The 189,366-nt window shown below is 71.1% G+C and carries 162 protein-coding genes, 10 tRNA genes, 2 pseudogenes and 1 riboswitch; of the genes and pseudogenes, 92 read left to right on the top strand and 82 right to left on the bottom strand.

Going from position 1 to position 189,366, the window contains the following annotated elements:
• The first annotated feature begins 436 nt into the window (after nucleotides 1-436).
• From BM076_RS25715 to BM076_RS25705, 3 genes are all read left to right on the top strand, one after another.
• Nucleotides 437-1,066 carry a SigE family RNA polymerase sigma factor gene (locus tag BM076_RS25715; protein WP_407640708.1) on the top strand — a complete coding sequence of 210 codons (630 nt, stop codon included), beginning with the start codon at nucleotides 437-439 and terminating at the stop codon, nucleotides 1,064-1,066.
• Complete coding sequence (locus tag BM076_RS25710) at nucleotides 1,063-2,259, top strand: DUF4232 domain-containing protein (protein WP_093716060.1); 1,197 nt, start codon at nucleotides 1,063-1,065, stop codon at nucleotides 2,257-2,259. Before BM076_RS25715 ends, BM076_RS25710 begins: the two co-directional genes overlap by 4 nt.
• Nucleotides 2,260-2,544: 285 nt before the next feature.
• A complete protein-coding gene (locus BM076_RS25705; RefSeq protein WP_093716059.1) occupies nucleotides 2,545-3,462 on the top strand; it encodes an SURF1 family protein in 918 nt (305 codons plus the stop codon).
• A 39-nt stretch (nucleotides 3,463-3,501) separates the two neighbouring features.
• Here the strand turns inward: BM076_RS25705 and BM076_RS25700 are convergent, their stop codons facing one another.
• From BM076_RS25700 to BM076_RS25685, 4 genes are all read right to left on the bottom strand, one after another.
• On the bottom strand, nucleotides 3,502-5,271 hold the full coding sequence (locus tag BM076_RS25700) for a S9 family peptidase (RefSeq protein WP_093716078.1): 1,770 nt from the start codon (nucleotides 5,269-5,271) through the stop codon (nucleotides 3,502-3,504).
• A 149-nt stretch (nucleotides 5,272-5,420) separates the two neighbouring features.
• A complete protein-coding gene (locus BM076_RS25695; RefSeq protein ID WP_093716058.1) occupies nucleotides 5,421-5,942 on the bottom strand; it encodes a universal stress protein in 522 nt (173 codons plus the stop codon).
• A 151-nt stretch (nucleotides 5,943-6,093) separates the two neighbouring features.
• Nucleotides 6,094-7,326: a serine/threonine-protein kinase gene (locus tag BM076_RS25690; RefSeq protein WP_093716057.1), complete on the bottom strand. Its 1,233-nt coding sequence runs from the start codon at nucleotides 7,324-7,326 to the stop codon at nucleotides 6,094-6,096.
• A gap of 149 nt (nucleotides 7,327-7,475) precedes the next feature.
• Nucleotides 7,476-8,258: a sensor domain-containing protein gene (locus BM076_RS25685; RefSeq protein ID WP_093716056.1), complete on the bottom strand. Its 783-nt coding sequence runs from the start codon at nucleotides 8,256-8,258 to the stop codon at nucleotides 7,476-7,478.
• Nucleotides 8,259-8,470: 212 nt separating this feature from the next.
• Here BM076_RS25685 and BM076_RS25680 point away from each other — a divergent pair, with 212 nt between their 5' ends.
• The 4 genes from BM076_RS25680 (at nucleotide 8,471) to BM076_RS25665 (ending at nucleotide 13,363) form a co-directional block, all read left to right on the top strand.
• On the top strand, nucleotides 8,471-9,673 hold the full coding sequence (locus BM076_RS25680; RefSeq protein ID WP_093716077.1) for a damage-control phosphatase ARMT1 family protein: 1,203 nt from the start codon (nucleotides 8,471-8,473) through the stop codon (nucleotides 9,671-9,673).
• Between the two features lie 146 nt (nucleotides 9,674-9,819).
• Entirely contained in the window at nucleotides 9,820-10,446 is a 627-nt protein-coding gene (locus BM076_RS25675) for a GNAT family N-acetyltransferase (RefSeq protein WP_093716055.1), read from the top strand.
• Nucleotides 10,447-10,639: 193 nt separating this feature from the next.
• Nucleotides 10,640-11,170 carry a hypothetical protein gene (locus tag BM076_RS25670; protein ID WP_093716054.1) on the top strand — a complete coding sequence of 177 codons (531 nt, stop codon included), beginning with the start codon at nucleotides 10,640-10,642 and terminating at the stop codon, nucleotides 11,168-11,170.
• A 201-nt stretch (nucleotides 11,171-11,371) separates the two neighbouring features.
• Entirely contained in the window at nucleotides 11,372-13,363 is a 1,992-nt protein-coding gene (locus BM076_RS25665; RefSeq protein WP_093716053.1) for a serine/threonine-protein kinase, read from the top strand.
• A gap of 319 nt (nucleotides 13,364-13,682) precedes the next feature.
• Here the strand turns inward: BM076_RS25665 and BM076_RS25660 are convergent, their stop codons facing one another.
• A complete protein-coding gene (locus BM076_RS25660) occupies nucleotides 13,683-14,246 on the bottom strand; it encodes a YciI family protein (protein WP_093716052.1) in 564 nt (187 codons plus the stop codon).
• A gap of 246 nt (nucleotides 14,247-14,492) precedes the next feature.
• Here BM076_RS25660 and htpG point away from each other — a divergent pair, with 246 nt between their 5' ends.
• Nucleotides 14,493-16,460 carry a molecular chaperone HtpG gene (gene htpG, locus BM076_RS25655; protein ID WP_093716051.1) on the top strand — a complete coding sequence of 656 codons (1,968 nt, stop codon included), beginning with the start codon at nucleotides 14,493-14,495 and terminating at the stop codon, nucleotides 16,458-16,460.
• A 79-nt stretch (nucleotides 16,461-16,539) separates the two neighbouring features.
• Here htpG and BM076_RS25650 read toward each other — a convergent pair whose 3' ends face one another.
• The 3 genes from BM076_RS25650 to BM076_RS25640 all read right to left on the bottom strand — a co-directional run bounded on the left by BM076_RS25650 (nucleotide 16,540) and on the right by BM076_RS25640 (nucleotide 20,102).
• Nucleotides 16,540-17,691, bottom strand: a complete 1,152-nt coding sequence (locus BM076_RS25650; protein ID WP_245796353.1) for a lysophospholipid acyltransferase family protein — start codon at nucleotides 17,689-17,691, stop codon at nucleotides 16,540-16,542.
• The gene (locus BM076_RS25645) at nucleotides 17,688-18,602 is read right to left on the bottom strand and encodes a patatin-like phospholipase family protein (protein ID WP_245796351.1); all 915 of its coding nucleotides are present in this window, start codon (nucleotides 18,600-18,602) and stop codon (nucleotides 17,688-17,690) included. The genes BM076_RS25650 and BM076_RS25645 overlap by 4 nt, the downstream gene beginning before the upstream one ends.
• A gap of 168 nt (nucleotides 18,603-18,770) precedes the next feature.
• Entirely contained in the window at nucleotides 18,771-20,102 is a 1,332-nt protein-coding gene (locus BM076_RS25640) for a transcriptional regulator (protein WP_093716049.1), read from the bottom strand.
• A 208-nt stretch (nucleotides 20,103-20,310) separates the two neighbouring features.
• Here BM076_RS25640 and BM076_RS25635 point away from each other — a divergent pair, with 208 nt between their 5' ends.
• The 3 genes from BM076_RS25635 to BM076_RS25625 all read left to right on the top strand — a co-directional run bounded on the left by BM076_RS25635 (nucleotide 20,311) and on the right by BM076_RS25625 (nucleotide 22,791).
• Nucleotides 20,311-21,042, top strand: coding sequence for a DUF4232 domain-containing protein (locus BM076_RS25635; protein WP_093716048.1), 732 nt, complete (start codon nucleotides 20,311-20,313; stop codon nucleotides 21,040-21,042).
• Between the two features lie 64 nt (nucleotides 21,043-21,106).
• Nucleotides 21,107-21,643 (top strand): hypothetical protein, encoded by a 537-nt coding sequence (locus BM076_RS25630; protein WP_218160115.1) that lies wholly within the window; start codon nucleotides 21,107-21,109, stop codon nucleotides 21,641-21,643.
• A 419-nt stretch (nucleotides 21,644-22,062) separates the two neighbouring features.
• Nucleotides 22,063-22,791 (top strand): DUF899 family protein, encoded by a 729-nt coding sequence (locus BM076_RS25625; RefSeq protein WP_093716047.1) that lies wholly within the window; start codon nucleotides 22,063-22,065, stop codon nucleotides 22,789-22,791.
• A gap of 4 nt (nucleotides 22,792-22,795) precedes the next feature.
• Here the strand turns inward: BM076_RS25625 and BM076_RS25620 are convergent, their stop codons facing one another.
• Entirely contained in the window at nucleotides 22,796-23,653 is an 858-nt protein-coding gene (locus BM076_RS25620; protein WP_245796348.1) for a hypothetical protein, read from the bottom strand.
• Between BM076_RS25620 and BM076_RS25615 the strand changes: the two are divergent.
• Nucleotides 23,652-24,200, top strand: a pseudogene (locus BM076_RS25615) (class IV adenylate cyclase); the annotation flags it as partial. The gene BM076_RS25620 and the pseudogene BM076_RS25615 overlap by 2 nt on opposite strands.
• 63 nt (nucleotides 24,201-24,263) lie before the next feature.
• Nucleotides 24,264-24,605 carry a YybH family protein gene (locus BM076_RS25610; protein ID WP_093716074.1) on the top strand — a complete coding sequence of 114 codons (342 nt, stop codon included), beginning with the start codon at nucleotides 24,264-24,266 and terminating at the stop codon, nucleotides 24,603-24,605.
• Between the two features lie 2 nt (nucleotides 24,606-24,607).
• Here the strand turns inward: BM076_RS25610 and BM076_RS25605 are convergent, their stop codons facing one another.
• Entirely contained in the window at nucleotides 24,608-25,312 is a 705-nt protein-coding gene (locus tag BM076_RS25605) for a nucleotidyltransferase domain-containing protein (RefSeq protein WP_093716046.1), read from the bottom strand.
• Nucleotides 25,313-26,533: 1,221 nt separating this feature from the next.
• Between BM076_RS25605 and BM076_RS25600 the strand changes: the two genes are divergently transcribed.
• From BM076_RS25600 to BM076_RS25575, 6 genes are all read left to right on the top strand, one after another.
• Nucleotides 26,534-26,719 carry a hypothetical protein gene (locus tag BM076_RS25600; RefSeq protein WP_093716045.1) on the top strand — a complete coding sequence of 62 codons (186 nt, stop codon included), beginning with the start codon at nucleotides 26,534-26,536 and terminating at the stop codon, nucleotides 26,717-26,719.
• 71 nt (nucleotides 26,720-26,790) lie between these two features.
• On the top strand, nucleotides 26,791-28,218 hold the full coding sequence (locus tag BM076_RS25595; protein WP_177246605.1) for an HsdM family class I SAM-dependent methyltransferase: 1,428 nt from the start codon (nucleotides 26,791-26,793) through the stop codon (nucleotides 28,216-28,218).
• 29 nt (nucleotides 28,219-28,247) lie between these two features.
• On the top strand, nucleotides 28,248-29,450 hold the full coding sequence (locus BM076_RS25590; RefSeq protein ID WP_143120641.1) for a restriction endonuclease subunit S domain-containing protein: 1,203 nt from the start codon (nucleotides 28,248-28,250) through the stop codon (nucleotides 29,448-29,450).
• Between the two features lie 146 nt (nucleotides 29,451-29,596).
• Complete coding sequence (locus tag BM076_RS25585) at nucleotides 29,597-30,169, top strand: DUF5984 family protein (RefSeq protein ID WP_143120640.1); 573 nt, start codon at nucleotides 29,597-29,599, stop codon at nucleotides 30,167-30,169.
• A 621-nt stretch (nucleotides 30,170-30,790) separates the two neighbouring features.
• A complete protein-coding gene (locus BM076_RS25580; RefSeq protein ID WP_245796359.1) occupies nucleotides 30,791-32,893 on the top strand; it encodes an RNA-directed DNA polymerase in 2,103 nt (700 codons plus the stop codon).
• A gap of 114 nt (nucleotides 32,894-33,007) precedes the next feature.
• Nucleotides 33,008-36,283, top strand: a complete 3,276-nt coding sequence (locus BM076_RS25575; protein ID WP_245796346.1) for a type ISP restriction/modification enzyme — start codon at nucleotides 33,008-33,010, stop codon at nucleotides 36,281-36,283.
• A 13-nt stretch (nucleotides 36,284-36,296) separates the two neighbouring features.
• Here the strand turns inward: BM076_RS25575 and BM076_RS25570 are convergent, their stop codons facing one another.
• Nucleotides 36,297-36,704, bottom strand: coding sequence for a helix-turn-helix domain-containing protein (locus BM076_RS25570; protein WP_245796345.1), 408 nt, complete (start codon nucleotides 36,702-36,704; stop codon nucleotides 36,297-36,299).
• Between the two features lie 308 nt (nucleotides 36,705-37,012).
• On the opposite strand from BM076_RS25570, the gene BM076_RS25565 reads away from it, so the two are divergent.
• Together BM076_RS25565 and BM076_RS25560 are read left to right on the top strand one after the other, a co-directional pair.
• Nucleotides 37,013-42,592 carry a DUF4011 domain-containing protein gene (locus BM076_RS25565; protein ID WP_177246604.1) on the top strand — a complete coding sequence of 1,860 codons (5,580 nt, stop codon included), beginning with the start codon at nucleotides 37,013-37,015 and terminating at the stop codon, nucleotides 42,590-42,592.
• Nucleotides 42,593-42,693: 101 nt separating this feature from the next.
• The gene (locus tag BM076_RS25560) at nucleotides 42,694-44,613 is read left to right on the top strand and encodes a DUF262 domain-containing protein (protein ID WP_177246603.1); all 1,920 of its coding nucleotides are present in this window, start codon (nucleotides 42,694-42,696) and stop codon (nucleotides 44,611-44,613) included.
• A gap of 308 nt (nucleotides 44,614-44,921) precedes the next feature.
• Here BM076_RS25560 and BM076_RS36205 read toward each other — a convergent pair whose 3' ends face one another.
• The 3 genes from BM076_RS36205 to BM076_RS25545 all read right to left on the bottom strand — a co-directional run bounded on the left by BM076_RS36205 (nucleotide 44,922) and on the right by BM076_RS25545 (nucleotide 48,228).
• Nucleotides 44,922-45,170 (bottom strand): hypothetical protein, encoded by a 249-nt coding sequence (locus tag BM076_RS36205; RefSeq protein WP_143120639.1) that lies wholly within the window; start codon nucleotides 45,168-45,170, stop codon nucleotides 44,922-44,924.
• Nucleotides 45,171-45,307: 137 nt separating this feature from the next.
• Nucleotides 45,308-47,809: an AAA family ATPase gene (locus BM076_RS25550; protein ID WP_093716036.1), complete on the bottom strand. Its 2,502-nt coding sequence runs from the start codon at nucleotides 47,807-47,809 to the stop codon at nucleotides 45,308-45,310.
• A 2-nt stretch (nucleotides 47,810-47,811) separates the two neighbouring features.
• Nucleotides 47,812-48,228: a hypothetical protein gene (locus tag BM076_RS25545; RefSeq protein WP_245796343.1), complete on the bottom strand. Its 417-nt coding sequence runs from the start codon at nucleotides 48,226-48,228 to the stop codon at nucleotides 47,812-47,814.
• 352 nt (nucleotides 48,229-48,580) lie between these two features.
• Between BM076_RS25545 and BM076_RS25540 the strand changes: the two genes are divergently transcribed.
• The 4 genes from BM076_RS25540 to BM076_RS25530 all read left to right on the top strand — a co-directional run bounded on the left by BM076_RS25540 (nucleotide 48,581) and on the right by BM076_RS25530 (nucleotide 57,311).
• A complete protein-coding gene (locus BM076_RS25540; RefSeq protein ID WP_093716035.1) occupies nucleotides 48,581-50,710 on the top strand; it encodes an N-6 DNA methylase in 2,130 nt (709 codons plus the stop codon).
• Between the two features lie 166 nt (nucleotides 50,711-50,876).
• Nucleotides 50,877-52,943: a type I restriction-modification system subunit M gene (locus tag BM076_RS25535; RefSeq protein ID WP_093716034.1), complete on the top strand. Its 2,067-nt coding sequence runs from the start codon at nucleotides 50,877-50,879 to the stop codon at nucleotides 52,941-52,943.
• Complete coding sequence (locus BM076_RS36200) at nucleotides 52,940-54,097, top strand: restriction endonuclease subunit S (protein WP_177246602.1); 1,158 nt, start codon at nucleotides 52,940-52,942, stop codon at nucleotides 54,095-54,097. The genes BM076_RS25535 and BM076_RS36200 overlap by 4 nt, the downstream gene beginning before the upstream one ends.
• A gap of 13 nt (nucleotides 54,098-54,110) precedes the next feature.
• Complete coding sequence (locus tag BM076_RS25530) at nucleotides 54,111-57,311, top strand: type I restriction endonuclease subunit R (RefSeq protein WP_093716033.1); 3,201 nt, start codon at nucleotides 54,111-54,113, stop codon at nucleotides 57,309-57,311.
• A gap of 26 nt (nucleotides 57,312-57,337) precedes the next feature.
• Here the strand turns inward: BM076_RS25530 and BM076_RS25525 are convergent, their stop codons facing one another.
• Nucleotides 57,338-58,192 (bottom strand): hypothetical protein, encoded by an 855-nt coding sequence (locus BM076_RS25525; protein ID WP_245796341.1) that lies wholly within the window; start codon nucleotides 58,190-58,192, stop codon nucleotides 57,338-57,340.
• A gap of 237 nt (nucleotides 58,193-58,429) precedes the next feature.
• Between BM076_RS25525 and BM076_RS25520 the strand changes: the two genes are divergently transcribed.
• Both BM076_RS25520 and BM076_RS25515 read left to right on the top strand, forming a co-directional pair.
• Nucleotides 58,430-60,043: a serine/threonine-protein kinase gene (locus tag BM076_RS25520; RefSeq protein WP_245796339.1), complete on the top strand. Its 1,614-nt coding sequence runs from the start codon at nucleotides 58,430-58,432 to the stop codon at nucleotides 60,041-60,043.
• Nucleotides 60,044-60,346: 303 nt separating this feature from the next.
• Entirely contained in the window at nucleotides 60,347-62,038 is a 1,692-nt protein-coding gene (locus BM076_RS25515) for a DUF6119 family protein (protein ID WP_093716031.1), read from the top strand.
• Between the two features lie 714 nt (nucleotides 62,039-62,752).
• Here BM076_RS25515 and BM076_RS25510 read toward each other — a convergent pair.
• The 5 genes from BM076_RS25510 to BM076_RS25490 form a co-directional block, all read right to left on the bottom strand.
• The gene (locus BM076_RS25510) at nucleotides 62,753-63,724 is read right to left on the bottom strand and encodes an EcsC family protein (RefSeq protein ID WP_245796337.1); all 972 of its coding nucleotides are present in this window, start codon (nucleotides 63,722-63,724) and stop codon (nucleotides 62,753-62,755) included.
• Nucleotides 63,725-63,807: 83 nt separating this feature from the next.
• Complete coding sequence (locus tag BM076_RS25505) at nucleotides 63,808-64,518, bottom strand: hypothetical protein (protein WP_143120637.1); 711 nt, start codon at nucleotides 64,516-64,518, stop codon at nucleotides 63,808-63,810.
• A 205-nt stretch (nucleotides 64,519-64,723) separates the two neighbouring features.
• Nucleotides 64,724-64,797 (bottom strand) — tRNA-Pro (locus BM076_RS25500).
• Nucleotides 64,798-64,809: 12 nt separating this feature from the next.
• Nucleotides 64,810-65,505 (bottom strand): Pr6Pr family membrane protein, encoded by a 696-nt coding sequence (locus BM076_RS25495; RefSeq protein ID WP_093716028.1) that lies wholly within the window; start codon nucleotides 65,503-65,505, stop codon nucleotides 64,810-64,812.
• A 35-nt stretch (nucleotides 65,506-65,540) separates the two neighbouring features.
• The gene (locus tag BM076_RS25490) at nucleotides 65,541-66,470 is read right to left on the bottom strand and encodes a metallophosphoesterase (RefSeq protein ID WP_093716027.1); all 930 of its coding nucleotides are present in this window, start codon (nucleotides 66,468-66,470) and stop codon (nucleotides 65,541-65,543) included.
• Between the two features lie 165 nt (nucleotides 66,471-66,635).
• Here BM076_RS25490 and BM076_RS25485 point away from each other — a divergent pair, with 165 nt between their 5' ends.
• Entirely contained in the window at nucleotides 66,636-67,094 is a 459-nt protein-coding gene (locus tag BM076_RS25485; RefSeq protein WP_093716026.1) for a GatB/YqeY domain-containing protein, read from the top strand.
• Between the two features lie 120 nt (nucleotides 67,095-67,214).
• Here the strand turns inward: BM076_RS25485 and BM076_RS25480 are convergent, their stop codons facing one another.
• Nucleotides 67,215-69,587, bottom strand: coding sequence for a transglycosylase domain-containing protein (locus BM076_RS25480; protein WP_093716025.1), 2,373 nt, complete (start codon nucleotides 69,585-69,587; stop codon nucleotides 67,215-67,217).
• Nucleotides 69,588-69,994: 407 nt separating this feature from the next.
• On the opposite strand from BM076_RS25480, the gene BM076_RS25475 reads away from it, so the two are divergent.
• The gene (locus BM076_RS25475; RefSeq protein WP_093716024.1) at nucleotides 69,995-70,327 is read left to right on the top strand and encodes a WhiB family transcriptional regulator; all 333 of its coding nucleotides are present in this window, start codon (nucleotides 69,995-69,997) and stop codon (nucleotides 70,325-70,327) included.
• A gap of 60 nt (nucleotides 70,328-70,387) precedes the next feature.
• On the opposite strand, the gene BM076_RS25470 is transcribed toward BM076_RS25475, so the two are convergent.
• Both BM076_RS25470 and BM076_RS25465 read right to left on the bottom strand, forming a co-directional pair.
• On the bottom strand, nucleotides 70,388-71,695 hold the full coding sequence (locus BM076_RS25470; protein ID WP_093716023.1) for an ArsA family ATPase: 1,308 nt from the start codon (nucleotides 71,693-71,695) through the stop codon (nucleotides 70,388-70,390).
• Between the two features lies 1 nt (nucleotide 71,696).
• Nucleotides 71,697-72,791 (bottom strand): ArsA-related P-loop ATPase, encoded by a 1,095-nt coding sequence (locus BM076_RS25465; protein WP_093716022.1) that lies wholly within the window; start codon nucleotides 72,789-72,791, stop codon nucleotides 71,697-71,699.
• Nucleotides 72,792-73,014: 223 nt separating this feature from the next.
• Here BM076_RS25465 and BM076_RS25460 point away from each other — a divergent pair, with 223 nt between their 5' ends.
• The 5 genes from BM076_RS25460 (at nucleotide 73,015) to BM076_RS25440 (ending at nucleotide 76,800) form a co-directional block, all read left to right on the top strand.
• On the top strand, nucleotides 73,015-73,182 hold the full coding sequence (locus BM076_RS25460; protein ID WP_093716021.1) for a DUF4177 domain-containing protein: 168 nt from the start codon (nucleotides 73,015-73,017) through the stop codon (nucleotides 73,180-73,182).
• Nucleotides 73,179-73,667: a RidA family protein gene (locus BM076_RS25455; RefSeq protein WP_093716020.1), complete on the top strand. Its 489-nt coding sequence runs from the start codon at nucleotides 73,179-73,181 to the stop codon at nucleotides 73,665-73,667. Before BM076_RS25460 ends, BM076_RS25455 begins: the two co-directional genes overlap by 4 nt.
• Before the next feature lie 108 nt (nucleotides 73,668-73,775).
• Nucleotides 73,776-74,732, top strand: a complete 957-nt coding sequence (locus tag BM076_RS25450; protein WP_177246601.1) for an NUDIX hydrolase — start codon at nucleotides 73,776-73,778, stop codon at nucleotides 74,730-74,732.
• Nucleotides 74,729-75,562, top strand: a complete 834-nt coding sequence (locus BM076_RS25445; protein ID WP_093716019.1) for an MBL fold metallo-hydrolase — start codon at nucleotides 74,729-74,731, stop codon at nucleotides 75,560-75,562. The genes BM076_RS25450 and BM076_RS25445 overlap by 4 nt, the downstream gene beginning before the upstream one ends.
• Nucleotides 75,559-76,800, top strand: a complete 1,242-nt coding sequence (locus BM076_RS25440; RefSeq protein ID WP_093716018.1) for a cytochrome P450 — start codon at nucleotides 75,559-75,561, stop codon at nucleotides 76,798-76,800. The genes BM076_RS25445 and BM076_RS25440 overlap by 4 nt, the downstream gene beginning before the upstream one ends.
• A gap of 16 nt (nucleotides 76,801-76,816) precedes the next feature.
• Here BM076_RS25440 and BM076_RS25435 read toward each other — a convergent pair whose 3' ends face one another.
• On the bottom strand, nucleotides 76,817-77,656 hold the full coding sequence (locus BM076_RS25435; protein WP_407640707.1) for a diacylglycerol kinase family protein: 840 nt from the start codon (nucleotides 77,654-77,656) through the stop codon (nucleotides 76,817-76,819).
• A 143-nt stretch (nucleotides 77,657-77,799) separates the two neighbouring features.
• Between BM076_RS25435 and BM076_RS25430 the strand changes: the two genes are divergently transcribed.
• A complete protein-coding gene (locus BM076_RS25430; RefSeq protein WP_093716017.1) occupies nucleotides 77,800-79,083 on the top strand; it encodes an adenylosuccinate synthase in 1,284 nt (427 codons plus the stop codon).
• Between the two features lie 60 nt (nucleotides 79,084-79,143).
• On the opposite strand, the gene BM076_RS25425 is transcribed toward BM076_RS25430, so the two are convergent.
• The gene (locus BM076_RS25425) at nucleotides 79,144-80,853 is read right to left on the bottom strand and encodes a serine/threonine-protein kinase (protein WP_093716016.1); all 1,710 of its coding nucleotides are present in this window, start codon (nucleotides 80,851-80,853) and stop codon (nucleotides 79,144-79,146) included.
• Nucleotides 80,854-81,152: 299 nt separating this feature from the next.
• Between BM076_RS25425 and BM076_RS25420 the strand changes: the two genes are divergently transcribed.
• Together BM076_RS25420 and BM076_RS25415 are read left to right on the top strand one after the other, a co-directional pair.
• Nucleotides 81,153-81,842 (top strand): GntR family transcriptional regulator, encoded by a 690-nt coding sequence (locus BM076_RS25420; RefSeq protein WP_093716015.1) that lies wholly within the window; start codon nucleotides 81,153-81,155, stop codon nucleotides 81,840-81,842.
• 95 nt (nucleotides 81,843-81,937) lie between these two features.
• Nucleotides 81,938-82,588: a hypothetical protein gene (locus BM076_RS25415; RefSeq protein ID WP_093716014.1), complete on the top strand. Its 651-nt coding sequence runs from the start codon at nucleotides 81,938-81,940 to the stop codon at nucleotides 82,586-82,588.
• Between the two features lie 250 nt (nucleotides 82,589-82,838).
• Here BM076_RS25415 and BM076_RS25405 read toward each other — a convergent pair whose 3' ends face one another.
• Entirely contained in the window at nucleotides 82,839-83,579 is a 741-nt protein-coding gene (locus BM076_RS25405) for an SLATT domain-containing protein (RefSeq protein WP_093716012.1), read from the bottom strand.
• 211 nt (nucleotides 83,580-83,790) lie between these two features.
• On the opposite strand from BM076_RS25405, the gene purD reads away from it, so the two are divergent.
• From purD to BM076_RS25385, 4 genes are all read left to right on the top strand, one after another.
• Entirely contained in the window at nucleotides 83,791-85,038 is a 1,248-nt protein-coding gene (gene purD / locus BM076_RS25400; RefSeq protein WP_093716069.1) for a phosphoribosylamine--glycine ligase, read from the top strand.
• 195 nt (nucleotides 85,039-85,233) lie between these two features.
• On the top strand, nucleotides 85,234-86,928 hold the full coding sequence (locus BM076_RS25395) for a hypothetical protein (protein WP_093716011.1): 1,695 nt from the start codon (nucleotides 85,234-85,236) through the stop codon (nucleotides 86,926-86,928).
• Between the two features lie 316 nt (nucleotides 86,929-87,244).
• Nucleotides 87,245-88,729: a N,N-dimethylformamidase beta subunit family domain-containing protein gene (locus tag BM076_RS25390; RefSeq protein WP_093716010.1), complete on the top strand. Its 1,485-nt coding sequence runs from the start codon at nucleotides 87,245-87,247 to the stop codon at nucleotides 88,727-88,729.
• An 83-nt stretch (nucleotides 88,730-88,812) separates the two neighbouring features.
• Nucleotides 88,813-89,715, top strand: coding sequence for a phosphoribosylaminoimidazolesuccinocarboxamide synthase (locus tag BM076_RS25385; protein WP_093716009.1), 903 nt, complete (start codon nucleotides 88,813-88,815; stop codon nucleotides 89,713-89,715).
• A gap of 119 nt (nucleotides 89,716-89,834) precedes the next feature.
• Here BM076_RS25385 and BM076_RS25380 read toward each other — a convergent pair.
• The 4 genes from BM076_RS25380 to BM076_RS25365 all read right to left on the bottom strand — a co-directional run bounded on the left by BM076_RS25380 (nucleotide 89,835) and on the right by BM076_RS25365 (nucleotide 90,740).
• Nucleotides 89,835-89,910, bottom strand: a tRNA-Gly gene (locus tag BM076_RS25380).
• Nucleotides 89,911-90,037: 127 nt separating this feature from the next.
• Nucleotides 90,038-90,113: transfer RNA gene (locus BM076_RS25375), tRNA-Gly, on the bottom strand.
• A gap of 50 nt (nucleotides 90,114-90,163) precedes the next feature.
• A tRNA-Gly gene (locus BM076_RS25370) sits at nucleotides 90,164-90,235 on the bottom strand.
• Nucleotides 90,236-90,422: 187 nt separating this feature from the next.
• Nucleotides 90,423-90,740 carry a histone-like nucleoid-structuring protein Lsr2 gene (locus BM076_RS25365; RefSeq protein WP_093716008.1) on the bottom strand — a complete coding sequence of 106 codons (318 nt, stop codon included), beginning with the start codon at nucleotides 90,738-90,740 and terminating at the stop codon, nucleotides 90,423-90,425.
• A gap of 416 nt (nucleotides 90,741-91,156) precedes the next feature.
• Between BM076_RS25365 and purS the strand changes: the two genes are divergently transcribed.
• From purS to BM076_RS25345, 4 genes are all read left to right on the top strand, one after another.
• On the top strand, nucleotides 91,157-91,402 hold the full coding sequence (gene purS, locus BM076_RS25360; protein ID WP_093716007.1) for a phosphoribosylformylglycinamidine synthase subunit PurS: 246 nt from the start codon (nucleotides 91,157-91,159) through the stop codon (nucleotides 91,400-91,402).
• Nucleotides 91,399-92,130, top strand: a complete 732-nt coding sequence (gene purQ / locus BM076_RS25355) for a phosphoribosylformylglycinamidine synthase subunit PurQ (RefSeq protein ID WP_093716006.1) — start codon at nucleotides 91,399-91,401, stop codon at nucleotides 92,128-92,130. The genes purS and purQ overlap by 4 nt, the downstream gene beginning before the upstream one ends.
• Nucleotides 92,127-94,436, top strand: coding sequence for a phosphoribosylformylglycinamidine synthase subunit PurL (purL, locus tag BM076_RS25350; protein ID WP_093716005.1), 2,310 nt, complete (start codon nucleotides 92,127-92,129; stop codon nucleotides 94,434-94,436). The genes purQ and purL overlap by 4 nt, the downstream gene beginning before the upstream one ends.
• A gap of 145 nt (nucleotides 94,437-94,581) precedes the next feature.
• Nucleotides 94,582-95,463, top strand: coding sequence for a DUF3592 domain-containing protein (locus tag BM076_RS25345; RefSeq protein ID WP_093716004.1), 882 nt, complete (start codon nucleotides 94,582-94,584; stop codon nucleotides 95,461-95,463).
• A 107-nt stretch (nucleotides 95,464-95,570) separates the two neighbouring features.
• Here the strand turns inward: BM076_RS25345 and BM076_RS25340 are convergent, their stop codons facing one another.
• Entirely contained in the window at nucleotides 95,571-96,491 is a 921-nt protein-coding gene (locus tag BM076_RS25340; protein WP_093716003.1) for an NAD-dependent epimerase/dehydratase family protein, read from the bottom strand.
• Between the two features lie 302 nt (nucleotides 96,492-96,793).
• Here BM076_RS25340 and BM076_RS25335 point away from each other — a divergent pair, with 302 nt between their 5' ends.
• On the top strand, nucleotides 96,794-97,246 hold the full coding sequence (locus BM076_RS25335) for an ASCH domain-containing protein (protein ID WP_093716002.1): 453 nt from the start codon (nucleotides 96,794-96,796) through the stop codon (nucleotides 97,244-97,246).
• 1 nt (nucleotide 97,247) lies between these two features.
• Nucleotides 97,248-97,601 (top strand): VOC family protein, encoded by a 354-nt coding sequence (locus tag BM076_RS25330; protein ID WP_093716001.1) that lies wholly within the window; start codon nucleotides 97,248-97,250, stop codon nucleotides 97,599-97,601.
• A gap of 66 nt (nucleotides 97,602-97,667) precedes the next feature.
• On the opposite strand, the gene BM076_RS25325 is transcribed toward BM076_RS25330, so the two are convergent.
• On the bottom strand, nucleotides 97,668-98,753 hold the full coding sequence (locus BM076_RS25325; protein ID WP_245796334.1) for a tyrosine-protein phosphatase: 1,086 nt from the start codon (nucleotides 98,751-98,753) through the stop codon (nucleotides 97,668-97,670).
• A 270-nt stretch (nucleotides 98,754-99,023) separates the two neighbouring features.
• On the opposite strand from BM076_RS25325, the gene BM076_RS25320 reads away from it, so the two are divergent.
• The 4 genes from BM076_RS25320 (at nucleotide 99,024) to purM (ending at nucleotide 102,938) form a co-directional block, all read left to right on the top strand.
• Nucleotides 99,024-99,227 (top strand): DUF4177 domain-containing protein, encoded by a 204-nt coding sequence (locus BM076_RS25320; protein ID WP_033177975.1) that lies wholly within the window; start codon nucleotides 99,024-99,026, stop codon nucleotides 99,225-99,227.
• Nucleotides 99,228-99,305: 78 nt separating this feature from the next.
• Nucleotides 99,306-100,112, top strand: a complete 807-nt coding sequence (locus BM076_RS25315; RefSeq protein WP_093715999.1) for a sterol carrier family protein — start codon at nucleotides 99,306-99,308, stop codon at nucleotides 100,110-100,112.
• Nucleotides 100,113-100,245: 133 nt separating this feature from the next.
• On the top strand, nucleotides 100,246-101,763 hold the full coding sequence (gene purF, locus BM076_RS25310; protein ID WP_093715998.1) for an amidophosphoribosyltransferase: 1,518 nt from the start codon (nucleotides 100,246-100,248) through the stop codon (nucleotides 101,761-101,763).
• A gap of 110 nt (nucleotides 101,764-101,873) precedes the next feature.
• Nucleotides 101,874-102,938, top strand: coding sequence for a phosphoribosylformylglycinamidine cyclo-ligase (gene purM, locus BM076_RS25305; RefSeq protein WP_093715997.1), 1,065 nt, complete (start codon nucleotides 101,874-101,876; stop codon nucleotides 102,936-102,938).
• A gap of 126 nt (nucleotides 102,939-103,064) precedes the next feature.
• On the opposite strand, the gene BM076_RS25300 is transcribed toward purM, so the two are convergent.
• Together BM076_RS25300 and BM076_RS25295 are read right to left on the bottom strand one after the other, a co-directional pair.
• Complete coding sequence (locus tag BM076_RS25300) at nucleotides 103,065-103,313, bottom strand: DUF3073 domain-containing protein (RefSeq protein WP_093715996.1); 249 nt, start codon at nucleotides 103,311-103,313, stop codon at nucleotides 103,065-103,067.
• Between the two features lie 244 nt (nucleotides 103,314-103,557).
• On the bottom strand, nucleotides 103,558-104,715 hold the full coding sequence (locus tag BM076_RS25295; RefSeq protein WP_407640706.1) for a Leu/Phe/Val dehydrogenase: 1,158 nt from the start codon (nucleotides 104,713-104,715) through the stop codon (nucleotides 103,558-103,560).
• A gap of 204 nt (nucleotides 104,716-104,919) precedes the next feature.
• Between BM076_RS25295 and BM076_RS25290 the strand changes: the two genes are divergently transcribed.
• Together BM076_RS25290 and bldC are read left to right on the top strand one after the other, a co-directional pair.
• Entirely contained in the window at nucleotides 104,920-105,765 is an 846-nt protein-coding gene (locus BM076_RS25290) for a hypothetical protein (protein WP_093715994.1), read from the top strand.
• A gap of 451 nt (nucleotides 105,766-106,216) precedes the next feature.
• Nucleotides 106,217-106,423: a developmental transcriptional regulator BldC gene (bldC, locus tag BM076_RS25285; protein ID WP_003949541.1), complete on the top strand. Its 207-nt coding sequence runs from the start codon at nucleotides 106,217-106,219 to the stop codon at nucleotides 106,421-106,423.
• A gap of 497 nt (nucleotides 106,424-106,920) precedes the next feature.
• On the opposite strand, the gene BM076_RS25280 is transcribed toward bldC, so the two are convergent.
• From BM076_RS25280 to BM076_RS25260, 5 genes are all read right to left on the bottom strand, one after another.
• A tRNA-Asp gene (locus BM076_RS25280) sits at nucleotides 106,921-106,995 on the bottom strand.
• A gap of 81 nt (nucleotides 106,996-107,076) precedes the next feature.
• Entirely contained in the window at nucleotides 107,077-111,030 is a 3,954-nt protein-coding gene (gene hrpA / locus BM076_RS25275; RefSeq protein ID WP_093715993.1) for an ATP-dependent RNA helicase HrpA, read from the bottom strand.
• Nucleotides 111,031-111,156: 126 nt separating this feature from the next.
• Nucleotides 111,157-111,230 (bottom strand) — tRNA-Phe (locus tag BM076_RS25270).
• A 4-nt stretch (nucleotides 111,231-111,234) separates the two neighbouring features.
• Nucleotides 111,235-111,309 (bottom strand) — tRNA-Asp (locus BM076_RS25265).
• 205 nt (nucleotides 111,310-111,514) lie between these two features.
• Nucleotides 111,515-112,012 carry an ATP-binding protein gene (locus tag BM076_RS25260; RefSeq protein WP_245796331.1) on the bottom strand — a complete coding sequence of 166 codons (498 nt, stop codon included), beginning with the start codon at nucleotides 112,010-112,012 and terminating at the stop codon, nucleotides 111,515-111,517.
• Between the two features lie 177 nt (nucleotides 112,013-112,189).
• On the opposite strand from BM076_RS25260, the gene BM076_RS25255 reads away from it, so the two are divergent.
• The 4 genes from BM076_RS25255 to BM076_RS25240 all read left to right on the top strand — a co-directional run bounded on the left by BM076_RS25255 (nucleotide 112,190) and on the right by BM076_RS25240 (nucleotide 114,684).
• Nucleotides 112,190-113,053 carry a helix-turn-helix domain-containing protein gene (locus BM076_RS25255; RefSeq protein WP_093715992.1) on the top strand — a complete coding sequence of 288 codons (864 nt, stop codon included), beginning with the start codon at nucleotides 112,190-112,192 and terminating at the stop codon, nucleotides 113,051-113,053.
• Nucleotides 113,054-113,057: 4 nt separating this feature from the next.
• Nucleotides 113,058-113,288, top strand: coding sequence for a DUF397 domain-containing protein (locus BM076_RS25250; protein WP_093715991.1), 231 nt, complete (start codon nucleotides 113,058-113,060; stop codon nucleotides 113,286-113,288).
• Between the two features lie 113 nt (nucleotides 113,289-113,401).
• On the top strand, nucleotides 113,402-114,238 hold the full coding sequence (locus tag BM076_RS25245) for an SAM-dependent methyltransferase (protein WP_093715990.1): 837 nt from the start codon (nucleotides 113,402-113,404) through the stop codon (nucleotides 114,236-114,238).
• On the top strand, nucleotides 114,235-114,684 hold the full coding sequence (locus tag BM076_RS25240; RefSeq protein ID WP_093715989.1) for a PPOX class F420-dependent oxidoreductase: 450 nt from the start codon (nucleotides 114,235-114,237) through the stop codon (nucleotides 114,682-114,684). Before BM076_RS25245 ends, BM076_RS25240 begins: the two co-directional genes overlap by 4 nt.
• Before the next feature lie 91 nt (nucleotides 114,685-114,775).
• Here the strand turns inward: BM076_RS25240 and BM076_RS25235 are convergent.
• A tRNA-Glu gene (locus BM076_RS25235) sits at nucleotides 114,776-114,851 on the bottom strand.
• Nucleotides 114,852-114,948: 97 nt separating this feature from the next.
• On the opposite strand from BM076_RS25235, the gene BM076_RS25230 reads away from it, so the two are divergent.
• From BM076_RS25230 to BM076_RS25205, 6 genes are all read left to right on the top strand, one after another.
• Complete coding sequence (locus BM076_RS25230; protein ID WP_093715988.1) at nucleotides 114,949-115,299, top strand: metallopeptidase family protein; 351 nt, start codon at nucleotides 114,949-114,951, stop codon at nucleotides 115,297-115,299.
• A 190-nt stretch (nucleotides 115,300-115,489) separates the two neighbouring features.
• Nucleotides 115,490-115,990 carry a hypothetical protein gene (locus BM076_RS25225; RefSeq protein ID WP_143120636.1) on the top strand — a complete coding sequence of 167 codons (501 nt, stop codon included), beginning with the start codon at nucleotides 115,490-115,492 and terminating at the stop codon, nucleotides 115,988-115,990.
• A 257-nt stretch (nucleotides 115,991-116,247) separates the two neighbouring features.
• On the top strand, nucleotides 116,248-118,341 hold the full coding sequence (locus tag BM076_RS25220) for a DEAD/DEAH box helicase (protein WP_093715986.1): 2,094 nt from the start codon (nucleotides 116,248-116,250) through the stop codon (nucleotides 118,339-118,341).
• Between the two features lie 246 nt (nucleotides 118,342-118,587).
• Nucleotides 118,588-121,704, top strand: a complete 3,117-nt coding sequence (locus BM076_RS25215) for an FG-GAP repeat domain-containing protein (RefSeq protein WP_093715985.1) — start codon at nucleotides 118,588-118,590, stop codon at nucleotides 121,702-121,704.
• Between the two features lie 137 nt (nucleotides 121,705-121,841).
• Nucleotides 121,842-122,048 (top strand): hypothetical protein, encoded by a 207-nt coding sequence (locus BM076_RS25210; protein ID WP_093715984.1) that lies wholly within the window; start codon nucleotides 121,842-121,844, stop codon nucleotides 122,046-122,048.
• Between the two features lie 419 nt (nucleotides 122,049-122,467).
• A tRNA-Lys gene (locus BM076_RS25205) sits at nucleotides 122,468-122,540 on the top strand.
• Here the strand turns inward: BM076_RS25205 and BM076_RS25200 are convergent.
• The 4 genes from BM076_RS25200 to BM076_RS25185 form a co-directional block, all read right to left on the bottom strand.
• Nucleotides 122,522-123,418 (bottom strand): phosphotransferase family protein, encoded by an 897-nt coding sequence (locus BM076_RS25200; protein WP_245796358.1) that lies wholly within the window; start codon nucleotides 123,416-123,418, stop codon nucleotides 122,522-122,524. The genes BM076_RS25205 and BM076_RS25200 overlap by 19 nt on opposite strands.
• Before the next feature lie 92 nt (nucleotides 123,419-123,510).
• Complete coding sequence (locus BM076_RS25195; protein ID WP_093715983.1) at nucleotides 123,511-123,723, bottom strand: hypothetical protein; 213 nt, start codon at nucleotides 123,721-123,723, stop codon at nucleotides 123,511-123,513.
• Complete coding sequence (locus tag BM076_RS25190) at nucleotides 123,720-124,838, bottom strand: radical SAM protein (protein WP_093716067.1); 1,119 nt, start codon at nucleotides 124,836-124,838, stop codon at nucleotides 123,720-123,722. Before BM076_RS25190 ends, BM076_RS25195 begins: the two co-directional genes overlap by 4 nt.
• A 78-nt stretch (nucleotides 124,839-124,916) precedes the next feature.
• On the bottom strand, nucleotides 124,917-125,783 hold the full coding sequence (locus BM076_RS25185; RefSeq protein WP_093715982.1) for an ATP-binding protein: 867 nt from the start codon (nucleotides 125,781-125,783) through the stop codon (nucleotides 124,917-124,919).
• A 225-nt stretch (nucleotides 125,784-126,008) separates the two neighbouring features.
• Here BM076_RS25185 and BM076_RS25180 point away from each other — a divergent pair, with 225 nt between their 5' ends.
• Entirely contained in the window at nucleotides 126,009-127,319 is a 1,311-nt protein-coding gene (locus tag BM076_RS25180) for a tetratricopeptide repeat protein (protein ID WP_093715981.1), read from the top strand.
• Here BM076_RS25180 and BM076_RS25175 read toward each other — a convergent pair whose 3' ends face one another.
• The 4 genes from BM076_RS25175 to BM076_RS25155 all read right to left on the bottom strand — a co-directional run bounded on the left by BM076_RS25175 (nucleotide 127,320) and on the right by BM076_RS25155 (nucleotide 130,220).
• Nucleotides 127,320-127,853 carry an NUDIX hydrolase gene (locus BM076_RS25175; RefSeq protein ID WP_093715980.1) on the bottom strand — a complete coding sequence of 178 codons (534 nt, stop codon included), beginning with the start codon at nucleotides 127,851-127,853 and terminating at the stop codon, nucleotides 127,320-127,322.
• A 574-nt stretch (nucleotides 127,854-128,427) separates the two neighbouring features.
• Entirely contained in the window at nucleotides 128,428-128,793 is a 366-nt protein-coding gene (locus BM076_RS25165) for a hypothetical protein (protein ID WP_093715979.1), read from the bottom strand.
• Nucleotides 128,794-128,815: 22 nt separating this feature from the next.
• Nucleotides 128,816-129,394, bottom strand: a complete 579-nt coding sequence (locus BM076_RS25160) for a TetR/AcrR family transcriptional regulator (protein ID WP_093715978.1) — start codon at nucleotides 129,392-129,394, stop codon at nucleotides 128,816-128,818.
• Nucleotides 129,387-130,220, bottom strand: coding sequence for an alpha/beta fold hydrolase (locus tag BM076_RS25155; protein WP_093715977.1), 834 nt, complete (start codon nucleotides 130,218-130,220; stop codon nucleotides 129,387-129,389). The genes BM076_RS25160 and BM076_RS25155 overlap by 8 nt, the downstream gene beginning before the upstream one ends.
• Before the next feature lie 339 nt (nucleotides 130,221-130,559).
• On the opposite strand from BM076_RS25155, the gene BM076_RS25150 reads away from it, so the two are divergent.
• From BM076_RS25150 to BM076_RS25140, 3 genes are all read left to right on the top strand, one after another.
• Nucleotides 130,560-131,270 (top strand): hypothetical protein, encoded by a 711-nt coding sequence (locus BM076_RS25150; RefSeq protein WP_093715976.1) that lies wholly within the window; start codon nucleotides 130,560-130,562, stop codon nucleotides 131,268-131,270.
• A 266-nt stretch (nucleotides 131,271-131,536) separates the two neighbouring features.
• Nucleotides 131,537-132,340, top strand: coding sequence for a hypothetical protein (locus BM076_RS25145; RefSeq protein WP_143120635.1), 804 nt, complete (start codon nucleotides 131,537-131,539; stop codon nucleotides 132,338-132,340).
• A 115-nt stretch (nucleotides 132,341-132,455) separates the two neighbouring features.
• Nucleotides 132,456-132,884, top strand: coding sequence for a glutaredoxin domain-containing protein (locus BM076_RS25140; RefSeq protein ID WP_177246600.1), 429 nt, complete (start codon nucleotides 132,456-132,458; stop codon nucleotides 132,882-132,884).
• 21 nt (nucleotides 132,885-132,905) lie between these two features.
• On the opposite strand, the gene BM076_RS25135 is transcribed toward BM076_RS25140, so the two are convergent.
• The gene (locus BM076_RS25135; RefSeq protein WP_093715974.1) at nucleotides 132,906-133,268 is read right to left on the bottom strand and encodes an ArsR/SmtB family transcription factor; all 363 of its coding nucleotides are present in this window, start codon (nucleotides 133,266-133,268) and stop codon (nucleotides 132,906-132,908) included.
• 84 nt (nucleotides 133,269-133,352) lie between these two features.
• On the opposite strand from BM076_RS25135, the gene BM076_RS25130 reads away from it, so the two are divergent.
• Complete coding sequence (locus BM076_RS25130) at nucleotides 133,353-134,720, top strand: FAD-dependent oxidoreductase (protein ID WP_093715973.1); 1,368 nt, start codon at nucleotides 133,353-133,355, stop codon at nucleotides 134,718-134,720.
• A gap of 55 nt (nucleotides 134,721-134,775) precedes the next feature.
• Here the strand turns inward: BM076_RS25130 and BM076_RS25125 are convergent, their stop codons facing one another.
• Nucleotides 134,776-135,171 (bottom strand): winged helix-turn-helix transcriptional regulator, encoded by a 396-nt coding sequence (locus BM076_RS25125; RefSeq protein WP_093715972.1) that lies wholly within the window; start codon nucleotides 135,169-135,171, stop codon nucleotides 134,776-134,778.
• Between the two features lie 126 nt (nucleotides 135,172-135,297).
• Between BM076_RS25125 and BM076_RS25120 the strand changes: the two genes are divergently transcribed.
• Both BM076_RS25120 and BM076_RS25115 read left to right on the top strand, forming a co-directional pair.
• Complete coding sequence (locus BM076_RS25120) at nucleotides 135,298-135,660, top strand: DoxX family protein (RefSeq protein ID WP_093715971.1); 363 nt, start codon at nucleotides 135,298-135,300, stop codon at nucleotides 135,658-135,660.
• 362 nt (nucleotides 135,661-136,022) lie between these two features.
• Nucleotides 136,023-137,126, top strand: a complete 1,104-nt coding sequence (locus BM076_RS25115; RefSeq protein ID WP_245796330.1) for an ATP-grasp domain-containing protein — start codon at nucleotides 136,023-136,025, stop codon at nucleotides 137,124-137,126.
• On the opposite strand, the gene BM076_RS25110 is transcribed toward BM076_RS25115, so the two are convergent.
• From BM076_RS25110 to BM076_RS36785, 11 genes are all read right to left on the bottom strand, one after another.
• Entirely contained in the window at nucleotides 137,123-138,019 is an 897-nt protein-coding gene (locus tag BM076_RS25110) for a YhjD/YihY/BrkB family envelope integrity protein (RefSeq protein ID WP_093715969.1), read from the bottom strand. The genes BM076_RS25115 and BM076_RS25110 overlap by 4 nt on opposite strands.
• Nucleotides 138,020-138,125: 106 nt before the next feature.
• Nucleotides 138,126-139,028 carry a glycoside hydrolase family 25 protein gene (locus BM076_RS25105; protein WP_245796328.1) on the bottom strand — a complete coding sequence of 301 codons (903 nt, stop codon included), beginning with the start codon at nucleotides 139,026-139,028 and terminating at the stop codon, nucleotides 138,126-138,128.
• A gap of 151 nt (nucleotides 139,029-139,179) precedes the next feature.
• Nucleotides 139,180-139,983, bottom strand: coding sequence for an NUDIX hydrolase (locus BM076_RS25100; RefSeq protein ID WP_093715968.1), 804 nt, complete (start codon nucleotides 139,981-139,983; stop codon nucleotides 139,180-139,182).
• A 117-nt stretch (nucleotides 139,984-140,100) separates the two neighbouring features.
• Complete coding sequence (locus BM076_RS25095; protein WP_245796326.1) at nucleotides 140,101-142,899, bottom strand: CHAT domain-containing protein; 2,799 nt, start codon at nucleotides 142,897-142,899, stop codon at nucleotides 140,101-140,103.
• Nucleotides 142,896-144,542 carry a CATRA conflict system CASPASE/TPR repeat-associated protein gene (locus tag BM076_RS25090; protein ID WP_143120634.1) on the bottom strand — a complete coding sequence of 549 codons (1,647 nt, stop codon included), beginning with the start codon at nucleotides 144,540-144,542 and terminating at the stop codon, nucleotides 142,896-142,898. The genes BM076_RS25095 and BM076_RS25090 overlap by 4 nt, the downstream gene beginning before the upstream one ends.
• A 19-nt stretch (nucleotides 144,543-144,561) precedes the next feature.
• Complete coding sequence (locus BM076_RS25085) at nucleotides 144,562-144,918, bottom strand: CATRA system-associated protein (RefSeq protein ID WP_093715966.1); 357 nt, start codon at nucleotides 144,916-144,918, stop codon at nucleotides 144,562-144,564.
• A 184-nt stretch (nucleotides 144,919-145,102) separates the two neighbouring features.
• Complete coding sequence (gene kdpC, locus BM076_RS25080; RefSeq protein ID WP_093715965.1) at nucleotides 145,103-145,732, bottom strand: potassium-transporting ATPase subunit KdpC; 630 nt, start codon at nucleotides 145,730-145,732, stop codon at nucleotides 145,103-145,105.
• A gap of 28 nt (nucleotides 145,733-145,760) precedes the next feature.
• Entirely contained in the window at nucleotides 145,761-147,905 is a 2,145-nt protein-coding gene (gene kdpB, locus BM076_RS25075) for a potassium-transporting ATPase subunit KdpB (protein WP_093715964.1), read from the bottom strand.
• The gene (kdpA, locus tag BM076_RS25070; RefSeq protein ID WP_093715963.1) at nucleotides 147,905-149,569 is read right to left on the bottom strand and encodes a potassium-transporting ATPase subunit KdpA; all 1,665 of its coding nucleotides are present in this window, start codon (nucleotides 149,567-149,569) and stop codon (nucleotides 147,905-147,907) included. The genes kdpB and kdpA overlap by 1 nt, the downstream gene beginning before the upstream one ends.
• Nucleotides 149,569-149,658 carry a K(+)-transporting ATPase subunit F gene (gene kdpF, locus BM076_RS25065; protein WP_093715962.1) on the bottom strand — a complete coding sequence of 30 codons (90 nt, stop codon included), beginning with the start codon at nucleotides 149,656-149,658 and terminating at the stop codon, nucleotides 149,569-149,571. The genes kdpA and kdpF overlap by 1 nt, the downstream gene beginning before the upstream one ends.
• Nucleotides 149,655-149,801, bottom strand: coding sequence for a hypothetical protein (locus BM076_RS36785; protein ID WP_177246599.1), 147 nt, complete (start codon nucleotides 149,799-149,801; stop codon nucleotides 149,655-149,657). Before BM076_RS36785 ends, kdpF begins: the two co-directional genes overlap by 4 nt.
• A 195-nt stretch (nucleotides 149,802-149,996) precedes the next feature.
• Between BM076_RS36785 and BM076_RS25060 the strand changes: the two genes are divergently transcribed.
• A complete protein-coding gene (locus tag BM076_RS25060; RefSeq protein WP_093715961.1) occupies nucleotides 149,997-150,197 on the top strand; it encodes a hypothetical protein in 201 nt (66 codons plus the stop codon).
• A 76-nt stretch (nucleotides 150,198-150,273) separates the two neighbouring features.
• Entirely contained in the window at nucleotides 150,274-150,690 is a 417-nt protein-coding gene (locus BM076_RS25055) for a nitroreductase/quinone reductase family protein (protein ID WP_245796325.1), read from the top strand.
• A gap of 57 nt (nucleotides 150,691-150,747) precedes the next feature.
• Here BM076_RS25055 and BM076_RS25050 read toward each other — a convergent pair whose 3' ends face one another.
• From BM076_RS25050 to BM076_RS25040, 3 genes are read right to left on the bottom strand one after another with little or no spacing between them, the layout of a single operon-like run.
• Complete coding sequence (locus tag BM076_RS25050) at nucleotides 150,748-150,942, bottom strand: DUF397 domain-containing protein (protein ID WP_093715959.1); 195 nt, start codon at nucleotides 150,940-150,942, stop codon at nucleotides 150,748-150,750.
• Between the two features lie 17 nt (nucleotides 150,943-150,959).
• A complete protein-coding gene (locus BM076_RS25045; RefSeq protein ID WP_093715958.1) occupies nucleotides 150,960-151,175 on the bottom strand; it encodes a DUF397 domain-containing protein in 216 nt (71 codons plus the stop codon).
• The gene (locus tag BM076_RS25040; RefSeq protein ID WP_093715957.1) at nucleotides 151,172-152,014 is read right to left on the bottom strand and encodes a helix-turn-helix domain-containing protein; all 843 of its coding nucleotides are present in this window, start codon (nucleotides 152,012-152,014) and stop codon (nucleotides 151,172-151,174) included. Before BM076_RS25040 ends, BM076_RS25045 begins: the two co-directional genes overlap by 4 nt.
• Before the next feature lie 124 nt (nucleotides 152,015-152,138).
• On the opposite strand from BM076_RS25040, the gene BM076_RS25035 reads away from it, so the two are divergent.
• Nucleotides 152,139-152,573, top strand: coding sequence for an ATP-binding protein (locus BM076_RS25035; protein ID WP_093715956.1), 435 nt, complete (start codon nucleotides 152,139-152,141; stop codon nucleotides 152,571-152,573).
• Here the strand turns inward: BM076_RS25035 and BM076_RS25030 are convergent.
• A complete protein-coding gene (locus tag BM076_RS25030) occupies nucleotides 152,570-153,214 on the bottom strand; it encodes a GNAT family N-acetyltransferase (protein WP_093716064.1) in 645 nt (214 codons plus the stop codon). The two genes, BM076_RS25035 and BM076_RS25030, sit on opposite strands and share 4 nt — an antisense overlap.
• A 163-nt stretch (nucleotides 153,215-153,377) precedes the next feature.
• On the opposite strand from BM076_RS25030, the gene BM076_RS25025 reads away from it, so the two are divergent.
• Nucleotides 153,378-153,956, top strand: coding sequence for an RDD family protein (locus tag BM076_RS25025; protein WP_093715955.1), 579 nt, complete (start codon nucleotides 153,378-153,380; stop codon nucleotides 153,954-153,956).
• A 99-nt stretch (nucleotides 153,957-154,055) separates the two neighbouring features.
• Here the strand turns inward: BM076_RS25025 and BM076_RS25020 are convergent, their stop codons facing one another.
• The 4 genes from BM076_RS25020 to BM076_RS25005 form a co-directional block, all read right to left on the bottom strand.
• On the bottom strand, nucleotides 154,056-154,268 hold the full coding sequence (locus BM076_RS25020) for a hypothetical protein (RefSeq protein ID WP_093715954.1): 213 nt from the start codon (nucleotides 154,266-154,268) through the stop codon (nucleotides 154,056-154,058).
• An 81-nt stretch (nucleotides 154,269-154,349) separates the two neighbouring features.
• A complete protein-coding gene (locus BM076_RS25015) occupies nucleotides 154,350-155,687 on the bottom strand; it encodes an MFS transporter (protein WP_177246598.1) in 1,338 nt (445 codons plus the stop codon).
• Nucleotides 155,684-156,295: an ArsR/SmtB family transcription factor gene (locus BM076_RS25010; RefSeq protein ID WP_093715953.1), complete on the bottom strand. Its 612-nt coding sequence runs from the start codon at nucleotides 156,293-156,295 to the stop codon at nucleotides 155,684-155,686. Before BM076_RS25010 ends, BM076_RS25015 begins: the two co-directional genes overlap by 4 nt.
• Before the next feature lie 248 nt (nucleotides 156,296-156,543).
• Nucleotides 156,544-157,233 (bottom strand): N-acetylmuramoyl-L-alanine amidase, encoded by a 690-nt coding sequence (locus BM076_RS25005; protein WP_093715952.1) that lies wholly within the window; start codon nucleotides 157,231-157,233, stop codon nucleotides 156,544-156,546.
• A gap of 400 nt (nucleotides 157,234-157,633) precedes the next feature.
• Nucleotides 157,634-157,805, top strand: a riboswitch (cyclic di-AMP (ydaO/yuaA leader).
• 12 nt (nucleotides 157,806-157,817) lie between these two features.
• Here BM076_RS25005 and BM076_RS25000 point away from each other — a divergent pair.
• On the top strand, nucleotides 157,818-158,996 hold the full coding sequence (locus BM076_RS25000) for a M23 family metallopeptidase (protein ID WP_093715951.1): 1,179 nt from the start codon (nucleotides 157,818-157,820) through the stop codon (nucleotides 158,994-158,996).
• 100 nt (nucleotides 158,997-159,096) lie between these two features.
• Here BM076_RS25000 and BM076_RS36195 read toward each other — a convergent pair whose 3' ends face one another.
• The gene (locus BM076_RS36195; RefSeq protein ID WP_143120633.1) at nucleotides 159,097-159,312 is read right to left on the bottom strand and encodes a hypothetical protein; all 216 of its coding nucleotides are present in this window, start codon (nucleotides 159,310-159,312) and stop codon (nucleotides 159,097-159,099) included.
• Between BM076_RS36195 and BM076_RS36190 the strand changes: the two genes are divergently transcribed.
• Nucleotides 159,293-159,766 (top strand): hypothetical protein, encoded by a 474-nt coding sequence (locus tag BM076_RS36190; protein WP_143120632.1) that lies wholly within the window; start codon nucleotides 159,293-159,295, stop codon nucleotides 159,764-159,766. The genes BM076_RS36195 and BM076_RS36190 overlap by 20 nt on opposite strands.
• A gap of 126 nt (nucleotides 159,767-159,892) precedes the next feature.
• Here the strand turns inward: BM076_RS36190 and BM076_RS24990 are convergent, their stop codons facing one another.
• Together BM076_RS24990 and BM076_RS24985 are read right to left on the bottom strand one after the other, a co-directional pair.
• The gene (locus BM076_RS24990; protein ID WP_245796323.1) at nucleotides 159,893-160,720 is read right to left on the bottom strand and encodes a hypothetical protein; all 828 of its coding nucleotides are present in this window, start codon (nucleotides 160,718-160,720) and stop codon (nucleotides 159,893-159,895) included.
• Between the two features lie 248 nt (nucleotides 160,721-160,968).
• Nucleotides 160,969-161,271 (bottom strand): hypothetical protein, encoded by a 303-nt coding sequence (locus tag BM076_RS24985; RefSeq protein WP_093715949.1) that lies wholly within the window; start codon nucleotides 161,269-161,271, stop codon nucleotides 160,969-160,971.
• Nucleotides 161,272-161,541: 270 nt separating this feature from the next.
• Here BM076_RS24985 and BM076_RS37685 point away from each other — a divergent pair, with 270 nt between their 5' ends.
• The 3 genes from BM076_RS37685 (at nucleotide 161,542) to BM076_RS24970 (ending at nucleotide 163,660) form a co-directional block, all read left to right on the top strand.
• Nucleotides 161,542-162,150: a hypothetical protein gene (locus tag BM076_RS37685; RefSeq protein WP_245796321.1), complete on the top strand. Its 609-nt coding sequence runs from the start codon at nucleotides 161,542-161,544 to the stop codon at nucleotides 162,148-162,150.
• 86 nt (nucleotides 162,151-162,236) lie between these two features.
• Nucleotides 162,237-162,614 (top strand): MerR family transcriptional regulator, encoded by a 378-nt coding sequence (locus BM076_RS24975; protein WP_093715948.1) that lies wholly within the window; start codon nucleotides 162,237-162,239, stop codon nucleotides 162,612-162,614.
• A 35-nt stretch (nucleotides 162,615-162,649) separates the two neighbouring features.
• Nucleotides 162,650-163,660, top strand: a complete 1,011-nt coding sequence (locus BM076_RS24970) for a zinc-binding dehydrogenase (protein WP_093715947.1) — start codon at nucleotides 162,650-162,652, stop codon at nucleotides 163,658-163,660.
• Between the two features lie 47 nt (nucleotides 163,661-163,707).
• Here BM076_RS24970 and BM076_RS24965 read toward each other — a convergent pair whose 3' ends face one another.
• Nucleotides 163,708-164,103, bottom strand: coding sequence for a MerR family transcriptional regulator (locus BM076_RS24965; RefSeq protein WP_093715946.1), 396 nt, complete (start codon nucleotides 164,101-164,103; stop codon nucleotides 163,708-163,710).
• 153 nt (nucleotides 164,104-164,256) lie between these two features.
• Here BM076_RS24965 and BM076_RS24960 point away from each other — a divergent pair, with 153 nt between their 5' ends.
• The 5 genes from BM076_RS24960 (at nucleotide 164,257) to BM076_RS24940 (ending at nucleotide 169,364) form a co-directional block, all read left to right on the top strand.
• Nucleotides 164,257-165,018 carry an SDR family oxidoreductase gene (locus BM076_RS24960; RefSeq protein ID WP_093715945.1) on the top strand — a complete coding sequence of 254 codons (762 nt, stop codon included), beginning with the start codon at nucleotides 164,257-164,259 and terminating at the stop codon, nucleotides 165,016-165,018.
• A gap of 51 nt (nucleotides 165,019-165,069) precedes the next feature.
• Entirely contained in the window at nucleotides 165,070-166,155 is a 1,086-nt protein-coding gene (locus BM076_RS24955) for a PfkB family carbohydrate kinase (protein WP_245796320.1), read from the top strand.
• The gene (locus tag BM076_RS24950; RefSeq protein ID WP_093715943.1) at nucleotides 166,152-167,486 is read left to right on the top strand and encodes a histidine kinase; all 1,335 of its coding nucleotides are present in this window, start codon (nucleotides 166,152-166,154) and stop codon (nucleotides 167,484-167,486) included. Before BM076_RS24955 ends, BM076_RS24950 begins: the two co-directional genes overlap by 4 nt.
• The gene (locus BM076_RS24945; protein ID WP_093715942.1) at nucleotides 167,483-168,154 is read left to right on the top strand and encodes a response regulator transcription factor; all 672 of its coding nucleotides are present in this window, start codon (nucleotides 167,483-167,485) and stop codon (nucleotides 168,152-168,154) included. Before BM076_RS24950 ends, BM076_RS24945 begins: the two co-directional genes overlap by 4 nt.
• Nucleotides 168,155-168,260: 106 nt before the next feature.
• Complete coding sequence (locus BM076_RS24940; protein WP_177246597.1) at nucleotides 168,261-169,364, top strand: hypothetical protein; 1,104 nt, start codon at nucleotides 168,261-168,263, stop codon at nucleotides 169,362-169,364.
• On the opposite strand, the gene BM076_RS24935 is transcribed toward BM076_RS24940, so the two are convergent.
• From BM076_RS24935 to BM076_RS24925, 3 genes are read right to left on the bottom strand one after another with little or no spacing between them, the layout of a single operon-like run.
• The gene (locus tag BM076_RS24935; RefSeq protein WP_093715941.1) at nucleotides 169,266-169,811 is read right to left on the bottom strand and encodes a GNAT family N-acetyltransferase; all 546 of its coding nucleotides are present in this window, start codon (nucleotides 169,809-169,811) and stop codon (nucleotides 169,266-169,268) included. The two genes, BM076_RS24940 and BM076_RS24935, sit on opposite strands and share 99 nt — an antisense overlap.
• Nucleotides 169,801-170,004 (bottom strand): DUF397 domain-containing protein, encoded by a 204-nt coding sequence (locus BM076_RS24930; RefSeq protein ID WP_093715940.1) that lies wholly within the window; start codon nucleotides 170,002-170,004, stop codon nucleotides 169,801-169,803. The genes BM076_RS24935 and BM076_RS24930 overlap by 11 nt, the downstream gene beginning before the upstream one ends.
• A complete protein-coding gene (locus BM076_RS24925; RefSeq protein WP_093715939.1) occupies nucleotides 170,001-170,849 on the bottom strand; it encodes a helix-turn-helix domain-containing protein in 849 nt (282 codons plus the stop codon). Before BM076_RS24925 ends, BM076_RS24930 begins: the two co-directional genes overlap by 4 nt.
• A gap of 197 nt (nucleotides 170,850-171,046) precedes the next feature.
• On the opposite strand from BM076_RS24925, the gene BM076_RS24920 reads away from it, so the two are divergent.
• Together BM076_RS24920 and BM076_RS24915 are read left to right on the top strand one after the other, a co-directional pair.
• Entirely contained in the window at nucleotides 171,047-171,712 is a 666-nt protein-coding gene (locus tag BM076_RS24920) for an ATP-binding protein (protein ID WP_093715938.1), read from the top strand.
• On the top strand, nucleotides 171,696-172,016 hold the full coding sequence (locus BM076_RS24915; RefSeq protein ID WP_093715937.1) for a hypothetical protein: 321 nt from the start codon (nucleotides 171,696-171,698) through the stop codon (nucleotides 172,014-172,016). Before BM076_RS24920 ends, BM076_RS24915 begins: the two co-directional genes overlap by 17 nt.
• 2 nt (nucleotides 172,017-172,018) lie before the next feature.
• On the opposite strand, the gene BM076_RS24910 is transcribed toward BM076_RS24915, so the two are convergent.
• The 3 genes from BM076_RS24910 to trmB form a co-directional block, all read right to left on the bottom strand.
• Nucleotides 172,019-172,804, bottom strand: a complete 786-nt coding sequence (locus BM076_RS24910; RefSeq protein WP_245796319.1) for a restriction endonuclease — start codon at nucleotides 172,802-172,804, stop codon at nucleotides 172,019-172,021.
• A gap of 262 nt (nucleotides 172,805-173,066) precedes the next feature.
• Nucleotides 173,067-174,512: a PrsW family intramembrane metalloprotease gene (locus BM076_RS24905; protein ID WP_407640705.1), complete on the bottom strand. Its 1,446-nt coding sequence runs from the start codon at nucleotides 174,510-174,512 to the stop codon at nucleotides 173,067-173,069.
• Between the two features lie 116 nt (nucleotides 174,513-174,628).
• Complete coding sequence (trmB, locus tag BM076_RS24900; protein WP_093715935.1) at nucleotides 174,629-175,438, bottom strand: tRNA (guanosine(46)-N7)-methyltransferase TrmB; 810 nt, start codon at nucleotides 175,436-175,438, stop codon at nucleotides 174,629-174,631.
• Between the two features lie 275 nt (nucleotides 175,439-175,713).
• Here trmB and metG point away from each other — a divergent pair, with 275 nt between their 5' ends.
• Nucleotides 175,714-177,411 carry a methionine--tRNA ligase gene (gene metG, locus BM076_RS24895; protein WP_093715934.1) on the top strand — a complete coding sequence of 566 codons (1,698 nt, stop codon included), beginning with the start codon at nucleotides 175,714-175,716 and terminating at the stop codon, nucleotides 177,409-177,411.
• A 190-nt stretch (nucleotides 177,412-177,601) separates the two neighbouring features.
• Here the strand turns inward: metG and lhgO are convergent, their stop codons facing one another.
• Entirely contained in the window at nucleotides 177,602-178,864 is a 1,263-nt protein-coding gene (lhgO, locus tag BM076_RS24890; RefSeq protein ID WP_093715933.1) for an L-2-hydroxyglutarate oxidase, read from the bottom strand.
• A gap of 147 nt (nucleotides 178,865-179,011) precedes the next feature.
• Nucleotides 179,012-180,427 carry an MFS transporter gene (locus BM076_RS24885; RefSeq protein ID WP_093715932.1) on the bottom strand — a complete coding sequence of 472 codons (1,416 nt, stop codon included), beginning with the start codon at nucleotides 180,425-180,427 and terminating at the stop codon, nucleotides 179,012-179,014.
• 982 nt (nucleotides 180,428-181,409) lie between these two features.
• Between BM076_RS24885 and BM076_RS24880 the strand changes: the two genes are divergently transcribed.
• The 5 genes from BM076_RS24880 to BM076_RS24860 all read left to right on the top strand — a co-directional run bounded on the left by BM076_RS24880 (nucleotide 181,410) and on the right by BM076_RS24860 (nucleotide 188,831).
• Nucleotides 181,410-183,710, top strand: coding sequence for an asparagine synthase-related protein (locus tag BM076_RS24880; protein WP_407640704.1), 2,301 nt, complete (start codon nucleotides 181,410-181,412; stop codon nucleotides 183,708-183,710).
• 558 nt (nucleotides 183,711-184,268) lie between these two features.
• Entirely contained in the window at nucleotides 184,269-185,480 is a 1,212-nt protein-coding gene (locus BM076_RS24875; protein ID WP_093715931.1) for a DNA polymerase III subunit delta', read from the top strand.
• 426 nt (nucleotides 185,481-185,906) lie between these two features.
• On the top strand, nucleotides 185,907-186,926 hold the full coding sequence (locus BM076_RS24870; RefSeq protein WP_093715930.1) for a hypothetical protein: 1,020 nt from the start codon (nucleotides 185,907-185,909) through the stop codon (nucleotides 186,924-186,926).
• A 156-nt stretch (nucleotides 186,927-187,082) separates the two neighbouring features.
• Complete coding sequence (locus tag BM076_RS24865) at nucleotides 187,083-188,648, top strand: alpha/beta hydrolase (RefSeq protein WP_093715929.1); 1,566 nt, start codon at nucleotides 187,083-187,085, stop codon at nucleotides 188,646-188,648.
• A 109-nt stretch (nucleotides 188,649-188,757) separates the two neighbouring features.
• A tRNA-Thr gene (locus BM076_RS24860) sits at nucleotides 188,758-188,831 on the top strand.
• 275 nt (nucleotides 188,832-189,106) lie between these two features.
• On the opposite strand, the pseudogene BM076_RS36780 reads toward BM076_RS24860, so the two are convergent.
• Nucleotides 189,107-189,366, bottom strand: a pseudogene (locus BM076_RS36780) (FG-GAP repeat domain-containing protein); the annotation flags it as partial.

Raw genomic sequence — 189,366 nt, 5'->3', positions numbered from 1 at the left:
GATCCGTATCTCGGTGGTCACCCGGATCGACGACGTCAAGTCCGCGGTGCAGGCCGTGCATTCGGCCTTCGGCCTGGACAGCGACAGCGACGAGGCCGTCGTGTACGGGGGCACCGGACGGTAAGTCCCGGACGGTGAGCGGCGGACGACAGGCGGCCGACCCCCGCACGGACCGGCGCGCGACGTGACAAAGTTGCTGGTCTGGACCACTTGAACTCCTGTGCCCCGCCGTTGGACACTTTGCTTTCCCTCGTCAGGAACCGACTGGCCCGAGGGCGCGTCTTTGGGGCATTGAGGAAGAGCTGGTACGCATGCGGATATGTGGCGCTCCGTCGAGCGACGTGCCGTGCGCGTACAACCCTGAGGGGGGGATGCGTGTCCAACAGTCGTGGCGGAGGCACTGGGTATCGAGACGGCGTTTGGGCGGCACGGGGCGATCGCACCCCCACGGCTGCCGCGACCGCATGCGCCTGGCGCGCTCTCTGGCGGCATTCCGGTGATCGCGCCCTGGCCGGTCACGCGGGTCACGACCACGACCGCGGACGGCGAGGACTCTGACACCGCGATGGCAGTAGGCACCACGGTCGACCACCTCACCGAGACCTACCGCGCCCACTACCGTTCACTGCTCGGCCTCGCCGCGCTGCTGCTGGACGACACGGCCTCCTGCGAGGACGTGGTCCAGGAGGCGTTCATCCGGGTGCACTCCGCCCGCAACCGGGTCCGCGACCCGGAGAAGACGCTGGCCTATCTGCGCCAGACCGTGGTCAACCTCTCCCGTTCCGCCCTGCGCCGCCGCATCCTCGGGCTGAAGCTGCTCTCCAAGCCGATGCCCGACATGGCCAGCGCGGAGGAGGGCGCGTACGAGATCCTGGAGCGCGACCAGCTCAAGGCCGCGATGCGTACGCTGCAACGCCGTCAGCGCGAGGTGCTCGTGCTGCGATACTTCGCCGACATGACGGAGGCGCAGGTCGCCGAGACGCTGGGGATTTCCCTGGGCTCGGTGAAAGCGTACGGTTCGCGAGGCATCGCGGCGCTGCGCGTCGCGATGGAGGCCACGGCATGAACACCCCCGCCACCCCCGACGACGCGCACGGTATGGAAGACCTGACCAAGAAGCCCGATCCCGACAGCCTCGGTGACCTCGAGAGCGCCGACGGCGCCGAGTGCACCGCCGAGGAGGAGGCGCTGCGCGCGCTGCTGCGCGACGCCGTCCAGAACATCGAGGCGTCGCCCGATGCGCTCGACCACCTGCGGCGCGCGATCCCGGCGCGCCGGCAGCACCGGCGGCAGGCGCTGGCGGGCGCGGCGGCGGCCGTGCTGCTGGCCGGCATGGCGGTGCCCGCGCTGATCCACGCGGCGGACGCCTCCGGCGGTACGACCGCGGCCCCGGCCAATGTCGCCAGCTCGCACGCGCCTTCGCCGGGCGAGGACGGCCACTCCAGCTACTGGGCCGGCGGGCCCACCGTCGGTCAGGCGCCCACCGCGACGGGCGGCACCGGTGGCGAGGAGACCAGCCCGGTCGGCGCCCCGCCGCCCGTGACCGCCACCCAGTCGGGCACGGTCGTGCCGACCGCGCCCGACTGCTCCAGCGTCCAGCTCGGCCAGGGCAGCAGCTCCGCCGACTCCCCGGACGCCACCGGCCGCGTCTACGGCTGGTTTCGCGTCGCCAACGTCTCCGGCATCCCCTGTACGGTGCCCGGCGGCGGGCAGGTGCAGGTCCTCGCGGAAGGCGCGGCCGACGCGTCCCGCATCCAGGTCGTCGGCCACACCCCGGGCGACCCGGCCGCCGGGCTGCCGGCCGTGAGCGACGGCCCGGTCGTGCTCGCTCCCGGCGACAGTTACGAGGTGCGGTTCGCCTGGGTCCCGGCGGGCGACGGGCCCGGCGGCTGTCCCGTCACCCCCACCACGCCCCCGACCACCCCGACGCCGACTGATACCGCGACGGTGCCCCCGGCCACCGGCGGCCCGACCGGCGGCTCGGGCTCGGGCCCCGACTCCGGCAGCGGGAGCGGCACCGGCAACGCGACCTCGCCGCAGCTCGGCACCGGTGACGCACCCACCAGCCCGCCGCCGGCCAGCGTCGAGCTGAACCACACCCCGGCCGCCGGCGCCCCCGTCGTGGACGGCCCGGTGATCCAGAACGCCTGCGCGGGCACCATCTACACCACCGCCCCCATTCCGGACAGCCCCTCCGGCTCCGGCTCCGACGGCGGTACGGGCTCCGACGCCGGTACGACGGCGGGCTCCGGCTCCTAGGGCGTGTCCGCAATATCGCGCCTGGCCGGCGGCGCCTGGCACGCACGCTCGCTGCGTTGTCGGGCTCGTCCGAGTAGGCCCACTACGAGGACGACCTCCCCCAGACTCCGTCCGGGGGTACCCCCACCGCCTTGCGATCGCACGCACCAGACACCGCCGGCCTCGCCCTGCGGGCGGACGCCGCGACTTTGCGGACACGCCCTAGGACGCGACCGGCCGGTGCGGGTCCGGCCGGTGCGGGTCCCCGGTTGTCGGGGCGCGGACGGCCCCCCGTACCGTGGTGGTGTGTACCGGTTCCTGCTCACCCCGCGCTGGCTCGCGGTCAGCGTCCTGTCGCTGCTGGCCGTGCCCTTCTGCGTGTTCATGGGCAGTTGGCAGCTGAGCCGGTTCGAGGTGCGGGTCGACTCGCACAAGACCGCCGAGCACGACCGGGGCAAGGCCGCGGCCGAGGCGGCCGTGCCGCTGGCGACGCTGCTGCCGGGGCCGCGCACCCAGGTGCCGGACGGCGCCTCCGGTCGGTCGGTCACGGCGACCGGCCGTTACGACACCGGCCACCAACTCCTGGTGCCCGACCGCACGCTCGACGGTCACGACGGCTACTACGTGCTGACCCCCCTCCGGGTCGGTGCGGACGGCACCGCGCTGCCCGTCGTCCGCGGCTGGCTGCCGGGCGACGCCTCCGACGCGGCGCGCAGCGGCGCCGTACCGGCCGCGCCGACCGGACAGGTCACCGTCACCGGCGCCCTGCAGTATCCGGAGAGCACCGGCACCGACGGTGTGAAGTCCGGTGCGCTGCCCTCCGGTCAGCTCGGCATGATCAGCGCCGCGTCGCTGGTCAATGTGCTGCCCTACCCCGTCTACAGCGGCTGGGTCACCGCGACCGACCCGGCCGCGCCGCTGAAGGCGGTGCCGCCGGCCGCGGCGCCCAACAGCGGCCTGGACATCAAGGCGTTCCAGAACCTCGGCTACACCGGCGAGTGGTTCGTCTTCGCCGCCTTCGTCGTCTTCATGTGGTTCCGGCTCGCCCGCCGCGAGGCCGAGATGCGCGCCGACGCGGCCCTCGGCCTCGTCCCCGACGAGGAGGCCCGTGACGACGAGGCGCCCGGCGACGGTGAGGCACCCGCGGGCGGGGAGGACGGCGACGGGGGAGACGGCGCCGCCGACCGGGCGGACGCGGCCGTTACCGCGTCCGCCGACGCCTAGCCCCCCGTACCCGTACCGCCGGTAAGAGGCCGGGGAGAGCTAGCCGCCCACGTGCTTGAGCGCGAAGGCCAGCTCCAGGCGGACCTGCTTGATCCGCTCCTCGACGACCAGTGAGCCGTGGCCCGCGTCGTAGCGGTACACCTCGTGCGGCTTGTCCAGCTGCCGCAGCCGCTCGACGTAGTTGTCGATCTGGCGTATCGGGCAGCGCGGGTCGTTCATGCCCGCGCTGATGTAGACCGGGGCGGCGACCCGTTCGACATAGGTGAGCGGGGACGACGCCTCGTAGCGGGCCGGGACCTCTTCGGGGGAGCCGCCGAAGAAGGTGCGGTCCAGCGACTTGAGCGCCTCCATCTCGTCGGCGTACGCGGCGACGTAGTCGGCGACCGGGACCGCCGCGATGCCGACCGTCCACGCCTCCGGCTGGGTGCCCAGGCCCAGCAGGGTCAGATAGCCGCCCCAGGAGCCGCCGGTGAGCACCAGCCGCTCCGGGTCGGCCAGGCCCGAGGAGACCGCCCACGCGCGGACCGCCGCGATGTCCTCCAGCTCGATCAGGCCGACGCGGTGCTTGAGCGCGTCCGTCCACTCCCGGCCGTAGCCGGTCGAGCCGCGGTAATTGACCCTGACCACCGCGAAGCCGTGGTCGACCCAGGCGGCCGGGCCGGCCGCGAAGGCGTCCGCGTCGTGCCAGGTCGGGCCGCCGTGGATCTCGAACACGGTCGGGAACGGCCCCTCGCCCGCCGGTTTCTGCACCAGCGCGTGGATCCGGCCCCCGGGCCCGTCCACCCACGCGTCCGTCACCGGCACGGACTCCGGCGCCCGCAGCCCCGGCGCCTCCAGGACGACCGCGCCGGTCGTGGACCGTACGGCGGGCGGGCGCTCCGCCGACGACCACAGATACTCCACCGTCCCGTCCGGCCGTGCGGTGGCGCCGCTGACCGAACCCGCGGGGGTGTCGAGCCTGGTCAGGGTGCCGGCCGCCAGGTCGTAGCGGAACATCTCGCTGCGGGCCCGGAAGTCGTGGACGACCAGCAGCGCGGAGCCGTCCGGATACCACTCGGCGTGCACGTCGCCGGGCAGGTCTATGGCGAGCGCGCTCTCCTCGCCGGTGGCGGTGTCCCAGATCATCGGCAGCCAGCGGCCGGACCGCTGGTGCCCGACCAGCAGCCGGGTGTCGCCGACGACGGGCGCGAAGCCCAGGCAGTCCAGGCCGAGTTCGACCCGGCCGCCGTCGGTGTCGTCCAGCTCGGCGACCGCCCGGCCGTCGGCGACCGACAGCACCCGCAGCGCGCTGTGCATCGCGTCGCCGTGCTCGGTGTGCTCGATCACGACGAGCGTGCCGTCCTCCGAGAGGTCACCGACGCTCGCGGACTCCTCGTGCCGGTAGACCTCCACCGGCTCGGCGTCCGGCCGCACCACGTACACCGACGTGCCCTCGTCGTCGGTGGAGCGGCCGACCACGGCAAGACCGTCGGGGCCGAGCGCGAGACCGGCCGGATAGGACGCCTCCAGGCCGGGCGCGGCCGGTACGTCCTCGCCGCCGTCGAAGGGCTGGCGCATCCATATGCCGAACTCGTCCCCGTCCGTGTCCGAGAACCACCACACCCACGCGCCGTCCCGGCTCAGCGTGCCGTCCGTCGTCCCGTTCGGCCGGTCGGTGACCTGCCGTCGCCCGCCCGTCGTGCGGTCCCACGCGTACAGCTCGTACGTCCCGGTCACGTTGGACACGAACAGGCTGCGGTGCGGGGCGTCCTCGGCCCACTCCGGCAGTCCCACCCGCGGCGCGCGAAAGCGCTTCTCCCACTCCGGCATGGACCCCGTCGGGGATCCGGTGATCTCGTTCATGCCCCCATGATGCTCTGCCCCGAGCACATTCGGGCACCCACCCTTCACAGCCTGTGGATAACTTCCCGCGCTTCCTCGCGCTTCCTCTCGCTTCCCCGCGCTTCCCGCGTCGGCGGTCACACCGTCGCCGAGCCCCGTACGACCACGACCGGGCAGGAGGCGTGCAGGGTCACGGTGTGGCTGACCGAGCCGAGCAGGGTGGCGCGGAAGGTGCCGTGGCCGCGGACGCCCACCACGATCAGGTCGGCGCCCTCGCCGCGGTCGAGGATGGTCTGCGCGGCGTTGCCGAGGACGGTGCGGCGGGTGACGGTCGCGGCCTGCTCGGGCGTGAGCGCCTTCTCGATCGCGTCGTCCAGTACCCGGGCCGTGGTGGCCTCCAGGTCGAAGTCCTCCGGCAGCGCGGGCAGCCCGCCCCAGCCGTAGGCCGACGGCATCTCCCAGGCGATCACCGCTTCCAGCACGGCGCCGGTCAGGGCCGCCTGGCGCACCGCCCAGCGCAGCGCCTGGAGAGACGGGTCGGAGCCGTCCACGCCGACCACGATCCGCCCGGACCCCGCCGCATCCGTAGCCGTAGCCGTGTCCGCCGCGTCCGCGTCCGGGGCCGTGCCCGTCTCCGCGTCCCGTGCCGCCTCGCTCATGGCCGCCACCCTTTCCTCGGCTCGCCGGCTGCCCGTCCCCACACCCTAGGCGCGAAGGACGAACGCCGCATGACGGGCCAATCCGGGCGCTGTCACTGTGCTGGACGTCGGCGCGGACGGTACGAAGGCGCTCTGACGGCGTGATCCGTGTCTACGTCACCAGGTGGCGGCGGACGATGGCGTTGAACGTGTGCGCCCACCAGGTGAGTTCGGCCGGATTGCGGCTGCTGACGCGGCCGGTGTGGACGGTGCCGTCGGTGAGGACGACGGCGACGCGGAAGACGGATTCGCCGGGCGCGACATCGCATTCTGCGATGTCGACCAGCGGCCAGGGGAATTCGGTGGTGCGGCCGTTGAGGCCGAGCGAGATGCCGTAGTCGTCGGCGAGCACGGCGTTCTTGCGGTCCATCGCGAGGAAGTCCTGCTCCTCGTCCGGCGGCGCCGGCACCGCCGGCCCCTGCGCGTTCGGATACGCCGGATACGCCGGATACGCCGAGGCCAGCGCGGGCGACGGCGGGACCACCGGCCACGGAACGGCCGGCGCGTACGAGGGCGGCGGTGGTACGGCTGGCGCCTCCTCCTCGGCCGGCGCCGCCTCCGCCTCCTCCTCACCCGCGTCGCCGAACCAGTCCAGGAGCTGATCGGTGCTCGGGCGCCGTTCCGCTTCCTTGGCGAGGCACGCGGCGACCATCGGGCGGATCGCCTCGGGTACGGCCGAGACGTCGGCGTCGTGGTGCACCGAGCGGTACATCAGGGCGACCGGGGTGCCGCCGCCGAAGGCGCTGCCGCCCGCGGCGGCCACCAGGACGGCGCCGAGCGCGAAGACGTCGGCGGCGCCGGTCACATCGCGGCCCTCGGCCTGTTCGGGGGCGAGGAAACCGGGGGTGCCGAAAGCCGTTCCCGTGGTGGTGATGCGGGTGTTCTCGACGGCCCGCGAGATACCGAAGTCCAGCACCCGGGGCCCGTCGGCGGCCATGATGATGTTGCCGGGTTTGAGATCGCGGTGCACCAGACCGCAGCGGTGGACCGCCTCCAGCGCCTCGGCCAGGGCGGCGCCCAGCGCGCGCAGCCGCTTCTCGTCCATCGGGCCCTCGGTGGCCAGCAGCCGCGAGAGCGTCGGACCCTCCACATAGGCGGTGGCCAGCCACGGCGACTCGGCGTCCGGATCGGCGTCCACCACAGGGGCGGTGTGGAAACCGCCCACCAGGCGGGCGGCGGCGACCTCGGCGCGGAAGCGGTCCCGGAAGCTGGGGTCCGACGCCAGTTCCGGGCGGGCGACCTTCACCGCGACATGGCGTCCGCCGCGGGACCGGGCGAGGTAGACGACGCCCATGCCGCCTTCCCCCAGTTTGCGCACGACGGCGTAGCTGCCGATCCGTTCCACTCCGGCTCCCCTGGACACCCGGTACCCCCCCGCCCCCGCGGGACCGGTTGACCAGTATGGCCCGTCCCGGGCCGACGAGGTCGGTCCGGGACGGGCCGGTGGACGGGGAAGTGCGGCTCCGGGTCCCTTACTTGCCGACTACTTGCCGCCTACTTGCCGAGCAGGCCCCGCACCGCCGCGCGGTCGACGTTCGTCAGCGCGCGGACGAGCGCCGGGGTGAGGAAGACGATGACCAGGCCGAGGGCGGAGGCGCCGGCGATCTGGAAGGGGGAGGAGAGGTAGAAGGAGTGGTGCACGCCGCCGGAGGTGTAGTCGTACAGGCGGTAGCCGGGCCAGCCGACGTAGTGCGGGAAGACCCAGGAGTAGGCGGGCAGCAGGGCGACCGTCCAGCCGGTGACCAGGAAGGTCAGCGACAGCACGAAGCTCAGGACGCGCCAGGGGAACATCACGGTGTGGAAGAGCAGCGCCTTCCAGCCGGCGGTGTCGCCGAGGCGGGCGGTCAGCGCGGCCCAGCGGCCGGGGGTACGGGGCGCGGGGACGGGACCCGGAGCGCCGACGTCGAGGCCGAGCAGGCCGCGGGTGCGGCCCCGTTCCGCGCTGCCGAGACCGCGAGCGCCGGCCAGGGCCGCGGCCAGCACCGGCACACCCAGCGCGGTGAGCACCAGGGCCGCGCCGAGCATGGACATCGTGACGGCGAAGGTGAAGCCGGCGATCGCGACCGGCAGCGACGTCAGGGTGTAGCCGATCTCGCGGAAGGCCGCACCGGAGAAGGGCGCGCGCCAGAAGCCCGGCCGGTCGTCCGTACGGGGGCGCGTACGGCCGGGAGCGCGGCCGGCGGTGGCGTACGCCGGGTGCCCGGGTCCTGCGGCGCCGGGCAGCAGACCGGGTGCCGTGGTGCGCTGCCCGGCCTGCGGGAGGGTGCTGGCGGTCATGGCTGGCCTCGAATCATCGCGGTGGGGACCGTTCCGTCCTGATGACTCCACGATCCCGCCCGGCACCCCCTCGGCGGCATCCGGCAGCCCGGCCGGTCGGGGGTGGGGGCAGCCCTACCCCCTGCCATTCTTGAACGGTGTTCGAAACAGGTGAAGGACAGAGGCCGCGTGCCGGGCAAGCCGGTACGCCGGAGGCCGCCCCGCCCGTGGTCATGAGCGGGACGCCGGGCTCCTTCGCCCGCAGTGTGCTCACCGACCGCCACCCGGTGCTGCTGCGGCAGGTCGCGGACGGCCACCCGTACCCGCCGGACGTACGGCGGGCGCTCGACGCGCTCGCCGAGGAGACGGCGGCGCCCGCTGCGGCCGACGCGACGGACGGCCCGTCGATGGGCCCGCTCCCGACCGGCGCCGCCTTCCCCGACCGCGAGCTGTGGGAACGGTGGGGCGTCGCACACTATGTGGGCCGCAAGTCGTGGTACGACGTGCCCTTCCTGTGGGCGGAGAACTGGTTCTACCGCAGGCTGCTCGCGGCGGTCGGCTGGTTCGGCCCCGGGCCCTGGCAGGGCGTCGACCCCTTCGCGCCGGTCAAGCGCGCCGAACTGGCCGGCGCCGAGGTCGCCGCGGAACTGGCCGCCCTGGACGGGCTCGACGCCCTCGCCCCCGGCGAGCGGGACCAGGCACTCCTGCGGGCCGCCCTCTGGGGCAACCGCGCCGACCTCGGCTTCCGCCTCACCGCCGACGCCGGCACCACCCCGGACAGCGCAGCCTCAGCCGTCCTCGCCGACGACAGCCCCGCCCTCTGGCGCCACCTCGCCGCCGCCCCGCCCGGCACCGCCGCCGTCCACCTGATCGCCGACAACGCCGGTCGCGAGCTGATCCCCGACCTGATCCTGCTCGACCACCTCCTGAACACCGGCCGCGCCGCGACCGCCGTGCTGCACGTCAAGCCCTACCCGTACTTCGTCTCCGACGCGACGACCGCCGACGTCCTGGAGTGCGTGCGCCGGATCGGGCGGGCGCCGGGGCGGGCCGGGGAGACGGGCGTACGGCTGCGGGAGGCGCTGGGCGACGGCCGGCTGGCTATCCGTACGCACCCGTTCTTCTGCGCGCCGCTGCCGTACGCCGCCATGCCCGGCGATCTGCGGGCCGAACTGGGCGGCGCCACCGTGACCTTGCTCAAGGGGGACCTCAACTACCGCCGCCTGGTGGGTGACCGGTGGTGGCCGCCGACCTCCGGATTCGCCGCGGCCACCGCGTACTTCCCCGGCCCGCTCGCCGCCCTGCGCACCCTCAAGTCCGACGTGGTGGTCGGCCTGGACGCGGCGACGGTCGCCGGGCTCGACGCCGACAGCCGCACGACGGGGACGAGTTGGCGGACGAGCGGCACGTACGCCGTCGTCCAGACCCGCACCTGAGAGCCGTGCCCAATGCTGTGCCCAATGCCGTACCGGCGACCCGTATCGGCGACCCGTACCGGCGGGCGACCGCACCCTCTAGGCTGCAACGGCCGTAAACGGTTGATCAGTTGATACGACGTGGCAGACGAAGGGCGGACAGGGCGATGGGTGTGGCGATCCGGAGGGCCGGGGCGGACGACCGGGAGGTCGTGGTCGGGCTGCTGGACAGGGTGTTCAGGAACGACCCGGTGAGCAGCTGGGTCTTCCCCGACCCGGACCACCGGCTGCGCAAGCACCCCGACCTGATGGGCGCCTTCGCCGACCAAGTGTTCGCCGAGGGCTGGATCGACATGACCGAGGACGGCAAGTCGGTCGCCCTGTGGCTGTCGATGCCCGCGGCCGGGGACGCGTCCGGTGACGCCGCCGACGCGCACGGCGGGGACGACGACCCCGCCGCATTCCGCGAGGCGGTCGACCCGGCCAACGAGCGCGTCGAGCAGATCGCCCGCATCATGGGCGAGAACCACCCCACCGACCGCGCCCACGCCTACCTCCTGCTGATCGCCGTGGACGCCGAAGTCCAGGGCCAGAGCCGCGGCACCGAGTTGATCTCCGCCGTCCTCGAACGCTGCGACCGCGAGGGCCTGGCCGCCTATCTGGAGGCGAGCAGCGAGCGCAGCCGCGGCCTGTACGAGCGGCTCGGCTACGTCTTCACCGGCCGCACCCTCGACCTCCCGGACGGCCCCCACATGTGGCCCATGTGGCGCGACCCGCAGACCCGTACCGCCTGAAACGCCTTGCCCGCGGCGCTCGTTGTCCGGGCGGCGCCCGGGTCTCACGCCGGTCGGAACCGGGGCTGTCCGTACCGATGTCCCTCCTGGGGAGAGCAGTTGCCGCGGGGCGGCCGTCGAGGGGGCGGCCGCCCCGTTTCGTGGGTAAGGAACGGTTGGCGGAAGCGGCGGACGGGCGGTGGGGGATGGGGCGATGACGGACACGGAGTCGGGTACCGGTACGGGAGTGGGCGCGGCCGGGCTGGCGGAGCGACGCGGCTTCGGCGAGGCCCACTTCCACCAGGCGCTGGGCGGGGGAGACGTCGGTTGCGTTGGCTTCGGCGTGGGCGCCGTGCTGCTGATCCCGGGCATCGGCATCCTCATCGGCCCGTACGGTCCGGCCGCGACGTCGGTCGCGATCGCCCTGCTGGTGCTCGCCGTTCTGCTCCCGGTCGCGGCCCTGCGCTACGAGGCGCACCGCGACGGCCGTATCCCGCGACTGCACGTTTACGACGGCGGCATCGTCCTCACCGGCGCGGCCGGTGCCACCGCCCACGCGTGGCGGGACCTGCGCCTCACCGAGCGCTCCCACACGGCGACCTACGGGCAGGGCGGTTCGCAGCGGCGCGTGGAGCGCCTCGAACTGCGCGACGGCGACGGCCGGTTGCTGTGCTCCACCGGGGCCCTGGACCAGAAGGCCGTGATCCTGCGGCTCGCGCAGGCGGGCGGCGCGCGGCTGCCGTAACGGCGCGGCGGGCGTGAACGCGGCGATTCGTCGTACAGACGTACAGACGTACAGACGTACAGACGTACGGCGCAGGTCCGCGGACCGCACGGGTCCGGTGACGGACTCGCAACAGCCTTGCCCCGTACGGCGCGCCCGGCGCACGGTGCCCGGTAGTCTCACTGCCGCCATGGGCACCTACGGGGACGAGGACATTCAGCGATGAGCAGCACGGCAGATCCCGGATCGGTTTTCCAGCCGCTCGAAGCGGACGACCCGGCCTCGGTCGGCACGTACCGGCTGGCGGCGCGGCTCGGTTCCGGCGGCATGGGCAAGGTGTACCTGTCGTACACGCCCGCCGGACGCCCGGTCGCGATCAAGGTGATCAGGCCCGAATTCGCCGAGGACGCGGAATTCCGGCGCCGGTTCCGGCAGGAGGTGACGGCCGCGGCGCGCGTGCACGGCCTGCACACCGCGCCGGTCATCGACAGCGACGCGGACGGCGCGCGGCCGTGGCTGGCCACCGCCTTCGTCCCCGGGCCGACCGTCGCGGCGGCCGTCTCCGAGCACGGGCCGCTGCCGGTGCCGACCGTCCTGCTGCTCGTCGCGGGCATCGCGGAGGCGCTGCAGTCCGTGCACGCGGCCGGCATCGTGCACCGCGACCTGAAGCCGTCCAACGTCCTGCTGGCCGCCGACGGCCCGCGCGTCATCGACTTCGGCATCGCGCGCGCCGCCGACGCCACCTCGCTCACCGACAGCGGCCTGACCATCGGCACGCCCGCCTTCATGTCGCCGGAGCAGGCCGCGGGCCGTACCGTCACCGAGGCCACCGACGTCTTCGCGCTCGGCCAGGTCGCCGCCTATGCCGCGACCGGCGGGCCCGCGTACGGCGACGGGCCCTCGCACGCCGTGCTCTACCGCATCGTGCACGAGGAGCCGGACCTGTCCGCGCTCCCGGCCGAACTGCGCACCCTCGTCATGCGCTGCCTCGCCAAGGACCCCGGGCTGCGGCCCTCGCTGTCCGAGGTCGTGTCGATGTGCCAGGCGGCCGCCGACCAGACCCAGCTCGTACGGCCCGAGCAGTGGCTGCCGGTCGCGGTCGCCGCGGCGATCCCCGAGCGGCACGCGGCGCCGACGTACAACCCGCCCACCCCGGGCGCGGCCACCACCCCGGACACCCCGCCGGTCGGGGCGCCGCCCGCGTACACGCCGACCGCGCACAGCGCGACCCCGCCGCCGGCCCACCCGCCGACGCAGCCCGCGCCGACGGCGCCGCCGACCGGGCAGCCGCCCGCCCAGCCGCCGACCCACGCGGCGGCGACCCAGGCCGCCCCGACCCCGCCGCCCGTCGCCCGGCCTCAGCCCGCGCAGCCGCCCGCCGCGCCGCAGCCGCCGACGCAGGCCGCGTACCACCAGACCCCGCCGCCGCAGCACGGCTTCGCCCAGGGCCCGGCGCCCACCGGGCCGCAGCCGCAGTACGGCTACCCGCACCAGCAGGTCCCGCCGGGCGCGCGCCCGTACGGCGGCCCGGCCGGTCCGATGGGGCCCGGCGGCCCCGGTGGCCCGCACACCATGGCGCCGCGCGGCCCGCTGCCGCTGCCGCCCAAGAAGAAGAACAAGGGCCTGATCGTGCTGGCCGTGATCGGCGCCCTCGTCGTCCTCGGCATCGCGTCCACCGTCATCCGGGCCGTCGGCGGCTCCTCCGACAAGGACAACAGCGCTTCCAGCGGCAGCAGTTCGAGCAGCGGCACCTCAGGCAAGGACACCGGCGACGACTCCTCGCAGAAGCCCACCGCCACCCGGAAGGCGTCCCCGCCCAAGGTCGAGTCGCACCCGAACGTGCAGCTGCCCGCCTCCTTCCACATCAGCTACTCCGACCAGACCCTCCAGCCGCGCGAGGGGGCGGACGACGACCTCTGGTACTACTGCGACGGCGGTGGCGGCAACTGCGTCTTCCGCTCCTACGAGACCAACATGGTGCTGCTCAACACCGGTGAGAAGGGCTCGCTCGACACCTGCCTGGGCGACACCCGCTACACCCACGAGATCGAGCAGGCCCGCCTCTCGCAGGGCTCGCAGATCTGCGCCCGCACCTCGTCCGGCTCTGTCGCCCTGATCACCTTCAAGAAGGCGTCCGCCGCCTCCGACCCCAGCACCAATGTCGTGCTCGACATCGACATCTGGCGCAACGCGATCCCGGCGGAGAATTCCTGACCTCCCGGGGCCTGTTCGTTACGCGGCGGCCGTCGCCCGTATCGCCTCGCGCATGAGGCGCCGGGGCAGCGCGGAGCGCGCGGACCTGGCGGGGGTCGGAGAGCGCATCGGCCGCCGGAGCCGGCCGGTTGCCGCTGTGGCGGACGACGACGAGGTGGCCCGCGTGGTCAGGATGCCGGTCGGGGGCCAGGAACGCCGGGTGGGCGGCGAGCGGTTCGACGACGGCGCGGACGGCCGCGTCGAACGCGGCGCCCCTCCCCGTACGTTCTCCCCCCGTGCCGTCCACTCCACCACAGGGGTCCGACAACGGCCGCCGCCGCTACTCCGGGCGGCCCCCGAAGTCCCAGTTGTGGACCTCGACGTCGGCGTACCGGTCCGCGGTCAGCACGGCGCGCGCCGCCCGCGCGTCCTCGGCGGCGAGGATCGCGGCGGTGCCGAGCCAGGCCGTGCCGTCGTCCGAGAGCAGCGGGCCGTACGCGATCATGTCGGCGTCCGGGGCGGACGGTTCGGGGTCGGCGGCACCGGCGGGGTCGCCCGCCTCGGCGAGGCCGAGGACGAGGAAGCGCCGGCCGGCCTCGGGGTCGCCCGGGAACTGCCACATGGTGCGGCCGAGGACGTTGCGCCAGCGGCGCACGAGGACGTCGCGGTAGACGCCCGCCTGGTAGGTGGGCTCGTCGAAGGCGAAGGCGCGTGCCGCGGCGGGCCCCGGCAGGTCGGCGATGTGGATGCTGCCGGTGGGGGTGTCCAGGTCATCGGCGAGCGTCGGACCGCGGGCGATCAGCTCCGCGGCGAAGCGGTCCATGTAGGACCAGTGTTCCTCGATCATCTCCGCCCGCAGGCGGAAGGAGCCGGGCCGGTCGCGGTGGTAGCAGAGGAATTCCATGACCCCCACAGTGGCCGAACGCTCCGGGCCGGGGCGAGGGGTTTCCCGGGGCGCCGGGTACGGGGTGCGCCGGGTGCCGAGTACGGGGTGCGTTGGGGAAACCCGGGCGTCCGGTACGGGGTGCCCGACCACGGCCCGCCGCCGCTGACTTAGAGTGCTGCGGTCACTGCCCGTCGTCCCCCTGTCACTCCGGTGACCGGGCAAGGACCGACAAGGACCGACAAGGACCAGAAGGACCAACAGACCATGCCGACCGAGACGTTCGAGTTCCAGGTGGAAGCGCGCCGGCTTCTGCAGATGATGATCCACTCGATCTACTCCAACAAGGACGTGTTCCTGCGTGAACTCGTCTCCAACGCCTCCGACGCGCTCGACAAGCTGCGCCTGGAGGCGCTCCGCGACGACACCCTCGGCGCGGACGTGTCCGATCTGCACATCGGCCTCGAAACCGACCCGGAGGCCAGGACGTTGACCGTCCGGGACAACGGGATCGGCATGTCGCGCGACGAGGTGGTCGCGCTGATCGGCACGATCGCCAACTCGGGCACCGCGGACTTCCTGAAGCAGCTGAAGGACACGGACAAGGGCGACGCCAATGGCACCGGTGCCGATGGCCTGATCGGGCAGTTCGGCGTCGGCTTCTACTCCAGCTTCATGGTCGCCGACGAGGTGACGCTGCTGACCCGGCGCGCGGGCGAGACCGAAGGCACCCGCTGGACGTCGAGCGGCGAGGGCACGTACACCGTGGAGACCGTCCCGGACGCCCCGCAGGGCACCTCGATCGTGCTGCGGCTCAAGCCGGAGGACGCCGAGGACCAGCTGCACGACTACACCTCGCCGTGGAAGCTCCGCGAAATCGTCAAGCGCTACTCGGACTTCATCACCTGGCCGATCAGGATGGTGCCGCCGTCGAAGGACGCGGAGGACGGCGCTGAGGACGGCGAAGAGTCGGCCGCTCCCGAGGCCGCCCCCGAACCGGAGACCCTCAACTCGATGAAGGCCCTGTGGGCCCGCTCGCGCGACGAGGTGAGCGACGACGAGTACCACGAGCTGTACAAGCACATCAGCCACGACTGGACCGACCCGCTGGAGACCATCCGCCTCCAGGCGGAAGGCACCTTCGAGTACCAGGCGCTGCTCTTCATCCCGGCCCGCGCCCCGCAGGACCTGTTCATGCGCGACTACAAGCGCGGCATCCAGCTCTATGTGAAGCGCGTCTTCATCATGGACGACTGCGAGGAGCTGATGCCGCCGTATCTGCGCTTCGTCAAGGGCGTGGTGGACGCCCAGGACCTCTCGCTCAACGTCTCCCGCGAGATCCTCCAGCAGGACCGGCAGATCCAGCTCATGCACCGGCGGCTGGCGAAGAAGGTGCTGGCGACGGTCAAGGACCTGCAGGCGGCGGAGGACGGCACCCGATACGCCACCTTCTGGCGGGAGTTCGGCCGCGTCGTGAAGGAGGGGCTGCTGAGCGACATGGAGAACCGGGAGACGATCCTCGGTGTCTCGTCGTTCGCCACGACCCACGAAGCGGAGGACGGCAAGGAGCAACTCACCACGCTCGCGCAGTACGTGGAGCGGATGAAGGACGGCCAGGAGCACATCTTCTACCTCACCGGCGAGTCCCGGCAGGCGATCGAGAACTCCCCGCACATGGAGGCGTTCCGGGCCCGCGGCATCGAAGTGCTGCTGCTCACCGACCCCGTCGACGAGGTGTGGGTCGACACGGCGCCGGAATTCGCGGGCAAGCAGTTCCGCTCGGTCGCCAAGGGCGAGGTCGATCTCGGTACGGCGGAGGAGCGGGAGGAGGCGCGCGCCGAGCGCGAGAAGAAGCAGGAGGAGTACGCGGACCTGCTGACCTGGATGACCGAACGCCTCGGCGAGCACGTCAAGGACGTACGGCTGTCCTCGCGGCTGACCGTCTCGCCCGCCTGCGTCGTCTCCGACACCGACGACGTCACGCCGGCCCTGGAGAACCTCTACCGCGCAATGGGCCAGGAGATCCCGCACACCAAGCGGATCCTCGAACTCAACCCGGGCCACCCGCTGGTGGCGGGTCTGCGGCGCGGCCACGCCGAGCGCCCGGACGACGCGGCCCTCGCCGAGACCGCCGAACTCCTGCACGACCTGGCCCTGTTGGCCGAGGGCGGCGAGCCGTCCGACCCGGCCCGCTTCGTGACGCTGGTCGCGGACCGGCTCGAACGGACGCTGTGACGGCGCGAGTTCGGGCGGACGGCGGGTGACCCGAGGCGTACGCGTACCCGTACCCGTGCACACGCGGTACGCGTACGCCTCACGCGTGCGGTGTCGCAGGCACCGCCTGGGCCGCCGTCCAGCGGTCCATCCGTTCCCACTGCCCGAGCAGCCACTCGCTGCGCGCCGCGTCCCCCGCAGGGATCTCCGCGGCCGGTACCCGCCACCAGTGCACCCGTACCGGTCCCCGGAAGGGGAGGAAGGACCAGGCGGCGCGCGGCGAGGCGATGACGTCGAGTCCGGCATGGCCGACGAAGACCACGTCCGCCGTGGGCGCCGCGGCCAGTATCGCGAGGCTCCCGGCGTCCCGCGGCGGCAGGACGTACCGCAGCCGGGCGGCGCGGGCCGCCCGCCGGTACTGGCCGAGGCGCCGCAGCGCGGCGACGGCACGACGGTGCCGGTGCGGGGTGAAGTTGCCGCCCTCGGGGAAGATCACCAGCGCGTCCCGGGGCCGCAGGCCCGCGGCGAGCGCCCCGATTGCGTTCTCCGCGGTGCCGTCGGCCGGAGGGAGGAAGCAGTGCGGCACCCGGCCGAGCAGCACATCGAGGCACGGATCGGCCCGCAGCACTCCCTTCAGCACGGTGTGCGGCAGCAGCCCCGCCTCGGTGAGCAGGAGTTGCAGCAGCAGGAAGGAGTCGCCGAGCCCCGCGTGCCGGACGAAGACCACCAGCGGTGTGTCCGGTGCCGACGTCCGTACGGCCGTGGGCGGTGCCGGAGTTGTCTCCACCCGCAGCCGGAACAGCCGCTCGGCGGACCCGCGCAGCACGGCCAACAGGCGTGCGAGCAGGGCGAATGCCTCGGCGGCCCGGCGTTCCCGCGTCGCGCGCGGGGCGCGCAGGAAGAGCGCGGTCGCGGCCAGCAGTCCGGACAGGTCCACCAGCAGGTAGACGAGGACGAAGCACGCCATGCGGCTCGGCCGCCACGGCCCGCGCGACGGGAGCGAGACGGGTGCGCCGAGCACGGTCACCGCGATCAACACGGCTGCTACGGCCGGTATCAGGGCGAGGAGGAGCGCGGTGGTGACGGTCCGCCGGGCGGCGGTGAGCAGGGCGGTGCCGGGCCGCGCGGCCCTGGACGCGGCGGGTCGGCCGGCTGGGGCGGCGCCGACCGGGCGGGATTCGTAGACCGGGGCGGCGTCGGAGCCCCCCGAGGCGTCCGGGTCGCCCGACGCGCCCGGCAGGAGGCGGCTCACTCCGGACCGCCCGGCGTCGTGCCCGCACCGTCCGCTGCCGCCAACTCCCGTTCCAGGTAACGGGACGAGGCCGCGTACGCCCGCTCGATGCGTGCCGCCGTCTGGCCGAAGGCCCGGTGCCGCAACTGCTTCAGCGTGCCGCCCTCGTCGGCCGGTCCCGCGCCCGTCGGCAGCACCCGTACGGTGACGTGCGGGGGCAGGTCGGCCATGTCGCGGGCGAAACGGTGCCTGCGGGCGATCTCGAACGCGACGGTGGCGACGTCCCAGGGCAACTTCGGTGGCGTCAGCGGCCGTTCGACCCGGCCGACCTGCAACACGTAGATCTCGCGGGCCCCGAGGGCGACCGCCCGGCCCACCGGGATGCTGTTGACCAGCCCGCCGTCCACGAAGTGCTCGCCGCCGATCGCGACCGGCGGCAGCAGCCCCGGCACGGCCGACGAGGCGAGTACCGCCTCCACCAAGGGGCCCCGGTCGAACCAGCGCTCGGCGGCACGTTCGATGTTCGCGGCCACGCACTGGTAGGGGACCGCCAACTCCTCGATACGGTCGGCCGGTACGTGCTCGCGCAGCAGGCCGGAGAGCGCCGTCGGGGTGTAGAGGTGGGTGCGGCTGCGCACCGCGGTGGACACCCGCCCGAACAGCGAACCGGTGAACACACCCGCCCGGCCGAGTCCCGTCCACAGCTCGATCAGCCGAGCGACGGCGGTCTGCGACGGTTCGGCCGCGACCGCCGCTCCGTTGATCGCCCCGACCGATGTTCCCAGTACAAGACCCGGCGTGACGCCCGCGGCGAACAGCGCCTTGAGCATGCCGACTTCGTGCGCTCCCAGGGCTCCGCCGCCGCCCAACACGAAGGCCGGGCCGACGCCGGTGCCGACGCCGACTCCGGTGCCGTCCGGCCGCGGCTCCACCGTTGGCTCCGTTGGCTCCATGCCGGTCGCGTGCCCGGCCGCCGTACGTCCAAGCACGGCGTACGGTCACGGCGCACGGTCACGGTGTACGGCCGGCCTACGTCGTACGGCTGGGCAACGTCGTACGGCCGCAACGTCCTACGGCCGGGCGATGAGACGTCAACCGCCTTACCGGGGAATCCAGTCGGTGTATCCCGGCGGGTAGTCGTAGCCGGGCCGGCCGACGTCCGCGCTCGTACGGAAGGCGGTGCCGTCGTTGTCGATCCGGACGGTGCCGTGGCGGTCGCCGCTCGACCAGTCGAGGGAGAGGTCCCAGCGGACGTCGTGCGCCGCGGTGTGGGCGTTGATGTAGAAGACCTCGGGGTCGGACTCGCTGACCTTGTACGGGAAATCCCGCTGCCCGCCCTTCGCGGCGACGACGGGACTGCCCCGGTCGAGGTCGATGTCGAACGACTTGGTGTCGACGCCGCCCCCGCAGCCGCTGCCCATCGAGTAGTCGTTCCAGGCGAGCGGCGCGTCCTTGGCCGTGACGCGTACGTGCAGCGCCTCCAGCACCACCGTGTCCGCGCCGGTGCCCTGCACGGTGAGCGCGACCCGCTGCTCGTCCGAGGACACCGCCGCGTACGCCGCCGCCCAGCGCGGCGCGTCCTGCTCGCTCGCCGGCGGCCCCATCTGCGCGGGCTCCTTGTCCACCAGGAAGTGCTGGCTGCACGCGTCCTCGTAGACGTACGGCCGGACGCCGACGGTGATCGGCGTGCCGGTGCCGGTGTCGCTCCGGCCGGTGTGGGTGGGCGTGCCCGCGGGCGGCGCGGCCGGCTTCGTACGCGGGGTGCCCGGCGCCGATGTGGACGGCGCCGGGTCCGCGGTGCCGCTCGCGCTCGCCGGGGGCGGGGTGGCGGTACGGGGGCCCGGTCCTGTGGTCGCGGTGGCGCCGACCGCCTGCTGGTCCCCGCCGCCGTCCCCGCTCCACGGGTGCTGCGCGACGAGGACGGTCGCGCCCACGACGGCCGCGACGGCGACGGCGGCGATCAGTGCCGTACGGCGGCGGCGCGGGGGACCGCCGGGGGAGGCGGGCGGGGCGGGAGGGAGGCGGACGACGACGGGTTCCGCCGTGTCGGCGGCCCGGGCCGAGGCGGGCGCGGGCTCGGGCTCGTCGGTCGCGGTGTGGTCCGGGACGTCTGCGGCCTCCGGAACGTCCCCGGCCTCCCCGACTTCCGCGATCCGCTCCTCCGCCTTGGCGCCGCGTGCCGCGTCCGCCAGGATCCAGCGGCGGTGCAGCTCGACCAGTTCCGGCGGCGTCGCACGGCAGACGCGGGCGAGGCGTTCCACGGGCGCGTAGTCGTTCGGTACGGCCGTGCCGTTGCAGTAGCGGTGCAGCGTGGACGTACTCGTGTGCAGCCGTTTGGCGAGCGTGCCGTAACTCAGCCCCGAGCGGTCCTTCAGCTCCCGCAGCAGCGTCGCGAACTCCTCGGTCGCCCGCGGCCCCGCTTCCCCTGACACCCGTTCCTCCGTTCCACGGCGTCCCGTTCCGGCGTTCCAGGGGCACCGTGTTCCCCCTGGTCAGAGCGTGTTTCGGCGTTCCCGCGTCCCTTGTTGCCCGCCGGGCATGGCGGGCGGGACGGATCACGGCACAAGCTCCGGTCATCCAAGCATCGCACTGACCGCAGCAGCCGAGAACCGAGCACGACCGAGAGATGGGGTCCGCCACATGTCCACCACACGCACCTCCCGCAGCCGCACCCGTACCGGTGTCCGCCTCGCCGGCGCCGCCGCGTCCGCCGCACTCGCCGCCCTCGCGCTGACCGCGTGCGGTGGCGGTTCCGGCGACGGTACGGACAAGGCCGCGGCCGACATCTCCGCGACGACTCCGACCTCCCCCGCCTCCCCGACGAAGGCGCCCGCGCCGCAGCCGTCCGCCACGACGGCGAAGCCCGCACCGGCCCCGGCCTCCGCGTCGAAGAAGCCGCCGACCCGGAGCGGCGCGCCCTCGAAAGCCCCGGCCCCCGCGAACAAGCCGGTCACCTGCGACGGCTCCAACACCAAGACCGTCGCCGCCCCGATCGCCCGCCCCGTCAACCACCTGCTGCTCACCGTCACCAACACCGGCAGCCGCACCTGCTACCTCTACGCCTACCCGGCCCTGCGCTTCGGCGAGGCCCAGGCCGTCCCGCCGGCCATCGAGGACTCCCACCCCCAGGCGGTCGTCACCCTCAACCCGGGCGAGTCCGGCTACGCCTCCGTCCGCCTCTCCGCCGCCGACGGCACCGGCACCCACGGCTACACCGAGCACTCCCTCATCGTCCACTTCTACGACCGCTCCCTCTCCACCAGCACCCCCAGCCCGGCCCAGCCCCCGCTCCCCGCCAAGGGCGTCCACGTCGACGACTCCCTCACCACCACGTACTGGCAGCAGTCCCTCAGCGACGCCCTGACCTGGTGACCCCACCCGCCCCGCTCGCGCCCCCACGGGGAAGGGGCGCGAGCGCTGCGGAATACTCCTGCCCATGGCCGTGACCCAGCAGCTCGCCCGCGTCACCGCCGCCTATGTCGCGGCCTGCCGCCGGGCGGCCGGGACGGCGCCCGACGGCGACCACGGCTGGGACCCGCCGTCGCGGCGGACGACTGAGCCGGGAACGGGGAGAAGAGAAGCGACCATGTCCGGCACCTACGACGAGCTGCCCGGGTTCGAGCACGTCCTCCTGGAGGACAGCTATGTGCTGGACATCGAGGCCCGCCCCGGCGTGCTGACGCTGCGCCTGGACCTGCTGCTCCTGCCCGGCCACCCCGAACACCGCCCCCCGCGGCCGGGCGAGCGGGCCTGCTTCCGTACGGCCACCCTCGTCTTCCGCGACGTCCGCGACCTGCACTGGACCGGCCAGGGAAGACCCCCCTCCCGCGACCCGGACGGCACCCCCGACCACGGCTGCGTCGACGCCCTGACCCGCACGGACGCCGACGCCTACCGCCTGGAAGGCGACTGGGGCGCAATCACAGTCGCGTCGACGCCCCCGGCCCTGCTGATCCACCCCGACCTCGCCTAGCCCGTCGGCCGGGGCGTATGAGCGTGCGACGACGGAGGCCGAACCGCCCGATCCGCGGCGACAGAGGGCATGATCCCGAGGCCGGTGACCAGCGGGCTCCACGGCTGAGGCCCGGCCTCGACGACCCGGATCCACGTGCCGTGTTCCTCCGTACGCCGTCCCTCGTCGCCAGCAGCTCGGGCGTGACCGTCACCGCGAACAGACCGCCGTCCGCGCCGATGTCCTTCAGTTCTCCGGCGACGCGTGCGGGCGCCATCGGGGTCGCGATGCTGAAGCTTGTGGGAAACAGCCACGGCAGATCCGATGCTGCCGCACCGGCCGGTGACCTGTTACCTGTGACCGCCGCGCCCGACCGATGAGTTTCGGGCGCCCCCGGGGTCAGTACTCCCGGAAGCACACCCGACCCTCCCGGAGGGACCATGTCCGCAACAGGAACGAGCGCCCACGCCACCCCCCTGCCGCCCGTCGTCGACGCCGCCACCTGGGAGAAGGAGCTGGCCGCGCTGCGCGTACGGGAGAAGGCCGCCACGCGCGAGCTGGACGCCATCGCGGCGCAGCGCCGCCGGCTGCCGATGGTGCGGATGCCCGACTACGTGCTGGAGGGCGAGGAGGGGCCCGTACGGCTCGCGGAGATCTTCGGCGAGCACCCGCAGCTGATCGTCTACAACCACATGTGGCACACGGGCGCGGAGTGGCAGTGCGGCGGCTGCACCGGCTTCACCTCGCAGTTCACACGGCTCGCGGGCCTGGAGAAGTTCGACGCCCGGTTCGTGATCGTCACCCAGGGGCCGATCGACGAGGCACTCGCGTACCGCCGCAAGGTGGGCAACCGGATGACGTGGTACTCCACGGCCAACAGCGGCTTCGGCAGCGACGTCGGCGCCCCGCCCGACGGCGGCTTCGCCGTCAACGTCTTCCTGCGCGACCCCGCCACCGACACCGTCTACCGCACCTGGCACACCGACGGCCGCGGCACCGAACAGCTCAGCCACCTCTTCCCCCTGGTCGACGTCCTGCCCTACGGCCGCCAGGAGGAATGGCAGGACTCCCCGGACGGCTGGCCGCAGTCCCCGACCTACAGCCGCTGGGCGTCCTCCCAGGAGATCGCGGCGGCGTACGGGGAGAGCGCGGAGGCCGCCGCCGACTGAGCCCTCAGGATTCCCCCACGCCACCGGAACCGGCGAAGGCCGTACGCCCGAACCACGCCCGCGCCTCGTCGGCGGGCAGGACGCGGGTGAGTTCGGCCGTGCCCGGAAGGTGCGGGAAGAAGCGGTCGGCGTTCCAGCCGCGCCGGTACGCCGGCTCGCCGAGCACGAGCAGCCGGCGGCCCTCCACGACGGGGATGTCGTCGGGCAGCCCCTCGTTCCAGAGGCGTTCGCCGTCCGGGGCGAGGAGTTCGAAGGCCCCGGTCGTGACGGTCTCGGTACGGCCCTGCGCGGGCGCCGGATCGGTGGCCAGCCGTACGCTCTCCGCCGACGGCGCCGTGCCCGGTACGTGGCCGCCGCCGATGAGGACGTGCGCGAGCAGCGTGTGCAGCTGGAAGTTGTCCCCGATGCCGCCGATACGGATCTCGAAGCCGGTGCCGGTGGGCTCGTGCAGCACCACGAGCGTCTCCTCGTCCAGTACCGCCAGCGCGTAGGCCAGGCACTTGAGGTCGTGCCGCTCCAGCGCCGCCACCTCGCGGCAGGCGGGCAGCAGCGCGGCGCCGTACTGCCGCCGCACCTCCACGCTGCGGCACAGTACGGCCAGCGCCGGCGGCTGCCACGTCTCGAGCGAGCACCAGGCGAGTGCCAGCCGGGTCGCCTCCAACCGGTCGCCGCCCAGGCGCGCGAGCAGCGCGTCGTCGATGATCTCCTCGTTCGGCTCGGGCAGTTCGCCCCCCGCTCCGCCGCCATCGGCCCACCGCCGCGCGAACTCCCGCGCGTCCGACAGCCCTTGCCATACCCCGCCGAGGATCGGCTCCGCGAACCGGAAGCGTCGTGCACAGCGTGGTCCGGGAAAATGAATCATGAAGCACGAGTACGAAGCGAAGTTCCTCGCCGTCGACGTCGCCGGACTCCGGGCCCAACTGGCGGCCTTCGGCGCGGTCCAGGTGTTCCCCCGCACCCTGCTCACGCGGAAGATCTTCGAGAGCGACGTCCTCGACGGCTCGCAGTGGGTGCGCCTGCGCAACGAGGGCACACGCACCACCCTCACCCTCAAGCAGGTCACCGACGCCACGTCCATCCACGGCACGACCGAGATCGAGACCGAGGTCGGCGACCTCGACGCGATGGCCGAGATCCTCACCAACCTCGGCCTGCGCGAGGTCCGTTACCAGGAGAACTTCCGCGAGGAATGGCAACTCGGCGATGTCGCCTTCGACTTCGACACTTGGCCCGACCTCCCCACCTTCCTGGAGATCGAAGGCCCCGACGAACCGTCCGTACGCGACGCCGCCGCCCACCTCGGACTCGACTACTCCGACGCCCGGTTCGGCAGCGTCGATGCCATCTACAAGAGCGAGACCGGCCGCGACATCCTCGCCGAACCGACCCTCCTCTTCCCGGACGCAGGCGCAGGCGCCTCCGTCGGCGTGGCCGGCCCCGCGCCCGGCCTCGTCACCGAACTCACCGCCTTCATGCGGCAGTACGAGCAGGCCACCAACAGCCACGAGATCGACCGCGTCGTACCGCTGATCGCCGAGGACGCGGTCTACTGGTTCTCCGACGGTTCGTACCGCGGCGTCGCCGAGATCACCGGCGCCATCGAGCGGACGTTCGCGACGATTCGCGACGAGGCGTACGGGATCGGGGACTTGGAGTGGGTCGTGCTGACCGCCGACCACGCCGTGTGCCGGTACCGCTTCTCCTGGACCGGGATCGTCGGCGGCCGGCCGCGGTCCGGAGCGGGCCGGGGCACGAATGTGATCGTGAAGCGCGACGGCGCGTGGAAGATGCGCCACGAGCACTTGAGCACGTGACCCTACGGCTTGCCGCTGCGCCGATATCCCGCCCACAACCGGCCGCCCGCCTGATCCAGCACCTCGTCCACGACGGCGACGAGCGGCTCCGTCCGGCCGTCGAGGGCCTGCCGAACCGCGCCGTGGAGCCGTACGGCCAGGCCGGGCGCCACCTCGTCCAGCCGGCGGGCGAGCCACTTGGCGGCGCCGTTCCAGGAGTTGTGGACGACGAGGGCGAGTTCGGCGGTACGGCGGGCGATCTCGGTGGAGATGAAGAGGAGTTCGCCGGGGTCGGTGCAACTGGTGAGGTCGTCGAGCAGGTCGGTGAGCGCGTAACGGCGGTCCTCGACCTCCGCCTCGGGCATGGGCGCGGGACCGGCCGCGACGAGCGCCTCGGCCCGCGCCTTGAGCCGGGCGCCGACGCCGTCGGTGTCGAACAGCAGCGTGCCGCCGGCGCACATCGACATCAGCGGCGAACTCCGCAGCGGGACTTCCCGGTCGACAAAGGCGTTCCAGGTCTCCTCCGTATGCACGAGCAACTCCACGGGCCACCCCCGCTCCCGCACACTCAACCGATACGGCGCCGGCTCCCCGTCCAGCACCACAACGATGTCCAGATCGGAGTTGGCCGTACGCCTGTCCGTCATCACGCTCCCGCAAAGGAACGCCGCCCTGGCCCCAGGATGCAGCTCTTCCACAACGGCACGCGCGTCCTTGATCGGATCCATGCCCCCGATTCTCAACCGCCCCCGCCCCGTACGCACGGCACTTTCGTCCCGCCAGCCGCCCGCGCACGGGAGCGGAAGACCTGACCTGCTGCTATACCGTCGGGGCGGCGGGATTTGAACCCACGGCCTCTTCGTCCCGAATGAGGCCCTGCCCGCCCGCTGACCTGCGGGATTCGGGAAACCACAGGTCAGGGGGTTGGTCTGAGTGAGTCTCGGGAGGCGGGTTTTCCATGATCGTCTCCCAATTTTCTCCCGGAGAAGACGGCTCGGGACGTGCAACAGCTCCCCTGCGTGCGGCGGTTGATGTCGTGGCGCCCTGCGGCTTCGATGAGCTGGCGCAGGGCTCCGCATCCGGGCAGCAGAGCACCCAGATTTCAGCGGGTTCGCGGAAAGTCGCAATTTCTGCGGGCTCGGGTGTGACTCCGTTGCCTTGATCGGTGGAAATACTGTACTCGCTGAATAGGCTGAGGCGCTGTGGCGGTTTTCGTCTTCGCCGTTCCGGGATCCAGAGCGTTCTCGGACGAGGACAGGTCCCCGGATTCCGCCGAGTTCACGGTCATGTCGAGACGGCTCTGTGACGGGTCCTCGCCCTCAGGGTCGCCGCCAGCGGCCGAGGTGTCGAGGGCGGTCGACTGCATCCAGACAATCCAGCGGAATGCCCCCTGTCGTGATCTTTGCTGACCTCACGATGGCGTCGATCTCCGCGGAACGCTTGAGGCCAAGAGTTCCGTAGTCGTACATCAAGTAGCGGGAGGCGGGCGCGAATCATACGCGGTGAACTGCGGTCCGTTTGTGGTTGTGGCTCCTTGTTCGCCACGCTGACCTGCTTCATTGCGCTGGCGTGCGTGACTGTCTGCAGGTGGCCGTTCCCGCCGGACTCGTACGTGCCGTTGGCCTACGAGTTACGGCCACCTGTGGTGAATCGGGAGCCAAACATCTCGAAGTTGTCATTCCCAACCCCGGTGGCCCCTCCCTTGATGCTGGTCATTCCAGGTGCCCACTCCACGGCCAGCAGGCAGCAGGCAGCAGGAAGCAGGCGCGGTCGGCGCGGAGCAGGGCTCAAAGCGTATATAACGTGCGATAGTCACCATCAAGATGCAATCCCAAACCGGGTGCTGTAGCTGGTGGCTGTTCCACGTCCTACGTTGGAGCATGCCTCGGTGAGCCGGGGAGGTCGGTCCACAGCAGCCCGGCGGAAGCCTGGGCAGGGTAGGGGGAAGCGTGCACAAGAAGGGCTGGATCCTCGTTGTGGTGGTTCTGTCGTCGGTGATCGTGGCGTTGATTGCCGGTATCCTCGCGCGACTTGGAGGCGGCACCTATGTGGGCGCCGTGCAGAGCGGCGGGGCGTCTTTCGGGGCGGCACTGACGCTCGGCATCCTGATCACGACAGCGCTGGGGGCATTGTGAATATTGCGAGGGGAACCTCTGCGGGTCTGCGCAATCGGGACGCGACGGAGCAGATGCGACGGCGTGATGACTTGTGGACTGCGATCGACGGACTCGCCGATCGATTGGGCGCCTACAAAACCGCCTACCAGTTCGCGCTCCGTATGCTCCTTCTCCGTGCTGTCACCGACCCTCTCGATACGGATAATGTCTGGGCGTGGTTCTGCCAAGAGGTCCGGGAGACCCTTGAGACGGAAGCACCCATTGCCGGCGTTTTGGAGCACGCGCTGGAGAGGGAGATGGCGGGCAGCACTGCTGGCACCGTGATTTGGGAAATGCGGGATCATATTCAGCGTCCCTCCGCGGAGACTCAAGAAGCTCTCCGGAATCTGGTCGGCGTCGTGGACGCCGTCGACGGTGATCTGAGAGATGTGTTCGAGATGGCCCTGGAGCACTACTCGCGGACCAACGGCGAGGCTGGGAACTACTTCACACCTCGATCGGTCGTCAGCCTCGCTGTTCGTCTGGCGGACCCCAGGGACGGCGAGCGGGTCTTCGATCCCGCCTGCGGATCCGGGGGTTTTCTCCTGGCCGCTCACAGACACGCCGCAACCTCGGCGCACACGACGCTGGGGCTGTCCGGACGGGAATCGAACCGAGACGCCTGGCAGATCGGCCAGATGAATCTCCTTGCACACCGGCTGCGAGCCGACCTCGGCGAGCAGCCGGTCGACAGCCTCCTCGAGCCCGCGTCGACGGGCGAGGGCGGCAACCATGTCGTGTTGCTCAACCCACCCTTCAACCAGAGAGGTTGGGCAACTGACGCTGAGATCAAGGCGCTGCCATGGGAACTCGGTCACCCGCCGCGATCGAATGCCAACTTTGCCTGGCTCCAGCGAGCGCTCGCACTCCTTGCCCCGAACGGCAGGGCCTGCGTCCTTATGCCTGACCAAAGTACCCGGGACAGTCGGACGAAGGCACGGGAGATCACACGGAGGTTGGTCGGCACCGATGCGGTCGAGGCCCTGGTGACGTTGCCTTCAGGTCTCTTTCCCCACGTGCGGGTGCCCGCGTGCGTGTGGGTTCTGAACAAGGACAAAAGGTCGGAGACCGGATCCGGGTCGCGCGATCGGCATGACGAGATCCTGCTCGTCGACGCGTCCGGGATGGGCGAGCAGGTCACGCGCGGGCAGTGGGTGATTCCTGAGTTGGCGATCGAGCGGATCACGAGGGTGCTGCAGTCGTGGCGCAGCCACAACTGGGGCCGCGAACGGGGGGAGTTGGAGCCCTCGGAAGCGTCCACGAATGCCTGGTGGACAACGGTGACCACATCGGACGTTGAGGCGCTTGAGTGGGATCTGACTCCGTCGCGTTACATCCCCGGCAGCCGGCCCGAAGGCGTGAGCCAACCGCACGACCCCGACGCCGAGTTCGACGGCCTGGTCCGTCGGCTGGCAGAGCGGATGGCCCGGGTCCATCAGCTGGAGCAGGCACTTCTCGAAAAACTGGGTGAGTGGTGAGGCCAGGTCCGGTCCCGGAAGGCATGAGCGTGACGGATGACGTCACTTACCTTCGTCTGGGGTCGATCCCCGGTATTACCGTGACGTACGGAGTGGTCGAGCCCGGCGGGTACGCCAGAGGGGGCGTGCCGATGCTCCAGGCCCAGAACATCCTCCGAGGGCGCCTCGCCTCGGATTCGACGATGCGCATTGATGAAGCTGTTCACTTGCAGAATCGCCGCACATGGCTCCGACAAGGCGACCTGGTGGTCGTCCTGGTGGGCAGGGTGGGTGACGCAGCCCTGGTCACGGCTGAGCATGCGGGCTGGAACGCGGCGCGTTCCGTGGGCGTCATCCGGTGCACCGACTCGTCGGACCAGGCAACGAGTACCGTCGAGTGGCTCCGTTACTGGTTCAAATCCCCGAGCATGCGCCTCTGGTTCGCCCGGGAAGCGCGCGGGTTCGCGCAGCCGACGATAGGCGCCCGGGCAATTGCGAACCTCACGGTGCCGCTTCCTGCGGCTGCCGACCGGCACCGTTGCCTCGACGTGCTCGCGCAGGTCGAGGAACGAGCCTTGGCCAGCCTCGACCTGTCAAGGGCCGCCACGGACACGGCAGACGCCTTGTTCGCGCAACTACGCATGGCGGGCGGCGCGCTGCCGGCGCTCATCGGGGATGTGTGCGAGGCGAGGGCCGGTGGGGGCCGGGCGCACCGAAGGACGGTCGTGGACGAGGCAGATACTGACGAGAGCGGCCGCAGCGGGGTACAGGTAGCGACAGCCGATGTCCTCAACGCGGAATTCCCGTACTGGTGGAATCGTATGACGGGGGGGCCGGATCGCGCGTGGACCGAGCCCGGTCAGCTGCTGATCGCGACCAAGAAAGGCGCCAGCCGAATCGTTCTTGACGCCTCAGGTGATGCAGAAGCCGCCCGCGGTACCTTGTCGGTGCGGGCCGATGGTGCGGAGGAACAGTGGTGGCTCCTGCATGAGCTACGTGCGAGGCGGGGCGACATCGCACTTGCTGCTCAAGGCGCGAGCGCTCGGGAACTCAGCGCCCGAGCTTTCAGCAGCTTGCCCCTGGCCTGGCCGACCGCGCGGGTCCGCTCAGAGTTCGCAGAGCTTGCCTCGGCCCTCCACCAGCGTGCCATCCTGGCACTGGAAGATCACGACGACATGCAGCGCATGGTGGGACTGCTGATCGAGAGGGCTCTGCGCGTGAGTCCGGCGCCAGAGGAGGGTCAGTCACGATGAACCGCTCAATCGCCACGAGAGCCTCCTTGCGCGGTTGCCCACCGGACGGGCCTGCCCGAGGGAAGACGCTCGCGTGGGCGACCGGGACACTGCGCGAGTGAGGAACACAGACGCCGCGATTTGCTTCCGCTTCGGGCTGACCCCCCTTGGAAAGGGTCACGCCGCGGGGCGGCGAACATCTCGTATTACGCGGCTTTGCGCTAACCGACGGCTGGTACTGCATCGACCTCGACGGGCACGAGGTTCTGCGTTACTCCGAGCGAACTGTGCAGGCGCTGCGTAGCGATCCTGAAGCCGGTCCGCCACACCCGTATGTGTTCTACTACGTCGTCCGCTTGCGGGAGGACGTGATCGCGCTTGTATCGGAGACGATGGAACTGGTCCCGGAGGATTTGGTCGATGCCGTGGCGGCCTCGCCGGACCGGGCCTGGCTGGATACACCAGAGGCCGACGCCGCTTCGACCTGGTATAACGCTGGGTACCTGAGTACCGGCTACCTGCGGGTCGCCCCGAGTATTCGTTTCTGGCGCACCGTCGTTGGGGGCGCTGACACCGTGACGGTAGCCTGGGAGCACGAGCCCGATCCTGAAGGTCTCATTGAGTTCGTTGGCCCGTCCGCGGGACAGGTGGCCATGCCGACCAATGAGTTCCTTGCTGCGGTGACCGAACTCGACCGGGCGCTGCTGGCTGCGATGGATCAGCGGATATCGGAGCTGTAGCATGCGGGTGTTCCGCCGGGTATCGATCTGGACATCGGGAAGTTGCGCCGTGAGCACGGGACCGGGAGACCAGGTTGCAGCGGGCGCGGGACCACGATCCCGGTACAGAGTGGGACGTCGTACGGGCAGGTGTGCGGCAACTCTTGGGCTCGACGAAAACGCCCTCAGATGCCAATTCCTTCAAGCTGGAAGATGGCTAGGAGCGTTACATGACGCAGATCCTCGTTCCTGAGCCGTCGGCGTCAGGGCCTAAACCGATTGTTGGCCACACGTGGTGGCCAACATGATCCGCTTGCACGCCGGATTTCGGTTACTTGAAAGCCGAGTTGCCAGGCGCCCGGGGTCTAAGCGCCGCTTGACGGGTGGGCGCCGATACCACTCGAAGAGAGGCTATGATCCGGTTCAACGCAGTCGGCGGGTCTCAGGAACCCATCCATGCGATGGGCCCTTCGTTCTTGGGTGGCTCGGTGCTGATCACATCGGGTGCTGGGGATCGGGCCCTGTGCTTGCACAGGGTGGCGGAGGGATACAGCGGACCGCCCGTGGAGGGGCGGTGGAACGGCTCAAGGTGAGGCCTGCCGGCTGCGTTCCACCAGCAGGGACGAGGCGGGTCGGGTGACGATGGCGGACGACTTCGCGGACCTTGCCCCGGCGCAGTTTCTCGAGGCGATAGTCAGCGGCTCGATCTATCCGTACACCGAACACCGGATCCCCAAGCGCCGCGGTGGGATACGGACCCTGCATGCCCCGATCCCGCGGTTGTCCAGGATTCAGCAAGAAATCCTGACATGTCTGGAGGCCCTTCCGGCCAGGCTCCAGCCACACCCGGCAGCGTTCGCCTACCGAAGTGGCCGCTCGGTTGCGGACTGCGCTGCCGTCCATCTGCGAGCCCACACCGTGATCCGTCTGGACATCGCCGACTTCTTCGGGAATATCCGGGAACGGCACGTCCATGCCGCTTTGAAGGACGCCTGGACCCGCCCGACGGAGCGGGAGTACCGGATCGATCTTGTGGAGGACGACCACGGCGGCCAGGAGATCGGCCTGCGTCGCACCGGCCGCACCCTTGGGACGTACGCCATGGCCCGGCTGGTCACCGTGTCGCCGCCTGAGCCGAGCGAGACCTGGACGAACCGCGGCACCGGACGCCGGATCGTGAGACTGGAAGCCACAGGACAGGACTTCTCCGTGCACCGGCCAAGCCTGGTCTACCAGCACACCCGCGAGGGGTTCCTGCCGCAGGGCGCGCCTACAAGCGGATACCTGTCGAACATGGTCATGCGCGAAGTCGACGCTGCTGTGACCAACTTGGCCGAGTCCATGCAGCTGCGCTACACCCGCTACAGCGACGACATGTACTTCTCCAGCCGTCGACTCGTTCGCCACGACGATGTCGACCGTCTCGTAGCCGGGGTGAAGAGGGCCTTGGTGTCGTTGGGTATGAAGCTCAACGCGAAGAAGACCTATGTGGCCCGTCCCGGTGCCCGCCGCAGCGTGCTGGGCATCCTCGTGGACGGCCCCACACCTCGCCTGACGCGCGAGTACAAGCGCCGCATCACCAACCATGTGCGAGGAGCCGCGGCGTTCGGCATCGAGCAGCATCGCGATCACCAGAAGTTCAAAGACCTCGCCGCGCTGGACGCTCACGTGACCGGACTGCTGTCGTTCGCGCACGTGGTCGAGCCCGGCTGGGCCGACAAGCAACTCACGGATTGGAAGCGGCTGCGCAGGATTCCCGAGCAAGAAGAGCCGGTGATCGTGCAGCACGGACTCGAACTGCCCTGGGACGAAGAGGTCGAGGTCTCCCAGGAAAACCTGGCGAAAGCCTCGATCGACGACCTTGTCCGCGGCGCTCAGCGCTATCGCTCGTCCTCGGAATACCTGCACATGCTGGAGTTCGTCGGCCGATTCAAGCGGTATGCGCCGTTCAACGCGATGGTAGTTCACATCCAGAGGCCGGGAGCACGCTACGTTCTGCCCTCCTCGGAGTGGAGGTCGAAGTACCGGCGGGTACTCAAACCCGGCGCCCAGCCGCTGCTGATCTTCCAGCCCCGTGGGCCCTACATGCTCGTGTACGACGTTGGGGACACCGAAGCCCTGCCTGGGGCCTGGCCCCTCCCCAAGGCGATAACCGCCCCGGTATCGGTGTCCTCTCGAGCCGACGAGAGGGATGTCGCCGAGCTCTGGCACAACACCGAGACGAACCTCGCGCCCCTGGGTATCCGACTCACCCTGGTCGACAACGCGGCCTCGTCCTGCGGGCGCACGTACCCCAGCAGGTCCCGCGGGTTCGTCGAGCGCCCTGGTAGCAGGCCTGGGGACCGATCGGAGACATACCCGACGTTGTTCGAGATCGAAGTCAACCGGAACCTGCCTCGGCTGGACCGGTACGCCACGCTTGCCCACGAGCTCGGCCACCTGTTCTGCGGACACCTCGGCGCAGGCCCAGGGGAGACATGGCCTGACCGGCGCCTGCGGTCTTCTTCAGAGGCCACGAACGTACATGCGCGCAACGAGGTCGAGGCCGAGTCCATCGCCTACATGGTCCTCAAGCGTGTGGACCCGGAGGTCCGGATGGGCGACTACATCACCGGACACCTTGGCCCCGACCAGCGGGTGCCTGAGCTTGTCGCCCTCAACCTCACGTTCAAGGCTGCCGGCCTGATCATCGAGATGGGCAAAAAGCGAATCCCGGCCTCCAAACTTCAGAAGGCCAAGAAGTGATCCGCCTGCACCATCTGTCTTCCCCTGATGACCGTCCGTAGATAGCATCGGCGCCCTGACGCGATCCTTGGGGGGAAGATGTCAGGGGGGTTAGACAGCTGGCTGCTCGCTGCCGTGTCGGAGTTCGGACGTGCCTGCAAGGTCAAACTGTCGGGCGGCGGCAGCCCGGAAGCCGCGATACGCGCACCGCTTGAGGCACTGCTCCAAGCCGTTGGCGAGCACCACGAGCAGCATGAGGTCTCCTGGCACGACGAGTTCCGTGTTCCCGACCTTGGCGTCCGACCCGACTACGCCATCCGCGCAAGCGGTGAGTTAGCGGGCTACATCGAGCTCAAGAAGCCGGGGCTGTCGGTCGATCCCGACACCTTTGGCAAGAGCAACCGGGAGCAGTGGGAAAAGCTCCGGAACCTGCCTAACCTGCTGTACTCCAACGGCACCGAGTGGCGACTGTTCCGCGACGGGCGGCAGCTCGGCGAGACGGTCTGCTTCATAGGATCGCTCCGCTCGGCGGGCGACAGTCTCGCGCCGGCGGACCCTGGCGCACTGGATGCGCTGCTGAAGCAATTCCTTGTGTGGAAACCCCCGGCCATCAAACGCGTCGCCCGGCTCGTGCAGCACGTCGCTCCGCTCTGCCGGTTGCTGCGCTCCGCCGTCCTCGAGCAGTTGTCGGCCGAGGCCCGATCGTCCAAGCGGGACGACGATGTCCGCGCCCGGCCGTTCACGGGGCTCAAGAACGACTGGCGGCGGATGCTGTTCCCGTCCGCAGACGACGCGACCTTCGCCGACGGTTACGCCCAGGCCGTCACCTTCGCCCTGCTGCTCGCCCGTTCCGAGGGCGTGCTTGAAGAAGGAATCGGCCTCCATGACATCGGGCGCCGCCTCGATGCCGACCACGCTCTTATGGGCAAGGCGCTCCAACTCCTCACCGACAACGTCAACGAGCGGTTCACCGTCACGTTGGAACTGCTGCGTCGAACCATTGCCCAGGTGGACTGGCCGGCCATCCGCACCGGCAACCGTGACGCCTACCTCCATCTCTATGAGCACTTCCTCACGACCTATGACCCGGTGCTGCGCCAGCGGAGCGGCTCCTACTACACCCCGCACGAGGTTGTTCAGGAGATGGTGCGTCTTACCGAAGACGTGCTCCGTACGCGTCTCGGCCAGTCCGACGGGTTCCGAAGCGACGGCGTTCGGATCGTCGATCCCGCTATGGGCACCGGGACCTTTCTCCATACGATCATCGAACGGGTCGCCACGCAGGCCGCCGAAGGCTCCGGACACGCGATGTCCGCCGATGCCATCTCACGCCTCGCCCCGCGGTTGTACGGGTTCGAGATGCAGATGGGACCGTTCGCTGTTGCGGAGTTACGGGCCTCCGAGCTGCTCAAGCGCTACGAGGCACCGCTACCTGACGGAGGACTCAACTTCTTCGTCACCGACACGCTGGACAACCCGTTTGTCGAGGACGAATACCTGGCCTCAACTTACGAGGCCCTGTCCGAGTCCCGACGACGAGCGAACAACGTCAAGGCCAACGTTCCCGTGACCGTCGTCATCGCGAACCCGCCCTACGACGACAAGGCCGAAGACCGAGGCGGCTGGGTGGAGAAGCGCACCGACCGCGCCGAGGTGCCCTTGCTCGACGCCTTCCGCTATCCAGGCAACGGGCGTTACGAGCACGTGCTCAAGAACATGTACGTGTACTTCTGGCGTTGGGCCACCTGGAAGGTCTTCGACGCGGACGACGGCGAACGCCACGGCGTGGTCTGCTTCATCACGCCCTCTGGCTGGGCCACTGGTCCCGGCGGCCGGGGCATGCGCGAGTATCTGCGCCGCACCTGTGACGAGGGCTGGATCATCAACCTGTCACCGGAGGGACACCGCTCCGATGTGGCCACACGCCCTTTCCCAGGCGTGGCGCAGCCACTGGCGATCTCCATATTCGTCCGCAAGGCGGGTGCCGAACGGGATGAGGGCCACCGGGCGAGGGTGCACTACCGGGCTCTTGCCGGCCGCAGGGCGGACAAGTTCGCCCAGTTGCAAGCGGCGCAGATCGATGACGACGGCTGGCGTGACGCGCACTCCCGGAGTCCGCGGCCGTTCACGCCGAAAATGCAGTCCGGCTGGGAAGACTTTCTTGCGCTGGATGATCTTTTCCCTTGGGGGACTCTCGGGATCACCTCGAACCGCTCGTGGGTGAGCGACCCTTCGGACGACGTGCTCCGTCGACGTTGGACCACATTAATACGAGGCGGCGACCTCGCCCTCAAGGCCAAGCAATTCAAGGAGACGCAAGGTCGCGATCTCAACTCCAGAAGGGAGCCGTTACCGGGCCAGCCCGTTCGTCCCGATTCACTTGTGCAGGAGACCGATGTTCGCCCGAACCTCATACGCACGGCCCTCCGGAGCTTCGACCGCCAGTGGCTGATCGCCGACAACCGCGTACTCGACCGCCCGCGCCCCGACCTATGGGCGTCCCTCCAGGCAGGGCAGATTTTCCTCAACCAGCAGTCGTCCCATGAGATCGACTCCGGCCCTGCGGTCGTGGCCACACACCTTGTCCCCGATACGCACCACTTCAACGGTCGCGGAGGACGGATCCTGCCGCTCCTGCACCCGGACGGGTCCCCGAACTTGCCGCCGGGACTCCTCGCGTACCTGGCTCGGGCAGTGGACCAGGACCGAGTCACGGCCACTGATCTCGCCGCATATGTCGTGGCTGTTGCCGGCCACGACGCCTTCACCCAGAGGTTCGCCGAGGAACTGCTGACCCCTGGCGTACGCATACCTCTCACCCGCGACGGGGCGTTGTGGACGTACGCCGTCGGACTCGGCCGGGAAATCTTATGGGCCTCGACGTACGGCGAACGGTGCTCCGATCCTGCGCTTGGGCGGCTCGGCGGGGAAGTGCGGTTCCCCTCGGGAGACGAGCGGCAGGTGCGCTACCTGACGCAGATCGGCAGCCGCATCCCTGATCGACTGGAGTACGACGCAGCGACACGAACGCTCCACGTCGGGGAGGGATCATTCGCTCCCGTGCCCGATGTCGTGTGGGCTTACAACGTCGGCGGTATGAAGATCGTCAGCAAGTGGTTTGGCTACCGGAAGGCCGTGCCGACCAGCAAGCGGACGAGCCCCCTGGACGACGTCCACGCGGAGCGCTGGCCGCACGAATGGACGACGGAACTCATCGAGCTGCTCTCCGTACTCCGCCGTATCACCGATCTCGAACCACGCCAGAGCGAGATGTTGGGGGAGATTCTCGCCGGTCCCGTGATCACGGAGGCGGAGCTGACTGCAGCCGGAGTGTGGCCTGTTGCCGCGGCTGCTCGGAAGGCACGCCACACCCCGGTCGATGCCCTCTTCGAGAGGCACGAGGTGCCATGACCCCAACCGCATGTCAATCGCATTCGTCCATACCCGCCAGTGCCTCCGGCAGCGAGCAGGAACCATCAGCCATACGTCGGACCGCCCGTGCGAAGTGCGGGGCCACCGCCTCGCGCATGTCGGCCAGGCAGGCGATCTCGGCCAGCCGCTCCTGCGAGGACTCGTACAACGCCCGGAAGTGGACTGCGGCGCCCAGGTCCGTAAGCGCCAGCGAACCGTCTGCCAGGTCGACCAGCTTCATCCAGCGGAGTGTCGGCAGGTCGTCCCGGGCCAGATCCGCATCCAGTCCGTCCAAGGCCAACGCCTCGACGAAGGCCGACCGATCGCTCGGGTCCGGGACCGATCCTTCGGCCAGCCGTGCCAGGAGTCTCCACTGCGCTTCGGTGAGATCCAGGTGAGGCAGGGGTGCGGCAGAGTGCATGAAGCCATGCCTAGCACGCTGCACGGACAGGGGTGCGTCTCCACTCCGCCGGACGACCTGCCGGAAGTTCCTGAAAGTGGCGCGCGAGATGGGCTGGACCCGCTGCGGGGGCGCTGTGCGCAGGGTCATGAGTGCTTCATGGACCTGGCACCGCGCAGAACCGGTTCGACTTCGGACAATCACGGACGCATGCGGCCATGCGCCGCTATGCTCCGTTCACCAAATCTCCACAACTGCCGTCGTGCCACTGTGAGGAGCTCCGCCGTATGAATGTCCGACCTCCGATGGGCCCGGCGGATCGGAAGCGGTTGGAGAACCTGCTGGCTTCCTGGCGGGACTCGCTCATCGATCTCAGCTTCCGCAACCGGTTGCTCAGCTACCAGCGTCGGTCGACGTCGGTCGGGATGGATATCGTCGCGCCTGGTCTGCTCTCGGTCCTCGAAGGGCTCAGCCGCGTCTGTGGCTTTGCCGAGGTGGAAGAGGCTGAGCCGAACGACGAGAGGGTGCCCGGCCGCGGAGTGGCGCTGGCCAAGACCAATTCGGTGGTGGTCCCGGCGGACAGCCGGCCCATTGACACCCCTGCCTCTCGCCGGGGAGTGGCCGGTCGTCGGCCGGCCGTGAACCTGACCACCTCCAAGACCTCCCAGGCCGAGCAGGACCGTCACCTGAAACGCCTGGCGGTGGTGACGCGCGAGAAGTACAACGACTACGGCCTGTGGGTGCTGCATCTCGGCGTGGGCTTCCTCGAGTGGAAGCCGTCACCTTCTGCGGAGAAGGGTCTCAGCTCACCCCTGGTCATGGTCCCAGTAGTGCTGGAGCGGCGTGGAAACACCTACGTCCTCAAGCTCAACACGGATGAGGAGCCGGTGCTCAATCCGGCTCTCGGCATCAAGATGGGCGAGCTCAGTGTCGACTGGCCGCGTCCTGACCAGGTGGAGCTCGCGAACATCCCGGACTTGATCGACAGCGTGCGGCGAGCGGTGGTGAAGCACCGCAACTGGACGGTGACGACGCGCATCGTGTTGGACACCTTCAATTCCAGCAAAGAGGTCATGTACCGGGACCTGTTGGAAAACGCGCACCGGGTCATGGGCAGCAGCCTGGTCCGTGCTCTTGGCCTCGGCGCGGATTCCGGTCTTCCGGCCGCGACGTTCGACTTCGAGCCCGCTGACATCGATCGCATCGACACGGTCCAGCCGCCCGAGAAGGCCCCGATGGTCCTGGACGCCGACTCGTCACAGCGGCAGTGCGTCGCCGCAGCGCTCGACGGGCGCAGTTTCGTGATGGACGGCCCGCCGGGAACGGGCAAGAGTCAGACGATCACCAACATGATCGCCGGATTGATCGAACAGGGCCGAACCGTGCTCTTCGTGAGCGAGAAGGCCGCGGCTCTCGACGTGGTGCGCAATCGTTTGAGTGATGTCGGCCTCGGAGATTACGTCCTGGCGCTGCACAGCAACACGGCCGGACGCAAGCAGGTGGCGCAGGAGCTCGGCAGGGCGCTCGCGGCTCCGCGCCGTACCCTGTCGGGCGGCAGCCAGGTGGAACTCGGGCGTGCGAGGAAGCTGCGCGAGGAGCTCTCCGAATACGCCTCGGCGATGAACGACGTCAGGCCGGGGCTCGGGATGTCCCTCCATGACGCCTTGGGACGAATAGCGCAGCTGGACACGGCCGACCCCCTGCCGGCGAACGACTCTTTCGATGCCACCGCGCTGTCGGAGCAGCTTCTCAGCGACGCGGAGAACGCCGCGGTCCAAGTAGCCGCATCCTGGCGCCCGGCGCTGGAAGGCACCGCTTTCTCCTGGTACGGCCTGAATGACAGTGGGAATCCACTTCTGGCGCTGGACCTGGCCTCCGAAGCGCTGAGCCAACTCGACTCGGCCCTCGCCGTTCATGGCGGCCTGCTGAGCGCGCTGGACTGGGAGGGCCCCGGGGCCGCGGCCCGGCTGACAGAGGTGCTGCGTATCGCAGGCAGGCGTCCGTCCGTCCCCCGAGGATGGCTCACGGCGGATCCGGAGTCGCTGGGTGACGATGTGCGGGCCTTCCTGGAGCGCATGAACGCGGTGACGGAGGCCGAACGTCCCGCCGAACAGACGCTTGGCTCGGTGTGGGATCGGTTGCCCCAAGGCGTGGATCCGGAGCCGAGTCCCGCTGAGACAGCCCTTTCCTCGTTGGTCCCGGCACACGTGGACCTGACTCAGCTCACCGCCGATGACGTCCGAGATCTTGCGCAACGGCTGGAGAGGGACGCGGTCGGGTTGGAGCAGGCGGCCCGATCGATGGCTTCCGTAGCTCGTATGTACGGGTTGCCGGAGCCGGAGACCTGTGAGGAAGCCCTCCGTCTCGGCCGCCTTGCCGCGTTCGCCGCACTCCCGGACGACGCGAAGCCGCAACCTTCCTGGCTCACGGCTGAGGGGCTTGGCGACGCCCGTAGGGCTGTTCAGGCCCTACGCGAGTCGGTGCGAGTGCTGGTGGCGGCCCGGCAACAAGCGGGCGCGATCTTCAATGAGCGGGTGCTGGCCGACCAAGCGCTGGGCGAGGTCGCCGAGCGCTTTGCCACCGTGCACCGCTCCCTTGCGGGGACCCTTTCGGCTGCTCGGCGAGCTGATCGCCAGCTTGTCCGATCCTGGGTTGTCGGAGAGGGCAAAGTCACCAAGGCCGTAGTCGGCGCGCTTCCGGCTGCCGTGGCGTGGCAGCAGGCCGCGCAGGCGCTCGGCGCTGCGACGCTCAGCCATGCTCCGGCACTGGGCCCGCTGTGGAAGGGCGAGGAAACCGACTTCGCCGTCCTGGATGCCATAGTCGCCCGGGCCGAGGAGATCCTGACGCTCGCTCCCCGGGTGCTCAGCCACGACTCGCTGGCTCGTGAGCTGGCCGCCGGCGGTGCACCTCGACATGCGGCGCAGAGTAGCGCCGAAGAGACGGTTGCGTGGCTGGCAGAGTGGCGGAACTCGTTGGTGCTCCCACCGACTCCCGGGCCTTCGTACGAGCTGGAAGCCGGCAGCCTGCTTGCGGCCGCGGCCTGGAGTCGCGCACATCTCGCGCCGCTGCGGGCGGCGGAACCGCTCATCCGCGTCGTTGAGCAGACCGCGGCGGCGGGGGGCGGTGGGGATCTCGCTTCAGGTGCGTGGACGCTTTCCGCATCCCGCGCCGCAGTACAGAGGGTGCGGGACGCGCGATCCGCGTCCGCTGCCTTCGAGTCCACAGCGGATGCCGATCGGAAGCTGCTCGGTGGCCTCTACGAGGGTCGTGCGACTGACGGGACCGCGCTTACGGCGGCCGTCGCGTGGGTCGCCGATCTCCGTACTGCCTGTGGCATGGACGGAAGCGCAGTGTTGGGAACTGCGGCCGCCGAGATCCTCTTCGAAGCCGACGCCGATCCCGAGCTGGAGACCGCAGAACGAAGGTGGTCCCAAACTTCCGAGGGTCTGGTCGGCCTGTTCCGTGCGGCGAGGGCGGATTCCCTTCGTGCCGCGTTGCGGCGGAGCGCCGATGCCGCGAGGCAGGCGCTCGACGTCCTGGGCACCGATCGAGGCGGTCCGGACGAGTGGCGTGCCTATGACGAGGGACGCAGCGTCCTCGACGGGCTGAGCCTGGGCGACCTGGTCGACCGTGCGGTGCGCCGCAGCGTCGCGCCCGACGACTTTCCCCGAGTAGTGGTACGAGCAGTGCTGCGGGCCTGGGTGGACGAGCAATTGAGCGTGGACAAACGGTTGGCGACGACACGTTCCGTGGATCGCGACGGACTGGTGAAGCGGTTCCAGCAGCTGGACGCCAAGCTCACCGATCATGCACGCGCTCGGGTCATCCACGCATGTGACGCACGTAGGCCCCGGACAGTGACCAACCCCGGCGCGGTGCTGATCCGCCGAGAGGGAGAGAAGAAGACCCGGCACAAGCCGGTACGGGAGCTGCTCAACACGGCTCGCGACACCGTGCGGCTGATCAAGCCGTGTTTCATGATGAGTCCTCTGACCGTCAGCCGCTTCCTGCCGGCGGACATCGACTTCGACGTCGTGATCTTCGACGAGGCGTCACAGGTCCTCCCTCAGGACGCTGTGAACTGCGTCTACCGCGGACGTTCGCTCATCGTCGCGGGCGACCAGAAGCAACTGCCCCCGACATCCTTCTTCTCCTCGACCGGTGATGACGACGCGGACGCCGAAGACGACGAGCTGCCCGAGCGGTTCGATTCCGTGCTCGACATGTGCAAAGCGAGCGGTCTGCTTCCCAGCCTGTCGCTGCGATGGCACTACCGCAGCCGCCACGAAGCCCTGATCGCCTTCAGCAACCACGAGTTCTACAAGGAGTCGATGACCACCTTCCCCGGCGCCCACGCCGAGGGAGACGATGTCGGTGTCGCGTTCTTCCGCGCGACGGAGGGCGTCTACCGGTCCGGCGGCGCGGCACGGGACAACCCCGGTGAGGCCGCCGAGGTCGCCAGGCGCGTGATCCACCACTTCACCACCCGCAAAGGCAAGTCACTGGGCGTGGTCGCACTCTCGCAGCCACAGGCGGTGGCGATCCAGGATGCGGTGGACGCCGCCCGACGCGCCAGGCCCGACCTCGACGACAGCTTCTCCGAGGGCCGACTGGACGGCTTCTTCGTGAAGAATCTGGAGAGCGTCCAGGGCGACGAACGCGATGTGATGATCATGTCCGTCGGGTACGGGGCGGACGCGAAGGGCAAGTTCTCCATGAACTTCGGCCCGATGAACAAGCCCGACGGGTGGCGCCGCCTCAACGTCGCCGCGACTCGGGCCCGCTACCGGATGGAGGTCATTGCCTCCTTCGACCCGGGGCAGATGCGGGAGACCGCCAGCGAGAGCTTCCGATACTTTCAGCGCTACCTCCGGTACGCCCAGAGCGGCCTGGCGGCCCTGGCCCCATCGGCGGTGGACGGAGATGCACAGCCGGAGAGTCCGTTCGAGGAGTCGGTGCTCGCCGTTCTGCAAAAGCTGGGACACGACGTACAGCCACAGGTCGGAGTTGCCGGCTACCGCATCGATCTCGGCATCCGCCACCCCGAGCTTCCAGGGCGTTTTGTGCTCGGCGTCGAGTGCGATGGCGCCATGTACCACTCGTCGAAGGCGGCACGAGATCGCGACAGGCTCCGAGAAGGCGTACTGCGGGGCCTCGGCTGGGAGCTCCACCGCATCTGGGGCACCGACTGGTACCGCGACCGGCCCGGAGCCGAGTCCCGGCTGCGTACGGCGGTCGAAAGCGCGATAGCGCGTGCTGTCGTGCCGGCCGCCCCGGTCATCCGGCCCATCGAACACACCACGACGACGGCCCCCCAAGGGTTGGTTCTGCCGGAAGTCTCCGCGGCGACCGCACGGTCCAACGGTGAATCCGCGAGCGGATCGGTGCGCCGTCGCTCCCCCGTCCGTCCGCCGGTTGGCACCCCTCACACCGGTCCAGCCGCCTCGGTGACACGGGAGGCCTTTCCCATCACCGCTCTCGCGGGTACATCGCGCCAGCGCCTCACACACGAGCTGACTCAAATCCGCGCGGCTCTGGCCGACTTGCAACTACCCGTGCCGCGTGAAGCGGACGACAGCCGGCGCAAGCGTGACAAGCGCCGGGAGCAGCTCGAAGAGCGGGCCGGGTACTTGCAGAGGGTGCTCCAGGCCGTGCCCACGGCGCAGCGGACCTCCGGCCGCACGGTGGTGGCCCCCGGCAGGTTAGTCGGGTTGATCTTCGACGGCACCGACGCCGTCGAGGAGTACGAGATCACCTCCCAACGGCCGTCCGTTGACGGCATCCAGGTTCTGAGCCCGTTCACCGAGCTCGGCGCCGCCTTGCTGTGGCGCGAGGCGGGTACCCGCGTCGAGTACACCGACGGCCGAGGCGGCCGCAGCCATGTCCGCATCCGGCATGTGCGGGACTGACACGGACACGAGACCGAGCTGCCGGCTTGGTCAACTGCCAACGCCGGCAGCTGGTAAGTCGATACCGTGAACAGCGGAATCTTGGACGAAAGGGGCGGTCCGTGAAGGCGGATACGGTCGACTTGCGGCGGATCTTCGGCAAGGACGTGCGGTACACGGTGCCGCTGTTCCAGCGACCGTATGTCTGGAACAGGGACGAGAACTGGACGGCGCTGTGGGAGGACATCCGTCGGGTGATCGAGCGGACGGAGCGAGCGGGCGACAGCGGGGATACCGTGGCGCCGCACTTTCTGGGTGCGGTGGTGTTCGACAAGACGCCGTACCTGTCATCGAATCTGGAGACCCGGCAGGTCATTGACGGGCAGCAGCGGCTCACGACCCTGCAACTCTTCCTGTACGCCGCCCGGTTGTCCGCTGCCGGGATGGATCACGAGCGCTCCGTACGTCTGCTGGGCAAGTTTCTCGAGAACGACGAGGACCTGTTCGACATCGGTCAGCACCCGGACCACCGATACAAGGTCTGGCCCACTAACGCGGATCGGGACCAGTTCCGGGCCGTCATGAGCGGACAGGGCGGCGCCGGGGTCCTGGCCCAGGCGGTGAGCTACTTCCGGGAGGAGATCGACACCTGGGTGGCAGAAGCGGCCGAGCCGGCAGATCGTCTCGACGCCCTGGTCCAGACGATGCGGGAGCAGTTACGCCTTGTCATCATCGATCTGGAGGAGCACGACGACGCCCAGGTCGTGTTCGAGACGCTCAACAGCCGTGGCACACCACTGGAGCATGCGGATCTGGTGAAGAACCTTCTCTTCCGCGACGCCGAGCACGCCGGCGCCGACGTCGACCGGCTCTACAAGACCTACTGGTCTCCGTTCGACCAGGCGGAGTGGCGGGTGGAACAGACCACAGGGCGCATCACCCGCAGCCGCCTCGATGTCTTCCTCACCTACTGGCTCACCATGAGGACTCGCCGCGAATTCACGTCCTCCGCGTTGTTCAAGGAGTTCGAGCACTGGCTGCGGTCAGATGCTCCAGCCACAGAAGACGTCTTCGCGGAGCTGGCACAGTATGCCGAGATCTACGACCAGATCGACCAGCATCCGCTCGACGGCGTCGAGGGCAGGTTCCTGTACAGGATGAAGGTCCTGCAGACCTCCACCCCCATGCCCCTTCTGCTGTTCCTTTACGGGCTCGGTGACGCCGTACTGCCGCCTGAGCGGCGGCAGCGAGCCATTAGGGCCATCGACAGCTATATCGTCCGCCGTGCCGTCCTCAACCTGAGCAACCGGGACTACAACCACGTGTTCCGCGATCTTGTCGCCGCTGCCTCGCAGCAGCCCGAGCGGGCCGACGTACTGATCATCGACGCTCTCCGTGCGATGCAGGGACAGCACCGTGAATGGCCGACCGATGCCGCGTTTCAGGCCGCTCTGGAGCAGGACCCTATCTACGCCCGCCTCTATCGGCATCGGGTCCGCATCCTTCTTGAGGGCCTTGAGGACGAACTCCGTACCGGGCACACCGAACAGCTCACCGTGCCTGTCGGCGAGCACTTCGGTGCGAAGCTCACCATTGAGCACGTCATGCCGCAGAGCTGGGAGGAAAACTGGCCCGTGCTGGAGGACGACGCCACGGAAGGTGCCGATCGCCACGAACTCGTCCACACCCTGGGCAACCTCACCCTGGTCACTGCCCGCCTGAACCCGGCTCTCGGCAATATGGGTTGGGAAGACAAGAAACGTTGGCTGGGAGAGCACAGTCTGCTCCGCCTCACCCACGGCACGCTGCTCAATGCTCCACCGACCGTGGCTGCCGAGGGTTGGGCGGTGTCCTGGGACGAGCACCGTATCCGGGAGCGCGGCGCGTACCTTGCGTCGCTTGCTCTGACAATCTGGCCGTCGGCCGGGCAACTAGTTGAAGCCGACGCCAACGTAAGCGTTATTCCCGCAGAACGCGCCGAGGAGTCCGCTCACTTTCCCTCTTCGGTCCCACGTAAAGGACTTGGGGTTAGGGGATTTTAGAACTCGGTTGGCGTCGAGTGTGCCTGAACTCAAGTTTACGATGAAGGGTGCGTTATCAAACTATCTCGGCAATAATTGCGCGGGTCAATGACGCAACACAGGTTTGCGTCCGAGTCGGCAGTGCCATGGAGAACGGTGACGTTGCGACCGCCGCGGCCTCCCGCATGTTGATGCCCCGGCGCGCGTTCCTCACAGGGAGCTGACGGTCCCGGCAAAGCGCTGAGTGGCAGACGACCTTGTGCGCGTCGCCTGCGTGCGGCGTGCGCCGCTCGCCGACGGCCACGGGGTTCGTGGCCGTTCAACAGCGTTCAGGGCGTCGGCAGCTCCCGCAGAACCGCCGCCACGTCATCCCGCCATCCGCGCAGCTCCGCCCGCGTCGGAGGCAGCACCGAGCGGTGGTAGTGGCAGGCCAGGCTGAGGCAGTGCCACGTGGTGGCGTACCGGCCGGCGGAAGCCGTGCCGACGTGCTGCGCGAGCCAGGCGATGCGGGTCCGGGCGGCGCACCGAAGGAGGACGGGGTGCCGGGCGCCGAGGATGGAGTCCAGCCGGTCCTCCAACGCTCGCCGAAGGAGGAAGGCGGCGGCGCGGTTATGGGGCGCGCTGACGTCTCCCGGGCCGCCCGGGATTGCCGCCGCCGCCCCATCCACCGCGATACCGAGAAGTGCATCCACCCTGGACAGCCGATCGGCGGAATTCACAGGGACCTCACGTTCTCGGCCACGCGCCGTGTGCGGTCCACCTGCGCCATGGGCCGGCGCACGTCGACGGCCGTATGGGAGCCGCGATTGCACCAGCTCACCAGATCGGAAGCCTCTCGCCCGAGCCGCTGGGTGAGTTCGGCGTACACCGCGCCGGTAGAGCGGCGCTCACCGAACAGGGCGAGTGCAGCGAGCTGCACGAGCTTCCCGGAACCGTCGACGTCCTCCTCGATCTTCAGCGCCTCCCGCAGTGTCGTACCCGGGCCGAAGGCCCGCCGCATGACCACCTCGTGGAAAGCGGCCTCCAGCGCGACACGGCACAGTCCGGGCAGAACCTCCGCCAGGACATCGGGCTCGGACGAGAGGTCCCTGACCGCTTGCCGTGCGTCGCCGAGGGCCGCCTCGACCGGATCGCCGGCGGGGTGAACCTCCACGTCAGAGCGGTCGTGACGCGTCACGCCGAGTACCGTGGCCGGGATCCGGTGGTAGCGGAGGACGTCCGCGAGGCGGGTGTCGTGCGAGAACACGACGACCTGCCTGGTCGCGGCGACAGCGGCCAGCACCTTGGCCAGCCCCTCCACCTTGCGCGGGTCCATCGACTGGACCGGGTCGTCGATGACGACGAAGCCGAACGGACTGTCCGCCGCGGTCGCCCGGGGCAGGAACAAGGCCAGCGCCAGCGAGAAGAGTTCACCCTGGCTGACCACGCTCAGCGCGGGCGCCTCCACGTCGTCCACGGTGACGTCGAGCTCCAGACTCCGGCCGTTGTAGCGCTCCGACCCCTTCAGCTCGATGCTGCCCAGCGAAACGCTGCTTTCCTGGCACAGGAGCCGCCAGATCATCCCGGCGGTCTCCGCGACATTGCGCATGCGGCTGCCCCGCAGGTCCGCTTGCACATCCTTCAGCCACTCCAGCGCTGCCTTGACCCGGACGATGAGTTCCTTCGCCGCGGCAGCCGCGTCGTAGTCCCGCAGCCACTCCGCGAGCTGCGGCACGACGCGCAGCCAGCGTTCGTCCTGCGCGGCCAGCTCCTGTTCGGCCTGGGCGCGCACCTGACGGCAGGCTTCCGCCAGCTCCTGGGCCGCCTTCTCCGCAGAGGCGGCGAGTACGTCCGCGCCCGAGATCTCCCGACAGGCCGTCCATGTCTCCCACATCGGACGCATCGCGTCGGGCAGATATACCGGCGGGCCCCCGATCAGCGCGAGCAAACCACCCCGCGCGGACCGCAGCCGGCTCGCTGCCACTTCGGCGGCCGCGGCCTCCTCGCGCAGAATCTCGATCTGTTCGGCGGCCCGAGCGGCCCACGCCTCGTCGAGCCGTGCCTCGCCGCACACCGGACATGAGGCGTCAGTACGGTGCCGCTGGTGGTGCAGGAGCGCGCGGTCGAGCAGATCGGCACGGGCACGGGCGTCACCGGCGTCGGAAAGATGGGCATCGTCAGCGGCGGTCGCAGCGATACGCAGCCGCTCCGCCGCGGCGGTGACAGCGACCGGGTCGGGGCCGTCCAGGTCCGCCAGGCGTCGCAGCCGGGCCAGTTCGGCCGAATCCGCGGCCCGCGTGCCCGCCAGGACCTCCCGTACCCTCTCCGGATCGACGGGCGCGGCCAGCGCGGCGGCGGCCGCGCGCGCCCGGTCGTCGTCCGTGGCGGCGAGGACGGTCCGGAGTTCCTCCAGTGCTGCCTTGGCGCGCTTGCCGGGCTGGGCAAGCGTCTTCTCCCGCTCGGCCAGGTGCTGCCGGGCGGCGGAGAGCGGTCCGAGACCGAGGATCGTGGCGAGGGCGTCGTACATGCGGACCGGCTTGGCGGTCATCATCTGACCGAGTTCGCTGTACGACAGGATCGGGCGGAACGTGTGCAGCGCTTCGTCCCAACCGAGGGCGGAAACGGACGCCGGTTCTGCGCTGAGGCCCGCGACGCGGCTCTGCGAGTCCGTGAACGTCTCTCCCGCCCACGTACGCGTGACGGTGAGCGGGGCCGTCCGGCCGGGCACGAGGATCTCCAGATCGATCCGCGGCTCCCGAGGGTGATGCAGATTGCGCCAGCCGCGCTGCTGGACCGGGTGCGCCGGCTTGCCGTCGTCGCCGAGCCACCGGCGGTTGGCACCAGTGAGGGCCACCTCGATGCCCTCGGCGAAGCTGGACTTTCCGCTGCCGTTGCGTCCGGTGACGACGGTCAGGCCGGGGCCGGGCGGGACATCGAGCGTGCGGGCCGGTCCGATGCCCCGGAAGCCCTGCACGGTGACGGACTTCAACACGGCTCCCTTTGCGGGGGATCCGCCGTGGCCGTCGGTGCCCGTCGCCACGACGGCCAGTGCGTCCGAGACCAGTGTCCGGACCGCGTCGCCCAGTCCGGAGGAGGCCAACCGTCGGTTCACCTCGGCGAGGAGGCCCTCGTCCGGTCGGATCTCGTCCGCATCGGCCTTTGCCGTACCGGCCTCGTCCGTACGGGCGATCTCGGGGGCGGCGGCGTCGGTGCGCGCGCTCTGCGCAGGGGAGGCCATGGTCAGCCCACCTTCTTCCAGGTCGTGCAGCGTTCGGTCTTGAAGACCTCGCCCTTGCGGAGGGTCACGCGGCCCGTGCCGCTGACGGTGTCGTTGGCGATGATTGAGGCGAAGCTGCCACTGGAGTCCTTGTCACGTTCCCAATAGCAGGGAATCCCGTCCTGCGGCCCCGCGGTCCTGTATGTGCCGGCGGCAATGTCGTCGCCGACCAGGTACTCGCCGTCTCCTGCGAAGGACGTGCGCGGGCCGGGCTTCGCCGTCGCCTTCGGCTTGACGGTCGCCGTGGACGTGGACGGCGCGGAGGTCGTCGCCTGCTTCCCGTCGCCCGGCGAGCCACCGCTGTTGCCGATCCCGACGCCGATGACGACCGCCACGAGGGCGACGGCGCCGTGGGTCAGTACGGGGTGCCGCTTCTTCACGGCGTTCGGGGCGTTCGGGGTGTTAGCGGCGGGTGCGGTCCGCGGTTCGGGGCCGGCTGGCGGGCCGGAGGGTGTCGGCCAGGTCGGACCCCGGCGGGGCGCTGTGGGCGGAGTCGGTTCCTCGGTCATGGTGCGGCCTCTTTCACGGGCGGCGATCGATGGCGGTGCTGTCCACGGGAGAGAGGCGAAGCAGACTCCGCGCAGAGCCAGGAGTTCGCTGCACTGAGCCGAGCTCTCACGTGGAAGCGTATCCAGATAAGCAGAGACATGAAAGCGCTGTCAATCATCTATCAGAGAATGAATAATGGTGTACTCTGTGATGACTGCTCGCCATCGATCCTCGGGAAGGCCTATGCCTAAGCCATCCGCACTGGTCACAGCCGCCGAGATCTCCCGGCTGGCCGGGGTGACGCGCGCCACCGTGAGCAACTGGCGCCGCAGGCACCCCGACTTCCCGGCTCCGAGCGGCGGTACGGACGCCAGCCCCCTCTACGACCTGGAGGCCGTCCGCGCCTGGCTGGAAGCACGCGGCCAGGGCGCCGCCGCGTCGTCGGCCGAAGAGTTGCGATCCGCGTTGCGCCTGGCTCCGGGCGGGAGCGCGACCCGTCTCGTCCCGTTCGTTCTTGCCGCCGGCCGTCTGGACAGGAAGAGGCTCGACGAACTCGCCGCACTGGCCGATGCAGACCTCGCCGACCACGCCGGTGCAGCCGTCGCCGCGCTGGGCGGCTCTGTTCCCGCCTCCGAAGGCATCGGTTACAAGGCCGACGAGGTAAGCCTTCTGCGTAGCCTCATTCGCTGCGTTCGCGACGAAGGCGGCCAGGACGCCCTCGATGTCCTGGCCGAACGAGAGCTGGAGGACAGCGCCGCGACCGGCACGTACAGCACCCCCGCACCGCTGGCCGATCTCATGGCACGACTCGCCGCACCGACGGCGAAGCCGTACCCGGAGCGAGTGCTCGACCCGTCCTGTGGCGGCGGTTCCCTGCTCGCCGCTGCCGCCCGCCTCGGCGCGACACACCTCTACGGCCAGGACGTTGTTCCGGTCCAGGCGCAGCGCAGTGCCGTGCGACTGCTGTTGACGGCGCCCGACGCCGAGGTGGTCGTGCGGAGCGCCGACAGCCTGCGGGACGACGCCTTCCCGGACCTGGTGGTGGACGCCGTGCTGTGCAACCCCCCGTATGCCGACCGTGACTGGGGCCACGACGCGCTTGCGTACGATCCCCGCTGGGCCTACGGCGTTCCGCCGCGCGCCGAGTCGGAACTCGCCTGGAACCAGCACGCCCTGTCCCACCTCGGCTCCGGCGGCCTCGCGGTGATGCTGCTGCCTCCCGCGACCGCGGCCCGCGCCTCGGGCCGACGCATCCGGGCCGAGTTGCTGCGCGGCGGCGCCCTGCGCGCGGTGATCGCGCTCCCTCCCGGTGCTTCGGTGCCGCTGCACATCGGGCTGCACGTGTGGATCCTGCAACGTCCCGGGCCCAGCGGTCCCGACCGTGGGCGAGTGCTGTTCATCGACACCGTCGACAGCGACCAGCGCGCACGTGGTGACCGCGCCGGTACCCAGGGCGGGCGGGCACCTCTGGACTGGGACGCGCTGACCTCGACCGTCCTACGGCACTGGCAGGCGTTCGACGCGGACTCCGAGGGATTCGCCGACGAACCCGGCACTGCCCGTGCGGTGCCGGTCATCGAACTGCTCGACGACCTCACCGACATCACTCCGGCCCGTCACGTACGGCTCACCCCGGCGGGCATCGACCCGTCCGACGTCGCACATCGGGCGGGCGACCTGCACGGGCAACTGACGGAAAGCCTGACGGCACTGGCCGACAGGGCCGCCACCGTGACCGGATGGCAGGCCGCGGGGCAGGATCCGCGCTCCTGGCGAACGGCCACCGTCGCCGACCTCGCCCGCGGCGGCGCGCTCACCGTGCACCGGGCCGCACGGGCCGGGCAGGACCGGGATACCCCGCCAGGGCACACCGGCCGGACCGTACTCACCGGCCGCGATGTCACCGCGGGCACCCGTGCGTCAGGGAGCAGCGACGACGTCACCCTCCTCCATGCGGTCGTCGTTGAGGAGGGCGACGTCCTCCTGCCGGCCCTCGGCGGCCGGACAGTCGCGGCCCGCGTCGCCGACGCACAGGACGCGGGTTCGCTCCTCGGCTCGCACCTCCACCTCTTCCGGCCCGACCCGGAACGCCTCGACCCCTGGTTCCTCGCCGGATTCCTGGCCGCGAAGGACAACGTCAGCAGCGCCACCGTCGGCAGCACCGCGGTCCAGGTCCAGGCCCAACGGCTACGGCTCCCCCTCCTGCCGCTCGTCGAGCAGCAGCGTTACGGGCAGGCGTTCCGGCGTCTGTACGAACTGGCCGGCGCTGCACGACGGGCCGCGGACCTCGCTGCCGAAGCCGCCGACCTCCTCACCACGGGCCTCACGAGCGGCGCTCTGCTACCGGCCGACATCCCGCCTGACACGGCCTGATCCCGCCACCGCGTGGCAGCGGCCGGGGCAGGTCTGCTCCCGACGCGCCGCGAATCCCACACGATTTCGCGGATGTCGCGCCGATGGCCGCCCGCGGCCCCCGACTTCGACCACACTGGCTCTTCCGCCCCTTTCGGGCGGAGAAGTGAAGGGAAACCCGAGCCCGTTGAACAGCAGCAAGCACACGGAGTTGGCGAACCATGCCTGGTCCGTCGCCGACCTCCTGCGCGGCGACTACAAGCAGTCGGACTACGGCAAGGTCATCCTGCCGTTCACGGTGCTCCGTCGGCTGGAGTGCGTCCTGGCGCCGACCAAGGACAAGGTTCTCGAAGTCGCTGCGCGGTACGAGCAGTCGCCCATGAACCCCGACAGCTTCCTCCGCAAGGCGTCCGGGCACAGCTTCTACAACACCAGCACGTACACCCTGAAGGCCATCGCGGGCGACCCTTCGCAGGTCGCGAAGAACCTCCTGGAGTACTGCGCCCGGTTCTCGCCCAACGCGTACGAGGTGCTGGACCGCTACGAGTTCGCGCAGCAGATCAAGAAGCTGGACGCGGCGAATCTGCTGTATCAGGTCGTCGGGCGGTTCGCCGACCTCGACCTGCGGCCGGTCCGTACCGACGCCGAGGGCACGCCCGTGCTCGGTGACGACGGGCGGCCGATCGAGGTCGTCTCCAACCACCAAATGGGCTACATCTTCGAGGAGTTGATCCGCCGCTTCTCCGAGCAGTCCAACGAGACGGCCGGTGAGCACTTCACTCCGCGCGAGGTCATCCGCCTGATGGTGAACCTGCTGGTCGCCCCTGACAGTGACGTGCTGGCCCTGCCGGGCACCGTCCGCACGGTGATGGACCCCGCCTGCGGCACCGGCGGCATGCTCAGCGCGGCCGAGGAGCAGATCAAGAGCTTCAACCCCGACGCGACGGTCGGTGTCTACGGCCAGGAGCTCAACCCCGAGTCATGGGCCATCTGCCGCTCCGACATGATGATCAAGGGGCAGAACCCGGAGAACATCAAGTTCGGCAACTCCTTCAGCGACGACGGGCACCCGGGCGCACATTTCGACTACCTCCTGGCCAACCCGCCGTTCGGCGTGGAGTGGAAGAAGGTCAAGGACGAGGTCGAGACCGAGCACGAACGTCTCGGCGAGAGCGGCCGTTTCGGGGCCGGCCTGCCGCGTATCAACGACGGCTCTCTCCTCTTCCTCCAGCACATGATCTCGAAGATGAAGCCGGTGGACGCGAGCGGCGCCGGCGGCAGCCGCATCGCGATCGTCTTCAACGGCTCGCCCTTGTTCACGGGCGCGGCCGAGTCGGGGGAGTCCCGCATCCGCCAGTGGATCCTGGAGAACGACTGGCTGGAGGGCATCGTCGCCCTCCCCGACCAGCTCTTCTACAACACCGGCATCTCCACGTACTTCTGGGTCCTCAGCAACCGCAAGTCCGTCGACCGGCGCGGCAAGGTCGTCCTGCTGGACGGGCGCGACTACTGGAAGAAGATGCGGAAGTCGCTCGGCGACAAGCGCAAGGAGCTGGGCGAGGACCACATCGCGGAGATCACCCGCCTCTACACGGAGGCGCTGGCCGTGGTGGACGCGGCCGAGCGGGGCGACGGCCACGACCTGATCGAGAAGGCCGGGAAGATCAAGGTCTTCAAGAACGAGGACTTCGGCTACCGCCGGATCACGGTCGAGCGCCCGCTGAAGCTCCGCTTCGAGGTGACGGACGAGACGCTGGCGGCGGTTGCGGCCTCGAAGCCGATCGCGAAGGCCACGGATGTGGACGCCTTCGTGGAGGCGCTGCGGCCGCTGGTCGGGAAGTCCTGGACGACGAAGTCCGACGCGTGGATCGACCTCAAGGACGCGGTGGTGGCGGCCGGCCGCCTGTGGCCGACGGGCGCGCCGTTCGGCAAGGCGCTCCGTGAGGCGGTCGGGGTCCGCGACCCGGAGGGCGAGGTCCAGAAGGTCAAGGGCGAGCCGGAGCCGGACCCGGAGCTGCGTGACTACGAGAACGTCCCGCTGGACGAGGGCGTGGACGAGTACTTGCTGCGGGAGGTGTTGCCTCACGTCCCAGACGCTTGGGTGGATCGGACTAAGGACAAGATCGGCTACGAGATCCCGTTCACGCGCCACTTCTACGTTTACAAGCCGCCGCGTCCCCTGGCGGAGATCGACGCGGAGTTGAAGTCCCTGGAGGCCGAGATCCAGGTGCTGTTGGGTGAGGTGACGAAGTGACGCCTACCGTTCCGCTGAAGCGCGTCACGCGTATGGCATATGGGGATTCGCTAGCTGCAGATATGAGGACCGAAGGAGAATTCCCGATCGTAGGTTCGGGCGGCATCTCCGGGAGTCACAATGCGCCAAATTTCAGGGCGCCTGGAATCGTGATCGGCCGCAAAGGGAGTTACGGCTCATTGCACTGGGTGCCGACCGGTGGTTTCGCGATTGATACCGCCTATTACATTGATGAGAGGCTGACCTCTGCTGACCTCCGCTGGCTCTACTACGCGTTGCACGCCGTCGACCTTCGCAGCCCCTCGCAAGACGTTGGCGTTCCCGGCTTGTCTCGCGAAGCAGCCTATGACGCATCGGTGCCCACTCCGCCTCCGCTGAAAGAGCAGCGCCGGATCGCTGACTTCCTCGATGCCGAGACCTCACGCATCGACCGTCTAGCGGAACTGGGGGAACGTCAAGTTTACCTGCTTCGTGAACGCTCGGAGGCAATAGTGGCGCAATTCTTTGGCCCCGGAGATGGTCGCCGCGAGTACCGCTTTCGGCACCTCATGGAGTCCAATCCATGCTACGGAGTGCTGGTTCCGAAGTTCGCAGATGTAGGCGTTCCTTTGATTCGCGTAAGCGACCTTGGGAAACTCGATCATGATCTTGTGAGACTCCCCAGGATCGAAGAAGGGCAGGCCCAGGAATATAGACGAACATGCATCTCCCCTGGGGATCTGTTGATCACGGTGGTAGGGGCAACAATCGGGCGGTGCGATGTGGCACCTGCCGAAACGGCTGGCTTCAACGTGAGCCGTGCGCTGGCTCGAGTCAAATTGGCGGCTGGGATTTCCCCTCAATTGATCGCCTCTTGGGTTCGTAGCCGAGGATTCCAAATTCAGGCAGAGCTTGCTACCAGCGGTGCGGCCGCTCAGCCGGCTCTGAACATGTCAGACATCACGCACTTCACGGTTTGGCTTCCTGAAACTCATTCCGGACGGCGGGACCTCGCATACCGTGTGAGCACTCACGAGGAGGAAAATCGAAGGCTTCTGACGGCAATTGGACGTAAGCAATCTCTTGTTGCTGAACGCCGTCAAGCCCTGATCACCGCCGCCGTCACCGGCCAGATCGACGTCAGCACCGCCAGCGGCAGAGGTATCGAGGACTGAGGAGGCACCCGCCATGAGCCCGATCCACCACGAGTCCGTCTTCGGCGACGCCATCGTCGCCTCCCTCCTGGCCTCCGGCTGGCAGCTCGGCCACAGCGCCGACTACAGCCGGGACCTCGGCCTGGACACGGGCCAGCTCTTCGCCTTTATCGGGGCCACCCAGATCCATGAGTGGAACGAGCTGCTTGCCTTCTACGGCGGCGACCCCAACGCCGCCCAGGCCGGATTCGCCAAGCAGGTGGACAAGGCGATCGCCGCCGACGGCGTGCTGGACGTACTTCGGCAAGGCGTGAAGGACCACGGGGTTCGGATCAGGCTCGCCTACTTCAAGCCCAGCCTCGTCGCCTCCGACGCGATCCTGGACGACTACCGGGCGAACCGGCTGACCGTCGTCCGGGAGCTGGAGTACGCCACCAAGCAGCAGGACAAGGGCAACCGCCTCGACCTCACCCTTTTCCTCAACGGAATCCCGCTGGTCACCGCCGAGTTGAAGAATCCGCTGACCAAGCAAGGGGCGGAGCAGGCGAAGAAGCAGTACCGCGAGGAGCGGGACGCCACCGAGCTGATCTTCACGCGCCGCGTGATCGCGAATTTCGCCGTGGACCCGGACCTGGTGTTCGTCGCCCCCGAGCTCAAGGGCAAGCCCACCCGGTTCCTGCCGTTCAACACCGGCTCGGAGGGTCCGGGAAAACCCGGCGGCCAGGGCAACCCAACGGCCACCGCCCCCGGCACGTACGCGACCTCGTACCTCTGGGAGCAGATCTGGCAGCCGGACACGTGGCTGGACCTGATCGAGCGGTTCGTGCACCTGAGCAAAGAGAAAGGCGCCGACGGCAAGACGCGGAAGCGGCTGATCTTCCCGCGCTACCACCAGTGGGACATCGTCACGAAGCTCGCCGCGCACGCGGCCCGTCATGGTGCGGGGCACAACTACCTCGGGATGGCCTCCGCAGGCTCCGGTAAGTCGAACACCATCGCCTGGCTGGCCCACCGCCTGTCCTCCCTTCACACGCCGACCGACCCGGCCGCCCTCGACCCCGACGCGCTGGCCGCCGGGCTCAAGCCGGGCGCACCCGTCTTCGACAAGGTCGTGATCATCACCGACCGCCGCAATCTGGATGCCCAACTCCGCGAGACGGTCGGCAGCTTCGAGAAGACCGCCGGCCTGGTCGTGAAGATCGACGAGAAGCACGGGGCGAAGTCGGACCAGTTGGCGAAGGCGTTGTCCCGCGAGACCGGGAAGATCATCACGGTCACGCTGCACACATTCCCCGCCCTCATCGACTACCTCAAGCGCAACCCCACCGAGCTCCAGGGCCACAACTTCGCAATCATCGTGGACGAGGCGCACTCCTCCCAGTCCGGCGACGCGGCCACCGCCGTCCGAGCGGCCCTGCGTGAATTCGGTCTGGACTCGGACTCCGACGAGGCCGGTGTCACCGAAGAGGCGGCGACGACCACCGACGCGAAGCTCGTCAAGAGAGCCATCCAGCGCAGCCAGGCCAAGAACCTGTCCTACTTCGCGTTCACGGCGACGCCCAAGGCCAAGACGCTCGAACTCTTCGGCACCCTGGACACCGTCGACGGCAAGGCGGCATACGTGCCGTTCCACACGTATTCGATGCGCCAGGCCATTGAAGAGGGCTTCATCCTCGATCCCCTGCGCAACTACGTCACGTACAGCACGTACTGGAAGCTGGTGAACCAGAATCCGGACGATGTCGACGTGGACCCGTCGAAGGCGAGCAGCCTGCTCGCGCGGTTCGCGTACACGCACGAATCCACGGTGGCCCAGCACGCCGAAGTGATCGTGGAACACTTCCGCGCGCACACCGCGGGCCGGCTCGGTGGGCGGGCCAAGGCCATGGTGGTGACGGCGTCCCGGCACAGCGCCGTGCAGATGGCCCGCGCGATCAAGCGGTATATCGATGACCGGGCCTACGCCAATCCCGGGGTCCTCGTCGCGTTCTCCGGCAGCCTGACGTACGACGGCGAGGAGACGACCGAGCCGAAGGAGAACGGCGGTCTGTCGGAGTCCGCGCTGCCGAAGGCGTTCGCGTACACGCGCAAGGACGACAAGGCGGTGCGGACGGGTGCGAAGGCGACGCAGCGCGAATACCGCATCCTGGTCGTCGCCGAGAAGTACCAGACCGGCTTTGACCAGCCGCTGCTCACCACGATGTACGTGAACAAGAAGCTCGCGGGCATCAACGCCGTCCAGACCCTCTCGCGCCTGAACCGCACCGCCGACCGCAAGTCGCAAGCGGACCTGGCGGTCCTGGACTTCGTCAATGACGCCGAGGACATAAAGGCGTCGTTCGTCCCGTACTACGAGGAGGCGAACACCCTCCCGTCCGATCCGAATCTCCTCTACGCCGCCCAGAGCCGGGTCATGCAGCCCGACATCCTCGTCAATGCGGAGATGCAGGACTTCGCCGAGGCGTATCTGGCGGCCGAGGAGAAGGCAGCGGGTTCGCCCGCCCGCTGGGAGAAGCTGCACGCCGAGCTGTACCGGCTCCTCGCCCCGGCCGTCTCACGCTTCACCGACCTGCTGGACCGGAAGGACGAGGCCAACGAACCGGACGAGGATGCGCAGGAAGCGGCCGAGGAGTTCCGCAGCAACCTCAACGACTACGTGCGCAAGTACGGCTTCCTCGCGCAGATCGTCCCGTACCGAGACGCTGATCTCGAACGGCTTTACCTCTACGGCCGCCACCTTCTCAACCGGCTGCCGCGACGCGGAGACGGCGGCGTGGACATCGGTGACGTGGACCTCAGCCACCTGCGGGTGCAGAAGACCGGTGAGTACGACCTCGCGCTGACCGCCGAGGGCGCGGCTGAGCTCCCCGGTTTCGGCGACGGTTCGGGCGGTGCGAAAGAGCAGGAGAAGTCGCCGCTGTCGGAGCTGATCGAGAAGTTCAACGAGAAGTTCGGCACCGACTTCACCGAGCAGGACGTCATCACACCCTTCACTGAGGCAGCGGCGGACCCGAAGGTCCGTGCCGCCGCCGTCAACGACGAGGAGAACTTCGGACTGGTCTTCGACGCGGTCTTCGAGGACAAGATGGCCGACCACATCGACACCATCGCCGACATGGGCCGCCAGTACTTCAGCCACGACGACAGCTTCAAGCAGACGCTCAACCGCAGCGCCCGCCGGGCCGCGTACCAGATGATCCGCCGTGAGGAGAACATCGACGGCGACGCCGCCTGACCCGCTCTGACCGCCGACGTCAGCGGTCAGAGCTCCGTGGGCCGGTCCTTGGCCCACCACAGGAACGCGGAGGCATGCTCGCGGTCGGCGAGGCCGTCGCCGACCAGGGCGTGCAGGACGTCGTTGCTCCAGAGGACGAGTCGGCCGCGGGTCCAGTTCACCGACTCGGGAGCCGGTAGCTCCAGCCCGTACACCTTCCGTGCGATCTCGCGTTTGCCGTCCGCCGCGGTCGTGTACTTGAGGATCGGCAGGAACCGGTCGGGCTGGACAACACAGAGGACCTTGGTGAGAAGGGCTTCCTTGAAGCCGGTCATGGCGAAGGGCTTGGCGCCGGACAGCAGGTGCTCCAGCCGGTCTTCGAGCGGGACGGACGCCGGGCCGTGCAGTAGGTACTCGATCGTCCTGCGGGTCGAGTCCGCTGCCGCGGCCTCACCCATCGTGTTCCATGCGGAGTTGAACATGGACTGGTTGCCGGGGTGCGCTCCGACATCGGAATTGGCAAAGTCCTTGAGGAGCTGCGGGTCGCACGTCCACAGCCCGTCAGCAGAGAAGATGTTCTGGTACTTCGCCCAGTAGGCCGCCACTGTTGGGTCGGGTCCCGGTCTGGTGGCAAGGAACTGCGCCTTGAGCCGGTTCGCCCGCTCCATCCTTCCCGGCTCGACATCCTCGGGCTTCGGAAAGCGGGCTCTGAGGTCGTCGAAGGAGTAGGACGGTCTCTTCCGCTCCGCGCGGGGCTCTCCGTGCTCCCACTCCTGGCCGCACCGGTGCCTCACCAGCCGACGCCCGTCGTCGAGGACGCGCACCAGCTCGATGTCCTCGTCCTCACTGCATATCGGGCACATCGCCAGCGCCATCGCCCACCCCAGGTGCCTGTTCGCCAACGCCCCACCGCGGGCCGGCGCTCTTCACCCGCCGGGCACGTCCTCACACTAGGCCACGGCTCCGACAACGGATCGACTTCACGGGCGCGGGAAACGCGACTTCGCACGCGATGGGCGTCCTGGTCGGCCATCATGGTCCGTGCTGCGCGAAGGCTCCGCGTCGGCGGGTTCGCCCGTCGCACCGGTACCGGTGGGCGGCGGTGGGAGAGCGGGACGAGGGGACGGCGGGCACACGGCGTGGCGCAGGCACCGAAGATCGGCGACCAGGGTCGCTACGAGCTGATCGAGGAGATCGACTCCGGTGGCATGGGGGTCGTCTGGCGCGGCTACGACACCGTCCTTGACCGCGAGATCGCGGTCAAGGTCATCCGTCCGGACGCGATCGGGTCTCCCTCGCACGCTCAGGAATTCGCGCTCCGCTTCCGGCGCGAGGCGCGCGTGACCGCCCGGATCGGGCACCACGGGGTGCCGCAAGTGTTCGACGCGCTGCTCGACGAGGCGTCGTACGACCGCTTGTACCTGGTGATGGAGTACGTGCACGGGACGTCCCTGCGCACCGTTCTCGCGGGCGCCGGCGCGGACGGCCTCGGGGCGTCGTTGCTCCCGGTGAGCTGGGCCGCGTCCATCGCCGCGCAGATTTGCACCGTCCTGTCATACGCCCACGCGATCCCGGTCGTGCATCGCGACCTGAAGCCGGACAACATCCTCATCGCAGCCGACGGTAGCGTCAAAGTGCTGGACTTCGGCATCGCCAAGATCCTGCGGTCGGACGTCACGCGGCTGACCGCCACGGGCAACCCGATCGGCACGACTCGCTACATGTCGCCCGAGCAGATCAACTGCGGGAAGATCACCCCGCTCAGCGACCTCTACGCCTTGGGCTGCGTGCTGCACGAACTCCTCTCCGGGCAGCCCGTCTTCACCGGGGACGGCGACTTCCAGCTCATGCGCCAGCACGTGGACATGCCGCCACAGCGGCTGCGCGACCTGCGTCCCGAAGTGCCGGAGGGCTTGGAGGCACTGACACTGGATCTGTTGGCCAAGGCGCCGGAGCAGCGTCCGGCCGACGCCTACGCCGTGTACGAGCGGCTGGTCCCGCACCTTCCGCTTCCGGGGGCGGGGAGCGGCCTTTCGACGCTCCCGGACACCGGCGGTGCGCCGTCCGGGGTGGCCGACCCGACCGTCGTCTACCGGCAGCCGAACGCGCCTCTGCGGCGTACGGCGGCCCCGTCCCCCGCCACAGAGCCGACGCCGGCGGCCCCGTCCCCCGCGCCCGCCGACACGGCCCTTCGGGACGCGATCCGCGAGGCGTACGCCCGCTCCGCGGACCTCGCCGACGACGGGCGGTTCACCCAGGCCGCCGACGTCCTCAAGGCGCTCATCGGGCCCGCGGCCACTGCACTCGGCGTGCAGAACCGGCGGGTGCTTGGCCTGCGGCGCCAGCGTGCGGCAGTTCTCATGGCGGGTGAGGACTACCGCCGGGCTCTCCCGGAGTTCGACGCGCTGGCCGCCATCTACGCCCGCACGGCGGGGCCTTCGAGTCACGAGACCCTGGAATGCCGCCGGTCCGCCGCCGGCTGCCGGGCGAACCTCGGTGAGACCGAGGCCGCCCTGCACGAGTTCCAGGACGTCCTGGAGCTCGTCTCCAGCGCGGAGGGAGATGCCTCTGCGACGGCCCTCGACCTGCGTCGCAACATCGGTGTCCTGCTGTACACCGAGGGCGACCGGGACACGGCCGAAGGCGTTCTCGATGCGCTCCACGAGGACATGTGCGTCGTCCTCGGGGAGGACGACGAGGAGACTCGCGAAATCGCCGACCTCCTCCTCCGGTTGCGACGGGCCGAGGGCTGATCTATCGCTCCGGCGCGGCACCGACGCATGGAGCGCCGCCCGCGCCCGGCGCCGTTCGTGCCTGACCGGGTGCGTACGCTGCTGGCGGTTGCTGCTCGTGTCAAAGGTGCCGGCCGACGGCCCGCGTGCGGTCGACCGCCGTGGCCTCCGGCGTGCAAGCCCTGTCGCAAACTGAGCCGCTCGGTAGACCCATGAACAGCCTCGCCTCCTCATGTGATGTTTGACAGTGCTTTCAGTCTGTGGTTCTCTGGTGATGCTTTCAATCTCATTAGTGGTCGGCTGATCTGCATTCAGGAGGAACCCATGGCCCCTGCCACCGCCAAGCGCACGCTGTACCGGCTCGCTGGTGTCGCACCCACACTCGACGCCATGTTCGACGCCCTCGACCACGCCCAACTGACCGCGCTGGACGCGCAGATCCACTTTCCCGACGACCGGCTCCGGGCACCCGCGCTGCTGATCACCGCGGCCATGACGAGCGAGGAAGCGTCCTGGTGCCGGGAAGTCGCGCGTACGACGGGCTGCCGGATCGTCGAGCCGGTCCGGCGGACCGCCGCCCTGCTGCTGATTGCGGTCGACGAGGACGTCTACGCCATCGGCTATGACCAGGGGTATCGGCTGCTGCCCGGTCGGGTGAAGGACCAGCGCTTCGGCCTCACGTTCGCCATTCGGCAGGTCGACCCGTTGCAGGTCCGGGACCTCGTCTCGCAGACGCTCGGCGAGGCCAGGACCGACATCGCGATCGTGCCCGGTGGAACGCCTGTGCTCAGCCTCGGCCTGCGCGAGCACGCCCAGATCGTCCGGCGGCTGGGCGGCTACCTCGACCGGCTGGAGCTCACGCGAGCTCGGAGCGGTCACAGCGCGGTATGCAGCGCGGATGGGGGATGCGGGCTCAGTCTCTCCCTGGGGATCGAGCCGGACGACCTCCTCGCGGACATCCGGGAGATCGCCCGCGTCTGCCGTGACACGGCTCCCCAGCCCGCACTGGAGTTCGTCGAGCACATCGTGCCGGTCAAGGACGAGACCGTGCTCACCCGCCTGGGGTCCACTCTCGACGACATCCTCGGCGCGCCCCCCGACGGCCGGCTCGCCGTGACCGTGCCCATGGACCAGTGGGACGACCACTCCCAGGCTCGTGCCTTCCACCTGAAGATCGCCAGCGACGAGGCCGGGCGCTTCGAGGAGTTCGACCTGGGCTATGTGCTCCACCGCGTCCGCCTGCAGGGACGCGGGCAGCGCTTGGAGGCGCTCAGGCGGGGCACGGTCACGCTCTACAGCCACGAACGCGCAGCGCCGCAGGACCAGCTCTGCGTCACGCCGGCGCTGCGGTGGCTGGAGGCCAGCATCTCGCTCGGCGCGCAGCGGTTCTGCCTGCTGGAGGGCGACTGGTACGAGATCGGCGCCGAATACCTGGCCACGGTCCGAGGGACGGTCGATCGGCTCTTCACACCTTTGCCTTCAGTGGATCTGCCCGCCTGGGCGGCCGGTGTCAGCGAGCGCTCGTACAACGAGCACGTCCCCGACCAGCGCCCCGGCTACGTCTGCATGGACCGCAAGAACGTGGCGAACCCGCTGCGACCCACCGACGGGTTCGAGGTGTGCGACCTGCTCACCCCCGACAACACGCTCGTCATGGTCAAGCACGCCCACGGCGGGTCCGGTCCGCTGAGCCACCTCTTCAGCCAGGGCCTCGTCGCCATACAGCTCTTGAAGACCTCAGCGGAGGTACGCCGCCGGTTCGCCAGCCGGGTCCTCCAGGAGAGCAACGGACGCCACACCCTGCCGGACGACTTCGTCCCGCAGCGCGTCGTATTCGCGATCCTGCTCAAGCAGGGCACGGCGTTGACCCCCGAGACGCTCTTTCCCTTCTCCCTGATCACGCTCGCACAGACGGCCAAGGCACTGGAGCCTTTGAACGTCGCTGTAGAGGTCGTCGGCATCCCTGAGGCTTCGCCCGCTTCGAATGCGACACAGAAGTTCCATGCCGCTGCGTAGCCGACGGTGAACCCCCCCGTTCAATAGCCGCACATGGCTCGCAGCGACGTACCGCCATTCGGGGCGCAACCTCTTCGGCAATTGGTTGAGCGAAACCCGAGGCCCTGAGAGGGGTGGGGTTGTGGTGGCAGGCGGATCGGCGGGAGCGGTGGCAGGCCGCACAGCACATAGTTCGGCGGTGGAAGCGGCGAGCGAAGGGGAGCGGCAAGTTGCCGCTCATCTGCTCACGCTGACCCGCAAGGGGGCTGGCGGCTGCTGGTCGACCGCCACTGGCCCGGTGCGGCGGGGCGACTGCGTGCATGGTGCTTATCGGCCCCGCCGGGATCTTCGTCGTCGACGGCAGGGATTGGGAAGCAGAACCGTTGGCCGGCCGTCGACGGCAAGCTCCATACGGCCGGTGGGTCTTGGGACGGCGACATCGAGCGGATCCTGCACGCGACGCGCACTGTTGAGGAGGCATCGGCGGAACTCGGGATGTCTCCGGTTACCGTGGTAGCGCCGGGTTGCGGGCGACTCCGTCCAGCGCGGACGCGTGGAACGCGACCATGATTCCCCCTAACCCCTGTGTCTTCGCCGGCTGGTCCACGACATGATCCCTCGCCCGTCAAGCGTCAGGCGGGCGGGCCGTCATGTTCTGCCGGACAGCATCTGAGTTGTGGGATGCGGCTCGCGGAGCACTTTGCGATCCTGAACAGCCGATGAGGGTCGCCGTACTTACGCGGTGCCGCTCTCGTGGTCGTCGTCCCGGTCGCCCGCGAGCGCGGTCGGCAGCGGCAGCCCGTATTTGTCACACAGGAATCGGGTCTGGCAATACCGCTGGGCGTCGGCCGCCACTCTGCCGAGAATCGCGGCATTCATACCGGCTCCGACGAGGACACCCACGACCGGTACGACCTTGGCGACGTTTTCGACTGACACCTTGGACCCTGCCGGGCCGAGCTGCTGCATCAGCTTCTCAAGTGCGGCCAGGAGATGGTGGTCCTGGCGGAGTTTGTCCGACCACCGTATGCGTCCTCTGACCGCCTCCGCCGCCCGAGCAGTGTCACGCAACGGCTCGACCTTGGCTGCCTGCGCCATGAAGGACCGGCGTACCAGGCGTTGGATGAAGACCTGCTCGTCGGGATCTTTGGCGTCGTAGCCGTAGGAGTACGCGATGCGCGCCGCGATCGATGTGCTCAGCACCTGGATGACGAGGATGTCCGCGGTCATCGCGACAGGGATACCGGCGACGGGAACCATGGCCAGCAAACCCATAGCACCACCTTCGAGTGCGCCGGCGGTCCGCCATGTGAGGGCATTGAAGGTCAGCAGCCTGTCACAGGACTTGAGATCCTTCTGCCGCAGCTCGGTGAAATCGTTGAGTTCCACGCCTCGCTTGCGGGCGAGCTTCTCGACGCTCTTCGGGTCGTTCAGCTCCATTGCCCAGTCGTTGACCAGATCGAGCAGCGCTGCCGCCGCTGCGAGTGCCGGTCGCGCCGCCTTGGTGGCGACTGCGTCACCTGCGCGACGGATCGGTTCCTTGACCGCCTTGGGCACAGCGCCCCTGACCCGGCTCACCGCGCTTCCTGCGGCCTCACCAGTGCGACCGAGTGCCGTATTCGCCCAGTTCGGAAGACCGCGACGGTTGTCGCGGCGCTCCCAGTGCTCGTTGAGCGCGGTCCACACCTGCCCCTCGTAGGCACTCATCGGAGGCGCACCGTCGACGAGTGGGTCGGCGTGAGGGCTCATTGGGGTTCTCCTTTTCGGCTGTGCTCGTCGGATCCGGGCACTTATGGCTGGGCTGGGAGACCCGGCGTGGGCTCTGGGCCGATGAAAACGGCGAGGTAGCGGAACTCGCCCCGGAGTCCGTCCTGCATGGAGTACGAGTGCCAATTGAGGGAGTACGAGCCGTTCAAGTGGCGCCTGTTCGGCTTGTAGTCGTCGCGGCCCCAGACGAGTTGGCCCGTGAGCGTGCGGCCCTCGTGGAGGCGGAAGTCGCGGTCTCGGGTGTTGTTCTGCTTCGGCGGGGTCCACAGGCCGGCCTCGTTGGTGATGAGGAGGGCCAGGCCGTTCTGGTTGGGCTTGCCGAAGCGCTCCAGGCGGGCGATGTCGGAGACGAAGCCGAGGCGGGCCAGGTCGGTGGCTGAGTGAGACTTCAGCGTGTACTGCTCCTGGTCAGGGTCGGCTGTACCCGTCCACTTCGCCGTGCGGTATTTGAACTCGATCGCCGTGCGAGCTGTGGCGCCGATGCACAGGAGATCGAGATACTCGGCGCCAGCGGCTTCCGGTGAGTTCTGGCGGACCTCCAGTCTGACCTCGACCGTGGGCGCCATCTTCCACAGCACGCGCGCGAAGCTGTGCTGGAGGTCCCGCTCGGAGTGGAAGACCGGCCGATCCTGCTGGAGCTGTGCCATGACCTCGGGCAGCGATACCTCGCCGGCGATGAGCGGCCCGGACATCGCCGTGGGCACCGACTGTTCTCCCGCTGATCTGTCCTGCATGGTGTGCTTCCCCCCCGGCCGACTATCCGTGGGGCGACGGTAGCGCCGTTGCCAGGGCCGCTTCAGGCGTTCCGCCGAGCCGGGCCGCTCCCGCCCGGGAGCCGCCTGACGAGTTCGGCTCCCCAATAGCTCCCAAGACGCCCCCGGAGACGACTCAGGGCCCTGATCCTCGGAAGGATCAGGGCCCTGACCTGCTGCTATACCGTCGGGGTGGCGGGATTTGAACCCACGGCCTCTTCGTCCCGAACGAAGCGCGCTACCAAGCTGCGCCACACCCCGGTGCAACGGGAATTACTTTAGCGGACTGCGGGCCGTGGGCGAAATCCGGTTTCGGGGGAGGTGGGGGCGGTGGTGGTCGAGGAGGATCAGGAGGAGGGCGAGGGCGGTGAAGGCGAGGGCGAGGAGGAGGGCGGTGAGGAGGGTGGCGGGGTAGCCGTGGGCGTCGACGTCGAGGAAGGGGTAGGGGTAGCGGGACGGGGGCGCGGGGGGCTGGAAGGGGCCGCGCAGGAGGGCGAAGGCGCAGTAGGCGAGGGGGAGCAGAAGCCACTGGCAGGCGTGGCGCCACCGGAAGCGGCCGGGAGTGGTGAACAGCAGCCAGTCCAGGGTGACTGTGAGGGGCGTCACGGTGTGCAGCAGCTGGTTGGAGACAGCGAGGGCGCCCGTGCGGGCGCCGAGGGCCTCGGACTCGGAGAAGTCGCTCGCGTCGTTGGCGAGCACCAGGTGGTAGACGAGGCCGGTGATCACGATGCAGAGCAGCACGGCGCCGTAGACGAGCGGCGGGACCGGGCGGCGGCGGGTCCAGGTGCGGTACGCGGCGGGGGCGAAGGTCAGGGCGATCGCCGCGTTGGTGAGGATCGTGAAGTACGTGAAGACGCGCGCCGGCGGGAAATGGGCGCACTCGATGCTGATGCCCGTCACCGCCGTCGCCGCGATCAGCAGCCGGTACGCCGATACGGCCGCCACGTACGGACGGGAGATTTCGGGCATGCCTCACCGTACGAGACGGCGTACGGCGAAACGGATCAGCGGGGCGTGAGCGTGAGGAGTGTCGCCTCGGGCGGGCAGGCGAAACGGACCGGGGTGTAGCGGTTGGCGCCGCAGCCGGCCGAGACGTGCAGGTAGGACGTGGAACCGGTGGCGGTGTGGGTGGACAGGCCCTTGACCCGGTCGGTGTCGAGGTCGCAGTTGGTGACCAGCGCGCCGTAGAAGGGGACGCAGAGCTGACCGCCGTGGGTGTGGCCGGCCAGGATCAGCGGGTAGCGGTCGGAGGTGAAGGCGTCCAGGACGCGCAGGTAGGGCGCGTGGACGATGGCCAGGTTGAAGTCGGTGTCCGGGTCGGGGCCGCCGGCGACCGCGGCGTAACGGTCGCGCTTGATGTGCGGGTCGTCCAGGCCGGTGAAGCCGAGGACCGGGCCGTGGTCGAGCTTGAGTCGGCCGCGGGAGTTGCTCAGGCCCACCCAGCCGGCCGCGTCGAAGGTGTCGCGCAGCTCGCCCCAAGGGTTGCGGATGACGCCGTGCGCCATCTTGTCCTTGCCGTTGAGGCCGTGCTGGCCGCGCGCCTTCTCCACCAGGTAGCGGCCGGGGTTGCGGAATTTGGGGCCGTAGTAGTCGTTGGAACCGAAGACGTACGCGCCGGGGAACTCCAGCAACGGGCCGAGCGCGTCCAGGACTTCGGGGACGGCGGTGGGGTCCGACAGATTGTCGCCGGTGTTGACGACGAGGTCGGGGCGCAGGCCGGCCAGCGACTGGAGCCAGCGGCGCTTCTTCTTCTGGCCCGACACCATGTGGATGTCGGAGACCTGGAGGACACGGATCGGCCGCATGCCGTCGGGCAGCACCGGGATGTCCACGCGCCGCAGGCGGAAGGACCGCGCTTCGAAGCCGGCCGCGTACGCCACACAGGCCGCGCCGGCCGCCGTCACACCCAGGGGAATTCCGTATCGCGCGCGCATGCGCCCATCGTGTCAGAGTCCGGGGCCGGCGCGCGCTCCAGGGCGTACGGACGGGGCGGACGGGGAGGCCGTCGGCGAGCACGTACGACCCGCGCAGTGGGCCCCTTTACGTGGGCTCCGCATATATACGGCGCGGCTGCTCCCCGGGAGTGCGAAAATCGGTGCATGACCACGACGCTCAAGCAGCGACTGCACGACGACCTCACCCAGGCGATCAAGGGGCGCGACGAGCTGCGTTCCGCCACGCTCCGGCTCACCCTGACGGCCATCACCAAGGAGGAGGTCGCCGGTACGACCGCGCGCACCCTCTCCGACGACGAGGTGCTGAAGGTGATCACGCGCGAGGCGAAGAAGCGGCGGGAGGCCGCCGAGGCCTTCGCGCAGGGCGGTCGGGCGGAGTCGGCGGAGCGCGAGCGGGCGGAGGGCGAGGTGCTCGCGGAATATCTGCCCAAGCAGCTCGGCGACGACGAGCTGGCCGCGATCGTGCGGGAGGCCATCGCCGAGTCCGGGGCGGACTCGCCGCGCGCCATGGGCGCCGTCATGAAGATCGTGAACCCGAAGGTGGCCGGGCTCGCCGAAGGCGGCCGGGTGGCCGCCGAGGTGAAGCGGCAGCTCGCGGGCTGATCCCGCGGCAGCAGGCGGCAGCGGTAGACGGCCGCAGCGGACGGCACGGCAGCAGTAAGGGGCGCCCTCCCTGGGAGGGCGCCCCTTACACGTACGTACGGGCGGGCGGGCGACGGACCGCTACGGCCCGTTGCCCCCGCTCGTCAGCCCGGGAAACGTCGGGAACGGATCGGGGCCCCCGTTGGCCCCACCACTGGTCCCCGTACCGCCGTTGCCGCCACCGGTCACGGCGCCGCCGGTCGTACCGGCATCCGTCACGCCGCCGTCGGTCACGCCGCCGTTCGTCACGCCGCCCGTGGTGCCCGCCGTGATCGCGCCGGTGGTCTGGCCCATCGTGGTGACCCCGCCGGGGCCGTGGCCGCGGCCCGGCTTCTTGTGCTTGTTGTCGTCGCCGGTGGGGCTGGCCGGGTTGTTCGGGTCCGGCGGCGGCGTCTTGCCCTTGTCCTGGATGTTGAGCGGCACGGTGATGAAGCTCTCCACCGGCTTGCCCTCCAGCGACGCGGAGACCGCGTCCTTCCAGATCGGCGCGGGGCCGTCGGCGCCGTACACCAGCGGGTAGTAGTGGCCGCCGATGGTGATGTTCTTCATCTTGTGCTCGTGCTTCGGGTCACCCATCCACACGGCCGCCGCCATGTTCGGCGTGTAGCCCGCGAACCAGGCCGCCCACCGGTCGTCGGTCGTACCGGTCTTACCCGCGGTGTCCCGGCCGTCGTCGAGGTTGGCCGCCTCACCCGTACCGTCGTCGACCACGCCCTTGAGCATGGTGTTGATGGTGTCCGCGGTGTTCTGCGACATGGCCTGCGAGCACAGCGACTTCGGCACCGTCAGCTTCTTGCCGGCCGTGGTGGTGACGGACTCGATGGCGATCGGCGTGCAGTAATTGCCGCGCGCGGCGAAGGCGGCGTACGCGGCGGCCACATTGAGCGGCGATACCTCGTTGGTGCCCAGCGTCAGCGACGCGATCTGGTTGAGCGGCTTGCCGTCGGCGCGGCCCAGGCCCAGCTTGGTCGCCATGTTGACGATCGGGCAGAGCCCGACCTGGCTCTCCAGTTGCAGGAAGTAGGTGTTGATCGACTTCTTCAGCGCTTCCGGCATCTGGTACGGGCCGACCTCGGACGGGTCCTCGTTGCCCGTCTCGTCGGTGCCGTGGATGGTGGAGTTGTCGCACGTCGTGACGTCGGGATACGTCATCTTGTTGGGCGAGGACTCCACCTGGTCCGGCTTGTAGCCCGCCTCCAGGGCCGCGGCTGCGGTGATCGGCTTGAACGTCGAACCGTTCTGGAAGCCCACACCGCCGCCCATGTTGGCATTGACCGAGAAGTTGATCTGCGTCTCGTTCTTGCCGAAGCCGTACGGCTTGCTCTGGCCCATCGCGATGATCTTGCCGGTGCCGGGCTCCACCAGGGAGACGGCGGCGGCGATCGAGTCGCTCTTGTAGACGTGCTTGCTGATGCCGTCCAGCACGCCCGCCTGGGCCTTCGGGTCGAGCGTGGTCCTGATCGTCAGACCGCCGGTGTTCCAGGTCTTGGCGCGCTCCTCCTTCGTCTTGCCGAAGGCGGCGTTGGTCAGGAAGGTGTTGCGCACGTAGTCGCAGAAGAAGCCCGCGCCGTTGACGGCGGTGATGCAGCCGTTCTTCGGCGAGCTGACCTTCAGGCCGAGCGGCGCCTTCTGCGCGGCGGCGGACTGCGCCGGGGTGATGTCCTTGAGCTGCGCCATGCGCGCGAGCACCGTATTGCGGCGCTTGAGCGCCTCCTGCTCGTCGTTGATCGGGTCGTAGCGGCTCGGCGACTGCACCAGGCCGGCCAGCAGCGCCGCCTCGTTGAGCGACAGGTCCTTGGCGTGCTTGCTGAAGTACCGCTGGGAGGCGGCCTCGATGCCGTACGCCTGCTCGCCGAAGAAGGTGATGTTGAGGTAGTTCTCCAGGATCTTCTTCTTGCCGAGTTCCTTCTCGACCTGGATCGCGTACTTCATTTCCTTGATCTTGCGGCCGACCGTCTGCTGGGTGGCGAGGGCGACCTTGTCGGGGTCGTCGCCCGCCTCCTCCACGAAGACGTTCTTCACGTACTGCTGCGTCAGCGTCGAGGCACCCTGGGTGCCGCCGTCCGACGCGTTGTTGCTGAGCGCGCGCAGGATGCCCTTGGGGTCGAGCGCGCCGTGCTTGTAGAAGCGCGAGTCCTCGATGGCCACGATGGCGCTGAGGATGTTCGGGCTCATCGCGGTGATCGGCACCACCGTACGGTCGCGCGAGTAGACCGTGGCGATCAGTCCGCCCTTGGAGTCCAGGATCTTGGACGCCTGGCTCAGCGGCGGGGTCTTCAGCTCGCCCGGCAGGTCGTCGAAGCCCGCCGCGGTGCCCTTGGCCGACAGGCCGAGCGCGCCGACGGCCGGCAGGGCGATGCCCGCGAGGACCACCCCTGAGAGCACGCTGACGCCGAGGAACTTGGCGGCCTGCTGGGCTGTGCTCAGCCCCCCGCCCGATCGCTTGTGTGCCATGAAGGCAGCCTACGTTGCGATTCCCCGGACGTGCGCCCAACTGTTCGCCTACTCTGTAACGGACAGGGCGCGATCGTCGGGCGCGTCTCTGTCTTCTCTCGTCACTCTTGTGAGTGATGAGAACTGCCCGAATTTCGGCATATGCCGAGGGGCTTGCCCCTTCTGACGGGTGGAGTGTCGTACTTCGCCCCATATGTCCGATGAATCCCCGATGTGCGGTCGACGGCACCCCGGCTCACTCCGTTGGGTGATCTCCCGCGCACGCATAGTCCGTTCGGGCCATGCAAGATTGGGCCGGAAAGGGCTGTTGCGCCGCGCCTACCTTCCGTAACGTCCTCAACTGGCAACGGTGAATATGCCGCTTGCCGCCGTGGGGGAGCCTCGATTCGGGAGAGGACGGCGCCAGCATGAGTAGCTGGGTAACCGACTGGAGCACGCAAGCGGCGTGCAGGACCACAGATCCGGACGAGCTGTTCGTCCAGGGCGCGGCCCAGAACCGGGCCAAGGCGGTGTGCACCGGCTGCCCGGTGCGGACCGAGTGCCTGGCGGACGCGCTCGACAATCGCGTGGAGTTCGGCGTATGGGGAGGGATGACCGAGCGTGAACGCCGCGCGCTGCTGCGCCGCCGCCCCATGGTGACCTCGTGGCGCAGACTGCTGGAGACGGCGCGCACCGAGTACGAGCGCAGCACCGGCCTGATCCCGCTCGACGACGAGGACGACTACGCGGCTGCCGGCTGACCGTTCGCCGCACCGCGCACCGGTACGCAGCAGGTACCTACGTGTACGTACGCGAACGCCTTACGCTGCGGCCGACTCGCCGTTGGCCAACTGTTCGCCGATCGCCCGCAGACCGGTGAGGTCGTGCACGTCGCCGGGCAGCGCCGTCACGTCCACCATCGGCACCTCCGGGTGGACGGACACGAAGCGGTCGCGGGTGCGTCGTTCACGCGCGACCACCTGCATGCGTTCGGCATGGAGGCGCAGCAGGCCCGCGGCCAGCCGTTCGGTACCGGCCGCGTCCACCTGTCCGGAGTCAGCCTTCCCGTCCGGATGATCGACAATGCGGCCGTCGGAAAGATTATTTTCTGCTGTCGCTCCCGGCCCGTCGGTCGCTTCCGACGCCTGCGCCGCGCCCACTGCCTCGGCCGCCTCGGCAGCCTCGTCGAGTGCCTCCTCCAGCGCCTCCGCCGCCGCCAGCGCCCGCTCGGCCGTCAGCTGGGCGGCGCCGCTGCCGTGCACCCGGTTGAGCACCAGCCCCGCGAGCGGCATGTCCTCGGCCGCCAGCCGCTCCACGAAGTAGGCCGCCTCCCGAAGGGCGTCCCGCTCGGGGGCCGCCACCACGAGGAAGGCCGTGCCCGGCGCCTGGAGCAGCCGGTACGTGGCGTCCGCGCGGGTCCTGAAGCCGCCGAACATGGTGTCCATCGCGGCCACGAAGGTCTGGACGTCGCGCAGCAGCCCGGCGCCCATCACCTTGCTGAGGGTGCCGGTCATCATCGACATCCCGATGTTGAGGAATTTCACCCCGGCCCGGCCGCCGACCTTCGCCGGCGCCATCAGCAGCTTGATGAACTTGCCGTCCAGGAAGGACCCGAGCCGCTTGGGCGCGTCCAGGAAGTCCAGCGCGCTGCGGCTCGGCGGGGTGTCGACGATGATCAGGTCCCAGGCGTCCTGCGCCCTGAGCTGGCCCAGCTTCTCCATCGCCATGTACTCCTGCGTGCCCGCGAAACCGGCCGACAGGGACTGGTAGAAGGGGTTCTCCAGGATGGCGCGGGCCCGCTCGGGGTCGGAGTGCTGGACCACGACCTCGTCGAAGGTCCGCTTCATGTCCAGCATCATCGCGTGCAGCGAACCGCCGGCGGACCGATCAATTCCGGCCACCTCGCGCGGGGTGTTGTCCAGTTCGGTCAGACCCATCGACTGGGCGAGCCGCCGCGCCGGGTCGATGGTGAGCACCACCGCCGTACGGCCGCGCTCGGCCGCCCGTACGCCCAGCGACGCGGCCGTGGTCGTCTTGCCGACACCGCCGGAACCGCAGCACACGATGATCCGCGTCTTGGGGTCGTCGATCAGCGGATCGATCTCCAGCACGGGGCTCTCCAGGCTCATGTCAGACCTTGTCTCCGTCGTCGCCGGTGTCGTCCCCAGCTCGCTTCTTCCCGCGGGTGCCCTTGGCCGTGGTGAAGCCCGGCACCGCCTGCTTGCGCAGGCTGTCCGCCAGCCGGTAGAGCCCGCCGAGGTCCACGCCGTCGCCGAGCAGCTCCAGCTCCCGTACGGGCAGGGCCAGTTCGCCGATTTCCGCGCGCTGCTCGCGCTCCAGCACCACCCGCTCGGCGTGCTCGTACGCCTGGGCGAGCAGCGGGTCGACCAGCCGCTCGGCGACACCGCCGCGCCGCGCGCCGCCGAGGCCGGCCTGGGACAGCGCCTTGGCGACGGCCGTACGCCGCTTGCCCGCGCCGCCCGCGGCCGGGTCGGCGACCAGGTCGAGCGCCGCGTCCTCCAGCAGCACCGGACGCACCATGTTGACGATGACCGCGCCCACCGGGAGCCCGGCCGCGCGCAGTTCCGCGACGCCGTCCACCGTCTCCTGGACCGGCATCTCCTCCAGCAGCGTCACCAGGTGGACCGCGGTCTGCGGGGACTTCAGCACACGCATCACCGTCTGCGCCTGGTTGTGTATGGGGCCGACCCTGGCCAGCCCCGCGACCTCGTCGTTGACATTGAGGAAGCGGGTGATCCGGCCGGTCGGCGGGGCGTCGAGCACCACCGCGTCGTAGACCGGCCAGCCCGCCTTGTCCTTGCGGCGCACCGCCTCGCACACCTTGCCGGTCAGCAGCACGTCGCGCAGCCCGGGGGCCACGGTGGTGGCGAAGTCGATCGCGCCGAGCTTCTTCAGCGCCCGGCCGGCCCGGCCGAGCTTGTAGAACATGTCCAGGTAGTCGAGCATCGCCAGCTCGGCGTCGATCGCCAGCGCGTGCACCTCGCCGCCGCCCGGCGCGGAGGCGATCCTCCGCTCCTCGTACGGCAGCGCCTCGGTCTCGAAGAGCTGGGCGATGCCCTGCCGCTCCTCGACCTCGACCAGCAGCACACGCCGTCCCTCCGACGCGAGGGCGAGCGACAGCGCGGCGGCGACCGTGGTCTTTCCCGTGCCGCCCTTGCCCGTCACGATGTGGAGCCTGACGGCTGAAGACTGTTGAGGGCTCACCTTGTGAGCCTAACCATTGACGGGAGCGCGCACGCGGGTGGCCGCCTTGTTGGGGGTGGCCGGGAGGTGTCCGGCGGGTGTCGTCCCGGGGTGGGGGCGGATGTCGTCCACAGAGTCCCGTCGGCGTCGTCCGCGGACTCGCGCGGGCGTTGTCCACAGGCCGGGGCCGGTGTCGTCCACAGGCCGCGCGGGCCGGGTCGCCGGGAGGCACTACAGTCGCCGTATGGCGACGACGAAGTGGGAATACGCGACCGTGCCGCTGCTGGTGCACGCGACGAAGCAGATCCTGGACACCTGGGGCGAGGACGGCTGGGAGCTGGTCCAGGTCGTGCCCGGGGCGAACAACCCCGAGCAGCTGGTGGCGTACTTCAAGCGGGAGAAGACCGCGTGAGCGCGGCGGCTGACGGCGCGGGTGGTGCCGTCGACGCGCGGCTGGCCGAGCTGGGCCTGACGCTGCCCGAGGTGGTGCCGCCGCTGGCCGCGTACCAGCCCGCGGTGGTCTCCGGGCGGTACGTCTTCACCGCGGGGCAGCTGCCCATGGTGGACGGCAAGCTGCCGCTGACCGGCAAGGTCGGCGCCGAGGTCACCGCCGAGGAGGCGAAGGACCTGGCCCGTACGTGCGCGCTGAACGCGCTGGCCGCGGTCCGCTCCGTGGTCGGCGACCTGGACCGGATCGCGCGGGTGGTGAAGGTGGTCGGCTTCGTCGCCTCCGCGCCCGACTTCACCGGGCAGCCGGGCGTCGTGAACGGCGCGAGCGAGCTGCTGGGCGACGTCCTCGGCGAGAAGGGCGTGCACGCGCGCAGCGCGGTCGGCGTGGCCGTGCTGCCGCTGGACGCGCCGGTCGAGGTCGAGATCCAGGTCGAGCTGACGGACTGACCGTCCGGGGTGCGCCCGGGCCCCGGACAACGGCCGTGTCTCCCGGCACGGCCGTACGCGGCGGGCGTGCTCTCGAACATCCCGGCGGTTCCCCGTAGCATCCGGCCCATGACCAGGACCGACGGACAGATGTTCCCCGCCTCGTGGCCGGACCGGATCCGGGCGCTGACGAGCGGGGAACTGGTCCCCGCCGTACCGCGCCGGGCGGCTACCGTCCTGCTGCTGCGGGACACCGACGGCGGCGGCCCCGCCGTCCATCTGCTGCGCAGACGCGCCTCCATGGCCTTCGCCGGGGGCGCGTACGCGTATCCGGGCGGCGGTGTCGACCCGCGCGACGAACGGCCGGTCGGCTGGGCCGGTCCTTCGCTGGACGCGTGGGCCGCGGCGCTCGGTACGACGTCGGCCGTCGCGCAGGCCGTGGTGTGCGCGGCGGTGCGGGAGACCTTCGAGGAGTCGGGGGTGCTGCTCGCCGGTCCTGACGCGGAGACGGTCGTGGCCGACATCACCGGCGCGGACTGGGAGGCCGACCGGGCCGCGCTCGCCGCGCACGACCTGGCCTTCGCCGACTTCCTCGCCCGCCGCGACCTGGTGCTGCGCTCGGACCTGCTCGGGCCGTGGGCGCGCTGGATCACCCCGGAGTTCGAGGAGCGGCGCTACGACACCTGGTTCTTCCTCGCCACCCTCCCGGCCGGGCAGCGCACCCGGGACGTGTCCGGCGAGGCGGACCACACGGTGTGGCTGCGGCCCGCCGAGGCCGCCGCGGGCTACGACCGCGGCGAGATGAGCATGCTGCCGCCGACCATCACCACCCTGCGCGACCTGACGCCGTACGCCTCGGCCGCCGACGCGCTGGCCGCCGCCGCGCACCGCGACCTGACGCCCGTCCTGGCCCGCGCCGCGCTCGACGCGGACGGCGGGGTCGTGCTGACCTGGCCCGGCCACGACGAATTCACCCGCTTCATCCCGGGCTCGGCGGGAAGACTGCCGGGCCAGGACCCAGATCCTGACCCCGCGCAGGGCCCTGACGGGGCGACGCATGCCGAGCCGAACGGAGACGCCCGGTGACCGCAGCCCAGCTCCCCGGCGAGCCGCAGACCACCATCGGCGGCCGGGCCACCGCCCGCGCGCTGTGCGTGCTGGCGCCCAACCCGTCGGCGATGACGCTGGACGGCACCAACACCTGGATCGTCGCCGAGCCCGACTCGCCCCTCGCCGTCGTCATCGACCCGGGCCCGCTGGACGAGGGGCATCTCGCCCATGTGGTGGAGACCGCCGAGCGCGCGGGCAAGCGGGTCGCCCTGACCCTGCTCACCCACGGCCACCCCGACCACGCCGAGGGCGCGGCCCGGTTCGCCGAGCTGACCAGGACCCGGGTCCGGGCGCTCGACCCGGCGCTGCGGCTCGGCGACGAGGGCCTGGCGGCGGGCGACACGGTGACCACCGGCGGCCTGGAGCTGCGGGTGATCGCCACCCCGGGGCACACCGCCGACTCGCTCTCCTTCCACCTCCCGGCCGACAGCGCGGTGCTGACCGGTGACACCGTGCTCGGTCGCGGCACCACGGTGGTCGCGCACCCCGACGGCCGGCTCGGCGACTACCTGGACTCGCTGCGGCGGCTCCAGGCACTCACGGTCGACGGCGGCGTGGACACCGTGCTGCCGGGGCACGGCCCGGTGCTCGACGACGCCCGCGGCGCCGTCGAGTTCTATCTCGCCCACCGGGCGCACCGGCTCGCCCAGGTCGAGACGGCCGTCGAATCGGGGCTGCGCACCGCTGCCGATGTCGTCGCCCACGTCTACGCCGATGTGGACCGCTCCCTGTGGCCCGCCGCCGAGCTGTCCGTCCAGGCGCAGCTCGCCTACCTCCGCGAACACGGATTGATCGATCTGCCATGAGCACACCTGCTGTCCCGTCCGTCCCGTCCGGGGCCGGCTTCGACCCCTGGTCGCCGTCCTTCGTCGCCGACCCGTACCCGGCGTACGCGGCGCTGCGCGCGGCCGGCCGCGCTCACTGGTTCGAGCCGACCCGGCAGTGGCTGATCCCGCACCACGACGACGTCAACGCCCTGCTGCGCGACCGGCGCCTGGGCCGTACGTATCTGCACCGCTTCACGCACGAGGAGTTCGGCCGCGAGGCGCCGCCCGCCGCGCACGAACCCTTCACCACGCTCAACGGCAACGGGCTGCTCGACCTGGAGGCGCCCGCGCACACCCGGATCCGCCGCCTGGTCGCCAAGGCGTTCACCCCGCGCACGGTGGAGAATCTGACGCCCACCGTGGAGCGGCTCGCCGCCGAACTGGTCACCTCCCTGTACGCGGACGGCGGCGGCGACCTGCTGTCCCGGGTCGCCGAGCCGCTGCCGGTCGCGGTGATCGCCGAGATGCTGGGCATCCCGCCCGCCGACCGCGGACTGCTGCGGCCCTGGTCGGCGGCGATCACCGGGATGTTCGAGCTGAACCCGACCGAGGACAGCGCCCGCCGCGCGGTCACCGCGAGCGAGGAATTCTCCGCCTACCTGCGGGAGCTGATCGCCGCCCGGCGCACCGACCCCGGCGAGGACCTGATCAGCGCGCTGATCGCGGCCCGCGAGGACGGGGACGTGCTCAGCGAGCAGGAGATGGTCTCCACCATCGTGCTGCTGCTGAACGCCGGCCACGAGGCCACCGTCAACACCACCACCGTCGGCTGGCTCACCCTCTTCCGCCACCCCGACCAGCTCGCGGCGCTGTACGGGGCGCCGGAGCGGCTGCGGGACGGTGTCGAGGAGATGCTGCGCTACGACACCCCCTTGCAGATGTTCGAGCGGTGGGTGCTGGACGACATCGAGGTCGGCGGCACGGTGATCCCGCGCGGCTCCGAGGTCGCCATGCTCTTCGGCTCCGCCAACCGCGACCCGGCCCGCTTCACCGACCCGGACCGCTTCGACGTCACCCGCCCCGCCGACGGCAACCGCCATGTCACCTTCGGCGCCGGCATCCACTACTGCCTCGGCGCCCCGCTGGCCCGCCTCGAACTCGCCGCCTCCTTCGGCACTTTCCTGCGCTCCGCCCCCGGCATGAAGCCGGTCGCGGAACCGTCCTGGCGGCCCGGCTATGTGATCCGGGGCGTGGAGGAGCTGCTCGTCACCTGGTGACGGCGCCGCACGGGCGTCAGCGGCGCGGCACCGTCAGCCGCCACGCCGACGGCTCCAGCGTCCACGTACGGGTGCGGACCGGACCGGTGACGGCGGAGTCGGCGCGGTAGCGGAAGTCCCGGCCGGAGACGGTGATGGTGCGGGCCTGCGCGCGGACGTGCTCCGCGCCCTCCGTACGGCGCACGAACACCTCCGCCACGCCCGACGGCGAGGTGCGCACCGACACCTCGCGCACCGGCTGGTCGAGGTCGGCGAGCAGTACGCCGTCGGCCTCCACCCGCAGCCGCTGCGGCGGCGGACTGCCGTTGACCGGGATCGGCGCGGTCAGCGTGCGCACCAGGGAGCGGGCGGTCTTCTCCACCGGCGTCCACCAGTGCGCGGCGGTCCGCGACACCGGTGTGCCGCACGGAATGCTCAGCGCGCCCAGCACGATGCCGCCGCTCTCGTCCACCAGCAGGTCCAGCTCGCGCTCCACGCCGTCGAGCACCGCGCGGGCCGCCGGCAGCACCTGGCCCGGCACCCCGAGACCGCGGGCCAGCGCCGAGCGCGGCCCGATCGGCACCAGCGCGAGCGGCGCCTCGCCCAGCGTCCGGTCGCGGTGCAGCGCCCGTACCGTCCGCAGCAGCGCGCTGTCGTCGCCGAGCACCACAGGGTGACGCCGGCCGCGGTGCGCGAGCGCGCGCTCCGCCTCCTCCGCGGAATCCGGCACGCAAACTTTCACGGAGGACGCCCCCGCGCACAGGACATCCTTGGCGATCCGGACGGATTCACCGTCGACAGCGCGTGCCGCGGGGTCGATGACCAGGAGCAGCGGGTGCTCCCGGTCGGAGTCCGGGGGAGGATGCCCAGGAGACACGGCCGACACCTCGGTCCTTCCTCAGGTAAAATCTCGGTGCAAGAGCCCCTTGCGCCTTTGCGTCAGGGGCTTCGTCTATTCCGGGGCAGGTTCGACGGCTCTCTGCACGTTGGACATGCCCCGCCCGGAAGGGGTGTACGCCTGTGCCCGCACTTGTGCTGCTCGGTGCTCAGTGGGGTGACGAGGGCAAGGGGAAGGCCACCGACCTGCTCGGTGGCTCCGTGGACTATGTGGTGCGTTACCAGGGCGGCAACAACGCCGGCCACACGGTCGTCGTCGGCGACCAGAAGTACGCACTGCATCTCCTCCCCTCCGGAATCCTGTCACCGGGGTGCACCCCGGTCATCGGGAACGGTGTCGTCGTCGACCCGGCGGTCCTGCTCTCCGAGCTGAGCGGGCTGAACGAGCGCGGCGTCGACACCTCCAAACTGCTGATCAGCGGTAACGCCCACCTGATCACGCCCTATCACCAGACCATCGACAAGGTGACGGAGCGGTTCCTCGGCAACCGCAAGATCGGCACCACCGGCCGCGGCATCGGCCCGGCCTACGCCGACAAGATCAACCGGGTCGGCATCCGCGTCCAGGACCTGTTCGACGAATCGATCCTTCAGCAGAAGGTCGACGCGGCGCTCAACGAGAAGAACCAGATCCTGGTCAAGATCTTCAACCGGCGCGCGATCAGCACCGCGCAGGTCGTCGAGGAGTACCTGGGCTACGCCGAGCAGATCAAGGGCTATGTCACCGACACGGCCCTGGTGCTCAACAACGCGCTCGACGAGGGCAAGGTCGTGCTCATGGAGGGCGGCCAGGGCACGCTCCTCGACGTCGACCACGGCACCTACCCCTTCGTCACCTCGTCGAACCCGACGTCCGGCGGCGCCTGCACCGGCAGTGGCGTAGGACCCACGAAGATCAGCCGGGTGATCGGCATCCTCAAGGCCTACACAACGCGTGTCGGCTCCGGACCGTTCCCCACCGAACTGCTCGACGCGGACGGCGACCGGCTGCGTACGGTCGGCCATGAATTCGGTGTCACCACCGGCCGCGACCGGCGCTGCGGCTGGTTCGACGCGGTCATCGCCCGCTACGCCACCCGGGTGAACGGCCTGACCGACTTCTTCCTCACCAAGCTGGACATCCTCACCGGCTGGGAGCAGATCCCGGTCTGCGTCGCGTACGAGATCGACGGCCGCCGCGTCGAGGAACTGCCGTACAGCCAGTCCGACTTCCACCACGCCAAGCCGGTCTACGAGTACCTGCCCGGCTGGTCGGAGGACATCACCAAGGCGAAGTCGCTGTCCGACCTGCCGAAGAACGCGCAGGCGTACGTCAAGGCGCTCGAGGAGATGTCGGGCGCCCCGATCTCCGCGATCGGTGTCGGCCCGGGCCGCACCGAGACGATCGAGATCAACTCGTTCGTCTGACCCTTCCGGCACCGTCCGGCGCAGGCGTGTGTAAGCCCCGCTCACCCAGGTGGGCGGGGCTTACTGCTGCACCTTTGTGTACGTCAGCGGCGCCTTGCCCGCGTCGACGTTGTCGCGGCGCAGATGGGTGTCGTCCACCAGGGTGAGCGTGGTGGCGCCGCCGGGGCTGCACGAACTGGCGGGCGTCCCCGTCACCACCTTCGACGGGCTGAGCGCGACCGGCGGTCCCGCCGAGGTGACGTGCATCGTCCAGAAGCACGCGTAGGTGGCGCTGTCGCCGGACAGCTCCACCGTGCCGTCCGCCTTCACCGTCAGCGTCCTGGTGTTGTCGCCCTCCTCGTCGGTGCTGAAGGAGGTCCGCCAGACGCCGACCATGGCGGACGGCACCGGCGAGTCCGGGTCCGTCCGCCCCGTCGGAGTGCCTGTGGGGGTCCCGGTCGCGGTGGCCGTCGTGGTCGGTGGCGGCGGGTGCGCGTCGTCGTCCTTCGTCCCGCCGCGGCTCGCGATGTACGCGGTCGCGCCGCCCGCCACCACGACCAGCGCCACCACCGCGGCGATCAGCGCGCCGCGCCGCGACCTCGGCGCGGGCCCGGGACCCGGCTGCGCATAGGTCGGCGGCGGTGGCGTCCCGCCCGGCGGCAGGGCCGGCCGCGCGTAGCCGGTGGAGCTGTACGAGGGGGAGCTGTACGTCGGGGAGCTGTACGTGGGTGCGTACGCCGTCGGCGCGTACGCGGTCGGCGGCAGCGGGCGGGGCGTCGCGTCAGGTGCGGCGGCGGGCGGCGCCGTGTCGACGGCCGTCCGGTCGGGGGCCGGGGCCGCCGCGGATTCCACCTCCAGCAGCCGTACCGCGTGCCGCCCCAGCTCGGCGACGATCGCACCCGGCAGCCACGGCTCGGCGCTCCCGTCCCGCGCTCCGGCGGCCCTGGCTCCGGCCGACCCCGCACCGTCACCGCCCGGCAGCTCCAGCCGTTCCAGCACCTCCGCCAGCTCCGGCCGCAGCTCGGGCGCCTTGGTCAGGCAGTCCGTGACCAGCTCGCGCAGCCCCTCCGGCACCCCGTCCAGGTCCGGCGGCTCCTGCACGATCCGGAACATCTGGGCGTGCACCCCGCTGCTGGCGGCGCCGAACGGCTGGAGGCCGGTGGCGGCGTAGGCCAGCACCGACCCCAGGCAGAAGATGTCGCAGGCGGGCGTGACCCGGTCGCCGCGCACCTGCTCGGGCGACATGAAACCGGGGGAGCCCACCATGGCGCCGGTATGGGTGAGGGAATCGCCGCCCGCGACCGTCTCCAGGGCGCGCGCGATACCGAAGTCGATCACCCGGGGACCGTCGATGGTGATCATCACGTTCGAAGGTTTGAGATCGCGGTGCACCAGACCGGCGGCGTGGATGTCGCGCAGCGCGTGCGCGAGGCCCGAGGCGAGCACCCGCACCGAAGACTCCGGCAGCGGCCCGTACTGCTTGATCACCTGCTGGAGCGAGGGCCCCGCGACATAACCGGTGGCCACCCACGGCACCGCGGCCTCGGTGTCGGCGTCCAGCACCGGCGCCGTCCACTGCCCGCCCACCCGGCGGGCGGCCTGCACCTCGCGCCGGAACCGGCTGCGGAATTCCTCCTGCTCGGCCAGCTCCTCGCGGACCAGCTTCACCGCGACCGTACGGCCGCGCTCGGAACGGGCGAGGTAGACGATGCCCATGCCGCCAATGCCCAGCCTGCCCAGCAGCCGGTAGGCGCCGATCCCCTGCGGATCGCCGGGCCTCAGCTCGTCCATCGTCGCTCTTCCCCCACCGCTGTCCGACGTGTACGGCGAAGAATAAGCGTATGAACGCCGCCGGGGTCAGGGGTGTCCCACCACGGCGTACTCAAGGACGTACTCACCTTCGTACTCACTCCCGCGTCCGCACCCGCGCCCGCAGCGGTGTCCCGCACCCGGGTCCCGCCCCCCGCCCGCCCGTCACGGCGCGCAGAAGCGCACGGGCTTCGCATATCGTGTCCGGCAGCCCCGCGGGCGTACGAACGTACGAACCCACCCGGGGTGGACGGACGACCCGGCGCGACGGAGGTGACGGCATGGCGGCGGACGGCGGCGGCTCGCCCGTGCGGCGCAGCAGCCTGCGCCAGCAGATCGCCGACGCCCTGCGCGACGAGGTGCTCACCGGCCGCCTCCAGGCGGGCCGGCACTTCACCGTCAAGGAGATCGCCGAGCTGTACGGCGTCTCCGCCACGCCCGTCCGCGAGGCGCTGGTGGACCTCGCGGCGCAGGGCCTGCTGGAGGTCGAGCAGCACCGCGGCTTCCAGGTGCGCCGCTTCACCGCCGACGACTACCGCACCCTCACCGAGGCGCGGCTGTTCATCGTCGAGGCCGCCTTCCGGCAGATGGCCGAGGCCGGCATGGGCGAGCTGCCCGCCGACGCGATCGCCTCCGTACGCCGCCGCGCCGAGGCCGCCGCCCGGGCCGCCAGGTCCGGTGTCCTGGACATCCTCATCGGCTGCGACCTGCGCTTCTGGCGCGAACTCACCGCCATCGGCGGCAATCCGCACATCTGCGAATTCCTCGACCGGATGCGGATCCAGACCTGGATCTACGCGGTGCCGCTGCTGCGCGCCCTCGACGACACCGCGGGTGTGTGCTGGGCGGGCCATGTCGAGCTGATCGACGCCGTCGCCGCCCGCGACACCGCCGCCGCCCGCCGGCTCACCCTCGACCACAGCGACCACACCCGCGCGCTGATGGAGAAGCTGGCACCCTCCGGTCCATGACGCGAGCGGCGCCGTCCACGACGGGACCGGTGCCACCCATGACGGGACCGGCGCGGGCGTTTTAGGCTGTACGCCCCCGACCGGATGGAGTGTTCGTGGCCTGCGACTTGTGGCTGGTGCCGCTCGTGGACGTGCTCTGCCACAGCCCGGAAAACCCCTTCTCCGAGGAACTCGCCCGATACGACAAGGCCCTGAACGACGCCGGGCAGCCGCCCGTGCCCGTCTACAGCTACATGCCCGGCCTGTCCGGCGACGTCGGCCCGATCGCCTGCTTCGACTACGACGCGCTGCATTTCCTGCGCCGCGCCTATCTGTTGAGCCTCCAGGGCCTGGAGGTCACCCCGGTCGACGCGCTCGGCGGCGACTACGAGCAGCTGCTGGAGATGTTCGAGGCGACCGCCCAGCGCTCGCACCTGGTCTGGCACTACGACCACGCCGGCGCCTATGTGCCGCTCGACTTCCCGCAGCCCGTCGTCAACGACGAACTGCTCGCCGGCGGCGGCCCGCTGGGCTCCAGCCACGGGCTGCTGCGCGAACTCGAATTCGTCGCCCCCGTCATCGGCATCGACCCCGCCAACCCGCCACTGCCCCCGGCCCCGCCGGACCACCACACCACCCTGGAGGAGCCCGCGGCCCCGCCGCCCCCGGGCGACGGCCCCTTCGCCCGCGAGCACCACGTCTGGCTCGGCCTGCACGCGGCGGCCACCCGCAGTTTGGGGCAGGGCTCGATGATCGTCTTCAGCTAGGGTTCCCCCCTTTTTTGCCGCCTTCTCGCCTCCGGGCGCTTAGACCCGGTGTCGACGTTCCTCTTCGACGGTCGCTCGTTCCTCGCTCCCTGCTCATCGTCTCTTTCGACACCGGCGCGCCCTTTGGCTCGCCGGCTACAACGGGGCCGGCCATCCCCGAAGACGTACCCTCCCGGGGCATCCGGGGGCGGATCGTCAACCAATCGGTGTGGCCGTACCTCTGCCTTGGCCCCCTCCGGCAGTTCCGGCGTCATGCCTCCGGTGGTCGCTGGCGCGGCATGTTCGGGCGGGTGGACGGGTGGGGGAGGCGCGGGGCGGAGGACTGGTCGGGGGAGGAGCGCCACCAGGCGGCGGACTGGGTGCGCAAGGGGGCGCCGGAGGCGCGGGAGCCGAATTCGACGATCCAGTCGGCCGTCTCCATGCGCACGAGATCGGCGAGGTCGTCGCAGAAGCGGCGCAGGATCGCCAGACAGCGCTCGGCGGCCTCGGCGGCGGTGCCCTCGGTGGGGCCGAGGACCTCGCGCACGCTCTCCGAGGCCCAGTCGAAGCGCAGCGACTCCAGCCGCCGCTGGACCGCCTGGGCGGTGGCCATGTCCCGCATCCAGCCCGAGGTGAGCCCGAAGAGCCGGTCGGCGCCGACGCAGACACCGGCCAGCAGCAGCGCGAGATAGCCCCAGCCCGCGGTGGTGTCGGTGGCGCCGGTCACCTCGACGAGCGGCAGCGCGGCACCCGCCGTGCCGAAGAGCGCGGCGCCCAGCCGCAGCGCCCGGGCGCCGCGCCGCTTGCGCACCCGGTCCTCCAGGTACCAGTCGGCGGTGCGCAGGGCGCCGGTCTCGGCCCAGCGGTACAGCTCGGCGAGGCGCTCGGCGGGCTCGCCCCAGTCGCCGAGCGGGAAGGGCAGCGCCCGCAGGTCCTCGTGCTCTTGGTGCAGCGCGTGCCGCGCAGGCTCGTCCCGGGGCGTCTCCTCGGGAAACATGTCCGGCTGGCTCACTGCACACTCCCTTGTACGGCCGCGAAGGCCCCTCTGCGGCTCTCCGGCCCGGTTGCGAAGCTCTCTTCTTACCGCCGAACGGCTGAGTGCGGGGTGGGGATCTCCGGATATCCGCCCGTACGGGCACCGTGATCAGGTATAGGCCGATGTACCCCTTCGCTCGAAAGAGTGAGGGCGGCTCGCGTCCCGGCGGCCCACTACCCTGGTGCGCGTGAAGGTCCTTGTCATCGGCGGCGGCGCCCGCGAACACGCCCTGTGCCGTTCCCTGTCCCTCGATCCCGACGTCACCTCGCTGCACTGCGCGCCCGGCAACGCCGGTATCGCCGAGGTCGCCGAGCTGCACGCGGTCGACGCACTCGACGGCGCGGCCGTCGCCGACCTGGCCGTCGGGCTCGGCGCGGACTTCGTGGTCGTCGGACCCGAGGCGCCGCTGGTCGCCGGGGTCGCCGACGCCGTACGGGCCCGGGGCATCGACTGCTTCGGCCCGACCGCGCAGGCCGCGGCGCTCGAGGGCTCCAAGGCGTTCGCCAAGGACGTGATGGCCGCGGCCGGGGTGCCGACCGCGCGCAGCTATGTGTGCACCACCGCCGACGAGATCGACGCGGCCCTCGACGCCTTCGGCGCGCCCTACGTCGTCAAGGACGACGGGCTCGCGGCGGGCAAGGGCGTCGTGGTGACCGGCGACCTGGCGGCGGCGCGGGCGCACGCGCTGAGCTGCGACCGGGTGGTCATCGAGGAGTATCTGGACGGCCCCGAGGTGTCGCTGTTCGCGGTCACCGACGGTGTGACCGTCGTCCCGTTGCAGCCCGCGCAGGACTTCAAGCGCGCGCTGGACGCCGACGAGGGCCCCAACACCGGTGGTATGGGCGCCTACTCGCCGCTGCCCTGGGCCGACCCGGCGCTGGTCGCCGAGGTCGAGCGCACGGTGCTGCAGCCGACCGTCGACGAGCTGCGCCGCCGCGGCACCCCCTTCGCCGGACTGCTCTACGCGGGCCTGGCGATCACCTCGCGCGGGGTGCGGGTGATCGAGTTCAACGCGCGCTTCGGCGACCCGGAGACCCAGGTCGTCCTCGCCCGGCTGAAGACGCCGCTGGCCGGGCTGCTGCGGGCCGCCGCCACCGGGCAGCTCGCCGCCTTCCCGCCGCTGCGCTGGAGCGACGGCGCCGCGGTGACCGTCGTCATCGCCTCGTACAACTACCCGGACACCCCGCGCACCGGCGACCCCATCTCCGGCCTCGATGAGGTTGCGGAGAAGGACGAGCACGCCTACGTCCTGCACGCCGGGACGAAGCTGGCCGACGGGCGGGTGGTCAGCGCCGGCGGCCGGGTGCTGTCGGTCACCGCGACCGGCTCCGACCTGGCCAAGGCCCGTGACCGGGCCTATCGCGCGGTCGACCGGATCGGCCTGGACGGCGGTCATCACCGTACGGACATCGCCGCGAAAGCGGCCGGTCTCTGACCAAAGCCACTCCAAGGAGTGATGGCTCGGCCATACGGCTGACTCCTCCCCGGCGCCCAACTATGGTGCCCCGAAAGCGCACTGCGGGACATTGCGGCAATCAGCGGTACGGCCGTTGCGATGTCGGTGGGCGGTGCGACAGTGGGGGGAGGCCGCCATCGGGGCGGTCACCACAGCGCAGGGGGTGAGTCGCCGATGGCCGGAGAAGCGGGTGAGGCCGTCGCGCGCTCCCGCGCCCTGGCGGTGCTGCGGGTCCGCGGCGCCGCGCTCGGCGCGGTCCTGCTGCCGGCTGCCGCCGCGGTCGTGCTGCACGCGGGCGGCGCGACCGGCCGGATCGGCCCGCGCTGGGACGGGGTGCGCTGGGGAGTGACCGGCGGCGCGCTCGTGGTGCTGCTGATCGCGGCGGCCGTCGCCGCGGTGATCGTACGGGCCAGGCCCGCGGTCAGCCCCGCCGTGCCGGTGGCCGAGTCCGCCGCCCCCGACCTCTACCGGATGGTCCGCGACCTGGCGGAGCGGATGGAGGTGCCCGCGCCCTCGGCGATAGAGCTGACGCCGGACTGCGACAGCTGGCTGGAGGAGCGCAGGCCCGGCCCCGGCGGCGCGGCCCGGCGCGGCAAGGACCGGCCCGCGCCGGTGCTGGTGATCGGCTCGCCCTTCATGTGGTGGATGCGGATCGCGGAGCTGCGCGCCCTGCTCGCGCCCGTCGTGGCGGGCACAGGACCGGCCGCCGACCCGGAGATATCCGCGGCCCGGCGCTTCGTGCGCGGGCTCGACGCGGCCGCGGGCGTCGCCGCGCACGGCAGCGCGGGGAATGTGCTGCTGCGCCCGGTGTTCGGCTTCCTCGGCTGGACGGTACGGCTGCTGCTGCGCGGCTGCGGCGGCCATGTCGCCGAGATGGAACGGTGCGTGGCGGCGTCGGCGTCCGAGCGCGCCCAGGCGGTCGACTACGGGCTGCGGATCGTCGCCCAGGAACAGGTCGGCCTCGCCTACGCGGGCTGGGACCGGCTGCTCACCCGGGTGGCGCTGCCCGCGTGGCGGATGGGCCGCTGGCCGTCCCGGCTGGACGCCGGGGTGGTCGCCGCGCTCACCGAGCTGTCCCGCCGCGACCGGCTCGCCGACGGCTTCGAGACCAGGCTCGGCGAGCGCCCGGCCTGCGACCTGCTGGAGGAGCCGGGGCTGATGGACGAGGCGGTCTCGCTGCTGGCGGCCCGGCTCTTCCACGCCGGTCCGCAGCGGCCGGGCCCCGACTGGGCCCCGGTGAGCTGGAACGGCTATCCGCAGGAGGTCGTCGACCGGATCTGGCGCAGCGAGGCCGCCCGGCTGATCCGGGTGCTGGACGAGGTGCCGCCGCCCGCGCACGCCGACACCCCCGAGGCCACGCTGGCCCGCGTCATCGACCGGCTCTCGCGCGGCGGCAGCGAGGAACTGGCCGCGCGGATCGGCGCCCTGGTCGCCCAGGAGGAAGCGGCGGGTTCCGCGTCACCTTCTGCCGCCTCGGCCGCCCCCTCGGCGGACGGCCCCGGACCCGCACCGACCGCCCCCGTACCGGCCGGCATCCCCGCCGCCGATCCGAGCCTCGGCCGTACGACGGCGGACGACGTCCTGCCCGCGCCCGTGTATCCGCTGCTCCCGCCCCGCACCGGCCGCGAGCTGCTCACCGACCACGTCACGGCCGTCGTGTGCTGCGCGGCCGTCGACACCGCGGGCGCCGACCCGGGCCTGGACTGGCTCGACGGCCCGGCGCTGCTGGTCGGCGGCGCCCGCCGCGCCGACCTCACCTGGCCGGTGCTGCGCCTGGTCGAGAACGGCGACGCGACGCCGCTGCGCTCCTGGCTCGCGGCTGTCGGCATCCGGGCGGACAAGCCGCTCCGGCTCGCCGACCCGGTGTGACAAGCACCACGCCACCGCACCGCCGGAGCGGCGAATTCCGGCCAGGGCCCGAAGCGGGCCCGGACACCCGTCCTGCCCGCTCCCCGGCGGTGGGCGCGGCCCTCCTGACCAGCGTCATGTGACGTTCACCACACATGAGTTGACCGAATCTGGTTCACTCGTCGCCCGATCCGTTCCGATAATTCACCACGAACGGTAACCAGAGCGGTGCTTTCTGTGATGTGCTGGACAGGAGCACCGCACCGTTGCACCGCACGGGTGACATGGCGAACAGTGGGACGGAGCGCGGGGCGGGACAGGTGAGGGAGGGGCTTCGATGAGTACGGATCAGATCCGGCGGTGGGAGTCCGGAGCGCTCGCCCACGGGGTCTCCGACCCCTTCGGCCAGGGCCCGTTGCCCTGGCTGCGCGGCGCCACCCAGTATCTCGACGACACCGGCCAGGTCGTCCCCTGGTACGTGGACCTGGCGGCCGGCAGCGGCGGCGCCGCGCACCGCCCGCGCTTCCCCGGACCGCGCACCGCCGACGACGTGCGCCGGCAGATCAAAGGCTTCGCGTCGGCCGGCTCCGTCCTGCCCGGCGGGGCCGTCGACTTCCGGATCACCGTGGACCCGCCGCAGGAGTTCACCGTCGACGTCTACCGGATCGGCCACTACGGCGGCGACGGCGCCGCGAAGATGTCGGCGAGCCCCCGGCTGTCCGGCATCGTGCAGCCCGCGCCGCTGGCCGCGGGACGCACCGTCTCCTGCCACCACTGGTGGCAGTCCTGGCGGTTGCAGATCCCCACGTACTGGAACACCGGCGCGTACGTCGCCGTCCTCACCACCGCCGACGGCTACCGCAGCCATGTCCCCTTCACCGTCCGCGCCGCCCACGAGGCCGACTTACTGCTGCTGATGCCGGACGTGACCTGGCAGGCGTACAACCTCTACCCCGAGGACGGCAGGACCGGCGCCAGCCTCTACCACGCGTGGGACGAGAGCGGGCAGCTGCTCGGCGAGGAACAGGCCGCCACCACCGTCTCGTTCGACCGCCCCTACGCGGGCGCCGGCCTGCCGCTGCACATCGGCCACGCCTACGACTTCGTCCGCTTCGCCGAACGCTACGGCTACGACGTCGCGTACGCCGACGCCCGCGATCTGCACGCGGGCCGGATCGATCCCACCCGCTACCGCGGCCTGGTCTTCCCCGGCCACGACGAATACTGGTCCAAGCCGATGCGCCGGGCCGCGGAGACCGCCCGCGACGCGGGCACTTCGCTGGTCTTCCTGTCGGCCAACACCATGTACTGGCAGGTCGAGTTGGCCGCCTCCCCGGCCGGCGACCCGGACCGGCTGCTGAGCTGCCGCAAGCGGCACGGCGACAGCAAGGGCCGTACGGCGCTCTGGCGCGACCTCGGCGAGCCCGAGCAGTTGCTGCTCGGCGTGCAGTACGCAGGCCGGGTCCCGCAGCCCGCGCCGCTGATCGTGCGCAACGCCGGGCACTGGCTGTGGGAGGCCACCGGGGCGGGCGAGGGCGACGAGATTCCCGGCCTGGTCGCGGGCGAGGCCGACCGCTACTACCCGCGCACCGCGCTGCCGGAGAGTACCGAGCGGATCCTGCTGGCCCACTCGCCGTACGAGTCGGCCGACGGCCGCCGCTGCCACCAGGAGACCTCCCTCTACCGCGCCCCCAGCGGCGCGTACGTCTTCGCCGCCGGCACCTTCGCCTGGTCCCCGGCCCTCGACCGCCCCGGCCACGTCGACCCGCGTGTCCAGCGCGCCACCGCCAACCTCCTCGACCGGATCTGCAAGCACGATTGAGGGGAACGGTTCATCGGCGGCAAAAGGCAGGGTCCCGATAAGCGACAATCGGGAGCTGAACCGCTGAGTGGGGAGGACGACCCGTGTCCGGATTCGTCGAGAAGCCCGAGCCTGTCCAGGTGCCGGGACTGGTACATCTGCACACCGGCAAGGTGCGCGACCTGTACCGGAACGAGCAGGGCGAGTTGGTGATGGTCGCCAGCGACCGCACCTCCGCCTACGACTGGGTGCTGCCCACCGAGATCCCCGACAAGGGCCGCATCCTCACCCAGCTCTCGCTGTGGTGGTTCGACCTGCTCGCCGACATCGTGCCCAACCATGTGATCTCCACCGAGGTCCCGGCGGGCGCCCCCGCCGACTGGGCGGGCCGCACCATGGTGTGCCGGTCGCTGAAGATGGTGCCGGTCGAGTGCGTCGCGCGCGGCTATCTGACCGGCTCGGGACTGGCCGAGTACGAGCGGGACCGTACGGTGTGCGGCCTGGCGCTCCCCGAGGGCCTGGTCGACGGCTCCGAACTGCCCGCGCCGATCTTCACCCCCGCCACCAAGGCCGAGGTCGGCGAGCACGACGAGAACGTGTCGTACGAGGAGGTCGCCCGCCAGGTCGGCGCGGAGACCGCCACGCAGCTGCGGCAGACCACGCTCGCCGTCTACAGCAGGGCCCGGGACATCGCGCGCGAGCGCGGCATCATCCTGGCCGACACCAAGTTCGAGTTCGGCTACGACGCGGACGGCACGCTCGTCATCGGCGACGAGGTGCTGACCCCGGACTCGTCCCGCTTCTGGCCGGCCGACCGGTGGGAGCCGGGCCACCCGCAGCCGTCCTTCGACAAGCAGTTCATCCGGGACCACCTCACCGACCCGGCGCTCGGCTGGGACCGCGGTGGCGAGCAGCCGCCCCCGGCGCTCCCCGCCGCGATCGTCGAGCAGTCCAGGGCCCGCTACATCGAGGCGTACGAGCGGCTGACCGGCACGCCCTGGGCGTGACACCCGGCCGTGGACGTACGCCGTGAACAGCCGTGGACGTACGCCGTGAACAGCCGTGGACGTACGCCGTGAACATACGAAGAGGGCCCCGGTCACGATGACCGGGGCCCTCTTCACGCTGGAGCGGACGACGAGATTCGAACTCGCGACCCTCACCTTGGCAAGGTGATGCTCTACCAACTGAGCCACGTCCGCAGGTCGTGCAGACACTGTACCCGATGGGGCACGGCAACCCGAAACCGTTAAAAACCGGCCAGGACACACGGTGAACCAGGACACACGGCGAAGGCCCCGGTCACGATGACCGGGGCCTTCATCACGCTGGAGCGGACGACGAGATTCGAACTCGCGACCCTCACCTTGGCAAGGTGATGCTCTACCAACTGAGCCACGTCCGCAGGTGCTGCGGCCACTCTACCCGATCCGTCGGACCGGTCGGAGCGACCAGAGCGGGCGACAGGAATTGCACACTGCCCCTCCCCCCTGGAAGGGGGGCGCTCTGCTACTGAGCTACACCCGCGTGACCTCCGCTGACCTGGCCTTTCGGCCCTGCCCTCGGCGTGCTCCACACACTAGCGGAAGGGTGGGGGTGGCTGTCCAGTCGGCACCACCGCCCCCGCCCGTCACCGCGCCGTCATCCGTTCGGAACCCCGCGCGACCTCGGCCGGCATCCCGGCCGGGACCCTGCGGGGACCTCAACAAGGAACTCAGCCGGCCTTGTTGAACGCCTCGTAGACCTTCTTCGGGATGCGCCCGCGCGCCGGTACCTCGAAGCCGTTGGACTGGGCCCAGGCACGCACCGTGGCCGGCGTCGGGGCGATCGGCGTGCGCTTGTACGCACGCCCGGAAAGGGTGCGGCGACGCCCTGCCTCGACGTAAGGGGCCAGGTCGTTCCGCAGTTTGTCCGCGTTCTGGGACGAGAGATCGATCTCGTACCACTGACCGTCGACGCCGAATGCGATGGTTTCCGCCGCTTCTCCGCCGTCCAGATCGTCGGCGAGGGTGACCAGTACGCGTTGCGCCATAGGGATTCGGTCCTTTCGTACGCCATCGGGCTGCCGGGGTCCCGGCGATCGGCGCGACCCGGTGCAGCGGGTCGCGATCCGCCGCGGGGCCGCGGTGTCACGGATGGGCCGACAAGTCGGGTGTCGACAAGTTTTCATTTGTGGGATGCCACGAAATGGGCAGCGTGCGATACATCGTGACACCTGTTAATTCCCCCGGGTGCCGCTTCGTAATCGGGACTCTATGATTCACCGACGGGTTTCCCCAAGCATTTCGACTGCCGATACATAAACGTGATCAGTGATCCGGCGGTGATCCGGGGCGCTTCCGTGACAGTAGTGGAGCGGTATACGGTGTTCCGCTCATATCTACTCGCGTAGATTTTCGCACCGGGTACGCTGAGAGAACCTCACGCACCACACCACCGGGAGTGCCAGTGGCACGCGTCGTAGTCGACGTCATGCTCAAGCCGGAGATCCTCGACCCCCAGGGCCAGGCGGTGCAGCGCGCACTGCCGCGCCTGGGCTTCGACGGGATCTCCGACGTCCGCCAGGGAAAGCGCTTTGAACTAGAGGTCGAGGGGCCGGTCGACGACGCCGCCCTCGCCCGCATTCGCGAGATGGCGGAAACCTTTCTCGCGAACACCGTGATCGAGGACTTCGCCGTAAAGGTGGAGTCGTGACTGCGCGCGTTGGCGTCGTCACATTCCCGGGAACACTCGACGACCGTGACACACAGCGCGCGGTCCGGGTCGCGGGCGCCGAAGCCGTACCGCTGTGGCACCGTGACAAGGATCTCAAGCAGGTCGACGCGGTGGTTCTGCCGGGCGGCTTCTCCTACGGCGACTATCTGCGGGCCGGCGCGATCTCGCGTTTCTCGCCGGTGATGGAAACGATCATCGAACAGGCGAAGGCCGGAATGCCGGTCCTCGGCATCTGCAATGGCTTCCAGGTCCTCACCGAGACCCATCTGCTGCCGGGCGCGATGCTGCGCAACGACAACCTCCACTTCGTCTGCCGTGACCAGAAGCTGCGGGTCGAGACCAGCGCCACCGCCTGGACCGCGGACTTCACCGACGGCCAGGAGATTTCCATCCCGCTGAAGAACATCGACGGCCGCTACACCGCGGCCGAGCGGGTGCTGGACGAGCTGGAGGCCGAGGGCCGGGTGGTCTTCCGTTACGCCGGTCCCGGCGCGGACGGCCGGGCGGGCGGTGCGGGACCGACCGCCGGCGGGTACGGAAATCCGAACGGCTCGCTCCGCGACATCGCCGGCATCAGCAATGCCGCGGGCAATGTCGTCGGTCTCATGCCGCACCCCGAGCACGCGGTCGAGCCGCTGATCGGCACCGGCCGCACCGACGGCCTCGGATTCTTCACCTCGGTACTCAAGAAGCTGGTTGCCGCATGACTCTCGACACCGGTAAGGACACCGGCACCGCCCCCGGCGACGACGCCGCCGCGGCCAAGCGCCTCGACACCGTCGAGTATGCCGAGCGGACCCCCGACGCCGGGCAGCCGTGGAAGGAACTCGGCCTCAAGGAGGACGAGTACGCCCGCATCCGGGAGATCCTCGGCCGCCGCCCGACCGGCGCCGAGCTGGCGATGTACTCGGTGATGTGGTCGGAGCACTGCTCGTACAAGTCGAGCAAGGTGCACCTGAAGCAGTTCGGCGAGAAGGCCCCGCGGACCGACGCGCTGCTCGTCGGCATCGGCGAGAACGCGGGCGTCGTGGACGTCGGCCAGGGCTACGCGGTCACCTTCAAGATCGAGTCGCACAACCACCCGTCGTACATCGAGCCCTACCAGGGCGCGGCCACCGGCGTCGGCGGCATCGTGCGCGACATCCTCGCGATGGGTGCGCGGCCGGTCGCCGTGATGGACCCGCTGCGCTTCGGCGCGGCCGACCACCCCGACACCCGGCGCGTGCTGCCCGGGATCGTCGCGGGCGTCGGCGGCTACGGCAACTGCCTGGGCCTGCCCAACATCGGCGGCGAGGTCGTCTTCGACCCCTGCTACCAGGGCAACCCGCTGGTCAACGCGCTGTGCGTGGGCGTGATGAAGCACGAGGACATCCACCTCGCGCAGGCGTCAGGACCCGGCAACAAGGTGATCCTGTACGGCGCCAGGACCGGCGGCGACGGCATCGGCGGTGTGTCCGTGCTGGCGAGCGAGACCTTCGACTCCACAGGGCCGTCCCGCCGCCCCGCCGTCCAGGTCGGCGACCCCTTCCAGGAGAAGCTGCTCATCGAGTGCACCCTGGAGATCTTCCGCGAGCAGCTGGTCGCGGGCATCCAGGACCTCGGCGGCGCGGGCCTGTCCTGCGCCACCAGCGAGCTGGCCAGCGCCGGTTCCGGCGGCATGCGGGTCGAACTGGACACGGTGCCGCTGCGCGACGCGACGCTCTCGCCCGAGGAGATCCTCATGAGCGAGTCGCAGGAGCGGATGTGCGCGATCGTCGAGCCCGGCAAGGTCGACCGCTTCATGGAGATCTGCGAGAAGTGGGACGTCATCGCCACCGTCATCGGTGAGGTGACCGACGGCTCGCAGCTGGAGATCTTCTGGCACGGCGAGCGGATCGTGGACGTGCCGCCGCGCTCGGTCGCGCACGACGGCCCGACCTACCACCGCCCGTACGCCCGCCCGGAGTGGCAGGACGCGCTCCAGGCCGACAGCGCCGACAAACTGGCCCGCCCGGCGAACGCGGACGAACTGCGGGCGCAGGTGCTGCAGTTGGTCGGTTCGCCGAACCAGGCGTCCAAGGCGTGGGTCACCGACCAGTACGACCGCTTCGTGCAGGGCAATACGGTGCTGGCGCAGCCCGAGGACTCCGGCATGATCCGGATCGACGAGGACACCAATCTCGGTGTCGCCGTCGCCACCGACGGCAACGGCCGCTTCACCAAGCTCGACCCGTACACCGGGGCGCAGTTGGCGCTGGCCGAGGCGTACCGCAACGTCGCCGCCTCCGGTGCCAAGCCGCTGGCGATCAGCGACTGCCTGAACTTCGGCTCGCCCGAGGACCCCGCGGTGATGTGGCAGTTCGCCGAGGCGACCCGCGGACTGGCCGACGGCTGCCTGCAGTTGGGCACCCCGGTGACCGGCGGCAATGTGTCGCTCTACAACCAGACCGGCGACGTGGCGATCCACCCGACCCCCGTGGTCGCGGTGCTCGGTGTGATCGACGACGTGGACCGGCGCACACCCATGGCGTTCAAGGACGAGGGCCACCTGCTCTACCTGCTCGGTGACACGCGCGCCGAGTTCGGCGGGTCCGCCTGGTCGCAGGTGGTCCACGACCACCTCGGCGGGCTGCCGCCGGCCGTGGACCTGGACCGGGAGCGGCTGCTCGGCGAGATCCTGATCTCGGCGTCGCGGGACGGCATGATCGACGCCGCCCACGACCTGAGCGACGGCGGTCTCGTCCAGGCCGTCACCGAGTCCTGCCTGCGCGGCGGCCACGGCGCCCGGCTGGTCGTCCCGGACGGTCTGGACGCCTTCACCTTCCTGTTCTCGGAGTCCGCGGGCCGCGCGGTCGTCGCGGTGCCGCGCTCGGAGGAGCTGCGCTTCACCGACATGTGCGGGGCGCGTGGCCTTCCGGCGGCGCGGATCGGCGTCGTGGACGGTGAAACGGTCGAGGTGCAGGGCGAGTTCGGCATCCCGCTGAGCGAACTGCGCGCCGCGTACGACGGGACGATTCCGGCGCTGCTCGCCTGAGCCGTCCCCGCTTCTCCCGCTGTTCTCCTCGGGTGCCCCGGTCGCCGTGACGCGGCCGGGGCACCCGTGCAACCGTTCCCGTATTATCGCCGTCCTCGCAGGTGGGACGCGGTTTCCGGGCGGTACGGCAGGGGGGGTGCGCGGGATGCTCGATGTGGTGCTGGCGCTGTGGTGCGCGGGATGGGCCGGCGCGGCGGCGATCGGTCTGCGGCGGTACGCGACCGGTGCGAGCGGCGGCGGGGCGCGGGCGGTCCGCGTACCGGCCCGGATCGTACGGGTGGAGCGGCCGTCGTCCGGCGCGCGGCGGTCGGCCGGGGTGCCGGTGGTGCTGGCCTTCCGCGATCCGGCGACCGGCCAGGAGCTGACGGTGCCGACGACCGGCGCGCACAGCGGCACCCTGGACGCGGCCTGGGCGGGCCGCGAGATCGAGGTGCGCTTCCCGCCCGGGCAGCCGTACCGCTTCCGGATGCTGACCCGGCCGGGTCAGGGCCGCTGGCAGGGCCTGCGGCTCCCGGCGGTCGCCGCCTTCTTCGTCCTGGCCGCGCTGCTGGTCCGGCTCTCCTTCGTCGCGGGCTACGGCCTCGGGCTGCTCGGCCTCGGCGTACTGTGGACGGCCGCCCTCGGCACGGCACTTCGGGCGAGCCTGCGCGAATACCGGCGCAGGCGCGCGCTGTTGGCGTCGTCCGGGACCGCAGACGGTGAGATCGTCGCGGTCCTGGAGGACGAACGGCGCGACGACGACGGCCATGTGCACGTCTCGTACACGCCCGTGGTCACCTTCACCCCGCCGGGCGCCCCCACCGTCACCGGCGTCCCGGCGCCCGGCAGCGCCACCTCCCGGCACCACCACCGCGACGCGCTCGGCCTGTGGATCCCCGTCCATTACGCGACCGCCGACCCGTCCGTCTTCCACCTGGACGGCGCCTCCGACCGGGCCACGACGACGTGCGGCCTGATCGCCCTGTTCCCCTTCGTTCTGGCGGGCGTCGCGCTGATGGTGGTGGGGGCGGGGGCGCTGGCGGGGTGAGGCAGTTGGGGTGACGCCACCCGTACGGCCTGAAGGAGTGCTGAGACCGTCCCTCGATGCCGGCGGTCCCCGGCGGCCCGGTGCGCCGCCGGCCGCCGGGATGTGCCCTAGCCGGTGACCAGGCCGGTGCGCCAGGACGGGTGCGCCGGGGTCCAGCCGAGGACTTTGCGGGCACGGGCGTTGGTGGCGCCGCGCAGCCGGGTCATGAAGGCGACGCCCCAGGCGCCGGCGGCCAGCCGGGCCAGGGCGGTCGGCACGTGCTTGGGCGCGGGCGCGCCCAGCAGCGCGGCCGTCGCGGGCAGCCAGTCGCCGACCGTTGCCGGGTCCTCGTCCACGACATTGAGCGCACCCGTCACCTCGGGCCGGGCGAGCGCGGCCAGTACGGCGGACGCCGCGTCGAAGGTGTGCACGAAGGAGAAGGTGGCCCCGCCGTCCCCGACCACCGGCATCTTCCCCGCCAGGATCTGCCGGGCCGTCGCACCGTCCGCCGCGTACGCCGTACCGGGCCCGTAGAGGTGCCCGAAGCGCAGCACCAGACCGTCGGCCGCCGCCGTCAGCCGCTCCAACTCCTCCAGCGCGGCCAGCGAGGTCGCCCACTCCTTCGGCGGGTGCTCCCAGAAGGGATCGCTCTCGGCCGCCAACGCGCCCTGCCCGTACGACGGTTCGTACGCGTACGCCAGTCCCTGCGCGATTAGGCGCGCCCCGCCCGCGTCCCGCGCCGCCTCCGCCAGGGTCCGCGTCGCCTCCGTCCGCAGCCGGTTCGTCAGCGCGAAGTCCCGTTCCATCCGGCGCGGGTTGATGTCGCCCGGGATCGCGGTCAGCAGATGCACCACCGCGTCCGGCCTCGCCTCCCGCACCGCGTCCCCGAGGGCCTCGCGGTCCAGCGCGTCCACGGCCACCGTCCTGATACTTCCGGTCCCGGGCCCCGGCCGCCGCGACAACGCCACCACCTCGTGCCCCGCCGCGCTCAGCATCGGCACGATCTGCCGTCCCACGACCCCGGTCGCACCCGCCACGACAATCCGCATGACGACTCCTCCACCTTTACGTCCCCGTCGATACGTTTCGCGGTCAGGACGCGTCAGGCCCGCGCCTTGTGACGCCCATCGATGTGACCCTCGTCACGCCGCCGAAGGACGTGACCGGCAGCCGCGGGATGCCGCCCGGGACCGGGCCCCGGGGCCTACCGTCGTAGGGACGGACCGGTACGACGGGGGAGAGGTCACTGTGACGGGAGTGGAAATCGCGGTCGGCTACATCGAGTGCGTCCGCCACGGCCGCCCGGCCGCGTAGCCCGCACCGCCCGTCCGGGGGCCGATACGGTGGCCGTATGACGAACGACGGCCACCTCCCACCCGAGCTCGCGGCGCTCCCGAAGGCGGAGTTCGCCTTTCCCGGGCCGCTGCGCGACCAGCTGGTGGCGGCGATCCTGGACGGGTCCAAGACCTCCACGACCGGCGTCGTCGCCGACTACGAGCACGAGGGCGAGGCGCTGCCGGAGCCCGGCGAGCGCTCGGTGGTCGTCGACTCCGCCGACCGGCCCGTCGCCGTCATCGAGACGACCGGGGTCCGCGTCGTACCGCTCGGCGAGGTCGACCTCGCGCACGCGGTGGACGAGGGCGAGGGGTACGCCACCGTCGCCGAGTGGCGCGCGGGCCACGAACTCTTCTGGCACGGCGAGGAGTTCAGGACCGCGCTCGACGATCCCGGCTACACCGTCACCGACGCGACCCCGCTGGTCCTCCAGCGCTTCCGCGTCGTGTCGGACCTGCGGAGGCACTGACATGGAACGCGTGCTCGGCATCGGCGGCTACTTCCTGCGCGCCGCCGACCCGGCGGCCCTGACCGCCTGGTACCGCGACGTCCTCGGCCTGGACGCCGACGAGAACGGCCTGTGGGCGCAGCAGGCCGGCCCCACCGTCTTCGCGGCCTTCGAATCCGGCACCGACTACTTCGGCTCGCCCCGCCAGCAGACCATGCTCAACTTCCGGGTCCGCGACCTGGACGCGATGCTCGACCAGCTCCGGGCCGCGGGCGCCGACGTGGCGCCCGGGACCCAGGACATGGACGGGGTCGGCCGGTTCGGCTGGGTGACCGACCCCGAGGGCAACCGCATCGAGCTGTGGCAGCCCGCCTGAGGCTGCCTGAGCCCGGCTGAGCCCGCGCAGCCGCGGGAGAGCCTTGCTCCGTAAGGGAGTTGGGGCTCAGACCAGCAACTTGGCCTTCAGCGCCGCGATATCGGCGTCGGTGAGCTTCAGGCCCTGGTGCAGATAGCCGTCGAAGGACCCGTAGATCGCGTTCACCTCGTCGAAGGCCGCGTCCAGCCAGGAGAGTTCGACCGCTTCCGGGTCACCGGTGTAGGTGTTGCTGGCCAGGAAGTCGGCCTCGACGGTGGCGCGCGGGACACCGAGGAGGGTGAGGAGCACGGCGTTGGTCCAGCCGGTGCGGTCCTTGCCCGCGGTGCAGTGGAAGACGGTCGCGCCGGGGTTGTGCTCGACCGCGGTCAGCGCGTCGTGGAAGGCGTAGTCGGCGCCCACGAAATTGACCATGAAGGGGTAGCCGATGGACTGCCCGAGGTCCGAGGACCCGCTGAACAGCCCGGCCGCCAGCGCCTTGACCAGCGTTGCGGCCGCGTCCTTGTGGAATTTCAGCCCGTGCGCGAGCGAGACGACGTCCGCGACCTGATACGTGACGCCCGCCGGGATCGCGTCCGGGTCGTCCGACCGCTCGGCGGCGTTGCGCAGGTCCACGTCGAGCGTGATGCCCTCGTCGGTGAGCACCTGCTGCTCGGCGGCCGTCAGCGCGCTGAGCTTGCCCGAACGGTAGACCACGCCGGTACGGACCCAGTGCCCGTCCGTCGTCCGGTAGCCGCCCGCGTCACGGAAGTTGTGCGCGTCGGCCAGGCCGAGGGAGCGCTCGGCGACGGTGAGGGCCGAGCCGTCGGCGGCGGTCAGCCGGAAGTACCAGCGCGCGGCGCCCGGCAGCGTCCCGGCGGGCACCGTCACACTGCCCGTGCCGCCGCCGGTGCCGACCGTCACCCCGGTCGTGGCGGCCGCGTCGGTCGCGGCGGTGACGGTCACCTGCGAGGTGTTGGACGCCCAGCTGATCAGGTAACTCCCGTCGGCGTTCGCGGTGGCCCGCGCCGCGGTGAAGGACGCCGACGTCTGGACGGCGGCCTGAGCCGCCGCCCTGACGGGCGCGGCGGTGGCGGGCGCGGCGAGCGGCCCGGCGGCGGTCGCGCCCAGCACGGCCGCGGTGGCGAGAGCGAGGACGGTACGGGGGATGCGCACGGCAGACTCCTCATAGGGGAAGCGGGTCGTCGTCATCCCTCCCCCCGGACATGACCACGGGGTGGCGGCCCGTGGACGACTTCCCGAACCTCCGCCGTGCGCTTGGCGGTTCACCGGTCCACGGCGACTTGCGGTAAGCGGCGCCGGACGTGCCCCGGGCGCCGTGCCGCCCGTCACCCCCGACGCCTGACGCGCCCCGGCATCCGTGGTTGGCTGTCCCCGCCAGACGTACGACCGTACGAACCACCGCAACAACCAAGGGGCTCGGGCATGTACGAGTACAAGGTCGTCTCTTTCCGCGAATCGCTCATCGGCGACGCCCTCGACGGCGACAAGCTGGAGAAGACGCTCAACAAGCAGGCCGCCGACGGCTGGGCGCTGAAGTCCATCACGGCCGCCGACGTGAAGGGCCGGATAGGCCCGGGCGCCGTCGAGGGCCTCCTCCTCACCTTCGAGCGCCCCCGCCAGGGCTGACGCTCCGACCCGTACGGCCGCGCCCGCGGTGCACGCGGGCGCGGCCGCGGTGTCGGTGCCCCCGTATACGCTCGCCGCATGCCCGCAGAGAGCCGTCGACGGCCCCGTACGTACGATCCCGACCGGACGTGGCGGGCGCTTGTCGCGCAGGTGGGGCAGGTGGGGGCCGTGGTGGGCGGCCTCGGCGAGAGGGAGCTGGCGGGGGAGAGCGGGCTGCCCGGGTGGGACGTGCGGACGCTGGTGGCGCATGTGGTGCGGCAGATCGTCGTGCTGCCCCGGTACGTGGCCGAGGCCGTGCCCGCGGGGCGGGCGAAGGTGACCGGTCTGGACACCTGGGCGGTGTCGACGGCCGGCATCGCGGACCGGCTGGACGTCACGACGCGGGAGGCGGCCGCGGCGATGGGCGACCCGGCCGAGGCGGTACGGGCCGCGGCCGGGGAGCTGGCCGGGTGCCGGGAGCGGGCGCTGCGGACGGACCTGGTGGTGCCGCAGGTCTTCGGCGGCATGCGGGCGCTGGACTTCACCGTGACGCGGCTGGTGGAGCTGGTGGTGCACAGCGACGACCTGGCACGGGCCACGGGCGTGGACGTGCCGCTCGACCGGCAGGCCGTTGCCGCGGTGGTGCGCCTGCTCGCGGACGCGCTCGCGGCGAGGACGCCGGGCAATTCGGTGGAGGTGCGGATCCCGCCGTACGCGGCGGTGCAGTGCGTGCCGGGCCCCCGGCACACCCGCGGCACCCCGCCGAACGTGGTGGAGACCGACCCGCTCACCTGGATCCGGCTGGCGACCGGCCGGACGACCTGGGCCGAGCAGATCGAGGCCTCCGCGGTCACGGCGAGTGGCGAACGGGCCGACCTGGCGCCGTACCTCCCGGTCATGCGGTAGCCGTCCACGGGCTGCCGAAAGGGCGGGGCACATGTCACATGCCCTTGCGCCGCAAGGCACTACGCGCATAGAACCTGGAGATGCAAGGGTCCCTCGTTCGGACGATGGGCAATCCTGCCCTAGACTCGTATTCGTGCCTCGTGGTGATGGACGACTCAGCCACGACCTCCTTCCCGGCGAGAAGGGCCCCCAGGACGCCTGCGGCGTCTTCGGTGTCTGGGCCCCCGGTGAAGAGGTCGCCAAACTCACCTATTTCGGGCTGTACGCCCTGCAGCACCGCGGACAGGAGTCCGCGGGCATCGCAGTGAGCAACGGCTCGCAGATCCTGGTCTTCAAGGACATGGGCCTGGTCTCCCAGGTCTTCGACGAGACCTCGCTCGGTTCCCTGACCGGCCACATCGCGGTCGGTCACGCCCGCTACTCGACCACCGGCGCCTCGGTGTGGGAGAACGCCCAGCCCACCTTCCGCGCCACCGCCCAGGGCTCCATCGCCCTCGGGCACAACGGCAATCTGGTCAATACGGCCGAGCTGGCCGAACTGGTCGCCGCCCTCCCGCAGGGCCCGGGCCGGGCCACCAAGGTCGCCGCCACCAACGACACCGACCTGATCACCGCGCTGCTCGCCGGCCAGACGAGCGAGGACGGCACCCCGCTGTCCGTCGAACAGGCCGCCGCCACCGTGCTGCCCCAGGTCAAGGGCGCCTTCAGCCTCGTCTTCATGGACGAGCACACCCTCTACGCCGCCCGCGACCTCCAGGGCATCCGCCCGCTGGTCCTCGGCCGGCTGGAGCGCGGCTGGGTGGTCGCCTCCGAGACCGCCGCCCTCGACATCTGCGGCGCCAGCTTCGTCCGGGAGATCGAGCCCGGCGAGCTGATCGCGATCGACGAGAACGGCCTGCGCAGCTCCCGCTTCGCCGAGGCCCAGCCCAAGGGCTGCGTCTTCGAGTACGTCTACCTCGCCCGCCCGGACACCGACATCGCCGGCCGCAATGTCTACCTCTCCCGGGTCGAGATGGGCCGCCGCCTCGCCAAGGAGGCCCCGGTCGAGGCCGATCTGGTGATACCGACCCCGGAGTCCGGCACCCCGGCCGCGGTCGGCTACGCCGAGGCCAGCGGCATCCCGTACGGCTCTGGCCTGGTCAAGAACAGCTATGTCGGCCGGACCTTCATCCAGCCGTCGCAGACCATCCGCCAGCTCGGCATCCGGCTCAAGCTCAACCCGCTCAAGGAAGTCATCCGCGGCAAGCGCCTGGTGGTGGTGGACGACTCGATCGTCCGCGGCAACACCCAGCGCGCCCTGGTCCGGATGCTGCGCGAGGCGGGCGCCGCCGAGGTGCACGTACGGATCTCCTCGCCGCCGGTGAAGTGGCCGTGCTTCTTCGGTATCGACTTCGCCACCCGCGCCGAGCTGATCGCCAACGGCATGACCGTCGACGAGATCGGCACCTCGCTGGGCGCCGACTCGCTCGCCTACATCTCCATCGACGCCATGGTCGAGGCGACCACCATCGCCAAGCCCGACCTGTGCCGGGCCTGCTTCGACGGCGAGTACCCGATGGAGCTGCCCGACCCGGAGCTGCTCGGCAAGCAGCTGCTGGAGACCGAGCTGGCCGGCGGCGCCGACGCCGCGGACGCCCTGCGCCGCCCGTAGCCGCGCGGTCCCCTCGTACCCGAAACAGACTCGTACCCGAAGCAGACCCGTACCGACGCAATCTCGTACCCGAAGCAACGACGTACGAACGACACGAAGGTTCCCCAGCCATGTCTGAGTCAACCGGTGCCAGTTACGCCGCCGCCGGCGTCGACATCGAGGCCGGCGACCGCGCCGTCCACCTGATGAAGGAGTGGGTCCGCAAGGCCACCCGCCCCGAGGTGGTCGGCGGCCTCGGCGGCTTCGCCGGACTCTTCGACGCCTCCGCCCTCAAGCGGTACGAGCGCCCGCTGCTCGCCTCGGCCACCGACGGCGTCGGCACCAAGGTGGACATCGCCCGCCGGATGGGCGTCTACGACACGATCGGCCACGACCTGGTCGGCATGGTCGTGGACGACCTGGTGGTGTGCGGCGCGGAACCGCTGTTCATGACCGACTACATCTGCGTCGGCAAGGTCTACCCGGAGCGGGTCGCGGCCATCGTCAAGGGCATCGCCGAGGGCTGTGTGCTGGCCGGCTGCGCGCTGGTCGGCGGCGAGACCGCCGAGCACCCGGGGCTGCTGGCCGCCGACGACTTCGACGTGGCGGGCGCGGGCACCGGTGTCGTCGAGGCGGACGAGGTGCTGGGCGCGGACCGGATCCGCTCCGGTGACGCGGTGGTCGCCATCGAGTCCTCGGGCCTGCACTCCAACGGCTACAGCCTGGTCCGGCACGTGTTGTTCGACCGGGCCGGCTGGTCGCTCGACCGGCAGGTGCCCGAGTTCGGCCGCACCCTCGGCGAGGAGCTGCTGGAGCCGACGAAGATCTACTCGCTGGACTGCCTGGCGCTGACCCGCACCACCCCCGTGCACGCCTTCTCGCACATCACCGGCGGCGGGCTCGCCAACAACCTGGCCCGGGTGATCCCGGACGGTCTGCACGCCACCGTCGACCGCTCCACCTGGGAGCCCGCGCCGGTCTTCGGACTGGTCGGCGAACTGGGCGGGGTGGAGCGCCTGGAGCTGGAGAAGACCCTGAACATGGGCGTCGGCATGATCGCCGTCCTGCCGCAGGAGTCGGTGGACGTGGCCCTCGCCACCCTGGCCGACCGGGGCGTCGGGGCCTGGGTCGCGGGCGAGATCACGGCACGCGAAAATGGCGCCGCCGCCGTCGAACTGACCGGTGACTACGCCTGACGGCCCGCGAACGGCCGATCCTCATGACCGACGGTCCTCATGCGCCGACGACGAAACCCGGTCCGGGTTGGGCCCCGGACCGGGCCGACGTGACGTGCGGAAATGTGCGTCTACGTGACGGAAGTGTCAAGCGTGACGGCGCTGAGGAGCTGACTCGGACTCGTCGTCCTCGTCCTCGTCGTCGTTGTAGCGATCCGCGTACTGTGCGTACGGGTCGTCATCCTCGTCATCGTCCTCGACAGGCTCCGGATTGACCGGAAGCGGTGACGATGCGCCCAGCTCGTCGGCCAGACGTGAGAGATCCGTGCCGCCGCTGTTGTACTTCAGCTGGCGGGCGACCTTCGTCTGCTTGGCCTTGGCCCGGCCGCGCCCCATGGCTCGACCCCCTTAACGGCGGGGCTCAGCGGCCCCGAGTCTTGACACGCGTTCATGATGCGGAGCGGCCTCCCCGGAGAGAGACCGGTCCGTAGGCCCACAACGGTACCTGCTTCCGACGCCGCACGGTACGTCGCCCGCACGACACGCGTCGGAACAGGGGCTGTTCGCGGCCCTGTTCTGCCTGGTCAGGGCCGATTTTACCTTCTTCTAGCGCGAACTTGCTATCGGGCCGTGCTGTCGGTCACGCGGACCCTTCCGGACGCAACCATTCCGCGCTCGGAGTACGCTCCGCGATCCGCTGTTCCGCGAGCCGGTCGGCCGCCACCGCGGGCGGCACACCGTCCGCCTTCGCCCGGTCGAAAATGGCCAGGGTCGTGTCGTAGATCTTCGTGGCCTTGGCCTTTGCCCGGTCGAAGTCGAAACCGTGCAGCTCGTCGGCGACCTGGATCACGCCACCGGCGTTCACCACGTAGTCCGGCGCGTAGAGGATGCCGCGGTCGGCGAGGTCCTTCTCGACGCCCGGGTGCGCGAGCTGGTTGTTGGCCGCGCCGCAGACGACGGTCGCGGTGAGCGCGCCCACGGTCGCGTCGTCCAGCGCGCCGCCCAGCGCGCACGGCGCGTACACGTCCAGCGGGGTACGGACCAGCACCTCGGCGTCGCTCACGGCCGTCACCCGGCCGGGGTGCCGCGCGACGATCCGCTCGACGGCGTCGGCGCGCACATCGGTGATCACGACCTCGGCGCCGTCGTCCACCAGATGCTCCACCAGGTGGTGGCCGACCTTGCCGACCCCGGCGATGCCGACCCGCCGGCCGCGCAGCGTCGGCTCGCCCCACTGGACCTTCGCGGCGGCGCGCATGCCCTGGAAGACACCGAAGGCGGTGAGCACCGAGGAGTCGCCGGCGCCGCCGTTCTCGGGGGAGCGGCCGGTGGTCCAGCGGTTCTCGCGGGCGACGACGTCCATGTCCGCGACATACGTGCCGACGTCGCACGCGGTGACGTACCGGCCGCCGAGCGAGGCTACGAACCGGCCGTAGGCGAGCAGCAGTTCCTCGGACTTGAGGGTGTCGGGGTCACCGATGATCACGGCCTTGCCGCCGCCGTGGTCGAGCCCGGCCAGCGCGTTCTTGTACGACATGCCGCGGGCGAGGTTGAGGGCGTCCTCGACGGCCTCCTCGTCGGAGGCGTAGGCGTGGAAGCGGGTGCCGCCGAGGGCCGGGCCCAGGGCGGTGGAGTGGAGCGCGATCACGGCCTTGAGGCCGGAGGCGCGGTCCTGACACAGGACGACCTGCTCGTGCCCGCCCTGTTCCGATCGGAACAGCTTGGCGAGTACGGACGACTCGGGGGAAACGGTCGGCTCGATCGACGAGGCGCGGTCCGTCTGTCGTACGTCGGTCACGGTGGTGACTCCCATAGTCCAGTTATTCCGGGCGAACCCGGTTGGCCTTGCTGGCCTCCGGCTCCCCGTGCGGGTGGCGGGAGGCCGGACAATCAGAAGCGTAGGCCCTGCGCGGGCGATCATGGGTGCGTGGCCGGGATCACCTCCGGCACGGTGGGTCGCGTGGGACGATCGGAACAACGGCACGGTGACGAGGGAGCGGGTGTGGGCGGTTCACCGGTACTGGTCCCGTACGCGGCCTATTTGCGGGTCTACGAGCCGCTGGCGGCCTTTCCCGAGCCCGAACGGACCCACTGGTACCGGTATGCGGCCCGCGGCCTGACGCGTACCGCTCAGGACGAACTGCGGCAGTCGCTGGCCGACCTGCTGCCGGTGCCGCCGATGGCCGTCCCCGTGCACGAGAGCCGGGACGCGTTCGTCGCGGTGGTCGCCGGCGTCACCCACATCTGCCCCTGGCGCACCCGGCTGCGCGGCTGGCTCGCGCTGGAGCACGTGGGCGAGCTGCTGCCCGAGCCGGTGCTCGACGCGATGCTGCCGCCGGTCGTACGCCGCCAGGCCGCAGCCGACCACGAGAGCTGGCGGGACCGCAACCCGGACGCCCGGCCGTGGATCCGCTCGGCCACCTGGCACGTACCGGTGCGCTGGTTCACCCTGGTCGGCGACGACGAGCGGGAGTACGAACCGGCCGGCGCGGGCGAGTCCAAGGAGCCGCTGCTGCGCTACCGCACGCCCATGGTGCAGGCCAGGCGGCGGGTGGCGCGGGCGCTGCGGGTGCTCAAGGACGCGCTGGACGAGGGCCCGCTGATCGACGGGCTGATCGACGTGGGGCGCTGGCTGGAGGAGTTCCACCCGCGCTCGCTGGTCGAGCTGGACTACGGCGGCCTCGTCCATGTCATGGGCCAGGACGTGCTCGCCGAGGACCGGTCGGCGGCCGATGTGGCCGAGGGGCTCGCGGCGCTGCGCGAGGGTGACACCGCGGCGGCCGGCGAGGCGTACGAACGCCTGACCGACCGGTGGCGGGCCGTGCGGGAGCTCCAGTTCTCCAGCTGAGCCATGTGTTGTCTCGTTGTGTCTCTTGCGCCCCTCAGCTTGCCTTTTGGCATCGAGAGCGGCGGTAATGGCCCAAGCGTGACGGAGAGCACGTAAGCGGACTCTTGCCTGCATCGCCATCTCTCGTGTCAAAATGGGACATCGGGTCCTCCTCGGGCTCGTTTCGAAGGTGGGGATGGGGCAGATGATCAGGTTGTGACTGATCGTCACGTTGGTGTGACTGTCCGCTATGACACGGTCCATCGGCATCCGCCGAGCTTGAACACCTGAGAGGGCAATTCCATCGGTTTGGCCGACGCGGCTGGACGGATGGTGTAGTTGTAGTGCCGAGGACAAGCCGTTCGTCCTATTACCGACTCGGCCCGCGTCTGCCATTTCGGGCAACGCGGGTCAAGGTGCAGAATTTAGAGGAAAGAACCGCGTTGGTTCGGTTCTCTCGAGGAGGCCGCTCATGACCGCTCGCACCCCTGATGCCGAGCCGTTGCTTACCCCTGCTGAGGTCGCCACCATGTTCCGCGTCGACCCGAAGACGGTCACGCGCTGGGCAAAGGCCGGCAAGCTCACGTCGATCCGCACGCTCGGCGGGCACCGCCGCTACCGCGAGGCGGAGGTCCGCGCGCTGTTGGCGGGCATTCCGCAGCAGCGCAGCGAGGCCTGACGGGCCTGACAGGCCCTTATGGGCGGCTTACGGGGCCCCCACCCCATACGTCGCCCGCCCCCCCCGAAGGTCACCTGCCCCCATCAGGGAAGCCGGAGGGTGCTCCAAGCTCGGCAACACCGTTTCACCCGCTTCACCCCGCTTCACCAGACCGCATCGGACTCCGCCGGGTCCGATGCGGTCTTTTCTGTGCCCGGAAGAAGCGTGATCCGTGGGGTCCTGGGGGCGGTTGCGTGCTGGTGTCGGAGTCGTCCCCGGGAGGGTGCCATTGCACATATTAAATCGACAGCTCTCCGGAGGGCGTCCGGTTCCCCACTCCCGAAACGGTTTTCCGTGACTCCCGTCACACGACGCCCACTTGTGGATCTTGCCGAGGGTGCGCTAATGAACTCCCGCCCGCATACGGGGAGTCAGCGCCCAGCCCCACGGGAGGGCGCCCGGGCACAGCAAAAAGGCCCGCCCCCTCGAAGGGGCGGGCCTAGTGGCAGACGTAAAAGCGGTCCTGACGGGATTTGAACCCGCGGCCTCCACCTTGACAGGGTGGCGAGCACTCCAAACTGCTCCACAGGACCTGGTGTCGCAGCCCGTTCGGCGCGGCTGCGAGACAGACTGTACAGCAGGTCAGGGCGTGCGGTCGAACTCGTTCCCGGCCGTCAGGCCCAGGCTTCGTCGAGGGCCTTGAAGACGCGTTTGTCGGAGACCGGGAAGGCCGTGCCCAGGGCGTGGGCGAAGTAGCTGACCCGCAGTTCCTCGATCATCCAGCGGATGTCCCGCACCGCGGCCGGCACCGGCCGCCCGGCCGGCTGCGCGGCCAGCAGCTCCGCGTACTCGCCCTGGATCTCCCGGACCTTCTCCATGCGCGTGGTGTCCCGCTGGACGCCCGTGGGCATCTGCTGGAGGCGGCGGTCGATGCCGACGAGATACCGCATCAGGTCCGGCAGCCGCTTCAGCCCCGCCTCGGTGACGAAACCGGCGTGCACCAGGCCCGCGAGCTGCTCCCGTACGTCCTGGAGGTTGGCGACCAGCGCCAGGCTGCTGGTGTCCTTCAGCCGTCGCTCGCAGGACTGCCAGGCCGCGAGCACCTGCTGCACCCGCTGCACGCTGCGCCCGGTCAGCTCCACCAGATCGGCCCGCACCGCGTCGTAGAGCTTGCGGTACGACTCCTCGTCCCAGGCGGGCCCGCCGTGGTCGGCGATCAGCCGGTCGGCCGCGGCCGTCGCGCAGTCCTCGAACAGCGCCTGCACACTGCCGTGCGGATTGCGCGACAGCGCCAGCTTCTGCTGGTTGGACAGCCGGTCCGCGGCGAACTTCGCCGGATTGACCGGCACATTGAGCAGGATCAGCCGCCGCGTCCCCCGCCACATCGCCGCCGCCTGCTCCGGCTCGGTGTCGAAGAGCCGTACGGCCACGGTGGCGCCCTCGTCGACGAGCGCCGGATACGCCTTGACCGGCTGGCCCGAGCGCCGCGCCTCGAAGGTGCGCGGCAGCGCCCCGATCGTCCAGTCGGTGAGGCCGGTGCGCTGCTGGACCGAGGCGAGCGCCGGGTCGGAGGCCGACTCGAACGCCTTGGTGATCGCCTCCCGCGTCCTCGGCTTCAGCTTCAGCCGCAGCGCGTCCAGGTCCTTGTCCTCGGCGAGCTTGCGCCGCCGCTCGTCCACCACCCGGAAGGTGATCTTCAGGTGCTCGGGCACCTTGCCGAGGTCGAAGTCCTCGGCGGTGACCGGCACCCCGACCATCTTCTGCAGCTCGCGCGCCAGCACGGCCGGCAGCGGATCGGGCCCGGCGACCGCGGTGTCCAGGAAACGCTTGGCGTAGTTCGGCGCGGGCACGTAATGCCGGCGGATCGCCTTGGGCAGCGAGCGGATCAGCTCGGTGACGACCTCCTCGCGCAGGCCCGGGATCTGCCAGTCGAAGCCCGCCGCCGAGACCTGGTTGAGGACTTGCAGCGGGATGTGCACGGTCACGCCGTCGGCGTCTGCGCCGGGCTCGAACTGGTACGTCACGCGGAATTTGAGCGCGCCCTGCCGCCAGGAGTCGGGGTAGTCGGCCTTGGTGACCGCCTCCGCGTTCTCGTTGATCAGCATGGAGTGCTCGAAGTTCAGCAACTCCGGTTCGTCGCGCCGCTTCTGCTTCCACCAGGAGTCGAAGTGGGCGCCGGAGACGACCTCTTCGGGCAGCCGCGCGTCGTAGAAGTCGTACAGCGTCTCGTCGTCCACGAGGATGTCGCGGCGCCGGGCGCGGTGCTCCAACTCCTCGACCTCGCCGAGGAGTTTGCGATTGTCGTGGAAGAACTGGTGGTGGGTGCGCCAGTCGCCCTCGACCAGTGCGTTGCGGATGAACAGCTCGCGCGAGACGACCGGGTCGATCCGCCCGTAGGTGACCTTGCGCTGGGCGACCAGCGGCACGCCGTAGAGGGTGACCCGCTCGTACGCCATCACCGCCGCCTGGTCCTTCTCCCAATGCGGCTCGCTGTAGGTGCGCTTGACCAGGTGCTGGGCCAGCGGCTCCACCCACTCCGGCTCGATCCGCGCGTTGACCCGCGCCCACAGCCGGGAGGTCTCCACCAGCTCCGCCGACATGATCCAGCGCGGCGGCTTCTTGAACAGCGCCGAACCGGGGAAGACGGCGAATTTGGCGCTGCGCGCGCCCACATACTCGTTCTTGTCGGTGTCCTTGAGGCCCAGGTGCGAGAGCAGCCCGCTCAGCAACGACTGGTGCACCCGTACCGGATCGGCCGCGTCCTCCTCGGACTTGGGCTCGGTGACGGTGATGCCCAGGGACTTGGCGACCGTCCGCAGCTGGCTGTAGATGTCCTGCCACTCGCGGATCCGCAGGTAGTTGAGGAATTCGCCGCGGCACATGCGGCGGAAGGCCGACGAGGACAGCTCCTTCTGCCGGCCGCGTACGTATCCCCAGAGGTTGAGGAAGGCCAGGAAGTCGCTGGTCTCGTCGCGGAAGCGGGCGTGCTGCTGGTCGGCCTGTGTCTGCTTGTCCGCCGGGCGTTCGCGCGGGTCCTGGATGGACAGCGCCGCCGCGATCACCATGACCTCGCGCACGCACCCGTTCCGGTCGGCCTCCAGCACCATACGGGCCAGCCGCGGGTCCACCGGCAGCTGGGAGAGCTGGCGGCCCATGGGGGTGAGCCGTTTGCGCGGGTCCTTCTCCTTGGCGTCCAACGCGCCCAGCTCTTCGAGGAGTTGGATGCCGTCCTTGATGTTGCGGCTGTCCGGCGGGTCGATGAAGGGGAAGCGCGCGATGTCGCCGAGGCCGGCCGCCGTCATCTGGAGGATGACCGAGGCCAGGTTGGTGCGCAGGATCTCCGCGTCGGTGAACTCCGGCCGGGACAGGAAGTCGTCCTCGTCGTACAGCCGGATGCAGATGCCGTCCGCGGTGCGGCCGCAGCGGCCCTTGCGCTGGTTGGCGCTGGCCTGGCTGATCCGCTCGATGGGCAGCCGCTGCACCTTGGTGCGGTGGCTGTAGCGGGAGATGCGGGCGGTGCCGGGGTCGATGACGTACCGGATGCCGGGGACGGTCAGCGAGGTCTCGGCGACATTGGTGGCCAGCACGATCCGGCGGTTGCTGTGCTGCTGGAAGACGCGGTGCTGCTCGGCCGACGACAGCCGCGCGTACAGCGGCAGCACCTCCGTCGAGCGCAGGTTCTTCTTCGTCAGCGCGTCCGCGGTGTCGCGGATCTCGCGCTCGCCGGAGAGGAAGACCAGGATGTCGCCGGGGCCCTCGGCCTGGAGTTCGTCGACCGCGTCGCAGATCGCGGTGATCTGGTCCCGGTCGTCGGCGCTGTCCTCTTCACCGTCCCCTTCTTCGGTGAGCGGCCGGTAGCGGACCTCCACCGGATACGTCCGCCCGCTGACCTCGACCACCGGCGCGTCGCCGAAGTGCCGCGAGAAGCGCTGCGGGTCGATCGTCGCCGAGGTGATGATCACCTTCAGATCGGGGCGGCGCGGCAGCAGTTGGGCGAGATAGCCGAGGATGAAGTCGATGTTGAGGCTGCGTTCGTGCGCCTCGTCGATGATGATCGTGTCGTACGCGCGCAGTTCGCGGTCGGTCTGGATCTCGGCGAGCATGATGCCGTCGGTCATCAGCTTGACCAGCGTGGAGTCGCTCACCTGGTCGGTGAAGCGGACCTTCCAGCCGACGGCCTGGCCCAGCGGTGTGCGCAGCTCCTCGGCGACGCGCTCGGCCACCGTACGGGCCGCGATCCGGCGGGGCTGGGTGTGGCCGATCAGGCCGCGCACCCCGCGGCCCAGTTCCAGGCAGATCTTCGGGATCTGCGTCGTCTTGCCCGAGCCCGTCTCGCCCGCGACGATCACCACTTGGTGGTCGCGGACCGCCGCCAGGATCTCGTCCTTCTTCTGGCTGACCGGCAGCGCCTGCGGATAGTCGACCGCGGGCACGGCGGCCCGGCGCGCGGCGAGGCGGGCCTCGCCCTTGTCCATCTCGGCGGCGATCTCGGCGAGCACCGCAGCCCGCGCCTCGGGTTTGCGGATCCGGCGGGCGCCGTCGAGACGGCGGCCGAGCCGCTGCTCGTCGCGCAGGGTCAGCGCGGGCAGCCGGCCGGCGAGGTCGGCGGTGGTGGGTTGGGTAGACATACCTGATCCAGGATCGCATCTGCGGCGGGCGAGCGGCGAACGCATTTCCTCCGCTTCCGGCCGCACCCGCTCACGGCCCCGGGAACGACGTAGGCCCCGTCCGAGGACGGGGCCTACGTCGTGCGGTGGCTGGGGCCGGGGTCGAACCGGCGACCTACCGCTTTTCAGGCGGTCGCTCGTACCAACTGAGCTACCCAGCCGCAGCGGTCCTGACGGGATTTGAACCCGCGGCCTCCACCTTGACAGGGTGGCGAGCACTCCAAACTGCTCCACAGGACCAAGCTTGTGCGGGACAATTCTCGCACAGGATCTCGGGTGCTCCGTACCGCTTATCTGCGGCCCTGACAGTGACCGGAAGGTCACGCTGGGGCAGGGGCACGTCGCTGGATCAGCGTAGCAGACCCCAGGTGAGGCCCCTGACCACGGACTCGGTGCCGACCCGGCTCCTCACGGACTCCGGTACGGGTCGGGCCTCGGTTACGGGTCAGACCTCGGTGTCGCGGAAGACCGCGCGGACGATCCGGCCGATGCCGTCGCGGCCCGGCACCACGCCCCACTCGTCGCAGACCGCGTCCACCAGCAGCAGACCCCGGCCGCTCACCTCGTGCGTACCGCTGTCGCGCAGCACCGGTCCCTCGTCGGCGCCGCCGGCATTGCCGTGGTCCTCGACCTCGACGCGGACCCGCGTCCCGTCGCGTCGTACCGAACAGATGACGGTGGGGCTCGCGGTGTGCCGTACGGCGTTGGTGACCAGTTCGCTCACGAGCAGCGCCGCGGTGTCGCAGGCGTCCGCGCTGCAGCCGCGCGCCGTCAGATAGGCACGCGCGCGCCGCCGGGCCTCGGAGACCGCCGCACCGCACGCCAGCAGTTCGAAAGTGCAGCCGCCGGCGCGTGGGCCGGGGGCGCGGGGAACCGCGGCAATACCGGGAGTGGCCGTCCCGGAACCGATGGTGTCGACGGTGTCGGTGGTCGGTGAACCCACAGCGGAGATTCCTCTCCATCGCGTGTGTGTGAACGTGGTCACGAGCTCACTATGCTCCCGCCCCGTGGATGGGGCAAGGATAATCTTGATAATTTCACGGAGAAGGCTTCGGGGGTGTGGATATCACCGAGAGGGATGGCACACTGCTCCCATGGACGCGGTGAGAGGAGCCGGGGCGTGACGGCTGCGCAGTCGTCGGGCGGCTCGACCGTCCGGCTGATGGTGCTCGGCAGGAGATTGCGCGACCTCCGGGTCGCGGCCGGGAAGTCTTTCGAGGACGCCGCCGTGGTCCTCGACGTCGCTCCCCTCACGATCCGCCGCATGGAGCTGGCCAAGGGCAAGTGGAAGCTGCCCTACGTCAAGACACTGCTGGAGGAGTACGGCGTCCCCGCCGACGAGGCCAGGACCTTCCTCGCCCTGGTCAGGGACGCCAACCAGCCCGGCTGGTGGCACCGCTACCGCGACGCCCTGCCCACCTGGTTCAGCGGTTACGTCAGCCTGGAGGAAGAGGCCAGCCTCATCCGGGCCTACGAACCCCACTACATTCCCGGCCTGCTGCAGACCGAGGAGTACGCGACGACCGTGCTCCGGGCCGGCCTGCACGACGCCGAGGAAGAGGTCGAGCGCCGGGTCGCCGTCCGTATGCAGCGGCAGCAACTGCTCACCACCGCCGAGCCCCCCGAATTGTGGGTGGTGATGGACGAGACCGTGTTCCGCAGACCCATGGTCCCGGTCGACGTGATGCGGTCCCAGATCGACCGCATCATCGAAGTCACCGAGCAGCTACCGAACGTGAAACTCCAGGTGCTGCCGTTCGGAATCTGCGCGCACGAGGGGATGTACGGGGCTTTCCACATCTTCCGCTTCCCGCACGAGGAGATCTCCGACATCGCCTACGTCGAGAATCTCGTCGGTGCCGTGTACCTCGACGAGTACGACGACGTCACGAACTTCCAGGAAGCGCTGGACCGCTTGTGCGCCCACGCCCTGCCAGTACAACGCACCGGAGAATTCCTCGGTGCCATTCGCAAGGAGCTCTAAGCCCGTGAATCGCATACACAACGCTGTTCGTACGCTCGGGGCGGAAGGCTGGCACAAGCCGTGGAGCGGCAGCAACGGCGGGAGCTGCGTCGAAGTGCGACGGCTGGCCGACGGCCGGTTCGCGGTGCGGCAGTCCACCGATCCGGAGGGCCCCGCGCTCATCTTCACGCAGATCGAACTCGACGTTTTCTCCCGCGGCTGGGAGGCTGGACAGGCCAGTCTGTCCCTTTCCTGACGTTTGCACCCGCTTACTGCTTTCCCTGCCTTCCCAGCTTTCCCGTTTTTTGTTTGGCGTGATCCTGCTCGACCCGAATCTTGTGAACGTTGCGTAATCAGGAGGAACAGCGGATGCCCGACGACATGGCCTGGACGCGGCGGCCGGCGAACTACGAACCGCCCGAGATCGACACGTCGGTGCCGCACTCGGCGCGGGTCTACGACTACATCCTCGGCGGCAAGGACAACTACCCGCCGGACCGCGAGGCCGCGGAGCGGATGCTCGACGGCTGGCCGAGCCTGCGGATATCGATGCGCGAGAACCGCACCTTCATGCACCGCGCGGTCCGCTTCCTGGCCGAACAGGGCATCGACCAGTTCCTGGACATCGGCACCGGCATCCCGACCTCGCCGAATCTGCACGAGGTCGCCCAGGGCGTGACCCCGAGCGCCCGCGTGGTCTACATGGACAACGACCCGATCGTGCTCGCCCACGCCGGCGCCCGGCTGACCAGCACGCCCGAGGGACGTACGACGTACATCCACGCGGACATGAACGACCCGGCCGCGATCCTCAACTCGCCCGAGCTGACCGAGGCGCTCGACCTGTCCCGGCCGGTCGCGCTGTCGATCATCGCGGTGCTGCAGTTCGTGATGGACGACCAGAAGGCGTACGACCTGGTCCGGCAGTACGTGGAGGCGCTGCCGTCCGGCAGCTGGCTGGCGATCTCCACCGTCACCGTCGACTCCAGCCCGAAGCCGATCGGCGGGGTCGTCGCCGAGTACACCAAGCGCGGCATGCCCGCCCGCAACCGCACCCACGCCGAGGTGCTGCCGTTCTTCGACGGCCTGGAGCTGGTGGAACCGGGCATCGTCCTGGTCAACAACTGGCGGCCGGAGCCCGGCACCGAGGGCAAGGTCAAGGACTCGGACGTCGCCATGTACGCGGGCGTGGCGTACAAGCCATGACACCGCCGGAGTCCGACCGTACCCACCGGTCCGCCGCCCCCGCCGATCCGGCCCTGGAGCAGCTCGGCGGCGAGAAGTACGTGTTGGTGACGACCTTCCGCCGGAACGGCACCCCCGTGCCGACCCCGGTCTGGGTGGTCCGTGACGGAGCGGCGCTGGGCATCTGGACCACGGCGGACTCCGGCAAGGTCAAGCGCATCCGCAACCGCGAGGACGTCCTGGTCACCGCCAGCGACGTCCGCGGCCGCGCGAAGCCCGACGCCCCCTCGCTCACCGCCCGGGCCACCCTCACCGGACCGGAGGAGACGGCCCGCTTCCGCAAGCTGATCGCCCGCAAGTACGGCATCACCGGCCGGCTGGTCCTGCTGGGCAGCCGGCTGCGCCGCGGCGAACGCGGCACGGTGGGCGTGCGGGTCACCCTGACGGGCACGCAGGACGAGGGCTGAGGATTTCTGAGGTTTTCCGCCGGACGCGATCGAGCCCGGGCCGCTTCGGGGCGGCTCGGGCTCGGTTCGTGTGCGGTCCGTCCTGCGACGGTGGTGCCCCCAACGGGATTCGAACCCGTGCTACCGCCTTGAAAGGGCGGCGTCCTGGGCCACTAGACGATGAGGGCTGGCCTGCGCAGCATAGGGGATCGGCGGAGGGTTCGCCAAAACGCTTTTGGCGCGGTCGCGGGTGTGCGCGGGGGCGCCCGCCGGGACAATGAACGTGTGCTGGAGATGACGCGCGAGGAGTTCGAGGAACTGGTCGGGGAGGCCCTCGACCGGATTCCGGCCGAGCTGACCCGGCTGATGGACAATGTGGCCGTCTTCGTCGAGGACGAACCCGCGCCCGGCGACCCGGATCTGCTCGGCCTGTACGAGGGCACGCCGCTGACCGAGCGCGGCGAGTGGTACGCCGGAGTGCTGCCGGACCGGATCACCGTCTACCGCGGCCCGACCCTGCGGATGTGCGCCACCCGCGAGGAGGTCGTCGCCGAGACGGAGGTGACCGTCGTGCACGAGATCGCCCACCACTTCGGCATCGACGACGCCCGCCTCCACGCACTCGGGTACGGCTGAGCGCCGCGCCGCGACCGGGCACGTACGGCGGCGGGTACGTACGGCAGGCGGGTGCGTACGGCAGGGCGCGTACCTCGGCGGGTACGCGCTCGGGTACGGCTGGGCGCGCGGGCGTGTCCTGCCAGGAGGCGGGGGCGTTGGACACGGCGATCCGACCTCCTCCCCGTACCGAGCCCCGAGGTGCATGCACGTGCTCCCTGCTCCAGCCGACCGTCTCCGTCTCGGGCTGCGCTCCGCCGTCCTCGTCGCCCTGGTGGCCTCCGGCGTCGCGGCCTGCGTGAGCGCCGGCAGCGAGTCCGACCCCAAGGCGCCCAGCCACGGGCCGGGCGTCAGCGCCGGGGTCGTCGCGGACGGCTCGTCGGGCCCGCACGGCAGGAACGGCACGCACCACGGCGACGGCCCGATGTCCCCGTCCCCGTCCGCCACCGGTACGGCCTCGCCCGACGGCACCCGCTCGCCGGCCGCGGAGCACGGGAGCGGCGCGCGGGACGGCGGCCCGGCCGGGGCCGGCGGCGCGCCGACCCCCTCGGACGGCAGTTCGGCTCCGCAGCCCACCGCCCAGCAGTCGCCCACCGCCGACCCGCCCACCGCGCCGCCCACGACCGACCCGCCGACCACCCAGCCGACCACCGACCCGCCGTCGTCCAGCCCGGCCGCGGACCCCAGCGGCTCGGCCGACCCGGGCCACTGAGCGCGCCACCGAGCGGACCACCGAGCGGCCCGGCCTGCGGACGGACGTGCAGGTCAGGGCGGGTGCCTTGGAATGATTGGCAAAAGGGCCGCCGGATGCGTATGCTGGTAGATCGTTTGATCCCATTGCCTGGCGCCTGATCCGATGCGCGCCGCGTGGCGCGTTCCTTTTCTCCTGTGGCTGACCGCATCGAGGCGGTTGTAAGCAACCTACGGAGCTGGCGCGTGCCGTAAGTCTCCGAGAGGTTTAGCTTCAGCATGCCCATTGACAGTGCCGACCGTTCCGCCATGCCCGAGAACGACGAGATCATCGCCGTGGCCGCCGTGACGGACATCACCGACACCGCCGACACCACTTCCGAGAACACCGACACCACCGAGAGCGCCGAGCCCGGCGTGACCTTCGCCGACCTCGGCCTCGCCGACGGCATCGTCCGCAAGCTCGCCCAGAACGGTGTCACCACCCCCTTCCCGATCCAGGCCGCGACCATCCCGGACGCGCTGGCCGGCCGGGACATCCTGGGCCGCGGCCGTACCGGCTCCGGCAAGACGCTCTCCTTCGGCCTGCCGCTGCTGACCCAGCTGGCCGGCGGCCGCACCGAGCGCAAGCACCCGCGCGGCGTCATCCTCACCCCGACCCGCGAACTGGCGATGCAGGTCGCCGACGCCCTCCAGCCGTACGGCGACGTCCTCGGCCTGAAGATGAAGGTCGTCTGCGGCGGCACCTCGATGCAGAACCAGATCTACGCGCTGGAGCGCGGCGTCGACATCCTCGTCGCCACCCCGGGCCGGCTGCGCGACCTGATCAACCGCGGCTCCGCCGTGCTGGACCAGGTCGAGATCGCCGTCCTCGACGAAGCCGACCAGATGGCCGACATGGGCTTCCTGCCCGAGGTCACCGAGATCCTCGACCTCGTGCCGGCCGGCGGCCAGCGGCTGCTGTTCTCCGCCACGCTGGAGAACGAGATCGACACCCTCGTCAAGCGCTACCTGGTCGACCCGGTCACCCACGAGGTCGACGCCGCCCAGGGCGCCGTCACCACCATGAGCCACCACGTGCTCGTCGTGAAGCCGAAGGACAAGGCGCCGGTCACCGCCGCCATCGCCGCCCGCAAGGGCCGCACCATCATCTTCGTCCGCACCCAGATGGGCGCCGACCGCGTCGCCGAGCAGCTCATCGAGTCCGGTGTGCGGGCCGACGCGCTGCACGGCGGCATGACCCAGGGCGCGCGCACCCGCACCCTGGAGGACTTCAAGGGCGGGCAGGTCAACGTCCTGGTCGCCACCGACGTCGCCGCCCGCGGCATCCACGTCGACGGCATCGACCTGGTGCTCAACGTCGACCCGGCCGGCGACCACAAGGACTACCTGCACCGCTCCGGGCGCACCGCCCGCGCCGGCAAGTCCGGCACGGTCGTCTCGCTCGCCCTGCCGCACCAGCGCAAGCAGATCTTCCGGCTGATGGAGGACGCGGGCGTGGACGCCTCGCGCCACATCATCGGCGGCGCCGGCGTCTTCGACGAGGACGTCGCCCGGATCACCGGCGCCCGGTCGCTGACCGATGTGCAGGCCGACGCGGTGCAGAACGCCGCGCTCCAGGCCGAGCGCGAAGTCGCCGACGTCACCAAGCAGTTGGAGCGGCTGCAGCGGCGCGCCACCGAGCTGCGCGAGGAGGCCGACCGGCTCACCGCCCGCTCGGCCCGCGAGCGCGGCGAGGACCCGGATGAGGCGGTGGCGGCCAAGGCCGCCGAAGTCGCCGCCGAGGCGGCCGCGTTGGCCGCGGCCACCCCCGAGGTGCCCGAGCCCCGCGAGGAGCGCGGCTACCAACGGCGCGACGACCGCGGCAACTTCGAGCGCCGCGACACCCGGCCGTCCTACAACAACCGCGACTCCCGCTCTTCGTACGACCGCCGTGACTCGCGTCCGTCGTACACCTCGCGCGACGACCGCCGTGACAGCCGCCCCTCCTACGACCGGCGCGACGACCGCCGCGACTCCCGTCCCTCGTACGGCGAGCGCAGCGGCCGGCCGTCCACCCCGTACAACGGCCGCGACTCCCGCTCGTCCTCCTACGACCGCCGCGACGACCGCCGTCCGTCCTCCTCGTACGACCGGCGCGACGACCGTGACCGTCCCTTCAACCGCGACCGCCGCGACAGCAGCCGCCCGTCGTCGTCCTCCTCGTACGACCGCCGCGACTCCCGTCCCTCCTACGGCGACCGCGACTCCCGCTCTTCGTACGACCGCCGTGACTCGCGTCCCTCGTACACCTCGCGCGACGACCGCCGCGGCTCGGCCCCGGCGGCCGGTTCCTCCTACGACCGCAAGCCGCGCTGGAAGCGCAACGGCTGACGCGTGATCCTCTCCTGAACGGGCCCGCCCGGTGCGAACAACATCGCACCGGGCGGGCCCGTTCGCGCAGGTGGGCGCCGCCTTCCCGCGGGCCTGTGGACAAGAGTTCCAGGAGCTGTGAGGCGGCTGTTAGAGTGCGCTCACTTGCATGGGGGTACAGCCGGGGGGCTTCACCGCAGCGCGCTGAATCGGCCGGACAGGCCGGGGTTCCGCCATGCCGTTTCGTGATCTCCAGGGGAGGAACGGGTGGCCGAGCGCGCCCATATCCGCGGTGTTCTCGCCGCTGTCGTCACTCTCGCCCTCGCGGCGGGCGCCGCGCCCTTCGCGGGCGTCGGCGTCGGCCCGGCCGCGGCGGCACCGGCCGCCGGCTACGACGTGGTGATCCCGGCGGTGAACAAACCGGTACTGGCCGACCGCTATGTCACCTCGGCTGGTTCCCACGGGTACTTCCGGGTGTTCGACGGCGTCGGGCAGTGGGTGCCGTACGAGTCGGGTACGCCGCGGACGGCCGCGGGTTCCGGGGGCGTCCCGCTGATCCTGCCCGACGGCAGCGAGCGGTTCGCCGAGCCGTGGGCGGGCACCATACGACTGACCGACCCGGCCGCCGGCACGTCCACCAACTTCGCGCTGCCGCACGGGTACAGCTTCGCCGCCGCGATCGGTACGTCCGAGGGCTGGGCCGCCATCGCCACCGCCGAGGTGCTGAACACCGACGGCAACGTCATCGGGAAAACCGTCCACCTGCTGACCTTCGACGCCGGGGCGACCACGTTCGTCGACCGGCCGGTGACGGGTCTGCCGGCCGACGGCCAGTACCGCGCCACGATGCTGAAAGGCGAGACCGCGGCACGCGTCGTCGTGGCCACCACGTCCGACAGCGGTATGGCACTGAATGTGGTGGACCTCGCCGATGCGGCGACCGTCCACACGACACAAGCGCCCTCGGGCGTCACCTTCTTCAGCAATTCGCACTCCTTCGGCTGGTACAGCACCGGCACCCTCACGCTCCACTCACTGGCCGACCCTGCCGCCGCACCCCGTACGGTCTCGCTCCCGGCCGAGGCGAACGCCGGCAGCACGGCGTACGACATCACCCTGACCGACAGCGCGCTGCTCGCCGTACGCAAGGGTTCGACCTGGAACGACGGTCGCGCCGACCCGCTCTACTCCGTGCCGCTGGACGGCGGCCCCGTCACCGAGCCGCTGCCGGACGCGTCGGCCCCGCACGCCTCCGGGGACGCCGGGGCGTACGTCAGCGGCGGTACGGACGCCGACCACTGGGACACCTACCGCATCGCCCCCAGTGGCGGGACACCCGTGGCGCTCTTCCACAACCGGATCCTCAGGCCGGTCCGCTACGGACTCACGCTCGGCCACGGCCGCCTGGCGTTCATGGAGGGCCGTGAGGACAACACGGGTGCCGTGTACGCCGCCCTCTACCACCAGGACGAGGGCGTCGGGCCGGTCCCGCAGCCGACCAGTGCCCCGTACCTCAGCAGCCTGGGCGGCGCTCCGGTGTCGTCCTGCGCGACTCCCGGCCACTGTACGGCCGGTCTGGCCATGGGCAGCGACGAGTACACGCTGTCCTGGGTCGAGGAGGGCGCGGACGGCAAGGACACCGTCAGGGCCGAGAACAACACGATGCTCGGCGGGGTGCCCGTCGACTCGTCCGGCGGCCGGATCGTGGACGCGTCCGAATGGACCACGATCTACAACAGCGGCTCCAACGGACGCCAGTACATCGTGTCCCCGGGCTACCGCAAGGTCGTCATGACGCGGCCGATCGTGCCCGCGGCGCTGTGGGGCGACACCTTGTGGAGCGCGACCGGCACCAAGGGACAGCTCGCGCAGACCGATCTCGTGCACAATTCCTCGGCGGGCCCGGTCACCCGTCCCTCCCTCACCACCGACGCGCCCTGCGCGATCAAGGAGGTGCAGGCGCTGGGCCGCTGGCTGTACTGGTCCTGCGGCGCGAGCGGCCCGGCCGGGGTCTACGACCGCACGGCGAAGAAGTCCGTACGGGTCCCGGCGGGTCCCGCCCTGCTCGGCGACGGCTTCGTGCTGCGGCACCCCGGCGATCAGCTCCAGCTCACCGACATCCGGCCGGGCACCGCGGGCGCCACCCGGACGCTGGCCGCGCTGCCCGCCGACCCGGCACTGCCGGACACCGGGCGGGGCAATACCTGGACGCTCGACAAATTCCGCGGCGCGATCGCGTACACGACCGCTGACGCCGCGACCCATCTCGTGTCGCCCGTAATCGCCCCCGCACCGGTCAACGCCGCCTGGTCGGACGTCCGTGTGCAGAGCTGGCCGAGGGACGGCGGGTACGGCGACTGGTCGGGTGAGTGGCTGCTCAGCGGTGCCGTGTCCGGCTGGAAGCTGGAGATCCGCAGCATGGCGACGGGCGCGCTCCAGGCCACGCGCAGCGGCGGGGCGACGCGCTCATCCATTTACGCCAACTGGAACGGCAGGGACGCCAACGGCGTGTACGCCACCGACGGCGGCTACCGATGGACGCTGACCACCACTGCGGCCAATGGCGTGAGCCAGGGCGGCACCACCGCCAGTGGCGTCCTCTACGTCTACGGCGGCCGTCCCACGCAGCACAGCCTCACCGCGGGCGGCAGCGCCAACGTGCTCGGCGTCACCCCGGCCGGGGTGCTCCGGCTCTACCAGGCCGCCGCCAACGGCACGCTCAACCCGCCGCAGACCGCCGATCACGGCTGGCCGACCACCGCCACGTATCTCGCCTTCGGCGACCTGGACAACAACGGCTACGGCAACCTGCTGGTACGCACCAGCGACGGCAAGCTGCGGTCCTACCCCGGCGACGGGGAGGGCTCCTTCCTGCGGTCCGACCCCTCCAGGCTGATCGGCCCCGGCTGGAACATCTACAACACCCTGCTCGCCCCCGGCGACCTCACCGGCGACGGCCGGCCGGACCTGCTCGCCCGCACTCCGTCCGGTGACCTCTACCTCTACGCCGACAACGGCTCCGGCGCCTTCCGTGCCCGCGTGAAGATCGGTTACGGCTTCGGCATCTTCAGCACGATGACCGGCGTCGGTGACCTCACCGGCGACGGCACCGGAGACCTCGTCGCCCGCGACAGGTCCGGTGTGCTCTGGCGCTACGCCGGCGACGGCAAGGGCCGCCTCAAGGCCCGCGTCCGCGTCGGTCCCGGCTGGAACACGTACACCGCCCTGGTCGGCCCCGGCGACCTCAATCGTGACGGCCGCGCCGATCTCGTCGCCCGCGACGCCTCGGGCGTCCTGTGGCGTTACTTCGGCACATCCGGTGGGCAGTTCGGTCCGCGCGTGCGAATCGGAGGGGGCTGGGACGGCTATCGGCTGCTGTTCTGACCGGTCCTGTCCCGTCCCGCCCTCTGCCACACCCTTTCGTGTCCCGGTCATGTCCAGGAGGAACCTTTGCTCGGACGCGCTGCTGCCGTTGCCGCCCCGAGCCGGGCGCAGCGGCGCTGCTGGCGAAGTACCGCGTCGTGAGCGTGGACGTGGACGTGGGGGAGTTCGACCACAATCCGGACGTGGCGGCGCCGTACGTGGACGTGGAGACGAGCGGCATACCCGCTCTGGTCGTGCTCGATCCGTCCGGCCGGACGAGGACGGCCACGAAGGACGGGCAGTTCTCCAACGCCCGCAGCATGCCGGCGAGCGCGGTGGACGCCTTCCTCAAGAAGTGGGCCTAGCCACGTGCGGGCGGCGCGGCGGGCCGTCGTCCTCCTGATCCGGGTGGTGACCACCGCCGCCGTGGGCTGTGGCGGTCGGTCGGTCGCGCCCCGGACCGAGGGCGGATTCACGGACGGCGGCGTACGGGTCTCGGCCGCCGTCGAGCGTTCCGGCGCGGACGGCATGGACGTCACGGTCACTCTCACGCCCCAGCAGGCCGACTTCCACCTCTACAGCCTGGACCTCCCCGACGAGGGCATCGGCGGCGTCGGCATCCCCCCGCCTCACCGCCGGCGGCGGCCTGCGCCCCAACGGTCCGCCCACCACCAGCGCCGTGCCCCGGCTGCTGCGACCCGGTCCGCGCCCACCCCCTCGACCTTCCCCTCCCCTAACCTGCTCGGCCCCCGCCCCAGGTCCCGGCTATGCTGTCCGAGGCAGCGGGCCGTTAGCTCAATTGGCAGAGCAGTGGACTTTTAATCCATTGGTTGTGGGTTCAAGTCCCACACGGCCTACGGGGTCCGGTCTCGTTCGGGGCCGCTGGCCTGTGCTTATGGGTGCCCCGGCCGTCCTCGGACGGTCGGGGCACTGTCACGTCCCGGACGTGCTCGGCCAGGATCGCCGCCTGCTCGGCCATTGTGCGTTTCCACTGCGCGTCGTCGTCCTGTTCGGCGATCTCCCGCCACAGAGCCGCGGTCGCTGTGCCGAAGGCGGCGAGTGCTTCGGGTGGCGCATGGCGCCAGGACGGGAAGCGGGCGGCGAATCCGATCGCGTCCTCGGCCGGGTGTCCGGCTTCCATGAGGCGCAGCGCCAGGGCGCCCGGGTCGATCCAGGCGGCGCCCCGGGTGGGCCAGGCCCAGTCGACGAGCCGGGCGCGGCCCTCCGTGATCAGGACGTTGTCCGGGGCGAAGTCGGTGTGCAGCAGGGTGTCGCCGTCGAAGTGCCGCGACGTGCCCGGCGGTGCGTAGTGCGCCCACCTGTCCACGGCCTGCTTGATCCCGACATCCGCCGGTGCGGTGATCCCTTGCAACTCGGCGAGCGCCGCTGCCACGAGCGGCAGGTCGGGTGAGCCGGGGGCGTAGTCGGCGTGGTGGCCGTCGACGACTTCGTAGCCGAGGAGGCTCCAGCCGCCCGTTTCCAGGCGCCAGTACAAGCGTGGGCACGAGGCGGGCAGGTGCGGGGCGATCGCGGCCTCGCGGCGCTGGGCGGTCACTTGGGGATGGCCGGTCGGGATGCCCTTCACGAAGACGGGGCCGCCGGCGGTGGTGAGGACGGAGGCGACCCCGGAATTCATGCCGCCGGGCGCGGTCGTCGCCTCGTGAATCGCGCCGGTCCTGACGGCGACCGCTTGGCGGACCTCCGCGGGAAGCTGTTTGAAGGGGATACGGGACATGGACACGACGCGCGGTTCCTTGGCTGCTGGGAATTGGTGATGCCGCCCCGGCCAGATTACGGCCGGGGCGGCACCGGGCATGCCCGGCTGGGTCAGTAAGGCTGATCCTCGCCCGCCGAGCAGGAGCACTCGGCTCCCTCGGCTGCCTCGTCAAGGTCGGCGATGATCCGGAACTCGTCGTCCCCGATCGGCGCGACGGCCAGCGGCACAGGCGGGACGTCGTTCGGAGTGGTCGGCGGACGCCGGCCGATGGTGACCGGCACCGGCTGACGTGCCGGGGCAAGGACTGCGGTGGGTGGAGTCATGATCCGTAACCTCCGTGTTGGCAGTAGAGCTCTCGTTGGTCCCCCGCCTCCTGGTAGAGCTTGGCCAGCGGCCGGCACGTACGGCACGTGCCGGTCTTCGTGCAGCCGGAGCAGCCACCGGTGCGGAGTTGCAGGGACTCGGCGATCGCGCCGAGCCGGGGGAGGGCCTCGACGCCCTCGGTGATGAGGTTCACGCTCGGGTCGCGGCCGACCTTGCAGATCGACGCGATGCCGTGCGGATCGACGTGGAAGAAGGTGTGGCCGGCGTTGCAGCCGGTGAAGACGCTTCGGGGGCGCCGGTGCTCATGTGCCTGGGCCGCCAGCGGGTTTGCCGCGCCGTCGATCGTGGGCGACATGCTCGAATACACCTGGTGTGGGAAGCCATACGACTCCGCGAGCCGGACCATGGCGTCGACCTCATGGGCGTTGTCGTCCGAGACGATGACGTTGAGCCGGACCGGCAGCCCGTCCTCGCGGGCGGCGTCCAGGCCCGCCGTGAACCGGCCGAACGCTCCGCGGTTCTTCGTGACCGCGTCGTACGTCCCGGCGGTCGCGCCGTACAGGCTCACGGTCAGGCGGTACGGGCGGAGGCGGGCGAACAGCTCCCGGACCGGCCGCTTCCGCAGCGACGAGCCGTTGGAGGAGACCTGGACCATCATGCCGAGCTGGTGGGCGTACTCGTACGCCGCGCCGAACTCGCGGTCGATCAGCGCCTCCCCACCGGTGATCTGCAACCACAGGACCCCGGCGTCCCGCATGACGCGCAGGAGCTGCTGCTTGCCTTCCCAGTCCAGGCCGGCGAAGCGCTTCTCCCCGAGGTAGCAGAACTCGCAGTTGTAGTCGCAGCCGAGGTTGATCTCCCACGACGCTTTGGCGTAGCCGTATCGAGAACGCTCCCGGACGAGGAGAAGGTCGCAGAGCGTCCGGACCTGCGGAAGTTCGCTGCCCCATGCTCGTGCTGCGGCGTCGGTCAACCAGGCCGGGGCCGCCTGATCGTTGATGACGGCGCTCCGCAGCTCCTCGTAACGGGCCTCGGGGATGCGTACGCCTGTGGCGTGACCGGGCTGGACGAGCAGGTATTGGCCGAGGAACGGGCTGGCGACGAGGCGCGGCACCGTGCTGTACGACGTGCCTTCGTCTCTGGCGGCGAGCGGGCGTGCGGTCACGACGACCTCCACAGGTAGAGCGGGTGATTAATCCGTGTGATGGGCGGCCCAGTCCTCACGGGCGGCGATGAGCGCGGGACGGATCTTCGCCTCCAGAAAGTCGGCGTGGGCACGGAGCTTCGCGGTGACTTCGGCGAGGCCGTGCGGGTCCAGGCCGAGGATCCAGCGCCCGACGCAGACCTGGAGGTTGACGACCGGCACGCGGAGGCCGGGATCCGGGTCGTAGGGGTTGCAGTCGATGCTGCCCTCGAAGACCGCGTCCTCCTCGACCCCGTCCCATACGTCCGGGGCATTGATGGGCATCATCGGGCCCTCGAAGAAGTTCCGGTGGTTGATGCCGGCCAGCCGTTCCGGCAACTGGTCCAGGGGCACATTGACCTCGGTCGGGTCGTCCTCGGCCCAGGCGGGGAGGTAGCCGGACGTAGCCGATCCGCTGTCGGTGGTGATCGTCCACTTACCGGGAGTGCTCCAGGGAGGAGGCGTCCCGTCGGACGGTCCGAGTTCGAACCAGACGACCTTCCCTGCCGGATCGGGGGCGCTTCCCCAAGCGGTGGCCAGGGACTCGACCAAGAGCAGGCCGCGTCCGCCCTCCGCCTCTGGCGAGCTGTGGCGCCGGTACGGGCGCGCAGGACTCACGTCGGTGACCTCGACCCGGACGCGCTCGCCGGTCCAGCGCACGGCCACCGCACAGGACGAATCGGTGTGCCGGACGGCATTCGTGATCAGCTCGGTGGACAGCAACTCCAAGTCGTCCAAGGTGTTGTCAGACACCGGCACATCCCAGCCCCGCACTAACGCGACGATCTTCCGCCGGGCTTCGGACACCGCCTCGGACTCGGCTTCGACGCGGAATCCGAATGTAGGAGGGCAGGTATCCGAGATGGTGTCGGACATCGCTGGGGACCTTTCGAGACGCTGGATGCCGTGCCATGCCGCTGACTTCGGTGCAGCACGGGGCTTGTCGTTTTCTCCGGAGGCCAGCTCCTGGAGGGAATCTCAGACTGCTCCAGGGACCCGTCCTGGGATAAGGCCAGCGTGGACACCCATGCTGGGTAAACTCGCAGTAAGTGATCCCGTGTGACGATGAGCGATCACACTCCCGTACCAGGGGGCGCCGGCATGATCGAACCCACAGCAGCGATCGGCCTGCCCGCTCGTCTGCTGGCAGATCCCGAGATGATCGAGGCTTGCGCCGCGCGGGACTTCACCAAGATCTTCGGCTTGGCGAAAGCACGGGGCGGTATTCACGTCTCCCGCATCGCCCGCCAATGTGAGCTGACACCGAGCAGGGTCGGTGAGGTCGTTTCCGGTCGCCGGACCATCACGAACATGAACGTGATCGAACGCGTAGCGGACGGCCTACGGGTTCCCGGTCACATGCTCGGCCTCGCGCCGCGGGACTGGGAGGAACGAACTCCGGCCCCCGCTCCGCCCGTGCGCAGATTCGCCGAGGAGACCCCTGGACTGAGCTTCCTCCCGGGACAGCCAGAGGATCTGGACGGCATTCTCGCCATCGCGGCGGCCACGAAAGTAACGCCGAGCACGCTTCGGTCCCTCCAGACCTCGATCGAAGACTACTGGCGGCGGGACGACGAGCACGGCGGCGAGGCCCTACGGCCGGCTGTGATTGCGCAACTCAGGTACGTCCTGGGCTTACTGGCCGACAGTACGGATCCGAACTACCGGCGCAGTCTGCACGGCATCGCTGCGGAACTCGCCCGGCTGGCCGGTTGGACGCTCTTCGACGCACGGCAGTACAGCACAGCGAGGGCGTACTTCACCCAGTCCCTGCGCCTGGCCCGCGCGATCGACGACCGGGCCTTCGTCGCCAACGTCCTCGCTTGTTTGAGCCTCCAAGCCACCTATCAGGACCGGGCCGAGGAAGCTGTCACATTGGCACGGACTGCCCAGGACGTTGCCCGCCACGACGGTGGCACTCCGAGACTGATGGCGATGCTGTACGTCCGCGAAGCGTTCGGCCACGCCAGCGCACGTGACCGGCCGGCGACCCATGCAGCCATCGCTGAGGCGCAGTTGCAGTTCGGGCGGGTCGGATTCGCAGACGACGACCCACCGTGGGTGAATTACTTCGACCGCACCAAACTCACCGTGGACATCGGCATCGCGCTCGGGCAGCTCGGGGATGCGGGTGCCGCCGAGCCGTTGATCGCGGAAGCGCTGCGCGATGAGCCGGAGACGAATCTGCGCGGCCGGGCCTTCCATTCCTTCTGGCTGGCGAGGACCCAGCTGCAACGTGGCCAGGTGGAGGAGGCATGCCGAGCGGCGAATGACGCCCTGAACCTGTCTGCGACCGTCGACTCGCCCCGTGTGACCTCACACTTGCGGGACTTCCGTCACCTGCTCATGCCGTTCCGCACATTCCGGCCAGTCGCGGAACTGGACGCCCGGCTGGCGGAGACAGCAGGTTGATCAGAGTCCGGCCTCGTCCAGAAGCAGGTAGAGAACTCCCACGAGTGTCCCGCTGCTGACGATTTCACGCCGGTCGATCATGCCGCGCAATTCGGACAGCGGGATCCATTCAAGCCGGTCGGACTCGTTGAGTTCGGTCGGCGGACCGGCGTACTCGACCGCGTCGGCGCGGAAGACAAAGTGCTCCGAGTCGGTGATTCCGTTGGCCGGCTGGGCATAGATGAGCGGCTTCATCTCGCTGGTGCGCCAACCGGTCTCCTCCATGACCTCGCGCCCGGCAGCCTCGGCCGGAGTCTCATCGGCCTCGACCAGGCCCATGGGCAGTTCCCAGGCCCATGAGTCCGTGATGAAGCGATGGCGCCACATCATCAGGACCCGCTTCTCGTTGTTCACCACGGCTGCCACTGCCAGGTGTCGCAGCTTGAGCACGTGGTGCTCCCACCGCCGCCCGTCCGGCTGCTCGACATCGACCAACCACACGTTCACCCAAGGGTTCTCGTAGATCGGACGTTCCCCATGGATCTTCCACTGCATCGCTGCGGCCCCTCTCGATCGCCCTCAGCATCCCAGATCCGGGACTGCTGGGCTGCCGTTCAGGGTGACTTCACGTCATACTGACGAGTATCGGGCAAGGCGACGGGGCAGCGATGGAACGAGGCCAGCCGCACGGCCGAATGCGTGAGCGATGCGTGAGCGGATGTGCTGGCACTGGGCGGTACGTAGCGGACGGGGCGGCCAACAGCTGTCGGCCTGACCTGCGGGTTTCGGATGGCGACCCACTGTCCACCACCCCCCGGCACTCTCTGACCAGGACTTTTAATCCACTGGTTGTGGGTTCAAGTCCCACACGGCCTATGGGGTCGCACGAGGCGGGCGGGTGCGGGGCGATCGCGGGCTCGCGGCGCTGGGCGGTCACTTGGGGATGGCCGGTCGGGATGCCCTTCACGAAGACGGGGCCGCCGGCGGTGGTGAGGACGGAGGCGACCCCGGAATTCATGCCGCCGGGCGCGGTCGTCGCCTCGTGAATCGCGCCGGTCCTGACGGCGACCGCTTGGCGGACGTCGGCGGGAAGTCGGTCGTATGGGATGCGGGGCATGGACACGGGTGGCTACCTGGTCGGGGCTGGAGGGGTGGTGAGGAGGCGGTGCCGGCGGGGGTGGTCGGTGAGGGGGATGGTGAGGCAGAGGGCGGTGATCGCGGCGGCGGGCCAGGTGGGGAGGAGGGTCCAGGACGAGGCGGTGGCGGCGGCGAGTTGGAGGAGGACCAGGAGGATCGTTACGGCGCCGGGGACCGGGAAGGGGCTGTCGCCGCCCGGGCGGTCGCCGGGGGTGCTGAAGAGGGTGGGCAGGCCGATCAGGAGGAGGACGGCGCCGATCGCGAGGGCCGGTGAGTGGGGCCACAGGGCCCAGGGGGTGGCGACCCAGGCGATCAGTTCGGCGAGGAAGCGCAAAGCGCCTCGGGTGTTGTCGGTCACGGCCGTGACCGCCTTTCGGTCGTCAGTGGGCGGGCGGTGTGGCGGCCCGGAGTCCCCGGTCGATGAAGGTGATCATCCAGGTGAAGCTGTCGTCGACGTCGGTGTCCAGCTGGAAGCCGCCCGCGACTTCGAGGGTCGAGAATCCGTGCAGCATGCTGCGCAGCATGCGCAGGGCGTGGGTCTCCTGGTCGGGGTCGAGGTCGTAGCCGTGCAGGACGGCGGCGAGGGAGCCCAGTGCCCGGGCGGCGGCCGCGGCGAACGGATCGTCGGGCCCGTCCGGGCGGGCGCTGTTGAGCGCCGCGTACCGTCCGGCGTGCGCGCGTACGTACGTCCGCATGGCCTGCGCGGCGGCGAAGAGGGCGTCACCGCCGGCCCGGCCCTGGGTGGCGTCGCGTACGGCGTCGCCGAGTTGGGTGGCCGCGAGGACGGCGATCCGGTGGGCGAGGTCGGCCTGGCCGGCGACGTGCTTGTAGAGCGAGGGCGTCTTGACGCCGAGCCTCTCGGCGACAAGTCCCATGCTGAGCCGGTCGAACCCGACCTCGTCGACGAGCGCGGCGGCGGCCTCGGTGACCTGCGCCGGGTCAAGTCCCGCCCTAGGCACGGGCGGTCGTCCTGGCCAGGAAGGACAGGGTCAACTCAACGACTTCCTGCGGGGTTTGGGCGTGCGGGTAGTGTCCGGCGCCTTCGATGACCGCCAGTTCGCCGAGGCCCTGGGGCAGTTCGGCGAGGATCCGCTCCCCCTCGGCGCGCGGGTCGGCCCAGTCGGGGTCGGCGCTGCCCTCGACGATCAGCACGGGGCAGGCGACGTGGGGCAGTTGGGCGCCGGCGTCGGCCGCCGACTGGCACATGGCCTGGAGGACCTTCATCCGGCCGGGCTCGCTCATCTTGGCGTCGATACGGGCCAGTTCGGCGTCCCAGTCGGCGGGCTTGGCCGGGTACGCCAGGTCCAGATACGTCTTCCAGGCCGGCAGGCTGCCGAGCATGGCGACCCGGGCCATCAGGAGGGCACCCTTCCGGTACGGCTTGACCCGGACGAGGGCGCCGAGGTCGGCGGCCTGCTTGCGGGTGAACGGGGCCAGTTCGACGACGCCGTTGATCAGGTCGGGAGCGGTGGCGGCGGCGATGGTCGCCGCGCCGCCGCTCATCGAGTGCCCGACGATCACGGCCGGGCCGCCGAGGTGCCGTACGAGAGCGACCAAGTCGCCGGCGATGTCGGTGCGGCTGTAGCCGTCCCAGCCGAGACCGGAGTCGCCGCAGCCGCGGACGTCGACGTTCGCGACCCGGTAACCGGCCGCGGCCAGCGCCGGGGCGACGAAGCGGTACGAGTGCCGGCTGTCGCCCAGCCCGTGCGCCAGCACGACGAGGGGGCCCTCGCCGGTCAGGTCGTAGGCGAGGGTGTGTTCACCGATGGTCAGGTACTCGGGCATGGGGTCCTCCGTCGGAACGACTGAGTGGCTAACGTCATTAACTTAAAGCTAATGCTGTTAGCTAGGGATGTCAACGCTCCGGTCGTCGACGGTCGGTCCCACCGGAAGGACCGCGGAGTGCGCCTCCCGGGCGGACGGCAAGACCGAGGTCACCAAGGCTCCCGGCGACGTGTGTCGGGCGAAGCCCGAGGACCGGGCGCACCGCGGGAGCCTTCAGCACCCGATCCCCGCTCGCTACCCTTGGGCCCCCGCCGTGCATACGGGCACGGGCCATGCAGGGGGGGGCCATGCAAGGACCGGGCGAGGACCGGGTGAGGGCTGGGGAAGGGACGTGGGGACGTGGCGGTGGCGGTGTGGCGCACTGGCGCCGCGGGACGGGCGCTCGGGCCGGTCGCCGCGGGTGCCGCCGTACCCGTCGTACTGCTGCTCGCGGCCTGCTCGCCGGGGACCGCGTCGGTCTGCGACCGGAGCGAACCGACTGCCCCGTCCCGCGTCGAAGGGGCGCCGCTGGCAATGGAGGTCCCGCCGCACGCCGACGACTCCGCCGCTCCGCCCGGCGAGGGGTCCAAGGTCGTCCTGCCTCCGGACACGGACGAGGTGATGCGCGACCTGGTGCACCGCACGGCGGCGCAGTCGGCCTCCGGCGAGGTTCGGCCCGGCACGTGCGAGGCCGATGGGTCCATCGGCGCCCAGACGGTCGAACGCTGCACGGTGATCCGCAGTGGTCTCGACCTCGTGTGGAGGGTCTATTCCACCTCTCTCGGGGACGGCCTCAGCCAGTACGACGCCGTGGTGGTCAGCGGTACGTTGACGGCCGACGCGGTGTACGAGGCCGCCCGGCAGCGCGCGGACAAGGGCCCGGCCCGATGCGACCGGCTGCCGAAGACGGTCCGTGTCGAGGACGCGGGGAAACCCACCCGGTACCAGTGCCAATGGACGCGCGCGTCATGCGTGAGCGATGCCGGAGGATGGCGATTCCGGTGGGAGAACGGCTACGTCACGCTCTCCGGCAGCGGCGGCGTGGACTTCGTCGGCGGAGACGACGAGTGAGCGGGGCGGGCACCGGCGGTCCGGCCGAACTGCCGGCTCCGGTCAGGGGAAGGACATGGCCGCACCGTAGATCGTGGCACTGACAGTGCGGCCGGGAGGAGCGGGGCCGTACGGACCGGCGGCCGGCATTCCGGATGGCGAGACCGGAAGGAGATCCGGTCGTTGCCGCAACTCCTGTACGGGGCAGGGATCATGCGGGCATGGGGCATTCGGCGGGGGTGGCGCGGGGCGGGTCGCCGGCATGGGTACGTGGGTGTGTGGGCGTCGTGTCGCTCGTGCTCTTCGTGGTGTGCGCGGTCGTGCTCGGTGCGCTGTGGCAGATCCACCGGACGTGGGACCGGCCGCCGCCGGATGTCGGTGCCTTCGCGCGCTCGGCGGCCACGCGGAGTGCGGGTGCGGACGCGGCGCGGGAAGGGGCCGCGCGGCTGGGGGAGTTGAGGGCCGCGCTGCCCTGGGCGGTGCCGGTCGGCACGTCGGTGGCGGACTCCTGCCGGACGCTGGAACAGGGCGCGATGTTCGGGCCGAGGAATTGGTCGCCGATCCGCTGCACCCGCAACACCGTCCTCTACCTCGCGTTCGACGGGGACATCCGCACGCGCCTGCGCCAACTCGACGCCGTACTGGCCGAGAAGAAGTGGGCCGGCACGGACGCCGGCCGGAACACGCTGACCGCCATGGCCACATGGCTGAGCGAGGCCGGCGGCGATGCTTCGCCCTCCGCGGTGCAGCGGGGCAGCACGGAACCGCCGGGGTCGCGGCCGATCTGCCTGTCCACGGGGTACGTCCCGGCCGCGCAGGCCGCCGCCCCGACGGGGGCCGAGGTCGGTCTCCAGGCTGCGGTGGCGGAGCGCCCGTGCCCGCCGGAGGCGGACACCGGGGACCTCCAACTCGACGGCCCGCCACGGAAGTCCGCCGTCGAGGGCACGTACTACGTGGCCTGGCACCCGCTGTGGACGCGCGCGGTGAGCCGTTCCGCCTACGCGGACCACCGCTACCTCGTCGCCTTCTCCCTCGTCGACACGTACGCCGCCCAGCCCGGGACCGGCGACCGCGCCACCGTGCGGCCGTGACCCCGACCGCGGCCGACGACGACGTACGGCGTCCCGCCGTGCCTGTCGGGCGGCCACTGCGGCTGAGGACGCGCGCGCGTCCGGCCCCCGGAACCGGGGAGTAACCTGCGGCAGCATGTGGTGGCGGGTGTGGAGGTTGTCGGGGCTGACGCTGCTCGGCGGCGCGGTGGTCGCGGGGGCGATGGCCGCGGGCGGGGACGGCGGCGGGGCCGCGGTCGTACTGGTGGCGTGCGCGCTGCTCGCCGCCGTGTATTCGCCGATGGTCTTCCCGCGGTCGGTGGGCGTCGCCGAGGCGCGGCGGCGCAGCGCGGCGGACGGGCGGCCGGTGGTGTTCTGGCGGCCGGGGTGCGCGTACTGCCTGCGGCTGCGGATACGGCTGGGCCCGCGGGCGGGGCGGCTGCACTGGGTGAACATCTGGCGGGACGCGGAGGCCGCGGCGGCGGTCAGGGCCGTCAACGACGGCAACGAGACGGTGCCGACGGTGGTCGTGGCCGGGACCGCGCACACCAATCCCGATCCGGCGTGGGTGCGCGAGCGCGTCTGAGCCCGTGCCTTCCTGAGCGGCTCAGGAAGGCACGGCCAGCAGTTGGCTCATGCCGGCGAGCGCGGCCGGCTCGACGCGGTAGTAGACCCAGGTGCCGCGCCGCTGCGAGGTGAGCAGGCCGGCCTCGCGGAGTTTTTTCAGGTGGTGGGAGACGGTTGGCTGGGAGACGCCGACGTCCTGGATGTCGCAGACGCACGCCTCGCCGCCGGGGTGGGAGGCGATCCGGGAGAAGAGGCGGAGCCGGACCGGGTCCGACAGGGCCTTGAAGAGGGCGGCCATCCGCTCGGAGTCGGCGACCGGCAGCGCGCCCGCGGTGATCGGCGGGCAGCACTGCGCCGCGTCCTGGAGGACCGGCAGTTCGACGACGGGCAAGGACTTCGACATACGTCTATGTTGACGCTCGTCTATGTGTCGTGCAACCGTCGAAGGCATCGGACATAGACAAACGTCGAATCAAGAGGTGTCGTCGTGTCATCACCTGCCGCCAGCCCCGCCTCCGGCCTGCCCGTCGTCGTCATCGGGGCCGGCCCCGTCGGCCTCGCCGCTGCCGCGCATCTGGCCGAACGCGGCCTGCCCGTACGGGTGTTGGAGCGCGGTGCGAAGGCCGCACAGGCGGTACGGGAGTGGGGGCACGTACGGCTGTTCTCGCGGTGGGCCGAGCTGACCGACCCCGCCGCGGAGCGGCTGCTCGCCACGGCAGGGTGGGACGCGCCGGACCCCGAGGCGTATCCGACCGGCGCCGAGTGGGTCAGCGGCTACCTCCAGCCGCTCGCCGACGCGCTCGGCGCCGCCGTGACGTACGGGGCCACCGTCACCGGGGTGTCCCGCGCGGGCCGCGACCGGGTGGTGGACGAGGGCCGGGACGGGCGGCCCTTCACCGTCGACCGCGTGACGGCGGACGGCCGGGAGGAACGCGTACGGGCCCGGGCCGTCATCGATGCCTCCGGTACGTGGTCGCTGCCGGCCCCGGCGGGCGGCAACGGCCTGCCCGCGCTGGGCGAACGCGCCGCCGCCGACCGCCTCGCGTACCGCGTCCCCGACCTCGGCGACCCGGCCGTACGGGCCAGGTACGCGGGCCGGCGCACCGCCGTCATCGGCTCCGGCGCCTCCGCCTTCACCGCGCTCGCGGCACTCGCCGCACTCGCCCGGGACATCCCGGGCACCCGCGCGGTGTGGGTGCTGCGCCGGGCACTGGGCGGCGCCACGTACGGCGGCGGCAGCGCCGACCAGTTGCCCGCGCGCGGCGCCCTCGGCCTGGCCGCCAAGGCGGCGGTGGACGACGGCCACGCCGAGGCGGTCACCGGTTTCCGCACCGAGGCGGTCGAACGGGCCGCCGACGGCCGCCTGGTCCTTGTCGGGGACGACGGCCGCCGCCTGGACCCGGTGGACGAGGTGATCGTCCTGACCGGCCTGCGCCCCGACCTGTCCTTCCTGGCCGAACTCCGCCTCGGCCTCGACGAACGCCTTCAGGCCCCGGCCGCCCTCGCCCCGGAGATCGACCCCAACCAGCACTCCTGCGGCACCGTCCGCCCCCACGGCCACCGCGAACTCGCCCACCCCGAACCCGACTTCTACATCGCCGGCCAGAAGTCCTACGGCCGCGCCCCGACCTTCCTCGCCCTGACCGGCTACGAGCAGGTCCGCTCGATCACCGCGGCCCTCGCCGGCGACACCGAAGCGGCCGACCGCGTCGTCCTCACCCTCCCCGAAACCGGCGTCTGCGGCGGCCCCGGCCTCCTCACCGACTCCGCCAACACCCAGCAGAACAGCGGCTGTTGTGCCGCTCCGGCGCCGGCTTCCCTCCTCCAGATCGGCCGGCCGGCGCCGTCACGCTGAGACCCCGGCCCGGACGCCCGTGACGCCCTTACGGATCACAGCAATTGACGTGCCGTCAGTCCGTCGCGGCGGCGGACGGGTGTGCGGCGTCGTACGCCGCCTGGCTGGCGGTGATGGCCGGGTCGTTGTCGACGGCCCATTCGGCGAGGGCGACGGCAGGGGCGATGAGGGTGCGGCCGCGGGGGGTGAGGGCGTATTCGACGCGTGGGGGGACCTCGGGGTAGGCGGTGCGGGTGATCAGGCCGTCGCGTTCGAGGTGGCGCAGGGTGCGGGTCAGCATGCGCTGGGAGATGCCGGGGACGCGGTGCTGGAGTTCGGTGAAGCGCAGGCGTTCGCCGTCGAGGGTGGTGACGACCAGCAGGGTCCATTTGTCGCCGACGCGGTCCAGGAGGCCGCGGATCGCGCGGCCGCCGTCGCCGCGGATCAGGCAGGAACGGCGGTACGTCGACATCGGAATCTCCCGTGGGCGGTGTGCGTCACGCACACCCGTGTGCCTTTTGTAAGCCTTTCCATCGTCACCGATCATGTGGCTGCTTACAAGTCGTAACCATGACCGATGACGTCGGAGGAGACGCACATGAAGACTGCCTACTGGATCGTCGCGGCCCTGCTGGCCGCCTTCTACCTCTACGCGGGCGGCAAGAAGGCCGTCCAGAGCAAGGAGCGGCTCGCGCCGATGATGGGCTGGGTGGACACCGTGCCGATGCCGGTCGTCCGGGGCATCGGCGCGGTCGAGATACTCGGCGCCGCCGGGCTGCTGCTGCCCCCGCTCACCGGTGTCGCGCCCGCCCTCGCCCTCGTCGCCGCGGCCGGTTTCCTCGTCCTCCAACTCCTCGCCGCCGCACTCCACTTGTCGCGCGGCGAGGCGAAGGACACCGGGCTCAATGCGGCCCTGATCGTGGCGGCCGCGGTGACGGTGTGGCTCGCCACGGCGTGGTGAGCCGGCCGCCGCGCAGCGTGACGGTAGCGGAAGGCGCTTTGTCCTGGTGCTCGGCATCGCGCACCACGGCGCCGTCTGAACCGTCCAGCCCCAGGAATCCCCAGCGCACACCGGAACCCGTCCCGTGATGTTGGCGAGTTGACGTGGGTCGGAAATCTCCGCGTCACAGTGAAGCGTTAGGGTGCGCTCACACATGATCGGGAAAGGGCGCGCGGCCTGCGGGGACTTGGGCCGTCCGTGCCCCGCGCCCGCATGCTCGGACGGCGGCCTCGGGGGGCTCGCAGGGACGGCAAAGGAGAATCGCCATAGCACTTCGGATATGGCTCAGCAGCGCGGGAGTCGCGTCGGCGCAGGTGATGGGGATGCTGCGCGACAACCCCGACGCGGTGGACGTACGGATCTACGGGACCAATGTGCAGCGGGACGCGCCGGCGCTCGCCGCATGCGATGTGGGGGAGCCGGAACCGCGGTACGTCGGGGACGCCGACTACGCCGCCTTCGCGCTCGACTTCTGCCGGCGGCACGCGATCGACGTCCTCGTACCGCCCCGCCGGCTGGCCGCCCTCGCCGGCCGCACCGGGGAGTTCGCCGACATCGGTACGCGGGTGATGTGTTCGCCGCCCGCGGCCGTGGACGTCCTGACGAGCAAGGGCCGTACGTACGAGGCGGCCCGCGCGGCCGGGGTGCCGGTGCCGCCGTGGCGGGTGGTGTCGGACGCCGACCAATTCCTCACCGCTGTCGAGGAGTTGGCCGCCGACACGGCCGGTGAACGGTTGTGCGTCAAACCCGCCGGGGAATTCTCGGCGTTCGGCTTCCGGATCCTGGACGACCGGCCGCTGCGCCTGAAGGACCTGCTGGCCGCGCCGTTGCCGCTGGCGTCGGTCGCGTCGGTGGCGGGCGCGATGCGGCGCGCGGCCGACGAAGGGGAGGCCGTACCGGAATTCCTGGTGATGCCGTATCTGGAGGGACCCGAGATCAGCGTGGACTGCCTGTCGGCCCCGGGCGGCGCGATGATCGCGGGCATCGCCCGCTCCAAGCAGGGGCGTTACCGTCATCTGCTCGACGACCCGGCCCTGGTCGCGATCGCGCGCCGGCTGGTCGGGCACTTCCGGCTTGCGTATCTGTCCAACGTCCAGCTCCGGCACCGCGCGGGCCGCCCGGTGCTCCTCGAGGCCAACCCGCGGCCGTCCGCGGGCATTTTCCAGACAGCCTTCAGCGGGCTCAACCTCCCGTGGGCGGCGGTACGGCTGCTGCTGACCGGCGACCCGGGAACGCTTCCGGTGCCGCGGCTCGGCGGGAGGATCGCGGTCACCGAGAGCGTGCTGGAGGTCGCCCCCGGCCGCCCGGCCACCCACCCGGAGCCGGCGCTCCTGCCCGAGCCGGCAGCCGTCCTGCCGGAGCAAGCCGTCCGGCCCGACCCCGTCCACCTCACCCCGGCGGCGGCGACGGCCGCGGCCGCGGGCTAGTCGATCGCTCCGCCCGACCCGTCCGACCGCCACAGCACACCCGGAGCCGTCTCGACCGGCTCCTCGTACCAGTCGCCCGGCCGCTGCGGCCGGGGAATCTCGGCGCCCCGCCGCAGCATCCGCCCGTCCCGTACGTGCCGCCCGAGCAGCGCCCCGCCGAAGACGACGAAGCCGACGCCGACCAGCCAGGTGACGACGGTGAGCACCGTCCCGACGGGGCCGTACGTACCGGCGTTGGAGACGATCATCGGCGCGAAGAACAGGTGCGAGAAGATCCGCAGACCCGCCAGGCCGAGCATGGTGAAGACCGCGCCCGGCAGGGCGGTACGGACGCGCACCCGCCCGCCGACCAGGAAGTGCTGGCCCCAGGCGAAGAAGACCACGCCCAGCAGGAAGGTGAGCGCGATCCGCACGCCGCCGCGCAGCAGCCCGCTGCCCATGAGGGCGGCGCTCTGCGACTCGCAGAACAGATAACCGGTGAGCACCGTCAGCCACACCGCGCGCCGCCAGTCGCGGTGCCAGGGCCCGGACGGCAGGTCCCAGATCTTGCGGTAGCCGGTCTCCACGCTCGCCACGAAGGTGAGGCCGAAGTAGGCGAGCGAGGCCAGGCTCCAGGCACTGGTGGCGCTCAGTACGTTGCGGGGCGCGGCGAACAGGCTGCGGACGCTGTGCGATCCGGCGGAGTCCAGGCCCATGCCGTCCACGACCCACTGCGCGAAACCGGGCCGGTGCTCCCACGGCGTCGCGGCGGCCACCACCACCAGCAGCGGCATCAGGGTGACGAAACCGAGCGCGGCGAATCCCATCGAACGGTGCATCAGTTCGATGTGGGTGGCCTGCTTGACCAGCCGTCCGATCGCGGAGCGCCTCCAGGCAACCGCCAGTCCCGCCATGGTGTCACCTTCCCCCGCAGCTTTACCGCTGTGCATACCGGCCGGAGTGCCCCGCGCGCAACTCCGGCCCCACGAGCGGGGGTTACTCCGGCCTCGCGGGCACGGGCTACTCCGGCGCCTCCCCGGCGGTCACCGCGGTGTCGATGGCCTGGTGGACCTGGGTCAGCAGGGTGTCGGCGTCGATCGCGGGGTTCGCGGCGGCCAGGGCCTTCGCGAGGGTGTTGACGGTGGCGGTGAGGGCGTCGAGGCGGCGGGCGAGGGTTTTGACGTCGGCGTTGGTACCGCGCAGGTAGGAGTAGGCGTCGTGCGGGTCGGTCTTTCCGTTCAACTGGCCTTTGTAGGCCCATACGTCGAAGGGCTCGGGCAAGGTGTCCTCCGGGTCGTTGGCCGCCCATGTGCGCAGGTCGGCGGGGGAGAGGTAGGCGAGATCGCGGTCGAGGGGGGTCGAGGTGAACTGCCAGAACAGCGGGTGCTGTCCCGAGGGCGCGGGGCGGGCGTGCTTCTCGGCCTCGGCGTACGACATGGCGCCGGACGGATACGCCGGGTACCAGAGGAAGCCGGAGTTGGCCGGTACGTGCTTGTTGGTGATGTCGTCGGCAGAGGTGTAGACGCCGACGCGCTGGCCGGGGAACGCCTTGGCCACGGCGGTGATCCAGGCCGAGGCGTAGGCGCGGATCTGGGCGGCGGTGCGGCCGGAGTAGTTGGCGCCGTCGCTGCGCCGTTCCAGGTCCAGGACGTGCACGAAGCCGCGTCTGGCATGGGATTTGACGGCGGCGACGTAATTGGCCGCCTCCTTGGCCGCGTTCTGGTTCGGCCAGCCGAAGTGGTAGGCGCCGGGTACGAGTCCGGCGGCGATGATGCCGCCGATGTGGCCGGCGAAGCGGCTGTCCCTGGTGTGCTCGCCCTCGCTGGCCTTGGCGAAGGCGAAGGTGATGCCGCTTCTTGCCAGGGCCTTCCAGTCCTGGGTGCCCTGGAACGAGGAGACGTCGAGGCCGCGTGACGTGGCCATGCGCTGTGCCTTCCGGGTGGTCGTGTGACGGCTGGTGTCCAGTCCACCGTCACGCGCGGTGTCCGCGCAACCGGAACGCGGGAACCCGTTTGACGAACAGCGCCGACCATTAAGGTGAATGGGACCGGTGTCAGGGCCCGCCCCGAAGCCGTCAGCGGCCGGGCGGCGCCAACAGGCCACGGGCGACGGCCAGTCCGTACGCCGCCAGCGTGTAACCGTCCGTGATCTCCCCGCCGAGCAGCATCGCGTGGAAGGCGCCGGGGTCCAGCGCCCGCCGTTCGCTGATGCCCTCCGCGCGGGCGCCGTCCTCCGGTTCCTCGCGGAAGGCGGCGGTGTCGATCCGTACGAGGTGCAGCTCGTTGACGTTGTCGCCGATGCCGGAGTCGGCGGCGTAGGGACCCAGCAGGACGCTCTCGCGCACCGCGCAGCCCAGTTCCTCGCCCGCCTCGCGCCGGGCGGTGGCGGCGCCGTCCTCGCCCGCTTCGCCGAAGCCGCGCGGGATCTCCCAGTGCCGGCGGCGGTCGGCGTGCCGGAAGTGGTGCAGCAGGACGATCCGGCCGTCGTCCAGCACCGGCAGCGCGGCGGCCCCGCCGGTGGCGCGGTCGCCGACGATACGGATGTACGTGCCGGTGCGGCCGTCCGCGAACCGCACCGCGTCCCGGACGAGCCGGATGTACGGGTCCTGGTGGACGACGCCGATGTCCGCGACGTCGTCGGACAGGCCCAGGGCGGCGGCGAGTTCGGCGGTCTGCCGGGTCACCGCCGCCTGCTCGGCCGGGTCGAGCAGGATCTCGAAGGCGGCGCCCTCCGGATTGGTGAACAACTCCGGCCGCCGGGCGCGCAGTTCGTCGTACGCGGCCAGCCGCGCCCGGCGCCGCTCCCGTACCCGGTCGGCCTCGCCGTCGGAGTCCTGGGCGCCGTCCTCGGCGAGGTCGATACCGTCCGTCCCGTCCATGCCACGTCTCCTGCCCGGCGCGCTGCCGCTGGTCACCCGCTGGTCGTCACCCGGATCGTACGGGCCGGGCGGGGGAGGCCCCGCCCGGCCGGCCCTCATAAGCGCCTCACGACTGCCTCACAAGTACAGCGCCAGCGGCAGCCGTTCGATGCGCGCCGCGAGCCCGTCGTACGTCTCGATGTCGTCGCGGTAGTGCCGGTGCAGCGCCTCGACGACGTCGAAGACGCCGGTGCCGGACGCGCCGGGGGCCAGCACCGCGCGGCTGCCGCGCAGCAGCGCGCGCACGGTGGCGACCATCGTCGTGTCGAGCACCTTCCACAGCGGCACGCCGATCGCGCCGGCGCCGCTGACCATCAGCGACCGCATGAAGCCGAGCACGTCGCCGCCGTCCGAGCGCATGCCCTGGCCCGCCAGGCACGCGCCGAGCACGGTCAGCTTGTTGCGCGGCAGGCTCAGGTGCAGCGCGAGGTCGAACTGCGTCAGGACGTCCTCCTCGCCGAGGTTGAGCAGCGGCCCGGTGGCCTCGCCGGTCTCCACGTACGTGCCGTGCCCGGCGTAGACGAAGAATTCCGGCTTGCACTCCACGAGGGCCGCGACGCCCGACCAGTCCGCCGGATGGCGGTGCGCCTCCTCCGGCGCCGCCGAAGGGTCCGGGAAGCCGCCGAAGACGTCACCGGCGAGCACGATGTGCTCCGGGTCCCAGCCGGTGGCGACGACCTCGCGGCCCGTCGCGTCGGCGTCGGTGACCAGCAGCGCCGCCAGGTCGTCGTCCCGCTCCATCAACTGCCGCTTGAGCAGGTGCCGTCCGCGGCTGACGAAGGCGGCGACGCTGACCGAGTGCGACAGCGGGACGCGGGCGGCCAGCGGCCGGTCGTCGCCCGGCTCGGCCGCCGCGTGCAGCGGCATCGCGAACAGGTCGTCGGTCGGGATCAGCGTCAGATGCGTCAACGGGCCGCCGGCGGAGGCGATGTCCCACACGGGTGCGATCAGCAGCTCCCAGATCCGGTGACAGGTCTCCGGGGTCGGCGCGCCCGCCGCGAGGTCGGCGGCCACCTGGACGGAGAGCGCCCTGACGTCCTCGTACGGGACCGCGGGCGCGAGCGTCAGCAGGCCGTCGCGGCAGACCATGACGCCGAGCCGGTCGCGTACCGCCTCGCCGCCGTCGCCGCGCACCCCGTCGGGCGCCGCGTAGCCGAAGTAGCGCACCACGCAGGCGCCTTGGTGGTTGAGGGTGTACTGCACGAGCTGGTGGGCGATGTCCTCGTCGTGCGTGACGGAGGTCAGCGGGTGCTGGAGGAACCACTCCTCGTACTCCTGCTCGCGCCGCACGATCAGGTCGCGCAGCGCGTCCGCTTCCTCCTCGGCGAGCGGCTGCGGCGCCGCCCGCCGCCCCTCGCCCGGCGCGTTCCAGGGTTCGGGGTCGGGCGCGGCGGCGCCCGGCTGGCGCTGTCCGGGTCCGGGCGGGGCGAGCACCGGCGGCCTGGACGAGCCGAGCAGATCCAGCAGTTCGCGGCCGGAGGACTCCTCGACCAGCGACAGGACCTGCTCCAGATTCTCCCGCGACCCGTCGCCGGTCAGGACGGCCGCGGCGATCGCCTGGAGGTAGGCGGGCCGCATGTGCCGGGCGTAGGCCCGCTTGTAGACGGGCAGCGCGACGGCGCCGCGTACCGTCCTGGCCATCGTCAGCCGCCGCTCCAGCACATCGGACGGGCGTGCGTCCGGGGGCAGTTGACCGGCGACCCGCGCGTATCCGCGCACCGTGTACGCGTAGAAGTCGACGTCCATGCCGGTCTGCCGGCCGGTGCCGCCCTCGTCGCGCTCCAAGTCGTCGAGCATCGCGCCGAGTTCGGCCAGACCCCGCGGGCCTCCCTTGCGGATGGCGAGATTCTGCCGGGCGATCCGCGCGCCGCGCGGCCACGGCTGGTCGAGCAGCCCTTCGTAGTACGTGACGGCGTTGGCCGGGTCGCACTGCGCGCGGAGATTCACCGTCTGCGCGACGCGGTAGGTGTCGCCGAGCGCGCGGGCGACGGCCAGCGACTCGGCGGTGACGTCCAACGCGCCCTCGATGTCGCCGTCCTGGCGCAGCGCGGTCGCCAGATTGTGCAGCGCGTTGGCGTAGCCGCGGAGGAATTCGCGGTGCCGGGGCGGGCCCTCCTCGGGCACGGCGAGCGCGACATGGTACGTCCGGGCCTGCGACAGCAGCGCCGAGCACAGCGCCCTGAACTGCGGGACGAGACCGAAGGAGTCGGTGCCCTCGGGGCGGTCGCGCGCGGTCTGGCTGCGCTCCTCGAAATCCGCGCGCATCCGGTTGCTGCGCAGGTCCGGCAGCACCCACCACAGCCCGGCCGCCATCGCGGTCTGCGTGGCGGTGCCGAAGGCGATCCGGGCGGGCGTGTAGTCGCCGAGCCGGTAGCGGATCCTGCCGACGCCGTCGTACCAGCGGGCGGCCACGTAGGACAGGAAGTCGTCCGGCACGGCGCGCACCCCCGCGGTGCGCGCCGTGAGGTGGGCCAGCAGCCGTTCGGCGTCCGCCCGGGACGCCTCGATCAGCCGCAGCCCGGTCAGCGGCTCGTACGCCATGTCGGCCTGGACGATCTCGCACCAGTACGCGCCGACGCGCCGCGCCACCGAACGGATGTCGCCGCCGTCCGGGACGGGGGCGTACGCGCCCGCCAGCCGCAGCATGCCGACGGCGTCGGACTGCCGCATCGGCACGTCGAAGTCGACGTCGAAGCGGGTGATCAGGTCCTCGACGTCGAGGGCGTCGACGAAGGCGCGGATGGCCGCGCCGGGATCGGGTGCGGGTGCGGGTGCGGGTGCGGGATCGGGAGTGGGTCCCGGTGCGGGGCCGGGGGGTAAGGCGCCGTCCGGGGCGCGCGGCGCGGGCATCGGCTCGGCGGGTACGTCATGGGTCATGGGGCACCTCCGTGTCGTCGGGTCAGCAGGCGGGACGCGCCGTACGCGAGCAGGCCGGACACCGCGGCGCAGGCCAGTGTCACGGCGGCCGGCAACGGGCCCTGGTCGAGATGGCGGCGGATCAGCACGGTCACCAGCCAGCCCAGCGACGCGCCGACCAGGCCCGCCGCCCAGGACATCAGCCAGGTGTACGAGGTGGTCGCCCGGACCCCGGCCCAGCGCAGCACGGTCAGCGGCAGCGCGAGGGCCAGCGCGGTGAGCACCGCGATGGTCGGGGACTGGACGATGTGCGACAGCGGGATCGTGTACTGGAACGACTGGACGACGGTCAGCGCCGTCACCACCGCGCCCAGTACCGAGCCCTGAATGAGCGTCAGTTTGCCGCGCCGGTCGTCGAAGGCGCGGTCCACGATGGTGGAGGCCAACGCCCGTGCCGCCTCGGCCCGTTCGCGGGTGGTCTCCAGATAGACCTGGTCGCTGTCGGCCTGCGCGACCAACGCCTCGGCGGCCGCGAGGTCGGCGGCCGGCCACGGCACGCCGGGGCCCTGGCGGTGCACGACCGGCGCGTGGATGCGCATGTTGGCCGCCGCGATCGCCACCGTACGGCTCAGCTGGCGCAGGCCGGTGATCGTCCACGTCATGCCCTGCGGGCCGAGCTGCGTACGGTCCAGCAGATTCGCGGCCCGCAGGACACGGCCGAGCGAGATCGGTTCACCGGCCGCCGCTGGCTCCAACTCTTGTAGCAGCTCCCGGGTCTGACGATCAGTGACATCGACGTGGGCGACGACCGGGTCGGCCGCCGCGTACTGCCGGGCCTCGTAGCGCAGCTTCGCGGTGTGCAGCAGATAGCGGGTCAGCGGACGCAGGCCGCTCTCGCCGTCCACCGCCCAGGCCCAGGCGTCGAGTTCGGCCTCCAGGCGGGCCGGGGCGACCACGTACAGGTCGGAGACGAGGTCGCGGGTGTGGTCCTCCTCGCGCCGCCACACGCTGAAGCCGTGGTCGGTACGGTCGTAGCCGCGCCACCAGTTGGCGCCCGCGGCCCCGCTGCCCGTTGGATCACTGCCCGCCGTGCCACTGGCCGTTGGACCGCTGCCCGCCGCCGACGGACCCGCCCCCGGCGCGTACCGCCGGACCGCCTCGCACAGCGCCTGCTCGGTGCCGGTGAACGTCCGCCGCCGCAGCGCCTCGTAGACGTGGAACTCGCCGAGGACGCTCTCCGTCGGCGGCCCGCCGCCGGGCCGCCCGATCCCGGCCAGCGCCGCCCGCCATTCGGCCAGCAGCTCGCCCCAGCGGTCCAGGCCCGCGTCGGTGTCATTGGGCGCGAGCAGCGCGACCAGGCCCGCCGTGTCGTGCTCGGCGAAGACGTAGACGGAGTAGACGGCCGTGCCGCCGCCCCGGTCGGCCGCCGCGAGGATCTCCAACTCCCGTGTCCGCGAAGGGATCGCGGGCAGATGCTCGGCCGGGAGCGGGAGGCCGGGGATCGGCGCGGTCATGCCGAGCGCGCGGCACGCCCGCCACAGGTCGTCGAGATAGGCGTGTGCCGAATCGCCGTGCGGGGCACCGGAGTCGGGCAGCGCGTCGTCCACCGGCGCGGTCGGCACGAAGCACGCGACGAGCAGCGCCGGCTTGTCGATCCCGCGCATCAGCGGGCCGCCGCGCGCATCACCCGGACTGCCCGGGGGCCGGCGGCACACCCGACGGCGGCACGGCGCCCTCCCGGTTCAGGTCGAGGGTGAGCCGCCGCACCAGGATGTTGCGCTGCTCCCGCTGCTGCTGCGGGATGTACGTACGCACCGGTCCCGGCCTGGCCAGCGCCCGCCGCGCCTCCTCCACCTCCTGGAGCGTGCCGAGCGCGGCGCGTACGCCCTCGACGTCGGCCTCACGGTCGCCGTCGGCGAGCGCGCCGCCCAGCGCCTCCAGGGCGGCGCCCACCGCCCGCCACTCGGCGTCGGTCAGCGACCAGTCCTCGATCGCCTCGACCCGCCGTAATACGCCCCGCACATTGAGCCGGTCGGACATGGTCCTCCCCCTGCCCGGAGAACGCGGAGCCCCCCGGGACACGCTTTCCGTCTGCAGGCGGAAGCGTATCCCGAGGGGCGGACGGCGCACGGGGGATTACGGCGGGGAGGCCGGCGGTCCCGATGGCGCCGGGTCGGGCGGTCCTGCCGGCGCCGGGTGTCGGGCGTCATGGCAGGGCCGCGGATCAACGCAGCGTGGCCAGCGCCCGGTTCAGGTCGAGCACATTGACGCGCTTGGCGCCGAGGAAGCCCAGATCGCGGTTGACGACATGGTCGGCGACCAGCTTGTGCACGGTGTCCGCGGTCAGGCCGCGGGCCTTGGCGACCCGGTTGACCTGCTCGTACGCGTAGGCGGGCGAGATGTCCGGGTCCAGGCCGGACCCGGAGGAGGTCAGCGCGTCGGCCGGTACGGACGCCGGGTCGACGCCGTCGAAGGCGGCGACGGCCTTGCGCAGGTCCTTGATCGACGTGATCAGGTCCGGGTTGTTGGGCCCGAGGTTGGACGCGCCGGACGCCAGCGGGTCGTAGCCGCCCGCGGACGGCCGCGGCTGGAACCACTTCGGGTCCGGCTTGGCGACCTCGTCCGCGTTGTTCGGATCCTTCTTCGGCAGGTTGAAGCTCTGCCCGAGCAGGCTCGACCCGACGACATGGCCGTTCTGCTTCACCTCCGACCCGTTGGCCCTGTCGCTGAACGCGGCCTGGGCGACGCCCGTGACGGCCAGCGGATAGACGATCCCGGTGACCACGGTCAGCAGGAGCAGCATGCGGAGCGCCGACAGGTGCCTGCGGACCGCGCTGGTGAGGAATTTCGACATGGTTCGCTCTCTCCTTCCAAGGAGCCGGTCAGCGCAGTCCGGGGATGAACTGGACGATCAGGTCGATGAGTTTGATGCCGACGAAGGGCAGCACGAGGCCGCCGAGCCCGTACACCCAAATGTTGCGGTTCAGCAGCGCCGACGCCGACGACGGCCGGTAGCGGACGCCGCGCAGCGCGAGCGGGATCAGCGCGACGATGATCAGCGCGTTGAAGATGATCGCGGACGCGATCGCCGACTGCGGGCTGTGCAGGCCCATGATGTTGAGCTTGTCCAGGCCCGGATAGGCGACCGTGAACATCGCCGGGATGATCGCGAAGTACTTCGCGACGTCGTTGGCGATCGAGAAAGTCGTCAACGCGCCCCGGGTGATGAGCAGTTGCTTGCCGATCTCGACGATCTCGATGAGCTTGGTCGGGTTGGAGTCCAGGTCCACCATGTTCCCGGCCTCCTTGGCGGCCGAGGTGCCGGTGTTCATGGCCACGCCGACGTCGGCCTGCGCGAGCGCGGGCGCGTCGTTGGTGCCGTCGCCGGTCATCGCGACGAGCTTGCCGCCCGCCTGCTCCCGCTTGATCAGCGCCATCTTGTCCTCGGGCGTGGCCTCGGCGAGGAAGTCGTCCACGCCCGCCTCCCGCGCGATGGCCTTGGCCGTCATCGGGTTGTCGCCGGTGATCATCACCGTACGGATGCCCATGGCGCGCAGCTCGTCGAAACGTTCCCGCATACCGGCCTTGACGACGTCCTTGAGGTGGATGACGCCCAGCACCGTCGCGGAGGCGCGCCCGTCACGGGTGACGACCTCGCCGACGACCAGCGGGGTGCCGCCGCTCGCCGAGATGCCGTCCACGATCTCGCCGACCTCGGCGGTCGGGTGGCCACCCGCGTCACGGATCCACTTCATGACGGCGGTCGCCGCGCCCTTGCGCAGCGCGCGCTGGTCACCGTCCTCGACCAGGTCGACACCGCTCATCCGGGTCTGCGCCGTGAACGCCACGAACTCGGCGTGCGGCAACTGCCCTTCGGCCCGACCCCGCAGCCCGTACCGCTCCTTGGCCAGCACGACGACCGAGCGGCCCTCGGGCGTCTCGTCGGACAGCGACGACAACTGGGCGGCGTCCGCCAGCTCTTCGATGCCTACGCCCGAGACGGGCAGGAATTCGGCGGCCTGCCGATTGCCGAGGGTGATGGTGCCGGTCTTGTCCAGCAGCAGGGTGTTGACGTCGCCCGCGGCCTCGACGGCCCGGCCGGACATGGCCAGGACATTGCGCTGTACCAGCCGGTCCATGCCCGCGATGCCGATCGCGGACAGCAGCGCGCCGATGGTCGTCGGGATCAGCGCCACGACCAGCGCCACCAGGATCACCAGGGACTGCTCGGCGCCCGCGTAGATCGCCAGCGGCTGGAGGGTGACCACGGCCAGCAGGAAGACGACGGTCAGCGACGCCAGCAGGATGTTCAGCGCGATCTCGTTGGGCGTCTTCTGCCGGGACGCGCCCTCGACCAGGGCGATCATCCGGTCGATGAAGGTCTCGCCCGGCTTGGAGGTGATCTTGACGACGACGCGGTCGGACAGCACGCGGGTGCCGCCGGTCACCGCGGACCGGTCACCGCCCGACTCCCGGATGACCGGGGCCGATTCGCCGGTGATCGCGGACTCGTCGACCGAGGCGATGCCCTCGACGACATCGCCGTCGCCGGGGATGATCTGGCCGGCCTCGACCACCACGTGGTCGCCGAGCCGCAGTTCGGCTGCGGGCACCGACTCCTCCGGGGAAGAGGTGGAGCCGTGCCGCCAGTCGGTGAGGCGGCGCGCGACCGTCTCGGTCTTGGTGCGGCGCAGCGTCTCGGCCTGCGCCTTGCCGCGGCCCTCGGCAACGGCCTCCGCCAGATTGGCGAAGACCACCGTCAGCCACAGCCACGCGGTGATCACCCAGGCGAAGATGCTCGGGTCCTTGATCGCGGACAGCGTCGTCAGGACGGCGCCCACCTCGACCACGAACATCACGGGGTTCTTGACCATGACGCGCGGGTCGAGCTTCTTGGCCGCGTCCGGCAGCGAGACGAGCAGTTGTTTCGGGTCGAGCAGGCCGCCGGAGACGCGGTGCGACGGCTGGGCCGCCGCGGCGTCACGGCCTCCGGTCGGGGCCGGCGGCCGGTCAGTGGTCAGGGACATCAGTGCAGACCTTCCGCGAGCGGGCCCAGCGAGAGTGCGGGGAAGTAGGTGAGGCCCACGACGACGATGATCACGGCCGTGAGCAGGCCGACGAACTGCGGCCGGTGGGTGGGCAGGGTGCCCGCGGTGACGGGCACCTGCTGCTGCCGGGCCAGCGAACCGGCCAGCGCCAGCACGAAGATCATCGGCAGGAAACGGCCGAGCAGCATCGCCAGGCCGAGCGCGGTGTTGTACCACTCGGTGTTGACACCGATGCCCGCGAACGCCGAACCGTTGTTGTTGGCGGCGGAGGTGAACGCGTACAGCACCTCGGAGAAGCCGTGCGGCCCGGAGTTGAGCATCGAGGCGCGCTCGCCGGGCAGCGCCATCGCCAGGCCGGTGCCGATCAGGACGACGGCGGGGGTGGCCAGGATGTACAGCGAGGCGAACTTCATCTCGCGCGCGCCGAGCTTCTTGCCCAGGTACTCGGGGGTGCGGCCGACCATCAGCCCGGCCACGAACACCGCGATGATCGCGAGGATCAGGATGCCGTACAGGCCCGAGCCCGTACCGCCCGGCGCGATCTCGCCGAGCATCATGTTGAAGATCGTCATGCCGCCGCCGCCCGGCGAGAACGAGTCGTGGAAGGAGTTGACGGCGCCGGTCGAGGTGAGCGTCGTGGACGCCGCGAAGAGCGTCGACGCCCAGATCCCGAACCGCTGTTCCTTGCCCTCCATCATCCCGCCGGCCGCGTGACCGGCCGAACTGCTCACGCTGTGCAGCTCGTTGACGGTGATGATCGCCACCGACGCGGCCCAGATCAGACCCATCACGGCGAGGATCGCGTAGCCCTGCCGGTGGTCGCCGACCATCCGGCCGAAGGTGCGCGGCAGCGAGAAGGAGATCACCAGCAGCAGGTAGATCTCCAGGATGTTGGAGATGCCGTTGGGGTTCTCGAAGGGATGCGCGGAGTTGGCGTTGTAGAAGCCGCCGCCGTTGGTGCCCAGCTCCTTGATGGCCTCCTGCGAGGCCACAGGGCCGCCCGTGACCGACTGCTTGTCGCCGATCAGCGTCGAGATCTCGTGGATGCCGTGGAAATTCTGCACGGCTCCGCACGCGACCAGCACGACCGCGAAGACGAACGCCATCGGCACCAGCAGCCGTACGACGATCCGCGTCAGGTCCACCCAGAAGTTGCCGACCCGGTCGGTGCGCTTGCGGGTGAAGCCGCGGATCAGCGCGGCGACGACGGCGATGCCGACGGCCGCGGACACGAAGTTCTGCACGGCAAGGCCCATCATCTGGACCAGGTGCCCCATCGTGACCTCGCCCGAATACGACTGCCAGTTCGTGTTCGTCACGAAGGAGGCGGCCGTGTTGAACGCCTGGTCCGCCTTGACCGGCGCGAAGCCGAGCGAGAGCAGCAGATGATTCTGCAGCCGCTGGAAGGCGTACAGGAACAGCACAGAGACCGCGGAGAACGCGAGCACGCTGCGCAGATACGCCGACCACTTCTGGTCCGCGTCGGCGTCGACACCGCCGAGCCGGTAGATGCCGCGCTCGACCCGCAGGTGCTTGGCGGTGGTGAGGATACGGGCCATGTAGTCGCCCAGCGGGCGGTAGGACAGCGCCAGGGCCGCGATCAGCACGGTGATCTGCAGCCAGCCCGCGAGAGTGTCGTTCACTAGAACTTCTCCGGGAAGATCAGGGCCAGCACGAGGTAGCCGAGCAGGCAGACAGCCACGACAAGACCGACGACGTTCTCGACACTCACAGCTTCTCGACCCCCTTGACCACCAGGGCGAGCACGGCGAACACCGCGATCGTCACGAGGACGAAGACAACATCGGACATGGGCGAGGACCCCGGATCGTTAAGGAGAAGGGACGGAGCGGGTCGGCCGACCCGCGTCTCCATGAGAGGCCCCGTCCGGGCCCGTATCGCCGTTGTTAACGCTTCCCTGGCGCGGGCGGCCGTGACGTTGACACCGTCTTGACGGCGGCGGCCGTGTCCTGCCCGCGTTTCCGTCTTTCCGCAGGTCAGGGGAGTGGGCCGGCTTTACGGGGGTGGCCCGGGGGTGCGGACCCGGGCCGCGCGGGGCAGGCTGGTGACATGGACACTCCGCCGATCACCGTGCATCCGCCGGGCCCCGGCGGCGGGCGCCGCGTCACGATCCGCGGCACCGACGTGGGCCGCGCCCACCGCATCGCCGACCTCGTGGAATTCCTCCGCCGGGCCGGCCTGGACGACGTCGAGGTCGAGCAGACGGATCTCATCCAGTGGCTCGGCGGCGGCGCCGATACGTGGGCGTAGCCGTCCGTGCCTGGGTAGGTTCGGACCCGAGGTCACGCCCAACGGGGGCGTCCGCGATTTCTGGAGGACCGGGCCGGTGTCCGAGGCAACCGAGCGAGTCGAGCGCAATCAGTTAGTCATCAACCAGTTCCGCGCCAACGGAGGCGTCCTCGGCGGCGGTGGGCTCCCCATGCTGCTGCTCACCACGACCGGCGCCCGCACCGGCCGCCGCCTCACCTCTCCGATGGCCTACGCCACCGACGGCGACCGCCTCATCGTCTTCGCCGCGAACGGCGGCCGCCCGCAGAACCCGAACTGGCTCCACAACCTCCGGGCTGCGCCCGATGCTCACGTGGAAGTCGGCACCGACTCCTTCGACGTCAGGGCCACCATCACCGAGGGCGCCGAACGCGACCGCCTCTGGGCGGCCCAACTCCGTACGGCCCCCTTCTTCGCCGATTTCCAGGCCCGCGCCGGCCGCACCATCCCTGTGGTCGCCTTGACCCGCGTCTAGCCCATACGCCGGCCCCGCCGCCCGAGAGGTGGACGGCGGGGCCGACGTCTCTTCGGCTCAGCTGGGGAAGTGTCCGGCCCGTACGTCGGTGATGAAGTCCGCCCAGGCGGCGGCGGTGAAGGTCAGGGCGGGGCCCTGGGGGTCTTTGGAGTCGCGTACGGGGGCGGTGCCGGGGATGTTGACGGCGACCTCGACGCAGTCGCCGCCGTTGTCGCTGCTGTACGAGGACTTGCGCCAGGTCACAGTGCTCATACGCGCTCCCTGTGGGTTCAGCTGGTGGGGAACTTGCCCGACCGCACGGCGGTGATGAACGCCGCCCAGGCGGCGGTGGAGAAGATGAGAGCCGGGCCCTGGGGGTCCTTGGAGTCGCGTACGGGCGCGTGACCGGGCACGTTGACGGCGACTTCCACGCAGTTGCCGCCGTTGTCGCTGCTGTACGAGGACTTGCGCCAGGCGAGGACGGGCAGGCTGTCGGCGTTGCTCATCTGTTCAGTTCCTTCATGGTGATCCGGATCAGGTCCAGCGAGTCACTTGGTGACAGAGCCACTGCGGTGAGCAAATCATAGGCCCGCAGCGCTCCCTTGACCTCGGCCGGATCAGCGACGATCTGGCCCTGCGCGAAGCTGTCGGCGTAGACCACGTCGGGGCCCTCGTCCATCGAGAGTATGGCGAACGGACCAGCCAGCCCGGCGTGCCCGCCGGCCGCGTAAGGCACCACTTGGATCACCGTGCTCGGCGTTTCGGCCGCCTGGAGCAGCTTGGCGAGTTGGGCGCCGAACACGTCGGCCGTGCCCACGCGCACCCGCAGCACGTTCTCGTGCAGGATCACCCAAAGGTCGGGCGGATCGGGCCGGTTGAGGATGCGCTGACGCTCCATCCGGGCGGTGAGCAGGTTGTCCACGCGCTGCGTGCCCAGGCGCAACCGGCCCGCTTCCATCACCGCGCGCGCGTATTCGGGCGTCTGGAGCAAGCCTGGGACGACTTGCACCTCGAACGACCTGATGGAAGCCGCCGCGGCCTCCAGGTCCACGAACGGTCGGAACCACGACGGGTACGCGTACCGGATCACCAGCGGCCACAGCCGCACGAACCGCCCGTTGGAGTGCGGGAACGCACGGTCGCACGACTCCGCGAAGTCCAGCGCGGGCATGCGGTCGCCCGCCTCGATCTTCGCCACGAGCGAGTAGCCGCAGCTCGCCAGCTTGCCCAACTCGCTTCGTGACATGCCCTGTCGCTCGCGTTCGAGCTTGACCTCGTGGCCGAAGTGTTTGAGGGGGGAAGTCGAGGTGTCGTCCGGGTCCGTGTTCTCGGTCTCAGCACTCATAGGGGCTTTCCGCGCTGTCTGGACAGTTGCTTCTGTCTCACCGGTGGCTCTGTCACTCACTGTCGCCACTAGCCAGGCTAGGAGTAACCAGTCACCGACGTGACCGAAACCGGAAGGTCAGCCCATGCAACACACCCTCACGGAGCCGGCGGCAGCCCTCCGCCTCTGGCCCGCCGCCGAGGCGTCCGTCGCCCCGGCGCGGCACTGGCTCGTCCGGACGCTCACCGCGTGGGAGCTGCCCCAACTGGCCGACGCGGCAACCCTCGTCCTGTCCGAGCTCCTCGCGAACGCGATCCAGCACGCCGACCGTTCGGCGGACGCCGTCGTCGGCAGCGAGATCGGCGCCCGATTCCTCCGGCTGCCGGACGGGGCCGTCCGCATCGAGGTGCACGACGTGTCGGTGAAGGCACCGGAATTACGCCCCGCCGACCCCGCGTCGCTGGACGAGCACGGCCGCGGCCTGCTGCTGGTGGACGCCCTCACCGAGGGCAACTGGGGCGTGAGCGAGCGCGACGGCATCGGCAAGCTCGTGTGGGCCCATGTCGGCGCCGCCGGCTAGCCGATGCCCAGGACGGGCAAGCACGCCTCGACGCCGGAGAGTTCGATGTCGTCGCGGCGCGACCGTTCCCACACCTCACGGGTGAGGCGCCACCGCTGGATGAGGGCCGGGGCACCGCGGCGGGTGTCCCAGTCGGTGCCGTTGGCCTGGTAACCGAGGCCGCGGGAAACGGCGTTGGAGGCCGCGTTGTCGAAGAAGGCGTCGCTGCCCGCCTCTTTGGCGCCGAGACCGGCGAAGGCCAGGTGCAGGACGGCGGCGCGCATTTCCTTGCCGAGGCCCCGGCCGCGGGCGCCTGGCGCGAGCCAGGAGAAGCTGGAGACGGTGCCGAAGCGCGTGAAATTGCTCGCGGTGAGGTCCTGCATGCCGACCGGCTCACCGTCGAGGACCACCGCGAAGTACAGCCGCCAGGCGTCCGGGCCGACCCGGCCGCGGCCGGTCCAGACCGAGCGCAGCCAGCGCCACTCGCGCTCCGGGCTGTCGGCGTAGAACGAACTCGGGTCGTCGAACGGCCACGGCTCGCCGTCCGCGATCCCGGCCCGCACGTGCGGCACGAGCCGTTCCAGCAGGTCGTCGGTCGCGCCCGCCAGGGTGAGGCGCGGCGTGCGGATCTCGACGTTCAGCGGGGGATACGTGTGGGCCATGGTCCGGACGCTAGCCAGGCCGTCCGGCGGCCGCATCCCGATTTCCCGCCGCCGCGAGCACCTGCCCCGGACGGGGCCCGGAGCTTACATATACGGATACGGCGCGAAAACGTTGCACCCACAGCCTTGTCCGTGCCCGGTCACAGCCGCTGTACTGGCCCGCATGAGCGACAGACAGCCACCCCCGTACGACGGTGCCTCCGGCGGGCAGTCGGGTCCGTGGCAGCACGACCCGGCCGGACAGACCCCCGACCCCTACAGTCAGCAGAACCCGTACGGGCAGGGCGGCGGCATACCCTCCTACCCCGGCGGCGGCCAGCCGGACCAGGCGGCGTACGGCCAGCAGCCGACCGGGATGCCGCCGCTGGCCAACTGGGGCGAGCGCGCGGGCTCCTACCTGATCGACAGCCTGATCGTCGGTGTGCCGTACGCCGTCCTGCGCTTCGGCATCGGCGGCATCGCGGGCACGCTGCTGGGCGGGCTGGTCGGCCTGGTGGGCGCCGTGTGGCTGTCGTACATGGACGGCACCACCGGCCAGACCCCCGGCCGCAAGGTGGTCGGCACCCGGCTGCTGCGCGAGGCCGACGGCCAGATCGTCGGCTTCGGCACGGCCTTCGGCCGCCGCCTGCTGCACATCCTCGACGCCCTGCCCTGCTACCTCGGCTTCCTGTGGCCGGCGTGGGACGAGAAGAGGCAGACCTTCGCGGACAAGATGGTCCACACCGTCGTCATCAAGCCCTGATCCCCCCCTGATCCCCTGACGGCCTGACGGGCGGCACACCGACGGCCCTGGGCACGATGCCCGGGGCCGTCGGCGTATGCGCTGCGGTGGCCGCGGATCTCAGCGGTACCAGGTCTGCCGAGGAGCCTGCTCAGTCGCGGGCACCGGTCGCGCGAACGCTGCCCGGAAGGCGTACCAGGACGCCACAGCCGTAGCCACGCCGGGCGGAATCAGCACCAACGTGTGCAGGCTGCGTACGCTCCCGACGAAACTCATGACGGCCATGACGGCCATGAGCACACCGAGCGCCACGAACCCGATCTTCTTTCCCATGTGATTCCCCATGCGATCCCCCCTCGGACCGTCGGATCAACGGTCAGGCGGACAGCATGCCCTACGTGGGTCGCCGCGGGCCTAGGAGGCCGCCGCTTCCGTGACCGCGACCGCTTTCGTGACCTCGACGTCTTCCGTGACCTCGGCCGTCGTCGGGCGCGGCCGGGCGGCCGCGAGGGCATCCTCCACGCGGTGGTTGGTGGTGAGGGAGGCGGTGACGAAGGTCATCGCCATCAGCAGGGCGGAGCCGACGAGGAAGGGCGCGCGCAGGCCGTAGGAGGAGGCGAGGAAGCCGCCGAGGAGAGCGCCGAGCGGGGCCGCGGAGACGGCGAGCAGGCGGGTGACGGCGGTGACGCGGCCCATGAGTTCGGCCGGGACGATGGACTGGCGGACGGTCGCGCCGAGCACCATCGTCGCGCCCATCGCGGCCCCGAGGACGGCGAGGCAGCAGCCGGCCGGGACGGCGCCGGGGGAGACGGCGAAGCCGAGCAGCGCGAGCCCCTCGACGGCGGCGGTCGCGGTGAGCGCGCCGCCGGTGCCGAGCCGTTCGCCGATCCGCCCGGCGAACGTGGACCCCGCGAGCCCGCCGACGGCCTCGCAGGCCAGCAGCAGACCGTAGCCGGACGACGAGATGTGCAGCCGCTCGTGCGCGAAGAGGACGAGGACGCCCTCACCGGCCATGAAGGCGATGTTCCCGATCGCGGGCCGCAGCGCCAGCCCGAGCAGCACCCGGTGGTGGAAGACGTACGACGCCCCGGCCCGCGCCTCGGCCCAAATGCCGCCGCGCGCACCGTCCTTGGCCTTGTCCGATGCCTCGGCGCGCTTCGGCCCGGCCGGCAGCGTACGGATGAGGATCGCGCTCAGCGCGAAGGACAGCGCGTCCAGCGCGAAGGGCACCGCCCGCCCGATGGTGAACAGCACACTCCCGGTCGGCGGTCCGACAAAGCCCTCACCGGCCGAAGTGGTGGCCTGGAGGCGGGAGTTGGCGACCCGCAACCCCGCGGGCTCGCGGCTCAGCAGCTCCGGGATGTACGCCTGCGCCGCCGTGTCGAACAGCAACTGCCCGGTGCCGAGCAGGAAGGCGACGCCGACGAGCAGCGGAATGCTGAGTACGTCGAAAGCCGCCGCGACCACCGGCACCGCCAGCAGCACCGCGCGCCCGGCGTCCACCGTCCACATCGTGCGCTGCCGGTCCCAACGGTCCACCAGCGCACCGCCGATCAGCCCGAACAGCAGCCACGGCACCAGCGCGGTCGCCGCCACCAGGCTGAGCGTGAACGGGTCGTGCGTCAGTGACGACGCGAGCAGCGGCAGCGCCGCCAGATAGACGCCGTCGCCGAGCCCGGACACCCCGGAGGCCGCCCACAGCCGCAGGAACGCCGGCGGCAGACCGCCCGTTACTTTCTGAATCCCCGTCATATCCCCTGCTCCCCGTTGGTGTTGCCCTCTTCGTCGCGCTCTTCGCCGTCCGCGGTGTCCTGCCGCACCGGCCCGGCGTCCTGCGGCCGGAAGAAGGCCACCGCCAGCTCGGCGTCCCCCTCCTCCGGCTCGCTCGCCGCACCCAACTCGTCCATCAGCGCCGTCAGCCGGTCCGCGAACTCGGCGAACTTCGCCGCCCCGATCCGCGCGTGCTGAAGGCGCACGACCCTGGCCGGGTCGGCGGGCGCCGCCTCCAGGTCGGCCAGCGCGTGCCGCATCAGCACGTCCGGCTGGCCCTGCCCGGGATCCGGCAGCTCGATCTGCCGCGACGTCGGCGCGTAATACCGCTCGGTGACCCCGCGCACCTTCCGCGTGCGGACCACCTTGATCACTCCGGCCCGCTCCAGCACCCGCACGTGGTAGCTCGAACTGCCCTTCAACAAGCCGAGCTTCTCCGCGACCTGACTGATCGTCGCGGGCCCGTCCCGCAGCAGCCGGATGATCCGGTGCCGCACCAAATTGTTGACGGCCCGCAACTGCTCGTCCGTCGTGAGCCGCACGACGTCCTCGACGCCCTCGGCCGGTTCCTCGGGTCCTTGTGGCTGCATGCCAGTAATGGTCAACGACTCTTGACCATTCTGTCAACGCCCATGACAACGGCCCCGCTGCCGGGAAGGGCAGCGGGGCCGTGGAAGGACGGTTCGAGGGGACTTTTCAGGGGCGCGGGGAACTGCGCGCGCAACCGACGCGTGCCAGCGGCCCAAGAACCCACCCCCCCCCGTGGGGCAGACGGGTGGTAGCGGATCACCGCCCCGGTGGGGGCCAAGCTCGAATCGAGCGACCCGCCCGGAGGGTGTCACGTGCCGTTGACCAGCCTGATGTACCGCACCCAGTCCCAGTACGGCCCAGGATCGGTGTGATCGGTCCCGGGCACCTGTACGTGCCCGATGATGTGGTTGCGGTCCATCGGTATCGCGTACTTGAGGCAGATCTCCCGGGTGAGCGCCGCCGAGGCGTGGTACATCGCCGTCGTGAAGTACGCGGGCTGGTCGACCCATCCCTCGTGCTCGATGCCGATGCTGCGCGTGTTGTAGTCCCAGTTGCCCGCGTGCCACGCGACGTCGTGCTCCCGTACGCACTGGTCGATCGCGCCGTCGCCGGACCGTACGACGTAGTGCGCCGCCGCCGCGTGCGAGGGGTCCTGGAAGAGGCGGATCGTGTCGGTGAACGTCTCCTGGGTGACGTGGATCACGACCATGTTGATCGGATACGTCGAAGGGCGGTTCGCGGCCGTGTAGTTGCTCGTGCTGGCCGGGGCCCAGGTGGCGCCCGGGTAGTCCACGGTGGCGGCCGAGGCGCGGCCGATCCCGGAGGTCAGGTCGGCGGCGACGCCGACCGCCGCCGCGGCGCCGAAGGCGAGGCCCCCGCGCAACAGTGAGCGGCGGGTCGGGGGCGCGCCGGGGGTGCCGGCCGTCCCGGTGTGCGTCCCGGTGTCCGTCAACGAGCGTGCGGGTTCGGGTGCTTGGTGCTCGTCGGCGCGCGCCATGAAGGCTCCCTCGTGGTCGTGGATCGGGCGGGGTGGGGCGAGTTGGAGCGGACGAGTGCATGACAGAAATGCGGGCCTGCTCATGGTGCGGCCGGGCTACGTGACCTGCCAAGGGATTCACGAATTGGCAGAGGTCCACACCGGTGGCGCCGCCGCCCCGTACCGCCACCGTACGCTGACCGTCCGTAGTCACGCCGTCCCCCTGTGGATAACGGCGGATAACAACTGACACACACTCACATCACCGCCCGGCCACATCCGGTGCCGGTTTTACCCGTACTACGCATGCCGTGACCGTTTGGTTCCCGACGTCAACTCTTGGATTCGGCTTGGAAAACGCCTCCGGCTCTATTAACGTTCGATAACGCAGCGCGGTCGTCACCACCGCCACAGAGGCGGCACCGCGCGCTTGCCGAATCCCGTCCGCGGGAACCGGGGACCCGACCTTTCGCACGTCGCAGTCAGGCGTACGGGAGGGGATCCATGGGGTGAATCGGGCAGCCGTCAGGCCCGTAGGAGACCTTCCTGCTCCGAACCCGTCAGCTAACCCGGTAGGCGAGAAGGAAGGAAAGGAGTGCGCCCGAGTGGCGTCCAACCAGCCTGCCTACGCTCCTGCTCCGGCGGCCCCCGCGGCCGAGCCCCCCGCCGGGTGGGACGACTGGAATTCCCCCGATTCCGTTGCCGGATACGGGATTTCCGCCGCCTCTGGTCCCGCCGGTTCTTCCGGCCCCGATTCCGGCCCCGATTCCGGACTCGCCTCCGGTGAGAACCGGCACCGGCTGCCCCGCCAGCGCGGCATGGCCCGCGGTTCCGCCGTGCTCGGCGTCGCCGCGATGGCCGCCGTGGGCGCCGGCGGTGTGGCCGCCGCCGCGGACGCCGTGCCCGCGCCGATAGCGGTCCCTGACCTCCCGGAGCAGCCCGACCTCCCCGACCTGCCGAAGGTCTCCGCACCGCCCTCCGTACCGTCCGCCGTCCCGGTCCTCGGGGACCTCTTCGGCTCCGCTGCCCCTTCTCCGTCCACTTCCACGGACGCGGGCACGAACTCGGACGCGGGTACGGGTGCGGTGCCGGCCGCCGACACGGCGGCGACGGTCGTGGAGGACACGGCGGCCACCCCGGTCGCCGCCGACCCCGGCGAGGCCCTGCGCGCCCGCATCCTCGACCAGGCCACGCGGCAGAAGGACGCCGCGGCGAAGGCCGAGCGCGAGGCGGCCGAGCAGGCCGCCGCCCAGCAGGCCGCCCGCGACGCCGCCGCGCAGAAGGTGCGCGAGCAGGCCGCCGCGGCCAAGGCCGCCGCCGAGGCGAAGGCGAAGGCCGACGCGGAGGCCGCCGCCAAGGCCGAGGCCGAGCGGCTCGCCAAGCTCGCGGCGTCGTACATCAAGCCCGTCGCCTCGTACACGCTCACCGCCGGCTTCGGCGAGGTCAGCTCGCTGTGGGCCAACACCCACACCGGCCTGGACTTCGCCGCCCCCACCGGCACTCCGGTGCACGCGGTCCACAGCGGCACGGTGACCTCGGCCGGCTGGGCGGGCTCGTACGGCTACCGCGTGGTCCTCACCCTCGACGATGGCACGGAGCTCTGGTACTGCCACCTCTCCACCATGGTCGTCACCTCCGGCAAGGTCACCACCGGCGACACCATCGGCCGCGTCGGCGCCACCGGCAATGTCATGGGCCCGCACCTCCACCTCGAGGTCCGCCCGGGCGGCGGCGCCCCCATCGACCCGGCCCCCTGGCTCCGCGCCCACGACATCGCCATCTGATCCCTGCGCACCCCCCTGGATCACCCCTCCGCGAACCACCCCTCCGCAAACCCCGGCGGCCCTGGCGACTCCCCCCCGACGCCAGGGCCGTCGGCATGTCTCAGACGTGCGTCCAGCGGTTGTAACTGCCGTCCCGCTCACACTTGATCACCGCGCCGTGCGCGTCATGCGTCGTCAGCCCCAAATGCGCCTTCTTGCAGAACTGGCCCGCCGCGTAATGGTTTCCGCTCGGCGCGAGGATGTCCCCGCTGTCCGGCGGGGGCGCCACGGTCGGCTTGTGCGTGACCGGCTTGTGCGTGACCGGCTTCGGCGTCACCGGCCGGTGCGTCGTCGGCCTGGGGGCCGGCTTCGTCGTCGTCACGACGGGCTCGGGCGCCTCGGTCGTGGTCGGCGGCGCGGTGGTCGGGGCGGTGGTCGGCGGCGCCGTCGTGGGCGCCTCGGTCGTCGGGGCGACCGTCAGCACGACGCTCGGTGTCGGTGACGTACTCGACGTACTGGCCGCTACGACCTCGCCGGAAGCCCCGTCGTCCTTCCCGGAGTTGCCGCCCCCGCACCCCACCGCCAGCACGGCCAGCAGCACGGCCCCCACCGCGGCCCCGGCCCGCACCCGTATCCCCCCGGGTGCCCGCCGCCCGCCCCTCGATCTCCCCGAATCCACCATGTCGTCGCTCTCCCCCCTGCTTGATGCTGCTCGATCCCCGCCCGATACGTACGCGGGTACGTATCTGACCACCGACGGGTGCCCGGGGATGTACGCCGACCGGAATTGACCGTTCCCGACGCCAAGTGATCGGAGCACCGGTCCCACGGGCACCGGCCGCCCCGCGGGGCCCCAGCCGCGCCGGTGCGTATGCGTGAGGCGGCGGAGAGGCTGGGGCCCAGGATGCCGGTCGCGGTCAGTCCGCCTCGCAGGCGTCCTGGGGCAGCGCGGTCGAGGGCGTCGTGCTGAGGGTGGCTTCGTCGCTGCGGGCCACGACGACCGTGGGGGCCGGGCGGCGGCGCCAGGGGGTGAGGCGGGGCGGCCGGGGGAGGGGGCGGCTGTGGAGGAGGCCGAGGACGAGGGCGGTGCCGACGGCGATGAGGTGTTCGCGGCCCGCGAGATTGGGGACGGCGATGGATTCCCAGACCATCGAGCCGCCGGTGAGCGCGAAGACGATTGGGGCGCGGCGGACGACGGAGATGTAGGTGAAGAGGCCGACGACGGCGGCGGACGGCCCGGTGTCGAGGACGGCGCCGGCCTCCGGCGGAAGGCCGAACCGCCACGAGTCGGGCCCGATCGCGATCATCACGCGGACGGTGAGGGTCCCGGCGAGGGTGGTGACGTACGCGATCAGCAGCGTACGGAACCGGCCGAGCACCAACTCGGCGAGCGCGAAGGCGAGGAAGAGCTGGGTGATCCCGGCCCAGACCGGCAGGTCGAGCGCGGGGACGTAGAGGGAGACCGGCGTCCGCAGCAGTTCAAGCCACAGCGGCAGGCTGCCGTAGACCCCGCCGAGGACGCGTACGGCGGTGGCGCCGGCCTGCCGCTGGGCCAGGTCGTGGAAGAAGATGACGCCGGAGGCGGCGATGGCGGCGAGCAGCAGCGCGGACGGCCCGCGCCGGAAGAGCTGCCGTACGGGATCGGCGATGATGCCCTGCCACTCGCGGTACAGCGTGCGCCAGACGAACCGGGCCGTCGCCGCGCCTGCGCGCAGCGGATACGCGTAGAGCTCCCGCCGAGTCACGTTCCCCCCTCTCCGCGGTCGTCTCCTCGTGCGACCCGTCCGGTTGCCGCTACCTCACAGGACGCACACAGGCCCCACGAGGTTGACCGGCGCCCGTCGATCACGGGCGCCGGCCGGTGCCGGTACGGCTGCTGGTGCCGGTACGGCCACCGGCGTGCGTCGGTACGGCCACCGGGCCGGCGGTGTCGGTACGGCTACCGGTGCCGGTACGGCCACTGGCCTCGGTACGGCCACTGGCGTTGGTGCGGCTACCGGTGCCGGTCGCTCACGGCCCAGGACGCGGCGGCGACCGCGGTCGCGACGGTGAAGACCGACGGCCAGGCGCCGAGCCTGCGGGCCAGCGGGTGCGAACCGGCGAAGGCCGCGACGTACGTGGTGGTGAGCGCGGTCGCGACGACCGGGCCCGAGCGGGCGTGCCAGTCGCGGGCGGCGAGAGTGCCCGCCGCGGCGAGCGCGACACCGCCGAGCGCCCGCTTGCGGGTCCAGCGGGCGACGCCATAGCCGCCGACGAGCCCGCCGGCCGCGACCACACTTGCCGGAATCCCTGCCATGCCGTCCTCCTGGTCGTCGCACTGGTCTCGTACTGGTCGTACTGGTCCCGCGCTGATCTCGTACTGGTCGTCGTCGCGCCGGCCCGGTGGGAGCCGCCGCTCGGCTCCGAGGCTAACCCTCGCCCCTCGCGTCGCCCTCGGCGGGCACGCCGTCACCGTCCCGGGGCGGGATCCGTGGGAACCGTTCCCCCGGATCCTGCGTGACCTCCTGTTGATGTGTCGTGACTGTGCGGCGACTGTGAACCGGCGAGGCGACCGGAGGGGGACCGGATGAGTACGCGAACGGTGACGCGGATGATGGCTAGGACGACGACCCGGGTGACGGCGGGCGTGGCCGTGGCGGCGTGCGTGGTGCTGGTGGCGAGCGGGTGCGGCCCGAAGAAGTCGACGCAGAGCGAGGGTTCGCACACGCCCACCGCCACGGCGACTTCGCGGACGTCCGCGTCGCCCACCCCGACCGCGACCACCCCGTCCGCGACCCCGTCGGCCACGGCGCCGTCCACCGCGCCGGCCGGCGGTGGGCACGCGCCCAGGACGAAGGCGGGCGCGATCCAGCGGTACGAGCAGTTCCTCCACGCCGTCGGCCGCGAGGACCTCGACACGGTCTGCGACGTGGCCGGGCCCGCCGCGAAGAAGGCGGAGGACGAGGGGCTCGGGCCGTGCCGGTCGACGTTCCCCGTCACGTTCAAGATGATCTCGCCCCCGCAGAAGAAGGCCCTGCGCAGCGCGACGGTCGATCCGGCGCGCGTGGTCGTGGAGACGCCCGACAAGATCGAGATGCCGGCCGACTCGGTCCGCGCCTCCGTCACCTTCACCGACAGCGAGATCGGCAGTTCCACGCTGGAGTACCTCAAGAACGACTGGTACATCACGGACTGACCGTGGACCGGCCGCGGAACGGCCAATGGACCGGCTGTGGACCGGCCGCGGAATGCCCGCGCGGCAGGCGGGCGTTGGCGCCGTACATGAGGATCGGTGAGGCAGCCCGGCTGAGCGGCACGACCGCGAGGTCGCTGCGCCACTACGAGGACGAGGGCCTGATCGTGCCCGGCCGTCACAGCAACGGCTACCGGGATTACTGCCGTTCGACCGTCGACCGGGTCCTCCTCGTCCGCGCGCTGCTCGAATCCGGCCTGCCCGTACGGCTGATCCGGCAGGCGCTGCCGGGTCCCGACGACCCGGACGGCCGTCGCCCCGCGTGCACCGATGCGGAGTTCTTGCGCGAGGTACGGGCCCACCGCGACCGGCTCGCCGCCCGCGTCGCCGCGCTGTCCGCCCAACAGGCCGCTCTCGACGCGTATTTGAGGGATTCGGGAATGGGGGATTCCGGCGCGGGCGCTTGACCCTGCCGCAAGTGTCAGGCTTCTACGGTCCGGCCATGGACCACGACAGCGGAACACCGACCATGCGCGCCCTCGTACAGCTCTCGCGGCGCGGACCGCGCGACCTGACGCTCGTCGAGGACGCGCCGCGCCCGGTCCCGGGGCCGGGCGACTACCTGATCCGCGTCACCGCCGCCGGCCTCAACTTCGCCGACGCCATGCGGGCGTACGGCCGATACGGGGACGGCCCGTGCCCGCCGTACGTGGCGGGCTTCGAGGCGGCGGGCGAGATCGTCGGCGCGGGACCCGGGATCGCGGACCCGTTCCCGCCCGGCACCCACGTCATCGGCACGGGACCCGGAGCCTTCGCCCCGTACATGACGATGCCCGCGGTGGGCGCGCTGCCGGTGCCGCCCGGCCGGCCGGACGCCGCCGCGCTCGGTACGGTCCTCAACTGGGCCACCGCCCTTGCCGCGTTGCGCCCCCTGGGCGGCCTCGCGGCGGGCGAGACCGTCCTCGTCCACGCGGCAGCGGGCGGCGTCGGCCATGCCGCCGTACGCCTCGCCCGCCACTACGGCGCCCGCGTCCTGGCCACCGCCTCGCCCGCCAAGCACGGTACGGTCGCGGCCCTCGGCGCCGACGCCGTCCTGGACGCCACGTCACCCGAACTCGCCGCCGACATCATGGAATTGACGGACGGCGCCGGGGTCGACCTCGTCCTGGAATCGGTGGGCCGCGCCACCTTCCCGGTCAGCCTGACCGTCGCCAAACCCTTCCTCGGCCGCGTCGTCGTCTACGGCGCCGCGTCCGGCGACGCCACCGTCACCACCCACGAGCTGGTCTTCACCCACCGGGTCCAGCTCAAGGGCCTCCACATCGGCGCCCTCGCCACCGAACTCCCGTCCCTCTACCGTTCGTTGCTCGACGAGCTGGACGTCCTGACCGCCGCCGGTGTCCGGCCGCCCGGCGGCCCCGCCGTCCATCCGCTCGCCGACGGCCCTGCCGTCCTCACGGCTCTCGCCGCCGGGCGCACGGAGGGCAAGCACGCTCTCGACCCGTGGAGGTGAGGGGAGTTGGGGCTCGCTTACGGGCCCGCAGACCCGGGCCTGCGGGCTTACGGATCCGCCGGCTTCCCCTCTTCCCGGGCGGCGCATTCGGCCGGCGCGGACTCCGCCCGTACGGCCAGGCCGATCAGCTCGTCGAGCCGGTCGCACACCGTGGTCAGATCGTCGATCTGCGTCCGGAGCCGGTCGCGTTCGTCCCTGAGCCGCTGCGTCATCCGGGGCGTGGCGACGAGGGTGTCGAGGAACGGCAGGATCTGCAGGATCGTCCTGCTGTTCAGCCCGGCCGCGTAGAGCAGCTGGATGAACCGCACCCGCTCCACCGCCGACTTCGGATACCGCCGGTGACCGCTCGGCATGCGCTCGGCCACGAGCAGCCCCTGCTCCTCGTAGTACCGCAGCGCGCGCACGCTCACGCCCGCACCGCGGGCGACCTCTCCGATCCGCATACGACCTCCCGCCCGTCCGACTCGGGCCTCCCGCCCGGTCGGACTCGAACCTTTCCCCCCGGGCTGACCCGGACCTCGCGCCCGGTCCGACGTGGACATCCCGCCCGATCCGACTTGAACCTCACGCCAACGTCAGGTTCTAGCGTACGTGCCATGGACATCCACGGAGCCACCGCGCTCGTCACCGGAGCCAATCGCGGCATCGGCCGCGCCCTCGCCGCCGAACTCCGCCGGCGCGGCGCGAAGGTCTACGCGACCGCCCGCCGCCCCGAGGCGATCGACCTCGACGGCGTCGAGACCCTCGCCCTGGACATCACCGACCCCGCGGCCGTGGCGGCGGCCGCCCGTACGGCACACGACGTCGACCTGCTCGTCAACAACGCCGGAATCGGCGGCGGCCTCCTGCTCGGGGACCTGGCCGCCGTCCGCGCCACCCTGGAGGTGAACCTGTGGGGCACGCTGTCCATGGCCCGCGCCTTCGCGCCGGTCCTGGCCGCCAACGGCGGCGGCGCCATGCTGAACATCGCGTCCTCCGCGTCATGGTTCGTCTTCCCCGGCAGCAGCGCGTACGCCGTCTCCAAGGCCGCGGTCTGGAGCATGGGCAACGCCCTGCGCCAGGAACTGGCCGCCCAGGGCACCGCCGTCACCTCGGTGCACCTCGGAGCGGCGGACACCGACATGACCAGGGGGCTCGACGTGCCCAAGGTGGCCCCGGCCGACGTGGCCCGGCGCGCCCTCGACGGCGTGCGGGACGGGGCGTACGAGGTCGTCGTCGACGAGTTCGCGGCGATGGTCAAGGAATCGCTGAGCGCCGATCCGCGCGACTTCGAGCGGCGTTTCCAGCAGCTCCTCGTGGACACCGCTTCGACTCCGGCCTCCGTCTCCGCCTCGGCCTCCGCTTCCACTTCCGACTGACGCGCCTGCGCCGGACGCCCGGCGCGCGGCGGGGCGCGGCACCATGGGCGGGTGACGCGAGATCCGGAGGACGTGACAGGGGACCCGACCGTACGCGGCGGACGCCGCCCGCCGCGCGGCCTGTTCGTCGGGCTCACCACGCTCGACATCATCCAGCTGGTCGACCACGTGCCCGCCGCGAACGAGAAGGTCACCGCCCGCGCGCAGACCGTCGCCGCGGGCGGCCCGGCCGCCAACGCCGCCGCGGCTTTCAGCCATCTCGGCGGCGAGGCCACCCTGCTCACGGCGGTCGGCGGCCACCCGCTGGCCGCGGGCGTCACCGCCGACCTGGCCCAACTCGGCGTCCGCGTCGTGGACTTGGCCGCCGACTCCGATGCGCCGCCCGCCGTCTCCTCGATCCTCGTCACCGCCGCCACGGGCGAGCGCGCCGTCGCGTCCCTCAACACCACCGGCCGGCCCGTCGCCGTACCGCCCGGCCCGTACGTGGCGGAGCTGGTCGCGGGCGCCGACGTGGTCGAGTGCGACGGCCACCACATCGGGCCGGCCATCGCCGTCGCGCGGGCGGCCCGTACCGCCGGGCGGCGTACCGTCCTCGACGGCGGGAGCTGGAAGCCGGGGACGGAGGAGCTGCTGCCGTTCATCGACGTGGCCGTCTGCTCGGCGGACTTCCGGCCGCCTGAGGCGTCAACTCCCGCTCAGGTGCTGGACTTTCTGGCGTCCTCCGGTGCCGGGGTCCCGTGGGCCGCCGTCACGCACGGCGGCGACCCGGTGGTCTGGGCCGGGCCCGGGGGCGCCCGCGGCGAACTGCCCGTCGCCCCCGCCGCCCGTATCGCCGACACCCTCGGCGCGGGCGACGTCCTGCACGGCGCCCTCGCGTACGTCCTCGCGGCGCCTCCCGCCGACCCCCTCACGGCTGACCAGCTCACGGCCGACCGCCGCACAGCCGACCAGCTCACGGCCGACCGCCTCACGGCCGACCGTCTCACCGGCGGCCGCCTCACGGCCGGCGCCTTCCGTACGGCCCTGGCGTACGCCTCCGCCGTGGCCACCGCCTCCTGCGCCTCCTTCGGCACGCGCGCCTGGATGCGCGAGGGCTCCCCGGTCCCGCACCCCGCCACCCCTACGCTCGGGGAATGACCGCCGCCGACCCCCGTACCCACCTCCAGGACACCCCGTGGCGCCGCACCGCCCGCGACCTGGCCGTGGACGCGGCCACGCTGTGCTTCGCCGTCCTGGTCGGCATGGTGGTGTACGGGATCGCCGCCGCGCACGAGGACCGGCCGGTGTGGATGCAGGCCGTCGACCTGCCGCTCGGCGCGCTCGCCTGCCTGTCGCTGTGGTGGCGGCGCCGCCACCCGATGGCGGTCGCGCTGCTGGCCGTGCCGGCGCTCGCGATGTCCAACAGCGTGTTCGGCGCGGGCATGGTCATCACGGCGAACCTCGCGCTGTACGAGCCGCCGCGCCGCGCGCTGCCGGTGCTCGGCCTGTTCGTGGCCGCGTCCGTGCCCGACGCGCTGCTGCTGTCCGACCCGCACCACGCCGACTGGACGGCGGCGGCCTTCTCCGTCACGTACTACCTGGTCTTCTTCGCCTGGGGCAGCGCCCTGCGCTCGCGCCGCCAACTCCTCGTCCGGCTGCGGGCGGACGCGGAACGGGAGCGGGCCGACGCCGAGCGGCAACGCGCCGACGCCGAGCGGGAACGTCAGGACGCGATCCGTGAAAGGGCGGACGCGATCCGTGAACGGGCCGAGCACGCCCGCCGCCTCGCCGACACCCGCCGCGCCGAACGCACCGCCATCGCAAGGGAGATGCACGACGTGCTCGCGCACCGGATCTCGCTGCTGTCGATGCACGCGGGCGCGCTCGCGTACCGCATGAGGGGCGACGGGGGAGGCCCGGCTCTCGACGCCGCCGAGGCCGAGGAGAGCGTCCGCGTCATCCGCGACAACGCCCACCAGGCGCTGGAGGAACTGCGCGAAGTGCTGGTGGTGCTCCGCTCCGACGACTCCCCGAACGGCCCGGCGCCCACCGCCCCGCAGCCCCGGCTCGCCGACGTCGCCGCCCTGGTGACGGAGGCGCGGGCCGCAGGCCAGTCCGTGGACTTCCGCGACGACACCGAGCCCTCCGCCGTCGCGGGCCTGCGCCCGCAGCTCCAGCGGACCGCGTACCGCGCCGTCCAGGAGGCGTTGACCAACTCCCGCAAGCACGCGCCCGGTTCGCGGACGACCGTACGGCTGAGCGGCACTCCCGGCGCGGACCTCGTCGTGACGGTCGCCAACTCGCTTCCGCCGGGGCCGGATTGCCGTCCCCGTACGCCGACGGGGGTGTTGCCCGGCGCCGGCGCCGGGCTCGTCGGCCTCGGCGAGCGCGTCTCGCTGGACGGCGGCACCCTCGAACACGGCGCCGCGGACGGCGTGTTCACCGTACGCGTCCGGCTACCGTGGCCCGCGAGCGAGGTGAGCCGGTGAACGAGAGCACCGTCCGCGTCCTGCTGGTCGACGACGACCCGCTGGTCCGCGCGGGCCTGAAGATGATGCTGCGCGGCGCCGACGGCATCGAGGTCGTCGGCGAGGTCGCGGACGGCGCGGCCGTACCCGGCGCCGTACGGCAGCACCGCCCCGACGTCGTCCTCATGGACATCCGCATGCCCGTCATGGACGGCATCACCGCCACCCGCGCGCTCACCGGCCGCGACCCGGCGCCCCAAGTCATCGTGCTGACCACCTTCGGCGCCGAGGACACCGTCCTGGAGGCGGTACGGGCCGGCGCGGCGGGCTATCTGCTCAAGCACACCGAGCCCGAGGAGATCGTCGCCGCCGTCCGCCGCGCCGCGCACGGCGACCCCGCGCTCTCGCCCGACGCGGCCCGCGCCCTCATCGCCCACGCCGCCTCGGCCTCCACCGCCTCCGCCTCCGACACCCGGGCCGAGGCCGCCAGGGCCCGGCTCGCGGGCCTCTCCGAACGGGAACGGGCCGTCGCCGCGGCCGTCGCGGAGGGCCTGTCCAACACGGAGATCGGCGCCCGGCTGCATCTGTCGGTGGGCACGGTGAAGGTGCATCTGTCGAGCGCGCTCGGCAAGGCCGGGGTCGAGAACCGGATCCAGCTGGCGCTGCTGGCGCACGACGCAGGGGAGTAGGGGGGAGCTTTTCCGGCCGACCGGCCAAGGGGGTCTGGCCGACCGGCCAACGGGTCCGGCCGATCGGCCGAGGCCGCGGCGCCGGGGCGTGCCTAGCGTCGGGAGCATGCCTTCAAGGACATCGCCGACGGGCGCGAAAGCGGAACGGACCGCCGTTTCCGCGCCCCGGCCATACCACCGGATCCGCCTCGCCCTGGCCCTCTTCTTCCTCGCACCGCTCATCGGGGAGTATCTGCTCGGCAATCAGCCGCTGACGGCGCTGCCGTTCGTCCTGCTCCTGGCGCCGATGTACGGCGGCGGCGCCGTACTGATCCGCGAGGTCACCCGCAGGGCCGGCCGCGGCTGGCCGACGATGATCGTGCTCGCGTCGGCGTACGCCCTGGTCGAGGAGGGCCCCATCGACCAGATGCTGTGGAATCCGCACTACGGCGGCTACGACATGGCCGGCGCGTACGCGGGCACGTACGTCCCCTTCCTCGGCACCAGCCTCGGGATGATCCAGGACGTGCTGGCCATTCACACCGTGTGGAGCATCTGCGTCCCGATCGTCCTCGTCGAAACCTTCGCACGCGACTCGTACCAGGCCGGCGGCCCCCGCCCCTGGCTCGGCGGCCGGATCGGGCTGCCCCTGGTCGCCCTCGCCTTCCTCGCCGACTCCGTCTTCCTCTCCTACGAGCAGCAGCACAGCGAGCACTTCATGGCCTCGCCCGCACAGCTCATCGGCTGCGGCGCCGTCATCCTCGCCCTGATCGCCGTCGCCTTCCGCCTCCCGGCCCGCCCCACCCCGCACGCCGGCCGCACCGTCCCCCGCCCTCGTACGGTCGGCGCCGTCGCCTTCGCCGCGGCCTCCTTCCACTGGGCCCGCGGCGGCCTGCTCCCGTCCGGCGTCCCCGACTGGTACGACAGCGCCCTCTGGCTCCTGGTCGCCGCCGCCTTCGTCACCCTCACCCTGCGCTGGACCCGCAGCCCCGCCTGGACCCCCGCCCACCGCCTGGCCCTCGCGACCGCCGCCGTCCTCACCTACATCTGGGTCGGCTTCACCCAGTCCCCGTCCCTGGACACCCCGCTCCCCACGGCCCTGACCGGCAGTGCCCTCTTCTCCCTGGCCGCCCTACTCCTCCTCCACCGCGCCCACCGCACCCTCACCCGCTCCGCGGCCCGGGACCGTACCCCGTTCCATGCACACCAGGCGGTCCCGCGCGTCCCATGACTCCACGACGCGGAACCCCAGCCGCTCATAGAGCGCGACGGCCCCCGTCCGCCACTCCCACACCGACAGCCGTACGGTGCTGACGCCGCTCGCCGCCGCATGCTCGATCGCCGCCCCGACCAGCCCGGACGCGACCCCCCGCCCCCGGAACTCCGGCTCCGTCCACAGCCTCTTGATCTCCGCGCGCCCGCCGTCCGGCGCGGTCACCACCACGCACCCCACCGCGGCGCCCCCACTCACGGCCACCAGCACCGCATCCCCCCGGAACGCCGCCCCGGGGTCCACGACCTCCCCCCGATACCTCTCCGGCAACTCCCCCACACCCACAACGGCCCTCCCCTTCTCGGCCTCGGTCCGCAGGTGATAACCCGCCAACAACCGCCCCACCCCACCGTCGTCACCGGGCCCGCCCCCGGCCCACCGGACGATCGCAAGCTCACCCCTCATCGACCAGCTCACCACCCCGTACCTCCCGCAGGAACGCCCCCCAGGCATCCCGCGAAAACCCAAGCACGGGCCCCTCCGCATCCTTTGAATCCCGCACCAGCAGCCCGTCGCCGCTGACCGCGACCTCGACGCAATCGGTGTTTGCGCCACCGCTGTATGAGGACTTGAACCATTTCCTGCGGTTGGCGGTCACAGCATCTCCTCGCGGGCTTTGAGGATCGATGCTGTGGAATCGGCTGGGCCGAGGGCTTGCGCGCGTAGGTAGTCGAAGGCTCGGCGGTAGGTATCCAATTCGTCTTCCTTCTCCATGAACAGAGCGCCGGTGTGGATGTCAAGGTAGACAACGTCCAGCGACGGTTCGGCGCCTCCGATGATGACGAAGCTGCCCATGGCCGAGGCGTGCGCACCGGTAGAGAAGGGGAGGATCTGCACGGTGATGTTGGGCGACTCCGCACACGATGCGAGATGCGTAAGTTGATCCCGCATGACGGCTGGCCCACCTACGACGCGACGGATGACGGACTCGTCCAGGACAGCCCAGATGTGCGGAGGATCGACTCGATCGAGGATCCCCTGTCGCTTGAGGCGGATCGTGACCTGTCGTTCCGTTTCAGCGGCCGACAGTCGCATCTCCGAAGCGTGGAGAACCGCCTCCGTATATCCCCGGGTCTGAAGCAGGCCAGGTACGTAGACGGTAGCGAAGTGGTCCTCGCGGGTAGCCTCGTCTTCCAACGTCAGCAGCAGGTTCAGCGTCTCGGGGAGCGGGCCGGACAGGGACCCCCACCAGCCTTGCTCTTTTGCAGACTTCGCCCACTCGACCACTGCCCGGCGTTCGGCCTCGGTCGCGTCGTACTCACGGCACAGTGCGTCGACGATCGGCCACTTGACCGGGCCTTCCTTCGTCTCGTACCGGCTCACCGTCGCCTTGGATACGCCGACACGCGTCCCGGCCTCTTCCAACGTCATGCCCTTGCGCTCGCGCAGCTTGCGCATCGTTGCGCCCAACTGGCGGCGACGAGTGGTGGGCCCAGATGTCATGCTGCCGCGCCTCGTTCCTGTGCTCGATGCCAGGACGAGGCTATGTCGTGGGGCAGTTGGCGATCTACCGAATCTCTTGGGAGGAGTTTTCATGAGAAGTTACACGAAGAAACTTCTCAGTGGCATACTCGTACTCGGAGCGCCACCAGGCGCACACACCATGTGACTGCCTTGCTGTGAGAAGAGGCTGCCTCCTCATGTACGACTGCCCGCCCATTCGTCCGTCCCGCCGCTGCCTTCTTCCGTTCGAGGCCGATCCTCAGGTCGTGGGTGAACTACGCCACCTCGTCGGCTTACATCTGGCCACCTGGGATGCCGCTCACCTCATCGAAGCCGTGACTCTGGCCGCCTCGGAATTGGCGACCAATGTCATCCGTCACGTAGGTGCGGGCACGCCCGCTGCCCTGGTCCTTGAATCCCGCGAGGACGCCATCCGACTCGAAGTCCACGACACCGGCGGCGCCATGCCCCACGCCGGGCACTCCCGGCCCGAAGACATCGACGGCCGCGGCTTGACTCTTGTCTCCGGCGTCTCCACCGGCTGGTCCGCCTTCCCCACGCCGACCGGCAAGACGGTCTCCTGCGAATTCGCTCGCTCTACCGACCAACGCCGGCACAATCCCTACGCTGTCCGGGGAGCCGAGGCCGTCGAACGCTACGTCCTCCGACGCACTACACCCGATACCGCGTCTTCGGCTGCGCTCCACGCCGCCGACTCCCTCACCGTGGACCTCATCGCCGACCTCCTCCACTGGCTCGCGGCCAACGGCCGTGACCCGGACACCGTTCTCGACCACGCACAGATGCGTTTCGAGGCCGAAACCCAAGGAGAGCCGGACCCGACCAATGATCCCCTCGGTTGACCAACTCGCCGCCATCAGCGCGGACTTCACCGACACCGTGGCCACGTGGAGCGATTCCTTTTGCCTGGAGCCACTCCTCACCACCGCCCACGAGCACGGCGTGCTCCGGGACGTCTGGATCTATCAACTCCTTGACGACCGAGACATCATCCTGATCTCTGTGGAAGTCGTCCCGGCCACCTTCGCTCACACCATGCCAGTGAACTGGCGCGACATCAGACCGGACGCCGAGAAGCGAGGAGTGGACGCCATCGGGCATGTACTGGAACGACTCAACACACTGGCGCAGGCCGCGCTCAGTTGAGATCACTGTTCGATCTGGAACCCCATCCCATCGGGGTAGACCACCGCGATAGATGCGGTTGAGCAGAGATCGATGAGGTCTTGCCGTGGACGAGTGGGCAGCAGCATGGCGAGGGAGGGCGTGGGGGCGATGAATCGGCGATAGTCGAAGAGTTGGCCCAGCGCCATCCTGACGGCCTCCCTCGCAACCGAACCTTTGGCCTCGATGAGGACGTTGTCCGTGACATCGAAGAGATCGGTGAAGAGGGGCCTCTGGTCGCCTGACGGGATGATCTTCTTCCGTGTGACTGTGTGCCCTAGACCGGACAGATGGCGTTCGTAGTTGGCAGCCAGTGCAGCTTCCCGGCGCTCGGCTTCACGGGGCTCAGCACTCGGGTTGACCGTCATCCGCTCGGTGTTCCGCTGCTCTGTCGAGACATCCTCCACGATGTTCTGCGCGACAGGGGTATGAGCGATGGTCGGTCCCTGGTGGGGGATAGCGGCGACGGGGTGCAGGCGGAACATGATCACGCTTCGGATGTCCCCGTTGGTGTCGGGAGCATCCGTTGTGTAGTACGGCCTTTCCTTGTCGACGACGAATTCTCCGCGATAGGCAACGACACTTCTCGCTACCGTTTCCCAGAGGCGTAGGGTGCGGCCATCCTTGACGTGTTCGAGGATCGCCTTGTTTCCCTTGGTGAACTGCTGGTCGCCGGTCTGGCCTTCGCCGGAGTAGTAGTAGCAGCCGTCAGCGCCCCACCCATCGAAGTAGCCGTGTCGGTGCCCCCGTGTGGGGTCGGTGAAAAGCATGACGGAGGGAGTCGTACGGCTGGGGCAGATGCCGCCCTGTCGGCTGCCGCCGTAGATGTCATGAGCTTCTGTACGTCTGAGTTCCGCTCCTACGACGACGTCCACGGTGCCCCCAAATGTCGCGTGTGGAAAAGTATGAGGATCACACTAACGCGAGGCTCTGACAGCCCTAGTGAGCCACCGCAGCGTCATTGCTTTCCTTGGGCTTGCCGTCATTATCGGGTGAAGCTCCGCTGATGTGGACAAATAAGGAGAAACGGCGTCACGGATGCTTGCCCGCACCCGGCCCCGGAGGGCCCCAGGGGGGTGGGGACGACTGGGGTGGGGGCCACATCGGGGGGCGGCGCGGGGTTGGGAGGGGTGGGGGCCAGAGGGGGAAGGGGTGGGCGGCGGAGGTCAGGGCGGGTTGGGCCAGGGGGCGGCGGTGCCAGAGGTGGTGGAGGAGTTCGGCCTCGCGGGCGGTGAAGTCGGCGGGGGCCGCGCCGCGGGTCGCGGCGGCGCGGAGGAAGGCGAGGTGGGTGGCGAAGACGGCGTAGTCGCGTACGGCGCGGGCGCCGGCCTCGCCGTGGTGGCGGCGGGCGATGTCGCGGGCCCGGGAGCGCGACTTCATGGACGCGAGCGCGACCGGCTCGGGAAGGGTGAGCCAGCCGGCCGCGGCGTACACGGGCAGGTGGGAGCGTACGGTGCGCAGCTCGCGCGCCCGGGCCCAGAAGGCCAGCCAGACGACGAGCCCGAAGACGGGCAGCATCACGGCCACGTACACCGTCAGGAAACCGATCGGGGACAGCTGCGAGGAACTGTTCCACAGCCCGTGCAGGCACATCGCGACGAGCCAGCCGCACAGCGGGGCGAGCCGGCGCCAGACGCTGCGCGGGCGGCTGGTGGCGGCGATCGCGAAGCCGATCCCGGTCATGGATGTGAAGAGCGGATGCGCGAAAGGCGTCATCAGGACGCGGACGAAGAAGGTCGCGGCGGTCGCCGAGCCGAGGACGGAGGAGCCGAGGGCCTTGTCCTCGCCGAAGGCGGAACCTATGTAGAGGATGTTCTCGGTGAAGGCGAAGCCGGTCGCGGCCAGGCCCGCCAGCACGATGCCGTCGACGATCGACTCGATGTGCCGCCGCCGGAAGGCGAACAGGAGCAGCAGCGCCGCGCCCTTCGCCGTCTCCTCGACCAGTGGCGCGACAAAGGTCGCACCCCACCTGTCGGTCTGGGTCTGACTCGCCGAGAAGGTCGTGGCCAGCAGCTTCGCCCCGTACTCATTGGCGAACAGCGCGACGAGCGTGGCCGCGCACGCGCCCCAGGAGAAGGCGAAGACGACGTTCTGCCAGGGGCTCGGCGCCACGTGGTCGAGCCAGAGGAACGCCCAGAGCAGCAGCGGTACGGGCAGGATCGCCAGCGCCAGGCCGACCAGGAAGCTCTCGGTGCCGATGTGCTGGCGCACCACCGCGAGGATGATCACACCGCAGACCGCGAGCGCCGTGAACAGCGCGCCCGTCCGGACCGCCCGGCTCTCCCAGAAGGGCCGCCGTGGCGCGTACTGCCAGTCCTCCGGAGCGGGGGCGGGTGCGGGGGCTGCGGAAGCGGGGGCCGACACCGGCGTCACGTCGGAGCCGGGCCGTACGGGAGCCGCGGGCAGCCCGGCCGCACCGGGCGAGCCCACTCCGTACGGACCCGCGGCCCCGGCAGCCGGGTGCGAATACGTGGACACCCGTCGACAGTACGGGGGCCGGGCGGCCCCGCGCGAGGGTGCGTACGAATCGATCCCCGCAGGTGACCGGCCCGATACGGTGGCCCCCGTACGGTCCGGCGCTCACCGGCGGCGGATCACACCCGTGTGAACAGCAGATCCCGTACGACGTGGCCCTTCGCCAGCCCCTGCCGCTCGAACTTCGTCAGCGGCCGGAAATCGGGACGCGGCGCGAAACCTTCCGCGGGCCGCGAATTCGGACCGGCCGGATACTGATTGACCAGCCCCGGCGCCGCCGACAGCACCTCCAGCATGTGCTCGGCGTACGGCTCCCAGTCCGTCGCGCAGTGCACGACCGCGCCCGGCCGCAGCAGCGGCGTGACCATGGCCAGGAAATCCGGCTGGATCAGCCGCCGCTTGTGGTGCTTGGCCTTGGGCCAGGGGTCGGGGAAGTAGACGCGCAGGCCCGCGAGGGAGGCGGGCGGAAGCATGTCGCGCAGCAGGACGACGGCGTCGCCGTTGGCCACCCGGACGTTGGTCAGGCCGAGGCGGTCGGCGAGCGCGAGCAGATTGCCCTGGCCGGGGGTGTGCACGTCCACGGCGAGGATGCCGGTCGCCGGGTCGGCGGCGGCCATCGCGGCGGTCGCGTCGCCCATCCCGAAGCCGATCTCCAGGACGACGGGGAGGTCGGCCGAGCCGAACAGCGCGGGCAGGTCCAGCGGGCTGCCGTCCAGCTCGACGCCCCACGCGTCCCAGTGCGCGTCGATCGCCGCGGCCTGCGCCTGCGTGATCCGCCCGCGCCGGGCATGGAACGACCTGATCCGGTGCTCCTCGCGGGAGGCGGCCGGATCGGGCGCGGGACCGTTCGGGAACCGCCGCTGCTTCACGAGGATGTCGGCGCGGTCGGTGACGGTGACCGTCGTGGGGGGAGTGGGTGAGCTGGACACAATGCTCCCGATTCTACGGGGTCGGCCGCGTACGCCCCCGGCCGCCGGAAATCCCCGGGCCCGTGGCCGTACGGCCCTGTTACCCTCGGCACATGATCACACGCGCACCGCAGATGATGCCCCGCCACCGGGGCAGCCACTGACGCGCGCGTGCGACCACCGCACACGACACACGAGGCCCCGGGAACGGGGCCTCGTTTTTGTGTCCGGAACCCCGCCCCTCGCCGATCACCGACGGCACTCGCCGATCACCGAAGGCAAAGGAAGAGGCTCCGATGACCGCAGCCCGTACGCCCGCGAAGCTCCCGTACTACGTCACCACCACCATCCCGTACGTCAACGCCCGCCCCCACCTCGGCTTCGCGCTCGAACTCGTCCAGGCAGACGTCCTGGCCCGCCACCGCCGCCGGGCCGGCCACCCCGTCCGCTTCCTGTCCGGCACGGACGACAATTCGCTGAAGAACGTGCTGGCCGCCGAGGCCGAGGGCGTCCCCGTCCAGCAGTTCGTGGACCGGAACGCCGCCGCCTTCGCGGCCCTGCGCGCGCCCCTCGCGCTCTCCTTCGACGACTTCATCCGCACCAGCAGCGACCCGCGCCACCGCACCGGCGTGGAGGCGCTGTGGCGGCGGTGCGCGGCGGCCGGCGACCTGTACCGGAAGCATTACGAGGGGCTGTACTGCGTCGGCTGCGAGCAGTTCTGGACGCCGGAGGAACTGGTCGACGGGCGCTGTCCCGAGCACGGCACCGTGCCGCGGCCGGTCGCCGAGGAGAACTGGTTCTTCCGGCTCTCGCAGTACGGCGACCGGCTGCGCGCGCTGATCACCAGCGGTCGGCTCCGTGTCGAACCGGCCGCCCGCCGCAACGAAGTGCTCGCCCTCATCGACGGCGGCCTGCGCGACTTCTCGGTCTCGCGCTCGGTCGCCCGCGCCCGCGGCTGGGGCATCCCGGTGCCGGACGACCCGGACCAGGTCGTCTACGTCTGGTGGGACGCGCTCGGCAATTACGTGACCGCCCTCGGTTACGGGTCGGCCCCGGAGGGCGGTGGCGGCGACGCGTACGAGCGCTGGTGGGCGGGGGAGGGGCGCCGCGTCCACCTCGTCGGTAAAGGGGTGGTCCGCTTCCACGCCGTGTACTGGCCCGCCATGCTGCTGTCCGCGGGCCTGCCGCTGCCGACGGATGTGCTCGTGCACGACTATCTGACCGTTGACGGCCGCAAGATCAGCAAGTCGGCAGGTACGGGCGTTGGTTCGGCCGTCGACCCGGCCCAACTCGTCGCCGCTTACGGTACGGACGCGGTCCGCTGGTGGCTGCTGCGCGACGTACCGCGCGTCGGCGACGCGGACTTCACCGTCGAGCGGCTGATCGCCCGCGCCAACTCCGACCTCGCGGGCGGCCTCGGGAATCTGGTGCACCGCGTGGTGACGATGATTCACCGCTACCGCGGCGGCCGCCCCGACCGTACGGGCGCCCCCGATTCACCCGATACGGCCCCGCTCGCGACCGCCTGCCGTACCGCCGGCGACCGCGTCACCGCCGCCCTCGCCCGCCACGACTTCCGCCGCGCCGCGGCGGCCGTCTGGACGATCCTGGAAGAGGCCAACCGCTGCATCGAGTCCACCCGACCCTGGGACCTGGCAAAGGCGGAGGCAGCGGCCGCGCCGCCCGCCGCCGGCCCGCACCTGGGCCCTGCCGGAAGCCCGGCCGCCGCCGGACATGCCCACGCTGCCGCGAGCCTGGGCCTGGCCGGAAGCCCGGACACGACGGGACGTCTGGCCGTGGCGGGATACCCGGACGGCGCCGGACGTCTGGACGTGGTCCTCGTCGTCCTCCTCGACGCGTGCCGCCAACTCGCCGACCAGCTCGCCCCGTTCCTCCCGGACGCGGCGGGCCGGATCGCGCGGCAGTGCACGCCGGACGCGGACGGCGTACTCCCGCGCCCGGCGCCGCTGTTCGCGCGGATCGAACTGCCGTGACAGGGGGCGTCGGTGACCGCGGGAGCCGGCGCCCCCGACCCCCGCCCGTCCGGCGGCGACCGCCGCCTGCGCGACCCCAACCCCCGCCCGGCGGAAGGTGACTCCGTGCCGCCGCCCGCGCAGCCCTTCCGCCGGAGGCGGACCGTCCGGCGTGGGCGCCGATGCACGAACTCCCGTCCGCCGCAGGCGACTACGCGTCCCGCAGTGCGGCGAGCGCGCGCCGCGCGACCTCGCGGCCGATGGGGAGGGAAGCGGTCGCCGCAGGCGACGGCGCGTTGAGGACGTGGACGAAGGGCCCGGAGCCGCCGAAGAGGAAGTCGTCGACGAGGGTGCCGTCCGGGAGGACGGCCTGGGCGCGGACGCCGGCCGGGGCCGGGACGAGGTCGCCGGGGCGCAGGTCGGGCAGCAGGCGGCGGGCGTTCGCCGTGAAGGCGCGCTTGGACAGGGAACGGTGGATCTCACCGACCTCCTGGCGCCAGTGGCGCCGGGCGATCCGCCAGGTGCCGGGGAAGCGCGCGGTCGCGGTGAGATCGGCCAGCCGTACGGTGCTGCGCCGGTAGCCCTCGCGGGCCAGCGCGGGCACGGCGTTCGGCCCGAGATGCACGCCGCCGTGCACGTCACGCGTCAAGTGGACGCCGAGGAAGGGGAATTCGGGATCGGGCACCGGATAGACCAGCCCGCGCACCAGCCCGCGCCGTACCGGCACCAGCTCGTAGAACTCGCCCCGGAAAGGCACGATCCGCATCCCCGGGTCGTCCCCGGCCAGCTCGGCGATCCGGTCGCTGTGCAGGCCCGCGCAGTTGACCAGCACCTTCGTACGGAGTGCGGCCCCGGGCCGCCCCTCGGCGTCCGCCGTCCCGACGGCGATCAGACCGTCCGCGCGGCGCTCGATCGTACGGACCTGCTCGCCGTACCGGATCCGGCAGCCGGCGTCCGTATCAGCGTCCGTGGCGAGCCGGGCGAAGGCGGCGGCGACCGCCCGGTAGTCGCAGATGCCGGTGGCGGCGACATGGATGGCGGCGATCCCCGCGACCTTCGGTTCGTGCTCGGCGATCTGGGCAGGGCCCAACTCCCGTACGGCTAAGCCGTGTTCCCGGCCGCGCTGGACGAGGGCGTGCAGCCGGGGCAGTTCGGCGGGCGCGGTCGCGACGATCAGCTTGCCGGTGATCTCGTGCGCGATGCCGTGCTCGGCGCAGAATTTGGCGAGCTCCGCCGACCCGGCGAGCGCGTACCGCGCCTTGAGCGAACCGGGCCGGTAGTAGATGCCGCTGTGGATCACCCCGCTGTTGCGGCCGGTCTGGTGCCGCGCCGGGCCCGGCTCCTTCTCCAGCACCGTGATCCGGGTGCCGGGGGCCGCGCGCGTGAGGGCGTACGCGGTGGACAGGCCGATGATGCCCGCGCCGACGATGACGACGTCCTCCGGAGAGGAGCCGAGAGGTCCGGTGCGGGTCATGACGCCTCCTGCCTGTGGGCCCTCATAGCCGGGCAGGTTAGCTCTCAAACATCGGACGGGTGCGGAATTTGCTGTCGGCATGTCCGGAAAGCACGCCCCCGGACTGACGGACCGACGGACCGACGAAACCGACGGCCGACAGGCCGGCTACGCGGGCGCCGCGAGCAACGGCCGTGCCCGCTCCCGGAGTTCGAGCACGCGCGGCTCGTCGTTGTACGGCTCCAGGCGGTGCAGCAGGTCGCGGACGTACTCCGTGGTGCGGGCCGAGGAGATCCGCCCCGCGACCTCGACGGCCTTGGTGCCGGCCGCGCACGCCGCGTCCAGATTCCCCGACTCCAGTTCGGCGACGGCCGACACGACCAGCCGCAGGCCGTGCGAGCGCACGAACTCCTCGGTGGGCTTGGCCAGCGCCTGCTCGGTGAAGCGCTGCACCTGGCGCGGGATGCGCAGGTCGCGGTAGCACTCGGCGGCGTCGGCGGCGAGCCGGTCGTAGGAGTAGAAGCCGAGCCACTGCGGGTCCGCGTCGCCGTCCCGGGAGCGCTCCAGCAGCGCCTCGGCGGCGGCCAGCGACGCCCCGCAGGCCGCCGCCTCGCCCGCCTTGGCGTGCGCGCGGGCCTCGACGAGGTGGAAGAAGCTCATCGTGCGGGCGGTGGCCAGGCCCCGGTTGCGCTCCAGGGCGGCCTGCGCGAGGTCGACGCCCTCGTCGGAGAAGTTGCGGTAGGTGGCCTGGAGCGACATCGACGCGAGGACGTAACCGCCGAGCGGCACGTCGGCGGCGGCGCGGGCCAGCCGCAGCGCCTGGATGTAGTACCGCTGCGCCGCCTCCTGCTGACCGGTGTCGAAGGCCATCCACCCGGCGAGCCGGGTGAGTTCGGCGGTCGCGCCGAACAGCGCGCGGCCCACGTCGTCGCTGTACGAGCCGAGCAGCAGCGGCGCCGCCTCGACCCGCAGGCACTCCGGCACCATGCCCGAACGCCAGTCGCCGCCCCCGTACTTGGAGTCCCAGCGGCGGGCGTCCTCGGCGGCCTCGCGGAGCTTGGAGACATCGTTGTGCCCCACGTGATTCATCCCCGGCGCGGGCGCGTCACGGGCCACGGTGGCGTCCGCGGGGGTGATCAACCAGCGCGAGGCGGGGGTCACGTAAGCGCTCACTGCGAAAGATCCGGCCAAGCTCTGCCAGATGCCCCCGCCGCCCGGGCCGCGCCGTCCGGCGAGATCCAACCGCCAGAGATCGGTGGCCGATTTCACCGCCTCGCCGACGTCCCTGGGGAAGGCAAGACCGACCTCCGGCGCCGGGTCGGCGTCGGCCAGACCGATCTCGTGCAGCGGCACGGGACGGCCCAGCTTGGCGCCTATCGCCGCCGCGATCAGATGCGGCGCCGCGCCCTGCGGGACCATGCCCTTGGCCACCCACCGGGCGACCGACGTCTTGTCATAACGCAGCGTCAGACCACGTTGCGCACCAAGGTCGTTGACCCTGCGGGCGAGTCCGGCGTTGCTGATGCCGGCCGCGGCGAGAAGGGTGCCGAGCTTCTCGTTCGGCCCGCGGTGTTCTCTGTTCACTGCGGTTCACCTCGTGATGCCGCTGGGGGCAGGCCGGCCGGCCTGGTCTTGTCGTGGGGTGCGGGGGTCGCCCTCCCCTGGAGTCCGATTCAGCCACCGCGGTGACCGCTGCACGGCCGGTGCGGCGCATGCGCCGGACACCCGAGCCGCGCGTACGTGTGCGAACCGGGTACACCCAGCGTAGTTCGCCGCATCCCGACCGTTAAGAGTCTCGTCCCGGATGGCGAGATTCCTGCCCCTTACTCGCCACGGACGCACAGGCGACTCATCGGTGCGGTGGACCGTGCTCCCGGAATATGTGGCCGTGCGCCCGGCCGTGCGCTCTGTGCCGTCACGGGCCGCGGCGCTTGCATGGGGACCGTGGGTCGGCCCGCGGCCCCGGCAGGCGGCTATGGCGGTGGCACGGCGGGCCAGGGGGTTCCGTTGCCACAATCCCCGCGGGCGGCGGACCGGCCCGGGAGGCGCCTGTGGGCCCTCCCGGGCCGTGGACCTCGCCCTGCGCCGACGCCCTGCCACGGCGGCGGGCCCGCGCCCCGTATCCCGACGGCTCCGGGAGGTGCTCCACCGGCGGTCCACATCTGCTCCACACCTCCTCCACGATCACGTCCGTGCTCCGCTTCCGTGCCCCGCCACTGCCTCCGCGCGGCCGGAAAGAGTCTTGAGCGTCCCGCCCTCCGACCTCGAACCGGCCCCGAATCGTCCTCGGCCGGTCCCCGTCACCGGACTTGGTGACCGGCATATCAACTGCGGCATGTGCCGCGGACTTTGGCGCGAATCAGACGTTTCGGCCGATGCGCGTTCCCCGCTCGCCCCGCGGCTGCCTCCCGCGTGCGACCCGGCGCTCCTTGGTGCACCCATGCGCCGCTTTGCGCGCTCTCACGTGGCAGCATGGTCTTTCGGACTTCAGACGTGGCAGCGCGGCGGTGCGGCAGTGGGGCGGTCCCCCCGGCGCACCGGCTGTCCACAGCCTGTGGAGGCGGCGATGCGGTGGTTGGTGGGGTGGAGCAGTGCCACCGCGGGTCCCGTTACCGATGTCCGCGCCGGCTCGCGTCCTGGCATGGGCCCGGGTGCGCGCGGCCGTACGCCGCTGCCCGTCGGTGCCCAACTCCTGTGGGCCGAGCCCGATCCGCTGTGGGTGGTCGGTGACTGGCGCCCCGACGAGATCCGCGTCGTGCACGCCGACGCGGGCGGCGGGACGTACGCGTACGGCGGCGGCAACGGGGCGGCGGCGTACGGGAACGGCTCCGGAACTCATGGCAACGGCGCGGCGTACGGCGACGGTTACGGCTACCGCGGGGGCCAGAACGGCGCCTCGTCCAACGGGCACGGCCCGGGCCCCGGACCGTACGGCGGCGCCCCGCACAGCATCGCGCGGCTCGCGATCGTCGGCCGCTGCGGCGCCAGCGACTCCGAGCTGCGGCTCGGCCTGGTCGCCGCCCGCGGCGGCGCGCTGCGCCATCTGACGGCCTGGTCCGGCAGTTACACCGCCGTCCTCCAACTCGGCCGCCGCATCACCGTGTTGGGCGACCTCGCCGGCGCCCGGCCGGTCTTCCACACCCGCTGGTCCGGCGGCACCGCGTACGCCACCGCCGCGCTCCCGCTCGCCGACCTCATCGAGGCCGGGCTCGACGTCACCCACCTCGCCGCCCTGCTCGCCTGCCCCGACTCGCCCGAGGCGCTCGGCGACGGCACCCCGTACCTCGGCGTGCGCCGCGTGCCGCCCGGTCACGCGCTCATCCTGCGCGACGGCGTTCCCGACGTCAGCGGCTACGAACCCACCGCCTCGCTCGCCGTCGGCCACCAGCCCACCAGCACCGCCGACGCCGCCGCCGCGATCGACGGCATACGGGACGCGCTCGTCGACGCCGTCCGCGCCCGGCTCGACCAGGCGCGTTTCGTCCCCGACCCCACCGGCGAGGGCGACGGCGTCGCGCCCGGCATCGGCGCCGACCTGTCCGGCGGCAGCGCCTCCGCCACCCTCGCGCTGCTCGCCGCCGGACTCCCCGGCAACCCCGGGCTGCTGCCCGGCGCCCCCGGCTCGCTCGCCGGCGAACGGCTGCTCGCCGTCACCTTCAACGACCTCGCCGCCGGCGGATTCCGGGACCGCGACGCCGAGTTGGAGAGGGCCCGGGCCATGGGCGGCGACCCCCGGCTGCGGCACGTCGTCGTACCGGGCGGCGCCGAGGCGCTCCCGTACGCCGACCTCGCCGGCGGCCCGCTCACCGACGAGCCGGGCCCGTCCCTCATCGACGCCGAACGCAACCGGCGCAGGCTCGCCGCGGGCGGCGCCGACCACCTCATCGGCTTCGGCGCCCGGCAGGTCCTTGACGCGCATCCCGCGCGGCTCGCCGACCTGTTGATGGACCGGCGGCGCCGCCACCTCGTCCGGCCCGTCGCCGCGCTCACCCGCGCGGACGGGGCCGCCGGGGGACACCCCGCGCTCGTCCCCTTCACCGTGCCCGTCACCGTCTACCGGGCCGCCCGGCGGCTCGCCCGCACCCCGTACCAGCAGGGCGTGGAGGACGCGGCGGCGCGGCTGCTGCGGCGGGACTTCGGGGGTTCCGGGTCTTCCGGCGGCTCAGGGGGCGGCGGGCCGCTCGGCGCGTCGCTGGCCGCCATGACCTGGGTGCGGCCCGGGCCCGCCGCCCGCTGGCTCACCGGTGAGGCGCTCGCCGAGGTGTCGGTGCGGCTCCAGGACGCGGCGCGGCGGCCCTGGCCCATGGACCGGCCAGGCGAGCGGCGCGCCCGCGCCGCCCTCGCCCGGCAGGCCGCCGACTTCCGCACCTTCGAACAGGCCGCGGCCGTCCCCAGCCAGCGGCTGCACGCGCCCTTCCTCGACAACCAGGTCGTCCGCGCCTGCCTCGCCCTCCCCGGCGCCCTGCGCGTCCGGCCCACCGCCCGCGCGGACGTCCTGCGCGAGGTCCTGGAGGGCGCCGGCGTACGGGAGTTGCCCGCCGGCTGGGGCAGCGGCTCGCCCGGCGCCTCGGTGGCGGCGGCGCGCACCGGGCTGCGGGCCTCGCTCGACGACGTCCTCGACCTCTTCGAGGCGCCGCTGCTGGCCGACGCGGGGCTGGTCGACGCGAGGATGGTACGGGGAGTGCTGGCCGCCGCCGCGGACGGTGGCGGCTCCGCGGCCGACCTCGACGGGGTCGGCGAACTCGTCGCCACCGAGGTGTGGTTGCGGCGGCTGCTGGCGCGGCGCGGGTCGTGCTGGTGGACCGGAGCGGAGGACGCGGCGGAGCCGCGGGCGGTGGCGGGGGGCGTTCAGCGGCTTTCGCTGTGACTCGGGCGCGGGCTGTGCGGGTGCCGGGTGCCGTGTTCCGTGTTCCGTGTTCCGTGTGCCGGTGCGGGGGTCGGGGTGCGGGTGCTCCGGGAGAGGGGGTCGAAATCGGTATATTTACGGCGCTTCTGGTTCTTCCGTAACGGTGCCCTCTTCCCCGCCACAAATATCCGGCATCATTTCGACCCCCTCTCCCTGCGCCCCCGCCCCCCTCCTGCCGTCCTGGGTCTGCGGGAAGTCTGTGGAACCGACCGCCGTCGACGTATTGTTCCCGCCCACCCGTCCCCGGTACGGGTAGCGAAGACGACCGTTCGCCGCCGATGTACCTGGAGGGGCCGGGTCGGGGTGTCCCCGCAGATTTGCGTGCAGACACATGGGTGCCGAATACGTACGAAGGGCTCCGCACGCAGCTCGAGGAGACACCCCGGCCCGGCACCGACCCCCGACGACAAGGGCAAGCGCACCCCGGGAGCCAGGGAAAGCAGGACTTGTCAGTGGCGTACCGCAGAATGGGCGGTGGTAGAGGACGAACGCGAGCGGGACCGGAAAGGAGGGCGCGCGATGCCGGTGTGGGACGACGTGGTCGGCCAGGAACGAGTGGTCACCGAGTTGCGAGGAGCCGCGGCCGACGCCGACGCCCAGGTCACGGCCCACGACGAGGGCCACCCCCCGCCCCCCACCTCCCGCATGACCCACGCCTGGCTCTTCACCGGCCCCCCCGGCTCCGGCCGCTCCACCGCCGCCCGCGCCTTCGCCGCCGCCCTCCAATGCGTCAGCCCCGACCGCGCCCTCGGCGGCGAACCCGGCTGCGGCTTCTGCGACGGCTGCCACACCACCACCATCGGCACCCACGCCGACGTGGAATTCGTCCGCACCGACCTCCTCTCGATCGGCGTCAAGGAAACCCGCGACCTGGTGCGCCGCGCCGCGATGTCCCCGGCCGGCGGCCGCTGGCAGGTCATCGTGATGGAGGACGCGGACCGCCTCACCGAAGGCGCGGGCAATGTGCTGCTCAAGGCCGTCGAGGAACCCGCACCCCGTACGGTGTGGCTGCTGTGCGCCCCGTCCGTGGAGGACGCGCTGCCGACGATCCGCTCGCGGTGCCGGCTGCTGAGCCTGCGCACACCTTCCGCGGAGGCCGTCGCGGACGTACTGATGCGGCGCGACGGCATCGAGCCCGAGCTGGCGGCGCAGGTCGCGCGGGCGACACAGGGCCACATAGGGCGTGCCCGGCGGCTGGCGACGGACGAGGCCGCGCGCAAGCGCCGCGCCGCAGTGCTGCGGGTGCCGCTGCGGGTGGCGGACATCGGCGGGTGCCTGCGCGCGGCGCAGGAGTTGGTGGACGCGGCGCAGGAGGACGCGAAGGCCGTCGCGGAGGAGGTCGACAGCAAGGAGACGGAGGAGATGCGGGCGGCGCTCGGCGCCGCGGCGGGCGCGGGCAGCAGGATGCCGCGCGGCACGGCGGGCGTGATGAAGGAACTGGCGGACCGCCAGAAGCGCCGCTCGACGCGTACCCAGCGCGACACGCTGGACCTCGCCCTCACCGACCTCGCCGGCTTCTACCGCGACGTGCTGTCGCTCCAGCTCGGCTCGCCGTCCGGCATCGCGAACGTCGAGGTGCGCGAGGGCATCGAGCAGATCGCCGGCGCCTCCCGCCCGGAGCAGAGCCTGCGCCGGATCGAGGCGGTGCTCGCCTGCCGCGAGGCACTGGACCGCAATGTCGCGCCGCTGCTGGCGGTGGAGGCCCTGACCCTTGCCCTCCGGGCGGGATAGACCCCGCCCGGACCGCCGCCGGAAGTGCCCACATAGAGATTGCGGAATCGGGCCGTCCCTCCCGGCGAGAGCGTCGGCCGCGGGGGCGGCCGTCCCCACGTGGGGCGAACCACCCGCCCGGAGCCCCACCCCTTGGTGCCTTCGGGTGATCGCGCGCCCCGCCGCGTTACGGCTCCCGCCCCGTGGCCCACCGCCGTTGCAAGGTGCAGACAGCGTTCCCGCACCCCGCCGCCGTACGGACGGACCCGGCACCGACCCCCGGTACCGGCCCGGAACAAGGGACTCCCGCCCACCGGGCGCCCCCGGACGACCTCCGGACGATGTCCGGAGCCCCGGACCCGACCGTACGGACGACCCCGGCACCGTCCCCACCCCACCACCCCCCGCGGGAAGCGCGCCGCACCCGTACCCCGGAGGGTTCCCGCCGTGGCCGACGACGCCGTCCCGACCGCCGTTCTGTCCGTGCTCCTGCTCGCGGCGCTCGCCGCGACCGCGCTGCTGGCGCACCGCGCCCTGCGGCACTGGTGGGCCGAGCGGGCGGGGCGCCCGTACGAGCTGCCGGCGGACCGGCTCGGCACCGCGCTGCGGGCCGGAGCGGCGGGGGCGGCGGCGCTGGCCGCCGTCGGCCTGGCCGTACCGCTGCTGACCGGCCACGACGCGGACCGCGCGCCCGAGGGCCGGGCCGCCGCGGCCCCGAGCGCGCCGCCGCCCGCGCCGCGCCGCACCCCGGCGCCGGCCCCGCCCCCGCCGGAGATGCGGACGGTCGGTCACCCGGCCGGCGGCACGCTGATGGAATTGCGGGACGGTGTACGGGTGTGGCTGCCGCCGCGTTACGACTCGCCGGGCGCGGCGGACCTCGCGTACCCGGCCGTGGTGGCCCAACTCCCCGACAGCGCGAGCGAGAGCGCCGCCGCGTACGAGGGCTTCGCCGTCCAGGCGAAACGCGGCCTGGCGGATCCGTTCGTGCTGGTGCTGCCGCCCGGCTGCGGCGGCCGGCAGCCGCAGAAACCTCAGCAGCCCCAGGCCCCGGAGGCCGCCCTGACCGCGGCGGCCCGCCACTTCCGGCTGCTGCCCGCGACCGGCGCCCACGCCGTGATCGGCGCCGGCACGCAGGCACCCTGCGCGGTGCACGACGCGCTGGCCCACCCGGACCGCTACCGCGCCGCCGCCGGAATCTCCGGCGTCTACCCGCCCCCCGCGCCCGCCGCGGGCCCGCACGCGTCGCTGCTGCTGGCGTCCACGACGGGCGAACAGGCCCCGCGCGCCTCGGCGTTGCGGCTGCGTACGACGCTGCGCGCGCACGGCGACCAGGTACGGATCATCGACGGCGTACGGTCGCGGCGCGAGCTGTACGCGCTGGTGGCGACGTATCTGACGGAGAAGCTGGACGGCCCGAGCCGTACGGGGACGGCGGGTACGAAGCCGGCGGCGGCCCGCACCCGATAGGACCCCGCACAAGCCGTCAGCGCAGCTCTCCGCACAGCCCTCCCCGTAAGCCCCCCACAACCCTGCGAGTCACTCATTAGGGGACAGCCGTACCCGGCGCCCCCGCCCACCGGCAGATACGCTCGCAAACACCCGACGGGAGGACCCGAGCCGCCGATGCACCCCAAGCGCCTGCTCCGCATCCCGGCCACCGTGATCGCGGTGACCGGCCTGCTGCTGTCCGCATGCACCTCCGAGGGCGGCGGGCACAAGGCCGCCGCGTCCTCGCCGGTGCCCGCGACGACCTCGCTCAAGCCGCTGCCGTCGGGTAGTCCCGCGGACCTGGCGCCGTACTACGGGCAGAAGCTGTCCTGGCACGACTGCGGTGTGCCCGGCTTCCAGTGCTCGACCATGAAGGTCCCGCTGGACTACGCGCACCCCGTCCCCGCCGACGACCTCAAGCTTGCCGTCGCGCGCAAGAAGGCCGCGGGCCCCGGCAAGCGGCTCGGGTCGCTGCTGGTCAACCCGGGCGGGCCCGGCGGCTCGGCGATCGACTATCTGCAGTACGCGGCGCTCGGCTACCCCGCGCCGGTGACGTCGCGGTACGACATGGCGGCCGTCGACCCGCGCGGTGTGGCCCGCAGCGAGCCCGTGGAGTGCCTGTCCGACCAGCAGATGGACGCGTACACCTCCGTCGACACCACCCCCGACGACAAGGCCGAGATCACCAAGCTCACCACCGCCGACCGCGACTTCGCCAAGGGCTGCGAGCAGCGGTCCGCGAAGATCCTCGGGCATGTCTCGACCGTCGACTCGGCCCGTGACATGGATGTGCTGCGGGCGCTGCTCGGCGACCAGAAGCTGACGTACGTCGGAAAGTCGTACGGCACCTTCCTCGGCGCGACCTACGCCGGCCTCTTCCCGCAGCGCGTCGGCCGCCTCGTGCTCGACGGCGCGATGGACCCGTCCGTCGGGGCGCTGGAGAGCAGCCGCGCGCAGGCGGGCGGCTTCGAGACCGCGTTCAAGGCGTTCGCCGAGGACTGCGTCAAGCGCTCCGACTGCCCGCTGGGCACCACCTCGTACGCCGACGCGGGCAAGCGCCTGGACGGCCTCTTCTCCTCGCTGGACGCCACACCGCTCTCCACCGGCACCAAGCGCCCCCTCACCGAGGCGCTCGGCACCACAGGGGTGATCGCCGCGATGTACGACGAGGGCGCGTGGTCGTCCCTGCGCACCGCGCTGACCAGCGCCTTCAAGGGTGACGGCGGCCCGCTGCTCCAGCTCTCGGACAGCTATTACGAGCGGGACGACAAGGGCAAGTACAGCAATCTGATGTACGCCAACTCCGCCGTCAACTGCCTCGACCTGCCCCCGGCCCTGTCCTCCCCGGCCGACGTCGAACGCGCCCTGCCCGCCTTCCGCGCCGCCTCCCCGCACTTCGGTACGACCCTGGCCTGGTCCTCCCTGATCTGCGGCTACTGGCCGCTGCCCGCCACCGGCCACGCCCAGCGCATCGAGGCCAAGGGCGCCGCCCCGATCCTGGTCGTCGGCACCATCCGCGACCCGGCGACCCCGTACGCCTGGGCCGTCTCCCTCGCCGACCAGCTCTCCTCCGGCCACCTCCTCACCTACGACGGCGACGGCCACACCGCCTACGCCCGCGGCTCCGACTGCATCGACACCGCCGTCAACGCCTACCTCCTCCAGGGCAAGGTCCCCCCGAAGGACCAGAAGTGCACCTGACCCCCTGACCTGCACCCCCCATGATCCCCACCTGGTCCTGACCACCCCCCACAACCCTGTAGACTTTCCCCCGCTGCGCCTGCCACCCTGGCACCCACGCGCGCAGCGCGCCGCCTTAGCTCAGTTGGCCAGAGCAACGCACTCGTAATGCGTAGGTCTCGGGTTCGAATCCCGAAGGCGGCTCGGCTTGGAGCCCGGTTCGGACATTGTCCGGACCGGGCTTTCTTGTTTTGAAGATCCTTGGAATTTCGGGTTGATCGGCACGTATTGCCTGTGCATTCCCATGCGCAGACATCCGATTTCGAGAACACGGCCGTCTCTGATCCATCGAGCGCGAAGACGGCCGGGCCGATCTCGCCTCTGCCGACTACCGAGCAGCATGGGGCGCCGGCCCGGGCGTCCGAGGAAAAATGCCGGACCGGCGCTTCGAAGGGCGTTCGAGAAAGGATGGTGGTGGGTCAGAGGAGGGTGTTGTAGGCCTGCCAGCCGTCGCTGATTTTGGTGCGGGGTTTGAAGGGGGCTTGGGGGTTGCCGGTGCCTTCGTAGTACCAGAGGCCGGTGGGGTCGGTGGCGAGGAGGTCGTTGTGGCCGTCGCCGTGGAGGTCGCCGACGCCGAGGAGGTGGGTGTAGGTGTTCCAGCCGGGGCCGATCGGGGTGCGGCGGGCGTACGGGGCGGCGGTCTTGCCGGTGCCGGCGTAGAGCCAGAGTTCGCCGGTGG

It is taken from the genome of Actinacidiphila alni (assembly GCF_900112845.1).
Taxonomy (GTDB): domain Bacteria; phylum Actinomycetota; class Actinomycetes; order Streptomycetales; family Streptomycetaceae; genus Actinacidiphila; species Actinacidiphila alni.
This window is presented reverse-complemented; position numbering and strand designations above follow the sequence as displayed.

Coding starts and splice junctions, on each gene's coding strand:
- BM076_RS25710 (WP_093716060.1), top strand. CDS start 1,063: ATGAACACCCCCGCCACCCCCGACGACGCGCACGGTATGGAAGACCTG.
- BM076_RS25700 (WP_093716078.1), bottom strand. CDS start 5,271: ATGCCGGAGTGGGAGAAGCGCTTTCGCGCGCCGCGGGTGGGACTGCCG.
- BM076_RS25695 (WP_093716058.1), bottom strand. CDS start 5,942: ATGAGCGAGGCGGCACGGGACGCGGAGACGGGCACGGCCCCGGACGCG.
- BM076_RS25685 (WP_093716056.1), bottom strand. CDS start 8,258: ATGACCGCCAGCACCCTCCCGCAGGCCGGGCAGCGCACCACGGCACCC.
- BM076_RS25680 (WP_093716077.1), top strand. CDS start 8,471: ATGAGCGGGACGCCGGGCTCCTTCGCCCGCAGTGTGCTCACCGACCGC.
- BM076_RS25675 (WP_093716055.1), top strand. CDS start 9,820: ATGGGTGTGGCGATCCGGAGGGCCGGGGCGGACGACCGGGAGGTCGTG.
- BM076_RS25670 (WP_093716054.1), top strand. CDS start 10,640: ATGACGGACACGGAGTCGGGTACCGGTACGGGAGTGGGCGCGGCCGGG.
- BM076_RS25665 (WP_093716053.1), top strand. CDS start 11,372: ATGAGCAGCACGGCAGATCCCGGATCGGTTTTCCAGCCGCTCGAAGCG.
- BM076_RS25660 (WP_093716052.1), bottom strand. CDS start 14,246: ATGGAATTCCTCTGCTACCACCGCGACCGGCCCGGCTCCTTCCGCCTG.
- htpG (WP_093716051.1), top strand. CDS start 14,493: ATGCCGACCGAGACGTTCGAGTTCCAGGTGGAAGCGCGCCGGCTTCTG.
- BM076_RS25635 (WP_093716048.1), top strand. CDS start 20,311: ATGTCCACCACACGCACCTCCCGCAGCCGCACCCGTACCGGTGTCCGC.
- BM076_RS25630 (WP_218160115.1), top strand. CDS start 21,107: ATGGCCGTGACCCAGCAGCTCGCCCGCGTCACCGCCGCCTATGTCGCG.
- BM076_RS25625 (WP_093716047.1), top strand. CDS start 22,063: ATGTCCGCAACAGGAACGAGCGCCCACGCCACCCCCCTGCCGCCCGTC.
- BM076_RS25620 (WP_245796348.1), bottom strand. CDS start 23,653: ATGATTCATTTTCCCGGACCACGCTGTGCACGACGCTTCCGGTTCGCG.
- BM076_RS25610 (WP_093716074.1), top strand. CDS start 24,264: ATGCGGCAGTACGAGCAGGCCACCAACAGCCACGAGATCGACCGCGTC.
- BM076_RS25605 (WP_093716046.1), bottom strand. CDS start 25,312: ATGGATCCGATCAAGGACGCGCGTGCCGTTGTGGAAGAGCTGCATCCT.
- BM076_RS25580 (WP_245796359.1), top strand. CDS start 30,791: ATGGCGGACGACTTCGCGGACCTTGCCCCGGCGCAGTTTCTCGAGGCG.
- BM076_RS25570 (WP_245796345.1), bottom strand. CDS start 36,704: ATGCACTCTGCCGCACCCCTGCCTCACCTGGATCTCACCGAAGCGCAG.
- BM076_RS25550 (WP_093716036.1), bottom strand. CDS start 47,809: ATGGCCTCCCCTGCGCAGAGCGCGCGCACCGACGCCGCCGCCCCCGAG.
- BM076_RS25540 (WP_093716035.1), top strand. CDS start 48,581: ATGCCTAAGCCATCCGCACTGGTCACAGCCGCCGAGATCTCCCGGCTG.
- BM076_RS25530 (WP_093716033.1), top strand. CDS start 54,111: ATGAGCCCGATCCACCACGAGTCCGTCTTCGGCGACGCCATCGTCGCC.
- BM076_RS25515 (WP_093716031.1), top strand. CDS start 60,347: ATGGCCCCTGCCACCGCCAAGCGCACGCTGTACCGGCTCGCTGGTGTC.
- BM076_RS25510 (WP_245796337.1), bottom strand. CDS start 63,724: ATGAGTGCCTACGAGGGGCAGGTGTGGACCGCGCTCAACGAGCACTGG.
- BM076_RS25505 (WP_143120637.1), bottom strand. CDS start 64,518: ATGCAGGACAGATCAGCGGGAGAACAGTCGGTGCCCACGGCGATGTCC.
- BM076_RS25495 (WP_093716028.1), bottom strand. CDS start 65,505: ATGCCCGAAATCTCCCGTCCGTACGTGGCGGCCGTATCGGCGTACCGG.
- BM076_RS25490 (WP_093716027.1), bottom strand. CDS start 66,470: ATGCGCGCGCGATACGGAATTCCCCTGGGTGTGACGGCGGCCGGCGCG.
- BM076_RS25485 (WP_093716026.1), top strand. CDS start 66,636: ATGACCACGACGCTCAAGCAGCGACTGCACGACGACCTCACCCAGGCG.
- BM076_RS25480 (WP_093716025.1), bottom strand. CDS start 69,587: ATGGCACACAAGCGATCGGGCGGGGGGCTGAGCACAGCCCAGCAGGCC.
- BM076_RS25475 (WP_093716024.1), top strand. CDS start 69,995: ATGAGTAGCTGGGTAACCGACTGGAGCACGCAAGCGGCGTGCAGGACC.
- BM076_RS25470 (WP_093716023.1), bottom strand. CDS start 71,695: ATGAGCCTGGAGAGCCCCGTGCTGGAGATCGATCCGCTGATCGACGAC.
- BM076_RS25460 (WP_093716021.1), top strand. CDS start 73,015: ATGGCGACGACGAAGTGGGAATACGCGACCGTGCCGCTGCTGGTGCAC.
- BM076_RS25450 (WP_177246601.1), top strand. CDS start 73,776: ATGACCAGGACCGACGGACAGATGTTCCCCGCCTCGTGGCCGGACCGG.
- BM076_RS25440 (WP_093716018.1), top strand. CDS start 75,559: ATGAGCACACCTGCTGTCCCGTCCGTCCCGTCCGGGGCCGGCTTCGAC.
- BM076_RS25425 (WP_093716016.1), bottom strand. CDS start 80,853: ATGGACGAGCTGAGGCCCGGCGATCCGCAGGGGATCGGCGCCTACCGG.
- BM076_RS25420 (WP_093716015.1), top strand. CDS start 81,153: ATGGCGGCGGACGGCGGCGGCTCGCCCGTGCGGCGCAGCAGCCTGCGC.
- BM076_RS25395 (WP_093716011.1), top strand. CDS start 85,234: ATGGCCGGAGAAGCGGGTGAGGCCGTCGCGCGCTCCCGCGCCCTGGCG.
- BM076_RS25390 (WP_093716010.1), top strand. CDS start 87,245: ATGAGTACGGATCAGATCCGGCGGTGGGAGTCCGGAGCGCTCGCCCAC.
- BM076_RS25365 (WP_093716008.1), bottom strand. CDS start 90,740: ATGGCGCAACGCGTACTGGTCACCCTCGCCGACGATCTGGACGGCGGA.
- purL (WP_093716005.1), top strand. CDS start 92,127: ATGACTCTCGACACCGGTAAGGACACCGGCACCGCCCCCGGCGACGAC.
- BM076_RS25345 (WP_093716004.1), top strand. CDS start 94,582: ATGCTCGATGTGGTGCTGGCGCTGTGGTGCGCGGGATGGGCCGGCGCG.
- BM076_RS25340 (WP_093716003.1), bottom strand. CDS start 96,491: ATGCGGATTGTCGTGGCGGGTGCGACCGGGGTCGTGGGACGGCAGATC.
- BM076_RS25335 (WP_093716002.1), top strand. CDS start 96,794: ATGACGAACGACGGCCACCTCCCACCCGAGCTCGCGGCGCTCCCGAAG.
- BM076_RS25330 (WP_093716001.1), top strand. CDS start 97,248: ATGGAACGCGTGCTCGGCATCGGCGGCTACTTCCTGCGCGCCGCCGAC.
- BM076_RS25320 (WP_033177975.1), top strand. CDS start 99,024: ATGTACGAGTACAAGGTCGTCTCTTTCCGCGAATCGCTCATCGGCGAC.
- BM076_RS25315 (WP_093715999.1), top strand. CDS start 99,306: ATGCCCGCAGAGAGCCGTCGACGGCCCCGTACGTACGATCCCGACCGG.
- purM (WP_093715997.1), top strand. CDS start 101,874: ATGTCTGAGTCAACCGGTGCCAGTTACGCCGCCGCCGGCGTCGACATC.
- BM076_RS25300 (WP_093715996.1), bottom strand. CDS start 103,313: ATGGGGCGCGGCCGGGCCAAGGCCAAGCAGACGAAGGTCGCCCGCCAG.
- bldC (WP_003949541.1), top strand. CDS start 106,217: ATGACCGCTCGCACCCCTGATGCCGAGCCGTTGCTTACCCCTGCTGAG.
- hrpA (WP_093715993.1), bottom strand. CDS start 111,030: ATGTCTACCCAACCCACCACCGCCGACCTCGCCGGCCGGCTGCCCGCG.
- BM076_RS25245 (WP_093715990.1), top strand. CDS start 113,402: ATGCCCGACGACATGGCCTGGACGCGGCGGCCGGCGAACTACGAACCG.
- BM076_RS25240 (WP_093715989.1), top strand. CDS start 114,235: ATGACACCGCCGGAGTCCGACCGTACCCACCGGTCCGCCGCCCCCGCC.
- BM076_RS25220 (WP_093715986.1), top strand. CDS start 116,248: ATGCCCATTGACAGTGCCGACCGTTCCGCCATGCCCGAGAACGACGAG.
- BM076_RS25200 (WP_245796358.1), bottom strand. CDS start 123,418: ATGTCCCGTATCCCCTTCAAACAGCTTCCCGCGGAGGTCCGCCAAGCG.
- BM076_RS25195 (WP_093715983.1), bottom strand. CDS start 123,723: ATGACTCCACCCACCGCAGTCCTTGCCCCGGCACGTCAGCCGGTGCCG.
- BM076_RS25185 (WP_093715982.1), bottom strand. CDS start 125,783: ATGTCCGACACCATCTCGGATACCTGCCCTCCTACATTCGGATTCCGC.
- BM076_RS25180 (WP_093715981.1), top strand. CDS start 126,009: ATGATCGAACCCACAGCAGCGATCGGCCTGCCCGCTCGTCTGCTGGCA.
- BM076_RS25175 (WP_093715980.1), bottom strand. CDS start 127,853: ATGCAGTGGAAGATCCATGGGGAACGTCCGATCTACGAGAACCCTTGG.
- BM076_RS25155 (WP_093715977.1), bottom strand. CDS start 130,220: ATGCCCGAGTACCTGACCATCGGTGAACACACCCTCGCCTACGACCTG.
- BM076_RS25140 (WP_177246600.1), top strand. CDS start 132,456: ATGTGGTGGCGGGTGTGGAGGTTGTCGGGGCTGACGCTGCTCGGCGGC.
- BM076_RS25135 (WP_093715974.1), bottom strand. CDS start 133,268: ATGTCGAAGTCCTTGCCCGTCGTCGAACTGCCGGTCCTCCAGGACGCG.
- BM076_RS25125 (WP_093715972.1), bottom strand. CDS start 135,171: ATGTCGACGTACCGCCGTTCCTGCCTGATCCGCGGCGACGGCGGCCGC.
- BM076_RS25120 (WP_093715971.1), top strand. CDS start 135,298: ATGAAGACTGCCTACTGGATCGTCGCGGCCCTGCTGGCCGCCTTCTAC.
- BM076_RS25115 (WP_245796330.1), top strand. CDS start 136,023: ATGCTGCGCGACAACCCCGACGCGGTGGACGTACGGATCTACGGGACC.
- BM076_RS25110 (WP_093715969.1), bottom strand. CDS start 138,019: ATGGCGGGACTGGCGGTTGCCTGGAGGCGCTCCGCGATCGGACGGCTG.
- BM076_RS25105 (WP_245796328.1), bottom strand. CDS start 139,028: ATGGCCACGTCACGCGGCCTCGACGTCTCCTCGTTCCAGGGCACCCAG.
- BM076_RS25100 (WP_093715968.1), bottom strand. CDS start 139,983: ATGGACGGGACGGACGGTATCGACCTCGCCGAGGACGGCGCCCAGGAC.
- BM076_RS25095 (WP_245796326.1), bottom strand. CDS start 142,899: ATGACCCATGACGTACCCGCCGAGCCGATGCCCGCGCCGCGCGCCCCG.
- BM076_RS25090 (WP_143120634.1), bottom strand. CDS start 144,542: ATGCGCGGGATCGACAAGCCGGCGCTGCTCGTCGCGTGCTTCGTGCCG.
- BM076_RS25085 (WP_093715966.1), bottom strand. CDS start 144,918: ATGTCCGACCGGCTCAATGTGCGGGGCGTATTACGGCGGGTCGAGGCG.
- kdpC (WP_093715965.1), bottom strand. CDS start 145,732: ATGTCGAAATTCCTCACCAGCGCGGTCCGCAGGCACCTGTCGGCGCTC.
- kdpB (WP_093715964.1), bottom strand. CDS start 147,905: ATGTCCCTGACCACTGACCGGCCGCCGGCCCCGACCGGAGGCCGTGAC.
- BM076_RS36785 (WP_177246599.1), bottom strand. CDS start 149,801: ATGGAGACGCGGGTCGGCCGACCCGCTCCGTCCCTTCTCCTTAACGAT.
- BM076_RS25060 (WP_093715961.1), top strand. CDS start 149,997: ATGGACACTCCGCCGATCACCGTGCATCCGCCGGGCCCCGGCGGCGGG.
- BM076_RS25050 (WP_093715959.1), bottom strand. CDS start 150,942: ATGAGCACTGTGACCTGGCGCAAGTCCTCGTACAGCAGCGACAACGGC.
- BM076_RS25045 (WP_093715958.1), bottom strand. CDS start 151,175: ATGAGCAACGCCGACAGCCTGCCCGTCCTCGCCTGGCGCAAGTCCTCG.
- BM076_RS25040 (WP_093715957.1), bottom strand. CDS start 152,014: ATGAGTGCTGAGACCGAGAACACGGACCCGGACGACACCTCGACTTCC.
- BM076_RS25035 (WP_093715956.1), top strand. CDS start 152,139: ATGCAACACACCCTCACGGAGCCGGCGGCAGCCCTCCGCCTCTGGCCC.
- BM076_RS25030 (WP_093716064.1), bottom strand. CDS start 153,214: ATGGCCCACACGTATCCCCCGCTGAACGTCGAGATCCGCACGCCGCGC.
- BM076_RS25025 (WP_093715955.1), top strand. CDS start 153,378: ATGAGCGACAGACAGCCACCCCCGTACGACGGTGCCTCCGGCGGGCAG.
- BM076_RS25020 (WP_093715954.1), bottom strand. CDS start 154,268: ATGGGAAAGAAGATCGGGTTCGTGGCGCTCGGTGTGCTCATGGCCGTC.
- BM076_RS25015 (WP_177246598.1), bottom strand. CDS start 155,687: ATGACGGGGATTCAGAAAGTAACGGGCGGTCTGCCGCCGGCGTTCCTG.
- BM076_RS25010 (WP_093715953.1), bottom strand. CDS start 156,295: ATGCAGCCACAAGGACCCGAGGAACCGGCCGAGGGCGTCGAGGACGTC.
- BM076_RS25005 (WP_093715952.1), bottom strand. CDS start 157,233: ATGGCGCGCGCCGACGAGCACCAAGCACCCGAACCCGCACGCTCGTTG.
- BM076_RS24985 (WP_093715949.1), bottom strand. CDS start 161,271: ATGGCAGGGATTCCGGCAAGTGTGGTCGCGGCCGGCGGGCTCGTCGGC.
- BM076_RS37685 (WP_245796321.1), top strand. CDS start 161,542: ATGAGTACGCGAACGGTGACGCGGATGATGGCTAGGACGACGACCCGG.
- BM076_RS24975 (WP_093715948.1), top strand. CDS start 162,237: ATGAGGATCGGTGAGGCAGCCCGGCTGAGCGGCACGACCGCGAGGTCG.
- BM076_RS24970 (WP_093715947.1), top strand. CDS start 162,650: ATGGACCACGACAGCGGAACACCGACCATGCGCGCCCTCGTACAGCTC.
- BM076_RS24965 (WP_093715946.1), bottom strand. CDS start 164,103: ATGCGGATCGGAGAGGTCGCCCGCGGTGCGGGCGTGAGCGTGCGCGCG.
- BM076_RS24960 (WP_093715945.1), top strand. CDS start 164,257: ATGGACATCCACGGAGCCACCGCGCTCGTCACCGGAGCCAATCGCGGC.
- BM076_RS24950 (WP_093715943.1), top strand. CDS start 166,152: ATGACCGCCGCCGACCCCCGTACCCACCTCCAGGACACCCCGTGGCGC.
- BM076_RS24940 (WP_177246597.1), top strand. CDS start 168,261: ATGCCTTCAAGGACATCGCCGACGGGCGCGAAAGCGGAACGGACCGCC.
- BM076_RS24935 (WP_093715941.1), bottom strand. CDS start 169,811: ATGAGGGGTGAGCTTGCGATCGTCCGGTGGGCCGGGGGCGGGCCCGGT.
- BM076_RS24925 (WP_093715939.1), bottom strand. CDS start 170,849: ATGACATCTGGGCCCACCACTCGTCGCCGCCAGTTGGGCGCAACGATG.
- BM076_RS24920 (WP_093715938.1), top strand. CDS start 171,047: ATGTACGACTGCCCGCCCATTCGTCCGTCCCGCCGCTGCCTTCTTCCG.
- BM076_RS24915 (WP_093715937.1), top strand. CDS start 171,696: ATGATCCCCTCGGTTGACCAACTCGCCGCCATCAGCGCGGACTTCACC.
- BM076_RS24910 (WP_245796319.1), bottom strand. CDS start 172,804: ATGCTTTTCACCGACCCCACACGGGGGCACCGACACGGCTACTTCGAT.
- metG (WP_093715934.1), top strand. CDS start 175,714: ATGACCGCAGCCCGTACGCCCGCGAAGCTCCCGTACTACGTCACCACC.
- lhgO (WP_093715933.1), bottom strand. CDS start 178,864: ATGACCCGCACCGGACCTCTCGGCTCCTCTCCGGAGGACGTCGTCATC.
- BM076_RS24880 (WP_407640704.1), top strand. CDS start 181,410: ATGCGGTGGTTGGTGGGGTGGAGCAGTGCCACCGCGGGTCCCGTTACC.
- BM076_RS24875 (WP_093715931.1), top strand. CDS start 184,269: ATGCCGGTGTGGGACGACGTGGTCGGCCAGGAACGAGTGGTCACCGAG.
- BM076_RS24865 (WP_093715929.1), top strand. CDS start 187,083: ATGCACCCCAAGCGCCTGCTCCGCATCCCGGCCACCGTGATCGCGGTG.